Annotated in this window: 205 protein-coding genes, 1 tRNA gene, 1 other RNA gene and 3 pseudogenes (2 of these 210 running past the window's edge); 117 read left to right on the top strand and 93 right to left on the bottom strand. The window is 60.2% G+C overall.

Annotation, left to right across the window (positions count from 1 at the left end):
• Together V9L13_RS15635 and zapE are read left to right on the top strand one after the other, a co-directional pair.
• A protein-coding gene (locus V9L13_RS15635) for a tryptophan--tRNA ligase (protein WP_262143277.1) crosses the window boundary here: on the top strand, positions 1 to 1065 show its 3' portion. The gene continues 291 nt to the left of window position 1, outside the view; only the last 1065 of its 1356 coding nucleotides appear in the window; its start codon lies off the left edge, out of view; it ends in the stop codon at positions 1063 to 1065.
• Positions 1066 to 1155: 90 nt separating this feature from the next.
• A complete protein-coding gene (zapE, locus tag V9L13_RS15630) occupies positions 1156 to 2250 on the top strand; it encodes a cell division protein ZapE (RefSeq protein WP_338799969.1) in 1095 nt (364 codons plus the stop codon).
• Positions 2251 to 2426: 176 nt separating this feature from the next.
• On the opposite strand, the gene V9L13_RS15625 is transcribed toward zapE, so the two are convergent.
• Entirely contained in the window at positions 2427 to 3347 is a 921-nt protein-coding gene (locus V9L13_RS15625; RefSeq protein ID WP_338802874.1) for a GlxA family transcriptional regulator, read from the bottom strand.
• A 226-nt stretch (positions 3348 to 3573) separates the two neighbouring features.
• On the opposite strand from V9L13_RS15625, the gene V9L13_RS15620 reads away from it, so the two are divergent.
• On the top strand, positions 3574 to 4710 hold the full coding sequence (locus V9L13_RS15620) for an acyl-CoA dehydrogenase family protein (RefSeq protein ID WP_338799968.1): 1137 nt from the start codon (positions 3574 to 3576) through the stop codon (positions 4708 to 4710).
• Positions 4711 to 4814: 104 nt separating this feature from the next.
• Here V9L13_RS15620 and V9L13_RS15615 read toward each other — a convergent pair whose 3' ends face one another.
• Positions 4815 to 5855, bottom strand: a complete 1041-nt coding sequence (locus V9L13_RS15615) for an NADP(H)-dependent aldo-keto reductase (protein ID WP_338799967.1) — start codon at positions 5853 to 5855, stop codon at positions 4815 to 4817.
• Positions 5856 to 6099: 244 nt separating this feature from the next.
• Here V9L13_RS15615 and rplM point away from each other — a divergent pair, with 244 nt between their 5' ends.
• From rplM to V9L13_RS15580, 7 genes are all read left to right on the top strand, one after another.
• A complete protein-coding gene (rplM, locus tag V9L13_RS15610; RefSeq protein WP_003228062.1) occupies positions 6100 to 6528 on the top strand; it encodes a 50S ribosomal protein L13 in 429 nt (142 codons plus the stop codon).
• A 14-nt stretch (positions 6529 to 6542) separates the two neighbouring features.
• Complete coding sequence (gene rpsI / locus V9L13_RS15605) at positions 6543 to 6935, top strand: 30S ribosomal protein S9 (protein ID WP_003228056.1); 393 nt, start codon at positions 6543 to 6545, stop codon at positions 6933 to 6935.
• Positions 6936 to 7205: 270 nt separating this feature from the next.
• Positions 7206 to 7799 (top strand): ubiquinol-cytochrome c reductase iron-sulfur subunit, encoded by a 594-nt coding sequence (gene petA, locus V9L13_RS15600; protein WP_003228055.1) that lies wholly within the window; start codon positions 7206 to 7208, stop codon positions 7797 to 7799.
• Complete coding sequence (locus V9L13_RS15595; RefSeq protein ID WP_003228050.1) at positions 7799 to 9010, top strand: cytochrome bc complex cytochrome b subunit; 1212 nt, start codon at positions 7799 to 7801, stop codon at positions 9008 to 9010. The genes petA and V9L13_RS15595 overlap by 1 nt, the downstream gene beginning before the upstream one ends.
• Complete coding sequence (locus V9L13_RS15590; RefSeq protein ID WP_003228049.1) at positions 9010 to 9789, top strand: cytochrome c1; 780 nt, start codon at positions 9010 to 9012, stop codon at positions 9787 to 9789. The genes V9L13_RS15595 and V9L13_RS15590 overlap by 1 nt, the downstream gene beginning before the upstream one ends.
• 146 nt (positions 9790 to 9935) lie before the next feature.
• Entirely contained in the window at positions 9936 to 10553 is a 618-nt protein-coding gene (locus tag V9L13_RS15585) for a glutathione S-transferase N-terminal domain-containing protein (RefSeq protein WP_003228048.1), read from the top strand.
• 16 nt (positions 10554 to 10569) lie between these two features.
• On the top strand, positions 10570 to 10983 hold the full coding sequence (locus tag V9L13_RS15580; RefSeq protein ID WP_003228047.1) for a ClpXP protease specificity-enhancing factor: 414 nt from the start codon (positions 10570 to 10572) through the stop codon (positions 10981 to 10983).
• Positions 10984 to 11034: 51 nt separating this feature from the next.
• On the opposite strand, the gene V9L13_RS15575 is transcribed toward V9L13_RS15580, so the two are convergent.
• From V9L13_RS15575 to V9L13_RS15560, 4 genes are all read right to left on the bottom strand, one after another.
• Positions 11035 to 11613: a BON domain-containing protein gene (locus tag V9L13_RS15575; RefSeq protein WP_338799966.1), complete on the bottom strand. Its 579-nt coding sequence runs from the start codon at positions 11611 to 11613 to the stop codon at positions 11035 to 11037.
• Positions 11610 to 12203 carry a phosphoheptose isomerase gene (locus tag V9L13_RS15570; protein ID WP_003228045.1) on the bottom strand — a complete coding sequence of 198 codons (594 nt, stop codon included), beginning with the start codon at positions 12201 to 12203 and terminating at the stop codon, positions 11610 to 11612. Before V9L13_RS15570 ends, V9L13_RS15575 begins: the two co-directional genes overlap by 4 nt.
• Positions 12204 to 12307: 104 nt before the next feature.
• Positions 12308 to 12670 (bottom strand): YraN family protein, encoded by a 363-nt coding sequence (locus tag V9L13_RS15565; protein ID WP_003228044.1) that lies wholly within the window; start codon positions 12668 to 12670, stop codon positions 12308 to 12310.
• Entirely contained in the window at positions 12670 to 14481 is a 1812-nt protein-coding gene (locus tag V9L13_RS15560) for a penicillin-binding protein activator (protein WP_003228032.1), read from the bottom strand. The genes V9L13_RS15565 and V9L13_RS15560 overlap by 1 nt, the downstream gene beginning before the upstream one ends.
• 177 nt (positions 14482 to 14658) lie before the next feature.
• Here V9L13_RS15560 and rsmI point away from each other — a divergent pair, with 177 nt between their 5' ends.
• The 18 genes from rsmI (at position 14659) to lpxC (ending at position 34210) form a co-directional block, all read left to right on the top strand.
• Positions 14659 to 15564, top strand: coding sequence for a 16S rRNA (cytidine(1402)-2'-O)-methyltransferase (gene rsmI / locus V9L13_RS15555; protein ID WP_080593268.1), 906 nt, complete (start codon positions 14659 to 14661; stop codon positions 15562 to 15564).
• A gap of 73 nt (positions 15565 to 15637) precedes the next feature.
• An RNA gene (gene rnpB / locus V9L13_RS15550) (RNase P RNA component class A) lies at positions 15638 to 15990 on the top strand.
• A 401-nt stretch (positions 15991 to 16391) separates the two neighbouring features.
• Positions 16392 to 16847 carry a division/cell wall cluster transcriptional repressor MraZ gene (gene mraZ / locus V9L13_RS15545; protein WP_003228026.1) on the top strand — a complete coding sequence of 152 codons (456 nt, stop codon included), beginning with the start codon at positions 16392 to 16394 and terminating at the stop codon, positions 16845 to 16847.
• 2 nt (positions 16848 to 16849) lie between these two features.
• Positions 16850 to 17791, top strand: a complete 942-nt coding sequence (rsmH, locus tag V9L13_RS15540) for a 16S rRNA (cytosine(1402)-N(4))-methyltransferase RsmH (RefSeq protein WP_103520624.1) — start codon at positions 16850 to 16852, stop codon at positions 17789 to 17791.
• Positions 17788 to 18081, top strand: a complete 294-nt coding sequence (gene ftsL, locus V9L13_RS15535) for a cell division protein FtsL (protein ID WP_003228022.1) — start codon at positions 17788 to 17790, stop codon at positions 18079 to 18081. Before rsmH ends, ftsL begins: the two co-directional genes overlap by 4 nt.
• Positions 18081 to 19820 (top strand): penicillin-binding protein 2, encoded by a 1740-nt coding sequence (locus V9L13_RS15530; RefSeq protein ID WP_198286827.1) that lies wholly within the window; start codon positions 18081 to 18083, stop codon positions 19818 to 19820. Before ftsL ends, V9L13_RS15530 begins: the two co-directional genes overlap by 1 nt.
• Entirely contained in the window at positions 19820 to 21283 is a 1464-nt protein-coding gene (locus tag V9L13_RS15525; RefSeq protein ID WP_338799965.1) for a UDP-N-acetylmuramoyl-L-alanyl-D-glutamate--2,6-diaminopimelate ligase, read from the top strand. The genes V9L13_RS15530 and V9L13_RS15525 overlap by 1 nt, the downstream gene beginning before the upstream one ends.
• On the top strand, positions 21276 to 22643 hold the full coding sequence (gene murF / locus V9L13_RS15520; protein ID WP_338799964.1) for a UDP-N-acetylmuramoyl-tripeptide--D-alanyl-D-alanine ligase: 1368 nt from the start codon (positions 21276 to 21278) through the stop codon (positions 22641 to 22643). Before V9L13_RS15525 ends, murF begins: the two co-directional genes overlap by 8 nt.
• Positions 22643 to 23725, top strand: coding sequence for a phospho-N-acetylmuramoyl-pentapeptide-transferase (mraY, locus tag V9L13_RS15515; RefSeq protein WP_007961631.1), 1083 nt, complete (start codon positions 22643 to 22645; stop codon positions 23723 to 23725). Before murF ends, mraY begins: the two co-directional genes overlap by 1 nt.
• Before the next feature lie 5 nt (positions 23726 to 23730).
• The gene (gene murD, locus V9L13_RS15510) at positions 23731 to 25077 is read left to right on the top strand and encodes a UDP-N-acetylmuramoyl-L-alanine--D-glutamate ligase (RefSeq protein WP_338799963.1); all 1347 of its coding nucleotides are present in this window, start codon (positions 23731 to 23733) and stop codon (positions 25075 to 25077) included.
• Positions 25078 to 25079: 2 nt separating this feature from the next.
• Positions 25080 to 26291: a putative lipid II flippase FtsW gene (gene ftsW, locus V9L13_RS15505; protein WP_171061850.1), complete on the top strand. Its 1212-nt coding sequence runs from the start codon at positions 25080 to 25082 to the stop codon at positions 26289 to 26291.
• Positions 26281 to 27351, top strand: a complete 1071-nt coding sequence (murG, locus tag V9L13_RS15500; RefSeq protein WP_003228017.1) for an undecaprenyldiphospho-muramoylpentapeptide beta-N-acetylglucosaminyltransferase — start codon at positions 26281 to 26283, stop codon at positions 27349 to 27351. The genes ftsW and murG overlap by 11 nt, the downstream gene beginning before the upstream one ends.
• Positions 27344 to 28804, top strand: a complete 1461-nt coding sequence (murC, locus tag V9L13_RS15495; protein ID WP_201136629.1) for a UDP-N-acetylmuramate--L-alanine ligase — start codon at positions 27344 to 27346, stop codon at positions 28802 to 28804. Before murG ends, murC begins: the two co-directional genes overlap by 8 nt.
• Positions 28801 to 29775, top strand: coding sequence for a D-alanine--D-alanine ligase (locus tag V9L13_RS15490; RefSeq protein WP_086791637.1), 975 nt, complete (start codon positions 28801 to 28803; stop codon positions 29773 to 29775). Before murC ends, V9L13_RS15490 begins: the two co-directional genes overlap by 4 nt.
• Before the next feature lie 4 nt (positions 29776 to 29779).
• Entirely contained in the window at positions 29780 to 30646 is an 867-nt protein-coding gene (locus V9L13_RS15485; RefSeq protein WP_003228015.1) for a cell division protein FtsQ/DivIB, read from the top strand.
• A 15-nt stretch (positions 30647 to 30661) separates the two neighbouring features.
• Positions 30662 to 31921, top strand: a complete 1260-nt coding sequence (gene ftsA / locus V9L13_RS15480; protein ID WP_003228014.1) for a cell division protein FtsA — start codon at positions 30662 to 30664, stop codon at positions 31919 to 31921.
• Positions 31922 to 31989: 68 nt separating this feature from the next.
• A complete protein-coding gene (ftsZ, locus tag V9L13_RS15475) occupies positions 31990 to 33186 on the top strand; it encodes a cell division protein FtsZ (RefSeq protein ID WP_003228013.1) in 1197 nt (398 codons plus the stop codon).
• A gap of 112 nt (positions 33187 to 33298) precedes the next feature.
• Complete coding sequence (gene lpxC / locus V9L13_RS15470; RefSeq protein ID WP_007961638.1) at positions 33299 to 34210, top strand: UDP-3-O-acyl-N-acetylglucosamine deacetylase; 912 nt, start codon at positions 33299 to 33301, stop codon at positions 34208 to 34210.
• Between the two features lie 175 nt (positions 34211 to 34385).
• Here lpxC and V9L13_RS15465 read toward each other — a convergent pair whose 3' ends face one another.
• From V9L13_RS15465 to V9L13_RS15430, 8 genes are all read right to left on the bottom strand, one after another.
• The gene (locus V9L13_RS15465; protein ID WP_338799962.1) at positions 34386 to 35894 is read right to left on the bottom strand and encodes a sensor domain-containing diguanylate cyclase; all 1509 of its coding nucleotides are present in this window, start codon (positions 35892 to 35894) and stop codon (positions 34386 to 34388) included.
• Between the two features lie 222 nt (positions 35895 to 36116).
• On the bottom strand, positions 36117 to 37433 hold the full coding sequence (locus V9L13_RS15460; RefSeq protein ID WP_338799961.1) for an OprD family porin: 1317 nt from the start codon (positions 37431 to 37433) through the stop codon (positions 36117 to 36119).
• Between the two features lie 196 nt (positions 37434 to 37629).
• Positions 37630 to 37851, bottom strand: coding sequence for a hypothetical protein (locus V9L13_RS15455; RefSeq protein ID WP_103521034.1), 222 nt, complete (start codon positions 37849 to 37851; stop codon positions 37630 to 37632).
• Between the two features lie 285 nt (positions 37852 to 38136).
• Positions 38137 to 39501 carry a heavy metal sensor histidine kinase gene (locus V9L13_RS15450; protein ID WP_338799960.1) on the bottom strand — a complete coding sequence of 455 codons (1365 nt, stop codon included), beginning with the start codon at positions 39499 to 39501 and terminating at the stop codon, positions 38137 to 38139.
• The gene (locus V9L13_RS15445) at positions 39491 to 40168 is read right to left on the bottom strand and encodes a heavy metal response regulator transcription factor (protein WP_003228008.1); all 678 of its coding nucleotides are present in this window, start codon (positions 40166 to 40168) and stop codon (positions 39491 to 39493) included. The genes V9L13_RS15450 and V9L13_RS15445 overlap by 11 nt, the downstream gene beginning before the upstream one ends.
• Before the next feature lie 9 nt (positions 40169 to 40177).
• Entirely contained in the window at positions 40178 to 43279 is a 3102-nt protein-coding gene (locus V9L13_RS15440; RefSeq protein WP_338799959.1) for a multidrug efflux RND transporter permease subunit, read from the bottom strand.
• Complete coding sequence (locus tag V9L13_RS15435; RefSeq protein WP_338799958.1) at positions 43276 to 44436, bottom strand: efflux RND transporter periplasmic adaptor subunit; 1161 nt, start codon at positions 44434 to 44436, stop codon at positions 43276 to 43278. Before V9L13_RS15435 ends, V9L13_RS15440 begins: the two co-directional genes overlap by 4 nt.
• A 424-nt stretch (positions 44437 to 44860) precedes the next feature.
• Positions 44861 to 45118: a hypothetical protein gene (locus tag V9L13_RS15430; RefSeq protein WP_338799957.1), complete on the bottom strand. Its 258-nt coding sequence runs from the start codon at positions 45116 to 45118 to the stop codon at positions 44861 to 44863.
• A 146-nt stretch (positions 45119 to 45264) separates the two neighbouring features.
• On the opposite strand from V9L13_RS15430, the gene V9L13_RS15425 reads away from it, so the two are divergent.
• The 3 genes from V9L13_RS15425 (at position 45265) to V9L13_RS15415 (ending at position 47661) form a co-directional block, all read left to right on the top strand.
• On the top strand, positions 45265 to 45570 hold the full coding sequence (locus V9L13_RS15425; RefSeq protein WP_338799956.1) for a type 1 fimbrial protein: 306 nt from the start codon (positions 45265 to 45267) through the stop codon (positions 45568 to 45570).
• A 111-nt stretch (positions 45571 to 45681) separates the two neighbouring features.
• Positions 45682 to 45921, top strand: coding sequence for a hypothetical protein (locus V9L13_RS15420; protein WP_338799955.1), 240 nt, complete (start codon positions 45682 to 45684; stop codon positions 45919 to 45921).
• A gap of 150 nt (positions 45922 to 46071) precedes the next feature.
• Complete coding sequence (locus V9L13_RS15415; protein WP_338799954.1) at positions 46072 to 47661, top strand: PAS domain-containing methyl-accepting chemotaxis protein; 1590 nt, start codon at positions 46072 to 46074, stop codon at positions 47659 to 47661.
• A gap of 140 nt (positions 47662 to 47801) precedes the next feature.
• Here the strand turns inward: V9L13_RS15415 and V9L13_RS15410 are convergent, their stop codons facing one another.
• The 5 genes from V9L13_RS15410 to norR form a co-directional block, all read right to left on the bottom strand.
• Entirely contained in the window at positions 47802 to 48551 is a 750-nt protein-coding gene (locus V9L13_RS15410) for a YkgJ family cysteine cluster protein (protein WP_338799953.1), read from the bottom strand.
• Between the two features lie 86 nt (positions 48552 to 48637).
• Positions 48638 to 48961 carry a hypothetical protein gene (locus V9L13_RS15405; protein WP_103484045.1) on the bottom strand — a complete coding sequence of 108 codons (324 nt, stop codon included), beginning with the start codon at positions 48959 to 48961 and terminating at the stop codon, positions 48638 to 48640.
• Positions 48962 to 49106: 145 nt separating this feature from the next.
• Positions 49107 to 49565, bottom strand: coding sequence for a GNAT family N-acetyltransferase (locus V9L13_RS15400; RefSeq protein WP_338799952.1), 459 nt, complete (start codon positions 49563 to 49565; stop codon positions 49107 to 49109).
• A 27-nt stretch (positions 49566 to 49592) separates the two neighbouring features.
• Positions 49593 to 50495, bottom strand: a complete 903-nt coding sequence (locus V9L13_RS15395; RefSeq protein WP_003227992.1) for a chemotaxis protein — start codon at positions 50493 to 50495, stop codon at positions 49593 to 49595.
• 307 nt (positions 50496 to 50802) lie between these two features.
• Positions 50803 to 52362, bottom strand: a complete 1560-nt coding sequence (gene norR / locus V9L13_RS15390) for a nitric oxide reductase transcriptional regulator NorR (RefSeq protein ID WP_338799951.1) — start codon at positions 52360 to 52362, stop codon at positions 50803 to 50805.
• Between the two features lie 162 nt (positions 52363 to 52524).
• Between norR and hmpA the strand changes: the two genes are divergently transcribed.
• The 10 genes from hmpA (at position 52525) to V9L13_RS15340 (ending at position 61609) form a co-directional block, all read left to right on the top strand.
• Positions 52525 to 53706 (top strand): NO-inducible flavohemoprotein, encoded by a 1182-nt coding sequence (gene hmpA, locus V9L13_RS15385; protein ID WP_103484048.1) that lies wholly within the window; start codon positions 52525 to 52527, stop codon positions 53704 to 53706.
• A gap of 261 nt (positions 53707 to 53967) precedes the next feature.
• Positions 53968 to 54477 (top strand): disulfide bond formation protein B, encoded by a 510-nt coding sequence (locus V9L13_RS15380; RefSeq protein ID WP_338799950.1) that lies wholly within the window; start codon positions 53968 to 53970, stop codon positions 54475 to 54477.
• An 825-nt stretch (positions 54478 to 55302) separates the two neighbouring features.
• A complete protein-coding gene (cyoA, locus tag V9L13_RS15375; RefSeq protein WP_003227985.1) occupies positions 55303 to 56244 on the top strand; it encodes a ubiquinol oxidase subunit II in 942 nt (313 codons plus the stop codon).
• 3 nt (positions 56245 to 56247) lie between these two features.
• Positions 56248 to 58275 (top strand): cytochrome o ubiquinol oxidase subunit I, encoded by a 2028-nt coding sequence (cyoB, locus tag V9L13_RS15370; protein ID WP_003227984.1) that lies wholly within the window; start codon positions 56248 to 56250, stop codon positions 58273 to 58275.
• Positions 58276 to 58278: 3 nt separating this feature from the next.
• Positions 58279 to 58902, top strand: a complete 624-nt coding sequence (gene cyoC, locus V9L13_RS15365) for a cytochrome o ubiquinol oxidase subunit III (protein WP_003227982.1) — start codon at positions 58279 to 58281, stop codon at positions 58900 to 58902.
• Entirely contained in the window at positions 58902 to 59237 is a 336-nt protein-coding gene (cyoD, locus tag V9L13_RS15360) for a cytochrome o ubiquinol oxidase subunit IV (RefSeq protein ID WP_003227981.1), read from the top strand. The genes cyoC and cyoD overlap by 1 nt, the downstream gene beginning before the upstream one ends.
• A 10-nt stretch (positions 59238 to 59247) precedes the next feature.
• Positions 59248 to 60135 carry a heme o synthase gene (gene cyoE, locus V9L13_RS15355; RefSeq protein ID WP_003227980.1) on the top strand — a complete coding sequence of 296 codons (888 nt, stop codon included), beginning with the start codon at positions 59248 to 59250 and terminating at the stop codon, positions 60133 to 60135.
• A 127-nt stretch (positions 60136 to 60262) separates the two neighbouring features.
• Positions 60263 to 60607 carry a toxin gene (locus V9L13_RS15350; protein ID WP_338799949.1) on the top strand — a complete coding sequence of 115 codons (345 nt, stop codon included), beginning with the start codon at positions 60263 to 60265 and terminating at the stop codon, positions 60605 to 60607.
• Positions 60604 to 60918: a helix-turn-helix domain-containing protein gene (locus V9L13_RS15345; protein WP_047599259.1), complete on the top strand. Its 315-nt coding sequence runs from the start codon at positions 60604 to 60606 to the stop codon at positions 60916 to 60918. Before V9L13_RS15350 ends, V9L13_RS15345 begins: the two co-directional genes overlap by 4 nt.
• A 199-nt stretch (positions 60919 to 61117) precedes the next feature.
• Positions 61118 to 61609: a RidA family protein gene (locus V9L13_RS15340; protein WP_338799948.1), complete on the top strand. Its 492-nt coding sequence runs from the start codon at positions 61118 to 61120 to the stop codon at positions 61607 to 61609.
• 67 nt (positions 61610 to 61676) lie between these two features.
• On the opposite strand, the gene V9L13_RS15335 is transcribed toward V9L13_RS15340, so the two are convergent.
• The 3 genes from V9L13_RS15335 to V9L13_RS15325 all read right to left on the bottom strand — a co-directional run bounded on the left by V9L13_RS15335 (position 61677) and on the right by V9L13_RS15325 (position 64728).
• Positions 61677 to 62381, bottom strand: coding sequence for a hypothetical protein (locus tag V9L13_RS15335; protein WP_003227976.1), 705 nt, complete (start codon positions 62379 to 62381; stop codon positions 61677 to 61679).
• 119 nt (positions 62382 to 62500) lie between these two features.
• On the bottom strand, positions 62501 to 64021 hold the full coding sequence (locus tag V9L13_RS15330; RefSeq protein ID WP_338799947.1) for a HAMP domain-containing sensor histidine kinase: 1521 nt from the start codon (positions 64019 to 64021) through the stop codon (positions 62501 to 62503).
• A complete protein-coding gene (locus V9L13_RS15325) occupies positions 64018 to 64728 on the bottom strand; it encodes a response regulator transcription factor (protein WP_338799946.1) in 711 nt (236 codons plus the stop codon). Before V9L13_RS15325 ends, V9L13_RS15330 begins: the two co-directional genes overlap by 4 nt.
• A gap of 151 nt (positions 64729 to 64879) precedes the next feature.
• On the opposite strand from V9L13_RS15325, the gene msrB reads away from it, so the two are divergent.
• From msrB to msrA, 3 genes are read left to right on the top strand one after another with little or no spacing between them, the layout of a single operon-like run.
• Positions 64880 to 65398 (top strand): peptide-methionine (R)-S-oxide reductase MsrB, encoded by a 519-nt coding sequence (msrB, locus tag V9L13_RS15320; protein ID WP_003227971.1) that lies wholly within the window; start codon positions 64880 to 64882, stop codon positions 65396 to 65398.
• Between the two features lie 43 nt (positions 65399 to 65441).
• Positions 65442 to 67250: a cytochrome c biogenesis protein DipZ gene (locus V9L13_RS15315; protein ID WP_338799945.1), complete on the top strand. Its 1809-nt coding sequence runs from the start codon at positions 65442 to 65444 to the stop codon at positions 67248 to 67250.
• A 15-nt stretch (positions 67251 to 67265) separates the two neighbouring features.
• On the top strand, positions 67266 to 67970 hold the full coding sequence (gene msrA / locus V9L13_RS15310; RefSeq protein WP_338799944.1) for a peptide-methionine (S)-S-oxide reductase MsrA: 705 nt from the start codon (positions 67266 to 67268) through the stop codon (positions 67968 to 67970).
• 1 nt (position 67971) lies between these two features.
• On the opposite strand, the gene V9L13_RS15305 is transcribed toward msrA, so the two are convergent.
• Both V9L13_RS15305 and V9L13_RS15300 read right to left on the bottom strand, forming a co-directional pair.
• Positions 67972 to 68385, bottom strand: a complete 414-nt coding sequence (locus tag V9L13_RS15305; protein WP_338799943.1) for a GNAT family N-acetyltransferase — start codon at positions 68383 to 68385, stop codon at positions 67972 to 67974.
• Between the two features lie 55 nt (positions 68386 to 68440).
• Positions 68441 to 69346 (bottom strand): LysR family transcriptional regulator, encoded by a 906-nt coding sequence (locus V9L13_RS15300; protein ID WP_045122621.1) that lies wholly within the window; start codon positions 69344 to 69346, stop codon positions 68441 to 68443.
• A gap of 102 nt (positions 69347 to 69448) precedes the next feature.
• On the opposite strand from V9L13_RS15300, the gene V9L13_RS15295 reads away from it, so the two are divergent.
• Entirely contained in the window at positions 69449 to 70615 is a 1167-nt protein-coding gene (locus tag V9L13_RS15295; RefSeq protein ID WP_103484056.1) for an aspartate aminotransferase family protein, read from the top strand.
• On the opposite strand, the gene V9L13_RS15290 is transcribed toward V9L13_RS15295, so the two are convergent.
• The 5 genes from V9L13_RS15290 to V9L13_RS15270 form a co-directional block, all read right to left on the bottom strand.
• Positions 70609 to 70863, bottom strand: a complete 255-nt coding sequence (locus V9L13_RS15290; protein ID WP_086791674.1) for a Txe/YoeB family addiction module toxin — start codon at positions 70861 to 70863, stop codon at positions 70609 to 70611. The two genes, V9L13_RS15295 and V9L13_RS15290, sit on opposite strands and share 7 nt — an antisense overlap.
• Complete coding sequence (locus V9L13_RS15285) at positions 70860 to 71114, bottom strand: type II toxin-antitoxin system prevent-host-death family antitoxin (protein ID WP_086791676.1); 255 nt, start codon at positions 71112 to 71114, stop codon at positions 70860 to 70862. Before V9L13_RS15285 ends, V9L13_RS15290 begins: the two co-directional genes overlap by 4 nt.
• Positions 71115 to 71345: 231 nt before the next feature.
• Positions 71346 to 73265, bottom strand: a complete 1920-nt coding sequence (locus tag V9L13_RS15280; RefSeq protein WP_338799942.1) for an alkaline phosphatase D family protein — start codon at positions 73263 to 73265, stop codon at positions 71346 to 71348.
• Between the two features lie 72 nt (positions 73266 to 73337).
• The gene (locus tag V9L13_RS15275; RefSeq protein ID WP_338799941.1) at positions 73338 to 74069 is read right to left on the bottom strand and encodes a hypothetical protein; all 732 of its coding nucleotides are present in this window, start codon (positions 74067 to 74069) and stop codon (positions 73338 to 73340) included.
• 110 nt (positions 74070 to 74179) lie between these two features.
• Positions 74180 to 74554, bottom strand: a complete 375-nt coding sequence (locus V9L13_RS15270) for a hypothetical protein (protein WP_338799940.1) — start codon at positions 74552 to 74554, stop codon at positions 74180 to 74182.
• A 119-nt stretch (positions 74555 to 74673) separates the two neighbouring features.
• On the opposite strand from V9L13_RS15270, the gene V9L13_RS15265 reads away from it, so the two are divergent.
• Positions 74674 to 75423: a hypothetical protein gene (locus V9L13_RS15265; protein ID WP_338799939.1), complete on the top strand. Its 750-nt coding sequence runs from the start codon at positions 74674 to 74676 to the stop codon at positions 75421 to 75423.
• 25 nt (positions 75424 to 75448) lie between these two features.
• On the opposite strand, the gene V9L13_RS15260 is transcribed toward V9L13_RS15265, so the two are convergent.
• A complete protein-coding gene (locus V9L13_RS15260) occupies positions 75449 to 75778 on the bottom strand; it encodes a hypothetical protein (RefSeq protein ID WP_003227952.1) in 330 nt (109 codons plus the stop codon).
• 264 nt (positions 75779 to 76042) lie between these two features.
• Here V9L13_RS15260 and V9L13_RS15255 point away from each other — a divergent pair, with 264 nt between their 5' ends.
• On the top strand, positions 76043 to 76303 hold the full coding sequence (locus tag V9L13_RS15255) for a DUF6429 family protein (RefSeq protein ID WP_338799938.1): 261 nt from the start codon (positions 76043 to 76045) through the stop codon (positions 76301 to 76303).
• A gap of 67 nt (positions 76304 to 76370) precedes the next feature.
• The gene (locus V9L13_RS15250; RefSeq protein WP_226501203.1) at positions 76371 to 76727 is read left to right on the top strand and encodes a hypothetical protein; all 357 of its coding nucleotides are present in this window, start codon (positions 76371 to 76373) and stop codon (positions 76725 to 76727) included.
• A 260-nt stretch (positions 76728 to 76987) separates the two neighbouring features.
• Here the strand turns inward: V9L13_RS15250 and V9L13_RS15245 are convergent.
• A tRNA-Leu gene (locus tag V9L13_RS15245) sits at positions 76988 to 77072 on the bottom strand.
• A 108-nt stretch (positions 77073 to 77180) separates the two neighbouring features.
• Here V9L13_RS15245 and queA point away from each other — a divergent pair.
• The 6 genes from queA (at position 77181) to V9L13_RS15215 (ending at position 83285) form a co-directional block, all read left to right on the top strand.
• On the top strand, positions 77181 to 78245 hold the full coding sequence (gene queA, locus V9L13_RS15240; protein WP_003227927.1) for a tRNA preQ1(34) S-adenosylmethionine ribosyltransferase-isomerase QueA: 1065 nt from the start codon (positions 77181 to 77183) through the stop codon (positions 78243 to 78245).
• A 14-nt stretch (positions 78246 to 78259) separates the two neighbouring features.
• On the top strand, positions 78260 to 79375 hold the full coding sequence (gene tgt / locus V9L13_RS15235) for a tRNA guanosine(34) transglycosylase Tgt (protein ID WP_161794909.1): 1116 nt from the start codon (positions 78260 to 78262) through the stop codon (positions 79373 to 79375).
• 43 nt (positions 79376 to 79418) lie between these two features.
• Positions 79419 to 79757: a preprotein translocase subunit YajC gene (yajC, locus tag V9L13_RS15230; RefSeq protein ID WP_003227923.1), complete on the top strand. Its 339-nt coding sequence runs from the start codon at positions 79419 to 79421 to the stop codon at positions 79755 to 79757.
• A 64-nt stretch (positions 79758 to 79821) separates the two neighbouring features.
• The gene (gene secD, locus V9L13_RS15225; RefSeq protein WP_098965483.1) at positions 79822 to 81690 is read left to right on the top strand and encodes a protein translocase subunit SecD; all 1869 of its coding nucleotides are present in this window, start codon (positions 79822 to 79824) and stop codon (positions 81688 to 81690) included.
• A gap of 9 nt (positions 81691 to 81699) precedes the next feature.
• Complete coding sequence (gene secF / locus V9L13_RS15220; protein ID WP_003227920.1) at positions 81700 to 82614, top strand: protein translocase subunit SecF; 915 nt, start codon at positions 81700 to 81702, stop codon at positions 82612 to 82614.
• 122 nt (positions 82615 to 82736) lie between these two features.
• Positions 82737 to 83285, top strand: coding sequence for a glycine zipper 2TM domain-containing protein (locus V9L13_RS15215; RefSeq protein WP_338799937.1), 549 nt, complete (start codon positions 82737 to 82739; stop codon positions 83283 to 83285).
• A 249-nt stretch (positions 83286 to 83534) separates the two neighbouring features.
• On the opposite strand, the gene suhB is transcribed toward V9L13_RS15215, so the two are convergent.
• On the bottom strand, positions 83535 to 84353 hold the full coding sequence (gene suhB / locus V9L13_RS15210) for an inositol-phosphate phosphatase (RefSeq protein WP_003227916.1): 819 nt from the start codon (positions 84351 to 84353) through the stop codon (positions 83535 to 83537).
• Positions 84354 to 84498: 145 nt separating this feature from the next.
• Here suhB and trmJ point away from each other — a divergent pair, with 145 nt between their 5' ends.
• The 21 genes from trmJ (at position 84499) to V9L13_RS15105 (ending at position 103494) form a co-directional block, all read left to right on the top strand.
• Positions 84499 to 85269 carry a tRNA (cytosine(32)/uridine(32)-2'-O)-methyltransferase TrmJ gene (gene trmJ / locus V9L13_RS15205; protein ID WP_003227915.1) on the top strand — a complete coding sequence of 257 codons (771 nt, stop codon included), beginning with the start codon at positions 84499 to 84501 and terminating at the stop codon, positions 85267 to 85269.
• Between the two features lie 3 nt (positions 85270 to 85272).
• Entirely contained in the window at positions 85273 to 86049 is a 777-nt protein-coding gene (gene cysE / locus V9L13_RS15200) for a serine O-acetyltransferase (protein ID WP_007964422.1), read from the top strand.
• Between the two features lie 238 nt (positions 86050 to 86287).
• Entirely contained in the window at positions 86288 to 86779 is a 492-nt protein-coding gene (gene iscR / locus V9L13_RS15195; protein ID WP_003227911.1) for a Fe-S cluster assembly transcriptional regulator IscR, read from the top strand.
• A 47-nt stretch (positions 86780 to 86826) separates the two neighbouring features.
• Positions 86827 to 88041: an IscS subfamily cysteine desulfurase gene (locus tag V9L13_RS15190; RefSeq protein ID WP_003227909.1), complete on the top strand. Its 1215-nt coding sequence runs from the start codon at positions 86827 to 86829 to the stop codon at positions 88039 to 88041.
• 83 nt (positions 88042 to 88124) lie between these two features.
• Entirely contained in the window at positions 88125 to 88511 is a 387-nt protein-coding gene (gene iscU, locus V9L13_RS15185; protein ID WP_003227907.1) for a Fe-S cluster assembly scaffold IscU, read from the top strand.
• Positions 88512 to 88539: 28 nt separating this feature from the next.
• A complete protein-coding gene (gene iscA / locus V9L13_RS15180) occupies positions 88540 to 88863 on the top strand; it encodes an iron-sulfur cluster assembly protein IscA (protein WP_003227904.1) in 324 nt (107 codons plus the stop codon).
• A gap of 8 nt (positions 88864 to 88871) precedes the next feature.
• On the top strand, positions 88872 to 89393 hold the full coding sequence (gene hscB / locus V9L13_RS15175; RefSeq protein WP_003227901.1) for a co-chaperone HscB: 522 nt from the start codon (positions 88872 to 88874) through the stop codon (positions 89391 to 89393).
• Between the two features lie 51 nt (positions 89394 to 89444).
• A complete protein-coding gene (hscA, locus tag V9L13_RS15170; protein ID WP_003227899.1) occupies positions 89445 to 91310 on the top strand; it encodes a Fe-S protein assembly chaperone HscA in 1866 nt (621 codons plus the stop codon).
• Positions 91310 to 91651: an ISC system 2Fe-2S type ferredoxin gene (gene fdx / locus V9L13_RS15165; protein ID WP_003227897.1), complete on the top strand. Its 342-nt coding sequence runs from the start codon at positions 91310 to 91312 to the stop codon at positions 91649 to 91651. Before hscA ends, fdx begins: the two co-directional genes overlap by 1 nt.
• 14 nt (positions 91652 to 91665) lie before the next feature.
• Positions 91666 to 91866, top strand: a complete 201-nt coding sequence (gene iscX, locus V9L13_RS15160) for a Fe-S cluster assembly protein IscX (protein ID WP_103367342.1) — start codon at positions 91666 to 91668, stop codon at positions 91864 to 91866.
• Between the two features lie 88 nt (positions 91867 to 91954).
• Complete coding sequence (gene ndk, locus V9L13_RS15155; RefSeq protein WP_003227894.1) at positions 91955 to 92380, top strand: nucleoside-diphosphate kinase; 426 nt, start codon at positions 91955 to 91957, stop codon at positions 92378 to 92380.
• A 28-nt stretch (positions 92381 to 92408) separates the two neighbouring features.
• Positions 92409 to 93557 (top strand): 23S rRNA (adenine(2503)-C(2))-methyltransferase RlmN, encoded by a 1149-nt coding sequence (gene rlmN / locus V9L13_RS15150; RefSeq protein ID WP_003227893.1) that lies wholly within the window; start codon positions 92409 to 92411, stop codon positions 93555 to 93557.
• A 12-nt stretch (positions 93558 to 93569) separates the two neighbouring features.
• A complete protein-coding gene (gene pilW / locus V9L13_RS15145) occupies positions 93570 to 94328 on the top strand; it encodes a type IV pilus biogenesis/stability protein PilW (protein ID WP_003227892.1) in 759 nt (252 codons plus the stop codon).
• Positions 94328 to 95365 (top strand): RodZ family helix-turn-helix domain-containing protein, encoded by a 1038-nt coding sequence (locus V9L13_RS15140; RefSeq protein ID WP_003227890.1) that lies wholly within the window; start codon positions 94328 to 94330, stop codon positions 95363 to 95365. Before pilW ends, V9L13_RS15140 begins: the two co-directional genes overlap by 1 nt.
• A gap of 3 nt (positions 95366 to 95368) precedes the next feature.
• Complete coding sequence (ispG, locus tag V9L13_RS15135; protein WP_003227888.1) at positions 95369 to 96478, top strand: flavodoxin-dependent (E)-4-hydroxy-3-methylbut-2-enyl-diphosphate synthase; 1110 nt, start codon at positions 95369 to 95371, stop codon at positions 96476 to 96478.
• A 36-nt stretch (positions 96479 to 96514) separates the two neighbouring features.
• Complete coding sequence (hisS, locus tag V9L13_RS15130) at positions 96515 to 97804, top strand: histidine--tRNA ligase (protein WP_003227887.1); 1290 nt, start codon at positions 96515 to 96517, stop codon at positions 97802 to 97804.
• A 41-nt stretch (positions 97805 to 97845) separates the two neighbouring features.
• Positions 97846 to 98487, top strand: coding sequence for a tetratricopeptide repeat protein (locus tag V9L13_RS15125; RefSeq protein ID WP_338799935.1), 642 nt, complete (start codon positions 97846 to 97848; stop codon positions 98485 to 98487).
• Complete coding sequence (gene bamB / locus V9L13_RS15120) at positions 98480 to 99631, top strand: outer membrane protein assembly factor BamB (protein ID WP_045122617.1); 1152 nt, start codon at positions 98480 to 98482, stop codon at positions 99629 to 99631. Before V9L13_RS15125 ends, bamB begins: the two co-directional genes overlap by 8 nt.
• 212 nt (positions 99632 to 99843) lie before the next feature.
• Entirely contained in the window at positions 99844 to 101316 is a 1473-nt protein-coding gene (gene der / locus V9L13_RS15115; RefSeq protein ID WP_003227884.1) for a ribosome biogenesis GTPase Der, read from the top strand.
• Between the two features lie 250 nt (positions 101317 to 101566).
• On the top strand, positions 101567 to 102715 hold the full coding sequence (locus V9L13_RS15110) for a pyridoxal phosphate-dependent aminotransferase (protein ID WP_338799934.1): 1149 nt from the start codon (positions 101567 to 101569) through the stop codon (positions 102713 to 102715).
• Positions 102703 to 103494: an amidohydrolase gene (locus V9L13_RS15105; RefSeq protein ID WP_338799933.1), complete on the top strand. Its 792-nt coding sequence runs from the start codon at positions 102703 to 102705 to the stop codon at positions 103492 to 103494. The genes V9L13_RS15110 and V9L13_RS15105 overlap by 13 nt, the downstream gene beginning before the upstream one ends.
• A gap of 167 nt (positions 103495 to 103661) precedes the next feature.
• Here V9L13_RS15105 and leuA read toward each other — a convergent pair whose 3' ends face one another.
• From leuA to V9L13_RS15085, 4 genes are all read right to left on the bottom strand, one after another.
• Positions 103662 to 105341, bottom strand: a complete 1680-nt coding sequence (gene leuA, locus V9L13_RS15100) for a 2-isopropylmalate synthase (protein ID WP_003227879.1) — start codon at positions 105339 to 105341, stop codon at positions 103662 to 103664.
• Positions 105342 to 105806: 465 nt separating this feature from the next.
• Positions 105807 to 106631, bottom strand: coding sequence for a peptidoglycan DD-metalloendopeptidase family protein (locus tag V9L13_RS15095; protein ID WP_003227874.1), 825 nt, complete (start codon positions 106629 to 106631; stop codon positions 105807 to 105809).
• A 3-nt stretch (positions 106632 to 106634) separates the two neighbouring features.
• Positions 106635 to 108014 carry an exodeoxyribonuclease VII large subunit gene (gene xseA, locus V9L13_RS15090; RefSeq protein ID WP_003227872.1) on the bottom strand — a complete coding sequence of 460 codons (1380 nt, stop codon included), beginning with the start codon at positions 108012 to 108014 and terminating at the stop codon, positions 106635 to 106637.
• A gap of 99 nt (positions 108015 to 108113) precedes the next feature.
• Positions 108114 to 109043 carry a LysR substrate-binding domain-containing protein gene (locus V9L13_RS15085; protein WP_338799932.1) on the bottom strand — a complete coding sequence of 310 codons (930 nt, stop codon included), beginning with the start codon at positions 109041 to 109043 and terminating at the stop codon, positions 108114 to 108116.
• Between the two features lie 100 nt (positions 109044 to 109143).
• Here V9L13_RS15085 and V9L13_RS15080 point away from each other — a divergent pair, with 100 nt between their 5' ends.
• The 4 genes from V9L13_RS15080 (at position 109144) to guaA (ending at position 113873) form a co-directional block, all read left to right on the top strand.
• Positions 109144 to 109917: a sulfite exporter TauE/SafE family protein gene (locus tag V9L13_RS15080; protein ID WP_338799931.1), complete on the top strand. Its 774-nt coding sequence runs from the start codon at positions 109144 to 109146 to the stop codon at positions 109915 to 109917.
• Between the two features lie 144 nt (positions 109918 to 110061).
• On the top strand, positions 110062 to 110610 hold the full coding sequence (locus V9L13_RS15075; RefSeq protein ID WP_027612124.1) for a hypothetical protein: 549 nt from the start codon (positions 110062 to 110064) through the stop codon (positions 110608 to 110610).
• Positions 110611 to 110726: 116 nt separating this feature from the next.
• Entirely contained in the window at positions 110727 to 112196 is a 1470-nt protein-coding gene (guaB, locus tag V9L13_RS15070) for an IMP dehydrogenase (protein ID WP_003227866.1), read from the top strand.
• A 99-nt stretch (positions 112197 to 112295) separates the two neighbouring features.
• Positions 112296 to 113873, top strand: a complete 1578-nt coding sequence (gene guaA, locus V9L13_RS15065) for a glutamine-hydrolyzing GMP synthase (RefSeq protein WP_003227864.1) — start codon at positions 112296 to 112298, stop codon at positions 113871 to 113873.
• Positions 113874 to 114069: 196 nt separating this feature from the next.
• Here guaA and V9L13_RS15060 read toward each other — a convergent pair whose 3' ends face one another.
• A complete protein-coding gene (locus V9L13_RS15060; RefSeq protein ID WP_338799930.1) occupies positions 114070 to 116142 on the bottom strand; it encodes a TerD family protein in 2073 nt (690 codons plus the stop codon).
• Positions 116143 to 116703: 561 nt separating this feature from the next.
• Between V9L13_RS15060 and V9L13_RS15055 the strand changes: the two genes are divergently transcribed.
• Positions 116704 to 117231: a hypothetical protein gene (locus tag V9L13_RS15055; protein ID WP_338799929.1), complete on the top strand. Its 528-nt coding sequence runs from the start codon at positions 116704 to 116706 to the stop codon at positions 117229 to 117231.
• 140 nt (positions 117232 to 117371) lie between these two features.
• Here V9L13_RS15055 and V9L13_RS15050 read toward each other — a convergent pair whose 3' ends face one another.
• The gene (locus tag V9L13_RS15050; protein ID WP_338799928.1) at positions 117372 to 120314 is read right to left on the bottom strand and encodes a membrane-targeted effector domain-containing toxin; all 2943 of its coding nucleotides are present in this window, start codon (positions 120312 to 120314) and stop codon (positions 117372 to 117374) included.
• Positions 120315 to 120540: 226 nt separating this feature from the next.
• On the opposite strand from V9L13_RS15050, the gene V9L13_RS15045 reads away from it, so the two are divergent.
• Together V9L13_RS15045 and tadA are read left to right on the top strand one after the other, a co-directional pair.
• On the top strand, positions 120541 to 121917 hold the full coding sequence (locus tag V9L13_RS15045) for a multicopper oxidase family protein (protein WP_338799927.1): 1377 nt from the start codon (positions 120541 to 120543) through the stop codon (positions 121915 to 121917).
• Entirely contained in the window at positions 121917 to 122414 is a 498-nt protein-coding gene (tadA, locus tag V9L13_RS15040) for a tRNA adenosine(34) deaminase TadA (RefSeq protein ID WP_253151507.1), read from the top strand. Before V9L13_RS15045 ends, tadA begins: the two co-directional genes overlap by 1 nt.
• A gap of 113 nt (positions 122415 to 122527) precedes the next feature.
• On the opposite strand, the gene cmoB is transcribed toward tadA, so the two are convergent.
• The 9 genes from cmoB to V9L13_RS14995 all read right to left on the bottom strand — a co-directional run bounded on the left by cmoB (position 122528) and on the right by V9L13_RS14995 (position 135272).
• Positions 122528 to 123484 (bottom strand): tRNA 5-methoxyuridine(34)/uridine 5-oxyacetic acid(34) synthase CmoB, encoded by a 957-nt coding sequence (cmoB, locus tag V9L13_RS15035; protein ID WP_003227848.1) that lies wholly within the window; start codon positions 123482 to 123484, stop codon positions 122528 to 122530.
• Positions 123481 to 124260, bottom strand: a complete 780-nt coding sequence (gene cmoA / locus V9L13_RS15030; protein WP_338802873.1) for a carboxy-S-adenosyl-L-methionine synthase CmoA — start codon at positions 124258 to 124260, stop codon at positions 123481 to 123483. The genes cmoB and cmoA overlap by 4 nt, the downstream gene beginning before the upstream one ends.
• A 210-nt stretch (positions 124261 to 124470) precedes the next feature.
• On the bottom strand, positions 124471 to 125106 hold the full coding sequence (locus V9L13_RS15025; RefSeq protein WP_338799926.1) for a lysoplasmalogenase: 636 nt from the start codon (positions 125104 to 125106) through the stop codon (positions 124471 to 124473).
• A gap of 2 nt (positions 125107 to 125108) precedes the next feature.
• On the bottom strand, positions 125109 to 125501 hold the full coding sequence (locus V9L13_RS15020; protein ID WP_201136671.1) for a protease inhibitor I42 family protein: 393 nt from the start codon (positions 125499 to 125501) through the stop codon (positions 125109 to 125111).
• Positions 125502 to 125719: 218 nt separating this feature from the next.
• Positions 125720 to 128137, bottom strand: a complete 2418-nt coding sequence (gene lon, locus V9L13_RS15015; protein WP_003227839.1) for an endopeptidase La — start codon at positions 128135 to 128137, stop codon at positions 125720 to 125722.
• Positions 128138 to 128352: 215 nt separating this feature from the next.
• Positions 128353 to 129654, bottom strand: a complete 1302-nt coding sequence (locus tag V9L13_RS15010; protein WP_080593282.1) for an IS4 family transposase — start codon at positions 129652 to 129654, stop codon at positions 128353 to 128355.
• Positions 129655 to 130397: 743 nt separating this feature from the next.
• Positions 130398 to 130763, bottom strand: a complete 366-nt coding sequence (locus tag V9L13_RS15005) for a DUF6124 family protein (protein ID WP_201136672.1) — start codon at positions 130761 to 130763, stop codon at positions 130398 to 130400.
• Between the two features lie 510 nt (positions 130764 to 131273).
• The gene (locus V9L13_RS15000; protein ID WP_338799925.1) at positions 131274 to 133685 is read right to left on the bottom strand and encodes a glucose/quinate/shikimate family membrane-bound PQQ-dependent dehydrogenase; all 2412 of its coding nucleotides are present in this window, start codon (positions 133683 to 133685) and stop codon (positions 131274 to 131276) included.
• A 225-nt stretch (positions 133686 to 133910) separates the two neighbouring features.
• The gene (locus tag V9L13_RS14995) at positions 133911 to 135272 is read right to left on the bottom strand and encodes a carbohydrate porin (protein ID WP_338799924.1); all 1362 of its coding nucleotides are present in this window, start codon (positions 135270 to 135272) and stop codon (positions 133911 to 133913) included.
• Between the two features lie 300 nt (positions 135273 to 135572).
• On the opposite strand from V9L13_RS14995, the gene V9L13_RS14990 reads away from it, so the two are divergent.
• From V9L13_RS14990 to V9L13_RS14980, 3 genes and pseudogenes are all read left to right on the top strand, one after another.
• A complete protein-coding gene (locus V9L13_RS14990; protein ID WP_003227831.1) occupies positions 135573 to 135803 on the top strand; it encodes a VF530 family protein in 231 nt (76 codons plus the stop codon).
• A 1-nt stretch (position 135804) separates the two neighbouring features.
• Positions 135805 to 136444: pseudogene (locus V9L13_RS14985) on the top strand (Pr6Pr family membrane protein).
• Between the two features lie 9 nt (positions 136445 to 136453).
• A pseudogene (locus V9L13_RS14980) lies at positions 136454 to 136543 on the top strand (metal ABC transporter ATP-binding protein); the annotation flags it as partial.
• Positions 136544 to 136550: 7 nt separating this feature from the next.
• Here the strand turns inward: V9L13_RS14980 and V9L13_RS14975 are convergent.
• Together V9L13_RS14975 and V9L13_RS14970 are read right to left on the bottom strand one after the other, a co-directional pair.
• Positions 136551 to 137336: a siderophore-interacting protein gene (locus V9L13_RS14975; RefSeq protein ID WP_262142214.1), complete on the bottom strand. Its 786-nt coding sequence runs from the start codon at positions 137334 to 137336 to the stop codon at positions 136551 to 136553.
• Positions 137333 to 137914 (bottom strand): PadR family transcriptional regulator, encoded by a 582-nt coding sequence (locus V9L13_RS14970; RefSeq protein ID WP_003227826.1) that lies wholly within the window; start codon positions 137912 to 137914, stop codon positions 137333 to 137335. Before V9L13_RS14970 ends, V9L13_RS14975 begins: the two co-directional genes overlap by 4 nt.
• 516 nt (positions 137915 to 138430) lie before the next feature.
• On the opposite strand from V9L13_RS14970, the gene V9L13_RS14965 reads away from it, so the two are divergent.
• The 5 genes from V9L13_RS14965 (at position 138431) to V9L13_RS14945 (ending at position 144132) form a co-directional block, all read left to right on the top strand.
• Positions 138431 to 138907, top strand: a complete 477-nt coding sequence (locus tag V9L13_RS14965) for a CS1 type fimbrial major subunit (protein ID WP_338799923.1) — start codon at positions 138431 to 138433, stop codon at positions 138905 to 138907.
• A 105-nt stretch (positions 138908 to 139012) separates the two neighbouring features.
• Complete coding sequence (locus tag V9L13_RS14960) at positions 139013 to 141535, top strand: CS1-pili formation C-terminal domain-containing protein (protein WP_338799922.1); 2523 nt, start codon at positions 139013 to 139015, stop codon at positions 141533 to 141535.
• Positions 141536 to 141563: 28 nt separating this feature from the next.
• Positions 141564 to 142820 carry a hypothetical protein gene (locus V9L13_RS14955; protein WP_338799921.1) on the top strand — a complete coding sequence of 419 codons (1257 nt, stop codon included), beginning with the start codon at positions 141564 to 141566 and terminating at the stop codon, positions 142818 to 142820.
• Between the two features lie 59 nt (positions 142821 to 142879).
• Positions 142880 to 143644, top strand: coding sequence for a molecular chaperone (locus tag V9L13_RS14950; RefSeq protein WP_338799920.1), 765 nt, complete (start codon positions 142880 to 142882; stop codon positions 143642 to 143644).
• Positions 143641 to 144132 (top strand): CS1 type fimbrial major subunit, encoded by a 492-nt coding sequence (locus V9L13_RS14945; RefSeq protein WP_338799919.1) that lies wholly within the window; start codon positions 143641 to 143643, stop codon positions 144130 to 144132. Before V9L13_RS14950 ends, V9L13_RS14945 begins: the two co-directional genes overlap by 4 nt.
• 48 nt (positions 144133 to 144180) lie before the next feature.
• Here V9L13_RS14945 and V9L13_RS14940 read toward each other — a convergent pair whose 3' ends face one another.
• The 3 genes from V9L13_RS14940 to V9L13_RS14930 all read right to left on the bottom strand — a co-directional run bounded on the left by V9L13_RS14940 (position 144181) and on the right by V9L13_RS14930 (position 152962).
• The gene (locus tag V9L13_RS14940) at positions 144181 to 148863 is read right to left on the bottom strand and encodes a DUF6543 domain-containing protein (RefSeq protein ID WP_338799918.1); all 4683 of its coding nucleotides are present in this window, start codon (positions 148861 to 148863) and stop codon (positions 144181 to 144183) included.
• 166 nt (positions 148864 to 149029) lie between these two features.
• Complete coding sequence (locus tag V9L13_RS14935) at positions 149030 to 152143, bottom strand: transglycosylase domain-containing protein (RefSeq protein ID WP_338799917.1); 3114 nt, start codon at positions 152141 to 152143, stop codon at positions 149030 to 149032.
• Between the two features lie 360 nt (positions 152144 to 152503).
• Entirely contained in the window at positions 152504 to 152962 is a 459-nt protein-coding gene (locus tag V9L13_RS14930) for a transposase (RefSeq protein WP_338799916.1), read from the bottom strand.
• 650 nt (positions 152963 to 153612) lie between these two features.
• On the opposite strand from V9L13_RS14930, the gene V9L13_RS14925 reads away from it, so the two are divergent.
• From V9L13_RS14925 to V9L13_RS14910, 4 genes are all read left to right on the top strand, one after another.
• On the top strand, positions 153613 to 155031 hold the full coding sequence (locus tag V9L13_RS14925) for an amino acid permease (RefSeq protein ID WP_338799915.1): 1419 nt from the start codon (positions 153613 to 153615) through the stop codon (positions 155029 to 155031).
• A 166-nt stretch (positions 155032 to 155197) separates the two neighbouring features.
• Positions 155198 to 156685, top strand: a complete 1488-nt coding sequence (locus tag V9L13_RS14920; protein ID WP_338799914.1) for a glucosyltransferase domain-containing protein — start codon at positions 155198 to 155200, stop codon at positions 156683 to 156685.
• Positions 156686 to 156801: 116 nt separating this feature from the next.
• Complete coding sequence (locus tag V9L13_RS14915; protein ID WP_338799913.1) at positions 156802 to 157164, top strand: GtrA family protein; 363 nt, start codon at positions 156802 to 156804, stop codon at positions 157162 to 157164.
• Positions 157161 to 158618: a glycosyltransferase family 39 protein gene (locus tag V9L13_RS14910; RefSeq protein WP_338799912.1), complete on the top strand. Its 1458-nt coding sequence runs from the start codon at positions 157161 to 157163 to the stop codon at positions 158616 to 158618. The genes V9L13_RS14915 and V9L13_RS14910 overlap by 4 nt, the downstream gene beginning before the upstream one ends.
• A 122-nt stretch (positions 158619 to 158740) precedes the next feature.
• On the opposite strand, the gene V9L13_RS14905 is transcribed toward V9L13_RS14910, so the two are convergent.
• On the bottom strand, positions 158741 to 160360 hold the full coding sequence (locus tag V9L13_RS14905) for an FMN-binding glutamate synthase family protein (protein ID WP_103484894.1): 1620 nt from the start codon (positions 160358 to 160360) through the stop codon (positions 158741 to 158743).
• Positions 160361 to 160601: 241 nt separating this feature from the next.
• Positions 160602 to 161402 carry a LuxR C-terminal-related transcriptional regulator gene (locus V9L13_RS14900; RefSeq protein ID WP_338799911.1) on the bottom strand — a complete coding sequence of 267 codons (801 nt, stop codon included), beginning with the start codon at positions 161400 to 161402 and terminating at the stop codon, positions 160602 to 160604.
• 124 nt (positions 161403 to 161526) lie between these two features.
• On the opposite strand from V9L13_RS14900, the gene V9L13_RS14895 reads away from it, so the two are divergent.
• The 5 genes and pseudogenes from V9L13_RS14895 to V9L13_RS14875 all read left to right on the top strand — a co-directional run bounded on the left by V9L13_RS14895 (position 161527) and on the right by V9L13_RS14875 (position 165557).
• Positions 161527 to 162348 (top strand): carbon-nitrogen hydrolase family protein, encoded by an 822-nt coding sequence (locus V9L13_RS14895; protein ID WP_338799910.1) that lies wholly within the window; start codon positions 161527 to 161529, stop codon positions 162346 to 162348.
• 207 nt (positions 162349 to 162555) lie between these two features.
• Entirely contained in the window at positions 162556 to 163881 is a 1326-nt protein-coding gene (locus tag V9L13_RS14890) for an APC family permease (protein ID WP_338799909.1), read from the top strand.
• Positions 163882 to 163958: 77 nt separating this feature from the next.
• Positions 163959 to 164393, top strand: a complete 435-nt coding sequence (locus tag V9L13_RS14885) for an NUDIX domain-containing protein (protein ID WP_338799908.1) — start codon at positions 163959 to 163961, stop codon at positions 164391 to 164393.
• Positions 164394 to 164417: 24 nt separating this feature from the next.
• Positions 164418 to 165056 carry a LysE family translocator gene (locus tag V9L13_RS14880; RefSeq protein WP_338799907.1) on the top strand — a complete coding sequence of 213 codons (639 nt, stop codon included), beginning with the start codon at positions 164418 to 164420 and terminating at the stop codon, positions 165054 to 165056.
• A gap of 2 nt (positions 165057 to 165058) precedes the next feature.
• Positions 165059 to 165557: pseudogene (locus V9L13_RS14875) on the top strand (GNAT family N-acetyltransferase).
• A 117-nt stretch (positions 165558 to 165674) separates the two neighbouring features.
• Here the strand turns inward: V9L13_RS14875 and metR are convergent.
• Complete coding sequence (gene metR, locus V9L13_RS14870) at positions 165675 to 166592, bottom strand: transcriptional regulator MetR (protein WP_047296309.1); 918 nt, start codon at positions 166590 to 166592, stop codon at positions 165675 to 165677.
• Between the two features lie 120 nt (positions 166593 to 166712).
• Positions 166713 to 171878, bottom strand: a complete 5166-nt coding sequence (locus V9L13_RS14865; RefSeq protein WP_338799906.1) for a DUF6543 domain-containing protein — start codon at positions 171876 to 171878, stop codon at positions 166713 to 166715.
• A 313-nt stretch (positions 171879 to 172191) separates the two neighbouring features.
• Here V9L13_RS14865 and V9L13_RS14860 point away from each other — a divergent pair, with 313 nt between their 5' ends.
• Together V9L13_RS14860 and V9L13_RS14855 are read left to right on the top strand one after the other, a co-directional pair.
• Entirely contained in the window at positions 172192 to 173211 is a 1020-nt protein-coding gene (locus V9L13_RS14860; RefSeq protein WP_338799905.1) for an alpha/beta hydrolase, read from the top strand.
• A 178-nt stretch (positions 173212 to 173389) separates the two neighbouring features.
• Entirely contained in the window at positions 173390 to 174055 is a 666-nt protein-coding gene (locus V9L13_RS14855; protein WP_338799904.1) for a DsbA family oxidoreductase, read from the top strand.
• A 10-nt stretch (positions 174056 to 174065) separates the two neighbouring features.
• Here V9L13_RS14855 and V9L13_RS14850 read toward each other — a convergent pair whose 3' ends face one another.
• From V9L13_RS14850 to V9L13_RS14825, 6 genes are all read right to left on the bottom strand, one after another.
• Complete coding sequence (locus tag V9L13_RS14850; protein ID WP_338799903.1) at positions 174066 to 175457, bottom strand: sigma-54 dependent transcriptional regulator; 1392 nt, start codon at positions 175455 to 175457, stop codon at positions 174066 to 174068.
• Complete coding sequence (locus V9L13_RS14845; RefSeq protein WP_338799902.1) at positions 175447 to 177219, bottom strand: ATP-binding protein; 1773 nt, start codon at positions 177217 to 177219, stop codon at positions 175447 to 175449. The genes V9L13_RS14850 and V9L13_RS14845 overlap by 11 nt, the downstream gene beginning before the upstream one ends.
• Positions 177216 to 178343, bottom strand: coding sequence for a GNAT family N-acetyltransferase (locus V9L13_RS14840; RefSeq protein ID WP_338799901.1), 1128 nt, complete (start codon positions 178341 to 178343; stop codon positions 177216 to 177218). Before V9L13_RS14840 ends, V9L13_RS14845 begins: the two co-directional genes overlap by 4 nt.
• A 66-nt stretch (positions 178344 to 178409) precedes the next feature.
• A complete protein-coding gene (locus V9L13_RS14835; protein WP_003227781.1) occupies positions 178410 to 179285 on the bottom strand; it encodes an alpha/beta fold hydrolase in 876 nt (291 codons plus the stop codon).
• Complete coding sequence (locus V9L13_RS14830; protein ID WP_003227779.1) at positions 179282 to 180676, bottom strand: aminotransferase class III-fold pyridoxal phosphate-dependent enzyme; 1395 nt, start codon at positions 180674 to 180676, stop codon at positions 179282 to 179284. Before V9L13_RS14830 ends, V9L13_RS14835 begins: the two co-directional genes overlap by 4 nt.
• A complete protein-coding gene (locus V9L13_RS14825) occupies positions 180669 to 181379 on the bottom strand; it encodes an HAD-IB family phosphatase (protein ID WP_338799900.1) in 711 nt (236 codons plus the stop codon). The genes V9L13_RS14830 and V9L13_RS14825 overlap by 8 nt, the downstream gene beginning before the upstream one ends.
• Positions 181380 to 181609: 230 nt before the next feature.
• On the opposite strand from V9L13_RS14825, the gene V9L13_RS14820 reads away from it, so the two are divergent.
• On the top strand, positions 181610 to 182371 hold the full coding sequence (locus tag V9L13_RS14820) for a MipA/OmpV family protein (protein ID WP_338799899.1): 762 nt from the start codon (positions 181610 to 181612) through the stop codon (positions 182369 to 182371).
• A gap of 72 nt (positions 182372 to 182443) precedes the next feature.
• Positions 182444 to 183316 carry a fatty acid desaturase gene (locus V9L13_RS14815; protein ID WP_338799898.1) on the top strand — a complete coding sequence of 291 codons (873 nt, stop codon included), beginning with the start codon at positions 182444 to 182446 and terminating at the stop codon, positions 183314 to 183316.
• 88 nt (positions 183317 to 183404) lie between these two features.
• Here the strand turns inward: V9L13_RS14815 and V9L13_RS14810 are convergent, their stop codons facing one another.
• The 14 genes from V9L13_RS14810 to V9L13_RS14745 form a co-directional block, all read right to left on the bottom strand.
• Positions 183405 to 183788, bottom strand: coding sequence for an EamA family transporter (locus tag V9L13_RS14810; RefSeq protein ID WP_338799897.1), 384 nt, complete (start codon positions 183786 to 183788; stop codon positions 183405 to 183407).
• 31 nt (positions 183789 to 183819) lie between these two features.
• Entirely contained in the window at positions 183820 to 184194 is a 375-nt protein-coding gene (locus tag V9L13_RS14805) for a hypothetical protein (RefSeq protein ID WP_003227768.1), read from the bottom strand.
• Positions 184191 to 185111: an arginase gene (locus tag V9L13_RS14800; protein WP_338799896.1), complete on the bottom strand. Its 921-nt coding sequence runs from the start codon at positions 185109 to 185111 to the stop codon at positions 184191 to 184193. The genes V9L13_RS14805 and V9L13_RS14800 overlap by 4 nt, the downstream gene beginning before the upstream one ends.
• A gap of 110 nt (positions 185112 to 185221) precedes the next feature.
• Complete coding sequence (locus V9L13_RS14795) at positions 185222 to 185551, bottom strand: GlpM family protein (RefSeq protein ID WP_177434768.1); 330 nt, start codon at positions 185549 to 185551, stop codon at positions 185222 to 185224.
• A gap of 8 nt (positions 185552 to 185559) precedes the next feature.
• Complete coding sequence (locus tag V9L13_RS14790; RefSeq protein WP_338799895.1) at positions 185560 to 186888, bottom strand: sigma-54 dependent transcriptional regulator; 1329 nt, start codon at positions 186886 to 186888, stop codon at positions 185560 to 185562.
• Positions 186885 to 188786: an ATP-binding protein gene (locus V9L13_RS14785; protein WP_338799894.1), complete on the bottom strand. Its 1902-nt coding sequence runs from the start codon at positions 188784 to 188786 to the stop codon at positions 186885 to 186887. Before V9L13_RS14785 ends, V9L13_RS14790 begins: the two co-directional genes overlap by 4 nt.
• Before the next feature lie 218 nt (positions 188787 to 189004).
• Positions 189005 to 189739, bottom strand: a complete 735-nt coding sequence (locus tag V9L13_RS14780) for an amino acid ABC transporter ATP-binding protein (RefSeq protein ID WP_003227758.1) — start codon at positions 189737 to 189739, stop codon at positions 189005 to 189007.
• Positions 189736 to 190407: an ABC transporter permease subunit gene (locus tag V9L13_RS14775; protein WP_003227756.1), complete on the bottom strand. Its 672-nt coding sequence runs from the start codon at positions 190405 to 190407 to the stop codon at positions 189736 to 189738. Before V9L13_RS14775 ends, V9L13_RS14780 begins: the two co-directional genes overlap by 4 nt.
• The gene (locus V9L13_RS14770; protein ID WP_003227754.1) at positions 190407 to 191153 is read right to left on the bottom strand and encodes an amino acid ABC transporter permease; all 747 of its coding nucleotides are present in this window, start codon (positions 191151 to 191153) and stop codon (positions 190407 to 190409) included. Before V9L13_RS14770 ends, V9L13_RS14775 begins: the two co-directional genes overlap by 1 nt.
• A gap of 191 nt (positions 191154 to 191344) precedes the next feature.
• Positions 191345 to 192271 (bottom strand): glutamate/aspartate ABC transporter substrate-binding protein, encoded by a 927-nt coding sequence (locus V9L13_RS14765; protein ID WP_338799893.1) that lies wholly within the window; start codon positions 192269 to 192271, stop codon positions 191345 to 191347.
• A gap of 465 nt (positions 192272 to 192736) precedes the next feature.
• Positions 192737 to 194272 (bottom strand): glycerol-3-phosphate dehydrogenase, encoded by a 1536-nt coding sequence (gene glpD / locus V9L13_RS14760; RefSeq protein ID WP_338799892.1) that lies wholly within the window; start codon positions 194270 to 194272, stop codon positions 192737 to 192739.
• Between the two features lie 327 nt (positions 194273 to 194599).
• Entirely contained in the window at positions 194600 to 195355 is a 756-nt protein-coding gene (locus V9L13_RS14755) for a DeoR/GlpR family transcriptional regulator (RefSeq protein WP_007916700.1), read from the bottom strand.
• A gap of 95 nt (positions 195356 to 195450) precedes the next feature.
• Positions 195451 to 196953: a glycerol kinase GlpK gene (gene glpK, locus V9L13_RS14750; RefSeq protein ID WP_003227744.1), complete on the bottom strand. Its 1503-nt coding sequence runs from the start codon at positions 196951 to 196953 to the stop codon at positions 195451 to 195453.
• Positions 196954 to 197030: 77 nt separating this feature from the next.
• Positions 197031 to 197882: an MIP/aquaporin family protein gene (locus V9L13_RS14745; protein WP_003227742.1), complete on the bottom strand. Its 852-nt coding sequence runs from the start codon at positions 197880 to 197882 to the stop codon at positions 197031 to 197033.
• A gap of 361 nt (positions 197883 to 198243) precedes the next feature.
• Between V9L13_RS14745 and ybaK the strand changes: the two genes are divergently transcribed.
• Positions 198244 to 198714 carry a Cys-tRNA(Pro) deacylase gene (gene ybaK / locus V9L13_RS14740; RefSeq protein WP_003227741.1) on the top strand — a complete coding sequence of 157 codons (471 nt, stop codon included), beginning with the start codon at positions 198244 to 198246 and terminating at the stop codon, positions 198712 to 198714.
• A gap of 95 nt (positions 198715 to 198809) precedes the next feature.
• On the top strand, positions 198810 to 199592 hold the full coding sequence (locus tag V9L13_RS14735; protein ID WP_103486014.1) for a PhzF family phenazine biosynthesis protein: 783 nt from the start codon (positions 198810 to 198812) through the stop codon (positions 199590 to 199592).
• 120 nt (positions 199593 to 199712) lie between these two features.
• Here the strand turns inward: V9L13_RS14735 and V9L13_RS14730 are convergent, their stop codons facing one another.
• Positions 199713 to 200822, bottom strand: coding sequence for an ABC transporter ATP-binding protein (locus V9L13_RS14730; protein WP_338799891.1), 1110 nt, complete (start codon positions 200820 to 200822; stop codon positions 199713 to 199715).
• The gene (gene argF / locus V9L13_RS14725; RefSeq protein WP_338799890.1) at positions 200819 to 201739 is read right to left on the bottom strand and encodes an ornithine carbamoyltransferase; all 921 of its coding nucleotides are present in this window, start codon (positions 201737 to 201739) and stop codon (positions 200819 to 200821) included. Before argF ends, V9L13_RS14730 begins: the two co-directional genes overlap by 4 nt.
• A gap of 403 nt (positions 201740 to 202142) precedes the next feature.
• On the opposite strand from argF, the gene V9L13_RS14720 reads away from it, so the two are divergent.
• The 3 genes from V9L13_RS14720 to grxD all read left to right on the top strand — a co-directional run bounded on the left by V9L13_RS14720 (position 202143) and on the right by grxD (position 205115).
• Positions 202143 to 202433, top strand: coding sequence for a hypothetical protein (locus V9L13_RS14720; RefSeq protein WP_003227733.1), 291 nt, complete (start codon positions 202143 to 202145; stop codon positions 202431 to 202433).
• Positions 202434 to 202570: 137 nt separating this feature from the next.
• Positions 202571 to 204676, top strand: coding sequence for a molybdopterin oxidoreductase family protein (locus V9L13_RS14715; RefSeq protein ID WP_338799889.1), 2106 nt, complete (start codon positions 202571 to 202573; stop codon positions 204674 to 204676).
• 97 nt (positions 204677 to 204773) lie between these two features.
• Positions 204774 to 205115: a Grx4 family monothiol glutaredoxin gene (grxD, locus tag V9L13_RS14710; protein WP_003227729.1), complete on the top strand. Its 342-nt coding sequence runs from the start codon at positions 204774 to 204776 to the stop codon at positions 205113 to 205115.
• Positions 205116 to 205347: 232 nt separating this feature from the next.
• Here grxD and bfr read toward each other — a convergent pair whose 3' ends face one another.
• Both bfr and V9L13_RS14700 read right to left on the bottom strand, forming a co-directional pair.
• Positions 205348 to 205821, bottom strand: coding sequence for a bacterioferritin (gene bfr, locus V9L13_RS14705; RefSeq protein WP_003227727.1), 474 nt, complete (start codon positions 205819 to 205821; stop codon positions 205348 to 205350).
• A 200-nt stretch (positions 205822 to 206021) separates the two neighbouring features.
• Positions 206022 to 206240 (bottom strand): bacterioferritin-associated ferredoxin, encoded by a 219-nt coding sequence (locus V9L13_RS14700; protein ID WP_003227725.1) that lies wholly within the window; start codon positions 206238 to 206240, stop codon positions 206022 to 206024.
• A gap of 314 nt (positions 206241 to 206554) precedes the next feature.
• On the opposite strand from V9L13_RS14700, the gene V9L13_RS14695 reads away from it, so the two are divergent.
• Positions 206555 to 207157, top strand: a complete 603-nt coding sequence (locus tag V9L13_RS14695) for a peroxiredoxin (protein WP_003227723.1) — start codon at positions 206555 to 206557, stop codon at positions 207155 to 207157.
• Positions 207158 to 207231: 74 nt separating this feature from the next.
• On the opposite strand, the gene rnt is transcribed toward V9L13_RS14695, so the two are convergent.
• Positions 207232 to 207909, bottom strand: a complete 678-nt coding sequence (gene rnt, locus V9L13_RS14690; protein ID WP_003227721.1) for a ribonuclease T — start codon at positions 207907 to 207909, stop codon at positions 207232 to 207234.
• On the bottom strand, positions 207906 to 208952 hold the full coding sequence (gene pyrC, locus V9L13_RS14685; RefSeq protein ID WP_103484888.1) for a dihydroorotase: 1047 nt from the start codon (positions 208950 to 208952) through the stop codon (positions 207906 to 207908). The genes rnt and pyrC overlap by 4 nt, the downstream gene beginning before the upstream one ends.
• Before the next feature lie 160 nt (positions 208953 to 209112).
• Between pyrC and V9L13_RS14680 the strand changes: the two genes are divergently transcribed.
• Both V9L13_RS14680 and V9L13_RS14675 read left to right on the top strand, forming a co-directional pair.
• The gene (locus tag V9L13_RS14680; protein WP_338799888.1) at positions 209113 to 210021 is read left to right on the top strand and encodes an OmpA family protein; all 909 of its coding nucleotides are present in this window, start codon (positions 209113 to 209115) and stop codon (positions 210019 to 210021) included.
• A 129-nt stretch (positions 210022 to 210150) separates the two neighbouring features.
• Positions 210151 to 211368 (top strand): argininosuccinate synthase, encoded by a 1218-nt coding sequence (locus tag V9L13_RS14675; protein ID WP_003227714.1) that lies wholly within the window; start codon positions 210151 to 210153, stop codon positions 211366 to 211368.
• Between the two features lie 151 nt (positions 211369 to 211519).
• On the opposite strand, the gene V9L13_RS14670 is transcribed toward V9L13_RS14675, so the two are convergent.
• A complete protein-coding gene (locus tag V9L13_RS14670; RefSeq protein WP_338799887.1) occupies positions 211520 to 212173 on the bottom strand; it encodes a hypothetical protein in 654 nt (217 codons plus the stop codon).
• A 503-nt stretch (positions 212174 to 212676) separates the two neighbouring features.
• Between V9L13_RS14670 and V9L13_RS14665 the strand changes: the two genes are divergently transcribed.
• A complete protein-coding gene (locus tag V9L13_RS14665) occupies positions 212677 to 213303 on the top strand; it encodes a response regulator transcription factor (RefSeq protein ID WP_338799886.1) in 627 nt (208 codons plus the stop codon).
• Positions 213304 to 213389: 86 nt separating this feature from the next.
• On the opposite strand, the gene V9L13_RS14660 is transcribed toward V9L13_RS14665, so the two are convergent.
• The 8 genes from V9L13_RS14660 to metG all read right to left on the bottom strand — a co-directional run bounded on the left by V9L13_RS14660 (position 213390) and on the right by metG (position 220426).
• Positions 213390 to 213569 carry a hypothetical protein gene (locus V9L13_RS14660; RefSeq protein WP_003227708.1) on the bottom strand — a complete coding sequence of 60 codons (180 nt, stop codon included), beginning with the start codon at positions 213567 to 213569 and terminating at the stop codon, positions 213390 to 213392.
• 107 nt (positions 213570 to 213676) lie between these two features.
• Positions 213677 to 214315 carry an endonuclease III gene (nth, locus tag V9L13_RS14655; protein WP_003227707.1) on the bottom strand — a complete coding sequence of 213 codons (639 nt, stop codon included), beginning with the start codon at positions 214313 to 214315 and terminating at the stop codon, positions 213677 to 213679.
• Positions 214312 to 214893: an Rnf-Nqr domain containing protein gene (locus V9L13_RS14650; protein ID WP_338799885.1), complete on the bottom strand. Its 582-nt coding sequence runs from the start codon at positions 214891 to 214893 to the stop codon at positions 214312 to 214314. Before V9L13_RS14650 ends, nth begins: the two co-directional genes overlap by 4 nt.
• Positions 214890 to 215495 carry an RnfABCDGE type electron transport complex subunit G gene (locus V9L13_RS14645; RefSeq protein WP_338799884.1) on the bottom strand — a complete coding sequence of 202 codons (606 nt, stop codon included), beginning with the start codon at positions 215493 to 215495 and terminating at the stop codon, positions 214890 to 214892. Before V9L13_RS14645 ends, V9L13_RS14650 begins: the two co-directional genes overlap by 4 nt.
• Entirely contained in the window at positions 215492 to 216475 is a 984-nt protein-coding gene (locus V9L13_RS14640) for an RnfABCDGE type electron transport complex subunit D (RefSeq protein WP_338799883.1), read from the bottom strand. Before V9L13_RS14640 ends, V9L13_RS14645 begins: the two co-directional genes overlap by 4 nt.
• Positions 216462 to 217676 carry an electron transport complex subunit RsxB gene (gene rsxB, locus V9L13_RS14635; protein WP_338799882.1) on the bottom strand — a complete coding sequence of 405 codons (1215 nt, stop codon included), beginning with the start codon at positions 217674 to 217676 and terminating at the stop codon, positions 216462 to 216464. The genes V9L13_RS14640 and rsxB overlap by 14 nt, the downstream gene beginning before the upstream one ends.
• Positions 217673 to 218242, bottom strand: a complete 570-nt coding sequence (locus tag V9L13_RS14630) for an Rnf-Nqr domain containing protein (RefSeq protein WP_103484881.1) — start codon at positions 218240 to 218242, stop codon at positions 217673 to 217675. Before V9L13_RS14630 ends, rsxB begins: the two co-directional genes overlap by 4 nt.
• A 132-nt stretch (positions 218243 to 218374) precedes the next feature.
• A complete protein-coding gene (gene metG, locus V9L13_RS14625) occupies positions 218375 to 220426 on the bottom strand; it encodes a methionine--tRNA ligase (protein WP_226499485.1) in 2052 nt (683 codons plus the stop codon).
• A 321-nt stretch (positions 220427 to 220747) separates the two neighbouring features.
• Here metG and apbC point away from each other — a divergent pair, with 321 nt between their 5' ends.
• Positions 220748 to 221842, top strand: a complete 1095-nt coding sequence (gene apbC / locus V9L13_RS14620; protein ID WP_003227693.1) for an iron-sulfur cluster carrier protein ApbC — start codon at positions 220748 to 220750, stop codon at positions 221840 to 221842.
• Between the two features lie 143 nt (positions 221843 to 221985).
• Here apbC and V9L13_RS14615 read toward each other — a convergent pair whose 3' ends face one another.
• Complete coding sequence (locus tag V9L13_RS14615; RefSeq protein WP_016773416.1) at positions 221986 to 222744, bottom strand: SDR family oxidoreductase; 759 nt, start codon at positions 222742 to 222744, stop codon at positions 221986 to 221988.
• A gap of 164 nt (positions 222745 to 222908) precedes the next feature.
• Between V9L13_RS14615 and V9L13_RS14610 the strand changes: the two genes are divergently transcribed.
• The 4 genes from V9L13_RS14610 (at position 222909) to groL (ending at position 226429) form a co-directional block, all read left to right on the top strand.
• Positions 222909 to 223640 carry a HugZ family protein gene (locus tag V9L13_RS14610; protein ID WP_338799881.1) on the top strand — a complete coding sequence of 244 codons (732 nt, stop codon included), beginning with the start codon at positions 222909 to 222911 and terminating at the stop codon, positions 223638 to 223640.
• Positions 223641 to 223705: 65 nt separating this feature from the next.
• Entirely contained in the window at positions 223706 to 224182 is a 477-nt protein-coding gene (locus tag V9L13_RS14605) for an FxsA family protein (protein ID WP_108588858.1), read from the top strand.
• A gap of 256 nt (positions 224183 to 224438) precedes the next feature.
• Positions 224439 to 224732 (top strand): co-chaperone GroES, encoded by a 294-nt coding sequence (locus V9L13_RS14600; protein ID WP_003227685.1) that lies wholly within the window; start codon positions 224439 to 224441, stop codon positions 224730 to 224732.
• Positions 224733 to 224782: 50 nt separating this feature from the next.
• Positions 224783 to 226429 carry a chaperonin GroEL gene (gene groL / locus V9L13_RS14595; RefSeq protein ID WP_003227683.1) on the top strand — a complete coding sequence of 549 codons (1647 nt, stop codon included), beginning with the start codon at positions 224783 to 224785 and terminating at the stop codon, positions 226427 to 226429.
• 261 nt (positions 226430 to 226690) lie between these two features.
• Here groL and V9L13_RS14590 read toward each other — a convergent pair whose 3' ends face one another.
• Positions 226691 to 228370, bottom strand: the 3' portion of a protein-coding gene (locus V9L13_RS14590) for an LTA synthase family protein (RefSeq protein ID WP_338799880.1). It continues 270 nt past the right edge of the window; the window shows 1680 of its 1950 coding nt (coding positions 271-1950); its start codon lies beyond the right edge, outside the window; the stop codon is at positions 226691 to 226693.

Below are 228370 nucleotides of genomic sequence, written 5' to 3'. Positions count from 1 at the left end.
CTGACCTGCGTCGCGGCCAAGGGCCTGCTCAACCGTGCGCACGCCTACAAGGCTTCGGTGGACAAGAACGTCGAAACCGGTGAAGACCCGGATGCCGGGATCACCATGGGCCTCTACAGCTACCCGGTGCTGATGGCGGCGGACATCCTGATGTTCAACGCGCACAAGGTGCCGGTCGGTCGCGACCAGATCCAGCACGTGGAAATGGCCCGTGATATCGGTCAGCGCTTCAACCATCTGTTTGGCCAGGGCAAGGAGTTCTTCACCATGCCCGAAGCACTGATCGAGGAAAGCGTGGCAACCCTGCCAGGCCTCGATGGGCGCAAGATGTCTAAGAGCTACGACAACACCATTCCGCTGTTCTCCAGCGCCAAAGAGATGAAGGACGCGATCTCGCGGATCGTCACCGACTCCAAGGCGCCGGGCGAGGCGAAAGATCCGGACAACTCGCACCTGTTCACTCTGTTTCAGGCGTTCGCAACGCCTGCGCAGGCTGACGAATTCCGTAGCGAACTGCTCGGTGGTCTGGGCTGGGGCGAGGCGAAGAACCGTCTGTTCCAGTTGCTGGATAACGAGCTGGGCGAGTCCCGCGAGCGTTACCACCAGTTGATCGAGCGCCCGGCGGATCTGGAAGACATCCTGCAACACGGCGCGAAAAAGGCCCGTGCGGTGGCGACGCCGTTCCTCAACGAGCTGCGCGAAGCGGTCGGTCTGCGTTCTTTCGTCAATCAGGTGCAAGTTGCTGCGACCACCAAGAAGAAGGCCGCGAAAGCCGCACGTTTCGTCAGTTTCCGTGAAGACGACGGCAGCTTCCGTTTCCGTCTGCTGGCGGCCGATGGCGAGCAACTGCTGCTGTCGCGCAACTTCGCCGACGGCAAAACCGCCGGGCAGGTGACCAAGCAACTGCAGGCCGGTCAGGCGTTGGACATTCGCAATCAAGACCTGAGCTTCAGCGTGTGGCTGGAAGGCGAGTGCGTTGGCGACAGCCCGACGTTCGCCGACGCTGCTGCGCGGGACGCGGCCATCGAGGCTCTGCGCGTTGCGCTGACCCCGGTTCAGGACTAATCCGCGGCGCGGCCCGACCAAGGGCTGATTGCCATTCCTACGGGCCGTCGCTACAGTGACGGCCCGTTTTTGTTGCCTTGCTAACGAATTATGACGCCCCTAGAACGATACCAAGCTGATCTGAAACGCCCGGACTTCTTCCATGACGCCGCGCAGGAAACTGCTGTGCGTCATCTGCAGCGCCTGTACGACGATCTGATCGCGGCCGAGCAGAACAAGCCGGGTTTGCTGGGCAAGCTGTTTGGCAAAAAGGATCAGACGCCGGTCAAGGGTCTGTACTTCTGGGGCGGCGTGGGCCGCGGCAAGACTTACCTGGTCGACACCTTCTTTGAAGCGCTGCCGTTCAAGGAAAAGACCCGCACTCACTTCCACCGCTTCATGGAGCGTGTGCACGAAGAGATGAAAACCCTCGGCGGCGAGAAAAACCCGCTGACCATCATCGCCAAGCGTTTTGCGACCGAGTCGCGAGTGATCTGCTTCGATGAATTCTTCGTCTCCGACATCACCGACGCGATGATCCTCGGCACGCTGATGGAAGAGCTGTTCAAGAACGGCGTGACCCTGGTCGCGACCTCGAACATCGTTCCGGACGGCCTGTACAAGGACGGCCTGCAACGTGCGCGCTTCCTGCCGGCCATCGCGCTGATCAAGCAGAACACCGAAATCGTCAACGTCGACAGCGGTGTCGACTACCGTCTGCGTCATCTCGAACAAGCGGAGCTGTTCCACTATCCGCTGGACGAAGCGGCGCACGAAAGCCTGCGCAAGAGCTTCAAGGCACTCACACCAGAGTGCACCGCAGCGGTCGAGAACGATGTGCTGATCATTGAAAACCGTGAAATCCGTGCCCTGCGCACCTGCGACGACGTGGCCTGGTTCGACTTCCGCGAACTGTGCGACGGCCCGCGCAGCCAGAACGATTACATCGAGCTGGGCAAGATCTTCCACGCCGTGCTGCTCAGTGGTGTCGAGCAGATGAGCGTCACCACTGACGACATCGCCCGTCGCTTCATCAACATGGTCGACGAGTTCTACGACCGTAACGTCAAGCTGATCATTTCTGCCGAAGTCGAGTTGAAAGACCTGTACACCGGCGGACGCCTGACGTTCGAATTCCAGCGTACGCTCAGCCGTCTGCTGGAGATGCAATCGCACGAATTCCTGTCGCGGGCGCACAAGCCTTAAACAGCTTCGGCAAAGAAAAAGGGCCTGCAATTGCAGGCCCTTTTTTATGCGACGCAGTACCCCTGTGGGAGCGGGCTTGCTCGCGAATGCGGTGTGTCAGCTAAATAGATGCCAACTGAAAGTACGCTTTCGCGAGCAAGCCCGCTCCCACAGTAGTTTTGTGCGTAGGTTGCGAGTTATGCAGCCTGCTGAAACTGCTGCCGATACTGGTTTGGTGACAGCTCCGTATGCTGGCGGAACAGTCGCGCAAAGAAGCTCGCATCGTCGTAACCGACCTCATAACTGATGGTCTTGATGCTTTTTCGACTGCCGGACAGCAAGCCCTTGGCGGTCTCGATACGCAGCCGTTGCAGGTAGTGCAGAGGTTTGTCGCCGGTGGCGGTCTGGAAGCGACGCATGAAATTGCGGATGCTCATGCCGTGCTCGCGGGCCACGTCTTCGAAGCGGAACTTGTCGGCGAAATGCTCTTCGAGCCAGTGCTGGATCTGCAGGATGATCACGTCCTGGTGCAGCTTCTGGCCGCCGAAACCGATACGTCCCGGCGAGTAACTGCGCTGCACTTCATACAGAATGTCGCGGGCCACGGCTTGCGCGACGTTGGCGCCACAGAAGCGTTCGATCAGGTAAATATAGAGGTCGCAGGCTGAAGTGGTGCCGCCGGCGCAATACAGATTGTCGGCGTCGGTCAGGTGCTTGTCCTGATTGAGGTACACCTTGGGGAAGCGCTCGGCGAAGGCATTGAAGAAGCGCCAGTAGGTGGTCGCTTCCTTGCCATTGAGCAGTCCGGCCTCGGCCAGCCAGAACACCCCGGTGGCTTCGCCGCACAATACGGCGCCGCGGGCGTGCTGCTCGCGCAGCCATGGCAGGATCTGCGGATAACGGCCGCAAAGCGTATCGAAATCGTCCCAGAACGCCGGGAGGATAATCACGTCGGCGTTTTCCAGGGCGCCGTCCACCGGCATCATCACGTCACTGAAACTGTTCACCGGTTTACCGTCGGGGCTGACCAGGCGGGTTTCGAACGCCGGAGTCAGGCCGTGGCCCAGTTGTTTGCCGTAACGCAGGCTGGCTAGATGGAAGAAATCCTTGGCCTGCATGAGGGTGGAGGCGAAAACCCGGTCGATTGCCAGGATGCTGACGCGCCGCAAGGGCGTGGAGACTTGCTTGGACATAATTCAACTTTTGTTTTGTTTTTATAAGGGAAAGTGGTCACCAGACGGCTGGATCGTCTTATTTTTTGTCGGATGTGTCCAGTGTCCTGTAGCTGAGGTGAGGCTTAGTCTCTGAAGGTCATATCCCTCCAACAAGAATGAAAGGTGCCGCATGATCCCCAGAACCTTGTTCAGCTCCGAGCACGAATTGTTCCGCGACAGCGTACGAACCTTCCTCGAAAAAGAGGCCGTGCCGTTCCATGCGCAGTGGGAGAAACAAGGCCACATCGACCGCAAACTGTGGAACAAGGCGGGGGAGGCGGGGATGCTCTGCTCGCATCTGCCGGAGGAGTATGGCGGTCTGGGGGCGGACTTTCTGTACAGCGCGGTGGTGATCGAAGAGGTCGGTCGTCTCGGCCTGACCGGTATCGGTTTCTCGCTGCATTCGGACATCGTTGCGCCGTACATCCTGCATTACGGCAGTGAAGCGCTGAAGCACAAGTACCTGCCGAAACTGGTCTCGGGCGAGATGGTCAGCGCGATTGCGATGACCGAGCCGGGCGCCGGTTCCGACCTGCAAGGGGTCAAGACCACCGCAGTGCTGGATGGCGACGAGTATGTGATCAACGGCTCCAAGACCTTCATCACCAACGGCTTCCTCGCTGACCTGGTGATCGTGGTCGCCAAGACCGATCCAAAGGCCGGCGCCAAGGGCACCAGCCTGTTTGTGGTGGAAGCGAATACGCCGGGCTTCGAGAAGGGCAAACGCCTGGAGAAGGTCGGAATGAAGGCTCAGGACACGTCGGAATTGTTCTTCCAGGACGTGTGCGTACCGAAAGAAAACCTGCTGGGTCAGGCCGGCGCAGGGTTTGCCTACCTGATGCAGGAATTGCCGCAGGAACGTCTTACGGTGGCGATTGGTGGCCTGGCCTCAGCCGAAGCCGCGCTGAAATGGACGCTGGATTACACCCGTGATCGCAAGGCGTTCGGCAAGGCAATTGCCGACTTCCAGAACACCCGTTTCAAACTGGCGGAAATGGCCACGGAAATTCAGATCGGTCGAGTATTTGTCGACAAGTGCCTGGAATTGCATCTGCAGGGCAAGCTCGACGTGCCGACAGCGGCGATGGCCAAATACTGGGGCACCGACCTGCAATGCAAGGTGCTCGACGAGTGCGTGCAGTTGCATGGCGGCTACGGCTTCATGTGGGAATACCCGGTGGCGCGGGCATGGGCGGATGCGCGCGTGCAGCGCATATATGCCGGCACCAATGAGATCATGAAGGAGATCATTGCGCGGTCGCTGTGAGTTTTGCAGTGAATTGACAGGCCCTTTCGCGAGCAAGCCCGCTCCCACAGGTACGGAGTGATCTTTGTGGGAGCGAGCCTGCTCGCGAAGCTTTTAGCGGTCGATCAAGGCGCCGGATTCGGATGATCCTTGTGAATCGCCTCAATCCCGGCCAGCACTTCATCGGAAAGTTTCAGATCAAAACTGGCAATGTTGCTGTCCAGTTGCTCCAGCGTGGTCGCACCAATGATGTTGCTGGTGACGAACGGTTGCTGGGTGACGAATGCCAGCGCCATCTGCGCCGGATCCAGACCGTGTTCCCGGGCCAGTGCCACATAGCGGCTGCAAGCAGCCTCCGATTGCGGGTTGAAATAGCGGCTGAAGCGGCTGTAGAGGCTCAGACGGCCTTTCGGCGGGCGAGCGCCACCTTCGTACTTGCCGGACAGGAAGCCGAACGCCAGCGGCGAGTACGCGAGCAGGCCGCACTGTTCGCGAATGGCGATTTCCGCCAGGCCGATTTCGAAGCTGCGGTTGAGCAGGTTGTACGGGTTCTGGATCGACACCGCGCGCGGCCAGCCACGGGCTTCGGCCAGGGCGAGGAAACGCATGGTGCCCCACGGCGTCTCGTTGGAGAGGCCGATGTGACGGATCTTGCCGGCCTTCACTTGTTCGTCGAGGGCTTCGAGGGTGTCTTCGAGCGGCGTCAGGTTGGCTTCGATCTTGTGCTTGTAACCCAACTGGCCGAAAAAATTGGTGCTGCGCTCCGGCCAGTGCAGTTGGTAGAGGTCGATGTAATCGGTCTGCAGGCGCTCAAGGCTGGCATCCACCGCAGCGGTAATGTGATGGCGATTGTGGCGCAGGTTCTTGTCGCGGATGTAGTCGATGGTGTTACCGGGGCCGGCGATCTTGCTGGCGAGGATCCAGTCGGCGCGGTCGCCGCGAGTTTTGAAGTAATTGCCGATGTAGCGTTCGGTGGTGGCGTAGGTATCGGCTTTCGGCGGCACCGGGTACATCTCGGCGGTGTCGATGAAATTGATCCCGGCTTCCTTGGCCCGTTCGATCTGGGCGAAGGCTTCAGCTTCAGTGTTTTGCTCGCCCCAGGTCATGGTGCCGAGGCAGATTGCACTCACGTTCAGGTCGGTCCGGCCTAGCTGGCGATAGTCCATCGGGTGCTCCTTGGGCAAAACAATCATAAAAGCAGGTTGAAAAATTTTTCGCAATCTGCATAATTGCCGACCTCTTTCTGCAGTGGAAGTGATGCGCCGCCGCCGAAGAATCTTGCCGTTGAACGGACGCGCCGACCCGAGCCCCCGAAAGCGTCTGTATCCGGCTGCCTTTGACTTGTCAAAGTACGCACTATTCAGTAAGATCCGCCGTCTTATTTACAGGCGGCCCCTGAGGCTATAAAGAATGAAAACTTTTACTGCTAAACCGGAAACAGTAAAGCGCGACTGGTTTGTCGTCGACGCTGCTGGTCAGACCCTGGGTCGTCTGGCCACCGAAATCGCGAGCCGTCTGCGTGGCAAGCACAAGCCTGAATACACTCCTCACGTTGACACTGGCGACTACATCGTCGTAATCAACGCCGAGCAGATCCGTGTTACCGGCGCTAAAACCACTGACAAAATGTACTACTCCCACTCCGGTTTCCCGGGCGGCATCAAGTCGATCAACTTTGAAAAGCTGATCGCCAAAGCCCCTGAGCGCGTGATCGAGACCGCGGTTAAAGGCATGCTGCCTAAAAACCCACTGGGTCGCGACATGTACCGTAAGCTGAAAGTCTATGCGGGCGCTGCACACCCTCATACTGCTCAGCAGCCCCAAGAACTGAAGATTTAACGGAATAGTTCATTATGTCGGCGACTCAAAATTACGGCACTGGCCGTCGCAAGACCGCAACCGCACGCGTTTTCCTGCGTCCGGGTACTGGTAACATCTCCATCAACAACCGTTCGCTGGATAACTTCTTCGGCCGCGAAACTGCCCGCATGGTAGTTCGTCAGCCGCTGGAGCTGACCGAGACTGTCGAGAAATTCGACATCTACGTCACCGTGATCGGCGGTGGTGTAAGTGGTCAGGCTGGCGCAATCCGCCACGGCATCACTCGCGCTCTGATGGACTACGACGAAACCCTGCGTAGCGCTCTGCGCAAAGCTGGCTTCGTTACTCGCGACGCCCGTGAAGTTGAACGTAAGAAAGTTGGTCTGCGTAAAGCGCGTAAGCGTCCGCAGTACTCGAAGCGTTAATTCGTTTCCACGTTCAAAAAAGAACGCCCGATTCCTCACGGAACCGGGCGTTTTTTTATGCCTGCGATTTATTGAAGAATTGCGCTGTGACAACTTGCCACATTCGTAGACCCCCTATACTACAAGGCTTGAGGGTGGGAGCTCCGGGTAATTCCCTTGTCAGAATTGGGGCTTTTCATTACCATCTCGGCAAAATTTTTATAAGTAACATTGATTTATTTAGTAGATGCCTGATTTAACAGGCCACAAAAGCTGATGGGAGAGGACTGAATGAGCAATGACGGCGTGAATGCAGGCCGGCGTCGCTTCTTGGTAGCAGCCACATCCGTGGTGGGTGCTGCAGGAGCGGTGGGGGCTGCGGTCCCGTTCGTGGGGTCATGGTTTCCCAGTGCCAAGGCGAAAGCCGCCGGTGCACCGGTGAAAGTGAATGTCAGCAAGATCGAGCCAGGACAGCAGATGATTGCCGAGTGGCGCGGCCAGCCGGTGTTCATTGTCCGCCGTACTGCGGAAATCCTGGGGAATCTCAAGAAGATCGAGGGCCAGCTCTCCGATCCGACTTCCAAAAACTCCACGCAACCTACCTATGTCGACCCTGAAGTGCGTTCGATCAAGCCGGAAATTCTGCTGCTGATCGGTATCTGCACTCACCTGGGTTGCTCGCCAACCTTCCGTCCCGAAGTGGCACCTGCGGATCTGGGTAAAGACTGGGTCGGTGGCTATTTCTGCCCTTGCCACGGTTCCCACTACGATCTGGCTGGCCGCGTCTACAAGTCGCAACCCGCGCCTTTGAACCTGCCAGTTCCCCCGCATTCCTATGAGACCGATGACCTGATTGTCATTGGCGTCGATACGGAGAAAGCGTGATGAGCAAGTTCATGGATTGGGTTGATGCGCGCTTCCCTGCGACCAAAATGTGGGAAGACCATCTCAGCAAGTATTACGCGCCAAAAAACTTCAACTTCTTCTATTTCTTCGGCTCGCTGGCGCTGCTGGTGCTGGTCAACCAGATCGTCACCGGTGTCTGGCTGACGATGAGCTATACGCCGTCGGCAGAAGAGGCGTTCGCTTCCGTCGAATACATCATGCGCGACGTGGAGTACGGCTCGATCCTGCGTCTGCTGCACTCCACCGGCGCTTCGGCGTTCTTCATCGTGGTCTATCTGCACATGTTCCGTGGCCTGCTCTACGGTTCGTACCAGAAGCCCCGCGAGTTGGTGTGGGTATTCGGCATGCTGATCTACCTGGCGCTGATGGCTGAAGCCTTCATGGGTTATCTGCTGCCGTGGGGCCAGATGTCCTACTGGGGTGCCCAGGTGATCATCTCGCTGTTCGGTGCGATTCCGGTCATCGGCAACGACCTGACCCAGTGGATTCGTGGTGACTACCTGATTTCCGGGATCACCCTGAACCGCTTCTTCGCCCTGCACGTCGTGGCCCTGCCGATCGTGATTCTCGGTCTGGTGGTGTTGCACATTCTGGCGCTGCACGAAGTCGGCTCGAACAACCCTGATGGCGTCGACATCAAGAAGCACAAAGACGAAAACGGCATCCCGCTGGACGGCATTGCCTTCCACCCTTACTACACCGTGAAAGACATTGTCGGCGTGGTGGTGTTCCTGTTCATCTTCTGCTTTATCGTGTTCTTCTTCCCGGAAATGGGCGGCTACTTCCTCGAAAAACCAAACTTCGAGCAAGCCAACCCGTTCAAGACACCTGAGCACATTGCGCCGGTCTGGTACTTCACGCCGTTCTACGCGATCTTGCGGGCGATCCCGGACAAGCTCATGGGCGTTATCGCCATGGGGGCGTCGATTGCCTTGCTGTTCGTGCTGCCGTGGCTTGACCGCAGTCCGGTGAAATCGATGCGCTACAAGGGCTGGATGAGCAAAGTCTGGCTGTTGGTGTTCTGCGTCGCGTTCGTGATCCTCGGCATTCTCGGTGTTCTGGCTCCGACGCCTGAGCGCACGCTGATCTCGCAGGTCTGCACCTTTCTGTACTTCGCTTACTTCATTCTGATGCCTTTCTACACCAGGCTCGAGAAGACCAAACCGGTTCCGGAAAGGGTGACTGGCTGATGAAAAAGTTATTTTTTGCTCTGATTTTTGCTGCTCTGCCTGTGCTGTCTTTTGCTGCCGAACATGGTCCGGATCTGGAAAAAGTCGACATCGACGTTTCCGACAAGGCTGCTCTGCAAGATGGTGCGCGAACCTTCGCCAACTATTGCATGGGTTGCCACAGTGCCAAGTTCCAGCGTTACGAGCGCGTTGCCGATGACCTGGGGATCCCGCATGACATGATGCTGGAAAAACTCGTCTTCACCGGTGCCAAGATCGGTGACCACATGAACATCGGCATGCAACCGGCTGACGCCAAGACCTGGTTCGGTGCAGCACCGCCGGACCTGACCCTGGTGGCGCGCGTGCGTGGCACCGACTGGCTCTACGGTTATCTGCGCTCGTTCTACGAAGATCCTGCGCGCCCATGGGGCGTGAACAACAAGGTCTTCCCGAACGTCGGCATGCCTAACGTGCTGGTCGGCCTGCAAGGTCGCCAGGTCGTGGGCTGCAAGCAAGTGCAGATCGTCGAGGATGGCAAGAAGCAATACGATCCGCTGACCGGTACGCCGTTGACGCATGAAGCGTGCGATCAGTTGACCATCGTGCCGAAAACCGGTGCTCTGAACGAAGAGCAGTTCGATGAGAAGGTCAAGAATCTGGTAACCTTCCTGGCTTACTCGGCTAACCCGGTTAAGCTGCAACATCAGCGCATCGGTACTTACGTCTTGCTGTACCTGGCGTTCTTCTTTGTGTTCGCCTATCTGCTCAAGCGTGAATACTGGAAAGACGTGCACTGATACGCTTCAAGCATTGCTGTTAATCGCGTGCGCCCAAGGGTGCCTCTGAAAACGCAACGCCTGGTTCGCCAGGCAGTGCGTGAGGCGCCCTCTGGGCGCGCGCGTTTTTCCGGTTCCGATAATTTCAACAAGCGAGGAGGATCGCCATGGGCGTGACCAATCGGTTGGCCTGTTACTCCGACCCCGCCGACCACTATTCCCACCGAGTGCGCATCGTGCTTGCAGAGAAGGGTGTCAGCGCCGAAATCATTTACGTGGAAGCTGGTCGCCAGCCGCCTAAACTGATTGAGGTGAACCCTTACGGCAGTCTCCCGACGCTGGTCGATCGCGACCTGGCGTTGTGGGAGTCGACCGTGGTGATGGAATATCTGGATGAGCGTTACCCGCATCCGCCACTGATGCCGGTTTATCCGGTGGCGCGTGCCAACAGCCGTCTGCTGATTCACCGTATTCAGCGTGACTGGTGTGGTCTTGTGGATCTGATTCTTGATCCGAAAACCAAGGAGGCCGCGCGTGTCGTGGCGCGCAAGGAATTGCGTGAAAGCCTGACGGGCGTGTCGCCTCTGTTTGCCGACAAGCCGTTTTTCCTCAGTGAGGAACAAAGTCTGGTGGATTGCTGCCTATTGCCAATACTCTGGCGTTTGCCGATTCTGGGTATTGAACTGCCGCGGCCGGCCAAGCCGCTGCTTGATTATATGGAGCGCCAGTTTGCGCGTGAGGCTTTCCAGGCGAGTCTGTCTGGCGTCGAACGCGATATGCGCTAAGGCTTAAGGAGCCGCTATGAACTCCAGTCGACCTTATCTGGTCCGCGCGCTCTACGAGTGGATTGTGGATAACGATTGCACCCCGCACATGCTGGTCAATTCCGAATACCCGGCGGTGCAGGTGCCGCAGGGTTTCGCCAGTGACGGCCAGATCGTCCTGAACATTTCGCCCAGCGCCGTGCGTCACTTACACATGGACAACGACGTGGTGACCTTCGAGGGTCGCTTCGGTGGCGTTCCGCACAGTCTGTATGTGCCGATCAGCGCGATTCTGGGCATCTATGCCCGGGAGAACGGGCAGGGCATGGTCTTCGATCTCGAGTCGCCGATGGATGACGAAGACGATATCGAACCCGATGACGACTTGCCGCCACCGGACAGCGAGCCGCCGCGCCCAAGCGGTCGGCCAAGCCTGAAAGTGGTGAAGTAATAAAAAAGGCGATCCGGATGGATCGCCTTTTTTGTGCCTGTGCGTTGAGCGTCAGTCGATGTATTCGAACAGCTTGACGATTTTCTGCACGCCGGAAACGCTTTGCACCAGATTGGTCGCCTGTTGGGCTTCCTGCTTGGTCAGCAGGCCCAGCAGGTAGACGATGCCGTTCTCGGTAACGACCTTGATGCGTGAACCTGGGATATTCGGGTCGGTGAGCATCTGGGTCTTGATCTTGGAGGTCAGCCAGGTGTCGTTCTGGCGAGCCAGGAAACCGGAAGGCTCCATGACTTGCAGCTCGTTGTGCACGGTCTTCACACGTTGCACTGCGGCGGCAGCCTGTTCGGCCTTGGCTTTCAAGTCCGCGCGAGGTGTTTGCCCGGCCAGCAAGACGACGCCGTTGAAGCTGGTCACAACGATGTGCGATTTCTTGTCCAGATCCGGGTCGGCTTTGTCCACGTTAACGCCGACTTTGGTTTCGATCAGCGAGTCATCGATCTTGCTGCCGATGGTGCGGGTACCGCGGTCATCATCAATTGGCGCTTCTCGACTGGCGCTCACCACCGAGGTGCAGCCGCTGATGGCCAGGCACAGGGTCACGGCCAGCAGGCCAAGGCGATTAGGGGTCATTCTTCACTCCCGAACAGTTGGCTGTCGATCAGATCGCAAAGGCAATGGATCGCCAGCAGGTGGACTTCCTGAATACGTGCAGTGACGTTGGCCGGTACGCGAATCTCGACGTCCTCGGGCAATAGCAATGACGCCATGCCGCCGCCATCGCGTCCGGTCAATGCTACGACAATCATTTCGCGATCATGTGCGGCCTGGATCGCCTGAATAATGTTCGCCGAGTTACCGCTGGTCGAAATCGCCAGCAGTACGTCGCCCGGTTGCCCGAGTGCGCGGATCTGCTTGGAGAACACTTCGTTGTAGCTGTAGTCGTTGGCAATCGAGGTGATCGTCGAACTGTCGGTGGTCAGGGCAATGGCCGGCAGGCTCGGGCGTTCGCGTTCGAAGCGGTTGAGCAGCTCCGAGGAGAAGTGCTGGGCGTCGCCGGCAGAGCCACCGTTGCCGCACGAAAGCATTTTGCCTTCGTTGAGCAGGGCGTTGACCATGATCTGGCTGGCTTGCTCGATGTGCGGTGCAAGTACGTCCATCGCCTGTTGCTTGGTGTCGATACTGGCCTGGAAAAGCTGGCGAATTCGGGATTGCATGTCCATCTGTGTGACCTTAAGTGGCGCGGCTGTTCGGCACGTGAATGTGCAGCCCGCAAAGCAAAGAGCAAAAATTGTCGGTGAAAGTGTCCGGGGTGGTGTGCAGAGAATCAACCATCGAACGCATTCTGCAACCAGTTCAATTGATCCGGGTGCCTGTCGATGGCCACCACGTCGAAGCGGCAAGGGGAATCGGCCCAGCGTGACTCGCGCTGAAGAAAATACTGTGCGGCGAAAATCAGTTTTTGCCGTTTGCGCTCATCGATGCTAGCGAGCGCGCCACCCCATTGAGTGTTTTTTCTGTAGCGGACTTCGACGAATACTACTGTATCGCCATCAAGCATGACCAGATCAAGCTCGCCCCGTTTGCATGACCAGTTCTGCGCCAGCAGGCGCAGACCGTGGTGTTGCAGATGCTCGAGCGCTTGGCGCTCGGCATCTTTACCGCTTTGCAGGTGCGAGCTGTCGGGCATCAGCGCGGGGTGTCCGGCAGGCGTTGAACCTGACCGTTGACGAACTGCGCCCATGGCAACTGCCGCACTACACGTTGGGTCTGGGTCATGCCCAGGCTGCCCGACTGACCTTCGATGCGGCTGTCCGGCAGAGCTTTCAATTGACCCAGGCGGGGTGCCAGACGGTAGGCATCGACGCCCATCGCGTACAGGCGGCCAAGACTGCCGGCGGCTTGTGGCCACTGTGCGGTGACTTGCTGGCGCAGTGGGTCGTTGGCTTCCAGCAACCATGGGGTTTCGCAGAAGCGCACGCCGTTCATGTCGTTGTACTGGTTCACATCGCCGCTGGCGCTGTAGACGTGGGAGGTCGCGTATACCGGAACGTCACCCGCGTACTGGAAATTCAGGGTCGGCTTGATCTGCTGCGCCTGTTGCGGGGTGGCGGCGAGGAAGATGAACTCGATGTCCTGACGACGCGAAGGCTGTGCGGCTACGTTGGTGCCGGCAGCATTCTGCAGGCTCTTGGCGCGGGCCTCACTTTGACGCAACTGGAACATGTCGGCGATCTGCTGGGCCAGTTGCACTGGCTGATCGACACGTTCGGTGGCGACGATGCTGCCGCCGTTGGCTTGCCAGTCCTGGCTGAACGCACGCAGTACGCGGTCGCCCCATTCGCCTTTCGGCACCATGATCGCCGCGCGGTGCAGACCGTCGGCGCGGGCGCGACGCGAAACTTCGCGGGCTTCGTCTTCAGCCGCCAGGCCGAACTGGAACAGTTGCGCCGGACCTTGATCACCTTCGCTGTAGTTCAATGCGAGGGTGGTGATCGGCAGTTGCGGACGAGTGCTCAGTTGTTTGACCAGTGGTTTCTCCAGCGGACCGACCACCAGTTGTACGCCATCAGCCTGGGCCTTGCGGTAGAACTCGTCCATCGAGGTCAGCTTGGAGCTGTCGTAGAACTCGATGGCGGGCGGCTTCTGGCCGGCCTGTTGCGCTTGATAGTGCGCCGCCATGAAGCCTTCACGCAGGGCCTTGCCGACCGAGGCCAGTGGGCCGTCTTGCGGCAGCAGCAGGGCGATTTTGCTCAGGGGCTGGCTGGCCAGCTCCTTGAGTTTGGTCAGGGGCAGCGGCAGGTTGATAGCAGCCGGGTGTTTCGGGTTTTGTGCGCGCCAGGTATCGATCGCGGCTTGCTGCTGTTCCAGGGTGCCGGCGGTTTTCACTGCCAAGGCCAGGCCCATCCAGCCACCGAGATCGTCGGAGGTATTGGGTTGCAGTTGATCGGTTGGCAGCGAAGCGATCAGGGTCCAGATCGCTTCGTGGTTCTTGCTCGCGGCTTCGCCTTTGAGCATTGGCGCGATGAAGATGCGCTCGCGAGCGGCCGCCAGGGTCTGGCCATCGGCTTCCAGCGCGCGGGCATGCACGGTGCCGGTGCGCACTTGCTGGTCTTCCGGCATTTCGCTCAGATGCTGCAGGCTCGGATGGCTCAGGGCAGTCAGCGCGGCTTTCGGCTGATTGCGAGTCATCGCCAGTTCAGCGGACAGGGTGCTGGCGAAGATCTGCTGGCCTGGCTTGAGTTGCTCCATCGGCACTTGTTGCAGGATCTGCGCGGACTGGCCGGCATTACCCTGGCGGTAAGCCAGATCTGCCGCGCTCAAGCGCAACAGGGCGGCTTTTTCCGGTGTCTTGGCCTGGGTAGCCTGTTCGAGCAGTTGCTCGATGCTGGCATCCGGAGTCCGTGGAAGTTCGCCAAGGCTGGAGGAAGGGGAGCTGGCGCAGGCCGCCAGCAAGGCAGCGAGGCAGAGGGCAGTGAACAGCCGCAGGCAAGCGATCATGTAAGTGTTCCTGATACTCGATCAAATTAGCGTGGAATTGTACCCAAGCGCTGGCCGGGGCGCGATGTTACTGGTGTGAAACCGTCAATTTAGCTGGAGCAAATGTTGCTGTGCGGCACAAAGACGCGCAAAACCGGCTTCGGCCGGAACGCATCGCAAGCCTCGTGACGCGCTACAATGCCGGCTTTTACCGATCATGAGGTGTGCGCTTTGACTGCTCCAGGTCCTTTGAATTCCGCTGCTGGCTCGCTTTATGTGGTGGCGACGCCCATCGGCAACCTGGACGACATCAGCGCCCGGGCCCTGAAAATCCTCCGCGAAGTGGCGCTGATTGCCGCCGAGGATACGCGGCACTCGGCGCGGTTGATGCAGCACTTCGGCATTTCCACGCCGTTGGCCGCGTGCCACGAACACAACGAACGTGATGAAGGTAGCCGCTTTATTACCCGTTTGCTGGCGGGCGATAACGTCGCGCTGATTTCCGATGCCGGGACGCCGCTGATCTCCGATCCGGGTTATCACCTGGTGCGTCAGGCGCGGGCAGCGGGGATCAATGTGGTGCCGGTGCCGGGTGCCTGTGCATTGATTGCAGCACTGTCAGCGGCAGGTCTGCCCTCCGACCGATTCATCTTCGAAGGTTTCCTGCCGGCCAAGTCGGTGGGGCGCAAGGCGCGTCTGGAAGCGGTCAAGGAAGAGCCGCGCACGCTGATTTTCTACGAGGCCCCGCACCGTATTCTCGAATGCCTGCAGGACATGGAAGCGGTGTTCGGTGGTGAGCGTCAGGCATTGCTGGCCCGGGAAATCACCAAGACGTTCGAAACGCTCAAAGGGTTACCGCTGGCTGAGCTGCGTGCGTTTGTCGAGGCCGACAGCAATCAGCAGCGTGGCGAATGCGTGGTGCTGGTCGCAGGCTGGTCTGCACCGGAGTCCGAAGACGCCGTCAGCAGCGAAGCGATGCGCGTCCTCAATCTGCTGCTCGAAGAGATGCCGCTCAAGCGTGCCGCCGCCCTGGCCGCACAAATCACCGGTGAGCGCAAAAACGTGCTCTATCAGGTCGCACTGGATCAGCAGAAGGGCGAGTAAGCCGTCGCGCAGACAGGTTTCACGGCTATTAGCGCTTGTTCTTCGGGCGCTCTGCCGTTAACCTTCGCGGCGGAGAGTCGATCGGACAGTCGCTGCCCTCTATGAAAATTAGGGGGGGAGGAAAGTCCGGGCTCCATAGGGCGAAGTGCCAGGTAATGCCTGGGAGGCGTGAGCCTACGGAAAGTGCCACAGAAAATAACCGCCTAAGCGCTTCGGCGCCGGTAAGGGTGAAAAGGTGCGGTAAGAGCGCACCGCACGTCTGGCAACAGTTCGTGGCTAGGTAAACCCCACTTGGAGCAAGACCAAATAGGGTCCCAAGGCGTGGCCCGCGCTGGGACCGGGTAGGTTGCTAAAGATGTCCAGTGATGGCCATCGTAGACGAATGACTGTTCAAGACAGAACCCGGCTTACAGATCGACTCTCCACCTTTTTCTTTCCCTGCTTGAATCAATGGCATCAGGGCTGGTTATTATCGGCAGGCCTGCGCTAAAGTCCGGCAGCGGCAAATGCGGTAATAGCCATTTCCCACCTTGCTTCAATCAACAGCAGAAGCGCTTTTGTAATACCGAAAAAATCTTACTCTTAACAAATTACTTTAACTTCCGAGCGCAGCTTTCAGTGCTGCATCAAGTTATTGGTCGAAAGTATCTGCCAAATTGTCGTTACCCCTCCTTTTAAGCTCCTAAATCTCCGTTCTGTAAGGGTTTTCCTTTAATCCGCGCCTTGACGGTGTGGTGGGCGCATTCCTATAGTGTGCGCAAGTGGCGGAAAGTGGCATGAAGTGGGTTTTTTGAGCTCAAAACGATAAAAATTGGAGAAACGCTGACGTGTTTCGCGGAGCTAACGCTATCAGTCTCGATGCAAAGGGCCGTCTCGCCATGCCGAGCCGGTACCGTGACGAGCTCGTTTCGCGTAGTTCCGGTCAATTGATCGTGACCATTGATGCCGTTGATCCGTGCCTGTGTGTCTACCCGCTCGACGAGTGGGAAATTATTGAAACCAAGTTGCGCGCACTCCCTTCGCTTCGCGAAGAGAACCGTCGCCTGCAGCGTTTATTGATTGGTAATGCCGTCGACCTCGAACTCGATGGCAGTGGTCGTTTTCTGGTTCCACCGCGTCTGCGCGAATACGCAAAGCTTGATAAGAAAGCGATGCTGGTGGGCCAACTGAACAAGTTCCAATTGTGGGACGAGGATGCATGGAACGCGGTGTCTGCCGCTGACCTTGCTGCTATTCAACAACCGGGCGCCATGCCTGACGAACTGCGTGATTTGATCCTGTGACTATTGATAGCGGCTTTAACCACATCACCGTACTGCTTGACGAAGCCGTCGAGGCTCTCGCCGTACGTCCTGATGGCTGCTATCTGGACGGTACGTTCGGTCGCGGCGGGCACAGTCGGCTGATCCTCAGCCAGCTTGGGACGGACGGTCGGCTCATCGGATTCGACAAGGATCCTCAAGCGATTGCCACCGGGCAAACGCTAGCGGCCGAAGACGGCCGCTTTGTCGTTGTGCAGCGCAGCTTTGCCGAGCTGGGTTCGGTGGTTGCCGAGCAAGGTCTGAGCGGCAAGGTCAGCGGTATCCTGCTCGATCTCGGCGTGTCTTCGCCGCAGCTGGATGACGCCGAGCGCGGCTTCAGTTTCCTCAATGACGGCCCGCTGGACATGCGCATGGACCCGTCCCGTGGCATCAGTGCCGCCGAATTCGTCAACACCGCGCCGGTGGAAGAAATCGCCCGGGTGTTCAAGGAGTACGGCGAAGAGCGTTTCTCCGGCCGCATGGCCCGTGCCGTGGCCGAGCGCCGCGACATCAAGCCGTTCGAGCGCACTGCTGATCTGGCCGAGGTCCTCAAAGTCGCCAACCCGGCGTGGGAGAAGGGCAAGAACCCGGCGACCCGTGCATTCCAGGGCCTGCGTATTCACGTCAACAACGAACTGGGCGATCTGGAGGCCGGCCTCGAAGCCGCTCTGGAGGCTCTGGAAATCGGTGGTCGTCTGGTGGTCATCAGCTTCCACTCGCTGGAAGACCGCATCGTCAAACTGTTCATGCGCAAACTGGTGAAAGGCGAAGCCGACAACCTGCCGCGCAACCTGCCCGTGCGCCACGTGGCGTTCGAACCGAAAATCAAAATCCATGGCAAAGCGCAGACGGCCTCCGACGCCGAACTCAAAGCCAACCCACGTTCCCGTAGCGCTGTGATGCGTGTCGCGGAGAAGTTGCGGTGAGCAAGCTTTTCGCCAAGCCCCTGCCTGGCGGCAGCTTTATCATGTTGCTGCTGTTTATCGGCGTGCTCGTGTCGGCCATCGGCGTGTCTTACAGCGCGCACTGGAACCGCCAGTTGCTCAACACCCTTTACAACGAACTCAGCGTGCGCGACAAGGCGCAGGCCGAGTGGGGGCGCCTGATTCTCGAACAGAGCACCTGGACCGCGCACAGCCGCATCGAAGTGCTGGCCACCGAGCAACTGAAAATGCACATCCCTGGCGCGGCTGACGTGAAGATGGTGGCGCCATGATGAAACTCGAAGGGGCACTCTTTCCGTGGCGCTTCCGTCTGGTCGTCGGTCTGCTCGGTGTCATGGTGGCCGCAATCTGCTGGCGCATCATCGACCTGCAAGTGATCGACCGAGACTTCCTCAAGGGGCAGGGCGACGCGCGCAGCGTTCGTCATATCCCGATTCCTGCACACCGTGGTCTGATTACTGACCGTAACGGCGAGCCCCTGGCCGTCAGTACGCCGGTGACCACGCTGTGGGCCAACGCCAAGGAAATGCAACTGGCCAAAGAAAAGTGGCCAGCACTCGCCGCTGCGCTGGGGCAGGATCCGAAAGCCTTGGCCGAGCGTCTTGAAGCCCAGGCCAACAAAGAATTCATTTACCTGGTGCGCGGGCTGACCCCCGAGCAGGGCCAGGCTGTGCTGGACCTGAAAGTGCCAGGCGTCTATGGCATCGAAGAATTCCGCCGGTTCTATCCGGCCGGTGAAGTCACCGCACACATGGTCGGCTTTACCGACATTGACGATCACGGGCGCGAAGGCGTCGAGCTGGCCTACGACGAGTGGCTGGCCGGGGTGCCGGGCAAACGGCAGGTCATCAAGGATCGGCGTGGTCGGCTGATCAAGGATGTCCAGGTCACCAAGAACGCCAAGGCCGGCAAGCCCTTGGCGTTGTCGATTGACCTGCGTCTGCAATACCTGGCCAACCGCGAGCTGCGCAACGCGATCATCGAGAACGGCGCCAAGGCCGGCAGTCTGGTGATCATGGACGTGAAGACCGGCGAGATTCTCGCCATGGTCAACCAGCCGACCTACAACCCGAACAACCGTCGCAACCTGCAGCCGGCGATGATGCGTAACCGCGCGATGATCGACGTGTTCGAACCGGGTTCGACCATGAAAGCAATCTCGATGAGCGCGGCGATCGAATCCGGCCGCTGGAAACCGACCGACACCGTCGAGGTGTACCCGGGCTCACTGCAGATCGGCAAGTACACCATCAAGGACGTTTCGAAGACTGAAGGTCCGGTGCTCGACATGACCGGCATCCTGATCAATTCCAGTAACGTCGGCATGAGTAAGGTCGCGTTCGATATCGGCGGTGAGACCATTTACCGTCTCGCGCAAAAAGTCGGCCTTGGCCAGGACACCGGTCTCGGCTTCCCGGGCGAGCGTGTCGGCAACCTGCCGAACTACCGCGACTGGCGCAAGGCTGAAACCGCGACGCTGTCGTACGGCTACGGTATTTCCGTGACCGCGATCCAGCTGGTTCACGCGTTCTCGGCGCTGGCCAATAACGGTCGTCTCGCACCACTGACCCTGATCAAAACCGACAAGCCGCCGCAGACCACTCAGGTCCTGCCGGAAGCGGTTGCAAAAACCATGCAGGGCATGTTGCAGCAAGTGATCGAAGCACCGCGCGGCGTGTTCCGTGCGCAGGTGCCGGCGTATCACGTGGCCGGCAAATCGGGTACTGCGCGTAAGACTTCGGTGGGCACCAAGGGCTACGCCGAAAACTCCTACCGCTCGCTGTTCGCCGGTTTCGGGCCGATGAGCGACCCGCGCTACGCCATCGTGGTAGTGATCGATGAACCGTCCAAGGCCGGTTACTTCGGTGGTCTGGTTTCGGCGCCGGTGTTCAGCCGTGTGATGTCCGGCACTTTGCGTCTGATGAACGTGACCCCGGACAACCTGCCGACCACCCAACAGGCCAACGCTACGCCGGCCGTTCCGCTGAAAGCCAATGGAGGGCGCGGCTGATGTCTCTTAGTCTGAACAAGATATTCCCCCACGCCGGCCACGATCTGCTGATCCGTGAATTGGCGCTGGACAGTCGCAACGTACGCGCCGGTGACCTGTTCCTTGCCGTGCCGGGTGGTAAATTCGATGGCCGTGCGCACATCGCCGATGCCTTGCAGCGCGGCGCGGCGGCAGTTGCCTATGAAGTGGAAGGCGCCACCGTGCTGCCGATCACCGAAGTGCCGCTGATCCCGGTCAAAGGTCTGGCTTCGCAGCTGTCCGATATCGCCGGGCGCTTTTATGGTGAGCCAAGCCATCACCTGAACCTGGTCGGGGTCACTGGCACCAACGGCAAAACCAGCGTGACCCAACTGGTTGCGCAGGCACTCGATCTGCTCGGCCAGCACTGCGGCATCGTCGGTACGCTGGGTTCCGGCTTTTATGGCGCGCTGGAAAGCGGCCTGCACACCACGCCGAATCCGATTGCCGTGCAAGCGACCCTGGGCGACCTGAAAAAGGCCGGGGCCAAAGCCGTGGCCATGGAAGTCTCGTCACACGGTCTGGACCAGGGCCGCGTTACCGCATTGGCGTTCGACGTCGCGGTAATGACCAACTTGTCCCGCGATCACCTGGATTATCACGGCACCATGGAGGCGTACGCCGAGGCCAAGGCCAAGCTGTTCGCCTGGAATGACCTGAAGTGCCGCGTGGTCAACCTCGACGACGATTTCGGCCGGCAACTGGCCGCCGAAAAGCGCGATTCGCGCCTGATCACTTACAGCCTGCTCGACAGCAGCGCCTACCTGTTTTGCCGTGAAGCACAGTTCGATGACCACGGCGTACGCGCCACGCTGGTCACGCCGCAGGGCGAACATCATCTGCGCAGCACGCTGCTCGGTCGTTTCAACCTGAGCAACGTACTGGCGGCGGTCGGCGCCTTGCTCGGTCTGGACTATGCGCTCGACGAAATTCTCAAAGTGCTGCCGAAACTCGAAGGCCCGGCCGGACGCATGCAGCGTCTGGGCGGCGGCACTCAGCCGCTGGTGGTGGTCGATTACGCCCACACCCCGGATGCGCTGGAAAAAGTTCTGACCGCGTTGCGCCCACACGTCAAAGGCCAGTTGCTGTGTCTGTTCGGCTGCGGCGGTGATCGTGATCGCGGCAAGCGTCCGCTGATGGCCGAAGTGGTCGAGCGTCTGGCCGACCGCGTGCTGGTCACCGATGACAACCCGCGCACGGAAGATCCAGCGCAGATTTTCGACGACATCCGTGCCGGCTTCACCGCTGTGGATAAAGTCACTTTTGTTGCCGGTCGTGGTCAGGCGATCGCCCAGCTGATCGCCGCTGCCTCGGCGGATGACGTGATCGTCCTGGCGGGCAAAGGCCATGAGGACTATCAGGAAATCAACGGCGAGCGTCACGCTTTCTCCGATCTGGTCGAAGCCGATCATGCCCTCACCGCATGGGAGGTGGCTCATGCTTAAGGCCCTGAAGTTGAGCGAACTGACCAACGTGCTCGACGCACGTCTGATCAGCAGCGATGCCAGTTTCGATGGCGTCAGCATCGATAGCCGGGCGATCACCGCTGGCCAACTGTTTATTGCCCTGACTGGCCCGCGCTTCGACGGTCACGACTATCTGAACGACGTCGCCGGCAAAGGCGCGGTGGCGGCACTGGTCGAGCGCGAAGTCGTCGACAGCACCCTGCCGCAACTGCTGGTCAAGGACACCCGCCAGGCCCTCGGCCAGTTGGGTGCGTTGAACCGTGCCGCGTTCACTCAGCCAGTGGCGGCCATCACCGGCTCCAGCGGCAAGACCACGGTCAAGGAAATGCTCGCGAGCATCCTGCGTACTCGCGGTCCGGTGCTGGCGACTCGCGGCAATCTGAACAACGATCTCGGCGCACCGCTGACCCTGCTCGAACTGGCGCCGGAACATACCGCTGCCGTGATCGAACTGGGCGCTTCGCGTCTGGGTGAGATCGCCTACACCGTCGGGCTGACCAAGCCGCATGTGGCGATCCTCAACAACGCGGGTACTGCCCACGTTGGCGAATTTGGCGGGCCGGAAAAAATCGTCGAGGCCAAAGGCGAGATCATCGACGGTCTGGCGGCGGATGGCATCGCCGTGCTCAACCTCGATGACAAGGCATTCGGTATCTGGAAGCTTCGCGCCGGCGGACGAAAGGTGCTGACCTTCTCCCTGAACAATCCTCAGGCAGACTTCTACGCCAGCGACCTGAGCACCGATGCGCGAGGTTGCCCGGCCTTCAACCTGCATACCCCTGAAGGTGTGGAACACGTTCAACTGAACCTGCTCGGCACCCATAACGTCGCCAACGCCATGGCCGCCGCTGCTGCCGCGCACGCTCTGGGCGTGTCGCTGTTCGGCATCGCCACCGGGCTTGGCGCGGTACAACCGGTCAAGGGTCGCACCGTCGCGCAACTGGCGAAGAACGGCATGCGCGTGATCGATGACACTTACAACGCAAACCCCACCTCCATGTGCGCTGCCGTTGATATACTCGCCGGCTTTTCCGGCCGCACCGTCCTGGTGCTCGGAGATATCGGCGAGTTGGGCGATTGGGCGGAGCAGGGGCACCGCGACGTGGGCGAATATGCCCGGGGCAAGGTTTCCGCGCTTTACGCGGTCGGACCGAACATGGTCCACGCCGTGAACGCATTCGGCAAAGAGGCGCATCACTTCGGCACGCAAGCCGAACTGATCCAGGCCCTCGACGCCGAGCAGGACACAAACACCACCATTTTGATCAAGGGTTCGCGCAGTGCAGCGATGGAAAACATCGTTGCGGCTCTGTGCGGGTCCAGTCTGGAGAAACATTAATGCTGCTGCTGCTAGCGGAGTATCTGCAACAGTTCTACAAAGGCTTCGCGGTCTTCCAGTACCTGACCCTGCGCGGGATCCTCGGTGTGCTGACCGCGCTGGTTTTGTCGCTGTGCTATGGCCCGTGGATGATCCGCACCCTGCAGAACCGTCAGATCGGCCAGTCCGTGCGCAATGACGGCCCGCAATCGCACCTGTCCAAGTCGGGTACGCCGACCATGGGCGGCGCGCTGATTCTGTCTTCCATCGGTGTCAGTACCCTGCTGTGGGCTGACCTGAGCAACCGTTACGTGTGGGTCGTGCTGCTGGTGACCCTGCTGTTCGGCGCCATCGGCTGGGTCGACGACTACCGCAAAGTGATCGAGAAGAACTCCCGTGGCTTGCCAAGTCGCTGGAAGTATTTCTGGCAGTCGGTGTTCGGTCTGGGCGCGGCGATCTTCCTTTATATGACCGCGACCACGCCGGTGGAAACCACGCTGATCCTGCCGATGCTCAAGGACTACAGCATTCCGCTGGGCGCCGGGTTCATCGTGCTGACCTACTTCGTGATCGTCGGTTCGAGCAACGCGGTCAACCTGACTGACGGCCTCGACGGTCTGGCGATCATGCCAACCGTGATGGTCGGCGGCGGTCTGGGCATCTTCTGCTACCTGTCGGGTAACGTGAAATTTGCCGAATACCTGCTGATTCCTTACGTGCCGGGCGCGGGCGAACTGATCGTGTTCTGCGGCGCGCTGATCGGTGCCGGTCTGGGCTTCCTCTGGTTCAACACCTACCCGGCGCAAGTGTTCATGGGCGACGTCGGCGCACTGGCGCTGGGCGCGGCACTGGGCACCATTGCGGTCATCGTCCGTCAGGAAATCGTCCTGTTCATCATGGGCGGCGTGTTCGTGATGGAAACCCTGTCGGTGGTGATCCAGGTTGCTTCTTTCAAGATGACCGGTCGCCGAGTGTTCCGCATGGCACCGATTCATCACCACTTTGAACTCAAGGGCTGGCCCGAGCCACGCGTGATCGTCCGTTTCTGGATCATCACCGTGATTCTCGTGCTGATCGGCCTTGCCACCCTGAAGCTGAGGTAGAACGAGTGTCTCTGATCGCTTCTGACCACTTCCGCATCATTGTCGGCCTCGGCAAGAGCGGCATGTCCCTGGTTCGCTTCCTGGCGAATCGGGGCGTGTCGTTTGCCGTCGCCGATACGCGGGACAATCCACCGGAACTGGCCACGCTCAAGCGTGACTATCCGCACGTGGAAGTGCGTTGTGGCGAGCTGGACGTCGAATTCCTGTGCCGTGCCGACGAGCTCTACGTGAGCCCCGGCCTGGCGCTGGCGACCCCGGCCCTGCAAGCCGCTGCCGCCCGCGGTGTGAAAATGGCCGGCGACATCGAGCTGTTCGCGCGTAACGCGCGGGCGCCGATCGTGGCCATCACCGGTTCCAACGCGAAAAGCACCGTCACCACCCTGGTCGGCGAGATGGCGGCTGCGGCCGGCAAACGCGTGGCGGTGGGCGGCAACCTCGGTACGCCAGCGCTGGAATTGCTCAGCGACGATGTCGAGCTGTACGTGATGGAGCTGTCGAGCTTCCAGCTGGAAACCACTGACCAGCTCAATGCTGAAGTGGCCACCGTGCTCAACATCAGCGAAGACCACATGGACCGCTACAGCGGCCTGCCGGCGTATCACCTGGCCAAGCACCGGATCTTCCGTGGCGCGAAGCAGTTTGTGGTCAACCGTCAGGACGCACTCAGCCGTCCGCTGATCGGCGAGGGCCAGCCGTGCTGGACCTTCGGCCTGAACAAACCGGATTTCAAGGCTTTCGGTCTGCGCGAAGAAGATGGCGAGAAATACCTGGCTTTCGAATTCCAGAACCTGATGCCGGTGCGCGAACTGAAAGTGCGCGGCGCGCATAACCAGGCCAACGCCCTCGCGGCGCTGGCGCTGGGGCATGCGGTCGGCCTGCCGTTCGACGCCATGCTTGATGCCCTGCGCAATTTCGCCGGTCTCGAACACCGCTGCCAGTGGGTGCGTGATCTCGACGGTGTGGGTTACTACAACGATTCCAAGGCGACCAACGTCGGCGCCGCACTGGCCGCCATCGAAGGCCTGGGCGCGGACATCGACGGCAAGGTCGTGCTGATCGCCGGTGGCGACGGCAAGGGTGCCGAGTTCAAGGATTTGCGCGATCCAGTGGCGGCCAACTGCCGCGCCGTGATCCTGATGGGCCGCGACTCCGACAAGATCGGCGCAGCCATCGGCGACGCGGTGCCGCTGATTCGCGCCGGTTCGCTGGTTGAAGCCGTCGAGCAATGCCGCGCGGTCGCCCAGCCGGGCGACGTGGTGCTGCTGTCGCCAGCCTGCGCCAGTTTCGACATGTTCAAGAATTACGAAGACCGTGGCCACCAGTTCGTCCGCGCCGTGGAGGATCTGGCATGAGCCTGCGCAATATCATCAAGCCGTACCCATCGCCGATCATCACCGGGCGTGGCATCGACCTCGACTTCCCGATGCTCGCCGGTTGCCTGGCGTTGCTGGGCCTGGGCCTGATCATGATTGCCTCGGCCTCCACCGAAGTGGCGGCGGCGCAGTCGGGCAGCGCGCTGTACTACATGATTCGCCACCTGATCTATGTGGCGCTGGGCCTGGGTGCCTGCATCATTACCATGATGATTCCGATCGCCACCTGGCAGCGTCTGGGCTGGATGATGCTGATCGGCGCCTTCGGTCTGCTGGTGATGGTGATCGTCCCCGGCATCGGCCGTGAAGTGAACGGGTCGATGCGCTGGATCGGTTTCAGCTTCTTTAACGTTCAGCCGTCCGAGATTGCCAAGGTGTTTGTGGTGATCTACCTCGCCGGTTATCTGGTACGTCGTCAGAAAGAAGTGCGCGAGAGCTGGATGGGCTTCTTCAAGCCGTTCATCGTGCTGCTGCCGATGGCGGGCCTGTTGCTGATGGAGCCGGACTTCGGTGCCACCGTGGTAATGATGGGCGCTGCGGCAGCGATGCTGTTCCTCGGCGGGGTCGGGCTGTTCCGCTTCTCGCTGATGGTGGTGCTCGCAGTCGGGGCGGTGGTCTTGCTGATTCAGATGCAGCCTTACCGGATGGCGCGTCTGACCAACTTCGCCGACCCGTGGGCCGACCAGTTCGGCGCCGGTTATCAGTTGTCGCAGGCGTTGATTGCCTTCGGTCGCGGTGAGTGGCTGGGCGTTGGCCTGGGCAACAGCGTGCAGAAACAGTTCTACCTGCCTGAAGCGCACACCGACTTCGTGTTCTCCGTACTGGCTGAAGAGCTGGGTGCGGTGGGTTCGCTGTGCACCGTGGCGCTGTTCGTGTTCGTGTGTATTCGCGGCATGTACATCGGTCTGTGGGCCGAGAAAGCCAAGCAGTTCTTCGCCGCTTATGTGGCCTACGGTCTGTCGTTCCTGTGGATCGGTCAGTTCCTGATCAACATCGGCGTGAACGTCGGTCTGTTGCCGACCAAGGGCTTGACCCTGCCGTTCCTCAGTTATGGCGGCAGTTCCCTGGTGATCTGCTGTGCCTGCCTCGGCTTGTTGCTGAGGATCGAGTGGGAGAGTCGGACCCACCTGGGCAGTGAAGAGATGGAGTTCCATGAGAGCGACTTCGCCGAGGAGCCGAACCATGGGCGCTAACGTATTGATCATGGCCGGCGGCACCGGCGGCCACGTGTTCCCGGCGCTGTCCTGTGCCCGTGAATTCCAGGCGCGCGGCTACACCGTGCACTGGCTCGGCACGCCCCGCGGAATCGAAAACGAACTGGTGCCGGCTGCAGGTCTTGAACTGCATCGCATCAACGCCACCGGATTGCGTGGCAAGGGCAAGCTGTCGCTGCTCAAGGCACCGTTCATGCTGCTCAAGTCGGTGTGGCAGGCGCGGGCGGTGATTCGCCAACTGCGTCCAGTCTGCGTGGTCGGCTTTGGTGGTTATGTGACCGGCCCAGGCGGCATTGCCGCGAAACTGGCCGGTGTGCCGGTGATCGTTCACGAGCAGAACGCCGTGGCCGGCACCGCCAATCGGTTGCTGGTGCCGTTCGCCGCCCGGGTGTGTGAAGCGTTCCCCGACACCTTTACTCTGTCGGACACCCGCCGTACCACCGGAAACCCGGTGCGCAGCGAGCTGTTCCTCGAAACATCGCGACCGGCTCTGGCCGGGCGCAAAGCGCGTTTGCTGATCCTCGGCGGAAGCCTTGGCGCAGAACCGTTGAACAAGTTGCTGCCTGAAGCCTTGGCGCAAGTCCCTGCCGATTTGCGTCCGGAAGTGTTTCATCAGGCCGGCAAAAACCACGATGAAGTGACTGCAGAGCGCTACCGCGCCGCCGGCGTGGATGCGCAGGTGCAGCCCTTTATCAAAGACATGGCCCAGGCCTATGGCTGGGCTGACCTGGTGGTGTGCCGCGCTGGCGCGCTGACCATCAGTGAGCTGGCTGCCGTTGGTCTGCCCTCGATGCTGGTGCCTTTGCCCCACGCGATCGACGATCACCAGACCCGCAACGCCGATTATTTGGCCCGTGAAGGCGCAGCCTTCGTGATGCCGCAAAGAACGACTGGTGCCGCGGACCTTGCCGCGCGCCTGACAGAGGTCTTGATGCAACCGCAACGACTCGAAGAAATGGCCCAAGCGGCCCGCCGTCTGGCCAAACCCGATGCCACCCGTAGCGTGGTCGATACCTGCCTGGAGGTGGCTCATGGTTGAGAATCAGAAAGCCATGCCACAACCGGAAATGCGCCGCATCCGTCGCATCCACTTCGTCGGTATCGGCGGTGTGGGCATGTGCGGGATTGCCGAAGTGTTGTTGAACCTGGGCTATGAAGTGTCCGGTTCCGACCTGAAAGCTTCGCCAGTGACCGAGCGTCTGGAATCGTTCGGTGCGCACATCTATATCGGTCACCGTGCCGAGAACGCTGCGACCGCTGACGTGCTGGTGGTCTCGAGTGCTGTCAACACTTCCAACCCGGAAGTGGCGACCGCTCTTGAGCGCCGCATTCCGGTGGTGCCGCGTGCCGAAATGCTCGCCGAGCTGATGCGCTATCGCCACGGCATCGCCGTCGCCGGTACCCACGGCAAAACCACCACCACCAGCCTGATCGCTTCGGTGTTCGCCGCCGGTGGCCTGGACCCGACTTTCGTTATCGGTGGCCGTCTGAATGCCGCGGGCACCAATGCCCAGCTCGGCACCAGCCGCTACCTGATCGCCGAAGCCGATGAGAGCGACGCCAGTTTCCTGCACCTGCAACCGCTGGTGGCCGTGGTCACCAACATCGACGCCGACCACATGGCGACCTACGACGGTGATTTCAACAAACTGAAGAAAACCTTCGTCGAGTTCCTGCACAACCTGCCGTTCTACGGTTTGGCGGTAATGTGCCTGGACGATCCGGTGGTGCGTGAAATCCTGCCGCTGGTCAAACGTCCGACCGTGACCTACGGCTTCAGCGAAGACGCCGACGTGCGCGCGATCAATGTGCGCCAGCAAGGCATGCAGACTTTCTTCACCGTGCTGCGCCCGGATCGCGAGCCGCTGGACGTGTCCGTGAACATGCCGGGCAACCACAACGTGCTCAACTCGTTGGCGACCATCTGCATCGCCAGCGACGAAGGCGTCAGCGACGAAGCCATCGTCCAGGGCCTGTCCGGTTTCCAGGGTGTCGGCCGACGCTTCCAGGTCTACGGCGAACTGCCGGTGGACGGCGGCAATGTGATGCTGGTCGACGACTACGGTCACCACCCGACCGAAGTCGCTGCGGTGATCAAAGCCGTGCGCGGTGGCTGGCCGGACCGCCGTCTGGTGATGGTCTACCAGCCGCATCGCTACAGCCGCACCCGTGACCTGTACGACGATTTCGTCAATGTACTGGCCGACGCCAACGTGCTGCTGCTGATGGAAGTCTATCCGGCCGGCGAAGAGCCGATTCCGGGCGCAGACAGCCGCAAACTGTGCAACAGCATCCGTCAGCGCGGTCAGCTCGACCCGATCTACATCGAACGCGGTGTCGATCTCGCGCCGCTGGTCAAGCCGCTGCTGCGTGCCGGCGACATTCTGCTGTGCCAGGGCGCCGGTGATATCGGCGGTCTCGCACCAAAACTGTTGAAAAGTGAGTTGTTCGCCGGCGCCGTGGCTGCGTCGGTCGAGGGGAAGTTGAAATGACTGCTGCCTACGCCAACCTGTTCTCCACCATCGCGCCGAAAGACTTCGGCCGTGTCGCCGTGCTGTTCGGTGGCATGAGTGCCGAGCGTGAGGTTTCGCTGAAATCCGGTAACGCCGTGCTCGACGCGCTGCAAAGCGCTGGCGTGGACGCGTTCGGGATCGACGTCGGCGAGGATTTTCTGCAGCGTCTGCTGAACGAAAAGATCGACCGCGCGTTCATCATCCTCCACGGTCGTGGCGGTGAAGACGGCTCGATGCAGGGCCTGCTCGAGTGTGCCGGCATTCCGTACACCGGCAGCGGCATCCTTGCCTCGGCACTGGCAATGGACAAGCTGCGCACCAAGCAGGTCTGGCACAGCCTCGGGATTCCGACGCCGCGTCACGCCGTGCTGTGCAGCGAAGCCGATTGTATTTCCGCGGCGACGGAACTGGGCTTCCCTTTGATCGTCAAACCGGCGCATGAAGGTTCAAGTATCGGGATGGCCAAAGTGAGTTCTGCGTCCGAGTTGATCGACGCATGGAAAGCGGCCAGTACCTACGATTCGCAAGTCTTGGTCGAGCAATGGATTCAAGGTCCGGAGTTCACCATCGCCACCCTGCGTGACCAGGTGTTGCCTCCTATCGCCCTGGGTACACCGCACACGTTCTACGACTACGACGCCAAGTACATCGCCAACGATACCCAGTACCGCATTCCGTGCGGGCTGGATGCCGCCAAGGAACAGGAACTCATGGATCTCACGGCCAAGGCCTGTGAGGCGCTGGGTATTGCCGGTTGGGGCAGGGCGGACGTGATGCAGGACGCCGACGGTCAGTTCTGGTTCCTGGAAGTGAACACCGCACCGGGCATGACCGATCACAGCCTGGTGCCGATGGCGGCCCGTGCTGCCGGTCTGGATTTCCAGCAACTGGTTCTGGCCATTCTGGCCGCCAGTGTTGAAGGCTCCGGTCATACAGAGGCGCGAGGTTAAGACCATGCAAGGCGCTCAGCTCAGACATCAGCCACCCGCACCCGGCCGCAAGCCGGTGCCGCGGGGTGCCAGCCGAATGGTGGCCAAAGAGCCGATGTCCGCGCGCCTGCCGAAAGCCAATTTCGGCTTTCTGAAAAGCCTGTTCTGGCCGGTGCTGCTGGTGGTGCTCGGGTTTGGTACCTACGAAGGTGCGCAGCGCTTGCTGCCGTACGCCGACCGGCCGATCACCAAGATCGCCGTGCAGGGTGACCTGAGCTACATCAGCCAGCAGGCGGTGCAGCAGCGAATCGCCCCGTACGTGGCGTCGAGCTTTTTCACCATCGACTTGGCCGGGATGCGCACCGAGCTTGAACAGATGCCATGGATCGCCCACGCCGAAGTACGCCGGGTGTGGCCGGATCAAGTGGTGATCCGCCTCGAAGAGCAACTGCCGGTGGCCCGTTGGGGCGACGAGTCGCTGCTCAACAACCAGGGCCAGGCGTTTACGCCAAAGGAACTGGCGAACTACGAACACCTGCCACAGCTGTTCGGTCCACAACGGGCCCAGCAGCAAGTGATGCAGCAGTATCAGGTGCTGAGCCAGATGCTCCGGCCGCTGGGCTTCTCGATCGCGCGCCTGGAATTGCGTGAACGTGGCAGCTGGTTCCTGACCACCGGTGCCGGCAGTTCCGGTCCCGGCATCGAGTTGCTGCTGGGACGCGGCAACCTGGTGGAAAAGATGCGCCGCTTCATTGCCATCTATGACAAGACGCTTAAAGACCAGATTACGAACATTGCGCGCATCGATCTGCGCTACGCCAACGGCCTCGCTGTTGGCTGGCGGGAACCTGCAGCGCCGACGACAGACAAACCCGCTGTCGCAAAGAATTAAGAAGAGGCAGGACCCATGGCAAACGTGCAAAGCGGCAAAATGATCGTCGGTCTGGATATCGGCACCTCCAAGGTGGTGGCGCTGGTAGGCGAGGTCGCGGACGACGGCACGCTGGAAATCGTCGGTATCGGTACTCACCCGTCCCGCGGCCTGAAGAAGGGCGTGGTGGTGAACATCGAGTCGACCGTGCAATCGATCCAGCGCGCGATCGAAGAGGCCCAACTGATGGCGGGCTGCCGCATTCACTCGGCGTTCGTCGGCGTGGCCGGCAATCACATCCGCAGTCTGAACTCCCACGGCATCGTGGCGATTCGTGATCGCGAAGTGAGTTCGGCTGACCTGGAGCGCGTACTCGACGCCGCCCAGGCCGTGGCGATCCCGGCTGACCAGCGCGTGCTGCACACCCTGCCGCAGGATTACGTGATCGATAACCAGGAAGGCGTCCGCGAGCCGCTGGGCATGTCCGGCGTCCGCCTGGAAGCCAAGGTTCACGTGGTCACCTGCGCCGTCAATGCTGCACAGAACATTGAAAAATGCGTGCGTCGCTGCGGTCTGGAAATCGACGACATCATTCTCGAGCAACTGGCCTCGGCCTACTCGGTGCTGACCGACGACGAAAAAGAGCTGGGCGTGTGCCTGGTCGACATCGGCGGCGGCACCACCGACATCGCGATCTTCACCGAAGGCGCGATCCGCCACACTGCGGTGATCCCGATTGCCGGTGATCAGGTGACCAACGACATCGCCATGGCGTTGCGCACCCCGACCCAGTACGCCGAAGAGATCAAGATTCGCTACGCCTGCGCCCTGGCCAAACTGGCCGGTGCCGGCGAAACCATCAAGGTGCCGAGCGTTGGCGACCGTCCACCGCGCGAACTGTCGCGTCAGGCCCTGGCCGAAGTGGTCGAGCCGCGTTACGACGAACTGTTCACCCTGATTCAGGCCGAGCTGCGTCGCAGCGGCTACGAAGACCTGATCCCGGCGGGCATCGTGCTGACCGGCGGTACTTCGAAGATGGAAGGCGCCACCGAGCTGGCCGAAGAAATCTTCCACATGCCGGTTCGTCTGGGCGTGCCGCACGGCGTGAAAGGCCTGGATGACGTGGTGCGCAACCCGATTTATTCCACTGGCGTTGGCTTGTTGATGTACGGCCTGCAAAAGCAGTCCGACGGGATCTCGTTCTCGGGCATCGGCAGCCGCGACAGCTACAGCAACGATGAGCCGCAGGCGCCGTTGCTGGACCGATTGAAGAAGTGGGTTCAAGGCAACTTCTAAAGCTTTACCGCAACACCGCAACAAAAATGCAGTAGGCGAAAAAACTAGAGAATGTAAGGAGAGGGAAAATGTTCGAACTCGTAGACAACATCCCCGCAAGCCCGGTAATCAAAGTTATCGGTGTCGGCGGTGGCGGCGGCAACGCTGTCAACCACATGGTCAAGAGCAACATCGAAGGCGTTGAATTCATCTGCGCCAACACCGATGCTCAAGCGCTGAAAAACATCGGCGCGCGTACCATCCTGCAACTGGGCACCGGTGTGACCAAAGGCCTGGGCGCCGGCGCCAATCCGGAAGTCGGCCGTCAGGCTGCGCTGGAAGATCGCGAGCGCATCGCTGAAGTGCTGGCCGGCACCAACATGGTGTTCATCACCACGGGCATGGGCGGTGGTACCGGTACCGGTGCTGCGCCGATCATCGCCGAAGTGGCCAAGGAAATGGGCATCCTGACCGTTGCGGTCGTGACCCGTCCGTTCCCGTTCGAAGGCCGCAAGCGTATGCAGATCGCCGACGAAGGCATCCGCATGCTCTCCGAAAGCGTCGACTCGTTGATCACCATCCCTAACGAGAAGCTGCTGACCATCCTCGGTAAAGACGCCAGCCTGCTGTCGGCTTTCGCCAAGGCTGACGACGTACTGGCCGGTGCCGTTCGCGGTATCTCCGACATCATCAAGCGTCCGGGCATGATCAACGTCGACTTCGCCGACGTGCGTACCGTGATGAGCGAAATGGGCATGGCGATGATGGGCACTGGCTGCGCCAGCGGTCCGAACCGTGCACGTGAAGCGACCGAAGCGGCCATCCGCAACCCGCTGCTGGAAGACGTGAACCTGCAAGGCGCACGCGGCATTCTGGTGAACATCACCGCCGGTCCTGACCTGTCCCTGGGTGAGTACTCCGACGTGGGTAGCATCATCGAAGCCTTCGCTTCCGAGCACGCGATGGTCAAGGTCGGTACCGTTATCGATCCGGACATGCGCGACGAACTGCACGTCACCGTGGTTGCCACCGGTCTGGGCGCGAAAATCGAGAAGCCTGTGAAGGTCATCGACAACACCGTTCACACTTCCATGGCTTCCGCTCAGGTTCAACAACCGGCTCCTGCGCGTCAGGAAGCTCCGGCGGTGAACTACCGTGACCTGGACCGTCCGACCGTCATGCGCAACCAGGCTCAGGCCGGTGCTGCGACTGCCGCGAAGATGAACCCGCAGGACGATCTGGATTACCTGGACATCCCGGCATTCCTGCGTCGTCAGGCCGATTGATGGAATGTATCAGGGCTATGACGGTGATTGGTGTTCAGCAAAGGCTCGGTCTGCTATTATCGCCAGCCTTTGTTGATACCAGTTCGCAATTTGCGCTGAAGCGGCCCAAGCCATGATTAAACAACGCACACTGAAAAATATTATCCGTGCCACAGGTGTAGGCCTGCACTCCGGGGAGAAGGTCTACCTGACCCTCAAGCCTGCGCCTGTCGACACTGGCATTGTGTTTTGTCGCGCTGACCTCGACCCTGTGGTGCAGATTCCTGCCCGCGCGGAAAACGTTGGTGAAACCACTATGTCGACGACGCTGATCAACGGCGACGTCAAAGTGGACACGGTAGAGCACTTGCTCTCGGCCATGGCTGGCCTGGGCATCGATAACGCCTACGTCGAGCTCTCCGCGTCCGAAGTCCCGATCATGGATGGCAGCGCTGGACCGTTCGTATTCCTGATTCAATCGGCTGGCCTGGAAGAGCAGGACGCCGCCAAGAAATTCATCCGCATCCTGCGTGAAGTGACAGTGGAAGACGGCGACAAGCGCGCCACTTTCGTCCCTTTCGAAGGGTTCAAGGTGAGCTTCGAGATCGATTTCGATCACCCGGTTTTCCGGGACCGCACCCAAAGTGCAAGCGTGGATTTTTCCAGCACTTCGTTCGTAAAAGAAGTCAGCCGCGCCCGTACTTTCGGTTTCATGAGTGACATCGAGTACCTGCGCAAGCACAACCTCGCACTCGGCGGCAGCGTTGAAAACGCGATCGTGGTTGATTCCGATGGTGTACTGAACGAAGACGGCCTTCGCTACGAAGACGAATTCGTGAAGCACAAGATCCTCGATGCGATTGGCGACCTGTACCTGCTGGGTAACAGCCTGATTGGTGAGTTCAAAGGCTTCAAGTCCGGTCATGCACTGAACAACCAGCTGCTGCGCAAGTTGATTGAGCAGACAGATGCGTGGGAAGTCGTGACGTTCGAAGACGCCAGCACTGCACCGATCTCTTACATGCGCCCGGTTGCGGCGGTGTAAGTAAAAAACCTCTCTAGTTTTTTGAAGGCCATCCTCGGATGGCCTTTTTTTATGCCCTGAATTTGATGTTGTCTGTTCTGGCCTCTTCGCGAGCAAGCCCGCTCCCACATTTGGAATGCGTTCCCTTGTGGGAGCGGGCTTGCTCGCGAAGAGGCCAGTTCAATCGCCGCAAAAATCAGCCAGCCACCACCACTCGGTTCCGCCCCCCTTCCTTGGCTTGATACAGGGCCTTGTCTGCGGCAAATAACAATTGCTCAAGCGACATCTCGACCGCAGTTGTCCAGGTGCTGATGCCGATACTGACGGTCATCGCCACGTCTGCACCCACGACCCTCGGCATTTGCTCGACCGCCTGGCGGATATGTTCGGCAATCTGTCGCGCGCCGCTGCTGTCGGTTTCAGCGAGGATCACCGAGAACTCTTCGCCGCCGTAACGGGCGACCAGATCGCCCGGTCGTCGCACGTTCGCCGTGATCACCTTGGCCAATTCACGCAGCGCCTGATCACCGGCCTGATGCCCGTGGCGGTCGTTGAACGCCTTGAAGTGGTCGGCATCGATCATCATCACTGACAACGGCTTGCCCGAACGCTGGGCGCGGAACCATTCGTGGCGCAGCGCCTGATCGAGCATCCGCCGGTTGGCCACGCCGGTCAGCGCATCGGTGGCGGCCAGTTGCGCCAGTTCGCGTTCGGCGCGCTGGCGCAAGCGCAGCTCACGGGCCAGCAGCCAGGTCAGCCACAGCAGCCCGACACACAGCACGCCGGTGGCGCCACTGATCAACAGCGCCGTGCGGCGCCAGGTGCCGAACACTTCATCACTGGAGAGCGCAACCATCACTGTCAGCGGCAGATTGCCGACCCGCGAATAGGTGTAGAGCCGTTGCTGATGGTCCATGCTCGAGGTGCTGGTGAAACTGCCACTGCCATCCTTGTCGCCGAGAATCCGTTGCACGTTGGGCCGGTTGCCGAAGCTCTTGCCGATGGAGTCGCTTTGCAGATACGGCTTCTGCGCCAGCAGGACGCCGTCGCTGTTGATGATGTTCAGCGTGCTGCCTTTGCCGATGTCGAGACTGTTGAACAACTGATCGAAGTAGTCGAGTTTCATCGACGCCACCGCCACGCCAGCGAACTCACCGGTGTCCGAGGAGATCCGCCGACTGAAACTGATGCGCCACTGGTTGGCTTCGTCGCAATTACAACGGGTCTTGAACGGGCGGCTGATGAACATGCCCATGTCACGGTTGAAGGCATGGGCGAGGAAATAATCGCGGTCGGCGAAGTTGCCCGGCTTGGGTTCGACCCGCGATGAGTCGGCGACCACATCGCCATGTTTGTCGAGCAGCAGGATGTCGCCCTTGAAGCGCGCGGTGGTCGAGCGGTCGAACAGCGCCAGATGGCGGATCTGCGGGGTGACGTCGCGCAAGTCATCGCGCTGGGCGGCGGCGATCAGGCCTTGCAGGGTCAGGTCATACAACTCGACCGTGCGCAGGACATCGGCGTCGATCAACTGGGCGATGGTGGTGGCGCTGCGGGTGGCCGACTCCTGAGCGTTGGCGTGCTCACGAATCAGCAGAAAAGTGACGATGCACAGAATCGCGATCACAGTCAGCGAACTGCCGCAGATCAGCAGCAATTCGGGGCGTCCGGTCTTGCCCGCCACAGGTGGGGTACGGCTCGCGATCATGATGGGGTTATCAGTTGGGGGATCTTATAAGCGTAGTTGCACAAACACTGCGGGGGATAACACTAAAACAGATCTACTGTGGCGAGGGGATTTATCCCCGATGGGCTGCGAAGCTGCCCCAAAAAAGGGTCTGCTGCGCAGCCCATCGGGGATAAATCCCCTCGCCACAAAAACCATTTCAATCAAAATTTGTATCAGATCGCAGCTGATTTGATGCTGATCTTAGAAGACGTTGATCGGGTAGTCGACAATCACCCGGTATTCATCGGTATCCGTATCAATCGCGCCGTAGCCGTTGCCGCCCCGGTTGGTCGCCCATTGCAGGCGTACCGCGAGATCTTTCGCCTGGCCGCTCTGCACCACGTATTTCAGATCGATGTCGCGCTCCCAATGCTGGGCGTTGCGACCGTCGGCGCTGTACCACGAAGCATAGCCTTTGCTGTCCGGATCGACCTTGGTCAGGTCCACGGTGCCGCGCGAATAGGAGACCGCCGACGTCAGGCCCGGCATCCCCAGTCCGGCGAAGTCATAGGCGTACTTGAGCTTCCAGGAACGTTCGTTCGGGCCGTTGAAGTCCGAGTACTGCTGCGAGTTGTCGAGGTAAACGCTGTCGCCCTGGCTGATGTAGTCGAACGGCGTGTTGCCGTTCACGCGCTGATACGCGGCAGTAACGCTGTGGCTGCCGATGCCGACGGTGAAATGCAGGCTGTAGGTGTTGTTGTCGATGTTGCCCAGCAGCGCGTCGCCGGTGTCCTGCGTGTGATAGAAGTGCAGGCCCGGGTTGAGGCTGACCAGATCGTTCAACTGCCAGGTGTAATCCAGGTCGTAGTAGTACTGGCTCCAGATGTCCTTCAGCTCGGCGGCGTATAGATTGCTGGTCAAGCCTTCGACGCCGCTCCAGGACACGCCGGCCCAGTTCAGGTGACGGCTTTCGTCACCCTCGGCCAGTTTGCCGTAGGACGCGCCGATGCGCTGGCGACCGCTCTGGTTGTACGGCTTGGTGAAACTGGCCTGGCCACCTTCGAACATCCAGCCGTCGAAACTGTGGTTGGTCAAGCTGACACCGCGGAAGGTCTGCGGCAGCATGCGCGACTCACCGCCGGCAATTACCGGGTTGGTGAGGAACAGGTCACCGGCCTTCAACTCGGTATCGAACGCACGCATTTTCAACGTGCCGCCCGCGGTCGAGAACGAGCCCGGCGCTTTGCCGTTGCCATCGCTGACCGGCAGGATACTCGAGCCATCGGTACCGCCACCGCCGTCGAGCTTCAGCCCGAGCATGGCATGGGCGTCGATGCCGAAGCCGACCGTGCCTTCGGTATAACCCGACTGGAAGATCCCGAGAAAGCCCTGACCCCACTCGATGTTGTCGTCCGTCTGCTGCAGACGGTTGCGATTCATGTAGTAGTTGCGGGCGTTGAGGTTGAGGCTCGAGCCTTCGACGAAACCTTCCTTGGCGGCTTCGTCGGCATGGGCGGCGGGGGCAATCGTTGCGGCAATTGCAATGAAAAGCGGGGTGACGCGGACTGGGTAACGCACTTGCGATGGAGCTCCTTGGGTCAACTGACACTTCAATGTCTTGAGGTGCGGGATGTTTCTTGTTTTTACAGACGAACCAAACGGCTTTCAGACCACAACGAAAAAAGGCCGCTGAAAGGCAGCGGCCTGGAAGGACGACGGTTGAACGGGAAGAGCCAAACAACCGCGTCGAGGGAAATGTTTCGCGGTGCGCGACTCAGCTGTCTTTCTCGGCTGCTTGAGCCTGGGAAGTCGCGGCCTGAGGGGCTTGCGAGGCGTCCTGCGACTTGACCATCACTTCTGCCTGAGACTGTTCGAAGGCGTGAGCGCGAGCGGCATTCTGCGCGACGAACGCCTGCGATTCTTCAGCCATCGCCATGGGCGACAGGATCAATGAGGACAAAACGAAAGCGCTGGCAATACCCATACTGTTGGACATCTGGAAAACCTTCTTGCTTGGCAAGTGCTGTTTGGTGCGGGCAAAGATAAGGTTGCCGCGCGCCGAGAAACAGCCTGATTTTCATAAATGACTGTTGCAGTACAAGCAAAGATCGAGAGGGGTGACTCCATTCTCTGTAGTGAGGGGATTTATCCCCGATGGGCTGCGAAGCGGCCCCAAAATGAGCGATTGCGATCCTCCTGACACAACTTGCACAGAGGATTCAGGGCTGCTTCGCACCCCATCGGGGATGAATCCCCTCGCCACAGTGATTTTGCTTTTCAGTTAAACCGGGAGGTGGATGCCGAACGTATTCATCCCCCGGTCGCTGCGTACAAACACATCGCCACCGTGCATCAGCGCAATCGCCTTGACGATCGCCAGCCCCAGCCCATGGTTGTTGCCGCTGTTGCTGCGCGAGGCATCGACCCGATAGAAGCGCTCGAACAAGCGCGGCAAGTGCTCGCTGGCAATCGGCGATCCGGGGTTGGCCACGCCGATGCTGACCTGATGTTCCTCGACTTCGATGCGCACCTCGATCACCTGGCCCGGTTCGGTGTGCTGCACGGCGTTACTCAGCAGATTGATCAGCGCCCGACGCAGATGCGCGATCTCGATTCGCACCTGTGCGTCACCACTCACATGCACCTGCACTTGCGCGTCTTCGAGGATGAAATCCAGGTAATCCAGCGTGGTTGCAACTTCATCCGCCAGCGAGGTCTCGGTCAGTTTGGTCGCCTTGCTGCCCTGGTCGGCGCTGGCAAGGAACAGCATGTCGTTGATGATCGAACGCAGGCGTTCCAGCTCTTCGAGGTTGGACTGCAGCACCTCGAAATAGTGTTCGGCGGAACGCCCGCGGGTCAGCGCGACCTGAGTCTGGCCGATCAGGTTGGTCAGCGGCGAACGCAGCTCATGGGCCACGTCGGCGTTGAACGATTCCAGCCGTGAGTACGCCTGTTCGACCCGTTCCAGCGTCGAGTTGAACGACTCGACAAACTGCTCAAGCTCCGGCGGCAGCGGCGACAGACGCAAGCGCCCCGAACGCAATGGCGGCGCCAGACGCTGCGCCTCGTGGGACAGTTTGATCAGCGGTTGCAGGCCAATCCGTGCCACCCAGTACCCGAGCGCCGAGGCCAGCGCCACGCCGATAATCGCCAGACCAATCAGGGCAATCAGCAACTGATGTTGCGTCTGGTGAAACGTATCGGTGTCGATGCCGATCATGAAGCGCAGCGGTGGGCGTTGGTCCTTGGCCGGAAACTGGCTGACCAGCACTTTCAGCGGATAGGGCTGGTCGGGCAATTGCAGGTCGCGCATGCCCAATGGGCCGTTGGCGAACTCGCGAATCTGCGGGGTCAGGTTGCCAAACTCATACTGCGGGTCACCGCTGCTGATCCAGAAACTGATGCGCTTGTCTTCCTCGCCCAGCAGCTTGAGTTTGTTGCTGATCTTCACCCAATGATCGGGCGTGCCGTAACGACCGACGGTGGATTCGAGCACGCTGTAACGCGCATCCAGCTCGGCTTCCGGCAGCAGGCCCAGGCCCTTGTCGACCTGCTGATACAGCGCGCCGCCGATCAACAGAAACACCAGCAACGCCACCAGCGTAAACATCCCACTGAGGCGCAGGGCAATCGAGTTACTGGACACCACGGCTCTCCAGCACGTAACCCATGCCACGAATGGTGTGCAGCAGTTTCTCGTCGAACGGCCCGTCGAGCTTGGCCCGCAGACGCTTGATCGCGACTTCGACGACGTTCGCGTCGCTGTCGAAATTGATGTCCCAGACCATCTCGGCAATCGCGGTTTTCGAGAGGATTTCACCTTGTCGGCGCGCCAGAACGCTGAGCAGCGAGAACTCTTTCGCCGTCAGATCCAGTCGGGTGCCGGCGCGGGTGGCCTTGCGGCTGATCAGATCGATCCACAGGTCGGCGATGCTTACCTGCACCGGTTCATGGCCACCGCTGCGCCGGGTCAGCGCCTGCAAACGCGCTACCAGCTCCAGAAAGGAAAACGGCTTGCCAAGGTAATCGTCGGCGCCGTCACGCAGGCCCCTGATCCGGTCTTCGACGCGTTCGCGGGCGGTGAGCATGATCACCGGGGTCTGCTTGCGCGCACGTAAGGCGCGCAGCACGCCGAAGCCGTCCAGGCCCGGCAACATCACGTCGAGGACGATCACCGCGTAGTCGCTTTCCAGCGCCAGGTGCAGGCCCTCGACGCCGTCGCGGGCCAGATCCACGGTGTAACCCTGTTCCGTCAGACCGCGGTGCAGATAGTCCGCGGTTTTTTCCTCGTCTTCGATAATCAGAACGCGCATGACCCTGCCTCAGTCTGTAGTCGCCAGTGCCGTCGTGGGCATTGGTTTGGGCCTGTGGAACAGCCGCTCAAGCCACAAGTATATGACCGGTGTGGTAAACAGCGTCAGCATCTGGCTGACCAGCAAGCCGCCCACCACCGCGATCCCCAGCGGCTGGCGCAGTTCGGCGCCGGTGCCGTAACCGAGCATCAGCGGCAGGGCGCCGAGCAGGGCGGCGAGGGTGGTCATGATGATCGGCCGGAACCGCGTCAGGCACGCTTCGAAAATCGCATCCTGCGGCGCCAGTCCGCGATTGCGCTGGGCTTCCAGTGCGAAGTCGATCATCAGAATGCCGTTCTTTTTGACGATACCGATCAGCAGCACCAGCCCGATCAACGCCATGATCGAAAAGTCCTGACCGCAGATCCACAGCATGATCACTGCACCGAGACCCGCCGCCGGCAGGGTCGAGATGATCGTCAGCGGATGCACGAAGCTCTCATAAAGCACGCCGAGAATGATGTACACCGCCACCAGCGCCGCAAGAATCAACCACGGTTGACTGGCGAGCGAACTCTGGAATGCCTGCGCTGCGCCCTGGAAGTTGCCGCTGATGGCGGTCGGCATGCCGATCTCGGCCTTGGCCTGGTTGAGCAGGATCACCGCGTCGCCCAAGGCCACGCCGGGGGCCAGGTTGAACGACAGGTTGGCGGCGGGGAACATGCCGTCATGGGCAATCGACAGCGGGCCGATGGTCGGTGCGTCGAATTTCGCCAGCGCCGACAGCGGCACCATTTCCCCGCTCAACGGCGAGCGCAGGTAGAAATAGTTGAGGCTTTCGGCCTTGCCGCGCTGTTGGGTATCGAGCTCCAGAATCACGTTGTACTGGTTGACCTGAGTCTGGAATTCATTGATCTGGCGCTGGCCGAACGCATCGTACAGCGCCTCGTCGACATCACTTGCGGTCAGGCCGAAACGCGCGGCGGCGCTGCGGTCGATGCTGATGTGGGTGATGCTGCCGCCCAGTTGCAGGTCATTGGAAATGTCGCGGAACGCCGGGATGCTGCGCAGCTTCTCGGTCAGGCGCTGGGTCCAGGTGGCCAGGGTCGCGCCGTCATTGCTCTTGAGCACGTACTGGTACTGGGCGCGGCTTGGGCCGGAGCTGAGGTTGATGTCCTGGCCGGCGCGCAGGTACAGGACGATACCCGGGACTTTCATCAGTTTCGGACGGATCCGGTCGATGAACTGGCTGGCCGAGACGTCGCGGTCGCCGCGTTTTTTCAGGGCGATCCAGAAGCGGCCGTTGGCGATGGTCTGGTTGCTGCCGGACACGCCCACCGAGTGGGAAAACGCTTCGACTGCCGGGTCGGCCGCGACGATTTCGGCCATCGCCAGGTGTTTTTTCACCATGTCGCCGTAGGAAATATCCGCAGCGGCTTCGGTGGTGCCGAGCACGAACCCGGTGTCCTGGATCGGGAAGAATCCCTTGGGAATAAAGATGTAACCGGCAATTGCCAATCCGAGGGACAGGCAGAACACGCCGATCATCAGTTTCTGATGGGCGAGGGCGCGGCGCAGGCCTTTCTCGTACCACGCCAGCAGACGTTCACTGAAGCCCGGTTTGTCATGGGCGTGATGCACCGGTTTGCGCATGAACAGCGCGGCCAGGGTTGGCGCCAGCGTCAGCGATACCACCACCGAAATAAGGATGGTCGAAGTCGCGGTCAGGGCGAATTCCTTGAACAGCCGCCCGACCACACCGCCCATGAACAGCAGCGGAATGAATGCCGCCACCAGCGAGAAGCTGATCGAGACCACGGTGAAGCCGATCTCACCGGCGCCCTTGACCGCCGCCTCACGCATGCCGTCGCCGGCTTCCAGATGCCGGTGGATGTTCTCCACCACCACAATCGCATCGTCGACCACAAACCCCACGGCCACCACAATCGCCACCAGTGTCAGGTTGTTCAGGCTGAAACCGAGGATGTACATCAGGGCGAAACTGGCCACCAGTGACACGCCGAGCACCGCCGAGACTATCAGCGTCGCCGACAGTTGGCGCAGAAACAGCGCCATCACCGCCACCACCAGCAGAATGGCGATCAGCAGGGTGATTTCCACTTCATGCAGCGACGCGCGAATGGTCTGGGTGCGGTCGATCAGCACTTTGACCTGCACCGAGGCCGGCAGCATGGCTTCCAGGCCCGGCAGCGCCGCTTGAATACGGTCGACGGTTTCGACGATGTTCGCACCCGGTTGGCGCGAGATCACCAGGTTCACCCCGGGTTGATCACCGGCCCAGGCTTGCACGTAGGCATCTTCCGAACCGTTGACGACTTTGGCGACATCTCTCAGGTGAACCGGGGCGCCATCCTTGTAGGAAACGATCAACTGGCTGTAGTCCTCGGGATGGAACAACTGGTCGTTGGTCGACAGCGTGGAGATGCTCGATTCGCCATACAACGCACCTTTGGCGAGGTTCAGGCTGGTCTGCTGGATCGCCAGACGAATGTCGGCCAGGGTCAGGCCGATGGCAGCCAGTTTGTCGGCCGAGGCTTGCACGCGGATCGCCGGACGTTGCTGACCGGTGATGTTGATCTGGCCTACACCGTCGATCTGACTGATCTGACGCGAGAGCAGGGTTTCCACCAGATCGCTGAGTTCGGTGCCGGGCATTTGTGTGGAGCTGACACTGAGGATCAGCACCGGGCTGTCGGCCGGGTTGACCTTCTTCCAGGTCGGCAGCGTCGGCATGTCCTTGGGCAGTTTGCCGGCGGCGGTGTTGATCGCTGCCTGAACTTCCTGCGCGGCGGTGTCGATGCTTTTGTCGAGGGTGAATTGCAGGGTCAACAGGCTTGAGCCGAGCGCACTGCTGGAGGTCATCTGGGTCATGCCGGGGATGGCACTGAATTGCACTTCAAGCGGCGTGGCCACGGAGGACGCCATGGTGTCAGGGCTGGCGCCGGGCAACTGCGCGGAAACCTGGATCGTCGGAAACTCCGCTTCCGGCAGTGGCGCAATCGGCAGGCGCGGGAAGGCAATTACCCCGAGCAGCACCAGGGCGAAGGTCAGCAGAATGGTCGCGACCGGGTGGTCGATACACCATGTGGAGACGCCTTTGTGCTCCTTCATGGCTTGGGCTCCGCTTCGACCACCTGCGGCGGCTCGGTCATCACCTGCACGGTCGAACCGGGTTTGAGCCGCGACTGGCCGTCACTGACTAATTGATCACCCGCCTTCACGCCTTTGATGATGTCCTGGCCGCTGCCCTGATAAACCATCTGCACTTGTACGGCTTCGACCTTGTCGCCGTTCACGCGGTAAACGAAGTGTTGGTCGAGGCCGCGTTGTACGACGGTAGGCGGCACCACCAGCGCATTCTTATCCAGTGCCGTCTGAATTTTTACCGTCACCAGCAGGCCCGGCCAGAGCTTCTGGCTGGCGTTGTCGAATTCGGCCTTGGCGCGGATGGTGCCGGTGTTGGCGTTGATCTGGTTGTCGATCAGGGTCAGGTGACCTTCGCCAAGCAGATTGCCGGTTTCGCCGTCGGTGTCGGCGCCGATGTAGGCCTTGACCTGCGCGTGCTGCGGGTCGTTGATCAAACCTTGCAGGGTCGGCAGCATTTGTTGCGGCAGCGAGAACTCGACGGCGATCGGGTCGATCTGGGTGACGGTGAACAGGCCCTGGGTGTCGGTCATGCGCAGGAAATTGCCTTCATCGACTGTGCGAATACCGACGCGGCCGGTGACCGGGGAGCGGATCTGGGTGTAGGAAAGTTGTACCTGCGCGGCGTCAATCGAGGCCTGGTTGCCTTGGGCGGTGGCCTTCAACTGGTTGACCAGCGCCTGTTGCTGATCGTAGGTCTGCTTGGAGACGCCGTCGTCGACGCTGAGCAGTTTGTAGCGCTTGAGGTTGACCAGGGCGACTTCCAGTTGGGCCTGGCTTTCGCCCAGTTGTGCGCGGGCCTGATCAAGACTGGCGCGGATCGAGCGGTCGTCGATGGTGGCGAGCAGGTCGCCTGCTTTGACCAGTTGGCCTTCTTTGACGAGGATCTTTGTCAGAATGCCGTCGATCTGCGGGCGTACCACGACGCTGTGCAATGAGAGAACCGAACCGATGCCGCTGACGTAGCGGGGGACGTCCTTTTCGCTGACTGCCACGACCCGGACCGGGATGGCGGTGGGGGCGGCGAGTTTGGTCTGGGCCGGTTTGGTGGCGTACCACAGGCCCAGAGCGGCGACGATGATCAGCGGGGTGGCGAGCAGGGCGGTTCGTTTCTGGATTCGCATGCGATTGGGGCGCCAAGGGGTTGAGTTTGGGCAGGTTGGGTATTTATAAGCTTGTTTGGGGGTCAGGAGAGTGACGGCTAGCTGTCAGCGCTGTCAGTTTCATGTGGCTTGGCGGCCTCTGGGCCGACCATGTTGTGGGTTGATGGGGGACATATCCGTTGCTGCGGTAACGGCTTCTGATGGTTCCGCTCTTACAGCGGCTCACTTTTCCAGACGCCGAAAAGTAAGCAAAAGGCTTGGCCCCAACGTTCGGCCCTCGCTTAGGCTCGGGTTCCTTCGCTCCGGGATTGATCCGGGCGCAGCGCCTCCGGTTTGCTTCGCTGCACCTCCTCTCGCTGTGTTTGGCTGCGCCAAACGGTCGCTGCGCTCCCACCCCCGGATCAATCCCTCCACTCAGCCTGCCGACGGGGCCGGCACGGCAAGATCAAGAGCTTTCGGCGAGCTGACACTCGGCCATTTGAGTGGTGAAGAGCGTGCGTTCGGCTTTAGCGCTTTTGTGGGAGCCAGCCTGCGAGCCGACCAATTTGCTGAATGCACTCAATCCAACTGTGGGAGCGGGCTTGCTCGCGAAGGCGGCCTGACAGCCGACCAATTTCCAGCTGAATGCACCCAATCCCATTGTGGGAGCCAGCCTGCTGGCGATGATGACAGTCCAGCCACCGCCATTCAAAACCGTGACCATCCCCCCAATTCCACCACCCAATATCTCTAAATCGGAACGTTTGTGCCTCGCAACATCTACGCTCCTAAAGATCCGCCCCCATCCGCGGATAAACGTTGTACAGCCCGGCCGTCAAATTAAGCGGGCCTCTTCGGGAGTGTCGTGCAATGAATCTGAAAACCGCTTTGGCGAGTGTGCTTGTTTTGCTTCCATTGGCAGTCTGTGCCGCGCCGCAATCGACTTCCGGCGAGATCCGTTTCACCGGGCAGATTGTCGACTCCGGTTGTGCGGTGGCGCGTGCCGGGTCGTTGGCCTCCGATGTGTCCCGTCAGGTTGAAATCAAACCGGGTCTGCAAGTTGATGTGGATACCTATCGCAACGCTTGCAGTCATCAGTCGCTGCCGTTTTCCATGACCTATCAAGCGCTGAAGACGTCGAGCGACAAAGGCATCGTCACCATCACTTATCTGTAAACCGTTCGGCGAGCGGTGCAAATCTTCAGGTGCCGAGTCTGGGCGCGCAGGTATACTGCGCGCCTTCGCGGCTCACTGTTCGGGCCCGACTTTTTGCTTTGCGGAGCTTTTATGACTTCCCCGACCCAACCGCCGGTTGACGACGCTGTGAGCGATGTCCCGTCTGAACTGGCTGACGCCAGCGAGAGCAAACCCGAGATTCCGGCTTTCAAGTTCCCGTTCAAACCGGGTGAGTTGGCGGCGGCCAAGGGTTCGAATCAGCCGTGGTACAAGAACGGCGCCAAGAATGGCCACACCAAGACCCCGGGCATGGCGCCGCCGGGTACCCGTCGGTCGATGGGCAAGCGCTGAGTTTCATCCCGCCTTCAGCCATCGACTGCGATTTTCGGTCGCAGTGATGGCTAAGTGCTCAGATCCTGAGCCAGATCAATATTTGACCAATTGGTGCGCTTAGAGTCAGCAGCCCTGCCGACTCTTCCAATAAAACGAGCGCGCTATTCCATGAAGATCAATCTCCCGGTCACCGGCCGTAACGTCGATGTGGCGCACGATGCGAACATTCTGTCGACCACCGATCTGACCAGCGCGATCACCTACGCCAACGACGATTTCATCCGGATCAGCGGTTATAGCCGCGACGAATTGCTCGGCACGCCACACAACTTGTTGCGTCACCCGGACATGCCGGCGCAGGCGTTTGCCCATATGTGGCAGACGCTCAAGAGCGGGCGTTCGTGGATGGGGCTGGTGAAGAATCGTTGCAAGAATGGCGATCATTATTGGGTCAGCGCGTATGTCACGCCGGTTACGCAGAGCGGCGTGGCGGTGGAGTATCAGTCGGTGCGTACGCGGCCGGATGCACGGCAGGTGGCGGCGGCGGAGCGGGTGTACGCGCAGTTGCGTGGAGAGTTGAAGGGACGGCGGCCGCTGCCCACTTTAGGGCTGCGCGGCAGGATCACGGCGTTGGGCAGTGCGTTACTGGGTCTGGTGTTGGGGATCGAGGCCTGGTTGCGCCCGGAGTCGGCGTGGATTGATGGAGTGGCGTTTGTCGCCGGCAGCAGTCTTTGCGCGTTGGGCGTGCGCTGGATTTTGCGGCCGCTGGAACGCCTGACCGAGCGGGCGCGGCAGGTTGCGGACAATCCGTTGAGCCAGAGCATTTACACCGGGCGCCGCGATGAAATCGGCCGGATCGAGTTCGCCCTGCAGATGCTCGAAGCGCAGGTCGGCGCGGTGGTCGGGCGCATGGGGGATGCGTCGCAGCAGTTGGCCGGGCATGCGGCCCAATTGGTTGATCATCTGCAAAGCAGCCACAGCAGTTCGCTGGCCCAGCAGGCCGAAACCGATCAGGTGGCGGCAGCGATTCATCAGATGGCCGCGAGTGTCGCGCAGGTCGCCAGCCATGCGCAACAGGCGTCGGTGGCGGCGGACATGGCCGGCACGGAAACTCGCGAGGGGCATTGGCTGGTGGGCGAGAGTCGCAGCGCGGTGTTGCGTCTGGCCGAGGAATTGCGGCGGGCGACCGAGGTGATTCATCAGCTCGAAGGCCACAGCAGCGAGATTTCCGGGGTGCTGGAGGTGATCCGCAGCATCGCCGAGCAGACCAATCTGCTGGCGCTCAACGCGGCGATCGAAGCGGCGCGCGCTGGCGATGCCGGGCGCGGTTTTGCAGTGGTGGCCGATGAGGTGCGCGGGTTGGCGCAGCGCACGCAGCAATCGACCAACGAGATTCAGCGGATGATCAGCACCCTGCAAAACGGCGCGCGCGATGCGGTGCGGGTGATGCAGCAGAGCAGCGAACATGTGGATAACAGCGTCGAACAGGCACAGCGCGCGGCGCGGGCACTGGACGGGATCAGCGAGCGGGTCGAGCAGATCACCGAGATGAGCCTGCAGATTGCGGCGGCGGTGGAGCAGCAGAGTGCGGTGAGCGAGGACATCAACCGCAACATCGTCAGTATCCGCACAGCGTCGGAATTGACGGTGGATGAGGGGCGGCAGAGTCAGCGCAATTCCGAGGATGTGGCGGGGTTGGCGGGGGATTTGCGGTTGCTGGCGCGGGAGTTTTGGGGGCGGCGGCAGGTTCGGGATTGATGCTGTTCCCACAGGCCTCATCGCTGGCAAGCCAGCTCCCACAGGTTTCTCGAGTGTTCACATGACTTGTGCACGACATGGAACCTTGTGGGAGCTGGCTTGCCAGCGATGAGGCCAGTTCGATCTCTGCAAAATCCGGATCAAGCCGCCCGCAGCGGAATAAACGCATACGTCTGCGCCGGCTCAGTCACCACTTGCGCTCCGGTCGCCAACACTTGCCCGGCCACATCCTCCCCGGACAAATGAAACAGCCATTCGCTGGATGCTTCACTCAACGGCCGAGCTGAAACCTGATCGATCACGGCCGCAAAGGCGCCCATCTCCGGCAAATATGCGGTAAACCCATCGCCCTTGAGCGCTGTGGTGCGAATCCCCAGTGCGGCGCAGATCGCATCCTTGATCCGGATGTCATCGCGATCGGCCTGACGCGAACGCTGGATCAACTCCAGCAGTTCCTGATCGACCAACTCCCCGCCGACAATCAGCAGCGGCCCCTGTTGCCATGACTCTGGCGGGCAATCCTTGGCGGCAGGGTTGAGTGCGATGTGCGGATTGATTTCTGCCGGATAAATCCTGCACACCAACGGCCGGCGTTCGTAAATCCGGCACAGGTTGTCATCGTCAAGATTCCGGCAGCGACCGACGTTGTAGGCGGCGAAGGTGATTGCCACGTGGGCCTCGGTAGTGCCGCTGCGCACTACCGCCGAACGCCGTTCGGCATGTTCACGCTGCTGCGCCGGCAGGCCCAGGCCGTTGCCGAGAAAGGCCTCCACCAGCACGATCACCTGACCGCCATCCGCCGCCCACATGCGGGCTTCGGCGAGGGTCAGGGGCACATGGTGGTCGGTGCAGCATTTGCCGCAACCGACGCAGGAAAACGTCGTATTCATTGCACGATCAATCTTCAATCAGAGTGTGAAACGGCGACGTAAAGTCGCCAGGCTGAGGCTGATCGAAGCAAGTTGTGCGCCAGCCCTCAAGGCTTCGCGGTCGGACGGACCGAGTCCCATTCGGTGACGAAGGCGGTTTTCGACGTTTTGCTGTACAGGCACAGCTCGGTGCCTTGCTGGCCTTTCATGTGTTTTTGCGGGTATTGGCCTTGCAGCAGCACGGCGGTGTAGCCGACGCGGTCATCGAATTGCGCGGGGGTGCCGACCGGTTTGGCGTCTTTCAGCCCGCTGGCCTTGGTGCAACTGGCGAGTACGGTTTTGTCGTAGGCGGCCCAGGCGTCGGGACTGGAGGCGTGGGCCTGAGAGGCGAGGGCGGTGAGGCAGAGCAGGCTTAGGGTGAGGGCTTTCATGGCTGGGCATCCTTGGTTTGGCCAAGGTTTGAGTATGCCTGAGGGGGAGAAGTTGCCTGGACCGGCCTCTTCGCGAGCAAGCCCGCTCCCACAATTTGGAATGCGTTCCCCCTGTGGGAGCGGGCTTGCTCGCGAAGACGGTCGATCAGTCCGGCACAAGTTCCCGGCGAACCACAATCATCCCGGCACTTTCATACAAACGCTGCGCCCGCAGGTTGTCTTCCAGCACCTTCAGATCGACAAATCCTTCGCGCCTTTGCTGAAACACCTTGAATGCATTCAGCAGCAATGCCCGACCCAAACCTCGGCCCTGAGCGCGTGGGTGCACCACCAGATTCTTGATGTACGAGCTGGTCCAGCACTGCGCCACGCCGATCACGCTTTCGGCATCGCTGGCAATGAAACACAGCGCCGGGTCGTATTCGGGATCGCTCTCGAAGCGCAGCTGCCATTCCTCCAGTGCCGGCACCCGACCGCCGCCCTCACGGTAGCCGAGTTGCATCAGCTGATGCACCACCGCCGCCAGTTCCGGGCGATAAGTGCTCAGTTCAATGCCTTCCGGCCAGTAGATCGGCGGCACTTCTTGGCGAAGGTCGCGCCGCATCAAAAAGCAGTACGTCTGGCCCAAGACTCAGTGACCGTTGGCGGCGACGTGTTTGGCCGCTTCGATCAGCCGCTGCGTCAGTTCCGGCGAGGAGAACTTGGTCAGCACCGCGTTGGCCCCGGCCAGGCGTGCTTTCTCGCTGTTCATCGCGCTGTCGAGCGAGGTGTGCAGCAGCACGTAGAGGTGGGCGAAGTCCGGCGTCTCGCGCAGGGTGCGGGTGAAGGCGTAGCCGTCCATCTCGGACATTTCGATGTCGGAGACGATCAGGTTGATCTGTTGCGCAGTGCCTTGCAGATCCAGCAGGCAGTCGATGGCTTCCTTGGCACTGCGCGCAGTGTGGCATTGCAGACCGAGATTGCGCAGGGTATGCACCGATTGCTGCAGCGCCACCTGACTGTCGTCGACCACCAGAATCCTTGCGTTGCCCAGGACTTCGGCATCTTCCATGCTCAGGTCGGTCGGGGCCATCTCGATCTGCGCCGGGGCGATGCTGTGGATGACTTTCTCGATGTCGAGCACTTGTACCAGTGTGCCGTCGACCGAAGTCACGCCGGTTATGTAGGCGCGCGAGCCGCCGGAGCCGAAAGGCGGTGGCTTGATGTCGGTGGTCAGGCAATGGACGATTTTGCTCACCGCCTGAACGTGCAGGCCCTGCTTGGAGCGGCTGACGTCGGTGACGATCAGGCAGCCGCCGTTCGGGTCTTCCAGCGGTCGCTCGCCGATGGCGCGGCTGAGGTCGATCACCGACAGCGAAGCGCCGCGCAGGGTGGCGATGCCTTTGACGTGCGGATGCGACTCCGGCATTTTGGTCAGCGGCGGGCAGGGAATGATTTCACTGACTTTCAGCAGGTTGATCGCCATCAGCTTGCCGCTGCGCAAGGTAAACAGCAGAAGCGAAAGTGAATCTGCGCGGGCTTTGTTGGAAGACATAAAAACCTTCTGTGGAAAAAGGTGATGGGCGAGGGTGCAAATCGCCAGAAACTATTGATGCCGGGTTATCGGCGTTAACGGGGTGGGCTTTAGGTCGGTTATCGGCTGGCGGCAGATCCAAAGCCCCTCACCCCAGCCCTCTCCCGAAGGGAGAGGGGGCCGAACGAGGTGTCTGGCGCTGTACATCGACCTGAATGACCGAGTCGATTATGGATTCAGTACAGATCTCTCACGTCGGCGGAATTCTTGAATATCCCCCAATCAGTCCCCTCTTCCTCCGGGAGAGGGCTAGGGTGAGGGTGTGCTTTTAGCTCTTCATCCCCAACCGCTTGGCCATCCGCCCAAGATTCGCCCTATCCAGCCCCAACTCCCGCGCCGCACTCGCCCAATTATTCTGATTGCGTTCCAGCGCCGCACTGATCAAGCGGCGCTGATACTCCTCAGTGGCGCTGCGCAAGTCGCCATTGATCAACGGTGCCACGGCTAAAATATTGGCAGTAGGCGCGGGCGAGTTATCCACAACCTCACGCGGCAGATCCAGATCCACCGCGCTCAAACTGAGAATCTTCGGCCTTACCTTGCAATTGCCCAGCGCCTTCAGTGCGCTGCGCCCGATCAAGTGTTCCAGCTCGCGCACGTTGCCCGGCCAAGTGTAGGCGAGCAACGCGTCCTGGGCGTCGCTGCTCAGGCGCAGGCTGTTGAGGCCCATGCGCGAGCGGTTCTGTTCCAGAAAGAAGCCGCTGAGCAGCAACACATCGCGGCCGCGATCGCGCAGCGCCGGGACCCGCAGCGGGTACACGCTCAGGCGGTGATAGAAGTCGGCGCGGTAGCGGCCGCTGCGCACTTCTTCAGCCAGATCGCGGTTTGTCGCGGCGATCAGGCGCACATCGACCTGGTGTTCCTTGTCCGAGCCAAGCCGCTGCAACTGGCCGCTTTGCAGCACGCGCAGCAATTTGGCCTGCACGGTCAGCGACAATTCGCCGACTTCATCGAGAAACAGCGTGCCGCCATTGGCCAGTTCGAACTTGCCGCGGCGGTCGCTGGTGGCGCCGGTAAAGGCACCGCGCACATGGCCGAACAGTTCGCTCTCGACCAGGGTGTCGGGCAGGGCGGCGCAGTTGAGGCTGATGATCGGTTTGTCGGCGCGCGGGGAGGCGGCGTGGATCGCCTGCGCCACCAGTTCCTTGCCGACCCCGGTTTCGCCGGTGATCAGCACGGTCAGGTCGCTGCCGCCGACCAGATTGATTTCCTCCACCAGGCGTTTGTGCGCCTTGCTCTGGCCGATCATTTCGCGCGGCTGCTGGCCGCTGGCCTGGCGGTAGACCTCGGCGCGCTGGTGCTCGTCCTCGGCACGCAGCGCCAGGCGTTCGATGCGTTCGGCGGCGTTGACCGTGGCCGAAGCGAGGCTGGCGAAGGCTTGCAAAGCGTCGAGTTCGATCGGCTCGAAACGCTCCGGGTCGAGCGCATCAAGGGTAATCAGGCCCCAGAGTTTTTCCTCGACGAACAGCGGGCAACCGAGACAGTCATGGACTTCGAGGTGATCGCCCAGACCATCGACCAGGCCATCGTAAGGATCGGGCAAGTCGCTGTCGGCGGCGAATCGGGTCGGCCCGGCGCCGTCCAGCAGGATGGCAAAACGTGGGTGTTCGCTGACTTTGAAGCGTCGGCCGAGGGTGTCGGTGCTCAATCCATCCACCGCCAATGGCACCAGCCATTCGCCGTCGAGGCGCAGCAACGCGGCGGCGTCGCACGGCAGCAGGGCGCGCAGGGCTTCGAGCAGGCGTCGATAGCGCTCGCCTTCGGGCAGTTCGCGGGACAGGTCGGAGACCAGCGGCAGTAGAGCGGTGAGCAAGGATTTGGCGGTCATGGTCTTGTAGTCAAAGAGACTCTATGTAGTCGCTATGACTATAAGGTGCTTTGAGTCTAAATGACTACTCAAAAAATAAGCCATTGATTTATAACGATAAATTATCTGGCACGAAAACTGATAAGCCTAAGGTAATTCTCAAAAAGCTCAGGAGTCACTCTTATGCTTAGCGTTCAGGATCGTGCCATCGTCAAATCCACCGTGCCTCTGCTGGAAAGCGGCGGTGAAGCGCTGATCACCCACTTCTACCGCATGATGCTCGCCGAATACCCTGAGGTACGTCCACTGTTCAACCAGGCGCACCAGGCCAGTGGTGACCAGCCGCGTGCTCTGGCCAACGGCGTGTTGATGTATGCGCGGCACATCGATCAGCTCGACCAGTTGGGCGATCTGGTGGCGAAGATCATCAACAAGCACGTCGCCCTGCAGATCCTCCCGGAGCACTACCCGATTGTTGGCACCTGCCTGCTGCGCGCCATCTCCGAAGTGCTCGGCGACGAGATCGCCACGCCTGAGGTCATGAGCGCATGGGGCGCGGCGTACGGGCAGCTGGCCGAGATTCTGATCGGCGCGGAGACGGCGATCTACGACCAGAAAGAACAAGCGGTCGGCGGCTGGCGCGGGGCGCGGGAGTTCATCGTGGTGGACAAGGTCGAGGAGAGCGCGGAGATCATCTCGTTCTACTTCGAACCGGCGGACAAAGGTCCGATCCTTGCTGCGCAGCCGGGCCAGTACATCGGCATGAAGTTGATCCTCGATGGCGAAGAGATTCGCCGCAACTACTCGTTGTCGGCACTGGCGAACAAGGGCCAGTACCGCATCAGCGTCAAACGCGAGCCGGGTGGTCGTGCGTCCAACTACTTGCACGATCAACTGCACGTCGGCGCAAGCATTGCGCTGTTCCCGCCATCGGGCGAGTTCACCCTGACGGCCAGTGACAAGCCGTTGGTGCTGATCAGTGGCGGTGTCGGCATCACTCCGACTTTGGCGATGCTTGAAGCAGCGCTGCAAACCGAACGCCCGGTGCATTTTATCCACTGCGCGCGCAATGGCAGCGTGCATGCGTTCCGCGACTGGGTCGACGGTCTGGCGGCGCGTCATCCACAGCTCAAGCGCTTCTATTGCTACGCCGAAGATGACGGCGTAAGTCCGGCGGCGGACAAGCTCGGGATGCTGAGCGCCGAGCAGTTGGGTGAATGGTTGCCGCAACAGCGCGATGTCGATGCTTACTTTCTTGGGCCGAAAGGCTTCATGGGGGCGATCAAACGGCATCTGAAAGCCTTGGGTGTACCGGAGCAGCAGAGCCGTTATGAGTTCTTCGGGCCGGCGGCGGCTCTGGAATGATCTGAAACGCGGTTGCCTTGATTCGCGAGCAGGCTCGCTCCCACAGGATTTGTGTTCGACGCAGATCCAATGTGGTAGCGAGCCTGCTCGCGAAGGCCGTTACGCGGTGTCTATTATCAAATTCTGTTTAAAGGTTAATCATTCCTTAACCGCCTTATCGTTTATTCCCCCGCTACTGCGCGGCGTAATGTCCCGCGTGTAGACTTGCGGGCAACCATCAGCCGTTCAACGGCTGAACCATGGATTTGAAAGGGAAACGCGATGAGCGAGGAAACGATTCGACTGGGACGTGAGCGGCGCTTTCTGGTGCTGTTGGGGGTCATCTGTCTGGCGCTGATCGGTGGCGCTCTTTATATGCAGATCGTGCTGGGCGAGGCGCCATGCCCGCTGTGCATCCTGCAGCGTTATGCCTTGCTGCTGATTGCGCTGTTCGCCTTTATCGGCGCGGCCATGCGCACCCGACGCAGCATCACGGTGTTCGAAGTGCTGGTGGTGATCTGCGCGATCGCCGGGGCCGGCGTCGCCGGGCATCACGTGTACACCCAGTTCTATCCGGCGGTGAGCTGCGGCATCGATGTGTTGCAGCCGATTGTCGACGACCTGCCGTTGGCGAAGATCTTCCCGCTGGGCTTCCAGGTCGACGGTTTCTGCTCGACGCCGTACCCGCCGATCCTCGGTCTGTCGCTGGCGCAATGGGCGCTGGTGGCGTTCGTGCTGGTGGTGATCCTGGTGCCGCTGCTGACCTCGCGCAACCGAAAAGAACTGCGCTGAGTCAACTCTTCGGCTGATTGGCCGATACAGAAAACGCCTCGATTTGCGGATCAGCCGATCGAGGCGTTTTGCATTTCAGAGTGTTTGTGAAATCACCGTGACGAACGGCAACAGAGAGTGCGGCAGGTGTGCGACATGTTGTCACACGCGCCCTGTCGCAGGGCGTTTCGGCGACCCGGATTGGCGTAATGTTACAAAAAAGGATTGGTCTGTTTCGGCATTTTTCTGGTTTTGCACGGATGTGCCAGATCAGGCAGTTTTAACAAGCTCTGGCAGATGGCCAGAGGCCTTTGAATATCGGGCTTTGCGCCGATTCGGTGGCGGGAAAAAGACTTCGGAGCTGTCTGAACTGAGGTGTATAGGCCTACATTTTTTGGTGTTTTTGTTGAGAATTGATTTCGATAACATGCGGAACTTTTGCAAAAACGGTGATGGATTGTTGCTCTGAGCGATAAAAATTATTTCGGGATAAGACATGGTGTATAGGGCGCTACCTATCTACAATCGCCCGCATTGAATTCCCGGCACTGCTCGGCCTTTATAAGGAACCGGGCAGGAAGTCGGGTGTCGAGCAGGCCGAAAGGCTTTTGAGACACCCAGGTGTCGGTGCCTTCCAACTTTCCGCACCAAATGGAATTGGTCTGTAACAAGGCCTTTGACCACGAATTCGAATAAGAACTGACCGCTGTCCCAAGGTTTTGTCGAGCGTCTGACGCGCGACGGGCGGCCCTTATTCAATCCAAAGAAAATGCCAACCCTTGGCAGGGTGAAGTGTTGGCGATCAAAACCCAACTGCATTGCGCAAGCTGCTTTAGAGGTCGTGAGATGAGTAAAAACAGGTACCCCAGATTACTAGGCCTAGTGCCGCTGCTCGGCACGTTGTTGCTGGGAGGCTGCAACATGACCCTGCTCAATCCAACGGGCCAGGTCGGCCTGGAACAGCGCAACCTGATCATCACCGCCACGCTGCTGATGCTGTTGGTCGTTGTGCCGGTTATCGTCATGACCTTCCTGTTCGCCTGGAAGTACCGCGCGTCCAACAAGGATGCCGTCTACACCCCGAAATGGTCGCACTCGACCAAAATCGAAGTGGCGGTCTGGACCATCCCGGTTCTGATCATCATCGCCCTGGGTTACATCACCTACATTTCGACCCACAAACTGGACCCGTACCGTCCGATTGAATCCGACGTCAAGCCGGTGACCATCGAAGTCGTTGCGCTGGACTGGAAGTGGCTGTTCATCTACCCGGAACAAGGCATTGCCACGGTCAACAAGATCGTGTTCCCGGCGCACACGCCAATCAACTTCAAGATCACCTCCGACGCCGTGATGAACTCGTTCTTCATCCCGGGTCTGGGCGGCCAGATCTACGCGATGGCGGGCATGCAGACCAAGCTGCACCTGATCGCTGACCGCAACGCTGAAATGGACGGTATCTCCGCCAACTACAGCGGTGCTGGTTTCACCGGTATGAAATTCAAAGCGATCGCAACTTCTCAGGAAGATTTCGACGCCTGGGTAAGTGAAGTCAAAAAGGCACCTAAACAGCTTGAACAAGCTGAATACGCAGCCCTTGCCAAGCCAAGCCAGAACAATCCAGTCGAGCTCTACTCCTCGGTCACGCCGAACCTGTTCCAGATCATCGTCGACAAGTACGAAGGCATGAAACCGGGCAAGCCGCTGAAGCACGAGAAGAAAGAGAAAGAAGTGGCGGCAACGGATATGGACTCGAATTCGCATTCAGCTGCCGGGGCAGAGGAGTAAACGATGTTTGGTAAATTAAGTTGGGAAGCGATCCCTTTCCACGAGCCGATCGTGATGGTCACCATCTCGATGATCGCGCTCGGTGGTCTGGCGTTGTTCGCTGCAATCACCTACTTCAAGAAGTGGACCTACTTGTGGACCGAGTGGCTGACGTCGGTCGACCACAAGAAAATCGGTGTGATGTACATCATCGTGGCCATGGTCATGCTGCTGCGTGGCTTTGCCGACGCCATCATGATGCGTACCCAGTTGGCCATGGCCACCGAGGGTTCGCCTGGCTACCTGCCACCTGAACACTATGACCAGATCTTCACCGCTCACGGTGTGATCATGATCATCTTCATGGCGATGCCATTCTTCACCGGCCTGATGAACCTTGCAGTGCCGCTGCAGATCGGCGCGCGTGACGTTGCCTTCCCGTTCCTGAACTCCCTGAGCTTCTGGCTGCTGGTGTCCGGCGTTGTACTGATCAACCTGTCCCTGGGCGTCGGCGAATTCGCCAAGACCGGCTGGGTTGCCTATCCGCCGCTGTCGGGTCTGCAGTACAGCCCTGGCGTGGGTATGGACTACTACATCTGGGCGCTACAGCTATCCGGGTTAGGTACGACGCTGACGGGGGTCAACTTCCTCGCGACCGTGCTGAAAATGCGTACCCCTGGCATGAAACTGATGGACATGCCGATCTTCACCTGGACCTGCACCTGGGCTAACGTCCTGATCGTGGCTTCGTTCCCGATCCTGACTGCTACCCTGGCACTGCTGACCCTCGACCGTTACATGGATTTCCACATTTTCACCAATGAACTTGGTGGCAATCCAATGATGTACGTCAACCTGTTCTGGGCCTGGGGCCACCCTGAGGTTTACATCCTGATCCTGCCGGCATTCGGCATCTTCTCGGAAGTGATCTCGGCGTTCACCGGCAAGAAACTGTTCGGCCACCACTCGATGATCTACGCTTCGGGCGCGATCTCGGTGCTGGGCTTCATGGTTTGGCTGCACCACTTCTTCACCATGGGTTCGGGTGCCAGCGTCAACGCCTTCTTCGGTCTGGCGACGATGCTGATTTCCATCCCGACGGGTGTGAAACTGTTCAACTGGCTGTTCACCATCTACCAGGGCCGTCTGCGCTTCACCAGCCAGGTGATGTGGACTCTGGGCTTCATGGTGACCTTCGCCATCGGCGGCATGACCGGCGTACTGCTGGCCATCCCGGGTGCTGACTTCGTTCTGCACAACAGCCTGTTCGTGATCGCGCACTTCCACAACGTGATCATCGGCGGCGCAGTCTTCGGCTACATCGCAGGTTTCGGCTTCTACTTCCCGAAAGCGTTCGGCTTCAAGCTGCACGAAGGCTGGGGTAAAGCAGCGTTCTGGTTCTGGATCTCGGGCTTCTTCGTCGCGTTCATGCCGCTCTATGCACTGGGCTTCATGGGCATGACCCGTCGTCTGAACGCCACCACCAACCCTGAGTGGGTACCGTACCTGTACGTTGCCATGTTCGGTGCGGTGATGATCGCTGTCGGTATCGCCTGCCAACTGATCCAGCTGTACGTCAGTGTGCGTGACCGCAACAAGCCAGAGAACATGTGCGAACACGGTGACCCGTGGAATGCCCACACTCTGGAATGGTCGACCTCGTCGCCACCTCCGTTCTACAACTTCGCTGTGCTGCCCAAGGCTGACTGCATCGACCCGTTCACCGAAGCCAAGGAAAACGGTACTGCGTACCAGGCTCCGGCCAAGTACGAGCCGATCCACATGCCGAACAACACCGCCACTGGCGTGGTGATGGGCGCACTGCTGACCGTCTTCGGTTTCGCGATGATCTGGCACATCTGGTGGTTGGCGATCGCCAGCCTGGCCGGCACTGTCATCTACTTCGTGATCCACGCCGCACGTGACGACCAGGGCTACATGGTTCCGGTTGAAACGATCGAGCGCATCGAAGCCGAGCAGCACAAGCGTCTGGTCGCGGCAGGGAAAATCCCGGCCAATGCCACCCGTGTAACCTCGTTGGAACAGGCTTAAACCATGTCGAACTTAGTGACCAATGTTGGACACGCCCATGGTGACCATGGGCACGATGACCATCACCACGACTCGGGCGAGATGACCGTATACGGTTTCTGGCTCTACCTGATGACCGACTGCATTCTGTTTGCGTCGATCTTCGCGGTGTACGCAGTACTGGTAAACAACGTCGCCGGCGGCCCGTCGGGCCACGACATCTTCGAACTGCCATACGTGCTGGGCGAAACCGCTCTGCTGTTGTTCAGTTCGATCACCTACGGCTTCGCCATGCTGGCGTTGTACAAAGGTAAAAAGCAGCAGGTTCTGGGTTGGTTGTTCATGACCTTCCTGCTCGGCGCAGGCTTCATCGCCATGGAGATCAACGAGTTCCACCTGCTGATCTCCGAGGGCTTCGGTCCTAGCCGTTCGGGCTTCCTGTCGGCGTTCTTCACCCTGGTCGGTACCCACGGTCTGCACGTATCCGCGGGTCTGATCTGGATGGGCATCATGATGTACCAGGTCAACAAGCACGGCCTGACGGCGACCAACAAGACCCGTCTGAGCTGCCTGAGCCTGTTCTGGCACTTCCTGGACGTGGTGTGGATCTGCGTATTCACCGTTGTTTACCTGATGGGGACTCTGTAATGGCTAATGCACACTCCCATGACAGCCATGATGCTGGCCACGGCAGCGTAAAGTCGTACGCCATCGGCTTCATCCTGTCGGTGATCCTGACTGCCATCCCGTTCGGCCTGGTGATGTTCCCGACCTTGCCGAAGTCGACCACGCTGGCAATCGTCCTGCTGTTCGCGGTAATCCAGGTGATCGTTCACCTGTATTACTTCCTGCACCTGGACCGTTCGATTGCACAACGTAACAACGTGATCGCGTTTGTCTTTACGGCCATCGTGATCCTGCTGCTGGTTGGCCTGTCGCTGTGGATCATGTTCAGCATCCACACGTACATGATGGCGAAGTGAGGTAGACCCGATGTCGCTCAAGCACTTTATCCAAATCACCAAACCGGGGATCATTTTCGGTAACGTGCTTTCTGTGGCAGGCGGGTTCTTCCTGGCCTCGAAAGGGCATGTAGATCTGGCGGTGTTCCTGGCCGCCATGATCGGCACATCCCTGGTTGTGGCCTCCGGTTGCGTGTTCAACAACTGCATCGACCGCGACATCGACCTGAAGATGGAACGCACCAAGAACCGGGTGCTGGTGCAGGGCTTGATCTCCCTGAAACTGGCCCTGGTCTACGCGACCATCCTGGGTGTTCTCGGCGTTGCCTTGTTGTACAAGGTGGCCAACCCGTTGGCCGCCCTGTTCGCGGTAATCGGCTTCATCATCTACGTCGGCTTCTACAGCCTGTACCTCAAGCGCAAGTCGGTTCACGGCACGCTGGTGGGCAGTCTGTCGGGCGCCATGCCGCCAGTGATCGGTTACGTTGCCGTAACCAACAGCTTCGACATGGCCGCACTGACCCTGCTGGTGATGTTCAGCCTGTGGCAGATGCCGCATTCCTACGCCATCGCGATCTTCCGTTTCAACGACTACCTGGCCGCATCGATTCCGGTGCTGCCCGTCAAGCGCGGAATCGAAGTGGCCAAGAAGCACATCCTGCTCTACATCCTGGCGTTCCTCGTGGCGACCTTGATGCTGACCTTCAGCGGTTACGCCGGCATGAGCTACCTCGCCGTCGCCGCGGCCATGGGCATGTACTGGTTGTACATGGCCTGGACCGGCTACAAGGCGGTGGATGACACGGTCTGGGCACGGAAGCTGTTTGTGTTCTCGATCTTCACCATCACCGCCCTGAGCGTCATGATGTCCCTGGACTTCAAGGTGCCGGCCGAGCTGCTGCTGACGTACGCGCCGTAAGGCTGGATGGCTTCAAGAAAAAACCCCGCACATCGAGAGATGTGCGGGGTTTTTTGTTGATCGGATGTTTATCAAAGGTCGAATTTGTTGATAGTCTGTCTATAGGCAAGTTGCCTATAGTTTGCCCATGCGAACCGTATTTTTTGAAACCACAATATTCACCGCGAGCGTTGGTCGTTACCTGACGGACAATGAGTATCGGGAGTTGCAGAGTTATCTGCAGTGCAATCCAGCGGCGGGCGACGTAATACCGCGGACTGGTGGCTTCCGAAAAGTACGTTGGTCTGATGCACGACGTGGCAAAGGCCGACGAGGTGGCTTGCGGGTCATCTACTATTGGCTTATGAATGATCGCCAGTTCTGGATGTTCGCGATTTATGACAAAGATGAGCTTGAGAACCTGTCCGCCGAGCAAGAGAAGGCGCTCAAAAAAGCCATTGAGATAGAGTTGAGAAAAAGAGGTGCCTCATGAAAAAACGCGACCTGTTTGCGGAATTGATGCAGGGCGTTGAAGAGATGGCCGCCCATCGCGAAGGTAAAATTACGCTGCGCAATACGGTCGTCGAGGACAAACCGGTTCCCGAGGTTGGTGCACAAGAGATCGTTGCACTGCGTGAAAAATTGCACATGTCACAAGCGGTATTTGCAAAGCGAATCAGGACCAGCCCGAGCACATTGAGGAATTGGGAGCAGGAGAAGTCCAAGCCCAATGCTCAGGCGGCACTGTTGATCCGCTTGGTGGAGAAATTCCCTGATATGGTTGAGCGCTTGGGCGCTGTGTAGATAGTTCGTTGATATAGGTCATCAAACCCCGCGATTCGATAGAGTCGCGGGGTTTTTTCGTCCAGAACGACAGGTTGCGGTATCGCCGCAAAACACCTAAATTTGGATCCAGTCTTCAATGATAGCGCCATGCCACTTCCTCGGCGCTCAACTGTTCCACTCCGCGATTTTTCATGCATCGATCAAAAGGCTGGGCGAAATGACTGAGAGGATGACCTGCGACGAACGTTTCATTGCCCTGGCACACGAGCTGAATTACGACATCTACGGCGAGAACACCGCCGGCGGCAATTACGCGCCGCTGATCCGCCACCGCGATGAGTTGTACATCAGCGGCATGGTGCCGCGGGTCAATGGCAGGATTCTGTATCCCGGTCGCGTGGGGTTGGAGTTGACACTCAAGGACGCCCAGGCTGCCGCAAGCATCAGTGCCATGCGCTGCCTGGCGCTGATCGTCGATGCGGTCGGTTCGCTGGACAAGATCCGGGCGTTGTTGCGGGTCACGGTGTATGTGAAGTCGACCCCGGACTTCGTTGACCTGAGTGAGGTGGCCAACGGTGCATCGGACGTTTTCAGCCATGTGCTCGGTGATGCCGGGCGACATACGCGCACTACGGTCGGTGTCTACCAGTTGCCGAAGAACGCCGCGGTTGAAGTCGACATGATCGCAGCGGTGCAGCTGGAAGTCTGACCGCCGCGCCGACCAACAAAAAGCCCCGCCTGAATCTCAGAGCGGGGCTTTTTTGTCGGCGACGGGTTTACTGCGCAGCGATGCTGTAGCCATCGAACGCGGTCTGCTGTTGCAGGGCGGTGATGATGTTCTTGCGGTTGATCGCGTGTTCGGTGCCGGCGTTGTCGACGAAGGTCTCGCCCTCCAACTCGGCTTCTTCGCCTTCACCGACGAAGGTGAAACCGAGGAACTCCAGCGCTTCACGGTCAACGTTCATACGCGAGCGCGGCGTGCGCAGCGGCAGGGTCACGCTGCTGCCGTCCTTGCTGATGGTGAAGATTTCGACTTCTTTCTTGGCGCGGGCGGCTTTGCTCTTGCCGCCGCTCGGGTTGCTGATCGCCTGATGGGTCTGGTTCAGCACTTTGAGCGCGAGGCCGTAGACGATTTCCTGGAATGCCGGATCGTCCTTGAAGCAGGACAGGATGCGGCCGATCGAGAACTTGCTGCTCAGGTCTTCGAGGGCGGCGATGTCGGCGGCCTCGGCGTCCTTGAGGCGCTTGAGTTCGCCCATCAGCTCGTAGGCCTTGTCGTCATCGAAGCTGTCGTGCGCCTGACGGATCGCGGCGCGCAGCTCGCGGATCTGGTCGCTTTCGCGGGTCGACTGGAAAGCATCCAGCACCATCTCGCTGATGATCTTGGCTTGTGGAAGGTGTTGTGAAAGATTGATGGAGTTTTCGTATTCCGCTTTTGACGATTCGGTGACTACGGATTCAGCGGTGTTGAAATCGGACATTGAAATTTCACTACTTTTTTAACTTGAGTTGAGACGAGAAAGCACGGGGTCTTTTTCAGGCCGGTTAATTTAGGGGAGCGGGGCGGCGTTGTCACGGAACAACAGTCCGGTGGTGCGGATTATTTGTCCGGCGTATTCAGGTTCATCGAGCGCACCATCCACTGTTCAGCGGTTTGCTGATCGGTCGGCAGCGTGAAGCGGAAAGTTGCGCCCCGCCCGGCGACATCGACCAACTGAATGTCTCGCCCGTGCAGTTGCAGGATGCGGTGGACGATGCGCAGCCCCAGTCCTCCGTCGCGTCGCGCACCACCAATATTGAACGGACGCAGGAACAGACCTTCGCGCAACTCGGGTGCGATGCCGGGGCCGGTGTCGCTAACCGTGACTTCGACCAGTACGCCCTGGGGTTTCAGATCCAGCTCGATTTCGCCGCCCGGCGGTGTATGGCGCAAGGCGTTGTCCACCAGGTTGGTCAGCACCCGTTCGATCAAGCCAAGGTCGGCGCAGACCGTCGGCAGGTTTGGCCCGAAGCTGGCCTTGAGTTCGACGTGGCGGGCTTCGGCGGCCAGTTCGAATTTCTGGAAGATGTCCTGCAGCAGATCGATCAGGGAGAAGCGTTCCAGCACCGGTTGCACAAAGCCGTGTTCCAGACGCACCAGCTCCAGCAACGATTGCGCCAACCCGCCGACCTTGCGGCTCTGATCCAGCGCGATGCCCAGATAGCGGCGCCGCTCCTCGGCAGAGAGCGTGGCGTCCTTGAGTGACAGGGTTTCCAGATAGCCGTGCAGCGAGGCCAGCGGTGTGCGCAGGTCGTGGGAGATGTTCGCCACCAGTTCACGGCGCTCCTGATCCTGGCGGGTCAACGAGCGCCACTGTTCCCCTAAGCGGTTTTGCATTTGCCGGAAGGCAGCGTCGAGCACAGCGATTTCATCCGGGTCAGCGGTTTTATCCACAGCGGCTGGCATGACGGGCGCAGATTGCGGCGTACCGTCGATGTCGAAGCGGCTGACAGTTTCAGTCAACCGGCGCAATGGCCGGGTAATCAGGTTGAATGCCGTGAGGCCGGCAATCAGGCACAACAGCGCCACCAGCCCGATTGATAGCAACGCGGTATTGAGCGCAGCACTGGTCGCGCCGCGTTCGGCGAAACGATCATGTTCTTCACTGAGCAACACCACGTACAGATAGCCCGCAGGCTTGCCATTGACCTTCAGTGGCGCGGCACTGAACACCTTGCGGCCATCGACGCTGCGCGGGTCATCGCCGAGGATCGGCAGCGGTTGATCGTCGAGCAGGCGCTTGATCGGTACGAGGTCGACTTTTTCCCTTCGCATCCGACCCTCGGGTGCGGCATTGCCGACGATCCGCCCCTCCGTGTCGAGCAGGTACACCTCGACACTCGGGTTGACCAGCATCAACTGGCTGAACAGTTCGCGCACGGCGCCGGGCATCAAGCCATTACTGTCCATCAGCACCGTGTCATGGGCAATGTGCTGGGCCAGGTCCCGCGACAGGCCTTGCACCACTTCCAGCTCGTGCATCTTGCTGGAGCGCACCTGCAGCCATGCCGAGGTGCCGCAGCACACCAGCAGCAACACGGCGAATACGACGGACAGGCGCTGCGACAGGTTCAGTTTCATGGTTGTTCCGTGCCGAATTTATAGCCACGGCCCCACACGGTGAGGATGCGTGTCGGTTGCGCCGGATCGCTTTCGATTTTCGCCCGCAAGCGATTGATGTGCGTATTGACCGTGTGCTCGTAGCCTTCGTGGCTGTAACCCCACACCGCATTGAGCAGGTCCATGCGCGAGAACACCTTGCCCGGTTGGCGGGCGAAGAAATACAGCAGATCGAACTCGCGGGGGGTGAGGTCCAGGCGCGCGCCATTGAGGGTGACATCGCGGGTGATCGGGTCGATGCTCAGACCATCGAGATTGAGGCTGCCGGCGTCCATTTTCAGGTTGCGCGCCATGGCGTCGACCCGGCGCAGCAAGGCTTTGACCCGGGCCACCAGTTCCAGCATTGAAAACGGTTTGGCGAGGTAGTCGTCGGCACCCAGTTCCAGACCGAGGATGCGGTGCAATTCGCTGGAGCGTGCGCTGGTGATGATGATCGGCGTATAGCGCGCCATCGCCCGGGCGCGGCGGCAGATTTCCAGGCCGTCGACCCCCGGCAACATCAGGTCGAGGATCAGCGCATCCCATTGCCCCTGTTGCAACAGGCGCATGCCTTCGTCGCCGTCGGCGCAGTGCACGACGTCGTAATGGTCATCGCGCAAATGCAGGCAAATCAAATCGGCGATGTGTTGGTCATCCTCGACCACGAGGATGCGTCTGGTCGGTTCCATCAAGCTCAATCCTTCGGCGCAGTGAGCGCATTGTGCGGGTTTTCCTCGGGGCGAGTTATCACGAATTCGTTAACTTCCCGTGAGGATTTGGCGATCAACCCAAGCCTAGGCTGTGTTCCATGACAGGCACCTGGAATTTTTGGAGACGGCCATGTTTTCACGGCGACAGATTCTCGTAGCGAGCGGCGGGCTGGGGGTTGCAGCCCTGGTGGCGGGTGTATTGCCAAAATTTTCCTCGGGCACCGCACTGATCGAGCAAGCCCATGCCGATGAGGTTTTCGAGGTGAGCCACAGCGACAGTGAATGGCACTCGCTGCTCTCGGATGAGCAGTACGCCATCCTGCGTGAAGAAGGCACCGAGCGGGCCTACACCAGCCCCCTCAACAACGAACATCGCAACGGCACATTCGACTGCGCGGGCTGTGACCTGGCGCTGTTTTCATCGGCGACCAAGTTCGACAGCCGCACTGGCTGGCCGAGTTTCTGGGCACCGCTGGAGCACGCGGTGGCCACGCGTCAGGACCGCTCTTTCGGCATGTCGCGCAATGAAGTGCACTGTCGGCGCTGCGGCGGGCACCTGGGGCATGTCTTCGATGACGGTCCGAAACCCACCGGCCTGCGCTATTGCATGAACGGCCTGGCGATGACGTTCAAACCCGTGGCGGCATGAGCCATGGCCCTTTTTCGATCTTCACTTTCTACAGGACGACACCATGTGGCTCTTGGTTCTCGCTTATCTGGGCGGTGTGCTGACGATCGTCAGTCCGTGCATCCTGCCTGTTCTGCCTTTTGTCTTCGCTCGCACCGGGCAGCCGTTTATCAAGAGTGGCTTGCCGCTATTGGCCGGGATGGCGCTGACCTTCGCCCTCGTCGCCACGCTGGCGGCGGTGGGCGGCGGTTGGGTGGTGCAAGTCAATCAGTACGGGCGCTGGCTCGCGTTGCTGTTCGTAGCACTGTTCGGACTGACGCTGCTGTTGCCGCGTCTCGCCGAGCGCCTGACGCGACCGCTGGTGTCGGCCGGCAGTCGGCTGTCCGAAGCCGTGGGCCAGGACAATCGTCCGCGTCCCGGCGCCTCGTTTCTGATCGGCGTTGCCACGGGGCTGCTCTGGGCGCCGTGCGCCGGGCCTATTCTCGGCTTGATTCTGACCGGTGCCGCGCTGCAAGGGGCAAGCATCGCCACCACGCTGTTGTTGCTCGCCTACGCGGCGGGCGCCGCGACTTCACTGGCGGCGGCGCTGCTGCTTGGCGGTAAGGTCTTTGCGTTGATGAAGCGCTCGATCGGTACGGGGGAGTGGATCCGTCGTGGGTTGGGAGCGGCGATGCTGGCGGGTGTTGCGGCGATTGCGCTGGGCCTCGATACCGGGCTGTTGGCGCGGTTGTCGACCGCATCCACGGGCGGAATCGAACAAGCGCTGGTGGGCAAACTCTCCGGCAAATCACCTGCGGGCAGCGGCACGATGATGGCGCAGATTCCCGCTGCGGATGACGCGGCGAACGGCAGCATGAAAGCCACAGGCGCGGTGATCAAAATCGCTGACAAGGCACCCGGAACATTGCCGGTCGAAGGCCAGTTGCCGCCGCTCACTGGCGCCGTGCAATGGCTCAATTCGCCACCGCTCGATGCCCAGGCATTGAAGGGCAAAGTGGTGCTGGTGGATTTCTGGACCTACTCCTGCATCAACTGCCTGCGCACCCTGCCATACGTCAAAGCCTGGGCCGAGAAGTACCGCGATCAGGGGCTGGTGGTAATCGGTGTGCATGCGCCGGAGTTCGCCTTCGAGCGCGATGTCGGCAACGTCACCAAAGCCATGAAGGAGTTGGGTATCAACTACCCGGTGGCGATCGATAACGACTACAAGATCTGGCGCGCCTTCAACAACGAATACTGGCCGGCGCATTATTTTGCCGATGCTCAGGGACGGATTCGATACCACCATTTTGGCGAAGGCGACTACGCCGAATCGGAGCGGGTCATCCAGCAGTTGCTGCGTGAGGCCGGGGCCAAAACCGTGGCTGATGGCCTGATCAACGCTGACGCCCAAGGCGTGCAGATGGCCCCGGACATGAATCAGGTGCTATCGCCGGAAACCTATGTCGGCTACCAGCGTGCGGAACATTTCGTACCGCAAACCAGCCTGGTGCCTGACAAGGTCGCGACCTATAACCCACCGGCCGACCTGACTTTGAATGACTGGAGCCTTGGCGGGCAGTGGGCTGTCGGCGCCGAGCGCGCCACCGCCAGTGCGCCGGCCAGTCGCATCGTCTATCGCTTCCACGCCCGCGATCTGCATTTGGTACTGGGGCCGGGCGCAGATGGCAAACCGGTGCGCTTCAAAGTGTCGATTGACGGTCAGTCGCCGGGGGATGCCCACGGTGTGGATGTCGCCGCGGATGGCAGCGGCCGCGTGACCGAACAGCGCTTGTACCAATTGGTGCGGCAAACCGACGAGGTGAAGGATCGCACCTTCACCATCGAATTTCTTGACCCGGGCGTATCGGCTTACGCCTTCACCTTCGGCTGATCGGGAGTGCGCAACATGAAAGCTCAAAACAACTGGCGACGGGTGTTGCTCGGCGTCGCCATGGCCGGCGTGATCGGGCAGTGTTCGGCGTTCTCTTTCGGCGCCGAAGACGCGGTGGTCATCCCGCCACCAGCCCTCGACGAAATCACCCACGCGCACAGTGAAACCGCGGTGTTCGCCGGTGGTTGTTTCTGGGGCGTGCAAGGGGTTTTCCAGCACGTCAAAGGTGTGCAGAAAGCCGTCTCCGGTTATGCCGGCGGCGCAGCGAACACGGCGCAATACGAGCGGGTCAGCGAAGGCGATACCGGTCACGCCGAGTCCGTGCAAGTTACCTTCGACCCGACGCAAGTCAGCTACGGCAGCCTGCTGCAGATCTACTTCTCGGTGGCCCACAACCCGACCGAACTCAACCGCCAAGGCCCCGACAGCGGCACGCAATATCGCTCGGCGCTGTTCCCGGTCAATGCCGACCAGCAACGGGTGGCCCAGGCCTACATCGCCCAACTCGACGCGGCGCATGCCTACAGCAAACCGATCGTCACGAAATTGGAAACCTACAACGGCTTCTACCCGGCGGAGGACTATCACCAGGATTTCCTGACCGAACACCCGAGCTATCCGTACATCGTGATCAACGACATGCCGAAGGTGGCGCAGTTGAAGCAGTTGTTTGCGCAGCGTTATCAGGATAAGCCGGTGTTGGTGAAAAGCGGAAGTTGATTCAGGTGTGTTTCTTGAGCCTTGGTCGTTCCATCGCAATCGTCGATGTTTCAAAACCCAGGTTGGCAAAAAACGCCTCAGCCCCGTCACGCCCGGCGCGCAGGACCCAAGTGATCTCGGGGTTGTCACCCATGACATGCTCGACCAGTGCGCGCCCGACGCCGGCGCGCCGATGTTGATCATCAACCACCACCATCGACAGATAACCGTTGGACAAACCATCGGTGAGGCCTCGGGCGAAACCAATGATCTGCTCGCCGCTCAGCGCGACCGCAGTGCGTTGCGAGTTTTCGATGAGTTGGGCGAAGTAGTCGTTGGAACCCGTTCGGTGTCCCCAGCCATGTTGCCCAAGAAACAGGCGAACTGGCTCCACTTCGGCAGGCAACAGATCGCGTACGGTGAGGTTGGTTTTCATCGAATGGCAGCATCCTTGTCGGCAATCACCGGAGCATAGTCAATCGCAGCTTAAATCAGGATCTGCCCCAGGTTTTCATCGCGAATTCGACGAAGCGCCGCAGCTTGGGCAAGCGATAACGATCCGGCGCGTACAGCAGGTGCAATGGGCGGCTCGGTGGCTGGTAATCCGGGATCACCGTCACCAGTTTGCCGTCGCGCAGATCCTGTTCCACCAGCGCATCCGGCAGCATCACAATGCCCATGCCGGTGCGCGCCGCCTGATGCAGGCCGGCAGAGGTGTTCATCAGCATCGGGCCGCTGACGTCGACCAGAATCTCGCCGTCCGGGCCGCTGAGGCGCCAGCGTTTTTCCACCGATTGCCAGTCATCGCCGGCAGGGTAGGCGAACGACAGGCAGTCGTGTTGCTGCAGGTCTTCCGGGGTGATCGGCATGCCGCGTCGCGCGACGTACGCCGGGGAGGCGCATACGGTCAGGGTGTAGTCGATCAGCGGCCGGGCGATCAGGTTCGACTGCTCGAAATGCCCCAGCCGAAACGCTACGTCGAGGCCACTTTCCAGCAGGTCCGGACGGCGGTTGGTCAGCACCACATCCATTTTCAATTGCGGGTATTGCAGGGAAAACTCGCTGAGCGCCGGGGCCAGACGTTCGACGCCAAAAGTCAGTGGTGCGGTGATACGCAGCAGGCCGCGCGGCTCGTCGAGGGCCTGTTCGGCGAGGCGTTCGGAGTCGGCCACCAGGCCCAATACATCCAGACAACGCTGGTAATAAACGCTACCGAATTCGGTCAGTCGCTGACGGCGGGTGGTGCGCTGCAGCAACTGCACGCCGAGCCTTTGCTCCAGTGCGCGCAGGTGATTTCCGACCATGGTCGTGGACATTTCGCACTGCAACGCGGCCGCCGTCATGCTCCCGGCTTCCACGACCTTCACGTACACGCTCATTGCCTGCAACAGGTCCATTATCAAGTCCTGCTTTTAAATGATTGAAGTTTTGCCGAGTTTATCCAGTTCTGGTGGCTAACCATACTGCAAACACACCGACCTTCACTGGAGTTTGAAGTCATGACCGCCGCCCTGATGAATACCTACCAACCGCTGGCCCTGAGCTTTATCAGAGGCCTGGGCACGCGCCTGTGGGATCAGGCCGGTCGAGAATATCTGGATGCTGTCGCCGGAGTCGCGGTGACCAATGTCGGGCACTCGCACCCACGGATTGTCGCTGCTATCAGCGAGCAGGCCGGACTGTTGCTGCACACCTCCAACCTGTACAGCATCGACTGGCAGCAACAGCTGGCGCAGAAACTCACGCAGTTGTCAGGAATGGAGCGGGCGTTTTTCAACAACTCCGGCGCTGAAGCCAACGAGACTGCACTGAAGCTGGCGCGTTTGTACGGCTGGAGCAAAGGCATCGAACAGCCACTGGTGGTGGTCATGGCCAACGCGTTTCATGGCCGCACGTTGGGCACCTTGTCGGCCAGCGATGGGCCGGCGGTGCGTCTGGGTTTCAATGATTTGCCGGGGGATTTCGTCAAAGTGCCCTTCGGTGATCTGGCTGCGCTGGATCAAGTGCAGCAAAAGCACGGCGAGCGGATCGTGGCGATTCTGGTCGAGCCGATCCAGGGCGAAAGCGGTGTGCAACTGGCGCCGCCCGGGTACCTCAAAGCCCTGCGCGAACTGTGCAATCGTCACGCCTGGCTGCTGATGCTCGACGAAATCCAGACCGGCATCGGCCGCACTGGCCAATGGTTTGCGTTCCAGCATGAAGGCATCGTGCCGGACGTCATGACCCTGGCCAAAGGCCTTGGCAACGGCGTGCCGATCGGTGCCTGCCTGGCGCGGGGCAGGGCGGCGGATCTGTTCACCCCCGGCAGCCATGGCAGCACGTTCGGCGGTAATCCGCTGGCCTGCCGGGTCGGCTGCACGGTGCTGGACATCATCGAAGAACAAGGCTTGCTGGAAAATGTTCGGGTACAGGGGGAGCGCTTGCTGGCTCGTCTACGTGCCGAACTGGCAGACAACCCCAACGTGCTGGCGATTCGTGGGCAGGGCTTGATGATCGGCATCGAACTGAAACAGCCGATCCGCGATCTGACGCTGATTGCTGCGCGGGATCATGGATTGCTGATCAACGTTACACGCGGCAAGACGATACGGCTGCTGCCGCCACTGACGATTGATGAGCGGGAGGTGGAGATGATTGTCAGAGGTGTGGGGCACATCATTCAGTAGTGGTATTTGCAACTAATGACGCAAATCTCACCGCCTTCGATGCTGTAGACCAAACGATGCTCACCCGTTATTCGTCTGGACCAAAAGCCGCTCATGTTGTGTTTGAGCGGCTCAGGCTTGCCAATCCCTTCAAACGGTTCGCGCTGAATTGCTTTTATCAACAGATTGATACGTTTGAGTCCGGCCTTATCGTTCTGCTGAAACCACAGGTAGTCTTCCCAGCCTGATGGCGTGAACTCGATTTTCATTCTTCGATCAATTGTCTGACTTTGGCTTTGCCGGCACGCATTTCGCCAATCGATTTGATCAACCGTTCGGCGTTGGCTGGAGAGCGGAGCAAGTAGGCCGTTTCTTCAAGTGCGTTGTATTCAGCCAGAGACATCATCACCACGGGCTCACCTTTTTGGCGTGTGACTAGAAGGGGAGCCCGGTCTTCGTTAACGCGATCCATCGTTTCGGCCAAATGCGCGCGGGCGGTGGTGTAGTTGATGGTTTGCATGTTGTAGTCCTCGCTGGATGCAAAGAACGTACAGAAATGAGTACATGATGACAAGGCGATACCTACCAGTGGTTGTTTCGCAGAAGGAGGGCTGCGAGTCATTTCAGTATCGCTCAAGAACTTTGGAGACGTTTCTGAGAAGGCTGTAATCCTTATCCTCGGTCGTGCCTCATGCGTAGTTGTTGTGCTGTCATCATCTGGCATTGTCAGTGTAGGAAAAGAACCTGAAATTCAGTCCGGATAATCCGCCAACTCAGGCGCCAGCATTCGCGTCTTCATCGCCCCGTTCGAATTGTGCTGAATGATCTCGCTCGGCTGCCCCTGCGCATTGAAAAACACCTGCCCGATCCCCGCTGAATTCCACAGCCGCTCACCCGCTTCGGCATGTTCCGGGGTATAGGGCACGATGCGCATGCGCCGGCGTTTGGTAAACCAGTTCAACGGCGAACGCGGCGAGTAGAGCCAGCGGTTGAGGCGGTCGAACCATTCCAGCAGGGTTTTCGGGAACTCGTTCTTGATTCCGCTGCTGGTGATCTGCCAGATCCGTGGCCCGGCCTTGCGGTGTCGGATAAGCACTTCGTAGACGAAGGAATAATGCACGTCGCCGGACAGCACCACGTAGTTTCCGGGTGTGCGGGTGTGTCGGAAAATGTTCAGGATCACCTGCGCCGCACCGCGATGAGCCATCCAGTTTTCCGCGTCGACCAGCAGCGGATAGCCGCACCAGCTGAAAACCTTCTGCACGGTTTCGATCAGCTTCACGCCGAAGATCGGCGCGGGGGAAACAATGATTGCTGACGGATGATCGAGCAGCTCCTGTTGCAGTTCGCTCAGCGCTTCCCAGTCCAGTAAACCGGAGGGTTGTTTGAGTGCCATCTCGCTGCGCCAGCGGCGGGTGCGGGTGTCGAGCACCACCAGCGCCGGGCTGGTCGGCAGCACGAAATGCCAGTGCTGAAAGCGCAGCAAATCATCGATCAGCGCGTCCTGCACCGGGCTGTCGAGATATTGATCGTCACCACTGGCGCTCAGGCGGCGAGCGTTCTCCAGCACATCCTTGAACGCGTCCGGATTATTGCCCCAGCCCTGGCACAACATGTACGCGATCAAGGCGTTGCCGATGATGCGTTTGGAGAACGGGTGGCCGTAGGCGGTTTCCTCCCACTGCGCGGAAAGATTCCAGTCATCGGTGATGTCGTGGTCGTCGAAAATCATCAGGCTTGGCAGGTGCGCCAACGCCCGGGCGACCTTGCAAAAACCGGCTTTGAAGGCATCGATGCGGGTTTGTTCGAGGGTATAGCGCTGCAAGCGTTCCGTCGTCAGCGAGGGCGCTGTCGGATTGATCAGCGTCCACGCAACCGGCGACCACACCAGCAAGTACATCGCCATCACTTCGGCGAACGTCACCAGGTGATTGTCGGCGCTGCTGCTGGTGAAAATAGGCTTACGCGCGCCGCCGAAAAATCGCTCGCGCAAGGTCTCGTTGCTCTCCAGCGCCGGTAACAAATCCGCGCGGTGGTAGTAACTGGCAGGGTGCTTGTAAAGCTTGGCGCTGTCGCTGACCACCGCGCCTTCGAGGTGTTCGTCGAACAGGCCGAGGCGTTCGATCAAGGCGTGAATTGCCCGCAGCATCGGGCCGGCAACATCGTCGGCGTAGATCTGGTCGCCGCTCATCATCAGCAGGGCTGGACGTTGTTGCGGATCGGTTTCGGCAGCCAACAGTTGATCGACGCACAGCAAACCGTCTGCCGCCGGGTGATGGGGCTTGCGGCAGGAACCGTGCAGCAACTGATCGATCCGCGAGCGCACGACAAGGTTCGGGCAATGGGCATTGCCGTACAGCAGATGCGGCGCCCATGCGGCGATGGGCGTTTGGCCGTCGATCAGCAGGTCGTAGTCAATACGCGTGTCGCAGGGCAGGGTGCTGTCGAGCACAACGTCGATCAGATGGACGAACGCGTGACGGCCTACGGGGATGACTGCGCATTTCCCGGCATCGAGAGGAATGTCTCCTACACCTTGCAGGCGCAAGGTCAGCGACAGTTGACGCGTACCGACCAGCCACAGCACCACTCGCGTCGATTCCAGCCGACGCAGCAGCGGGCCGGCCAAAACGGGAGGCAGCGGATTCAGGTCAGCAGGTATCGGGGACATTCGGGGGCAAAGCTCAAGGCGCACAGGCTGGCGATGATAGCGCAGCCGGCGCCTTGAACCCTTAAACGAGGCTTAAGAACCGACCTTCTGCAACTTCAGATTCAGCAGTCGCCATTCGGCGGACGCGGGTTGCTCCTGCACCGAGCAGTCGAAGCTATAAGTGACGTCATCGCCGTTCATGTTGCGCGCGGTGACCTTGTTGCTGAGGGTGTAGACCTGATCCTTGAAGCGCTTGGTGACAATGGCAGAGCTGTCGGCGAAGCGCGCCGACGCCGGGAAGCGCAGCGTGCTGGTGACCAGCGTGCCGCACATGACATACGCGAGCATCGATTCATCGCTGTCGGCATTTTGCCCAAGCTTGTCGCGCAACGCGGCGAGCGCTTTACGGCCCTGCGCGTCGCTCTGATCCAGGACGGTTTTTTCCGATATCGATTTCGGTGCCCGGCTGGCGTAATTCGGCAGCAGTGCGGAATCCGGCGGAGAAGGTTGGTTATCCTGCTCGATCGCGGCAAAGCCCGGCGCGTTCTCCAGCACCGCGGACTTCGAATCCGACTCGGCTTCGGGTAACAGACTGGTGGTCACATCGCTCTGTGTGATCACGTCTTCGATTGGCACTTTTGCGGATTTATGCGCTGACGGGAATATCGACAGCAAGATCGACAGCACCACCATGCCGACGATAAAACCGCCCGCCGCGCCAACGATGTTGCCGTAAAACAGATTCCAGCTGCCGCGGTTTTTCACCACCCAGCGCCACATGAAACCCCAGGCGGCGATAAATGCCAGAAAACTCAGAAACTCCATTCGATCCTTTCCTTAACCCTTCAATAGCCTGCAAAACAGCACTCACTGGCGGTGAGTGCTGAAGATGGACGGCAAGATATCAAAATAGAGGTCTGACGCCACGAAGACATTTACATGCCGAGATTGGGCGGATTGATCTGGGCAAAAAACATGATCGCCGTTATGCCGGCCACTACGCCGCAAAGGCCGGCCAGTAGCTGACGCGCGACAGGGTGTTCGACTTGCGAGCGGCGGGCCACCAGCATCCATACACCGCTCAGCGCCGCAGCGGTTGCGAGCATTTCCAGAATCGATCCCATGACCCCCGGGACCGGTGGCCGGCTAGAGCCGAACAGACCGATACTAAGCTGCGAAACCACCAGGCCAACAATCATGCCGCTGGCAGCGCCCAACACATTGGCAAGTAGCAGGTTCCAAGCCCCACGCTGCCTGACGACCCAGACCCACATGCCTATACAGGCGATAAAGAAAAACACAAAATCCATCGTATCCATCCTTCGCAACCAGTCGCGCTACAAACGCTCGGCACCTTGCCGACAGTGGACGGCACGATAGCAAAATAGTAGCGTCGCGCCACTTTCTTGATTCCTGTAATGGACTACGCATGTCAAAAGTCGCTTCTGTTCTGCGCACGCTCTGTGCAATCACGCTCACCAGCGCCATTACTCCGGCAATCGCCGCCTGGAAAGAGCCTCCGGAGAGCAGCTGGCAGTATTACCTCGCCAACTGCCAGCGAATGCAGGAAAAAATGGCCGACGTCCAGAGCGGTCGCGTACCTGGCGCCTTTGAGGTGGCAGGTGATCTGGAAGGCAGCCTGCGGATCATCAATGAGCGCCGCTTGAACCTGACGCCCCAATACCTCGGCTCCCGCGAATTCGCTCAATGCGAAAACGTCGCCGCCCAGGCCGAGGCAACGATTGCCCAAGGCAAAGCCGAATTCGCCGCCAGAATGAATCAGGCCGCCCAGCAAGGCCGCATCGCCCACCAGAACTCCCCCGAATACCAACGCGCGCGTTCACTCGGCTACAGCGACGTCGGCGACATCTCCTTCCTGAAACTGCACGAAGACATGGACGGCGAAGCTCGCCTGAAAACCATGCTGATCACCGTCGACGAAGTCTGCGGCCAATACTTCCGCGCCACGCAATATGTGAAGCCGTATGTGATTTATACCGTTCGCCCATTGGATGGCGGTTGTGGCGAGGAAAAACGCGTGGCGATCGTCGGCGGCCGGTCGGTGGAGAAGGGCGATTACATCGATGAGCGGGGCGAGTTTCAGTATGTGGGCTGGAAGAAGATTGTGGGGGCGGATGGGTTTCCCACGGATATTCGGGTGCTCAAGGCTCGGCGCTGAAAGGCTGTAGGGGCGGCGCGATGGATCAAAGAATGTCTTTCAAATAACCCTTGAGCGCGAGGAGCGGTTGATCAAGCTGCTCCAGCGACTGCGCCTGCCTGAAATCGGCTGACAGCTTGTGCAGCTCACGTCCCAGCGGTTTCTCGACCCCGCCCAATGCGTCCATCGCCAACCCCAGGCACTCGTTCATCTTGAACTGGATGGTTTGGATATCCCCGCGGCGCACCAGCAATTCGAACACGTCTTTCTGGTAGTCGCCCATGACCATGTCATCCCGCAGAATCGGGCTCAGGCCTTCCTCCTCGTAAGCGAGCTTGAGGGAGAAAAGGGCGACTGTTTCCAGTGACGTTTCCATGGTTGGCCTTGGATGTCCTTGAGCATGAGTCTTGAAATTCGGTACGACCAACGAAAGCCGCAACGGACGGCAAACCGCGTCCGGGCGGGCGTGATTATACTGAGCGGACGCATCAGGTGCAGTCCCTAGGCAAAACAGGTCGCACGGACAGCGCCGAGACATTCAATGACCTAAGCAACAGAACGAGTTTCTCAGGATGGCCAGCGAGTATGAGATGCCAGACAAACTCGACGTTAGTTCAGGCACATAAGCGGAGCGACGATCATGGAATACGACGAAAAGTTGATTGATGAGGCTGTGCTTGGCCTTTTGGCCGCGTTCAGTTCCGACGACGGCAATGCATGGAAAGGGTTCGATTTTGAAGTCATGAACCGATTGCATGAGCAGGGTTTCATCAGTGATCCGGTAAACAGGAACAAATCGATCTGGTTGACGAAGGAGGGCCAGGAACGAGGCCGTCAGATAGCTGAGCGTTTGTTTGGGGGAGGTGTTCAAGCCGAGCGTGTGTCTGACCCGGATATCTGAGGTCCTGCATTGGCTAATCACTTGATTTGGGCCACGCCAGTGCAACGCAACTGGAGGAGTTTGTCCGTTGGAGCATTTTCTGACTGAACCACAACTGACAAAAGTGAGAGCTGCTCTTTCTGAGCCATTCAACGATTTTCCCGTCGAATATGACTATGTGGCGAATCAGGTAAGAGGCGTCGCTCCTGAAACCCTTTACGAAATTCTCTATTCAGAGGTCGCGCCGGTGTGCTTCACCAATCTCGTTGCGGCTGTGCCTCCAGTATGGACGGGGTTTGACCCTGACATACTCAGACAGTCGATAGAAGAAAGGCTGGCAGCTAGACAGCGCAACTGGTTTTGTCGGCAGTTAGATCAAGTGCTGATTCGTTGGCTGAAATACAACTACGCCTACATCTGGAAAGAAATCGCCATTAGGCTTTGAGCCCAAGCGTTCAATGGACTAGGCGACCATGACAAAGACTCAGTTGTGGCACAACCTGCAGCACGTTTAACCGATGCGGCCAGTCGCCCATTGCCACGGCATGGCGCCAAGGTCATAGCTGCAGATTCTCTTGCATATTGCTGTGATCAATCGCCCAGCGTTTAGCCCACACTTCTCGTAGCACGGTTACGCAAAAATAATTGCCCAACTTTTCAGCAGACGAAAAAAAAGGCCTTGCTAAGCAAGACCTTTCTTAATTTTGGTGCCCCGAGGGAGACTCGAACTCCCACTCCTTTCGAAAACGGATTTTGAATCCGCCGCGTCTACCAATTCCGCCATCAGGGCTCAATGGCGGCGAAGTATAGAGAGGTGATTACCGTTGGTCAATCACGTTTCATGGTCAATTTTTGATAATTCCGCTAGACTTTCCGGCCCTGCTAGACGAACCCCATCATGCGCGTTGCTGACTTTACCTTCGAGCTTCCTGATTCGCTGATCGCCCGCCACCCTTTGGCCGAGCGTCGCGGTAGTCGCCTGCTGACCCTTGATGGGCCGAGCGGCGCCCTTGCACACCGTCAATTCACTGATTTGCTTGAGCATTTGCGCCCGGGCGATTTGATGGTATTCAACAATACCCGGGTGATTCCGGCGCGGTTGTTCGGGCAGAAAGCCTCGGGCGGCAAGCTGGAAATCCTCATCGAACGCGTGCTCGATACGCATCGCGTGCTGGCCCATGTGCGTTCCAGCAAGTCGCCGAAGCCGGGTTCGAAGATTCTTATCGACGGCGGTGGCGAAGCCACGATGCTCGCGCGCCACGATGCGCTGTTCGAGCTGGGCTTTGCTGAAGAAGTGCTGCCGCTGCTCGATCGCGTCGGGCACATGCCGTTGCCTCCTTATATAGACCGCCCGGACGAAGGCTCGGATCGTGAGCGCTATCAGACCGTGTACGCCCAGCGTCTCGGTGCGGTGGCGGCGCCGACGGCGGGGCTGCATTTCGATCAGCCGCTGATGGAGGCGATTGCCGCCAAGGGCGTCGAGACCGCGTTCGTCACGCTGCACGTCGGTGCGGGGACGTTCCAGCCGGTGCGCGTCGACAAGATCGAAGATCACCACATGCACAGTGAGTGGCTGGAAGTCGGCCAGGATGTGGTCGACGCCGTTGCTGCGTGCCGCGCACGTGGTGGGCGGGTGATTGCCGTGGGCACCACCAGTGTGCGTTCGCTGGAAAGTGCCGCGCGCGATGGCGTGCTCAAGCCGTTCAGTGGCGACACCGACATTTTTATCTACCCGGGCCGGCCGTTCCATGTGGTCGACGCCCTGGTCACCAACTTCCACTTGCCGGAATCGACGCTGTTGATGCTGGTTTCGGCGTTCGCCGGTTATCCCGAAACCATGGCCGCCTATAAAGCCGCCGTCGACAACGGCTACCGCTTTTTCAGCTACGGTGATGCGATGTTCATCACCCGTAATCCCGCCCCGACTGCCCCTGAACAAACAGGCCCAGAGGAAACAGAATGAGTCGCGAATGTCGCATGTCCTTTGAACTGCTTGCCACCGATGGCAAGGCTCGTCGTGGTCGTCTGACCTTCCCGCGTGGCACCGTCGAGACCCCGGCCTTCATGCCGGTGGGCACCTATGGCACGGTCAAGGGCATGTTGCCGCGTGACATCGTCGCCACTGGCGCGGAAATCATTCTGGGCAACACCTTCCACCTGTGGCTGCGCCCGGGCACCGAGGTGATCAAGGAACACGGCGACCTGCACGATTTCATGCAGTGGAAAGGCCCGATCCTCACCGACTCCGGTGGTTTTCAGGTGTTCAGCCTGGGCGCCATGCGCAAGATCAAGGAGGAGGGCGTGACCTTCGCCTCTCCGGTCGATGGCTCGAAAGTGTTCATGGGCCCGGAAGAATCGATGCAGGTGCAGCGCGATCTCGGTTCCGACATCGTGATGATCTTCGACGAATGCACGCCGTACCCGGCTGACGAAGATGTCGCTCGCGTTTCGATGGAGCTGTCGCTGCGTTGGGCCCAGCGCTCGAAAAACGCGCATGGCGACAACACCGCAGCGCTGTTCGGTATTGTTCAGGGTGGCATGCACCAGGATCTGCGCATGCGCTCGCTGGAAGGTCTGGATAAGATCGGCTTCGATGGCCTGGCCATTGGCGGTCTGTCGGTGGGCGAGCCGAAGCACGAGATGATCAAGGTGCTGGATTATCTGCCGGGCATGATGCCGGCTGACAAACCTCGTTACCTTATGGGCGTTGGCAAACCGGAAGATCTGGTTGAGGGTGTGCGCCGCGGTGTGGACATGTTCGATTGCGTGATGCCAACCCGTAATGCCCGCAATGGGCATCTGTTCATTGATACAGGCGTGCTGAAGATCCGTAACGCGTTCCATCGCCATGATGATTCGCCGCTGGATCCGACCTGCGATTGCTATACCTGCCAGAACTTCTCCCGCGCTTATCTGCATCACCTGGACAAGTGCGGCGAAATGCTCGGCAGCATGCTCAATACCATCCATAACTTGCGCCATTATCAGGTGCTGATGGCTGGTTTGCGCGAGGCTATTCAACAGGGTACATTGGCCGCCTTTGTCGATGCCTTCTACGCCAAACGCGGGCTCCCCGTTCCGCCTTTGGACTGAGTTTTCTGACCCCAAGATTCAACATTTGCAACTGGAGTGCTAAATGAGCTTTTTTATCTCTAACGCCATGGCTGACGCAGCTGCACCGGCTGCTGCAGGCCCAATGGGCGGCGGCTTCGAGTGGATTTTCCTGGTCGGCTTCCTGGTCATCTTCTACCTGATGATCTGGCGTCCACAGGCCAAGCGCGCCAAGGAGCAGAAGAACCTGCTGAGCAGCCTTGCGAAGGGTGACGAAGTGGTTACCACCGGCGGCATCGCCGGCAAGATCACCAAAGTGGCCGACGACTTCGTGGTTCTGGAAGTTTCCGACACCGTGGAAATGAAGTTCCAGAAGGGCGCCATCGCCGCCACGCTGCCAAAAGGCACGCTGAAAGCGATCTAAGGTTCCAACTTCTACTCAATCGACGGGGCGCGCAAGGCGCCCCGCGTTCATAACGGGCGGCGTGATGCTGAACAAATATCCTCTGTGGAAATACATTCTGATCCTGGCGGTGCTGGCGGTCGGTCTGATTTATTCCGCTCCCAATCTATACCCTGATGACCCGGCCATTCAGATCAGCGGCGCCAGCACGGCACTGCAGGTCAATCAGGCCGATCTGGATCGCGTCAGCACCGCGCTGCGTGAGTCCGGGATCAACGTCAAGGCAGCTTCGCTGGCCGCCAACGGCAAGGGCGGTCTGATCCGTCTGACCAAGGCTGAAGACCAGCTGCCGGCCAAGGACGTTGTGCGCAAGGCATTGGGTGATGACTACGTCGTCGCACTGAACCTGGCACAGACCACCCCGCAATGGCTGCGCAACCTCGGCGCGCACCCGATGAAGCTGGGTCTGGACTTGTCCGGTGGTGTGCACTTCCTGCTGGAAGTGGACATGGACAAAGCCCTCGACGCCCGCCTGAAAGTCTACGAAGGCGACGTCAAGAGTCTGCTGCGCAAAGAGAAGCTGCGCTATCGCAGCCTGCCACAACTGGGCGGCGCCATTCAGTTGGGCTTCAGCGATGCTGACTCCCGCGAACAGGCCCGTGCGCTGATCCGCAAGAACTTCAACGATTTCGACATTGTTCCGGCCGACCTCAACGGTCAACCGGTGCTGCGTCTGGCGATGACCCCGGCCAAGCTGGCGGAAATCCGTGAATACTCCATCAAGCAAAACTTGACCACGGTACGTAACCGCGTCAACGAGCTGGGTGTTGCCGAACCGATCGTTCAGCGTCAGGGCGCCAACCGCATCGTGGTTGAGCTGCCGGGCGTGCAGGACACTGCCGAAGCCAAGCGTATTCTCGGCAAGACGGCCAACCTTGAGTTCCGTCTGGCTGCAGAGCCGGGTGCTTCGAAAGCCACTTCCGAAACTTTCGAGTTCCGTGAAGGCAAGCGTCCTCCTGCGCAGATCGAGCGTGGCCTGATCATCACCGGTGACCAGGTGACCGATGCCAAGGCCGGTTTCGGCGAGCACGGCACGCCTGAAGTGAACATCCGCCTGGATGGCCACGGTGGCGAGCTGATGAGCCGCGCGACCCGTTCGAACGTCGGTCGCAGCATGGCAGTGATCTTCATCGAACAGCGTCCGGTGACCACTTACACCAAGCAGGTTGTGGACGGCGTCGAGAAAGACGTGCCGGTTCAGACCTTCAAGGAAGAGAAGAAGATCATCAGCCTGGCGACCATTCAGTCGCCGCTGGGTGCGCAGTTCCGCATCACCGGCCTGAACGGCCAGGGCGAATCGTCCGAGCTGGCGCTGCTGCTGCGTGCCGGTGGTCTGGCCGCGCCGATGTACTTCGCTGAAGAGCGCACAATCGGTCCGAGCCTGGGTGCTGACAACATCACCAAGGGTATCGATGCATCGCTGTGGGGCATGCTGTTCGTCTCGCTGTTCATCATCGCCATCTACCGCTTCTTCGGTTTGATCGCCACGGTCGCGCTGGCAGTGAACATGGTGCTGCTGCTGGCGCTGATGTCGCTGCTGGGTGCAACGCTGACCCTGCCGGGTATCGCCGGTATCGTCTTGACCATGGGTATGGCGGTCGACGCCAACGTGCTGATCTTCTCGCGGATCCGTGAAGAGATCGCCGCCGGCATGACTGTGCAGCGTGCAATCAACGAAGGCTTCGGCCGGGCATTCACCGCGATTCTCGACGCCAACCTGACCACTCTGCTGGTCGGCGGCATCCTCTTCGCCATGGGCACCGGCCCGGTGAAGGGCTTCGCAGTGACCATGTCCCTCGGGATCTTTACCTCGATGTTCACGGCCATCATGGTGACCCGCGCAATGGTCAACCTGATCTTCGGCGGACGTGACTTCAAGAAGTTGTGGATTTAAGGGGCTGCCATGTTACGTACAATCAACTTCATGGGCGTTCGCAACTTCGCGTTCGGCGTCACAGTGTTTCTCACGTTGCTGGCTATTTTCAGCGTCGTCCACAAGGGCATGAACTGGGGCCTGGACTTCACCGGCGGTACGCTCATCGAGCTGACCTACGAGCGTCCGGCCGATGTCACCAAGGTGCGTGAAGAGCTGGTGACTTCCGGTTATCACGAAGCCATCGTGCAGAGCTTTGGTGCGACCACCGACTTGCTCGTACGTATGCCAGGCGAAGACCCGCAGTTGGGTCATCAGGTAGCCGAGGCCTTGCAGAAGGTCGGCGGCGACAACCCGGCGACGGTCAAGCGTGTCGAGTTCGTCGGCCCGCAGGTCGGTGAAGAACTGCGCGACCAGGGCGGCCTCGGCATGCTGCTGGCGCTCGGCGGCATCCTGATCTACCTGGCTTTCCGCTTTCAGTGGAAATTCGCGGTCGGCGCGATCGTTTCGCTGATTCACGACGTGATCGTGACTGTCGGTATCCTGTCGTTCTTCCAGATCACCTTCGATCTGACGGTGCTGGCGGCGGTACTGGCGATCATCGGTTACTCGCTGAACGACACCATCGTCGTGTTCGACCGGGTTCGTGAGAACTTCCGTGTGCTGCGCAAGGCTTCGCTGATCGAGAACATCAACATCTCGACCACTCAGACCCTGCTGCGGACCATGGCAACGTCGATCTCCACCTTGCTGGCGATCGCTGCGCTGCTGTTCTTCGGTGGCGACAACCTGTTCGGCTTCTCCATTGCCCTGTTCATCGGTGTTCTGGCGGGTACCTACTCGTCGATCTACATCGCGAACGTGGTGCTGATCTGGCTGAACCTGAGCACCGAGGATCTGATTCCTCCGGCCAACACCGAGAAAGAAGTCGACGACCGTCCATAACGGCCATCGCTTCTCCGGCTGTCAGCCCAGAAAAGGCGCGAGTTGAACTCGCGCCTTTTTTTATGCTCCAAGGCTGGGAGAAGCGCGGGACGCGTCCCGCATGTGATGGTCAGGAGGTTCATGTGAACAAGTCGTTGCTGGTTGGTGCGGTATTGGGTGCTGTCGGTGTGACTGCCGGGGGTGCTGTTGCCACCTACAGCCTGGTTAAAAGCGGCCCTGAGTATGCGCAAGTGCTGGCCGTAGAACCGGTCAAGACACAGATCAAGACTCCACGTGAAGTGTGCAAGGATGTGGCAGTAACCCGGCAGAAACCGGTTCAGGATCAGCACCAGATCGTGGGTACGGTGCTCGGTGCGGTCGGTGGTGGCCTGTTGGGTAACATGGTCGGCGGCGGTAACGGTAAGAAGCTTGCCACCGTTGCTGGTGCGGTCGGTGGCGGTTATGCCGGTAACAAGGTGCAGGAAGGCATGCAGAACCGCGACACCTACACGACCACCCAGACTCGCTGTAACACCGTGAATGACATCAGTGACAAGGTTGTCGGTTACGACGTGCGTTATTCGCTGGATGGCAAGGAAGGCAAAGTGCGGATGGATCGCGATCCGGGCAGCCAGATTCCGGTCGACAAGGAAGGCAAGCTGATTCTGTCGCAGAATCAGCCGGGTCAATAACGGTCTGATCGTTTTGAAAAGAAGCACCCTTCGGGGTGCTTTTTTGTGCGCGCGATTCAGCGTCAGATCACCGCAATCCCAATGTGGGAGCGGGCTTGCTCGCGAAAGCGGTCTACCATCCAGAACTGATGTTGGCTGACGTGCCGCCTTCGCGAGCAAGCCCGCTCCCACAGTGGATTCGAGTGGACGCTGAAATCGCAGGCATAAAAAAAGCACCCCGAAGGGTGCTTTTTGCGTTTCGCCGGAAGATTAGCGCTTCAGCGAAGCCGGCAGGTGCGGCTGGATCGCCGTCAGGACTGCCTTGAAGCATTTGGTGTTGCCGGCAACGATGTGGCCTTTTTCAAGGAAATCGTGACCGCCGGTGAAGTCGCTCACCAGGCCACCAGCTTCTTGAATCAGCAGGGCGCCTGCAGCCATGTCCCACTCGGACAGGCCCGACTCCCAGAACGCGTCGAAACGACCGGCAGCCACGTAGGCCAGGTCCAGGCTGGCGGAGCCGGCGCGGCGGATGCCGGCAGTCTGGCCAACCAGGGCGCGGAACATGCCCAGGTAGTTGTCGAGGTTGTCCATCTGGTCGTCACGGAACGGGAAGCCAGTGCCCAGCAGAGCGCCGTCGAGGCTGGTGCGACCGCTGACGCGCAGACGACGACCGTTCAGTTGAGCGCCGCGACCACGGCTGGCGGTGAATTCTTCCTGGCGAACCGGGTCCAGAACCACTGCGTGCTCCAGGCGACCACGGTATTTGCAGGCAATGCTGACAGCGAAGTGAGGAATGCCACGCAGGAAGTTGGTGGTGCCGTCCAGTGGGTCGATGATCCACAGGTACTCTTCGCCTTCGATGCCGTTACCGACGTGCATGCCGGTTTCTTCACCCTGGATCGAGTGATTCGGGTAAGCCTTGCGCAGAGCATCGATGATTTTCTGTTCGGCGGCGCGATCGACCTCGGATACATAATCCTTGGCGTCTTTTTCGTCGACCTTGATGGTATCCAGGCGCTCGATGGAGCGGAAGATCAGTTCACTGGCGCTGCGGGCGGCGCGCAGCGCGATATTCAGCATGGGCTGCATGGATGTGTCACCTAAGGTTGTTAAAGAAAGCCGCGCATTCTATCAGAACTTTTCTTCAGGTGAAGGTCGCTGTTCGCTTTCATAGCTTAACGGTAGGCTGTTCTGTAAGATTTGCACCCCTTTCCTGTGTCCGAGAGCGCCTCCCTTGCTGCAGAACATTCGTGTCGTCCTGGTCAATACCAGCCACCCCGGCAACATCGGCGGGGCCGCGCGCGCCATGAAAAACATGGGTCTGTCGCGGCTGGTGCTGGTCGAACCGCGGTTGTTTCCGCACCACGAAGCCGATGCTCGAGCTTCCGGTGCCGGGGATATCCTTGAAAATGCTCAAGTCGTCGCCACCCTGGAAGACGCCCTGGTCGGCTGCAATCTGGTGCTCGGCACCAGCGCCCGTGACCGGCGCATTCCCTGGCCATTGCTCGATCCGCGCGAATGCGGGAGCAAAGTGGTCGAAGAGGCGGGGCAGGGCGCGGAAATCGCGTTGGTATTCGGTCGTGAAGACTCCGGCCTGACCAACGAGGAGCTGCAGCGATGTCACTTTCACGTGCACATCCCTTCCGATCCTGGGTTCAGCTCGCTGAACCTCGGGGCGGCGGTGCAGGTGTTGAGCTATGAAGTGCGCATGGCCTGGCTGGCTGCTCAAGGGCAGCCGACCAAGATCGAGAAAGAAGAAGTGGCCTCGGTGAAAAGTGCCGAGCTCGCGACCATGGATGAGCTGGAGCGTTTTTATGAGCATCTGGAGCAGACGCTGGTCGCCATCGAATTTCTCGATCCGGAAAAACCACGGCACTTGATGGCGCGCCTGCGCCGCTTGTACGGACGCAGCTCGGTCAGCCGGGCGGAAATGAATATTTTGCGTGGCATTCTCACGGAAACCCAAAAAGCGGCCCGTGGTGAGCTTCTTAAGCGGAAGGACTGAATGATGTTTGAGCGTTTGCGTGAAGATATCCAAAGCGTATTCCATCGAGACCCGGCGGCGCGTAACGCTTTTGAAGTCCTGACCTGCTATCCCGGCATGCATGCGATCTGGATTCACCGGTTGGCCGGCATGCTGTGGCGCAACGAGCTGAAATGGCTGGCGCGACTGGTGTCTAACTTCGGTCGCTGGCTGACCGGGATCGAGATTCATCCGGGGGCCAAGGTCGGTCGGCGTTTCTTTATCGATCACGGCATGGGCATCGTCATTGGTGAAACCGCCGAGATCGGCGATGACGTGACCATTTATCAGGGCGTAACCCTCGGTGGTACCAGTTGGAACAAGGGCAAGCGCCACCCGACGCTGGGTGATGGCGTGGTGGTGGGTGCTGGCGCCAAAGTGCTCGGGCCGTTCACGGTAGGGGCTGGCGCCAAAGTCGGCTCCAACGCAGTGGTCACCAAGGAAGTGCCGCCGGGCGCCACAGTGGTGGGGATTCCGGGGCGGATCATCGTCAAATCCGATGAAGAGCAGGACGCCAAGCGCAAGGCGATGGCTGAGAAGATCGGCTTCGATGCTTATGGTGTCAGCGAAGACATGCCCGATCCGGTGGCCCGTGCCATCGGTCAGTTGCTCGATCACCTGCAAGCGGTGGATGGGCGGCTGGAAGGGATGTGCGGCGCGCTGAAGGATCTGGGCAGTAATTACTGTGCGAAAGATCTGCCTGAACTGCGCGAAGAGGACTTTGCCTGTGTGAAGGGCAAAGACGAATCCAAAGCCGGCTGAACCGCAGCGCTGCGTTTCGCGAGCAGGCTCGCTCCCACATTGGAATGCATCCCCTGTGGGAGCGGGCTTGCTCGCGAAGAACGATAACGCGGTACCGCTGGCTGTACGCCGCCAGCCTTTGCTATGATGCGCGCGCTCTTTTGCGGGTAAACCCGACTAAAGCACTAGGTCTTATAGTTGACTTAAATGCTCGGGAATTGCATACTCCCGCCCATTCCGAACTCCGTGGTAATTGTCCATGCGACTGACTACAAAAGGCCGATACGCCGTGACCGCCATGCTTGACCTGGCGTTGCACGCGCAGCACGGGCCGGTGTCCCTGGCCGATATCTCCGAGCGCCAAGGCATCTCCCTGTCCTATCTCGAACAGCTTTTCGCCAAGCTGCGCCGCAGTAACCTGGTTTCCAGTGTTCGCGGTCCAGGCGGTGGTTATCAGCTTTCGCGCGACATGCAGGGCATCCAGGTGGCTCAGGTGATCGATGCGGTCAACGAATCGGTCGACGCTACAAAGTGCCAGGGCCAGGGCGATTGCCATTCCGGCGACACCTGCCTGACTCATCACCTGTGGTGCGATCTGAGCCTGCAGATTCACGAATTTCTAAGTGGTATCAGCTTGGCTGATCTTGTGACTCGCCGTGAGGTGCAAGAAGTAGCCCAGCGTCAGGACCAGCGTCGTTGCAACAGCAAGGCGCCACGCCTGGACAAGATTGAAGCGTCCGCCGTCGAATGACAGCCGAAGAGCTAGCGGAACGCCAGCCCTGATTTAGGAGATAGTCCATGAAATTGCCGATTTACCTTGATTACTCTGCGACCACCCCGGTCGATCCGCGCGTTGCGCAAAAGATGAGTGAATGCCTGCTGGTCGACGGAAACTTCGGTAACCCGGCGTCCCGTTCCCACGTGTTCGGCTGGAAAGCTGAAGAGTCCGTCGAAAATGCCCGTCGTCAGGTGGCCGATCTGGTCAACGCCGACCCGCGCGAAATCGTCTGGACGTCCGGCGCCACCGAATCCGACAACCTGGCAATCAAGGGTGCGGCGCATTTCTATGGCTCCAAAGGCAAGCACCTGATCACCAGCAAGATCGAACACAAGGCTGTTCTCGACACCATGCGCCAACTGGAGCGTGAAGGTTTCGAAGTGACCTACCTCGAGCCGACCGAAGACGGTCTGATCACCCCGGCGATGATCGAAGCGGCACTGCGCGAAGACACCATTCTGGTGTCGGTAATGCACGTGAACAACGAAATCGGCACCATCAACGACATCGCTGCCATCGGCGAACTGACCCGCTCCAAGGGCGTTCTGCTGCATGTTGACGCGGCTCAGTCCACCGGCAAGGTCGAGATCGATCTGCAGAAGCTGAAAGTCGACATGATGTCGTTCTCCGCCCACAAAACCTACGGCCCTAAAGGCATCGGCGCCCTGTACGTCAGCCGCAAGCCGCGTGTGCGCATCGAAGCGACCATGCACGGCGGCGGTCACGAACGTGGCATGCGTTCCGGCACTCTGGCGACCCACCAGATCGTCGGCATGGGTGAAGCCTTCCGCGTAGCCAAGGAAGACATGGCTGCCGAAAACGTACGCATCAAGGCCCTGAGCGATCGTTTCTTCAAGCAGGTCGAGCACCTGGAAGAGCTGTACGTCAACGGCAGCCTGACCGCCCGCGTTCCGCACAACCTGAACCTGAGCTTCAACTACGTTGAAGGCGAGTCGCTGATCATGGCGCTCAAGGATCTGGCGGTATCGTCCGGTTCGGCCTGCACCTCGGCGTCCCTGGAGCCTTCGTACGTACTGCGCGCCTTGGGCCGCAACGACGAACTGGCACACAGCTCGATCCGTTTCACCTTCGGCCGTTTCACCACCGAAGAAGAAATCGACTACGCCGCGCAGAAAGTCTGCGAGGCCGTTACCAAGCTGCGCGCTCTGTCGCCGCTGTGGGACATGTACAAAGACGGTGTCGACATTTCGAAAATCGAGTGGGCGGCACACTGATTTCAAGTCGCCGCGAACCGGCCCTGCGACCCCAGGTTGCAGGGCTTAAAGAGCGACTCTCTGATGAGTGAGGATTAAGCACCATGGCTTACAGCGAAAAGGTCATCGACCACTACGAAAACCCGCGCAACGTCGGCAAGATGAACGCGGAAGACCCGGATGTCGGCACCGGCATGGTCGGCGCTCCGGCGTGCGGCGACGTGATGCGTCTGCAGATCAAGGTCAACGATCAGGGCGTTATCGAAGACGCCAAGTTCAAGACCTACGGCTGCGGTTCGGCAATCGCTTCCAGCTCCCTGGCCACCGAGTGGATGAAGGGCAAGACGCTGGACGAGGCCGAGACCATCAAGAACACTCAGCTGGCCGAAGAACTGGCCCTGCCGCCAGTGAAAATCCACTGCTCGGTACTCGCTGAAGACGCTATCAAAGCGGCTGTTCGCGACTACAAGCAGAAGAAAGGCTTGATCTAAGCATTGCGCGACGAGTAAGGAGTCAACGATGGCTATCAGCATGACAGAAGCGGCTGCTCGACACGTGCGACGCTCCCTCGACGGGCGCGGCAAAGGTGAAGGGATTCGTCTGGGTGTTCGCACCACAGGCTGTTCCGGCCTTGCCTACGTGCTGGAGTTTGTCGACGAGGTGGTTGCCGAGGATCAGGTGTTCGAAAGTCACGGCGAGAAAGTGATCATCGACCCGAAAAGCCTGGCCTACCTGGACGGCACCGAGCTCGATTTCGTCAAGGAAGGGTTGAACGAAGGCTTCAAGTTCAACAATCCCAACGTTCGCGGTGAATGTGGCTGCGGCGAAAGCTTCAACATCTGAGGCTTGTCGTGGGTATTCCTTGTCATTTCGCTTTATTCGAGCTGCAACCGAGCTTTCGCCTGGATCTCGAGCAGTTGGCCACGCGCTACCGTGAGTTGGCGCGCGGTGTTCATCCTGATCGCTTTGCCGACGCCTCCGAGCGCGAACAGCGGTCGGCGCTTGAGCAGTCTGCGCGGCTCAACGACGCGTACCAGACGCTCAAGAGTCCTGCCCAGCGTGCACGCTACCTGCTGACCATCAGCGGGCATGAAGTGCCGATGGAAGTCACGGTCCATGACCCCGAGTTTCTTTTGCAGCAGATGCAGTGGCGCGAAGAGCTCGAAGACCTCCAGGACAGCGCCGATCTCGACGGTGTCGCGGTATTCAAGCGTCGCCTGAAAGTGGCTCAGGAACAGTTGAACGAAAGCTTCGCAGCCTGTTGGGATGATGCAGCGCAACGCGAACAGGCCGAACGCCTGATGCGGCGCATGCAGTTCCTCGACAAGCTCACCTACGAAGTGCGCCAGTTAGAAGAGCGCCTCGACGATTAACCCAGTGCCGCTCCGGTCGCACGCCTGATATACAGATAAGTCCTGATCACGATGGCCCTACTGCAGATCGCCGAACCCGGCCAAAGTCCTCAACCGCACCAGCGTCGTCTGGCTGTGGGGATCGACTTGGGCACTACCAATTCGCTGGTCGCTGCGTTGCGCAGTGGTCTTTCCGAACCACTGGCCGACGCTGACGGGCAGGTCATCCTGCCGTCCGCCGTGCGTTATCACGCCGACCGCGTCGAGGTTGGCGAGTCGGCCAAACTGGCCGCGTCTTCCGATCCCTTGAACACTGTGCTGTCGGTCAAACGCCTGATGGGTCGTGGCCTGTCCGACGTCAAGCAATTGGGCGAGCAACTGCCATACCGCTTCGTCGGTGGCGAATCGCACATGCCGTTCATCGACACCGTGCAAGGCCCGAAAAGCCCAGTCGAAGTCTCCGCCGATATCCTCAAGGTCCTGCGTCAGCGTGCTGAAGCGACCCTGGGTGGCGAGTTGGTCGGTGCGGTGATCACCGTTCCGGCGTATTTCGACGATGCGCAGCGCCAGGCCACCAAGGATGCGGCGAAACTCGCCGGTCTGAACGTGCTGCGCCTGCTCAACGAGCCGACGGCGGCTGCCGTGGCTTATGGTCTGGATCAGCATGCCGAAGGTCTGGTGGCGATTTATGACCTGGGCGGCGGTACGTTCGATATTTCGATTCTGCGTCTGACTGGCGGTGTGTTCGAAGTGCTGGCCACCGGCGGCGACAGCGCCCTGGGCGGCGATGACTTCGATCACGCGATTGCCGGCTGGATCATCGAGAGCGCCGGTCTGTCCGCCGATCTCGATCCGGGTGCGCAACGCAATCTGCTGCAAACTGCCTGCGCGGCCAAAGAAGCCCTGACCGATGCGGCCAGCGTTGAAGTCGCCTACGGTGACTGGAAAGCGCAGCTGACCCGCGAAGCCTTCGATGCACTGATCGAGCCAATGGTTGCGCGCAGCCTGAAAGCCTGCCGCCGCGCCGTGCGTGATTCCGGTATCGAGCTGGAAGACGTGCATGCCGTGGTCATGGTCGGTGGTTCGACCCGCGTTCCACGTGTACGCGAGGCCGTTGCCGAAGCCTTCGGTCGTCAGCCATTGACGGAAATCGACCCGGATCAAGTGGTGGCCATCGGGGCCGCGATCCAGGCGGATACGCTGGCTGGCAACAAGCGTGATGGCGGCGAACTGTTGCTGCTCGACGTGATTCCGTTGTCCCTTGGGCTGGAAACCATGGGCGGGCTGATGGAGAAGGTGATTCCGCGCAACACCACCATCCCGGTCGCTCGTGCTCAAGACTTCACCACTTATAAAGACGGCCAGTCGGCCATGGCGATCCATGTGCTGCAGGGTGAACGCGAGCTGATCAGCGACTGCCGCTCCCTGGCGCGCTTCGAACTGCGCGGCATTCCGGCGATGGTGGCCGGTGCGGCGAAGATTCGCGTGACCTTCCAGGTCGATGCCGACGGTCTGCTCAGTGTTTCGGCGCGTGAACTGGGTTCGGGTGTTGAGGCGAGCATTCAGGTCAAGCCGTCCTACGGCCTGACCGACGGCGAAATCGCCAAGATGCTCAAGGATTCGTTCCAGCACGCCAATGACGACAAGGTCGCCCGCGTCCTGCGTGAGCAGCAAGTCGATGCTCAGCGCCTGATCGAAGCGGTACAGGGTGCTCTGGAGGCCGATGGCGAGCGTTTGCTCGACGCCGAGGAGCGCATGGTCATCGAGCTGCAGATGCAGGAACTGGCCGAACTGATGAAAGGCACCGATGGTTATGCCATCGAGCAGCAGACCAAGCGTCTGTCGCAAGTGACCGATGCTTTTGCTGCCCGCCGCATGGATCTGACGGTGAAAGCCGCTCTGTCGGGGCGCAATCTGAATGAAATCGAGGATATCTGATGCCGCAGGTCATTTTTCTGCCCCACGAGAAGTTCTGCCCTGAAGGCATGGTGGTCGAGGCCGAACCCGGCACTTCGATTCTCGATCTGGCTCACGAACACCATATCGAGATGGAAAGCGCCTGTGGCGGCGTCTGCGCCTGCACCACTTGTCACTGCATCATCCGCGAGGGTTTCGACTCGCTGGAAGAGGCGGACGAGCTGGAAGAAGACTTCCTCGATCGCGCCTGGGGCCTGGAAGCGCAATCGCGCCTGGCCTGTCAGGCTATCGTCGGCGAAGAAGACATCACCGTCGAGATTCCGAAATATTCGCTTAACCATGCGGCCGAAGCGCCGCACTGACTGGTAAGACTGTCATGAGCTACGGTTGGAATGATGTTCAACGCATTGCAGAAGAATTGGCCGAAGCCAAGCCGGATGTAGATCCGCTTTCTGTCAATTTCGTCGACCTGCAGCGATGGATCATGGAATTGCCCGACTTCGACAACACCTCTGGCCGTGTCGGCGAGAAGGTGTTGGAAGCGGTTCAGGCACTCTGGATCGATGAAGTCGACTGATCGTCCTCGCAGGTTAGGCAATACCCAAGAACCCGCGTATAATTCGCGGGTTTAATTTTTCGCAAATTACTGTTTCTGGAGTTACACCATGGCTGTTCAACGTACTTTCTCCATCATCAAGCCTGACGCTGTTGCAAAAGGCGCTGCCGGCGAAATCGTTACCCGTTTCGAAAAGGCTGGTCTGAAAGTGGTTGCTTCGAAAATGAAGCAGCTGTCCAAAGCCGAAGCTGAAGGCTTCTACGCTGAGCACAAAGAGCGCGGTTTCTTCGGTGACCTGGTTGCTTTCATGATCTCCGGTCCAGTGGTTGTTCAGGTTCTGGAAGGCGAAAACGCTATCGCTCGCAACCGTGAGCTGATGGGCGCTACCAACCCTAAAGAAGCTGCTGCTGGCACCATCCGTGCTGACTTCGCTGAGTCGATCGACGCCAACGCCGTTCACGGTTCGGACTCCGAAGCCGCTGCTGCTCGTGAAATCTCGTACTTCTTCGCAGCTACTGAAGTAACCACTCGCTAAGCATTGCTTAAAGAGTGAAGGTGAATCCATGACTACATCGACTGTTAAAACAAACCTGCTGGGTCTGACCCAGCCGGAAATGGAAAAATTCTTCGACTCAATCGGGGAGAAGCGTTTCCGTGCCGGTCAGGTAATGAAATGGATTCACCACTTTGGCGTCGATGATTTCGACGCCATGACGAACGTCAGCAAGGCCTTGCGCGACAAGCTCAAGGCTATTGCTGAAGTCCGTGGTCCCGAAGTGGTCAGCGAGGACATTTCCAGCGACGGCACCCGCAAGTGGGTGGTGCGCGTGGCGTCCGGCAGCTGTGTCGAGACCGTCTACATTCCCCAGGGCAAACGCGGCACTCTGTGCGTTTCGTCCCAGGCAGGCTGTGCCCTGGACTGCAGTTTCTGCTCCACCGGCAAGCAAGGCTTCAACAGCAACCTCACCGCCGCCGAAGTCATCGGTCAGGTGTGGATTGCCAACAAATCCTTCGGCAGTGTTCCCGCCACCATCGACCGCGCCATCACCAACGTGGTGATGATGGGCATGGGTGAACCGCTGCTGAACTTCGACAACGTCGTGGCCGCCATGCATCTGATGATGGATGACCTGGGCTACGGGATCTCCAAGCGCCGCGTGACCCTGTCCACTTCGGGCGTGGTGCCGATGATCGATGAGCTGGCCAAGCACATCGACGTCTCCCTGGCGTTGTCCCTGCACGCACCGAATGACGCATTGCGTAACCAATTGGTGCCGATCAACAAGAAATATCCGCTTAAGATGCTGCTCGAGTCGTGCCAGCGCTACATGTCCGCCCTTGGCGAGAAGCGTGTGCTGACCATCGAGTACACCTTGCTCAAGGACGTCAACGACAAGCTTGAGCACGCCGTGGAAATGATCGAGCTGCTGAAAGACATTCCGTGCAAGATCAACCTGATTCCGTTCAACCCGTTCCCGCATTCCGGTTACGAGCGGCCGAGCAACAACGCCATTCGTCGGTTCCAGGATCAGTTGCATCAGGCCGGCTTTAACGTCACTGTCCGCACCACCCGTGGTGAAGACATCGACGCCGCATGTGGTCAATTGGTAGGGCAGGTGCTGGATCGCACCCGTCGCAGCGAACGTTACATCGCCGTGCGCGAGTTGAGCGCCGACAGCGATCTGGCACAGAACGCCGCGAACACTAACTAAGAGAGGATCTCTATGTCCCTGCGCTTTGCGCTGCTGTTGCTGATGGCCAGCCTGTGTGCTGGTTGTGTCCTGTCGGGTGACTACAACCCGATGAAGACCAGCAAGGGCCGCGACGAAGCGCGTGCCGCCTACGTGCAGCTGGGATTGGGATACTTGCAGCAAGGGATGACCGAACGGGCCAAGGTGCCGCTGAAGAAGGCGCTGGAACTGGACGATTCCGATCCTGATGCCAACGCCGCCCTCGGGCTGGTGTTCCAGGCCGAAATGGAGCCGAAACTGGCCGACGAACATTTCCGCAAAGCCCTGTCCTCGCGTCCCACCGATGCACGAATCCTCAATAACTACGGCAGTTTTCTCTACGAAGAACAGCGTTACAAGGAAGCCTACGAGCGTTTTGAGCAGGCAGCCGCCGATACCCTGTATCCTGAGCGTTCGCGGGTCTTCGAGAACCTCGGCATGACCGCTTCGAAGCTCGGGCAGCGGGATCTGGCGCAGCAGCAACTGGAAAAAGCCCTGCGGCTGAACCGTCAACAACCGCGTGCTTTGCTGGAAATGGCTGAGTTGTCCTTCGAAGACAGGCATTATGTGCCCGCGCGTGACTATTACGACCGTTTCAGCCTGCTAACCGAGCAAAATGCACGTAGTCTATTGCTCGGCGTTCGGCTGGCAAAAGTGTTTGAAGATCGCGACAAGGCCGCCAGTTATGGCCTGCAATTAAAACGACTCTATCCCGGTACGCCGGAATATCAGCAATACCTGTCGGAGCAATGATGAAAGCGGCGCATCCCGAAGTTGTAGCAGCGACTCGCGTTAATCCCGGTGAGACTTTGCGCCAGGCCCGCGAAAGCAATGGCTGGTCGCTGGCCGAAGTGGCCCTCAAGCTCAACCTCACCGTGACTTCCCTGAGCAATCTTGAAGCTGGCGCTTTCGACAAGCTGCCGGGGCATACCTTCGCTCGCGGTTACATTCGCGCTTACGCCAAGTTGCTCGGCATGGATCAGACCGTTCTGGTCCAGCAATTCGACCAGTCCACCGGTACCGATTCCCAGGGCAGCAATGTGCATGCGCTGGGTCGTATCGAAGAGCCGGTGCGGGTTTCCCACACTATTTTGCGTATCGTCAGCCTGTTGCTGCTGATCGCGGTCATCGGCGGCGGTTTCGTCTGGTGGCAGGATCAGACCTCGCTGCGCACCAAAGATTTGACCAGCCTGGTTCCGGAGCACGTCGAAGTCGAAGGCGCCGACGGCACCACGCAGATTCACCCGATCGATGAGCCGGAAGACCAGGCCGTTGCCGAAGGTCAGGCCGAGGGCGCAACCGCTCTCGCACTGCCGCAATCGGAAACCACCGCTGAAGCGACGGGTGCCGAGCCTGCCGCTCCGGCGACTGCTCCAGCCGCCCCGGCTGCGACCACGCCAGCCGCACCGGTTCATACACCGGCTCCGGTGGTGGCCACCCCTGCGACTCCAGCACCTAACGTTCCGGCCACACCAGCGCCGACCGTCACCGCTCCAGTGACCGCGGCCACAGCTGCGCCAACCGTAGAAGCGGCTGCCCCAGCTGCCGGCGACGGCCAGGTGCAACTGCAGTTCACCGCCGATTGCTGGGCACAGGTCACCGACGGTCGCGGCAAAGTGCTGTTCAGCGGTCTGAAACATAAAGGCGACAGCGTTTCGGTTTCCGGCAAGCCGCCACTGGCGGTGCGTCTGGGTGTGGCTCGCGCCGCACAGGTCAGCTACAACGGCCAACCGGTCGATATCGCTCCGTTCACCAGTGGCGAGACTGCTCGCCTGAAGTTGGGTCAATAAGTCATGCACGGCGAATCTCCAATCAAACGTCGCGTTTCGCGCAAGATCTGGGTCGGTAACGTGCCTGTTGGCGGCGATGCGCCTATCGCTGTGCAGAGCATGACCAACAGCGACACCAATGATGTGGCTGCCACCGTCGCGCAGATCAATCGTCTGGAAGCGGCCGGCGTCGACATCGTCCGCGTTTCGGTACCGGACATGGACGCCGCCGAGGCGTTCGGCAAGATCAAACAACTGGTCAAGGTGCCGCTGGTTGCCGACATCCACTTCGACTACAAGATCGCTCTGCGCGTCGCCGAACTGGGTGTGGACTGCCTGCGCATCAACCCGGGCAACATCGGTCGTGAAGACCGGGTGCGCGCCGTGGTCGATGCCGCCCGTGACCGCGGGATTCCGATCCGTATCGGCGTCAACGCCGGTTCCCTGGAAAAAGACCTGCAGAAGAAATACGGCGAGCCGACCCCGGCTGCGCTGGTCGAGTCCGCGCTGCGGCACGTAGAGCACCTTGAACGCCTGAATTTCCAGGACTTCAAGGTCAGCGTGAAAGCCTCTGACGTGTTCATGGCCGTTGAAGCCTACCGTCTGCTGGCGAAAGAAATCGTCCAGCCGCTGCACCTGGGTATCACCGAAGCCGGTGGTTTGCGTTCGGGCACAGTGAAATCCGCCGTGGGCCTAGGTATGCTGCTCGCCGAGGGGATTGGCGATACTATCCGCATCTCGCTGGCGGCCGATCCGGTCGAGGAAGTGAAGGTCGGGTACGACATTCTCAAGTCTTTGCATCTGCGTTCCCGTGGCATCAACTTCATCGCCTGCCCGAGCTGCTCGCGGCAGAACTTCGATGTGGTCAAGACCATGAACGAGCTGGAAGGGCGCCTTGAAGACCTGCTGGTGCCGCTGGATGTCGCGGTGATCGGTTGCGTGGTCAACGGCCCCGGCGAAGCCAAGGAAGCCCATATCGGCTTGACCGGCGGCACGCCAAACCTGATTTACATCGACGGCAAGCCGTCGCAGAAACTGACGAATGACAATCTGGTGGACGAGCTGGAAAAGCTGATCCGCCAGAAAGCGGCCGAAAAGGTCGAAGCTGACGCAGCGGTCATCGCGCGCGGCTGAGCCTGACTGAAAGCCGAACGAATTTAAGGATTTATAGTGAGCAAGTCTCTGCAAGCCATTCGTGGCATGAACGACATCCTGCCCGAACAGACCCCGCTGTGGCGTTATTTCGAGGGCACTGTCGCACGTCTGCTGGATAACTACGGTTACAAGCAGATCCGCATGCCGATCGTCGAATTCACCGAGCTGTTCAAGCGCTCGATCGGTGAAGTGACCGACATCGTCGAAAAAGAGATGTACACCTTCGAAGACCGCAACGGCGACTCCCTGACCCTGCGTCCAGAAGGCACCGCGGCGTGCGTGCGTGCAGTGCTCGAACACGGCATCACCGGCGGTGGCCAGGTGCAGAAACTCTGGTACATCGGCCCGATGTTCCGTCACGAGCGTCCGCAGAAAGGCCGTTATCGCCAGTTCCACCAGATCGGTCTGGAGGTGTTCAACCTCGACGGTCCGGACATCGACGCCGAACTGATCATCATGACCTGGCGCCTGTGGGGCGAGCTGGGTATCCGTGATGCGGTCAAGCTCGAACTCAACAGCCTGGGCACCAGCGAGTCCCGTGGTCGCTATCGTGAAGCGCTGGTCGAGTACCTCTCGGCGCACCACGACAAGCTCGACGAAGACAGCCAGCGTCGCCTGAAAACCAACCCGCTGCGCGTGCTCGACACCAAAAATGCCGACACTCAAGCCGTACTGGTCGATGCGCCGAAGATGGCCGACTACCTGGACGACGAATCCCGTGCGCACTTCGAAGGTCTGAAGGCGCGTCTGGACGCGGTTGGCATCCCGTACGTGCTCAACCCGAAACTGGTGCGCGGCCTCGATTACTACAGCAAAACCGTATTCGAATGGGTCACCGACAAGCTCGGCGCCCAGGGCACTGTCTGCGCGGGCGGTCGTTACGACGGTCTGGTCGAGCAGATGGGCGGCAAACCGACCGCAGGTGTCGGTTTCGCCATGGGCATCGAGCGTCTGGTGTTGATGCTCGAAACCCTGGAGCAGATCCCGGAAGAAATCTCCCGTCAGGTCGACGTCTACCTCTGCGCCTTTGGTGAGCAGGCCGAACTGGCCGGTCTGGCCCTGGCCGAGCGTGTACGTGACCAGCTTCCAAACCTGCGTCTGCAAGTCAATGCCGGCGCCGGCAGCTTCAAAAGCCAGTTCAAGAAAGCCGACAAGAGCGGTGCACTGTATGCACTGATCCTCGGTGACGACGAAATGGCCCAGCAAGTGGTAGGTTTCAAACCCCTGCGTGGCCAGGGCGAACAACAAAGCATTGCCTGGGATGCGCTCGCCGCTCACCTGGCCACCTGCGTCGTGCAGGGTTGAAGCTGTCTAAACAGCCGATTTAGCGATTAAGGAGTATTGGGGTGTCGAGTACCGAAGACGAACAGTTGGCGGATTTGAAGGACTGGTGGACACGCAACGGCAAACCTCTGGTCACCGGTGGCCTGTTGGCGCTGGTCATCGTGTTCGGCTGGCAGGCTTATCACAAGTATCAGAGCAACCAGTCGCAAGGCGCCTCGGTGCTCTATCAACAATTGCTGGAAACCACGCTGACCCCGGATGGCAAGCCTGACGCTGCCCGCGTTGCGGATCTGGCCAGCAAGCTCAACAGCGAATTCGGCGGCACCGCGTACGCGCAGTACGGCAGCCTGTTCGTGGCGAAAGTAGCGGTCGACAGCGGCAAGCTGGACGACGCCGCGACCGAACTCAAAGCCATCGTTGCCAAACCGGCCAACCCGGCGCTGGGCGAAATCGCCCGTCAGCGTCTGGCGCAGGTGCTGGGTGCGCAGAACAAGGCCGATGAAGCCCTTAAGCTGCTCGACGGTGATGCTGACAAGGCGTTCCTGGCCACTCGCGAAGAACTCAAGGGCGACTTGCTGGTTCAGCTGGGTCGTACTGACGAAGCGAACACCGCGTATCAAAAAGCCAAGGCGGCACTGTCGGATGAAGCGGCAGTCGGTGGCCTTCAAATCAAGCTCGACGACCTGGCCAAAGGGGATGCGTGACGTGATCCGTTGGAAGCATGCAGCATTGCTGGCTCTGGCCATTCTGGCCGCGGGTTGCAGCAGCAACAGCAAAAAAGAACTGCCACCGGCCGAACTGACCTCCTTCAAAGAAGAAGTCGTTCTGCAGAAGCAGTGGAGTCGTTCGATCGGTGACGGTCAGGGCGAAACCTACAACATGTTGGTACCGGCGATCGACGGTGACACCATCTACGCGGCCGACGTGAACGGCATCGTGATGGCCATGGATCGCAACAACGGCGACGTGAAGTGGAAAAAAGAGCTTGAACTGCCTGTTTCCGGCGCCGTTGGCGTGGGTTACGGTCTGGTCACGATCGGTACCCTCAAGGGTGAAATCGTCGCGCTCGACGCCATCAACGGCGAAGAGAAGTGGCGCGCCCGGGTTTCCAGCGAAGTCCTCGCACCGCCGGCCAACAACGGTGACGTCGTGGTGGTACAGACTCAGGACGATCGTCTGATCGGCCTGGATGCCGCCACCGGCAACCGTCGCTGGATTTACGACAGCACCCCAGCGGTACTGACCCTGCGCGGCACCAGCGCACCGGTCGTGACCAACCGCCTCGCGGTGGCTGGCCTGTCGACCGGTAAAGTGGTCGCCCTGGACATTTCCAACGGTGTGCCGGTCTGGGAACAACGGGTCGCGATTCCAACCGGTCGTTCGGAACTGGAGCGCGTGGTCGACATCGACGGCGGCCTGCTGCTGTCCGGCGAAACGCTGTACGTCGCCAGCTACCAGGGTCGTGTGGCAGCACTTGATCTGCAGAGCGGTCGCCAACTCTGGCAGCGCGATGCATCGAGCTATGCCGGTGTCGCTCAAGGTTTCGGCAACGTCTACGTGAGTCTGTCTTCGGGCACCGTTGAAGGCGTTGACGAGCGTTCGACCACTGCACTGTGGAGCAACGACTCGCTGGCTCGCCGTCAGTTGTCGGCGCCGGAAGTATTCTCCAGCTACGTAGCCGTCGGTGACCTGGAAGGTTACCTGCACCTGTTGAGCCAGGTGGACGGCCGTTTTGTGGGTCGTGAGCGTATCGACAGTGACGGCCTGCGTGCCCGTCCGCTGGTGGTGGGCAACACGATCTATGTGTATGGCAACAGCGGCAAACTGGAAGCCCTGACCATCAAGTAACAACTATGCTTGGGGTTAACGCCCCAGGCAGCTTCATTTGTGGGAGCGGGCTTGCTCGCGAAGGGCGTCAACGAAGACGCGTACAGCCTGATTAAACGCGGTGCTGCTACGGTCTTTCGCGAGCAAGCCCGCTCCCACAGTGTTGCCCCGAGCACCAGCCGCTGCCTCGCAGCGGCTTTTGTATTTTCTGAAATAACGAAGTGGAGAGCCGCATGGTTCCCGTAATCGCCCTGGTGGGCCGACCGAACGTCGGCAAATCCACCTTGTTCAACCGCCTGACCAGGACTCGTGACGCCATCGTCGGCGACTTGTCCGGTCTGACCCGTGATCGCCAGTACGGTGAGGCCAAGTGGCAAGGGCGTTCCTACATTCTGATCGACACCGGCGGTATCTCCGGTGACGAACACGGTATGGACGAAAAAATGGCCGAGCAGTCGCTGCTGGCCATTGAAGAAGCGGATGTTGTGCTGTTCCTGGTAGATGCCAAGGCCGGTTTTACCGCCGCCGACCAGATGATCGCCGAACACTTGCGCAAGCGTAACAAGCGTTCCCACGTGGTCGCCAACAAGGTCGACAACATCGACCCGGAAATGGCCCGCGCCGAATTCGCCCCGTTGGGCATGGGCCACGCGATCCCGATCGCCGGTGCTCACGGCCGTGGTATCACTCAACTGCTGGAAGCGGCACTGAGCGATTTCCCGCGTGACGAAGACGAGCCGCAGGAAGGCGAAGAGGAAGAGATCGTCGCCGAAGGCGAGGAAGCCAAGCGCATTCCTGGCCCGAGCGAAAAAGACGGGATCAAGATCGCCATCATCGGCCGTCCGAACGTCGGCAAGTCGACCCTGGTCAACCGCATGCTCGGTGAAGACCGGGTGATCGTCTACGACCAACCCGGCACCACCCGCGACAGTATCTACATCCCGTTCGAGCGTAACGACGAGAAGTACACGCTGATCGACACCGCCGGTGTGCGCAAGCGCGGCAAGATCCACGAAGAAGTCGAAAAGTTCTCCGTGGTCAAAACCCTGCAGGCGATCAAAGACGCCAACGTGGTGATCTTCGTGATGGACGCCCGCGAAGGTGTGGTCGATCACGACCTCAACCTGCTGGGCTTTGCCCTCGAAGCCGGCCGTGCGCTGGTGATCGCGATCAACAAATGGGACGGTATGACCCCGAGCGAGCGCGACTATGTGAAGGTCGAGCTGCAACGTCGTCTGTTCTTCGTCGACTTCGCCGATATTCACTTCATCTCGGCGCTGCACGGCACGGGCGTGGGCAACCTCTACGCCTCGGTACAGAACTCGTTCAAGTCGGCGGTGACCCGCTGGCCGACCAGCCGCCTGACGCAGATTCTCGAAGACGCGGTCAGCGAGCACCAGCCGCCGATGGTCAACAGCCGCCGGATCAAGCTGCGTTACGCTCACCTGGGGGGCGCGAACCCGCCGATCATCGTGATTCACGGTAACCAGATCGAGAAAGTGCCGAAGTCGTATGTGCGCTATCTGGAGAACACTTACCGCCGTGTGCTGAAGCTGGTCGGTACGCCGATCCGCATCGAGTTCAAGGGCGGCGAGAACCCGTACGAAGGCAACAAGAACACGCTGACCGACCGCCAGGTCAACAAGAAGCGTCGCTTGATGTCGCACAACAAGAAAGCCAGCAAGAAGCGCCGCGACAAGAAGTGATCAAGGTTGATTGTTCCCACAATTGCGTGGGAATGCTCAACCGCTTCTGTAGGAGCTGGCGAAGCCTGCGATCTTTTGACTTTGCTTTGAAGGCAAGATCAAAAGATCGCAGCCTGCGGCAGCTCCTACAGGGTTCGGCGATAAAGAAGGGTACCCGGTTGGGCGCCCTTTTTTTATGGGCGCCGGATGGGCTATTCTCGGGCTCTCCCGCGCCGCCGTCAGAGCCGGGTGTAGAGCAGGGAACCCCTCGATGATCACCAGTAAGCTGCCGAATGTCGGCATCACTATTTTCACGCAGATGTCTCAGCTCGCGGCGCAGACCGGAGCGATCAACCTGTCCCAGGGTTTTCCTGATTTCGACGGCCCACAATCCCTGCGTGACGCGGTCGGTCGGCATATCGCCAGCGGCCATAACCAGTATTCACCGATGACCGGTCTGCCGGCGCTGCGCGAGCAGATCGCGGCGAAGATCGCGCGCAGCTATGGCGTGAAAGTCGATGCCGATAGCGAAGTGACAGTGACCCCAGGCGCGACTCAGGCGATCTTCTGTGCGATTCAGGCGGTTATCCACAGCGGCGACGAAGTCATCGTGTTCGACCCGTGCTACGACAGCTATGAGCCGGCGACGCAGTTGGCGGGCGGCCGCTGCGTGCATGTGCAACTGAACCCGAACGATTTCTCCATCGATTTCGACCAGCTCGCCGCGGCACTCAGCCCGCGCACGAAAATGATCGTCATCAACACCCCGCACAACCCGAGCGGTGCACTGATCAGCCGTGCCGAACTGGATCAACTGGCGGAGTTGATCCGGGGTCGGGACATCTACCTGATCAGCGACGAAGTCTATGAACACCTGGTGTTCGACGGCGTGCCGCATGTCAGCGTGCTGGCCCACGAAGAGCTGTATCAGCGCGCCTTCGTGGTCAGCTCATTCGGCAAGACCTATCACGTCACCGGCTGGAAAACCGGCTACGTGGTCGCACCACCGGCGCTGTCCGCCGAGCTGCGCAAGGTGCACCAGTACGTCAGTTTCTGCGGGGTCACGCCGCTGCAGTACGCCCTGGCCGATTACATGGCCGAACATCCGGAGCACGTTGAAGAGCTGCCGGGTTTCTATCAGGCCAAGCGCGACTTGTTCTGCGATTTGCTGGCGCCGTCGCGCTTTACCTTCACCCGCGTCACCGGCACGTATTTCCAGTTGGTCGACTACTCGCAGATTCGCCCTGACCTGAACGACGTCGACATGGCGATCTGGATGACCCGCGAACATGGCGTGGCGAGCATTCCGGTGTCGGTGTTCTACCAGAATCCACCCGAAGGCCAGCGCCTGGTGCGCCTGTGCTTCGCCAAACGCGAGGAGACGCTGCGCGAGGCAGCGGCAAAACTATGCGTGATCTGAGTGCACTGCCCGATCTTCACCTGGCGCTGATCCAGACCAGCCTGGCCTGGCACGACCGTCAGGCCAACCTTGAGCACTTCGACGTGCTGCTGGAGCAGGCCCGCGGCGCAGACCTGATCATCCTGCCGGAGATGTTCACCACCGGCTTCTCCATGGAATCGGAAACCCTCGCCGAAGCCGAGCATGGCCCGACCAGCAAATGGATGAAGGCGCAGGCCGCGAAGCTCAATGCGGTGATCACCGGCAGCGTGATCATTCAGGCGGCGGACGGTAGCCATCGCAACCGCCTGCTGTGGGCGCGGCCGGACGGCGAAGTCTGGCATTACGACAAGCGCCACCTGTTTCGCATGGCTGGCGAACACCATCACTACACGCCCGGCGAGCGCCAGGTGCAGTTCGAACTCAAGGGTTGGCGCATCCGGCCGCTGATTTGCTACGACCTGCGGTTCCCGGTGTGGAGTCGCGACGCGCACGACACCGATCTGCTGCTGTACACCGCCAACTGGCCGGGCGCACGGCGGCTGCACTGGAACCGCTTGTTGCCGGCGCGGGCGATTGAAAACCTGTGCTATGTGGCGGCGGTGAATCGCATTGGCACCGACGGCAAGGGCTTCGCCTATACCGGCGACAGTCAGGTGCTGGATTTTCAGGGTGAAACGTTGCTGGCGGCGGGGGAGGCGGACGGCGTGTTCAAGGTCGTGCTGGAAGCCGCGCCACTGGCGGCGTATCGCGAGCGCTTTCCGGCGAATCTGGATGCGGATACCTTCGAGTTCACTTGATATTCGCGACCGCTTTCGCGAGCGAGCCCGCTCCCACAGGTAGAACGCAATACCCTGTGGGAGCGGGATTGCTCGCGAAGAGGCCCGATCAGGCGACACAAAACCAGCAGGCATAAAAAAGGCCCCGGAGTTCACACTCCGGGGCCTTTTTGCATGTCAGCGAAGGCTTAGGCCGCTTTCGCTTCCGGCTGGCTCAGGGAGCGGTTCAGCGCACTGAACAGCGCCTTGAAGCTGGCGGTGGTGATGTTTTCATCGATACCCACGCCGTGCACCGCACGCTCGCCATTCACACGCAGCTCGATATACGCGGCGGCCTTGGCGTTGGTGCCCGCGCCGATCGCGTGTTCGTTGTAGTCCATGATTTCCACTGGAATCGGCAGGCCGGCCACCAGTGCTTCCAGCGCACCGTTGCCCTTGCCGCGCCAGTGCAGGTTGGTTTCGCCCTGACCCTGGCTCGCCACTTCCACTTCGACGGCACTGTTGCCGTTTTCTTCCTGCAGGCGATGGCTGACCAGCGCGTACGGGGTATTGGCTTGCAGGTATTCGCTGATCAACAGCGAGTGGATCTGCTTGGCGGTCATTTCCAGGCCGAGGCGATCGGTTTCACGCTGCACGACCTGGCTGAACTCGATCTGCATGCGACGCGGCAGGCTGATGCCGTATTCCTGCTCCAGCAAGTAGGCGATACCGCCCTTGCCCGACTGGCTGTTCACACGAATCACCGCCTCGTAGCTGCGGCCGATGTCGGCCGGGTCGATCGGCAGGTACGGCACTTCCCACAGGGTATCCGGTTTCTGCTGGGCGAAGCCCTTGCGGATCGCGTCCTGGTGCGAGCCGGAGAATGCGGTGTGCACCAGGTCGCCGACGTACGGGTGGCGCGGGTGCACCTGGATCTGATTGCACTCCTCGACGACTTTGCGCACGCCGTCGATGTCGGAGAAGTCCAGTTCAGGGTCGACGCCCTGGGTGTACATGTTCAGGGCCACAGTGACGAGGTCAACGTTACCGGTACGCTCGCCGTTGCCGAACAGGCAGCCTTCGACGCGATCCGCGCCAGCCATCAGGCCCAGCTCGGTGGCGGCGACGCCGGTGCCACGGTCGTTGTGGGTGTGCAGGCTGATGATCACGCTGTCACGACGATTGATGTTGCGGCCGAACCATTCGATCTGGTCGGCGTAGACGTTCGGCGTCGCGCATTCAACGGTGGCCGGCAGGTTGAGGATCATCTTGTGCTCAGGCGTCGGATTCCAGACCTCGATCACCGCGTCACAGACTTCCTTGGCAAACTCCAGCTCGGTGGCGCTGAAGGTTTCCGGGGAGTATTCGAAAGTCCACTCGGTGTCCGGCTGCATCGCCGCGTACTTGACGAACAGCTTGGCGGCGTTGACCGCGATGGCCTTGATGCCGTCCTTGTCCTGGTTGAAGACGATGCGACGGAAGGAAGGCGAGGTGGCGTTGTACAGGTGAACGATGGCTTTCTTCGCCCCGCGCAGGGATTCGAAAGTGCGCTCGATCAAGTCTTCACGGCCCTGGGTCAGCACCTGAATGGTGGTGTCGTCCGGGATGTGGCCTTCTTCGATCAGGGTACGCACGAAGTCGAAGTCGGTTTGCGAAGCGGCCGGGAACGAGGCTTCGATTTCTTTCACGCCGACTTGCACGAGGGTTTTCCAGAAGCGCAGCTTCTTCACCGCGTCCATCGGCTCGATCAGCGACTGGTTACCGTCACGCAGGTCGGAGCTGCACCAGATCGGCGCGGCGTCGATGGTTTTCGACGGCCAGGTGCGATCCGGCAGATTGATGACGGGGAACGCGCGGTATTTCGAAGACGGGTCTTTGAGCATGCTCATCGGGAAAATCCTTATTGTCTGGGCCGAAAAGAGGCGGCCTGCCGGTGGAACGAATGTTCGGGGAACAGCTTGGGACGAGGCGCAGCGATTCAGCCCGGCAGTCGTGCGCTGACGAGGCACAGACTGCGGTGCTGGCGAAGCTGAATAAGGGTGTGAGAGGTTTTCATGTCTTCAACCCTAACCGCGAGGGGAGAGGATGGCAAGCAGTCGAAAAAAATTGAGAGGAATACTCGAAAAGCGGGGATTAGCGCGATTTTATTGTGCTTCAGGCGAATGATCGTCTTGAAGTTTGCGCGGGGGTTGATTGGGGCGCAATTGAAACTGGTGGGGTGTCAGCAGGATTTACGGTGTGGGATGGGCCGCCTTCGCGAGCAAGCCCGCTCCCACAGTTGATCGTGTTCACCACACAAATCTTTTGTAGGAGTGAGCCTGCTCGCGATGAAGCCAGAGGCCTCACTGCATAAGTCAGGGCTGAAATGCACCAATGAAAATCGCCGGATCCACCCGCGCATCGTTCAGGCTGATGTTCCAGTGCATGTGCGGCCCGGTCGCCCGGCCGGTCGAGCCGACTTTGCCCACCACCGCGCCACGGGCCAGTTGATCGCCGACCTTCACGTCGATTTTCGACATGTGGCAGAACATGCTGATAAAGCCCTGGCCGTGATCGACAAACACTGTGTTGCCGTTGAAAAAGTAGTTGCCGGTGAGAATCACTTTGCCCGCCGCCGGGGTTTTGATCGGCGTACCGGCCGGCACCGCAAAGTCGAGGCCGGCGTGTGGGTTGCGCTCTTCGCCATTGAAGAAGCGGCGCACACCGAACTTGCTCGACAGCGGCCCGTTAACCGGTTTGTCCAGCAGCAGGTTGCTCGGGGTGTTCGGGCTGAAGCTGCGATAAGCCTTGATCTGCTCGGCCAGTTCGCCCTCGATGCGCTTGAGGTTGGCCGGGTTCGGATTGACCTGCTGAGTATTCTTCAGGGTGATGTGCTGTTCCGGGTATTTCTTGTTGCCGACGGTGAACGGCAGATTACGTCCGCCGCTGCTGATCTGCTGACTGCCGGGTTTGACCGTCAGCGGCACACCGACAATCGCCAGCCAGTTGTTCTGTTCTTTCACCACCAGCACCGGTTTGCCCTGATAGGTGGCTTTAGGCGCCTGAGTGGCGCTGCCCAGATCAACCACGGCCACGCCGCCCGGCACCGGTTTGTTCAACAGGCGAGTGATGTAGCTGTCGGCGTGGGCATTGAAGGTGGTCAGGCACAGCAACAATAACGGAGCGAAAAAACGCGGCATGGATCAGTCCAGTAAAGAGAGGGTGACAGGCGTCAGGTGGTTGTCCTCGACGCGCACTTGCAGTTCGCCTTCGCCGAGTTTGGCCTTCAGGCGCTGCCCGTTGTGGGTCTGCGCGGCGTTGCGGATCGCCTGGCCACGTTCATCCAGCAGAATGCTGTAACCGCGGCCAAGCGTCGCCAGCGGACTGACCACATGCAGCGTCTGCATCTGGCTGTGCAGTTGCAGGCGACGGTTTTTCAGGCCTTCGCGCATGGCTCGCGGCAGGCGTTCGGCGAGGCTGTCGAGGCGTTGGCGCAGCATCGCCAGTTGGCGTCCCGGGTGTTGCCCGGCGAGGCGGGTTTCCAGACGGATCAGGCGTTCGCGGCGGGTATTGAGCTGGCGCTCGAACGCCCGGCGCAGGCGCATGTCCAGGTCATCCAGGCGTTGCGCTTGCTGACGCAGGCGTTCGCCGGGATGACGCAGACGGCGGGCCATGCCTTCGAGGCGCAGGCGATCGCGCATCAAACGGTCGCGCATGCGCATCACCAGACGTCGGTGCAGGCTTTCGACCTGACGGATCAGGTGACTCGAATCCGGGGCCAGCAATTCGGCGGCAGCGGAGGGCGTTGGGGCGCGCACGTCAGCCACGAAATCACTGATCGACACGTCGGTTTCGTGCCCGACCGCGCTGACGATCGGCGTCACGCAGGCATCGACCGCGCGGGCCACGGCTTCTTCGTTGAAGCACCAGAGGTCTTCCAGCGAACCACCGCCGCGGGCGAGGATCAGCGCGTCGAAACCACGGGCGTCGGCCAGTTTCAGCGCGCGGACGATTTGCGCGGTGGCTTCGCGCCCCTGCACGGCGGTCGGAATCAGCGTCAGTTGCACCTGCGGCGCCCGGCGGCGGAACACGCTGATGATGTCGCGAATCACCGCGCCGGTCGGCGAACTGATGATGCCGATGCGTTGCGGATGCGCCGGCAGCGGCACTTTGCGTTCGGCGCTGAACAGGCCTTCGGCGCTGAGTTTTTCTTTCAGCGCATCGAAGGCCAGGCGCAGCGCGCCGTCGCCGGCCGGCTCCACGGTGTCGAGAATCAGCTGATAGTCGCCGCGCCCTTCGAACAGCGAGACCTTGCCGCGCACTTTCACGGCCAAGCCGTCCTTCAGCGCCTGACGCACCCGTGCCGCATTATTGCGAAACAGCGCGCAACGCACCTGCGCACCGCTGTCCTTGAGGGTGAAATACACGTGGCCGGACGCCGGGCGGGCGAGGTTGGAGATTTCGCCTTCGACCCAGATGTTGCTGAACACGTCTTCGAGCAACACCCGCGCGCGGCCGTTGAGCTGGCTGACGGTCAGGACTTCACGGTCCAGGCCAAGTCTTGCAAAGGGATCTTTAATCATGGGGCGCAGTTTAAAGGCATTCGCCTACCGATCACCATGACCCAACACAAAACCAATTGTGGGAGCGGGCTTGCTCGCGAAAGCGGTGTGGCAGGCAAATCAAGTTTCGACTGACACGTCGCTTTCGCGAGCAAGCCCGCTCCCACAGGGTTTTGTGAACATATTGATGAAGTGTTGCACCAGTGGCGTGGGATTCTGGCGATAGGCGAGGGCGACGGTGCTTTGGCAATCGGCATCACTCAGCGGTAGAAATCGTACGCCGCTGGGCGCGATGTCCTGCATCGACTCGGGCAGCAGGGCAATCCCGAATCCAGCCTGGATCAGCTGCAACTGCGTGGTCTTGCGCGACATCACCCGCGCGGCTTTGGGGAAAAAGCCCTGACGCATGCACAGGTCAGCGCACAAATAACTGAGTCCGCCGCGCTGCGGATGCGGGATCGAGATGAACGCTTCGTCCTTCAGTTGCGCCAGTTCGACAGCGGATGAATCGGCCAGCGGATGATCGCTCGGTACCGCCAACAGCAGGCGCTCGGTGAACAGATGCACAACCTGAATGCCCTCACGCTGACGCAACACCGGCAGGCGCAACAGACCAATGTCGAGACGTCCTTCGGCGAGTTCCTCAAGCTGCGCCTCGGAGGACAGTTTGCCGATGTCCAGCGACACGCCGTGCTGCTGATCGAGATAAGTGCTGATCCGACGTAATAAGTGCCCGCTGATCGACACGGTGCTGGAATGACTCAGACGCACAGTACCCAATTGCCCGTTACCGACTTCGGTCGCCATCGCGCTGGCTTTGCTCAGCTCGTTGAGCAGGTTTCTGGCCCGCGGCAAAAACGCCTCACCTGCCGCCGTGAGTCGGGGCTGGCGTGCGGTGCGTTCGAATAGCGGGGTTTGCAGGCGCGCTTCCATGTCCTTGATCTGCCGGCTCAGCGCCGACTGCGCGATGAACAAGCGTTCAGCCGCGGCGCTGAAGCTGCCGCATTCGGCGATTTCCACGAAATAGCGCAGTTGACGGGTTGAAAGCACCAGGTATGCCTTTTCGAGATGAGTGAGCGACTTTGATCATATTAGTCGCAAGGCTTGGCGCTGGCTAAAGTCATCACAGGCTTATAAAGGAAGCGGACCGATGAGCGTGGTGGGGTTGTTGAGCGAGTGGACGTGGGGCGCGGGCGGCTGGGCGGTGATCGGGCTGGGCATCGCACTGGCCTATATCGTCTTCGGGATTGCCGGATTCGGTACCGCACTGGTGGCGGGGCCGATTCTGATTCTGTTCATGCCGTTGTCGAAAATCGTGCCGCTGCTGGTGCTGCTGGATTTCGTCGCGGCGTTCGGCAATCTGCTGCCTTCGCGCCGGGACGTGGCGAAACCCGAGTTGTTGCGGCTGTTGCCGTGCATGGCGGTGGGATGCACGTTGGGGGTGATTTTCCTGCTTAACCTCAAATCCGATCTGTTGCTGCTGTTGATGGGGCTGTTCATCAGTGCTTACGCGATTTACAGCCTGTGGGTCAAAGCCCGACCGACGCAGCTGTCCGCCGCATGGGCGCTGCCGATGGGCACGGTGGGCGGGCTGTTTGGCGCGCTGTTTGGCAGCGGCGGCTTCTTATATGCGATCTATCTCAACAGCCGTTTGCCGAAAGATGCGGCGCGGGCCACGCAAAGTGCGCTGATCAGTTGCAGCACGGTGGTGCGTTTGAGCCTGTTCGCCATCGCCGGGGTGTATGCCGAGCTACCCTTGTTGATGCTGGCGCTGTGTCTGTTGCCGGCCATGGCGCTGGGGTTGTGGATCGGGCGGCGGTTGACCATGCGTCTGTCGCGCGAGGCGTTCGTGCGGCTGGTGACCTGGCTGGTGCTGGCGAGCGGGATTGCGTTGATCGGGCGCTACATTATTAGTGTGGCGTGAGCACTTGACCGGATTTCGTCAGGGATTAAGCTGCCGGCCTTCAGGGCCCCTTCGCGAGCAAGCCCGCTCCCACAGGGAATTGCATTTCAATGTGGGAGCGGGCTTGCTCGCGAAGGCGTCAGAAGCCATACCGCAGGACTTTCCATGAATTCGCAAAGCATCATCGTCCCGAAAATCTCCACCCTGCCGGTCCACGAACCCCGGGCCCGGGCGATCGTGCGCTGGCTGGTGCGCAAGAACATCATCGAAGAACAGCTGACTACCTGCGGCCGCACCGGCAACCGCATGGCCCATGCGATTGCCGACGGCGCGCGTGCGGTGGTACTGCATCCCGAGGCACTGCCTTTCGGTGAACCGATCAATGGCCTGGAGATCATCGTCAAGCGCTGCATCTACACCCCGGCCAAGGGTTTTCTCGAAGAAGCCGGGTGCGCCGAGTGCCGCCGCGAAGTCGGCGAAGCGCTGTTCGAGAGTCTGGAAGACTGGTTTCCAGGCCGCACCGACAACTTCACCTGCCCGGAATGCGGGCATGAAGACGACATCAACGGCTTTCTGTTCTTGCAGGAATGTGCGTTTTCCAACCTCGGCTTCATCTTCAACAACTGGCTGGAAGCCGGTTTCAAGCAGAGCTTTATCGATGAGTTCGCCGATTGGCTGGATCAACCTGTCTCTTGGGTCAAGGTGGAGCTGTAGCGGCCGCGGTTCCCGTACATCAGTAACATCGATAATAGACAGAGTTTTACGTTGAACAGCAGGGGGTGTCTGACTATAATGGCGCGCTTCCATTTTCCCGCTCGGGAGCCCCCGCGATGCTGCGTATCAGCCAAGAAGCTCTGACATTCGACGACATTCTCCTAGTGCCCGGTTATTCCGAGGTGCTTCCTAACGAAGTCAGTCTCAAGACCCGCCTTACCCGTGGCATCGAGCTGAATATTCCTCTGGTTTCTGCCGCCATGGACACCGTCACTGAAGCCCGTCTGGCAATCGCCATGGCTCAGGAAGGTGGTATCGGTATCATCCACAAGAACATGACCATCGAGCAGCAAGCTGCCGAAGTGCGTAAGGTCAAGAAGTTCGAAGCCGGCGTCGTCAAGGATCCGATCACCATCGAGGCTGATGCCACGGTACGTGATCTGTTCGAACTGACCCGCATGCACAACATCTCCGGCGTTCCGGTGCTGCACGATGGCGACCTGGTCGGCATCGTCACTTCCCGTGACGTACGCTTCGAAACTCGTCTGGAAGCCACTGTACGTGAAGTGATGACGCCTAAAGAGCGTCTGGTCACCGTCCGTGAAGGCGCCAACAAGAACGAAGTCCGCGAGCTGCTGCACAAGCACCGTCTGGAAAAAGTTCTGATCGTCGATGACAAGTTTGCCCTCAAAGGCATGATGACCGTCAAAGACATCGAAAAAGCCAAAGCCTACCCGCTGGCCAGCAAGGACGATCAAGGTCGTCTGCGCGTTGGCGCAGCTGTCGGTACCGGTAAAGACACCGGTGACCGCGTTGCTGCGCTGGTCAACGCCGGTGTGGACGTGGTGGTGGTCGACACCGCACACGGTCACTCCAAAGGTGTGATCGACCGCGTTCGCTGGGTCAAAGAGAATTTCCCTGAAGTGCAGGTGATCGGCGGCAACATCGCCACCGGCGCTGCCGCCAAGGCTCTGGCCGAAGCTGGCGCCGACGCAGTCAAGGTCGGTATCGGCCCTGGCTCGATCTGCACCACCCGTATCGTCGCCGGTGTTGGTGTGCCGCAAATCAGTGCCATCGCCAACGTCGCCGCTGCCCTTGAAGGCACTGGCGTGCCGTTGATCGCCGACGGCGGCATCCGGTTCTCCGGTGACCTGTCCAAGGCCATCGTGGCCGGTGCATCCTGCGTGATGATGGGCTCGATGTTCGCCGGTACTGAAGAAGCGCCGGGCGAGATCGAACTGTTCCAGGGCCGTTCGTACAAGGCTTATCGCGGCATGGGTTCGCTGGGCGCCATGTCCCAGGCTCAAGGTTCCTCCGACCGTTACTTCCAGGACTCCTCGGCAGGCGCCGAGAAACTGGTTCCGGAAGGGATCGAAGGCCGTGTGCCGTACAAAGGCACCCTGACCGCGATCATCCACCAGTTGATGGGCGGTCTGCGTTCCTCGATGGGTTACACCGGCAGCGCCGACATCGAAGAAATGCGCACCAAGCCGGAGTTCGTGCGGATCACCGGTGCCGGTATGGCCGAATCCCACGTTCACGACGTGCAGATCACCAAGGAAGCGCCAAACTACCGCGTAGGTTGATGCTTCAAGCAAATCGTTAAGCAACCGGGGCTGTTTTATTCAGCCCCGAGTTGTTTCTGAATCACGACTGTTTCTGAATTACTTAGACGAGACTGAATCATGGCCCTCGACATTCACGCTCACCGCATCCTGATCCTCGACTTCGGTTCGCAATACACCCAACTGATTGCCCGCCGCGTGCGCGAGATCGGTGTGTACTGCGAGCTGCACCCGTTCGACATGGACGAAGAGGCGATCCGCGAATTCGCGCCTAAAGGCGTCATTCTCGCCGGCGGCCCCGAGTCCGTACACGAAGCCAACAGCCCGCGCTGCCCGCAAGCGGTGTTTGACCTGGGCGTGCCGGTTTTCGGTATCTGCTACGGCATGCAGACCATGGCCGAGCAACTGGGCGGCAAGGTTGAAGGTTCCGAGCTGCGTGAGTTCGGTTACGCCCGCGTTGACGTGGTCGGCAAGAGCCGCCTGCTCGACGGCATCGAAGACCACATCGACGCCGACGGCCTGTTCGGTCTCGACGTGTGGATGAGCCACGGTGACAAGGTCACCAAGATGCCGGAAGACTTCCACATCCTCGCCAGCACCCCAAGCTGCCCGATCGCCGGCATGTTCAACGACGAACGCGCTTACTACGGCGTGCAGTTCCACCCGGAAGTGACCCACACCAAGCAGGGCGGTCGCATCCTTTCGCGCTTCGTGCTCGACATCTGCGGCTGTGAAGCCCTGTGGACTCCGTCGAAGATCGCTGAAGACGCCATCGCCAACATCCGCGCACAGGTCGGCACCGACAACGTGCTGCTGGGTCTGTCCGGCGGCGTTGACTCCTCGGTGGTTGCGGCGCTGCTGCACAAGGCCATTGGCGATCAACTGACCTGCGTCTTCGTCGACAACGGTCTGCTGCGTCTGCACGAAGGTGAGCAAGTGATGGCCATGTTCGCCGAGAACATGGGCGTCAAGGTGATCCGCGCCAACGCGGAAGAGCAGTTCCTGAACAACCTGGCCGGCGAAGCCGACCCGGAGAAGAAGCGCAAGATCATCGGCCGTACCTTCATCGACGTGTTCGATGCCGAATCCTGCAAGCTGGACAACATCAAGTACCTGGCGCAAGGCACCATCTACCCGGACGTGATCGAGTCGGCTGGCGCGAAAAGCGGCAAGGCGCACGTGATCAAGTCGCACCACAACGTGGGCGGCCTGCCGGAAGAAATGAACCTGAAACTGGTCGAGCCACTGCGCGAACTGTTCAAGGACGAAGTCCGTCGTCTGGGTCTGGAACTGGGCCTGCCGTACGACATGGTCTACCGTCACCCGTTCCCGGGCCCGGGTCTGGGCGTACGCATCCTCGGCGAAGTGAAGAAGGAATACGCCGACCTGCTGCGTCGTGCCGACCACATCTTCATCGAAGAACTGCGCAAAGCCGACTGGTACCACAAGGTCAGCCAGGCCTTCGTGGTGTTCCAGCCAGTGAAATCGGTTGGCGTGGTCGGCGACGGCCGTCGTTACGCCTGGGTCGTGGCCCTGCGTGCCGTGGAAACCATCGACTTCATGACCGCACGTTGGGCGCACCTGCCTTACGAACTGCTGGAAACCGTATCCGGCCGCATCATCAATGAAATCGAGGGCATCTCCCGCGTCACCTACGACGTGTCGAGCAAGCCGCCAGCGACGATTGAGTGGGAATAATGCCCTCGGCCTCAGGGCGGATCGGTTGAAACAAAAAACGCCTGGTGCTTATACACCAGGCGTTTTTTTTGGGGTTCTATTAGTGCTTCGGAGCGAACGGCTACTCAGTGAGACTTGCTGGCATTTTTGGTGGGAGCACTGGAGCACTGGAGCTAGGGGCGTGGTTCTCAATCGATCGCTAAGACTGGCGTACGTATCAGAGAAACTGTGATCGAATCAAATCTGTATCGAACGGTGTTATCCCTTGCTCAGGCGCAAACACTGCATTTGCTTGCTCCGGCGAAGCAACTCGTTCCCCGCGTGCTCGTACATGCAAGTCGAACAGCGTTGCCAAATCCGGCCGTGGCGTATGAACCAAGGCCCGAAGCATCAACGATACCCCACTGAGATTGTTCCCGACGTTGTTCCACCGCGGCGACGAAGTGAGTCCCAGATCGGCCCAAATCGTGCGTCGTTCCTGTAAATCCATCACGAAGGGCAGACAGATAATTGTGTCGGATGCGATATCGACACGGTCGAACACGGTTCGCGGCTCGAATACTTCACCCGATGCCGTATCGGTGCGGGCCATCCAGCCAGCGAAACATTCTGGAAGATCGCAGTACGGTTGTGTGGTGTATGAGTTGATGGACGTGACGACGTAGCGAATACCTCTGTCGACGAGGGCATCTACATCGAGGTCGATGAACTCCGAAGCGCCGTCGGGCGCGTCGGTGATGTCGCCGCTGTGGCAACCGCCGAAATCCTTCAGGTTGTAGTACGCGACCGTTTGCTTGAATACGAAGTCGGCGTCGAAAAAAGCGGCGGACAAGTCAATATCCGTGCGCCCGGTGCCATTCTTCCACCACAAGAACAGGCGAATGAAGCGTGCATCAGGCATAGGCAACCGACTGCCTCGCACCAGCGTACGTAGCGATTTCGACGATGCACGCTGCGCCAGCGGCACCTTGTATTCGCGTAATGCGGGATCGATGAAACAGCGACCGAGTGGCGGCAGCGATGCAAAACGCGATACAAGCGCGTTTTCGCAGATTCGGGCTGCGCGAGCCAACACTTCGGCGTTAAGAGGTTCGCGGTGATCCTTGATGCCATAGACCTTGGCGAATGCGCCTTTTGGGGTGAAGGCGCGCAGGGACAGGGGGCGTGGAGCGCGTACTTGGGCGAGCAACTGCAGCAGGACAGGTGAGGACACTTGTGTTGCAACAGCCTCGAATGCGTCGAGAACCGACTCGGGGTTCGTCGCGCGTCGCAGGCTCACGTCCAGCCGTCGTGCGAATTCACCGGGACGGCTCTGCAGTAAGGGCGTGAGCGTGGCGATGTCGCGCTGGGCCAGCAGTGTTTCGACACGTGAACCAAAGGTGGCTGGCGCTTCGTCGCGGCGCGCAGCCGTGATCGCGCCGAGTGCTCGTGGGTACTTATCGGCGTAGTCGCCCGGATGCAGCACTTCAGCCAGACGCTTCCAGCGCTCGGCGTGGCGCATCACATCTTCTGTAGCATTGGGTATCGAGTCGAGCAGGCGTAATAACAGACGGCGCATTGAGCGCTTCATCGCTTTGAAACGTGTCGTAGCTGTCGCAAGTGACACGTCACCTCCACTCAGGGCGACCGCGAGTCGCAGCACATCCGTCGCCGTTTCGACGTTGCGCTCCAGGAATGCGTCCACCCGTGCGTCACCGGCTACATGCAGGATAAGTGCGCCGCCAACCTGTGCACGTATCTCCCGGAAAGGGATGGCCTCGGGCAGCAGACGGAAAACATCACTTTTGTACTCCCTGACGAACCAGACAACATCAGCCGTTTCCTCTTCGGAAAGTGAAGTGCGTGATGAAACCAGCGGCTCGAGCAGTGACTCGAACTCATGGACGCTTCCCGGTTCAATAACCCAGTGTATGAAGTTGCCTTCAAGCAGTGGAGGTCGAGATTCTTCAGTCGGTGGTAGGCGCCTAAGCGTGAGGTAATGTATGACCGCGTTAAGATACAACTCCGCCTCTGTGGCCCTCAGAACCTGTTCTGGAAAGTCAGGATAGAACGGCCGGTGATGCACATGCGCGCCACTCCTCCGCCGAAGGATTTCAACAATGCCATGCAACCAGTGCTTGAGCTCTGTCGGTGACAACATGCCGATCTGCTCTATCAGCGTTTCTGATAGTACACACCGGAACGCCGCGACCTCCCGGATAGCCGACGCGACCTGAGCGCGGGTTGCACCGCCAGTACCCATCGGTACGTGAACTTTGCTACGGCGACGCAGGAATAGCTCCTGATTCATGCTTGATTTTCTCCTTGGGTCGTCGTCGTGAGCGAGCCGCAGCATCATGCCTGCAACTGATATGAAAACGCCTGCTAGAAGCAGGCGCGGTGTGGAGAGCGGAACCCCTAGTTCATAGGGGGTTAGAAGGAAGGTGTTCCATAGCCACGGAGGCATTCTACGTAAGGTTTTCGCTTTTTGTCAGGTCGTTGCTTCTCTCAACGGTAACAAGCTGATTCACGATATGAACGGGGGATGAACGACAAGTCGCTTGTCTATCATCCAGGCGGATATTGGCGTTATTGGCCAACTGTGGCTTCAAGAGCGGTGACTTTCCAAGCCGGCATTGACCGGCCCCCACTAGCAACAAACACCTTGAAGCCCGCGTAATTGCGGGCTTTCTGGTTTTTGGCTTTGGCGTTTTTGGCAATCACGGCCATCCGGCAATAGCACACTTGCCCTATAGCTAAGTCGATCTTCGCTCCCTAATCTGGAAGCGTCTTCTATTGACTGAAGTACAGCCACTGTCTTGACGGATAACAAAGTCATGCGTGTTGATCAACAACATCGCGTCGAGCTCCGTTGCTCGTCATCTCCATAATTCGTGAAATACATGCAGGTAAGCGTATGTCGCCAACACATGGAAAAGCGTTTAGAAACGGAATTGCGCTGTGTCTGATGGCGGGACTTTTAATCGGCTGCGCAAACTCAAACGATTTAATGGGATCGTTGAATCCCAATGGTGTAGGTGCGAAGAAATATGACGAAGCTTATCTAAAGACCACCATCATTCGTGGCAAGACCACCAAGAGCCAGATATCCCAGTTATTTGGTCCTCCCATGCAGGAGTCGGCAGACTCGGACACTATAACTAACTGGACTTATGTGAAGAGCGAGGAAGGGGTCGAGAAGTATATGAATCTCGCCCACAGATTCGTATCGCCCGAGACAGGTGGCCAAATTGCACAGGTTTCGTCCCATGTCTCCAATGCGCAGGGAACATTGAATGAGGTGGGCAGCGTGACCAGTGGCAAAACCACGCGCCAAGGCATTGTTTTGACCATCTATTTTGAAAACGATGTTGTCCAGAACTACAGCGTTGCACGTTGATTGATTCTGCACGGTTCAACGACTGGTAACTGCGACCAGTCGAGCCAACCGAATTGATCCCGCGCAAGCCTTAGAGGCTTGATCGCTGCAACCGAAAAGCCGTGTGAAATGCGTTTCACACGGCTTTTTGCGTTTTTGCGTTACAGCGGTTTTGACCAGCCGCCCAGTTGCATGCCCATGTCATCCAGTGCCTGCAGCAGCGCTTTCATGCTCGGGTAGCGTTTACCGCTCACCGAAGGCCAGCCGGGGCGTTCGATGTAGAAGCGCGTGCCGTCGGTCTCGATGATGGTCCGTACCAGCTCTCGCGTGCGACTGCGATGGACGATGAAGGTCATGTTGGGTTGCTGCTTCAGGGAGTACATGCCGTAGCGCGGCAGCAGAGTTTCGAATTCGGTCATGGTGTGCGCGGTCCAGGGTGTTTCGATTTGCAGGCGCAAGTCGCCTCTGACCAACGCGGAACGATCGTGCGCCGTACCGCCCAACGGCAGGATTCTCCCGGGATCGACTTCAATGCCCCGTGAAGTTCCTTCGGCGACATCCTCGACGCGTATACCGATCGCCTCTTCCAGTTCGCTGACGCCGGCAACCCCATCAAAAGTGTTGGAGTGAGAGTTGCCCATCAGCGCCACCCATTTGTGCGCGCCGCGTGCGGACTGGTCAGCTCGGATCACCAGGCGGGCGAAGTAATTCATCATTTTCTGCCGCGCGGTGTTGTTGCCCAATGGCAAGTCCATGCCGTTGAGTCGGTAACTCGCCATGCAATCGATGGCTTGTACATGGATCCCCTGCTTTCTGGCTTCCTTGACCAGTTCCAGAAACGTGTAGCGCTCCAGCGGATCGGTCATGTTGCCGACGTCGAGTGCCTTGAGATAAGCCTCGAGTTTTTGCGGCATGTTGCCGGTGCGGAAGAACTCATCCAGCGCGGCTTGATGGAAGTCGGTCAGCAGGTGTTCCATATACAGGCTCTTCACCTGTTTGCTGGCGAGCAATTGCATGTTCTCGATCAGCCATTGCTTGCTGCCGATGGCCGTGTGGCTCTCGCCGAGCACCATGCCTCGGGCATGTTCGAGAATTTTTTCGATGATCTCCTCAGCAGTCGCGTTCGCCGCCAGAGCGGGCACCGGAGGACGATCGGGCAGGCGCAAGGTGCTGTAAAAATCCAGCGCGTCGCGATACAGGCGTTTGCGGATGACCTTGAAATCGCGGTAGGCATCGAACTCGTTCAAGCTGTCGTAGAAGTCACGCAGGGCTTCGTCATTCAGTCCCGCTGCGCCTTCCTCCAGATGCGCCTTGAGCGGTGCGGGTACGTCGTATTGCGAGGCGGGCAGGGCGGCCACCGGGTTGCGGCTGCTCGATCCGGCCAGGCCCGAAAACTTGCCGCCGCCGCTGAGTCCTGCGCGGGGCATGGTTTCCCATTCACCCTCAGGGTTCAGGCGTACCGGGATCGAGCGAGTAAAGCCGTGGGGGTTCCCAGGATCGATGACCGCCCAGTGTCCGCTGCCGTTGATGTCGGCTTCGTAGCGTACGTAATAGGCGGTGTCGTCCATCAGGATGGCGGTTGAGGGGTTCGAATCGAGCAGATAAATGCCCTGGAATTTTCCGGGTTCGCTCACCGGCGTAATACCGTCGAGCAACTCATTGGCTTGCCAGCTCGGCGGAATGACCGGGCGCGGGGTGTCTTCAATCAGGGGCGTGGCAATCGTCGGCTGAGGCCCACCCATCGGCGTCCCGACTTTATCGGTCAGGTCGGCCATCTCCGCTGCCTCGGCGGCATCCACTTCGGGGCCGACCTCGGCCAGCGATCCCGGCCCCTTGAGTGCCAGCAGGTTGAACAGCATGTCGATGCCGCTGAGCACCGCACCGACAATCCCGGCTTTGCGCTCGGTGGCGGTTTTGCCATTGACCGCCTGATCGATGTTCAGGCTCATGTTGGCGATGCTGGCGCCGATCACCGGCAATGCGATTGGCCAGCCGACCACGGCCATTGGCCCGAACACCTTGACCCCGGCGCTGAGGTAGCCGATCCACAGCTTCTTGCGCAGCTCACCGTTGGAGGTCAGGGACAGGCTGGCCTCGGCAAACATCGCCGCGCGGGTCGAGTCACTCAGCCAGGTGAAGGCGTCGCCGCTGACCGCGCGGTTGTCCTGATTGATCATCGAGTGATCGTAGCGGCCCCACGTGGCCACCAGGCGATTCATCAGGTCGCCAAGGTTGGCGTTGATCTGCTGCCGATCGGCCAGCGAGAAATGCGCAAGGAATGTCTCGCGCGCGGCGGGTGTGTTCATCCGCTGCAGGATCCAGAAGTGCAGGTCAGTGGTGGTTTCCAGTACTGCAAACGCATCGTTTGCACCGGGCAGGTACAGGATCTGCCGACCTTGGGGGGCGACGAAACGCAGGATGTTGATGGCGGCGTAACCGGTCAGATCCAGCGTGCGCACGCTGTCCGGGCAAGGGTGTTGGGTCTGCAGTATTGGCAGACTGACTGGCCACGTCAGCGGGCCGATTATCGCTTGCGTGACAAACAGGAAATCCTCGTCACTCAGCTGACGTTTGTCCCGCGCCTGCAGCGCTTTGATCAGGAAGTTGCACTTGGCCAGGGTACGAAAGTCGCTGCCGCTGGTGTTCCAGAATGCGTTCAGCTGATCGTCGTACAGCGCGCTGAAATCGATGCTCCAGAAGTCCTTGAGTACGTCGTTGCCGTGCAGGCGCACTTCATTGCGCTCATCGAAGGTGCGGGCATCGGGACCGGCAGTGTAGAAGCCGCCATAGACATCGAGCAGGTCGGCGTTGTCCTGATCGGCGACGCGGAAGCGCTGAATCACCAGTTGGGTCAGGGTCATGCTTGAAGTGGGCGTGGCGTGCACATGCTCCCAGCCGGTGAAGGCTTTCGAACTGCTTTGCGAGGCGTCGAAGCGGTGGAAATACACTTGATCCGGGTCGAGGCCGTGAACCTGGTATTTGCTCTGCAAGTCGTTGGCGACCTGTCGAGCGGCATCCTGCAGGCTCGGGCAGGTCTGGATGACGGTGGCGGCAATCGCCTTGAGCGCGGCCTTGTCGGCGGCGTTGGGCATCGGGCTTGGCATGTGGTTGAACTCTCTATCCATGAGAAACGGGTGGCACAGGATCGCCCGGCTGTTCGATGCATGTGCACTACATAGTTATGTCACTTGAGCGCTCGAAATCGTGTACGCGCTGGGTGCAACTGCGTCCATCCGCCGCGCTGCCCTTACTGTTTCGCAATTGCAGGTGTATCGTATTTGCCTTTTGCGGGCCCGGTGCCCGACGCAGATACGTGAGGTAGTTGAGTTCATGTCCTTTACCCGTCGCCAAATCCTCGGTGGCCTGGCCGGTCTTGTTGTCGTTGGTGTCGGAGCAGGAGGCGCGTCGCGCTACTGGCTGGGCAAGATGGCCGATGCTGACGCGGGCCACGACTACGAGCTGATTGCGGCGCCACTGGACGTTGAATTGGTGCCAGGGCACAAGACCGAGGCGTGGGCGTTCGGCCCGTCGGCGCCGGGCACTGAACTGCGCGTGCGTCAGGGCGAGTGGCTGCGGGTGCGTTTCATCAACCACCTGCCGGTGGCGACCACCATCCACTGGCACGGCATCCGTCTGCCGCTGGAGATGGACGGTGTGCCGTACGTCTCGCAATTGCCGGTGCTGCCCGGTGAATACTTCGATTACAAATTCCGCGTACCGGACGCCGGCAGCTACTGGTATCACCCGCACGTCAGCAGCAGCGAAGAGCTGGGGCGCGGACTGGTCGGGCCGCTGATCGTCGAAGAGCGCGAACCGACCGGATTCAAGTACGAAAAGACCCTGAGTCTAAAGAACTGGCACATCGACGATGAGGGTCATTTCGTCGAGTTCAGTGTTCCGCGCGAAGCGGCGCGTGGCGGTACGGCGGGGCGGCTGTCGACCATCAACGGCCTGCCATCGCCGGTGATCGAGTTGCCGGCGGGGCAGATCACCCGGGTGCGTTTGCTCAACCTCGACAACACCCTGACCTATCGCATCAACATCCCCGGCGTCGAAGCGCAGATTTATGCGCTGGACGGCAACCCGGTCGAGCCGCGGCCGCTGGGCAAGGAATACTGGCTCGGCCCGGGCATGCGTATTTGCCTGGCGATCAAGGCGCCGCCGGCCGGTGAAGAGTTGTCGCTGCGCAATGGCCCGGTGCGTCTGGGGACTTTGCGCTCGGTGGCCAATAACGATGCGCCGACCGAGTGGCCGAAAGCCTTGCCCGCCAACCCGGTGGCCGAGCCGGATCTGGCGAATGCCGAGAAACTCAACTTCAATTTCGAATGGGTCGGTTCGGTGTCGGTGAATGTCGACAACGGCAAACCGCCGAGCCTGTGGCAGATCAACGGCAAGGCCTGGGACATCACCGACAAGACCTGCGCCGATCGGCCGATTGCCAGCCTGAAGCTGGGCCAGAGCTACATCTTCGAACTGAAGAACATGACCCAGTATCAGCACCCGATTCACCTGCACGGCATGAGCTTCAAGGTGATTGCGTCGAACCGGCACAAGATTACTCCGTACTTCACCGACACTTATCTGCTGGGCAAGAACGAGCGTGCGCAAGTGGCGCTGGTGGCGGATAACCCGGGGGTGTGGATGTTCCATTGCCATGTGATCGACCACATGGAAACCGGCCTGATGGCCGCCATCGAGGTGAAGTGATGCGTCAGATTCGCCCCGCCGCGATCATCGACCGCAGCCGTGACCGCGATTTCATGCGCGAAGCCCTGGAGCTTGCTGCCCAAGGCGCAACCCTCGGCGAAGTGCCGGTGGGCGCGGTGCTGGTGCAGAACGGCGAGATCATCGGGCGTGGCTACAACTGCCCGATCACCACCAGCGACCCGAGTGCCCACGCGGAAATGGTCGCGATCCGTGCCGCTGCCCAGGCCATCAACAACTATCGCCTGCCCGGCAGCACGCTGTACGTGACGCTGGAACCGTGCAGCATGTGCGCCGGGCTGATCGTGCATTCACGCATTGCGCGGGTGGTGTATGGCGCATTGGAGCCGAAGGCCGGGATTGTGCAGAGTCAGGGACAGTTTTTTACCCAGGGATTTTTGAATCACCGAGTGTTGTATGAGGGGGGAGTGCTGGCTGAGGAGTGTGGGGCGGTGCTGACCGAATTCTTCCGCGCCCGGCGTGCAAAGCCATCTGAATAAACACAACACCCAATGTGGGAGCGGGCTTGCTCGCGAAAGCGGTGTGTCAGGCGATTAAAATGTTGCCTGACACACCGCTTTCGCGAGCAAGCCCGCTCCCACAGGAGATTGGGTTATTTCTTCGCGACAATCACCGCCCGCATCGGCGCCGGCAGCCCTTCGATGGTCTTGCTGTGGTCCTCGGGATCAAGGAAGTCACTCAGCGACTGATACTTCATCCATTCGGTGCCTCGTTGTTCATCGACTGTCGTCATGCTGACGTCGACACAACGAATATCGGTGAAGCCTGCTCGGCGCAGCCACAACTCAAGCGCCGGCACCGATGGCAGGAACCACACGTTGCGCATCTGCGCGTAACGATCTTCCGGCACCAGCACCTGATGCTTGTCGCCTTCGACCACCAGGGTTTCCAGCACCAGTTCGCCGCCCTTGACCAGGCAATCCTTGAGCGCCAGCAAATGCTCGATCGGCGAACGACGGTGGTAGAACACGCCCATCGAGAACACCGTATCGAAGCCTTCCAGGTTCGGCGGCAGGTCTTCGAACGGGAACGGCAAGTGCCACGCGTTCGGCTCGGACAGATAACGCTGCACGGCCTGGAACTGGCAGAAGAACAGCCAGTTCGGATCGACGCCGATCACGCTGTCGGCACCGGCGCCGAGCATGCGCCACATGTAGTAACCGTTGCCGCAACCGACATCGAGGATGCGTTTGCCCTTCAGATCCAGATGCGGAGCGACCCGCGACCACTTCCAGTCCGAGCGCCATTCGGTGTCGACGTGCACGCCGAACAGGTCGAACGGCCCCTTGCGCCACGGCGACAGGCCCATCAGTGCGGTGCGCATTTGTGCACGGGTTTCATCGTCGCAATCGGTGTCGAGTTTCAGGCCGTTGAGCAGATCGACTTCGCTCGGCTGGATCTTCGGCAACGCGTCCAGCGCACTCTGCCAGCGCTCCAGATCGCCGTGGCCTTTCTCCATTTTCTTGTCGAGTTGCCCTTGCAGGGTGTTGGCCCAGTCGGCCAGCGGCGTGCCGGCCAGACGGCGGGCGAGGGGGGACAGATCAATCATGGCAAGGCAATCAACGAGGCAAAGTTAAGACACTGGAACCACGGCACGACTTTCGAGAACCCGGCGGCCAGCAGGCGTTCGCGGTGTTCTTCGAGGCTGTCGGGCTTCATGACGTTTTCGATGGCGCTGCGCTTCTGGGCAATTTCCAGTTCGCTGTAGCCGTTGGCGCGTTTGAACGCGACGTGCAGATCGGTGAGCAGCGCGTGCTCTTGCGCATCGTTGAAGCGCAGCTTCTCCGACAGAATCAGCGCGCCGCCGGGCAGCAGCGATTGACGGATACGCGAGAGCAACGCGGTGCGCTGTTCCGGGGCGATGAATTGCAGGGTGAAGTTCAGCGCCACCACCGAGGCCGGTTTGAATTCGAGCGCGAGAATGTCGCCTTCGATCACTTCGACCGGCAGCAACTCCTGGAACATCGAATCCTGACCGTTGAGGTATTCACGGCAGCGTTCGACCATCGCCGCCGAGTTATCCACCGCGATCACCCGGCAACCGTCGGTGCGCACGTGACGGCGCAGGGCCTGAGTCACCGCGCCGAGCGATGAGCCGAGATCGTAAAGGACACTGTTTGGTTGGGCGAACTGCGCGGCGAGCACGCCGAGGTTTTCGACGATGGTCGGGTAACCCGGCACCGAGCGCTTGATCATGTCCGGGAACACCCGCACCACGTCCTCGTTGAAGGCGAAGTCAGGCACCTGGGCCATCGGCTGGGCGAAAATGCGATCGGGTTCTTTGCTCACGGCGGTTCCGGCGGTGTCGGTGGAAAAGGCCGGCATTTTAGCCAAAGTGGCGTCGGGATGCTTGGGTTGTCTGATAAACCGCTGCAAGCAAACCTGAAACACATACCTGTGGCGAGGGAGCTTGCTCCCGCTGGGTTGCGAAGCGACCCCAATTCCGGGGCACGCGATACTGCGGGTATACCGCGTACTCAGGTTTTACGACTGCTGCGCAGCCGAGCGGGAGCAAGCTCCCTCGCCACAACGGTTTCATCGTTTGGCGGGGGAAAACGCCGAAGCGGCAATCCCCCACTGGCCCAGCCAGTAGCTGAGGATGATGACGTATGGGGCCGCGTGGAATGGCGATACGAAGCGATCAATGCCGATCACACTGTCGGAGAATACGAACGCCACCGCACCCGCCGCCGCCAAGAGCGCCGAACGCTTGGGCACGTCGGTGCCGAGGCGGGCGAGGGCGCGCCAGAGCATGGCGCTGATCGCGGTGCCGTAGACGACCACCGGCACCAGCAATGGCCCAAGACCGCTGGAAATCAGCAGCCCCAGCAGCACCGCGCCCACGCCGAGCGCGAGCACCAGCGGCAAGAGCGCCAGACGCTTGCAATCGCTGAGGTAAGCCTTGAGGTACGCCAGGTGCGCAACCAGAAACGCACCCAGGCCAAACACGAACAAATCCCCCGGCCACGCCAGCAACACGTCACCGAGCAACGAGAAAATCAGCCCCAGACTGATCCAGCGCCGATAGTCGCTGGGTGGCGCATCGTGTAGCCAGCCGAGCAGGGCCAGCACCGGCAACGGTTTGACCAACAGGCACAACAGCGCCGCATGGGTGCTCACGCCGTAGAGAAAGGTCACCGCGCCCATCAACGCCAGAATCAGCCAGCCCACGTTCAGTTCACCGAGATGGCGCAGTCGAAGGTTTCAACTGGTGTTACTTCGGGCTCCCAAGGTTGCTGCGAGGTCAGGCGCAGGCGGCCGGTGCCGGTGGCAAAGGCCTGGAAGCGCCAGGTGGAAAAACCGCCCGCGCCGACCATGCCGGAATCTTTCGGGCTGCTGTAAACCTCGGGGCTGAGGGCATGGAGCACACCGCCCGCCGAATCCTGAATCGCCCAGCGATAACCCGTGGTCGGATTGCTTGGCAGCATCACGATCAGGTTTTGTCCGTTGGTCAGCCGCACGGGGCATTCGCTCTGTTTTTCCACGGTCACATTCTGTTTCGGCTGCGTGGCGCAGGCGGCCAGCAGGGAAAGGGCGAGGGGGACGAACAGGCGAGTGGGGGACATAGGCTCAGTGGCTCCGGTGTTGGCGACGAACGGCGAGCATAACTGAAGATGAGACAAAGTGTGACCGTCGGGCGGTTCTGCGGTGTCGCTACAGACGCCTTCGCGAGCAAGCCCGCTCCCACAGGGTTTTGTGATGAACACAGGATTTGTGATCACCACACAACCAATGTGGGAGCGGGCTTGCTCGCGAAGGCGGTGTGTCAGGCCTTAGATAACTGTCAGAACAGCACTTTCGCCACATCCGCAAAGCGCTTGGCAAAGTGCACGGTAATCCCCTCCTTCAGATAGTCCGGCAGTTCTTCGAAGTTACCGCGGTTCGGTTCGGGCAGGATCAGCTCGAAAATCTTCTGCCGCCGCGCCGCGATGACTTTCTCGCGGACCCCGCCAATCGGCAGCACATGCCCGGTCAGGGTCAGTTCGCCGGTCATCGCCACGCCTTTTTTCGGCGCCTGGTTGCGTGCGAGCGAAAGCAGGGCACTGGCCATGGTCACGCCGGCGCTTGGGCCGTCCTTCGGTGTCGCGCCTTCCGGCACATGCAGGTGGACGAAGGCTTCATCGAAGAACTTCGGATCGCCGCCGAACGATTTCAGGTGCGAGCTGACGTAGCTGTAGGCGATCTCCGCCGACTCTTTCATCACATCACCCAGTTGCCCGGTGAGTTTGAAGCCACGATTGAGCGTGTGAATTCGCGTTGCTTCGATTGGCAGGGTCGCGCCGCCCATGCTGGTCCAGGCCAGACCGGTGATCACGCCGGTGCCGGACAGCACTTGTTCGTTGCGGAACACCGGATGGCCCAGCGAGGCTTCCAGATCTTTCGGGCCAAGCTTGATCACCGCTTTCGGGTCGTCGATCAGCTTCATCACCGCTTTGCGCACCAGTTTGCCCATCTGTTTTTCCAGTTGGCGCACCCCGGCTTCACGGGCGTAACCGTCGATCAAGGCTTTGAGCGCGCTGTCGCTGATGCTCAGGCTGGCCTTGGATACGCCGGCCTTTTCCAGCAGCTTCGGCCACAGGTGGCGCTTGGCGATGGCGACTTTTTCTTCGGTGATGTAGCCCGACAGGCGAATCACTTCCATCCGGTCCAGCAACGGGCCGGGAATCGAATCCAGGGTGTTGGCGGTGCACACGAACAGGACTTTCGACAGGTCCATGCGCAAGTCGAGGTAGTGGTCGAGGAATTCGACGTTCTGCTCCGGGTCGAGGGTTTCCAGCAGCGCCGAGGCCGGGTCGCCCTGGTAGCTCTGGCCCATCTTGTCGATCTCGTCGAGCATGATCACCGGGTTCATCACTTCGACGTCTTTCAGCGCCTGGACGAGTTTGCCCGGCTGCGCGCCGATGTAGGTGCGGCGGTGGCCCTTGATCTCGGCTTCGTCACGCATGCCGCCGAGGCTGAAGCGGTAGAACGGTCGGCCGAGGGATTCGGCGATGGACTTGCCGACGCTGGTTTTACCCACGCCCGGCGGGCCGACCAGCAGCACGATCGAGCCGCTGATCTCGCCTTTGTAGGCACCGACGGCGAGGAATTCGAGGATGCGATCCTTGATGTCATCGAGGCCGGCGTGGTGTTTGTCGAGCACCTTGCGCGCGTGCTTGAGGTCGAGTTTGTCCTCGCCGTACACGCCCCACGGCACCGAGGTCGCCCAGTCGAGGTAGTTGCGGGTGACCGCGTACTCCGGCGATCCGGTTTCGAGGATCGACAGCTTGTTCATTTCCTCTTCGAGGCGTTTCTGTACCTGCGCCGGCAGGACTTTGCCTTCCAGGCGTTGCTCGAATTGTTCAAGGTCGGCGCTGCGGTCGTCCTTGGTCAGGCCGAGTTCCTGCTGGATGACCTTGAGTTGTTCCTTGAGGAAGAACTCGCGCTGATGCTCGCCAATCTTGCGATTGACCTCGGCGGAGATCTCTTTCTGCAGGCGCGCGACTTCAACTTCCTTGCGCAGCATCGGCAGGACTTTTTCCATGCGCTTGAGCATCGGCACGCAGTCGAGCACTTCTTGCAGCTCGGAACCGGTGGCGGAGGTCAGGGCGGCGGCGAAGTCGGTCAGCGGCGACGGATCGTTGGGGCTGAAGCGGTTGAGGTAGTTCTTCAGCTCTTCGCTGTACAACGGGTTCAGCGGCAGCAGTTCCTTGATCGCGTTGATCAGCGCCATGCCGTAGGCCTTGACCTCATCGGTCGGCTCGGTCGGCTGGTGCGGGTATTCGACTTCCACCAGGTACGGTGGACGATGGTGCTTGAGCCAGGTCTTGATGCGTACGCGGCTCAGGCCCTGGGCGACGAACTGCAGTTTGCCGTTTTCACGGCTGGCGTGGTGCACCTTCACCAACGTGCCGTATTGCGGCAGGGCTTTGGTGTTGAAGTGGCGCGGGTCTTCCTGGGGCGTGTCCATGAAGAACAGGGCCAGGGAGTGGTGTTCGGATTTGCTCACCAGATCGAGCGTTTCGGCCCAGGGTTCTTCGTTGACGATGACCGGCAGCACTTGGGCCGGGAAGAACGGGCGATTGTGGATCGGGATGACGTAGACCTTGTCCGGCAGGTTCTGGCCGGGCAGGGCGAGGCCTTTGCCGGTGGAGTGGTGTTCGATGTGGTCAGCTTCGGTGTAGTCGTCGGGGTTGTCCGGGAATTCTTGCTGGTCGCTCATTGGGGCACCTGCGCAATGGGGTATGGGTCTTAGATGGGGCAGGCTTTGGGTGGTTTCAATGGGGGTGGGTGTTTCTGCTTGTGTGTTCAGGGTTTTGACAGGGGGCTCGCTTTGGACTTGGCGGCCTTTGGGCCGACCAGGTTCTTGGTTTTTTGTGTACATATCCGTTTTTTTGGTAACGGCTACTTAGGGTTTCGCCCTTACGGCCATCCCTTTCAAGGTCTTTTCGTTTTGGCGGCCTTGATTACCCTGTCCGTTGAAACATGAGCATGCACCGCTGTGCCTTGGACCCACGTTTTGGGCTTGGGCACCTTGGGGCCTCGGGGGCTTTTCGCAACTTGTTTTGGCTGGATGTTTCTGGCTAGTTCCAACAAGCGCTGAGCCAGTTTTTCCGCAGGGATAACGGGAAGGTACTCCGAGGGCAGCGCAATCTGCATTCCCTCATAACCACTCCTGACCTGGACCGCCAAGTGGTAGGTCGAGGCTTCCCAGCCTTCAGGCTGGGTGTCGCGATGGGCTTGTTCGACACTTCGTTTGAGTACGGCCAGGACGTTGTATGCCAATACCGCAGTAGCGAACCCGAGCAAGGCAGCCTTTGGGCTGCCAAGGGTTTCGATTTCACTTTCCAGGATCGCTTCCAGTCGCTGGAACATGCCCTCAATACTCCAGCGGCGGCGATAGAGTTCTGCGATCTGCTGTGCACTGATGCTCTCAGGTAGATTGCTCCAGAACATCAAGCTGCTGTCACCCGAGTCTGTTGGCGAATGAAGCGTCAGTTCCACGCGCCGCCATTGGTAACCGCCTCTGACGTGGATGATCTGCTCGCGCACAGTGCCTGTTTCCACAGCTACGGGCTCTTGCCACTCACCCTCTTGAATCAGGCGTGGGTGCTTGGCTTGCTGACGAATGACAAAGGATGTCTGGACCTGCTCACAAGCTTCCATAACCGGGAGCGTGCAGTAGAGTCGATCAGCCAGCCACACCTGGCCCGGCTCGGCATCAGCCAATAGAGGCAGCACACAAATACGCTCGCTTGCGTAGGCATCCTCACATGCCTGAAGGTCGATGACCTGATCGAGATCGGGGTCGTAGACAACCACCGAAAAGCCAGGACGAGCGGCACCCCGCTCGTGGCGTAGAGCGCCCAGACGTTTCTCAGTGGATGCCAAGTGGTTGCCGTCCACCACCCGAACCTGCCAGCCCGGCAGCATCGTGGTGCAACCCAGCTCTTTGATGGTTGGGGTCAGGCGTTGTGCACAGCCTGTGACCAGCGCGCGCAACAGAGCAGGTTCGGTACGACTGATCTTGTCGTAGAGGGCTGCCAAGCTGACAGGAAGATCTTCCAGTTGCCGAGCGGCGGCGTGCAGGGATGGCTTCAAACCCAATGAAACAAGGGACATCAGCTTGATGATGGTCGAGAACAGTAGTTCACGAGAATACTGCCGTTGCCGATGTTCTTCGAAGACCTGATCGACCCACTCAGGAGCAATAGCCTGCTCCAGCGCCAACTTGGCCATGACGCTGGCAGGTGCTTTTTTTTCGAATCGAGCTAGAACATCGGTCCACATCTTCGGGGGATCCCTGACTGAAATTTCAGGGGATTTTACCTAAGACCTTGAAAGGGATGGCCCTTACGGCGACTCACTTTTTTACAAGCGCCTAAAAAAGTAAGCAAAAAACGCTTGCTCCTGCGTGCGGCCCGCTCGCTGGGGCTCGGGGTCCCTTCGCTTCGGGATTGATCCGGGCGCAGCGCCTCCGGTTTGCTTCGCTGCACCTCCTCTCGCTGTGTTTGGCTGCGCCAAACGGTCGCTGCGCTCCCGCCCCCGGATCAATCCCTCCACTCAGCCTTCCGACGTCGCCCGTGGATCAAGATCAAAAGCGGTACTCGAGCTTGCGCTCATTGTGTTGAGTGGGGCGGCTGCGCCGCATGGGGCATACACAAATCAAAACTGTGGGAGCTGGCTTGCCAGCGATGGCGGCCTACGAGCCGACCAATCTCCACCTGACCACACCCATTCCAACTGTAGGAGTGAGCCTGCTCGCGATGGCGGCCTATGAGCCGACCAATCTCCAACTGCGTGCACCCAATCCAAATGTGGGAGCTGGCTTGCCAGCGATGGCGGCCTACGAGCCGACCAATCTCTAACTGACTCACCCAATTCCACTGTGGGAGCGGGCTTGCTCGCGAAAGCGGTGTGTCAGTCACCGCAAGTGTTGGATGTGCTGACGCTTTCGCGAGCAAGCCCGCTCCCACTATGGCTCAGCTGTGTGCTGCAGATTGGGTGATTTCCACATTATCCAGCACCCGATTCACCGCCAGTTCAGCCAGCATGATGATCTGCTGGATCGCCAGAATCGTCTGCCGCTGGGGGCTGTCCACATAGGCTGCGATGTCGCTGGTCATGATGCTCGCCGAGGCCAGTGATTCGCAGGCGTGGGCCAGCAGGCTTTCGTTGTCCATGTCCGGGGCGACCTGGAACATGCTGCTGGGTTTGTGGAATCTCACAGCGGCGGCGGAGGGTTTCAGGTAGTGATCCAGCGCACGTTCGGCGGCGTCGTGGAGTTTTCTGGAATCGAGGGATTCGTAGGGGGAGGTTTCGGGGGGATTCGGTGTGGGTTTGATCATGATGAGTTCTCAGTTGGTGAAGTGGAGCTACCTTCGATTGCCGCGACGCAATCTGAGGTGGCAGCTGTACGCGGGTTCGCGGACCGATAACTGAGAAATCGGCATACCTCCCTAGAAAGGTATCCCGCGCACAGCCGCCATGAAACAACCAACAGGCACCGGCAGGTGCTGTCAGGTTGGCGATTATGCATCAGTTATCAGGCCGCGACGCCCGTTCGCTGAATTTCCAGCGATCTTCAAAGCCTATCCAGCCGACTTCCGAAGCACAACCGACGCGACTTGTCAGAAAACTCCCGCATGTAACGCGCTTCTGTAGGACGGACACCGTCCATTGTGGGAGCGGGCTTGCTCGCGAAAGCGGTGTGTCAGTGGCAAATTAATTGGCTGACACACCGCCTTCGCGAGCAAGCCCGCTCCCACAGGTTTTTCAGTGAGTTCAGAAAAGCTGTGTGCAACAAAAAAGGCGATGTCCCTCATGGAACATCGCCTTTCTATTACTGCCGGTAAAACTTATTCCGGCAGTTTGTACGCAATCACGTAGTCACCCATCTTGGTGCCCAGCGAACCGTGACCACCCACCACCAGCAGCACGTATTGCTTGCCGTCCTTGCCGGTGTAGGTCATCGGGGTCGCTTGGCCGCCGGCAGGCAGGCGCGATTTCCACAGCTCTTTACCAGTGTTCACGTCGTAGGCGCGCAGGTACTGGTCGAGGGTGCCGCTGAGGAAGCCGACACCGCCGGCAGTCACCATCGAACCACCCATGCTAGGCACGCCAAGGGTGAAGCCGATCGGGATTGGCGAGCTGTCGCGGCTGGTGCCGTTCTTGCGTTTCCACACGACTTTGCCGGTGGTCAGGTCGATACCGGCGACGTAGCCCCAGGCCGGGGCCTGGCACGGTACGCCGAAGGGCGACATGAACGGGTGCATGGTCACCGCGTATGGCGCGCCAGTGTTTGGCTGGATACCGGCGGTTTCGCTTTCGCGTTTGCTGTCGGCGGCCACTTCGGCGCGCGGGATCATCTTCGAGACGAAGGCCATGTAGTTCGGGCTGGTGAACAGCATCTGGCGAACCGGGTCGACCGAGACGCCGCCCCAGTTGAACACGCCGACGTTACCCGGGTAGATCAGGCTGCCTTGCTCCGACGGAGGCGTGTATTGGCCTTCGTAACGCAGCTCCTTGAACTGGATGCGGCACAGCATCTGATCGAACGGGCTCGCGCCCCACATGGCTTTTTCGGTCAGTTCCGGGGCCAGCAGGTTGAGGTCCGAACGGGCCTGGGTCGGTGCGGTGTGGTCGCCTTTCACGGCGCCTTGCGGAACCGGGATTTCGCGGATCGGGATGATTGGCGTGCCGTCACGACGGTCGAGGACGTACAGGCTGCCCTGTTTGGTCGGGGCGATCAGCGCCGGTTTCACGCCATCGGCGGTTTTCATGTCGAGCAGGGTTGGCTGGCTGCCAACGTCCATGTCCCACAGGTCGTGGTGGGTGAACTGGTAGTTCCAGCGCACTTTACCGGTGGCCAGGTCCAGCGCGACGATGCCGGCGCTGAATTTCTCGGCGCCTGGGGTGCGGTCGGCGCCCCACTGGTCCGGAGTCTGGTTGCCCAGTGGCAGATAAACCATGCCGAGTTTTTCATCGACGCTGGCCAGCGACCACATGTTCGCCGAGTTACGGCTGTAGATTTCGCCCGGCGCCAGAGGCTCGGTGGCGTCTGGCTTGTCGCTGTCCCAGTTCCACACGAGGTGGCCGTCGTGCACGTCGAAGGCGCGGATCACGCCCGATGGCTCGTTGGTCGATTCGTTGTCGGTGACGTGACCGCCCATGATCACCAGATCACGGGTAATCGCGGCCGGCGAGGTGGAGTAGTAGCCACCGGCGGTGAACGGGCCGATGCCTTGGGTCAGGTCGACCACGCCGTTTTTGCCGAAGCCTTCGCAGATCTTGCCGGTGTCGGCGTTCAGTGCGATCAGGCGTGCATCGGCGGTAGGCAGGTACAGACGACGCGGGCAGTCCTGGGCAACGGCTTTGCCGGCTTCGGAGATAACGGCCGAGGCGGCGTTATCAGCTTTCGCGTAAGCGGCTTCGTCGTAGTACGACACGCCACGGCAGGTCATGTGGGCGAAGCCCTTGAAGCCCACCGGGCTTTTGATCTGCGGGTCGAAGCGCCAGATTTCCTTGCCGGTGTCCGGGTCCAGTGCCAGCACTTTGCTGTGCGCGGTGCACGCATAGATCATGCCGTTGACTTTGAGCGGGGTGTTTTCGTTGGTCAGCTCGACCGGGTCATCAGACGTCGGCAGGTCGCCGGTCTGGATGCGCCAGGCCTCTTTCAGCTTGCCGACGTTGGCCGGGGTGATCTGCTTCAGCGGCGAGTAGCGGTCACCGAACTCGGTGCGGCCATAAGCCTGCCATTCGCCATCCGGCATGGCGGGCGCGGTGCTGGTCATGTCTGCGGTGTCGCGGCCCAGTTCGCCAAAGGTTTCCCCGGGGTGGGTGAACAGGCTGGCCAGGGCAGTGACGCCGGCCAGCACCACAGCCACGCTCAGACCACCCGTGCCCATCGGCGCCGGGCCGGCAAGCAGCAGCGGACGACGGAACCACGGCAGCAACATCACGATGCCGAGGACAAACCACAGTGCCAGACGCGGCACCAGTTGCCACCAGTCCAGACCGACTTCCCACAAGGCCCAGACCGTGCTGGCGAACAACACGATGGCGTACAGGCCCAGCGCTGCGCGACGACGCAGCAGCAACAGAATGCCGCTCAGCGCAATGCCGATACCGGCCAGCAGGTAGTACAGCGAGCCGCCGAGCATGCTCAGCTTGACTCCCCCGGCCAGCATGGCCAGGCCCATCAGTAGAAGCAGAATGCCGAGCAGGCTCGGTAACAGACGGCCCCGACTCGAAGCACTTTCAGTGCTCATAGTGTGATTCTCCGTGACGTTTATTTAGTCCCGCGCTTTAGTCACTTTAGATGACGATTGGGCGCAGGTATGGTTCAGATAAAAACTTGTCTAGCTAACGAATTTCATAAATCCCCTGTGGGGGCGGGCTTGCTCGCAAAAGCGGTGTGTCAGAAGGCTGATGTGTTGACTGACACGCCGCCTTCGCGACCAAGCCCGCTCCCACCTTGGGATTTGCGTAAATCTTTAGAACGAAGACTGGATCTTGATCCCCGCGATCAGTGCGTCATCGACCTCGTTCACGCCGCCCGGATGGCGGATGTATTGCAGGTTCGGGCGCACGGTCAGCCAGTTGGCGACGTGCACGCCGTAATACAGTTCGGCGCTGTATTCGGTGTCCTGCGGTGGCAGGAAGGACGGGTCGTCATAGTCGTAGACGGCGTGCGCCTGATTGCTCGCTTCGGCGTTCTTGCGGAAGGCCGGGTTGACGTGCACGCGAGCCAGGGCGAAACCGATGTCATCCTTGGCGCGGGCATCGAACGGGCCTTTGTAGACCACGCCGGCCTGCACGTAGTTGTCGATCGCGTTGGTTTTCTTGTCGTGCATCGTCGCGTTGGCGAACACGCTCAAGCCGCGCGAGTGATCGCTGGCGATGCTGGTGATTTGCTGCTGGGCGCCGAACCACACGCCGTGCTTGCTCGACGCGCTCCGATAGGCTTCGCCGCTCAGTGCGGCGGGCTGGCCGTTCTGGTCTTTATAGACGTCAGAGGCCTTGGCGCTGCTGTAGTAATAACCGGCACGGTATTCGCCCGGCAGGTCGTTGAGCTTCGGCGTCCACACCAGTTCCACCGGCAGCACGGCGCCCTGGGTGCCGCTGCCGCTGAGTTTGAAGCCGTTGCCGCGATCGAGGTTCGACGGGTTCTGCTCGTAGGCGCCGACTTGCGCGTACAGCTCCGGGGTCAGGTGATATTTGACCCGCAGTGCCCACTGGCTGACCGGCCAGTTGTACCAGATGCCGCCGACCCAGTTGCCGACCTGCGAGCCGCAGAACGCCAGGTTCTGGAAGTCGCACGGGAAGCTGTTGAAGTCTTCGCCTTCGCCGAAGCGGCCGACCTTGATGTCGAGCTTCTGGTCGAAGAATTTCTGCTGATACCACATCTGCGTCAGGCGTGTGGTCTGGCCACGGCCCCAGACTTCCTGGGCCGAGGTGAAGCCGCCAACGCGTGGGTCGTTGATCCGGTCATTGCTGATGTTGTTGCCGCTGCGCTTGGTGATGGTCAGCTGAAATTCGGCGTCGTTCCAGCCGAGGATTTTTTGCAGGTCCAGGTGCGTGCCCAGACCGAACTGATCGCTGTAGCGCGCGGTGCGATCGTGGTCGTAGCCGCCGTGCAGGTTGCTGCCCATTTCGCCGGTGTAGTCGAGTTTGAAGTCGTAGCCTTTTTCCGCCAGCTCGGTACGCGTGCCGTTCCAGTCACCGAGCATCCACGGTGAGTCACTGTCGAAGGCGGGAGCCGCCTGGGCGTAGGTGGCGAAGCCGAGCGCGGTGCAGCCGCCGAGCAGGCGCAGGGTTGAGATAGCGCTGTCTCGGGAGAAGGAAAAATCAGGCATGGGTCAGTCTTTTTTTGGTGTTTTACGGGGGTAAACCGAGCGCTTCAATTTGACGCAGGCAGTGAAGCGATTCAGCTGAAGGGCGGCAGGATAATGATCTGTAACAAAAAGACAAAGGGCTTTTGCAGACATGCAGCGTTTCGGATTCGGTAACAGTGCGGCAAACGGGCGCATTGTGGCGATGGTCGCAGGCTGCGATCTTCTCGGGTTGGCCTACATTTGATGCAAGGCCTTCCACCTGACCGGCCCCTCGGCTAAGGTGCGCGGCTTGTGCATTTTCACTCCGTCCAAAGGCCTGGCATGAACGACCACACTCCCGATCCGCTGCATGGCGTAACCCTTGAACAGATCCTCAATGCGCTGGTGGCGCATTACGAGTGGTCGGGGTTGGCCGAGCGCATCGATATCCGCTGCTTCAAGAGCGACCCGAGCATCAAGTCGAGCCTGACGTTCCTGCGCAAAACCCCGTGGGCGCGGGAGAAGGTCGAGCGCTTGTACGTGAAACTGATGCGCACCAAGCGTCCGCTCTGAGATGAACGCCGTTTCGCGGCGACGCCTGATCACGCTCCTCGCCAGCCTCGGCTGGAGCGGATTGAGCATTCAGCTGTACCTGATTTTCCTTGCGCGACTGAGTGTCGATGCCAGTCTGCTGGGCGGGCTGGTGAGTTTCTTCAGTTACTTCACGGTGTTGACCAACACGCTTGTGGCGACGGTGCTGACCTGCGCGATCACCCGGCGTGAATCCGCTGCGCAACGCTGGTTTCTGCAGCCATGGGTCAGCAGTGGGGTGGCGGTGAGCATTGCCGTGGTGGGGCTGGCCTACAGCATTTTGCTGCGGCATTTATGGCACCCCGAAGGCTGGCAGTTTATTGCCGATGAATTACTGCACGACGTGATGCCGTTGCTGTTTCTTGGCTACTGGTGGTTTTGCGTACCGAAGGGCACGTTGCGCCTGAAGCACCTGGCGCTGTGGCTGATCTATCCGCTGCTGTACTTCGTTTACGCGCTCGCTGCGCGGGCATCTGCTTGGCGCGTATGCGTATCCGTTCATCGATGTGGCGCTGCTGGGTTATGCACAGGTGTTCATCAATGCCGGAGGGATATTGGTGGGGTTTGTGCTGATTGGGTTGTTGGTGATCGGGATCGACCGCTGGCAGTCAGGACGAAGTTAAAAGGTCAATGTGGGAGCGGGCTTGCTCGCGAAGGCGTCAGGTCAGTCAACATCATGGTTGAATGATCGACCGCATTCGCGAGCAAGCCCGCTCCCACAAGGGCAAATCACTCTTCTGCCGAACCCTCAGCCCGCCAGTAACCGACGGCTTTGACGAACTGTTCATTGAGCCCATGCTCATCCAGCAGCACCCGACGGATCTGCCGCGAGACCTTGGTCTCGGTCGCCACCCACGCATACAGATTGCCCTTGGGCACCTGCAGCTCTTTGACCGTGGTCAGCAGGTTGTCCTTGCCGCCCTCGCGCAACACCCAGATCACATTGACCTGCGCCGCACTCTCCAGCACTTGTTGCTCGGCACCGTTTTCCACTTCGATCACCACCAGCGCCTTGCGATTCGCCGCCAGACCTTCGAGGCGGCGGGCGATGGCGGGCAGGGCGGTTTCGTCGCCGATCAGCAGGTAGCTGTCGAAGATGTCCGGCACGATCATCGAACCGCGTGGCCCGCCGATGTGCAGGAATTGACCGGGTCTGGCCTGTTCAGCCCAGGTCGAGGCAGGGCCGTCGCCGTGCAGGACGAAGTCGATGTCCAGCTCGAGTTTTTCCAGGTCGTAGCGGCGCGGGGTGTAGTCGCGCATCTCGGGCAGCGGGCCGTTGTCCTTGCCGGCGCCGAGCACCATGGTTTCCAGCGCAGCGGTTTGTTCGGCGTTCTGCGGGAACAGCAGTTTGACGTGATCGTCGGTGCCCAGGCTGATGAACCCGGCCAGCTCCGGGCCGCCGAGGGTGATGCGGCGCATGCGCGGGGTCAGGTCGACCACGCGCAGCACTTCGAGTTTGCGACGTTTGATTTCGTGCATCACGCGGTGAATGGTTTGCGTATCGACTGCAGTCATTCGGCTTTCTCCGGGGCAAATTGAACGGCAGGGCCGTCGACGATGGCTTTGGCGGTGTCGTTGAGCAGCGCGGCAACCCGTTGGATTTCTTCCGCGCTCCAGCGTCCGTGGTGCAGCTGCAAGGCGTGGCGCAGGTTGTGCACCGCCTCGTGGATTTCCGGCGGCCGGTCATGGCCGCGCAGTGAACGCTTGCTGACGTCGATGCGCATGCGCACGCCGTCCAGCGCCACCGCTTGCTCGCTTAAAGACAAACGACCGGCGTCGGTCACGCTGTAGCGTTTTTTGCCGGCCTCGGCGTCGCCGCTGATCAGGTCGCTTTCTTCGAGGAACGTCAGGGTCGGGTAGATCACGCCGGGGCTGGGGCTGTAAGCGCCGTCGAACATGCCTTCGATCTGGCGGATCAGGTCATAGCCATGGCAGGGCTGCTCGGCGATCAGCGCCAGCAGCAGCAATTTCAGATCACCGGGGGCGAAGACCCGTGGGCCGCGCCCGCCGCGTTCACGGCCGGGGCGTTTTTCGAAGCCGTCACGGCCGTCGCCGTGTTCGCGGTGATGATGGGGGGAATGATGGTCTCTCATTTTCCTGCTCTCTCGTCGTGTTTAGATACAACTTAAGATATATCTTTGCGCGCTGGCAAGGTGTCCTGACCAACGGTGCACACCTGACCGATCGAATCGGCGCTCGCAAAAAACCGGAAAACGATCAAGAAATCGCAGTATTAAATCTCCCGGCAAAGGCGCAGATTAGTGCTTGTTCTCTAATATTCCGTTTCGCCCTTTATTTCCGGGAAAGTGTGGTACATGTCTTACGGAAGTTGCTAATAAGTTGTGGCGCGTGCAGTCATTCGGCTGGCGCGATGTAGCCTGCTTCTTACAGTTGCACAGGAACTTTCCTGGATTTCACGGTTTTTTCTTTCTCATCTAATGGCGTCCAGGCTACAAGGTCGCAGGACGTTGCCTGCTTACTTTAAAGATAAATTGGTTGAACATTCTTCGGCGTTGAAAGTTAACGGTGAGCACTGACTGCTCGTGACTGTTCTGTTCGCCTTGACTGCTCGACGACTCAACTAATTTATATAAGACAGGTATTCAATGATGCTCAAGAAACTCGCCTTTGCCGCCCCTCTGACTGTCCTGGCCATGAGCGCCTCGATGGCGTTTGCCGCCACTGAAGCCAAACACTCCATCAGTATCGTGGCGCACGTACCGGCTGACGACTTCTATGCGGTGCCGGTGGATGCCGATCTGGTCAACAAGGATCAGGACATGAGCTTTAACCCGGGCACCAATTCGATGCGCGAAGTCAACGGGCACTTTGACGTGCTGCACACTGCCGGCAAAGTTAATGCACGTCTGGAAGGGGTGCCGAAGCTGATTGGCGGTAACAATACCATCGACCTGAAAGTCGAACTCAACGGCAAGACGCTGACCACCACTTCGCAGGAAGTCGTGGGCGATACCGAGTCCAATACGCGTTATCGCGCGCCCTTCAAGATCAGCGCTACCGGCGCCAAACCGGCCGCTGGCGACTACACCGGTGTGGTCATGCTGGTCGTCGAACCTTCGGTTTGAGTCATAACGGCAATACCTGACGTTACTTGTCCAGTAACGTAACCGGCCGGCAACTTCGAAGTTGCCCGGCCGGGCTTTTACTTCCGGTAATCAGAGTATTAATTCATGTATCCGATGACGCCCATCGCGGCTGCGCTTGCGTTGCTTTTGAGCAGCAGCGTACTGGCGGCGCCGCCTCCAGTCGATAACACCCCGCGAAGTTTGCTGGCTCAGGCGAAAGGTCTTCCGGCGGACTTTGAAGAGCATTTCTTTGATGTGCCTTTGGCGGTTCGTGTCGAACTTGATCAACAACCGCTGGGCGAGGCAATGATTGTATTGTCGCGCGATGATCGCATTACCCTGCTCGACTTCACCGACACCAGTGACAGCCGTATCAGTGCCGCCGAGCGTGAAACCTGGGCCAGTATCCTCAAATCCGGCGTAGCGCTTGGCAACTGCAGCGGGCAATGCCCCGAGCAACTGCTGGCGGTGCATTACAACCTGGAAAATTCACTGCTCTCGATCGCCACCGAAAACGCCGAGCGCGATCTGCAGACGCAACGCTTCCATGAGCAGCCCGAAGGTGGCAGCAGCGGTCTGATGCTGCGCAATCAGCTGAACCTCAATGGCGGCCAGAACCAGGATCTGGGCGGACGTTTCGGTCTGGAAGCCAGTGCCAGTCTCGGCAACTGGAGCCAGTCCTTCAATATGCAACTGGCGCGCCTCGGCGGACCGGACACCAAGACCTATCATGCGGTACACGAGCTTTACACCCAGCGCGAACTGCAAGGCAGTTTTTTCCGCCTGGGCTATTTCACCCCCAATTCCGAAGGCCTGACCCGCCAGCCCCGGTCGTTCGGCACCAGCCCGGACACGGCGGTGGGCGTGATGTATGGCAGCTCCGACAGCCTGGCGGTCGACAGCCCGCGGCCCAGCGTCTACCCGATTTTCGTCACGGCCAATCGCCAGGCGTCGGTGGAGATCTATCGCGATGGCCTGTTGATCAACACGCAAGCGGTGCCGGCCGGTTTACAGACGCTGGACACCCGGCCCTTGCCCGGTGGTATCTACGAAGTCGAAGTGCGCCTGATTGAGGATGGCCAGACCACCGCGACCACTCAGGAGCTGGTCTACAAACCGGTGAACTGGCAAAACCTCGACCAGCGCTGGCGCTACAACCTGTTCGCCGGGCAGGAAAGCAAACTGCTGAGCAACTGGGAGGAACAGCAGAGCGGTGATCTTACTGCCGGCGCCGCGCTCAACTACCTGCTGCACCCGCGCGTGATCCTCGGCCTGTCGGCACGTCAGGTGCGCGACACCTTGCAGTACGGCACCTCGATCGACTGGAGCCTGGCCGACAGCATCAGCCTCTTCGCCAATCTCTACCAGACCGAAGACCACGGCACCGGCGCCGATGTGCAGGGCCTATACAACTATGGCGCCGGCAGCCTGGTGGTCAGCCACAACCGCAGCTGGCTCGACACCCGCAACACTTACGACACGCTGCCCGACGGCACTCGCGTACGCCAACGCAATGTGTTCACCGGCGAAACCAGCAACTCGTCGCTGGCCCTCAACCATCGCCTCAGCCGCAAGAATTCGTTGAGCGCACGGGTCTCGCACAGCGAAGGCAATGTCGACGGCGTTGGCATGGACCTGGGCTGGACGCAGCGCACCGAGCTGTTTGGCAGCGATGCCAACTGGCGCTTGTCGCTGTTCGACCGGCCGGGCAGCTACAGCAGTGGCGAGGCGCGTAATCGCGGGATCGACCTGAGCATCAACATGGCGCTGGGCGGGCCGGGCCAGCAGATTTCCGGGAGCATCGGCAGCCGCACCGCCCGCGATGGCGGGCGCGACAACAATGGCTCGATCGGCTATCGCAAGGATCTTCAGGATCACATTCTGCAAAGCGTTTCCGTCACGGCGCTGACCGACACCTATGGCGTCGGCCTGGCGAGCCTGGCCACCTTCCGTACCGATTGGGTCAATGGCGACGGCTTCCTGCAGCGCTCGTCCTACAACGGCAACTTCACCGGTGGCGTGAACCTCGACAGCAGCGTGATCGTCGGCGGGCAGCGATTGGTCATGACCAGCCAGCATCAGGGCCGTGGTGCCGGGATGATCGTTGATGTCGAGTCGGATATCGCCGACATCGCCCTGCGCGCCGACGACCTCAGCGGCGGCAGTTCAGCGCTGCGGCCGGGGCGCAATTTCATTGCGCTGACTGCGTACAAAAACAGCTCGGTGGCTTTCGATTTCGAAGGCAATCACGTTCCGGCCGCCAGCATCGAACCGTCCCGTACCCGCTATCACCTGAACAAGGGCGGCGTGGCGTACCACAAGGTGCGGGTGATGAAAACCGTCACCGTACTCGGACGCCTGCTCGACCCGCAGGGCCAGCCGCTCAAGGGCCATCACGTGATCAATCACGCCAGCCGTGGAGTCAGCGAAGTCGACGGGTTTTTCTCGATGGAAATGCACGCCGGCTCACCGACCCTCGAAGTGCGCTACGCCGATCAACTGCTGTGCCAGTTCCGGCTCGACCCCGACCAACACCGTAGCGAAAACAACGTGCTGATGATCGGCGATTTGCGCTGCTCGCCGGACACGTTGGCCGACGTCACCCAAAAGGCCCACACCGCGGGTTGATGCGGCCTGCTTCAGGAGATTTGCAGACATGAATGTCTCACCCTTGGCTACATACCTGCGTTGCGGGCTGGCCGTTGTTGTGCTGATCGCTGGCACGCTATCTGCGGCTCACGCCGAACAGGTGTCGATCACCGCCGAGTTCAAACCGGACTCGTCTTACCCGCACCGCAACAAGTTCCAGAACACTACGCCCTCCAGTGGTTACTGCACCTACGACCCGGCGCAGTGCGAGCAGAACGAGATATTCAGCTTGCAGGTGCCGATCCAGTTCAACGCCCGTGCGCCGATTGCGGCGAATCACCCTTCGCCGCGGCAAGGGGCAACGTTTCAGGTACCCGTGCAGTGGCGTGAGCTGACGGTCTATCACGAGACCACCCACGAGCCAAAAATCGTCAAGGTGCGGATCGTCGGTATCGGTTCGCGCTATGTGACCGAGAATGTGATGAAACTGGTGGAGGGCGCCGAAGACGATCGCATCGCCCACAACCTGTTGTGGGGACAAAGTTGGGTCTATGCTCCGGCGCCCTGTCAGTACAGTGGTGTGGGTTGGTACTCCCCCAATGCATACTCGTTTTTCTGGAAAACTCCAGCGGCCGCTGCCTGCACCAAACAGGCGAAGTTCGATGTGCCGTGGTTGCGTCTGGAATATCTCGATTTTGCCTATGAACTGGTCACCCCCGACCCGCTTGGGATGTCGTCGGGGGACTACAGCGGTTCGCTGACCTACAGCGTCGGGCCCAATGCGGATTTCGATTTTGGCGATGTGATGTTGCCGTCGAGTTCGTCTCTGACCTTGAATTTCAATCTGAATGTACAGCACACCCTCAAGGTCGACATCCCACCCGGTGGCGAGAAAGTCCGCCTGGTTCCCGTCGGCGGCTGGCAGAGCTGGCTGCAGGCCGGCCGGCGGCCGGTGGGTCTGTTCCGTGACCAGACCTTCAATATCTCGGCGTCTTCACGTTTCAAGATGCTGATCAATTGCGGCCCCGGATTCAATGGCGAATGCGGATTGCAGGACAGTTCGGGGCGCCATCGAGTCGAGCTGCACGTCAGCGTCAGCATGCCCAATGGCATAACCGATCTGGCCGGCCAGCCGGTGCGGCGCATGCCATTGAAGGCCGGCGCCGGCAGTGCCCTGTATTTCAAGCCGGGGTTCTATGTGGATCGAGCCCCGGGAACCCTGCATTTCGAGGTGCCTCCACATTCGATGGCCAGCATGCTGCAGCCCGGGGTGAGCGACAGTTATTCCGGCATTGTCGTGGTGGTCTGGGATTCGGATATCTGATGGGCCGTTCAGCGATGAGTCGAGTCGGCATTGTGTTCAACGACCAAGGAAGCAAGGTGATGAAGCGTCTGGTGTTATCAATGGTTTTGTGCGGGCTGCCCTTTGCCCTGCAGGCCGGCCCGCAGATCAATGTCGGGACGGTCTACGACTACCTCGACGGCGACAAGAGCACGTACCTGAAACGGGTATTCAACAGCGGCGACAGCACGGCATTCGTCAAGGTCAACATTCTCGAAATCATCTACGACGCCGACGGCACCTCGCGGGAAATCGAGGTCAGGAGCCAGGCCGACATGAGCAGCCGAGACGGCCTGATGGCCAGCCCCGCGCGGCTGATCGTGCCGGCCAACGGCATGCAGGGTACGCGTCTGTTGATGATGGGCGAGCGTGACCGGGAGCGCTATTTCCGCGTGCGGTTCATCCCCGTTGTTCCGGAAAAGGAAGACGAATTTGCCGTGTCCGCCGAGGAGCGTGAGCAATACAAAACCACCTTGTCGGCCGGGGTCAACGTCATGACCGGTTTCGGTACGGTGTTCTTCGTGCGCCCGAAAAACAGCCGTTTCGACAGCGTGATCGAAGACACCCCGGCGACGTATCGAGTGCGTAATAACGGCAACACCGTGGTGCTGATCGATGAGTTTCGCAATTGTGCGCTAAAGGACGAAACCGCTTGTGAGCCGACCACCAAACACCACATCCGCGCAGGCAACAGTTTCGAGTTCGACAAGCAGGCCGGACGCGAATACCGCTTCAATCTGGTGGAGGGCGACAGCAAGAAGTCCCTGCGCGTAGCCGGCCTCTCATCACGGGGTGATCTGAGATGATCAAGCCATCGTTGATGACCCTGTGCGCGGGCATTCTGACCCTGTTCAGTGCTCAATCGTTTGCGGCACGCGAAGAGCACCGATTCGAGGTGTCGGTGGATATTCCGACGCTGGGGTTTTATGTGATTCCGGCCGAAACGGACTGGATTCATCGTGCGCAGATTCTGCCGTGGAATATCAGCACCAAGAGCCTTGGCGGATTGCGCAAACACTTCGACCTCAGGCACGACACCAGTGCCATCGAGGCCCGGCTGGAGAGCGCAGCGTTTCTATCCAATGGCCGCGACGAGCAGAACATTTATCTGCGCGTCAGCTTCGCCGATACCGTACTGACTCACGAGACGCCGCGTCAGGTGGTCTCGGCGGAGCAGGCCAGGGCCGGCGGGCGTTACCTGCTGGAGATCCAGCCGATCACGCCCGCCGGCGGCTACAAGCCGGGGAGTTACTACGGCAACGTGCACCTGATCTTTAACGCGGCGGCGCCCTGAAGTTGCCCGGCCTGCCCGATGTGCAACGGGCAGGCCGTCACGCCGTTGTCAAAGCCCGGCGCGAGCCAGTGCTTCACGGGTCAGGCGCCGCGCCAGTTCCTTTTCGTCATCCGCAAGGTCGATCAGCAACCGGTCGAACAGCGTGTCGTTGATCGGCTGGTCATTGAACACCACGGTCGCTGGCACCGGCAGCTCGTTCATCAACGTCTTGAGCTGTTCGCGCAGGGCCGCGCGCTCCTCGGCCACCGCCGATTGCGTCCACTGGCGCTGGACCTCGCGCAGCGACTCAAGGGCTTCGTAGCGGCGCTGGAACAGGCGCTTGTTGCTTTCCAGGCGCACGGGATAGCGCTCGCTCAGGTACTCTTTCCAGAAGTCGAGTTCGAGCATCTGGTTGACCAGGCCATCGCCTTCTCCCAGCGCCAGTACCGTTTCGTAGGCCTGATCGATCATCGGGTCGGTGACGCCGGACACCGGTCGGTACAGCATGCCTTCGGACTGCCAGGGCAAGCCGAGACGTTTGGCCAGGCCGGTCTGGTAGGCCAGATAGACCTCCACGTCATCGGGGTTGCCGCCACGGCTGGCAACATCGGCCCGGGCGATTTCGTTGACCTGTTCCAGCCGCGCTGCGCCTTTGGCCAGCGTCACCAGTTTCAGTTCCAGTTCCTTCGGCTCGACCGAATAGGCATGGGCCTCGTAGGCCAGCACGTTCACCCCCATGTGGTTGAACAGCTGCGCACCGGCATCGGCGCAATCCACCGGTGCCACCACCATGGTGAACAGTTTTTCGCGCAAGCGGCTGTCGACATGCACGGCGTCGAGCATGCGCCAGACGCGTTGCATCAACTGCTCGCGCGCCGTTCCGCCGGCGCGGAAATCGGCAAATCCACGTACGCTGAGCAAAGTCGCCATGAACGGTGCGGCCATGGGGTCTTCCACCAGCTCTGTCCATGGAGTTTCGCGATCAATGCCCCAGCCCGGCACGTCGGACCAGTAGTCGGCGCCATAGTTGGAGATGATCGAGGTGCTCGGGGTGGCGACAGGCATGATCGGCTCCGGTGGCAGTGCCATCGAACGGCGACTGTCCTGGTAGCGCAACTGGTTGAGGTCCGACAGCGCGGCGACGTCCAGGCGCGTGCGCGCCACCAGCCATTGCGCATCGGAACCGCTCGGCACGTCGGGGATCACGGTCAGCGGGTTGCCGCGCAAGTCGAGCAGCAAACCGCGTGGCCGTGGCTTGGCCAGAATGCCGTCCGGCCAGGTGGTCAGCCCGGTGTTCTTCAGCGCCACCACCTTCAGGCGCGGCATGCGCGACAGATCAGGCGAAAGCCCCAGCGGGTTGTCGTCCATTCTCAGCACTTCGAGGTAGGTCAGACTGCCCAGCCGTTCGACGGCGTCGCGGTCCAGCACAATGTGGTTGTTGTTCAGACGCAGACGTTCGAGGCGGCGCATCGTGCTCCCGATGCGGTCCGGCAAGCGCGTCAGCTCGCAGTATCTGGCACTCAGCTCGACCACGTTCGGAAAGTCCTTGAGCAGGCCGTTGGTGTCGGGGGCGAACCGCGCGTTGTCGAGATTGAGCAGCGTGACCTTGTCGAGAAACTTCTTCAGCGGCGGCCGTTTCGCCCACCAGGTTTCCAGATCCGTGGACAGCAGTTCCCGCGACAGATCCAGCGCATAGGCCGACGGATCGGCGCGGTTGCCCAGGTATTCGTTCTTGCGTTCGAAACAGTCCAGCAGCCTTTCATAAATATGCAGCCCGCCACCGTCACGGAATCCCTGACTGCCCGGCCCCCAGGTCTGCGGTTGCTGATAGCGCCAGCGATGGACGATGACCCGCAGCTCATCGAGTTCGTTTTCGTGCTCCTCGATGGCCTTGAGCGGCTCGCCGCGTTCGGTCAGGGCATTGGCAAACGCTTCGACCTCGCGCGGGCTGAAATGCGGATGCAGATCCTGGATGCGTTGCTCCAGCGTGGCGGCATTGCGGCTCAGACCCGGGCCGCGTACCAGAAACAGGGTGTTGTATTCAGCGACCGGACGGATCGGCGGGCTGGCAAGTAGCGTGCGCCGCTCGCTGGGGGCCTGGGTTCTGGCGATGATCCATTGCTTGAACGGTTCGATGTCGTCGGTTCGATACCCCAGGGCACTGCGGCCATCGTGATTGGTCGCCTGCAGGATTGCCTCGTACAAACCACTGGCGGGGTGGATCGGCAGGTTCGCGCCATCGCGCACCTGATAGCGGTCGGCAGCGACCCGCACCAACACCCGGACGCGCTCGGCGACCGCCGCACCGGCCTCGCAACGCAACTCGCCGTCGAACGTGCCTTCACGGATTTCAATGCGCAGCGCCCCGAAGGTATCGCTGTAATGCCGCAGCGCGCCGAGGATCAGCCGTTCGCTGTCGATGTTGCTCAGGGCTTCCTGCTGCAGACCCTGGGCAGCGCGCACGGACTGCAATTCAAACTGCACCTCGCGGGCGGTCGTGCGCAAACGCAAGGGCAAACGGCGTTGCGTCGTGGCTTGCTGCTGTTCCAGCGGTCGGGCATGGGTGACCACCCGTTCGGCGAGAACCGGCGTCAACTGTGGACAATCCACCAGCACCTGGCTGGCCGCCGACGACAGTGGCGCGTCGGGCTGCACCGGACGCGCCGGGCCGAGACGATCCAGCGTGTCGCTGAGCAATGGCGGCGGCGGGGTGTTGTCGACATGCATGCGGCGCAGCATGTCCTCGTCGGTGCCGGTCAGCAGGCGCAGGTGCTCCAGTTGCGCATCGCTGAAACCATCGGTGCGATGACCGATGCGCCGCAGCAGTTTTCGCCCGTCCCACAGACGCGGGTTTTCCGTTTCACAGACCCAGGCCCCGTCGGCGTTGTGCACAAGTGTGGGCGAGTAGGCCCGGGGACGTCGCGGATGGCGCAGGCGGTGTTTCCCGGAAAGCGGATCCTTGGTCACCTCGAAGACGTGTTGATCCAGGCGCAGCAATTGTTTGTCCCCCAGCGTATGAACGCCTTGCGCATCGGGGCGGGCCGGGTTCGGCAGGGTCTGTTCCGGCAGACGATAGGGCGCCAGATCCGGGTTCCACAGGCGGGTCTGACCATCGGCCAACTGCACCGGTTTCAGGCTTTCGACAAACGACGACAGCTTGACCCGTGCGACACGTCCAAGGCTGGCGCCAGCGGCGAAGGCACCGAGCTGGACAATGCTTTGCAGCACGCCGATGGCTTGCTCACCCGCTTCGGCCAGGTGCCCCTCGGCCATGTCGACGATGCCTTCAAAGACCCCGTCGAGCAGTTGATACGTGGTGTAGGCCAGCATCAATTCGCCGAGCCCCGGCACCAGCGGGGTCACCACCAGCAGCGCCACGTTGAAGATATCCGAGAGGATTTTCCCCAGGTTGTCCCACCAGGCCCAGCGGGCCATGCGATCGGCATACTCGGTGGAAATGGCGATCTCCCGGGCGTCATTGAAAATCTTGTTGAGCTTCTGCTGATGGAAGTAAGCCCAGAGACTGCCGGTGTAACGGGTATCGCGGTCGTCCTGGACTTTTGTCAGGCGAAATCGCAGGTCGGGGTGATCCACAGGCGTTTCGCGCCAACTGGGCAGGTTGGTTCCCGGCGGTACGGCGTGCCATTCCACGGTACTCAGGCGGGCGTTCAAGCCTGCAAAAAAATGCCCGCGTTGCTGATGGTTGACGAACTGGCTGAAAAACCGCTGATAGCTGCCGGCAGCGTCGCGGTCGCGCAGTTGCCGCGTCAGTTCCGCCATGAAGTCCAGCGCCGAGGCGTATTGTCTGAGCGGATGTTCCGGGTCATGGGGCACATAGGCAATCACCGGGACCGGGGCATTGGCGGTGTCCACGTCAGGGGCGATGAGGGTGATACCGGTCAGCGCCGTATCCATCATGGTGAGGTTGTAGTAGTTGATGGCACGCCCGCGCCAGCGCAGGTTGCGCCGATCATCGAGCATGCCCTGGATGACCTCGTAGGCGTCGCGGTCAATGTCCTTTTTCGCCAAGGCCAGCTGGGCACAGACGCTCAATGTACTTTTCTGGCTGAAGATGATCCGGTACTGCAAAACCTGGCGGGCGACACGGTTGCCCGAGCGCAGAAACTCGTTCAGATGCTGCTCGTATCGGGCGCCGATATTCAGCTCGCGGCACAGTGACTTGAACTGCTCGATACTCAGTTTTTGCTTGAGCGACCTGACCGTGAAGTGGCCGTTGGCATCGGGGCGGGTGATGAACTCCGAGGCCGGGCTGAACGCTTCATCGCGGGAGAAATTATGCAGGGCAGCGTCGAGCAGCGAGACGGTCCGGCTGGTGGTAGCACCGGCAAAGTCATGGGCCCACCATGCGCTGTTGACGGGGGCGTACAGGCGCAGCCAGGTGTTCTCGACGTCGTCTTCGACGCCGAAACGCTGTTGCAGCGCCTGCTGTAATAACGGTTTGGCGAAGGCGTAGACGTCTTGCAGACTGCTCAACGCCTTGTCCACTTGGTTTTGCGCCTTCCAGGCATTTTGCATCTGCTGTTGCAGACGCAGATGTTCGGCGTCCGACACCTCTTGATACCAGGCCGTCAGCTTCAGTCGGTGCAGCTGCAATTCATTGACCCGCTTTGCTGAGCTTGCGCGCAGCCAGGCCGGAATGGCTTTTTCGATCGTTTGATAATGAACACTGACATCCGGTGAGACGAGGTGCGCTGTGCGTGGCGGTTGCCCCTGCGGGGAAAGGGTGGGCATTGCTGGATCGTCCTTGATCAAAAAATGGAGCGATCAGCCTAGGCAAGGACAGTGGGTGAAAAAAGCGCAAATACCCGGTTGTAATCGCCGGGGTTGCGCACGGAGCCTTCGAAAAACACGGAGCGAAAAATACACAGTTACCACCCCGTCACAGCGCTTTCGTGGCTTATCGGGCGGCGGTGATCTCCGGCGCCTGACACATCGTGTGCGTGCCCGGTTGCAGGTACGGCGAGAGGATCGGCGCCATGCCCTTGAGCACCTGTACCGGTAGCGCCGAGGTGAACTTGAAGTTCTCCGCCGAGCGCCCGGGGACGAACGCAGTCAGCGTGCCGAAGTGGTTATTGCCGATGTAGAACACGAAGGTCGCGGTACGGTTGATCGACTTCGAACTGAGGATGCGACCGCCGGAGCCGATGGCTTCGATGCGGTTGTCGCCGGTGCCGGTCTTGCCACCCATGACCAGTGGGGTGCCGTCGGCGGTTTTGAAACTGCCGGACACCCGTTTCGCCGTGCCCGAGTCCACCACTTGCGACAATGCCTCGCGCATCGCCGTGGCAACCTCCGATGGCATCACCCGTTTGCCCACGTGCGGGTCGTTGGTCAGGCGTGTCTCATAGGGGGTGCCGGCGGCAAAGTGCAGGCTGTCGATGCGCAGGCTCGGCATGCGTACGCCGTCGTTGAGGATGGTGCCGATCAGCTCGGCCAGCGCAGCAGGGCGGTCGCCAGAGCTACCAATGGCGGTGGCCAGCGACGGCACCAGATGGTCGAACGGATAGCCGACTTTCTGCCAGCGCTGGTGAATTTCCAGGAACGCTTCGATCTCGAGCATGGTGCGAATGCGACTGTCGCGGGCGCCCTTGTGCTTGCTCTTGAACAACCAGCTGTAGACCTCCTGACGCTCGAACTGACTGGCCTTGACGATCTCGCTGAAGGTGGCGTCCGGGTGGTTCAGCAGGTAGCCCATCAGCCACAGATCGAGTGGGTGAACCTTGGCGATGAAGCCTTGATCCGGCAGATCGTATGTGCCCGGGCCATAGGCGTCATACAGTCGGATGAGGCGGTCATCGGTGAGTTTTTCGGTGAGCTTGGCGCCCTTGAGGTGCGAACGCACGAAGCTGTTGAAATCTTCCTGACTGGCGTTGGGCAGCAGATAACGGTGCACGGCGGCCATGCGGATCGGCGTCGGGCGCATGCTGTCGAGGAACGTATCGAGGCGCGCCGGGGTGTCCTTGTTCTTGTACTTCTTCCAGAACTTGAGCAGGAACGAGGTGCCTTCGCGGTCGGCGAAACTGGCCAGGTATTCCTGACGGCGCGGATCGCGGTCATCCTTGAGCAACTCCGCGCTGCTGTTGGGGCCGGAGTAGGTGACATAGCGCACCACGTCACGCATCAGGCGAATGAACGGCAGGTTGATCGACTCGCGCAGGGCATCGCGCAGGGTCGGCATGCGGCCGTTGTCTTCCTTGCGAAAGTTGTGGAACACATGCAGGCCGCCTCCGGTGAAGAACGCCTCGCCGGGGCTGGCCGAATATTTGCGGTCGAGCGCGGCGCCGAGCATTTTCGACAGATCGTGGTCCTTGTTCTGGATCAGGTAGTCGATCACCCACTGGCTGAGGCGGTCCTGATCCGGCACCTCGACTTTCTTCAGCTCCGGCACCGTCATGGCGCCGTACTTGTCGTGCAGCTCGGAGATGATCTGCAGGTACGTGGTGAGCACGCGCATCTTCGCCGTCGAGCCGAGCTCCAGTTTGCTGCCTTCGTTGATGTCGAACGGCTGGTCGGTGCTGTCGGTCTGCACGCGCACTCGCGAGCCGTCCGGGGTCAGCTCGAACAGGGTGAAGCTGTAGCGCACCTGGGTGGTGCTGGTGGGGGTGAGCAGGCGTTCGCCGATCAAACCGATCTGCCCGGCAAACGCGGGTTCGGCGAGTTTTTTCAGGTACTCGGTGGCCTGGGTCTGCAGATCGCCCTGCAAGGTGCTGGTGGCCGACAGGTCGAGGCGATCGAGGTCGTACAGTGGGCGATTGAGCATCGTTGCCAGACGGCTGCGAGCGACGCTGATGCCCTTGTTGGTTTCGATCGGCTGAAGGGTCGGCTGGGTCTGCCAGTCGCGGTAAGTGACCTTGCTCGCCAGCGCGGCATCGGCCAGCGCGCTGTCGATCACGCCGTTCTGTTTGAGCAGGCGCAAGTGGCTGTCGGTGAGGTCGGCGAGTTCTTCACGGCCCTTGGTCAGGTAATGCGAAGGACGGCGCTGGGCGATCATCAGCGAGAGCATTTCGCGCAGGGCCAGACCTTTGTCGGCCATGGTTTTCGGATCGGTGGCCGGGCTGTTCAATTGTTCATTGGCCTTGTTGAAATCGCTGCCGTACCAGACCCGCAAACCTTCGGCCATGCCGTGTACCTCACCATGCCCCGGCACGGCGGAGAGCGGCACGCTGTTGAGGTAGTCGCGGATGATGTTCTGCCGTGCGCCGAGGGTTTCGGGGCCGGGTTGATAGGCGCGCACGCTGGCGGAGATCATCTGGCGGATCTTCTCGGCGCCAGACACCGTCAGGCCATCGGGCGAGTGCCGGTACTTTTCCAGCTGTGTCGCCAAGGTACTGCCACCCGCCGATTGCCCCGGCAGGTGCAGCAACTTCGCTACCTGAGACCACGCGGCCATGCCGAAACGCGGCCAGTCCACCGCCGGGTTGGCCAGCGGTTGTTTGGGGTCGAGCAGAAAGCGGTTTTCGATGAACAGCAAACTGCTGACCACCACCGGCGGAATCGCCGCGAAACTCGAATACAGCTGCTGCGGGTACTTGTACTGATACAACGGCGCAGCGCGGCAATCGGTGATCGACAGCCCGGCCTGGATCTTTTCCGAATAGGGCACGAACAGGCCCTTGTCGGTGTAGCTGAGCAGCGCCGGAGAAAACCGTGTTTGCTCGGTGATCACATAGTCGCGCTTGAGCAGGCGCGGCAGGAATTCATCGAGGGAGCTGTAGCCCAGACGCAGATCGAACGGCCCGTTGCCCGGATAGCGGATCGCTTCGCTGGGGCCGGGTTCCAGCTGATATTTGAGCGAGGCGGCGTATTGGCTCAGCTCCCTGGACTGAAAGCGCGAGGTGCGCATTTCCTTGTTCGCGGCCAGACCCACCACAACCGCGATAATCAGCAGCAATAACCAGAACGCCTTCCAGCCATGCCGGTTGCGGCGTTTTTTTGGGGGGATAGGCGCTTCATCCACACGTTCAGTCGGAACCACGGCTTTACTCGAATCGGTTTGCCACAAAGCGCCCATAGTCGATTGATCCATTCACGCAGATTGATCGGACTTGACTGAAGCTTAGACGGTGGTTGGTGATGGGGAAAAAAAAGTGCGGGGAAGCCATCTGAACAAAACTGAAGTCGGTGGCTGTTTTGAGTGGAGGTTATCTGTGCTGAGGGTATTTATCTGTGGTGATGGGATTTATCTGTGGCGAGGGGATTTATCCCCGATGGGGCGCGAAGCGGCCCCTGACCCAGGGGCACCGCATTTGAAGAGCTTGGGCCTGCTGCGCAGGCCATCGGGGATAAATCCCCTCACCACATTCAAATCTCCTCACCACAGATAAATCCCCTTACCAGAGATAATTACCATGATCGGGCTTCGGTAACGAACTTAGAGCCAACAGGCGTCCCAAAGCGGGTAGTCGCCTATCCGCTCCACCAAACCTGCCCGTAGCGGATTGGCGATGATGTAACGGGCGAACGGTTTCAAGTCTTCGCCATCGCGAATTGCCCGGTCGTGGAAACCGGTTTGCCACAATCGGCCGCGACGACCGGTTTCCCTGTTAACAGCTTGGGTGCAACGTGCCTTAACTGCGCCAACAACAGCGCCAAGACTGCCGCTGTTCAACTGCATCAACCAGTGAAAGTGATCGGGCATGACCACCCAGGCAATGGATTCCGCCCGACCTTGCTCATGGGCGTGACGAAGTTCTGCGACCAATAAACGGCCTGTGCGCCAGTCGGAAAATACCGGCTGGCGGTCATACACAACTGAAGTGACGAAATAGGCTCGGCCTGTTTCGGAATTTCGGCCTAAACGAAGACGGTAGGTATTTGGTTTGACTGGCATGTTCGCTCCTTGCGTTCAGTGATCAAGGTCTGAAGGCTAGTGGCGGATTACTTGAGTGGGATCTGTAAATGCCGTAGGAATTTTCGGACGGGGCGAGTAGATGGGGTTGACTGTGGCGAGGGGATTCAGCGAAACGTCGCACCGCCCCGATGGGGCGTGAAGCGGCCCTGACCAGGGGTGACCGCATTTGAAGAGCTTGGGCCTGCTGCGCAGGCCATCGGGGATAAATCCCCTCGCCACAGATAAATCCCCTCACCACAAAAACCTTTCAGCTCACAGGGCCATATGAATTAAAGAGTGCCGGTTTAGAGCTGTTTAATCATCAATACCCCCCACCCAGGGACATGACGATGCACCAACGCTGTGCAATACTCGCCGGCCTTTTTGGTGGCGACTATTCCTACGTAAAGCAGTTAATGCCTCTCCGTAAACCGGCTTTGCGCCGAGAGTTCCCGCTGAATGTTGTTGCTTATAGAGTGAAAAGCCCTGTCACAAGCTTTTTATACTGCACGCCCCGCTGATCTTGCAGGTCGGGACCTGCGAGACGTGTCTGCCCACGAGGTGGATGCGGTTTCGGGAAGATGAGGCTTATCGGCCGACGCTTCGCCACTCGGTGGTCATATCCAATAACAAGACGAGGTTGTATCCCTATGCCAGTCGGCAATCACCTGCCCCATGGCGAGACCGCTCACGGCGGCCCGCTCAAACGCGAACTCGGTGAACGGCATATCCGCCTGATGGCGCTCGGCGCCTGTATTGGCGTCGGCCTGTTCCTGGGTTCGGCCAAGGCCATTGAAATGGCCGGTCCGGCGATCATGCTTTCCTACATTCTCGGCGGCCTGGCGATCCTGGTGATCATGCGCGCCCTCGGCGAAATGGCCGTGCACAACCCGGTGGCCGGTTCGTTCAGCCGTTACGCCCAGGACTACCTCGGCCCGCTGGCGGGCTTTCTCACTGGCTGGAACTACTGGTTCCTGTGGCTGGTGACCTGCGTCGCGGAAATCACTGCCGTCGCCGTGTACATGGGCATCTGGTTCCCCGATGTACCGCGTTGGATCTGGGCACTCGCGGCGCTGGTCAGCATGGGGTCGATCAACCTGATCGCGGTAAAAGCCTTCGGTGAATTCGAGTTCTGGTTCGCCCTGATCAAGATCGTCACCATCATCGCCATGGTGATTGGCGGCATCGGCGTGATCGCCTTCGGTTTCGGCAACGACGGCGTGGCACTGGGGATCTCCAACCTGTGGGCCCACGGTGGCTTCATGCCCAACGGCGTGACCGGTGTGTTGATGTCCCTGCAAATGGTCATGTTCGCCTACCTCGGTGTCGAGATGATCGGCCTCACGGCCGGTGAAGCGAAGAACCCGCAGAAAACCATTCCCGATGCGATCGGCTCGGTGTTCTGGCGCATTCTGCTGTTCTACGTCGGCGCGCTGTTCGTGATCCTGTCGATCTACCCGTGGAACGAAATCGGCACCCAGGGCAGCCCGTTCGTGATGACCTTCGAACGTCTGGGGATCAAGACCGCCGCCGGCATCATCAACTTCGTGGTGATCACCGCGGCGTTGTCGTCGTGCAACGGCGGCATCTTCAGCACCGGGCGCATGCTTTATAGTCTGGCGCAGAACGGCCAGGCTCCGGCCGGTTTCGCCAAGACCTCCAACGGCGTGCCGCGTCGGGCGCTGCTGCTATCGATTTTCGCCTTGCTGATCGGCGTGCTGCTCAACTATCTGGTGCCGGAGAAAGTCTTCGTCTGGGTGACCTCGATTGCGACCTTCGGCGCGATCTGGACCTGGGTGATGATCCTGCTGGCGCAACTGAAATTCCGCAAAGGCCTGAGCGCCAGCGAACGTGCCGGGCTGAAATACAAGATGTGGTTGTACCCGGTCAGTTCGTACTGCGCGCTGGCGTTCCTGGTGCTGGTGGTCGGCCTGATGGCGTACTTCCCCGACACTCGCGTGGCGCTCTATGTGGGGCCAGCGTTCCTGGTGCTGCTGACGGTGTTGTTCTACGTCTTCAAGTTGCAGCCGACCGGTGAAGCGCAAGGCGCGGTGCGTTCGGCTTCGTAGCTCGAAAGCACGGTCATAAACAAGCCCCGGCCCATTGGTCGGGGCTTTTTCTTGGGCGCCACAGCGGTATTAACCGCCGGTCTGAAAGAGCGATATAAACCCCGCTTACAAGGCTCAAACCTGTATCACTTTGCAATCCCGCGCGGCAGTGAACCGAGGCGCAGACATGAGGGCGAGCGCATTTCTCGAACGAGAGCTCAGTCACCGGCAAGCCCTGCTGTTCTTCCTGCTCGCCACCGCGTTGTACGTCCTGCCACTGATCCTCGCCGACTTCCCCTACATCGACGACAACTGGCGCACGCTGGCCGCCGGCAATGCCTGGGCCGGGCAGGGGCGGTTGTTTGCCGACTGGTTTTATCAGGCGCTGACGTTCACGGGGGCCGCGCCGAACATCTATCCGTTACCTCTGTTGGTCGCCACCCTTGCCATGTCGCTGGCGCTGACCCGCCTGACCTTTCATTCCTTCGCCGAACCGACGCTGGCCTGTTGTCTGGTGCCGTTGCCGCTCTGGTACAACCCGTTCCTGTTGCAGAACCTGTCTTATCAATACGACGGCCCGATCATGGCCCTGAGTATGGTTGCGGTGATCTACGCCATCACGTTCGAAGGTTCATCTCGGGTGCAGCGCTGGCTGGTGCCGGCGGCGTTGCTGGCGCTGGCAATTGGTCTTTATCAGATCAGCTTCAATGTGTTTCTCGGTCTGTGTTGCGTGGAACTGCTCAGGGCCGTCCACCAGCAGAGCCGATGGCCGGACACCTTGCGCATGCTGGGCTGGAAACTCGCACAAGCGGTTTTGGGCATCCTGATCTACAGCGTCACCGCTTACCCGTTCATGGATACATTACGAAAAACGGATCTGCTGAACGGAGACGCCCAGCCGCTGCTGCAGATTGGCGTCAACTTCGCGCGGGTCCTGGAGAAAGTCGCGCTGTTGTTTCACGGCGGCTACCCATGGGTTTTCGCTGCGCTGGTGTTGTGTGCGATCGCCGGCTGCGTGCGGCTGGTTCAGTGTCGCCAGCCTCGTTGGCAAAGCTTGCTGCTGTGCTTGCTGACGCTGCCCGTTCTGGCCTTGCTGGTGCCGGGGATCACCCTGCTGTTCCGGGATTTCAATGAAGGTGCGCGGACCCTGATGGGGTTCGGCGTGTTGCTGTCGGGATTGTTCTATCTGGCGCACGTTGCGCTGGCATCCGGGCACCGTCGCTTGCCGTTGCTGCTGATTATTCCGCTGCTGGCGACACTCTCGCTGTCCTTCGCGTACGGCCGGGTGCTGAGCCTGCAGAAAACCTTCTCCAACAGTGCGCTGTACAGCCTGAGCCACGATATCGCCGAACATCGCGAGCTGCGTGAAGCCAAGCGGATTTATCTGTCGGTGAGCTACTCCGACCGCTGGCTGGCCAGTGCGGCCGGTTCATTCAAACGGCTACCGGTGCTGCCCTATCTGCTCAACGTCGATTACTTCGTGCTTGCGGAAAATCTGCCGGCAGCGGGCATCACCAACGTAGTCGCCGAACGCGAACGGCGCAACGCCACCCGCGTCGGCTACCAGGGTTTTCCAGCGCTGGTGGACAGCCTGTATTACCGGATTTACCTGATCGGTGATTACGGTTTCATCGTCATGAAGGAACCACCCCACGGCAGATTGTTGCAGTGGTGAATGAGCGACCGTTCATCTGATTATGGCCACTACCTGTAATTTCTGACAGTAGAACGTTCAAGCGCCTTGCCCTACCTTCGAAAGTCCCCCGGACGAAGCCATGGCAAGAAACCGTAATGAAAGGATTTCCTGCGCTGACAGTGATTGGAATTGCCGATGCCCTGATCCACTGGCAGATTTTTTTCGTCCTGTGCAGCGCCGCCGGGCTGTCCCAGGCTGCCAGCAACTTCGCTGCGTTCTGCGTGGCGGCGGCGTTCTCGTTTTACGTGAACATGCTCTACACCTTTGACAGTAAAACGCCGGTATTCGGCTATTTGCTGTTTATGGGTCTGATGGGGGGCGCGAGCTTTGGTATCGGCAGGATTGCCGATGCGCGTGACTGGAGTGGTCTGCTGACGGTCACGGTGTTTACCGCGCTGAACCTGATGTTGGGTTACGGCTTTTTCCGGTTTGTGCTGTTTCGTGGACAACGGACATGAAACCCTTGGTGGCCGTCCCTTTTTTCAAAGACGCGAATGTTTCAGTGCGGGCCGATCTGCTGGCTCTGGCGGCAGTTCTGATTATTGCGCTGTGCGTGCGGTTCTACTCCATTACAGTCCCCGCGATCTGGAATGACGAGGCCTACAGTCTGCTGCTGGCTCGAGAAACGCCGGCGCGCATCTGGGCGTTGACCGCTCTGGATGTGCATCCGCCGCTTTATTATGTGCTGCTGCATTATTGGGTGGCAGTGTGGGGAGAGTCTCCTTTGGCGGCTCGTGCATTCAGTGTGTTGGCCGATATCGGCACGTTGCTGCTTTGCATCAAGCTGATGAGCCTGATCTCGACACGCAGGGCTACCTGGATTGCTGCCTTACTGCTGGCGCTACTACCGATATCAGTGCGTTACAGTCAAGAAGTACGGATGTACACATTGCTTGGATTCTGGCTGATGGCCGCAACCGTGGCATTGTTATGTTGGGCAAGACAGCCTGAGCAAAAACGCTTTGCGTTGATCTACGTTTTGCTGATGACTGCCGCGTTTTATACCCACTACTTCGCAGGATTGTGTGTGCTGGTGCATTGGCTGTTCTGGTGGCAGAGCCGGGCCACTCGCGACGGCGCGGCGATTGCAGCGCATTCATGGTTAGTTGCCAATATTGCGATCGTGTTTCTGTATTTGCCCTGGATTCCCCGTTTCATCCAGCAGCTGGGTGGCATCGGCACCTTCGACTGGATAAAACCTGTGACGTTGCAGGGAGCCTTGACGCTTGTCTGGCAGTTCAGCGTTCTCGGGGAGGCTGCTTCAATACCTCTGACGTGGCAACTGTTGCCGTGTGGGCTGATGTTGGTGTTTGCCGGAACAATCATCATCAGCAACCCCGGCAAACGTCACTTCAGTGTTTTGCTGGTCAGTTACTTCTTTGTTCCGCTGCTCGCACTGTATCTGATTGCCCTGGCGCTTCCGTTATTTGTACCCCGATACCTGGTGTTCTGCGCGCCGGCCCTCGCGCTGATTTCTGCGGCGGCGCTGGATATCTGGGGACGGCGTCGAATAATTCTGGCGAGCGCTGCGTTGCTGTTGTTGGTCATTATGCAAGTTCACGGTCTGACGATGGTGTACCGACAAACCGATGGATTAAACGGGACAGACGCACGCAAGGACACAAGCTTCAGCTCATTGGTGACTCAGTTGAATCGGCTGGCGCATCCAGGAGACAAGATCGTGATCGCCAGTGCTTACTGGTATCCGAGCTTCGCTTATTACAACTCCACAGGTATTGATCCAAAGTTCGAGTTCCGCACATCAATTGATGGTTTCTTGCAGCTCACCCATCAAGGTGTGTTTGGCCTGCTCAATGATCCAGTAATGAATGCCTATATCGATGGTGTGACGGTGCTTGACTGTGCAGGCCGAACAATCTGGTGGATTACCGATACGGTTTTGTCGAATTAACCACCGTGCTTTGCAAAAGGGAGGAGACCTTTGCAATCGTTGCAGGAGGGAAACGTTTCGTTGTATTCGTTTGCCTGCGACCGGAGTGCCGACCTCAACTGAAGCCAGCACTCCAGTTGCGCTTATGCAGCCACCACCTCGCTCGGCTCAAAACTGTCCGCCCGCGCCATCTGCCACATCCGCGAATAGAACTCGCCATTCACCTCGCCGGTGAGCAATTCCCCCGGTTTCAGAAACACATGTAACTGCGAGAACAGTTTGATCTCGGTTGCCGACATGCGTCGCACCAGGTGTTTGGCCGACAGTTGCGACGGATGCTCGAGGCCGGCGGCAGCGAGCATTTCTGCCAGCGCCTTGAGCGTGTTGCGGTGGAAGTTGTAGACGCGCTGGGCCTTGTCCGGGACGACGAGGGCGCGTTGGCGAAGAGCGTCCTGGGTGGCGACGCCGGTCGGGCATTTGTTGGTGTGGCAGCTTTGCGACTGGATGCAGCCGATGGCGAACATGAAACCGCGCGCCGAGTTGGCCCAGTCGGCGCCGATGGCCAGGACGCTGGCGATGTCGAAGGCGCTGACGATCTTGCCGCTGGCGCCGAGTTTGATCTTGTCGCGCAGGTTCAGGCCGACCAGGGTGTTGTGCACGAACAGCAGGCCTTCGCGCATCGGCACGCCGATGTGGTCGGTGAATTCGACCGGTGCGGCACCGGTCCCGCCTTCCTTGCCGTCGACCACGATGAAGTCCGGAAGAATGCCGGTTTCCAGCATGGCCTTGGCGATGCCCATGAACTCCCACGGATGCCCGAGACAGAACTTGAAACCCACCGGTTTACCGCCGGACAGTTCACGCAGTTGCTGGATGAAATGCATCATTTCGATTGGCGTGGAAAACGCGCTGTGGCGTGACGGCGAGATGCAGTCTTCGCCCATCTGGATACCACGGGTGTCGGCGATTTCCTGGGTGACCTTGTGTTTGGGCAGAATCCCGCCGTGGCCGGGTTTGGCGCCCTGGCTCATCTTGATTTCGATCATCCGCACCTGCGGATTCTGTGCCTGAGTGGCGAAGCGTTCCGGGTCGAATCGACCGTCGCTGGTGCGGCAGCCGAAGTAGCCGCTGCCCAGTTCCCAAGTCAGGTCGCCGCCGTGTTCGCGGTGATACGGGCTGATGCTGCCTTCGCCGGTGTCGTGGGCGAAGTTGCCGAGTTTGGCGCCCTGGTTCAACGCACGGATCGCGTTGGCGCTGAGCGAGCCGAAGCTCATCGCCGAGATGTTGAACACCGACGCCGAGTAGGGCTGGGTGCACTGCGGGCCGCCGACGGTGACGCGGAAACTGTTGGGGTCGCTCAACGGTGCCGGGCGCATCGAGTGACCGATGAATTCGAAGCCTGATTGATACACATCGATCAGCGTACCGAAGGGTTTGTCGGCGCTTTCATTTTTCGCCCGCGAATACACCAGCGAGCGCTGGGCGCGGGAGAAGGGCAGGGCGTCGCTGTCGGATTCCAGCAGGTACTGACGAATTTCCGGGCGGATGCCTTCGACCAGATAGCGGATATTGCCCAGGATCGGGTAGTTGCGGCGCACCGCGTGCGGGCTCTGCAGCAGGTCGAACACACCGAGCAGGCTCAGCACACCGGTCACGGCAGTGATCGGCCACAGCCAGTCGTGTTCGAGAAAGGGCAGGCTGGCGAGGGTGAAAATCACGCAGACGGCAAAGAAGGCGTAGCGGCTCAGGAGTGACAGGCTCATACGGTTTCCTTGGTTCGGACTCAATGGTTTGCAAACCTGTGGCAGCAGGCGGGCCTGTTGAAGAGATTTATTGTGGTGAGGGGATTTATCCCCGATGGGTGGCGAAGCCGCCCCAAAACCATTCACTGCGGTTTAACTGAAAGACCGCATGCATAGACTTGGGGCTGCTGCGCAGCCCATCGGGGATGAATCCCCTCACCACAGAGAATCTATCGACACAGGAAAGCATTTCCACGCGTTATCAGGCGTTCTGCGCCTGGAGAAAAATCGAAAACAGCTCCGACTGGGATTTGATCCCCAGCTTGCTGTACATGTGTTTCTTATGGACTTTCACGGTTTCTACGGAGATTTCCAGCTTACGGGCGATTTCTTTACTGGAGCAACCGCTGAGCATCAATCGCCCGACATCCAGTTCCCGGGCGGTCAGTTGCGCGCCCTTGAGTTGTTGCACCGATGCTTCCAGTTGCACCCGCCAGTCGACCTGCGCCGGCGCGGCAGCGAGGGCCACGGTTTCATTGATTTCGTACGGCAGGCGCTGGCGCAAAAGGCCCAGTACCCAAGGCTGGATCAAAGACAGCAAAGCAATCTGTTCGCCAGTGAAACGTTTTTCACTGCCCAGCGACAGGCACAGCGTGCGCTCGCCTTCGAGCTGACAATTGAACTGGATTTCGTCGGCGACCACATTCAGACGAAAGTATCGCTGGTAATACTCGGTCAGCTCGAAATGCTCCGGCGCCACCTCCGACAAGCGGTACATGCCAGTGCGCGACTGCTCGCGGCAGGCGATGTAGAACGGGTCGAGCCGGTACAACCCGCGCAGATAGTCCTGAAACAGCGGGTCGGGACTGCCGTCCTCGCCGGGGCATTCGGCGAAGACCTGTGGGTGTTGATCGGCGCTGAACAGCAACACCACCCAGCTATCGAACGCCAGGTACTGGTCGAGCAGACGCACCAGTTGCGCCCAGAAATTAGGCTTGTCCAACGCCTCGATCAGTTGCCCGACGGCGCGGTGCCAGGTGATGTCATCAAGTGAAACAGTCATGGACTACCCCTGTCGGGTTACCCCGGCCGCGTGATTCCCTGGCCGGTTGCTTGCTGCGCATACTGGCCCACAGACAGCCACCGGGCAATCTTTCAGCGCCCGCTGCCCTTCACAAGGAATTCTCATGAAAGTCGAACTCGCCCAACTGGCGGGCCGTGACAAAGACACGGCGTACAACCTTGAACGTGCCCTCGCTGCGATTGCCGCGTGCGCCGCCGACTCGCAATTGATCGTGTTCCCGGAAACCCACCTGATGGGCTTCCCGACGGCCGAAACCGTAGCGCAAATCGCCGAGCCTGTGGACGGCCCGACCGTCAGCGCCGTGCTGGCCGCCGCCCGTGAGCGCAATATCGCCGTGGTGATCGGCCTGGCCGAGAATGACAACGGGCGCTTCTACAACACCACGCTGCTGATCACCCCAGAAGGCATCGCACTGAAATACCGCAAGACCCATTTGTGGGCCTCGGATCGCGGCGTGTTCGAGGCGGGCGACCGCTATTCCACCTGCGAGTGGAACGGCGTGCGCGTCGGACTGCTGATCTGCTACGACATCGAATTCCCCGAATCCGCCCGTGCACTGGCACAGCTGGGCGCCGATTTGCTGATCGTGACCAACGGCAACATGGACCCGTACGCCCCGACCCACCGCACCGCGATCATGGCCCGGGCGCAGGAGAATCAGGCGTTTGCGTTGATGGTCAACCGCGTCGAGGCCGGGGACGACGGCTTGATGTTTGCCGGCGGCAGTGCGCTGGTCGATCCGCTGGGGACGTTGCTGTTCGAAGCAGGGCGTGAGGAGGGGCAGGTCAGCGTCGAGCTGGATTTCGACCGGTTGAAGGTTGCGCGCAAGGATTACCGTTATCTGGATGATCAGCGCTTGAAGCTGCCGGGGGAGGTGGTGGAGCACGCGTGCGGACTGCGTGAGTTGCTGATTCCTGCGCACTGATCGGGATTCTGTGTCGGTCGGGCTGACGCCTTCGCGAGCAAGCCCGCTCCAACAGGGGAACGCGGTCACTGTGGGAGCGGGCTTGCTCGCGAAGAGGCCAGTCCAGACAACACAACTGCTTGATCCAAAAAACAACAACGCCACACCTGAAACATTCGCCGAACTCGGCTCTGCCATAAATCCAATAACATTCGGAGTAAGTCGCCCATGGCTCGTTTGCAACGCACCCTGTCATTAGGCTCGGTGGTGCTGTTCGGCATCGCCTACATGACGCCGATCATTGTCCTCGGCACCTTTGGCATCCTCGCGCAATCCACCGCCGGCATGGTTCCGGCCGCGTACCTGGCGGCACTGGTGGCGATGTTCTTCACCGCCATGAGCTACGGGCGCATGGCCGCTGCGTTCCCGGTCGCAGGTTCCGCCTATAGCTACGTACGCAAGGCGATCAGTCCCCAACTCGGCTTCATCGCCGGTTGGGCGGTATTGCTCGATTACCTGTTTTTGCCGATGGCGATCTGGCTGATCGGCGCGGCGTACCTCGCTTCGGCGTTCCCGTCGATCCCGCAGTGGCTCTGGGTACTGGCGTTCATCGGCGTCACCAGTGCGATCAACATCATCGGTCTGAAACTGGCCAACGGCATCAACGCCTTGCTGATGCTCGTGCAATTTCTGGTGCTGATCGCTTTCGTCGTGCTGTGCGTGCACTACGTTGGCGGCGATGCGCGCACACCGTTGTGGTCGCTCAAACCGTTCTTCAATGGCGACATGCAGATGCCGCTGATCATGAGCGGCGCGGCCATCGCCTGCTACTCGTTCCTTGGCTTCGATGCGGTCAGCACGCTGACCGAAGAAACCCGCGACCCACGCCGCACCATTCCACGGGCGATCATGTTGATCACCCTGATCGGCGGGCTGATCTTCGTCGGGGTGTCGTACTTCGTGCAGATCGCGCATCCGTCATTGCAGTTCGACAGCGTAGACTCGGCGGCCTATGAAATTGCGCGCAACATCGGCGGCGATCTGTTCGTCTCGATCTTTCTCATTGGCTTGATCGTCGGCCAGTTCGCCTCGGGGTTGTCGGCCCAGGCCAGCGGTGCGCGCCTGCTGTTTGCGATGGGCCGCGACGGCGTGTTGCCCAAGTCTTTTTTCGGCACCTTGCATGCGCGCTTCGGCACACCGGTCAACAGCATCCTGCTGTGTGCAGTGGTGGCGTTGCTGGCGCTGAAACTCGACGTGACCACGTCCACTTCGTTCATCAACTTCGGCGCGTTCCTGGCGTTCAGTCTGGTCAACCTGTCGGTGATCTTTCATTACTGGATCGGCGGCGCGAAAAAAGGCCCGCGTGAGCTGGTGCTGTTTCTGATCTTTCCGTTCATCGGGCTGGTCGCGGACTTGTGGCTGATGGTCAGCCTGGATCACCTGGCGGTGTATCTGGGCCTGAGCTGGCTGGCGATTGGCGTGGTGTATCTGGCGGTGCTCACCGGCGGTTTTCGGCGTCAGCCGCCGGAGATGGATTTTCAGGAAGCCACGTAAGATCTTCAGCAGCGGCTTTGCTGCGCAACGGCAAGCATGTGATGCTTGCCGTTTTTGCGCCAAAGGCTTTGTCTGACATGTCGACTTTTTCCGCTCCACCTTCCGGCCTCATTCGTATTGCCGCCGCGCTGTTGCTCAACGCCGAAGGCCAGACCCTGCTGGTGCGCAAACGCGGCACCACGGCGTTCATGCAGCCGGGCGGCAAGATCGAAACGCATGAATTGCCGGTGCACGCGCTGGCCCGCGAGCTGGAGGAAGAGCTGGGCCTGCAAATCGACCCGGCGCAGGCCTGCTTCCTTGGCCAGTTCTCGGCGCCGGCGGCCAACGAGCCGGGATTCGTCGTGCAAGCGGAGATTTTTCAGCTGACCATCGACGCCGATGTGACGCCCGCCGCCGAAATCGAGGAAGTGATCTGGATCGATCCGGCGACTGATACGGGTCTGGTTCTGGCGCCATTGACACGTGACCTGATCCTGCCGTTTTATCGCCATTCGCTGACCGCGATCGCCTGATCATTCACGCACAGGACGCCCACCATGATCCCGCTTCCAGACCTGCTGATCTTCGCTGCCGCCGCGCTGTTGATGGTACTGACGCCGGGGCCGAACATGATTTACCTGATCTCCCGTTCGATCTGTCAGGGGCGCAAGGCCGGGGTCACTTCGTTGCTTGGCGTGGTGGCGGGGTTTTTCGCGCATCTGTTCGCGGCTGCCGCCGGTTTGACGGCGGTGTTTCTCGCGGTGCCGATGGCTTATGAAGTGCTGAAATGGGCCGGCGCGTTGTACCTGCTGTGGCTGGCTTGGCAAGCGGTCAAGCCCGGTGCGCGCTCGCCGTTCGAAGCGCAGCAATTGCCCCCGGACTCCTCGCGCAAACTGATCACCATGGGCTTTCTTACCAGCGCCCTGAACCCGAAAATTGCGGTGTTCTACCTCTCGGTGTTTCCGCAATTCATCACCCCCGAACACGGTTCGGTGTTCACCCAGAGCATCATGCTTGGCCTGACCCAGATCAGCGTCAGTTTCAGCGTCAATCTGCTGATCGCGCTGTTCGCGGCGGGCATCGCGTCGTGGTTCGTGCGCAATCCGACATGGCTGGCGCTGCAGCGTTATTTCATGGGTTTTGTACTCGCCGGTCTGGCGGTGCGCCTGATGCTTGAACAACGCAGGACGGCCTGAGCATGTGGATCGAACGCCTCGACGCCAGCCATGCGCTGGCTTACCGCGAGCTGATGCTCGAAGCCTACGACCGCCACCCGCAGGCGTTCACCTCCAGCGTGCGCGAGCGTGCGGTGATGCCGTTGAGCTGGTGGGAAGCGCGGCTGACCAGCAAGCTCGACGTGGTGCTCGGTGCGTTCGAAGCGGGCACATTGGCCGGCATCGTCGGCCTGGCTTTCGAGCCCAGGGAAAAGGCCAGGCACAAATCCACCTTGTTCGGCATGTACGTGTCAGCTGACTTTCGCCAGCACGGTCTGGGGCAAAAACTGGTCGAGGCCGCCATCGCCGAAGCACACACTCATCCGGCACTGAAACTGATCCAGCTGACCGTCACCGCCGGCAACGATGCGGCGTTCAACCTGTACCAGCGCTGCGGCTTTCATCCAGTTCGGACTGGAGCCGCTGGCGGTACGGGTGGGTGAAGACTACTTCGACAAGATCCACATGTGGCGCCAGCTCTGACACCACACTGTCCCCCTGTGGGAGCGGGCTTGCTCGCGAAGGCGGTGGGGCAGTGCAGAACCCGTCAACTGACAGATTGCTTTCGCGAGCAAGCCCGCTCCCACAAGGGGATGTGTGTCAGCGCACCGCGCTGACGCCATCCAGTGTCGAGAACGAAGTGTCCTTGGCGGTCAGCAGGAAATCGCGCATGTACGGCGCATCGAGCATGTCGGCACGAATCGCCGCATACAGCGTGGCGAACAGGCCTTTCTCGCCCAGGCGCTTGGCCTTCACGTAACCGCGCGAGCTGTATTCGTGCAGTGCCCAGTGCGGCATGCCGCAGACGCCACGGCCGCTGGCGACCAGTTGCATCATCATTACCGACAGCTCCGAGGTGCGCACCTGCGCCGGTTCGATGTCGGCCGGTTCGAGGAAGCGGGTGAAGATGTCCAGCCGATCGCGCTCCACCGGGTAGGTGATCAGCGTTTCAGTCAGCAGGTCTTCGGGAACGATGTACGGTTTGCTCGCCAGCGGGTGCTGGTTGGCCACCGCGAGCATCGCTTCGTAAGTGAACAGCGGCACGTAAGTGATGCCAGCGATATCCAGCGGATCGGAGGTCACCACCAGGTCCAGATCGCCGCGGGCCAGCGCCGGCAGCGGGGCGAAGGCGAAGCCCGAGGCGAGGTCGAGTTCGACTTCCGGCCAGGCGTCGCGGAACTGGTCGATGGTCGGCATCAGCCACTGGAAACAGCTGTGGCATTCGATCGCCATGTGCAGGCGCCCGGCGGTGCCACCGGCCAGACGACTGATGTCGCGTTCGGCGGCACGCAGCAGCGGCAGGGTCGCGTCAGCCAGTTGCAGCAGACGCAGGCCGGCGCTGGTGAAGCGCACCGGTTTGGTCTTGCGTACGAACAGCGGCATGCCCATGCGCTCCTCCAGCTCCTTGAACTGGTGCGACAAAGCCGATTGGGTCAGGTGCAGACGGTCGGCGGCATCCACCAGGCTGTCGGCCTCGCGCAGGGCATGCAGGGTTTTCAGATGACGGATTTCAAGCACTGCTGGCCCCATGAGGAAAATTTGTGATCAGGACGAAAGCAGTGAGTTTGTCTCATGTTGACGGCGCTGTCGACCGCTCAAGCAGCCGCGAGGCACAGCCAGTGCCCCGCTGCCTTTTGCTTAGAGATCTGCGAAATGCCGAATGCCCAGCGGTTTGCCGATATCGCCACGCCAGATCGCTTCGACCTGCGCACCGCCGGCGGCCTGGGCCTGCTGCCATTGCAGGCCGAGATTGCGTTGCTCCGGCAATTTCAGATGGGCTTTGACGAAGTCGGCGAACGGCACCTTGTCCGAGGTGTAGTGAAAGTGCGCATACCACAACGCGCGCGGCGGCGTGGTCGTGAGGTCGCGCACCTGGTATTCCTGAAGGAAATCCTTGCGCCCGTCAGCGCGTTTGCCCAGCGCCCGCAGCGATCCTTCCTTGCGAATATCTACCACCTGCTGTTGCAGCAAATAATCCAGATAGCCTTCGGTAGGCGTCTTGCTGCGCAGTGACTGATCGATGCGCAGCGTGCGGCCGGTACGCTGCAGTTCAGCGGCCGTGTCGTGCAGTTGTCGCACCATAGGTTCAGTCGGTGACAATCGCTCGATAGTCTGCGCGCGGGTGCTCAGCTCCGTTGCTTCGCTGACGAGCATATGTTCCAGATCCACCGGCAGCATGTCCTGGGGAGCGTAGGCCTGAACCCGGTTGCTGTAGGCTGGAACCGCCGCGAGACGTTTTCGCGCCTCGGCCAGCAACGGCTGAACATCGGTCGGCAGTGGTGCAGCGGCTGGCGCGGGTTGGGCTTGCAGGTGGTACTTGCCAGAGGAGCGCGGCAGCCAGGTTTCGCGGAAGCCGTCGATGCCTTCGACAGTGAAGCGTTTTTCCCGGGTGCCGGCGTCGATGCTTTCCCTGCCGATCAACAACTGGTTGTCCTCGGTTTCGAACAGTTGCCTGCCGCCGGGCTCCTTCGGCTTGATTGGCGGACGCTGTTTGATCGCATGCCGCGCGTGTTCTTCAACCTTGCTCAGACCGTCGAGAAACGGCCCGACCTGTTCCAGATCCAGATGCTGCGCATAACCCAGCGCCCAGGCGTTGAGCTGACGGCGGAAACCGGCATAAATCTGCAGACAGTCCTCGATCACCCGATTGCGCTGGGCGAGGCTGGCGCTGACCTCTGGCAGGTGATGCTGGGTCAGCAACGCGCGCCCGACCTTGACCCGGGCGTCTTTGAGTTGGGTATGAAAATACACCCAGGACAGGTCGGTGACAGCATCGTAGCGAGTAATGATTTCCAGCAGATGTGCAGTTCTGAGGTAGTGGTGCGTGTTGTCGCCAAGGTTGCGGTTGAGATTGCTCATGTCTGTCGCCATCCGGGCTTTCTGCGCGCGATTGCTGATGCGGTTGTTCCACAGGTTGGCCTGCTCGGTGATTGCGTGCAGTTGATCGAACTCCTTGAGGAAATCCTTGCGTACCCGCTTGCGCCGGGCCATGAGTTGTATATGGACGGCGGTGTTGTCGAAAGGGGTGGCATCGGACTCGGCGACCAGTGCGTCGATCCGGTTCAGGTGTTCCAGCAAGCGATCGCGGGCGACGGTGACGCGCTGTACGGCGCGGTCGACCACGATCCAGGCACAGCGGCTCTGGATGTCTTCGATTTGCAGACGCTTGCGGCCGTGGCTCAGAGGCAGCAGTTCGGCAAGGTTGTGGTATTGGGCGATCGCGATGTCGATGTCGTTGAGGCACGCTGTGTCGACCGCTGCCTGTAGTGGTTTACGCTGGACAACGTCGAGTTTCTGGTAGTTCTCCAGCAACTGGTTGGACGCGCGTGTCTGGGTGTCGAGACGCCGGGTGTAGGCGTCGGCGGTATTGGTCAGGGTCAATTGCCTGCGCAGTTGCCGATCGGTCCACCAGCGCGGCAACCACTGGCGGATCGGCGCGGGCCAGAGTGGGTCCATGCCGTCGGCCAGATGTCCGAGCACGGCGCCGCCGCCAGCACCGCCGCCGTCCATCAGCGTGCCGTGCACCGCATGGTGGGTGTTCCACTGGCCATTTTCGTCGAGGGCGATCGGTTGTTTGTAGCTGCGCATCCGTGAGCCATAAAGCCTCCAGCCACGCGGCGCATCGCTGAGCTGAACCTGATAGATGCGACCCTGACGAACAATGAAGTCGCCATCGGCGTGGCGGTAGACGTTGCGATAGACACCGTGGGTGGCCGGTTGCAGGCCGGCGAGAGAGATTTCGAATTCGTACTCGTAACCCTTGAAGCGCTCGAGCGACTGCCGTGCCCATTGCCAGGAGGTCGACATCGCGGCGGATCTGCCCAGTGCCGCGCGTTGCCGCTGACGGGTGGCCAAACGCGCGGCTGCGGGGGCCGAGACCGTTCCGGGCAGCACATCCATTGCTGCGTCGATCAGCGACAGCAGCACCGCCTCCACCTGCGCCAGCCCATGCCCGAGCTCGCCGCGCAAGAATGCCGCGACGGCCAGATTGGCGCTGCTCCAGGCGTCATACAGGGCCACCGCCGCGCCCACGAACGGCAACATGCCGATGGCCATTTTCAGATAGTTGAACAACGCTCCGGACTTCAGTGCACAGCGCTCCAGATACAACGCATCGTTGGACCGCGAACTGCTGCGATGGGCCTCCAGCAACCGGCCCATGTGCACGTTCAATAGATGAAAGGCCAGCGAGGTGGTCGCCGGCCAGGCCATCCCGATGCCGATCAACGCATCGAAATTGCGCAGTTGTGCCTGGTTGATCCGGCTGACATGGCTGGCAAAGTTGCCACTCACGGCGCGTCCGGCCAGGTAGCTGACGACTTTGCTGTCCACACAACGTCTGAACAGATCCACCCGCGCCTGTTCCAGCGTTGCGTATTGACGCAGGAAGATCGCGTCGGTGCTGTCGGGCAAGTACAGCAGGGTCAGGCCACTGGTTTGCTCGACAATGAACGTGACACCCGCGAGCGTGCTCGGTCCCTGATGCGCGGTGTCCTCTCCACCGACCGTCAGGTGCACCGGCAGCAGCGCGATACGTTGTCCATTAACGGCATACGCCTGAGGTGTAGTCGCCTCAATGGCGACCTTCAGCACGGCATGGCCGGCACTGTCGATGTGCCGTTGCAGCAGGGCGAATTCACCTTGCAACCGGAGCATCAGCCGCCACGGCTCGCTCAGGCATTCGCGGCGCCAGGCCTGCTGAAACGCAGGTTCTGCCGGTGCGCCGAGAAATGCCTGGCGAATCAGTTCTTCGTAACGTCCGGGCAGATCCAGTTCTGTCACCAGGTTGCGCAAATAGGCCGGGGTGATCCCGGCTTCGAGGCGCTGTCGATCAGCGGGGTTCTCGGCGCTGATTCCGGCGCGCATGAACGAGAGGCGCAGCCACATGTCCTGATCGATGTTTTCCTGTGCCAGTTGTTCAAGGCTGAGGTCGCCGCGCTTGTCGCTCGCGGTCAGCACATTGCTTTGCGGTGTGCCAGGCGCGGCGCCCTCCATCACGGTTTTTTGCCAGAAAGTCGAATCGGGCAGGTCGAGGCTCACGCTAGCGCTTTGTTTGAGCGCAAAGTTTGCGCGCAAGCGGGCGTCGATGCGCTGTCTGGCGAAGGTCTGTCGCGACGGCAGCTCTCGTTCGAGCAACGCATGGGCGCGTTGCATGGCGCCGAGATACTGGCTGATCAGCGTTTTGATCCGTGCACGTGGCGCGTCGTCCAGCTTTTCAAACCATGCAGGCAGGCTGCCGGCCAGCGCCGCGCTATGGTCTTGCGCCTGACGTTCGGCAAAGGCCCGGTCGCGGGCCTGCGCGACCGCTACGGTCAGGCGTGGCAGGTGTTGTTCGCGCAGCATTTCCATCTCGGCCCGACGTTCGTCGACACGGTCGGGCAGCGGGTTGTCGCGCAGGATCTGCGCGGCCTGCTGTTCGCATTGATAAAGCTGTTGATCGAGGGACCAGGCGAGCGGGTCATTAGTGAGAGGTGTGAGATACAGGGTCAGCCCGCCGTCATTGGGCGAGCGTTTGAACAGATTCTGCTCCAGCGCCGCGCGCGAGGTAAAACGCTGCAGGCCGCCGAACTGGCCGGGCCAGTAAAGCAGCAGGCTGTCGCTTGAGTCGGACGCCAGCGCCGCAGTCGTCGCGATGATCAGTACGCCTCGAAGATCCTCGACGGCAGTAATGCCCTGATCTGCCGCCGCCAACGATACGCGGGCGATAACCCCGTCCGCTGTCGGCAGATTGTGCCCCGGCGCGTCGAGCAATGCGATGACGCGTTGATGCTCTTCGACGGTCAGCTGATTCAGCGCCCGTTGCAGTTCGACCTCGGCGCGCAGCCCTGCGATACGCGCCTGCAGCAGGGCATGGTAGTGCACGTTGCTGGCTTGGCGCAGTTCGAGCATCGTCAGTGGATGCTGGCTGTCGAGCAGGGCGGATGCCGCGTCATGACTGGCTTGCTGCGCGTCGCTCAAAGCGTCGAATCGTTGCGCCAGTTGTTGACGTTGCGGACTGTCCGGATCAGCGTCGCCAAACAAGCGGTCGAGCGCACGCTGTTCAAGCGCCAGCGCCTGCTGGCGCAGATCCAGGGGAATGTCGGCAACCAGCAAGCCGAAGGGTGCAACCTCATCGACGGTTTGCCCGGCACTCTCCGGCAGGGCGGGCGCGACCGGGAAGAATGTGTCGAGCGTGGCCCAACTGGCACCGGCGCTTGCCGATGTGGACAGCAGTGGTTCGATTCCGCGTGTGAGTGGATCGCTACCAAACTCGATGAAGTCCAGCGAGATGATGCGTAACGGATCCGGCTGCTGATCAATCAGCCAGCGTTCAAGCGTGGTCTGCTGTTCGAAACAGATCAACGGTTGCCGGTGCGCGGGCAGATAAAGCAGCAACGTTTCCTCCAGCTGGATCAGCAACGTGCCGCATACGCGCAGACGGCTGTTATCGACGCGGTTGAGTACCGGTTGCGCGACCCGCAGGTCCGCCGCGACCTTGTTCGAAGGGGTGAGGAGCTGCGCCAGCCTCTGTCGTTGTGCGGCGTCGAGCTTGCCTTCGGCCCCCGCCCATTGAAGCGCGGCCTCGAAATGCCGGTGATAGAGGCTCAGGGCATGCTCGCGCCGCGACAGCGCCGTGCCGGGCGCGCGGGCACCCCACCAGGCGCTTTCGGGCTGTTGGGGATGTTGGGCCATGAGATCCAGCCATTGCTGGCGACAGTCGTTCAAACGAGCCGTCGCCAACAGGTAAAGCGTTTGATCGACGTATGGCTGTAGCCGTTGATCAAGGCCGAAGTCGGCCGTTGCAGGGGGCAGTGCGTGGGACATGCGACGAGGCTCCAGAGGGCATGCAAACCGGGAAATTCCGGTTTTCATGCCCATTAGAGGCGCGCTGTCACAAGCCCATGCGGTACATGGTTATCGCTGGGTAGTGGCTTTGTTTCAGAGGATGTACAGACCGGCCCGGCCTGATTCGTTGCCGTCATTGGGTTGGCGTAGAAGATCGTGTCGGACGGCAGGGCGCTGCGCAGAGTGACCACTCGGCAAACTTCATCAAACTGTCATGCAACTGTGGCAGCGCGCTTGAACAAACTTCATCAGACTCGCGCTCTACTGGGGTTCTGCGTTTCGGTGTTTCTTCATGCGTTTATTTCTTTTGTTGGCCGCGCTGTTGTTCGGCCTGCCGTCGATGGCGGCTTCGCGTTGCGACGTCAATGTACCGACCGAACGGGTCGATCTGGCACAGGTGAGCCTGGCGTACCAGAGCATCGGCCGTGCCTCGGATCCGGCGCTGTTGCTGGTCATGGGCCTGGGTGGTCAGTTGATCCACTGGCCCGACGAAGTGGTGGTTGCGCTGTGTCAGCAGGGCTTTCGGGTGATCCGCTATGACAATCGCGATGTCGGTCTGTCGACCTGGCGTCAAGCGCCCGCCGAGGCCAACCTGACCTTTGAAGTGCTGCGCTACAAGCTCGGCTTGCCGGTGTCGGCGCCTTACTCGCTGACCGACATGGCCGACGATGCGCTGGGCTTGATGGACGCGCTGCACGTCGACCAGTTTCACGTACTGGGCGCGAGCATGGGCGGGATGATCGCCCAGCACCTGGCGGCGATGGCGCCGCAGCGGGTGGAGAGTCTGACGCTGATCATGACCAGTTCCGGCGCCGAAGGATTGCCGGCGCCGAGTGCGGCGCTGGTGCAACTGCTGGCGCGGCGCGGCGCGCCGAATCGCGAGGTGGCACTGGAGCAGCAGGCCGATCTGCTGGCGGCGCTCGGCAGCCCGTCAGTCACTGATGATCGGCAGGCGTTGCTGCATCAGGCTGCAGTGGCCTACGACCGGGCGTTCAACCCTGAAGGGGTGAAGCGGCAGATCATGGCGATCCTTGCCGAGCCGAGCCGTGTCACCTTGCTCAATCAACTGCGGGTGCCGACCCTGGTGGTACACGGCACGGCCGATCCGTTGTTGCCGGTGATGCACGGCGTACATCTGGCGGCGCATATCCGTGGCAGTCAGCTTAAGCTGATTCCGGGGCTGGCCCATCGTTTTCAAGAGGCGTTCAAGGCGCCGTTGCTGGCGGCGGTGTTGCCGTATTTGCAACAGCACCGTGAGGACACGTCGCACTGGGCGCAGATCGAGCCGGTGGCAAGCGGCAACCTGCTGTAGGCGAGGTTTTGGCGGTGTTGATTCGGGCCTCTTCGCGAGCAAGCCCGCTCCCACAAGGGCAACCGTATTCCGAATGTGGGAGCGGGCTTGCTCGCGAAGGGGCCATCACTGTCATCGCAAGAGCAGGCAGGTGTATCGTGCAAACTTTCCCGCACGATTTCCGCCCGCGAGGTGTGTGATGAGTTCAGCTTTGAAAATCGATTTTGTCAGCGACGTTTCCTGCCCGTGGTGCGTCGTCGGCCTCAATAGTCTGCTGCAAGCCCTGGAGGTTCTACGCGATGAAGTGCAGGCCGAGATTCATTTCCAGCCGTTCGAACTGAACCCGAAGATGGGCCCGGACGGGCAGAACATCACCGAGCACATCGGCGAGAAATACGGCTCGACCCCGGAACAGTCACAGAAGAACCGCGAGGCGATTCGTGCCCGTGGCGCCGAGGTCGGATTTGCCTTTCGCACCGATGGCAACAGCCGCATCTACAACACCTTCGATGCTCATCGGCTGCTGCATTGGGCGGGTCTTGAAGGTTTGCAGTTGAAGTTGAAAGAGGCGCTGTTCAAGGCGTATTTCACTGACGGCGGTAATCCGTCCGATCACGCGCAACTGGCGCAGATTGCCGAAAGCGTGGGCCTGGATCGGCAGCGTGCGCAAGCGATTCTGGCCTCCGCCGAGTTTGCCGATGAGGTGCGTGCAGAAGAGCAATTGTGGCTGCAACGCGGCGTGAGTTCGGTGCCGACCGTGGTGTTCAACGGTCAGTACGCGGTCACGGGCGGGCAACCGGTGGACACCTTTGTCGGGGCGATTCGGCAGATCATCAGTGAAGCCCGCGGCGGCACCGTCAACTGACCTTGCGGGGTCAGCGCACGATCTTGTCGACGTGAATCCCGAGCTTCTTCAGGCGATACCAGAAGCTGCGCTCGGAGATCCCGATCAACTGCGCGGCGGCGGCCTGCACGCCGTTGCTCTGTTGCAGTGCCGCAAGAATGTAGGCTTTCTCGACTTCGGCGAGTGCTGCGTCCAGATCCGCCGGCACGCCGTTGATTTCGCTCAGCGGGCCGCTGCTGTCCGAGGCTTGCGCGGCGAACAGGTAGGCCGGCAGATCCTGTTCCTCGATGATGTTGGCGGAGGCGACGATGGTCGCGCGCTCCACGCAGTTCTGCAGTTCACGGATGTTGCCCGGCCATGAATAGCGGGTCATCGCCTGCAAGGCTTGCGCGCTGAAACCGCTGATGCGTTTGCCGGCCGCGGCGCCCAGGGTGTGGGCAAAATGTCGGGCCAGCGGGGCGATGTCCTCGACCCGATCGCGCAGCGCCGGCAGCGGAATGGGAAACACGTTGAGGCGGTAGTAGAGATCTTCGCGAAACTCCTTGTTGGCCACCGCTTGCAACAGGTCTTTGTTGGTGGCGGCGATCACCCGCACATCGACCTTGCGTTCCTTGGTATCGCCCACCGGCTCGATCACCCGCTCCTGCAGGGCGCGGAGGATCTTGGCCTGCAGTGCCAGCGGCATTTCACCGATTTCATCAAGAAACAATGTGCCTTTGTCGGCCTGCTGAAAGCGCCCGATGCGATCAGCCACGGCGCCGGTGAACGCGCCTTTGCGGTGGCCGAACATTTCGCTTTCCAGCAGCCCCTCGGGGATGGCCGCACAGTTCACCGCAACGAACGGTTTGTCGGCGCGGTTGCCATGTTTGTGGATGGCCCGGGCGACCATCTCCTTGCCGGTGCCGCTTTCGCCGCTGAGCAGCACGGTGGCGGCGCTTTCGCGTACCGAGTCCACCGCTTGCAGCACGTTGCGAAAACTCGGACTGTCACCGATCAGGCTGTCGATTTGCCGATGTTCGTCGAGCTCGGCGCGCATGCGCTGGTTGTCTTTGAGGATGTCGCGAAATTGCAGGGCCTTGCTGACGGTGATGTCCAGCTCGTCGATGTCGAACGGTTTGGCGATGTAATCAAATGCGCCATTGCGCATTGATTCCACCGCATTTTTCACCGTGCTGTAGGCGGTCATGACGATGACCGGCAACTGTGGATAACGGTTCTTCACCTCTGCCAGCAAATGCGGACCGTCCATGCCGGGCATGCGCCAGTCGCTGATCAGCAGATCGATGTCTTCGCTTTCCAGCACCTTGAGTGCGTGCAGGCCATTGCCGGCGGTGAACACGTTGATGCCGTTCTGCCCGAGGGCCGAGGCCAGCAGATCGCAGAGTTTCGGTTCGTCGTCCACCACCAGAATGTTATGCGTCATCGTCGCTCTCGTCGAAGTCCTCGCCATTGGCCGGAATGTACAGGCTGAAGGTCGCGCCGGCATCTTTTTCGCTGACACATTCTACGCGCCCGTTATGGTTTTCCATGACCGAAAACACTTTGGCCAGGCCCAGTCCGGTGCCCGAGGCCTTGGTGGTGACGAACGGGGTGAAGATGCGCTCCAGCATGTCGGCTTCGATCCCCTGACCGGTGTCCGCCACGCTGACGATGGTGTATTTGGCGTCGCTGGCGATGCTCAGGGTCAGTCGGCCGCCATCAGGCATCGCGTCGATGGCGTTGACGATCAGGTTCAGGCCGGCCTGTTTGAGTTGCTTGGCATCGGCATAGATTGTCGCCCCCGGCGCCTGATCGTCGATGTGCAGATCAATGTTGTGGCTGGCCAGCTCCGGCGCGCAAAAACCGGCCAGTTCGTCGACCAGGGCGCGGGCTGACTGGGTGGCGCGGATCGGCGCGCTGGGTTTGGCGAAGTCGAGAAACTCGGTGATCAAATCGTTGATCCGGCTGACTTCCTTGACCACGTATTCCAGATGTCGCCTGTCGGTTTCCGGCAGGTCGGCACGGCGGTGCAGCAGTTGCGTGGCGGTTTTGATGATGCCCAGCGGATTGCGGATTTCATGGGCCAGCCCCATGGCGACTTCGCCCAGCGCGTGCAGGCGATCACGGCGGCGCAGTTGCGACTCCAGATGCTGCAACTCCTCCAGACGTTCGCTCATGTGGTTGAACGTGCTGCTCAGTTCTGCCAGTTCGTCGCCGCCGTTCACGCTCAGGCGCTGATGATAGTCGCCGGCAATCACCGCTTGTACGCCTCTGGCCAGACCGCGCAACGGCTTGGTCAGACGTTGCGAGACCAGCCAGCCAACCGCCAGCGACGCCGCCGAACTGAGCAGGAAAATCAGGATGAACAGGTTGCTCTGATTGACCAGGCCGACCAGGCTGGTGTGGCGCAGCAGTCCGCTGAAAATCACCCCTTGCAGTTGGCCGTTTTCGTTGAAGATAGGCCGGTAGATGCCGCTGTAGCGGTTGGTGAATTGCTCGAACGGCCGCTTGCTTTCGCGCAGGTGCTGTTCAATTCCTTTCGGCACTTGCAAGGGGTGATCCTCAAAGCGCTGGGTCGAGAAGATCTCCGAGAAGTCATCGCCCTTGGCCAGGTAAAGGCGCAGATCAAGCGAATGCACGTCGGCAACACTGGTGAGGAAGCTGTCGTCCAGATAAGTGCCGATGATCAATTTGTATTCGATGCCGCTCTGTTCGGTCTCGAACGTCGAAATCACCGTGCCGGTGGCCACACCGCCCACCTGCAGGGTTTGCAGTACCGCTTTCGGGGCGGTGCTGATCTGGCTGACGATGTCGTCGGCGGCGGTGCTGTACACCACTTTGTGATCGCTGTTGCGTACCAGCGCCACGACGTCGATGCCCATGGAGTCGGCGACGTCGGCGGTCAGCTTGTTGTGCTTGGCCGATTGACGATCGGTGGGAGGGCGCGTGTAACGCAGAAACAGCTGAGCAGCGCGGGCGTTGTCGCGCAGGATTTCACTGATTTCGTCCTCGACGATCTTCGACGATTCCTGCAGCCAGATGCGCACGTTGCTGTCGAAGATCTGCGACAGCGTGGTGGCGGCCAGTTCCGCGGCGATCATGGTCGGAATCACGCTGACCAGCCAGAAGGCCAACACCAGTTTGCGTTGCAGACTCCAGCCGGAAAGGGCGAAAGGTCGGGGCGTGGCGCGTCGGTCATTGATCATTGGATTTCGCTTATTGCAGCTGCCAGGGCCGGATCGCTGCGATCCGGGCGGACGAATATTTTCACCAGACGCAACAGTTGGTCGAACAGTGGATTGCGATGGCGGAAGAACACGGTGTTACCGACAAACGAGCAGCCCAGGCGCAGCTTACTGGCATAGCCGGCCTGCCCGCACACATAGATCGCCAGTTTGTGCTCAATACAGTAGTCGACATTTTCCAGCCAGCTACGGGTGTAAAGATTGTACTGCCGCGTGCGGGCCAGATCGTGGGCAAAAAACTTGTCGACCAACCGCTGCCCGTCGAGCAATACCAGATTGAACGCCACCAGTTCGTCGCCGACCCAATAGAGCACGCACGCCGACCGATTATCGAGGTGATTGAGGACTTCGCGAAAGTACGCCGCAGGCAGGCATTCGAAGGCCAGATCGCTGCGGGCGAGGGTGGCTTCGTAGAGTTCCATCATGCGCGGCAGCAAGTCGTGCACCGAGCGTCGCCATTCCGTACGCGGCCCCTGGTTGCGCAAGATTCGGCGCAGATCCTTGCGCGTGGATTTCCCCAGGCTACCCAGATAAGCGTCCACCGAGGCGAAGCTGATCGGCAGTTCGGCACCGGGCAACCCGGGCATGCTTTGCAGGCCGGCCTGCTGACAGACTTCCAGCCACTGTGGATCGCGATGCGAGGCATCCTTCACCGCGAACAGGCCGATCCCGGCGTGTTCGGCATCCTGTCTTGCCAGCTCCAGCAACTGACGGAGCAGTGACGGGCGGTGCGTCGGCGCAATGTGCGAAGCCGTGCCGACATGGCACTGCTCGGCCACCGGCGAGCCGAGGGCGTACAGACGGATGTCGAACAGCCGTGGCAGATGTCGGCGTAGCCATTGACTGACGCGTTTGCCCGCGCCCTGCAGCGTGGTATCGAGTGAGTAGGCCGTGATGAACGCCACGGTGGCCGCGATCAGGCGGCCGTCCTCGTGCAGCGTCAGGTAGCGCCAGTGAAAGCCGTCAATGCCGGCGCGTTCAACGGCGCGATAGTAATCCCAGTCCTCCAGCTCATCGACGAAGCAGTCATTCCAGGCGCAGCGGTCGATCGCTTCGATCGTTGAGAAGGCTTGAGCGGTGGTCACGTCGTTTCCTTATGTCGGCGAGTCGTGGTGTTCGGCCTGTGTCGCAGGAAGTCTGCCGGCAACTGCTCAAGCCAGTTGCCGGTACTCCAGCGGCGCAACTGGGCTGCTGATCTGCTGCATGAAGCGTCGCTGTATGAAGTCGATGCTCAACTCCACGACACGGCGGTACTGCAGGTCGACCGTGATCATGTGATAGCAGTCGTCGAGCAACACTTTGGTCACCGGTCCGCCGAGCTTGCGTTCGACGTAATCGGCATTCCAGCGGCTGGTGATGTCGTCTTCGATGGAGTGCAACACCAGCGCCGGCGTGGTGATCGACGGCATGCGTTTTTTCACCACGGCGTTTAGCCGGTGCAGTTCGCGCACCGTGACGCCTTCCATGGTCAGCAACCCGGCCTGACTGCTCTGACCTTCTTTCATCTGGCGTTCGACGATGGCCCGCAGGCGCTCGTTCTTGATGCCGTAGGGCGGCTTTTCTTCGAAACTGCACAGGTGCACGCCGAACGGGATTTTCATCAGCAACGGGGTGAGGAACGCCAGTTTGTTGATGCTCCAGCCGTCGTAGCGCAGGGTGGTCGAATACAGCAGCAAACCCTCGATCTGTCCCGGGTGTTCGGCGGCCAGGTACATCGACAGCACGGCGCCCATGGACAAACCACCGACATACACCTTGTGGTGTTTGCGGCGTACACCGACGAAGGTGTTGCGTGCGCTTTCGTACCAGTCGCGCCAGCCGGTGGCTTGCAGGTCGGCATTGCCGCCGCAGTGCCCGGCCAGGGTCGGCACATAGACCGTGTGCCCGGCTTTCGCCAGGCCCACGGCCACCCGACGCAACTCCGTCGGGGTGCCGGTGAGGCCGTGGATCAACAGCACCGCGACCTCCCCGTCGCCGAGAACGAAACCGGCGTTGCCTTCGCCCATATCGATCTCTGCGTCGATCATCGTTTCATCGCCCGATGCAGCAGGCGGTCGAGCAGGGCCAGGCCCAGATCGATTTCCGGATAGCTGATTTCCAGCGACGGTGCCAGGGTGATGACGTTCTTGTAGTAGCCGCCCACGTCGAGGATCAGACCGAGGCGACGACCGTCGATTTCGATGTCGCCCTTCATGCCTTCTTCGACCATGTAATCCAGAGTGGCCTTGTCCGGGGTGAAGCCGTCCTCGGTGCAGATCTCGCAACGCAGCGCCAGGCCCAGACCGTCGACATCGCCAATGATCGGGTAGCGTTTTTTCAGATCCTGCAGGCCTTCGAGGAAGTATTTGCCCTTGGCCATGACCATCGCGCCGTAATCGACTTCGCTGGTCATCTTGAACATTTCCAGACCCACCGCAGTGCCCAGCGGGTTGGAGGCGAAGGTGGAGTGGGTCGAGCCTGGCGGGAAGACTTTCGGGTTGATCAGCTCTTCACGGGCCCAGATGCCGCCCAGCGGGTTGAGGCCGTTGGTCAGCGCTTTGCCGAAGACGATCACGTCGGGTTTGACGTCAAAGTGTTCGATCGACCACAGCTTGCCGGTGCGATAGAAACCCATCTGGATTTCGTCGACCACCATCAGGATGCCGTGCTGATCCAGCACGTGCTTGAGTTCGCTGTAGAAGTTCATCGGCGGGATCACGTAGCCGCCGGTGCCCTGGATCGGCTCGACGTAGAACGCGGCGTATTCGCTCTGGCCGACTTTCGGGTCCCAGACGCCGTTGTATTCGGTCTCGAACAACCGCGCGAATTGCTGCACGCAGTGACTGCCGTACTCTTCCTTGGTCATGCCTTTCGGACCGCGGAAGTGATACGGGAACGGGATGAACTGCGCACGCTCACCGAAGTGACCGTAGCGGCGGCGATAGCGGTAGCTGGAGGTGATTGACGACGCACCGAGGGTGCGCCCGTGGTAACCGCCCTCGAAGGCGAACATCAGGCTCTTGCCGTTGGTGGCGTTACGCACGACTTTCAGCGAGTCCTCGATCGACTGCGAACCGCCGACGTTGAAGTGCACCCGACCGTCGAGGCCGAACTTGTTCTTGGCATCGACCGCGATCATTTCCGAGAGCTCGATCTTGCCTTTGTGCAGGTATTGACTGGCAATCTGCGGCAGGGTGTCGATCTGTTGCTTGAGCGCATTGTTCAGCCGCGGGTTGGCGTAACCGAAGTTGACCGCCGAGTACCACATTTGCAGGTCGAGGTAGGCCTGATCTTCGGTGTCCCAGACGTAGGAGCCTTCGCAGCGGCTGAAGATGCGCGGCGGTTCGATGTAGTGAACGGTGTCGCCGTAGGAGCAGTATTTGGCTTCTTTTTCCAGAAGGACTTTGTCTTCGGCTGTCGCAATGCGGATATCAGACATGGTGCAGGGTTTCCTGTGCTTCAGAAGTGGATTCGGTGCTGAAATTGACGGCGTTGGCGGCCGGGGCCAGAGGCAGGCGGGCCAGCAGTTGCGGCAGTTCGGCGAAGCTGTCGAAGCGCGCGTAGGCGATGCCGTTGCGCTCGCAGTGCTCGGCCAGGCGGTCCTTGGCGAAGACGAAATCGGCGGTGGACGCCACGCACATGTCGGACTGGCCGTCACCGATCACCAGCACGCGTTTGCTGCTGGGGGTGGATTTGCATTTGCAGTTGCCGGAGGCCGCGCGGCAGGCGTCACTGGCGTAAGGGAAATCGATGCGCCATTTGTCGTGATCGATCTGGCGCAGGCGGTTGGCGAGGATCGGCAGCAGCGTCACGTAGTTGCGCGCCAGAATCCGCGCGATGCCTTGTTCGATGCCGTCGCTGACCACTTCCAGCGAAGCGCCGAGGCCGATCACGTGGTCGACGAAGTCGGGGAAGTCCGGGTCGATGTCGATGCTGTCGAAGAATTCGAGCAGTTGCGCAGGCGTGGCCTTGATCAGCGCCAACTGACGGCTGAGGCATTCACGGGAACCGATCTGGCCCTCCAGCCATTCGTTTTCGATGGCCTCCCAGCTCGGGTCGGCGAAGCGTTCAAGGATGCTGTCGATTACGTCGGTACGGGTGATCGTCCCGTCGAAATCACACACGATATGCCAGTCAATCATCTGCAGTACCTGTTGGGTCGAGGCAGTTGTCAGGGTGCGCGGTCTGCGCCTGGCAAGGGTGGGAGCAGGGACTGTGCCAAATCTGCAAAACCCCGTAATGGCGGGGCCTATGCATGGTTTTCGTGAAGTGGAGCTACAATTTTTGTAGCTTGCTACAAACAACATGAGTGCTTGCGCCAAGGGCTCTATCCGGGGATTGATGCGCGCAAGTTCAGAAAAGGAATGGCCTCATGCAGAGGAATACACTGGCGTTAATGACCGCACTGGCCTGTTTTTCCGGGGCTGCGCTGGCGGATGGCATCACCGGCGAAGCCGGCCTGGGACTGAGTTACCAACCTCATGATCCCACCGGCAGCCGCTACGAAACCCGGCCGATACCGTATCTCGATCTGGACTGGGGCGATGTCAGCCTCGGCACCGACGACGGCCTGACCTGGAGCGCCTTGAAAAGCAACGGCTTCAGCGCCGGGCCGTACATCAATTACCTCTCCGGGCGCACTGCCAACGGCGAGTTGCGCGGCTTGCGTGATGTGCCCGACATGGCCGAGGCTGGCGGCTTCGTGCAGTACGCCCCGGCCGATTTCTGGCGCGTGTTCGCCTTCGTCGGCCAGGCCGTCGGCGGTGGCAGCGGTCAGGGCGGCGTGTTTGCCAAAGTGGGCGGTGAAATCGGTTATCCACTGGGCGGCGGGGTGATTGGCAGCAGCAACCTGACCGCGCATTTCGCTGATGCGCAGGGCACGCAGACCTTCTTCGGTGTCAGCGACAGCGAGGCGCAGGCCTCGGGCATCCGCGCGTACAACGCCGGCGGCGGTTTACAGAACGTGGCGCTGACCCAAAGCTTCGAGTTTCCCCTGGCGCAGCATTGGTCGCTGGTCACCAGCGCGAGCTGGATACACCTGACCCGCTCGGCGGCGGACAGCAGCATCGTCAAAGCGGTGGGTGATACCAATCAGGGCGAAGTGCAGGCGGCCATCGCCTACAAGTTCGACTGATCAGGCGCGCGGGCGAATTGGTCTGCGGTTTGCAGACAGCCATGTCGAATCCATTCCTTCAGGATGTTCTTCATGGCTCGCCCTGCTTATCGTCTGCTGGCTCATTCGTTGTGGGATCTGATCCCCATCGCTTCGGGCCTGGCCCATTTCGCTTTCGTCCTGTGGCTGGTTGCGGCCTTCCACGACCTGTCGTGGTGGGCCTTCGTGCCGCTGGCGCTGGGCTATGCGATCAGCCTGTCGTGGAGCATCAACAGCATTTCCCACAACCAGATTCACAACGCCTACTTCACCCCGACGTGGCTGAACCGGGCGTTCGATCTGCTGTTGTCGGTGACCATCGGTTTTTCGCAAACCCTCTATCGCGATATCCACAACCGCCATCACCGGGGCAATTCGGATCTGCCGGGGCCGGACGGCAAGACCATTGATCCGCTGTCGATCTATCTGCGCGGCAAGAACGGTCAGCCGGAGAATCCCTGGGCCTACACCTTCCTGAGTTTTTTCCGCGACGACCCCAAGCCGATCTACAACGAAATGCGCCGCAAACGCCCGAAGGATGCACGTTGGGTCCAGGTCGAGATTTATGTGACGGTGGCGTTTTATCTGTTGCTGGCGGTGTATGACTGGCAGGCGGTGCTGGTGTTGTTGCCGTTCTGGTATCTGGGCCAGGCACTGTCATCGCTCAACGGTTACTACGAGCATTTTGGCGGCAACCCGGACTTGCCGATTGCCTGGGGCGTGAGTGCCTACAGCCCGCTGTACAACCTGTTGTGGATGAACAACGGTTATCACGCCGAGCACCACTACCGGCCGAAAATGCACTGGACTCAGGTCAAGGCCTATCACCGGCAGATCGCCCGGCAACAGCAGGAAGCGGGGGTGAAGGATATTCCGCTGGCGCACGGTTTGGGCTTCCTGCTGAACCACCAAAAGCCTGACGCCTGACTGCTCTGTGCAGGAGCTGCCGAAGGCTGCGATCTTTTGATCTTGAAAAGCAAAGATCACAGCCTGCGGCAGCTCCTACCGGGGGATTTCAGTGCTCTTCGCCCTCGGCGAGCAAGGCTATCCCGCCCATGATCACCGCCACGCCGATCCAGTGCAGCAGACTGATCTGCTCGCCCAGCCCCAGCCACGACCCCAGCAGCACCCCGACAAATACCAGCGAACTCAGGGGAAACGCCAGCGACAGACTGCTGCGTCGCAGAATCAGCATCCAGACAAAAAACGCGCCGATGTAGCAGCCAACCGCGACCCACACCCCGGGCGTCATGACGATGCCTTGCAGCCATTGCAGGGTGAAGTCCATCTGGCCCAACTGATCGCCACCGACCTTGCTCGCGATCTGCCCGCCACTTTCCAGAATGATCAACAGCGCCCAGAGCACGATGGTGCCCACGCGCCCGTGTAGCCAATGCATTGCGTCGTTCCTTTGCAGTTCCAGGTGAGCGTCAGACATGGCCGGCACACACGAGCATCACGCCCGCCGTAATCACCAGCGTGCCCAGCCAGCGCCGCCGACTGACGGTTTCACCGAGCACCAGTTTGCCCGCCAGCACCACGCCGCAATAGGCCAGCGCGGCTGCCGGAAACAACAGACTCAGCGGCGCCCGCGACAGGGCGCCGAGCCAGACGAAAAACTCGATCGCGTAAGCGCCGATCCCTGCCCACAGCAGCGGCGCATTGAACACCTGGCCCCAGAACACCTGAAGCCGAAAACCACCCTCAAGCTCCGGCAAGCGATCGAGGCCCAGTTTGAAACACAGCTGGCCGATCACATCCAGAACAATGGACAGGGCCACCAGCACGATCACGGTGAAAGTCATGGAAACAGTTCCTCGAACAGGTCGATCAAGGCTTGATTGGTGGTGGAGTTGCGCAGGATATCGGCCTCGCTCCAGCGCTCGGCCGGCGGCTGATCGGTCTTCGCCTCCCAGCGTTTGAATACGTTGCTGAAGGCCGGACGGGCGTATTCGCCGCAGATGTCGATGCCGATGATCCGCTTGCTCGCCGCCAGCGCGCGCAGGGCCTGGAGCATATGGTTCAGGCGCATGCCGCCCTGATCCCAGTTGGTGGCGGCGTCTTCGCTGGCGAGCACGTCCTTGTCGATGGTGATCCACACCGCATCGGTCGGCAGGCTGGCGATCATTTTGTCGAGGAACAGGGTCCAGTCCACTTGCGACAGGTTGTGCCAGTGCAGCATGTTTTCCTGTTGCTCATGCCCGGCGCCGTCACCGATCCGCCCCCAGACTTTGGAGGGCGCGTGCTGCCACGGAAACAGCTGCAGAACCCCACGTTTTAAGGCCGCGAGGTTGCCGCCCTTCAGTTGCGGGTTTTGCAAATCATCGCTGCACGGGCCGAGGGTCACGATGCGGCGAATGTTCGGCAGTTTCAGCGCCTGATTGACCCAGGAACCGCAATGCCGACGCGGCGCAAACCGTACCCAGTCGGGGTGATTGTCGAAATGGATCAGGCTGACGGGGCTTGGCAGATCGGTAAGAAACGCCGGGGTCAGGTGGTGATAGTCACCGGAGCCGACGAAGAAGATTTCCGGCGCCGGGCCGGTGTGCCGCGGCCGCTGCTGCAAGCGTTCAGCGAAGCGTCGCCAGGTACGCTCGCTGGACCAGAGCCGGAGTTTCGGGCCGAGGTCGAGCAGGTCCAGGCGTCTGGCGCGGCCACTGTCGAGCAGTTGCGCAATCGGCGCCTGAGCGGTCAGGCTGTGGTCGAGATCTAAAATATTCAAGGTCGCTATTTACCCTTGGCAGACCCCGCCAGACACCGGCCTCATCGAGCATGAGCACCAGCCGGGCAGGGCTTTTGCGGGTAAATGCAAGGGACGGGCCAGCCGTTGCCTCAGGCGTGCAGCCGCACCCACACCGAGACGAGCACGGTGGCGGCGATCAACCACGCGACCACGGCCACGGCGAGCGACGCCTCCAGGCGCATGCGGTCAACCATCACGTACAGCGTCGCCAGATAGATGAAGTACGGAATGATCGACCACATGCCGAACACGATGGTCGCCTTCAGGTCATCGATCGAACGGCTGTTGCCGACGATGTAGTGGGCGATCAGCGCGAAGGTCGGAAACAGCGGCACCAGTCCGGCGATGTAATAGTTTCGGGTCTTCGACAGCGCGGCGAGAATCACCACCACTGCCGCGCCAAGTGCCGCTTTGAGTATCAGATCCATCAGTGGCTCAACCCGTACTTTTTCACTTTGTCGAACAGCGTGGTCTTGGCCATGCCCAGTTCCAGACTGGCCTGGGTCAGGTTGCCGCCGCTGCGTTGCAAGGCATCGTTGAGCAGGTTGCGCTCGAAGGCTTCCACCGCTTCGGCGAACGCCAGACCTTGACCGCCGCTGCTGGCGCCGGACTTCTTGAACGCCGGCAGGCCGAGGGCAAAGCGCTCGGCGACGTTGCGCAGTTCGCGCACGTTGCCCGGCCAATCGTGGCTCATCAGGTTCGATAGGGTCTGGTTGTCCAGCTCCGGCAGAGCGCGGTCGAAACGTAGCGCCGACTGCTGGGTGAAGTGTTCGAACAGTTGCAGGATGTCTTCACGGCGTTCGCGCAGCGGTGGCAGTTCCAGGGTCACCACGTTGAGGCGGTAGTACAAGTCGCTGCGAAACTCGCCGGCCTTGCTCGCTTCGTCGAGGTCGGATTTGGTCGCGGCAATCACCCGGCAATCCACCGCCACGCTCTGGTTCGAGCCGAGGCGTTCGAGGGTGCGTTCCTGCAACACGCGCAGCAATTTGATCTGCAACGGCAGGGGCATGCTTTCCACTTCATCGAGGAACAGCGTGCCGCCGTCGGCGTGTTCGATCTTGCCGATGCGCCGTTTGCCGGCACCGGTAAAGGCGTTGGCCTCGTGGCCGAAGATCTCGCTTTCGAAGAGGTTTTCCGGCAGGCCGCCGCAGTTCAGCGCGACGAACTGCTTGGCATGCCGACGACTGAAGTCGTGCAGGCAACGGGCGACCAGTTCCTTGCCGGTGCCGGTCTCGCCTTCGATCAATACGTTGGCCGAAGTGTCGGCGACGTTGGCGATCAGCTCGCGCAGGTTCTGCATGGCTGGCGAGCGCCCGATGATCCGACCTTCGAGGGAGTCGCGTTCGGCCAGTTGCCGACGCAGCGAGGAGACTTCGCGGGCGAGGCTGCGTTGCTCCAGTGCGCGGCGGGCGACATCCACCAGACGTTCCGGCGAGAACGGTTTCTCCATGAAATCGTAGGCGCCTTTCTGCATCGCGCCGACCGCCATGGAGATATCGCCATGACCGGTGATCAGCACCACCGGCAGACTGCGGTCGCGTGCCTTGAGGCGGGTCAGCAGTTCCAGGCCATCGATGCCGGGCAGGCGAATGTCGCTGATGACGATCCCGGCAAAGTTGTCGCCGACCCGCTCCAGCGCATCTTCGGCACTGCCGACGCCGATGCAGGGAATGTCTTCCAGGGTCAGCGCCTGCTCGCAGCCGAGCAGCACATGGGGGTCGTCTTCGACGATCAGCACACTAAGGTCGTGGTTCATATTGGCTCGGCAGGAGTAGGGCTTACCAACGGTAAACTGAGGACGAAGGTGGTGCCACCGCTGGCCGGGTGTTCGACACCCAGATGCCCGCCGGTGGCGGCAGCGAGGCTGGCGGAAAGGGTCAGGCCGAGGCCCAGCCCCTGTTCGCCGGGTTTGGTGGTGAAGAACGGCTCGAACAGATGCTTGCGCGCTTCGGCGTCGACCCCGTGGCCGTTGTCGCGCACCCGCAGGCGATATTTGCCGTTGAACTCTTCGCCTTCCAGCCATAGCTGCGGCGCGGGTTGCGCCTGCATGGCGTCGAGGGCGTTGCCGATCAGGTTGACCAGAATCTGTTCGAGGCGGGTCTGGTCGATCTGCACCTGCACGTCGCTGAACTGCCGGTGCAGTTGCAGCGCCATGCTCTCGACCCGCGCGCCGAGCAGTTGCAGGGCGGCGTCCACGGCTTTGCCGAGACTGGCCTGGCCTTCGTTGTCGCCGCGCCGGGCGAACGAGCGCAGGCTGGCGGTGATCCGCCCCATGCGGTCGATCAGGTCGTTGATGGTCTTGAGGTTGGTGCTGGCGACGTCGAGCTGGCCGCGTTCCAGAAAGCGAATGGTGTTGCCGGACAGGGTGCGCATTGCCGCCAGCGGCTGGTTCAGTTCGTGGGCGATGCTGGTCGACATCTGGCCGATGGCCGCGAGTTTGCCGGCCTGCACCAGTTCGTCCTGAGCGCGGCGCAGGGTTTCCTCGGCCTGGCGCCGTTCGCGGATCTGGCTCTTCAGCCGTTCGTTGCTGGCACGCAGATCGCCGGTGCGTTCGGTAATCCGACGCTCCAGTTGATTGTTGGCTTCCTGCAAGGCTTCGCGAGCGGCGAGGCGGGTGGCGATGACCTTGCGCCGTTCGTTCCAGGCGATCAGCAGGAACGCCACCAGGGCGAAGGCCACCGCCACCAGAATGCCTTGGTTGATCGCTTCACGGCGCAAGTCCTGCAACGGCGTGAGCAGGGTGAAATTCCACGGTGTGTCGTTCAGTGGTCGGGTCTGCGCAAGATAGCTGATGCTGTCGTCATCGGCGCTCAGTTCGCTGTTGGCCGGGAAGGTCAGTTTCTCTACACCTTCGGCGAGGGTTTCGCGGGCCAGCGGTTGCAGTTCGTTGAGCGGGAACCAGTAGTACTGCAGGCTGCGCGCGAGTTTTTCTTTGGTTTCATCACCCAGCGGTATTACGGACTTGAGGCGTCGCGCCGGATCGCTGGAAAGAATAATGATGCCGTTCTCATCGCTGACGAAGGCTTCCAGGCGGGCGCGCTGCCAACGCTCTTCCAGGGCTTCGAGGCGCACCTTGACCACGGCGACGCCGATGATCTTGCCGTGTTCTTCCAGGCCATGGGCGAGGTAGTAACCGGGCTCGCCGCTGGTGCTGCCGATGCCGTAGAAACGTCCGGGCTCGCCGCGCACGGCTTTCTGGAAATAGGCGCGGAAGGACAGGTCTTCACCGAGGTAACTGTCGACGTCGCGCCAGTTGCTGGTGGCCATCACGCGGCCGGTGGTGTCCATGACGTAGATGGCCCGACTGCGGCTGCGCCGGTTCAGGCCTTCAAGGTAAGCATTGACTGTCTGCCGGTGTTCCGGGGTCGGGTCGGCCAGCAGTTGCGGGACACTGGTTTCCAGTTCCAGCAGGCTGGGCAGGTAGGTGTATTTGCTGATCTCGCTTTCGACCGTACGCGCGTGCAGTTCGAGCTGACGCTGGCCGTTTTCGCTGAGGCTGCGGATGCCGAAATGTTCACTGGTCCAGAAGCCGATGTAACCCAGTCCGATCATCAGGATGATGATCAGCGGCGGCAGGAACAGATGGCGAATCAGACGGGGCTTCACGGCAAGTGATGGCGGCGCTGCGCGATAGAGATTGGGGTCGCATTTCATCACAGTTGCCTTGGGTCAACCAGCGCTGCCGCGGACGACGCACTGGTTTGGTCGAGCCTGGAACCTGTGGCGAGGGAGCTTGCTCCCGCTCGGCTGCGAAGCAGTCGTAAATCCATTCAATGCGGTGTTTCAGACAGATCGCATTGGCAGGTTTTGGGGCCGCTGCGCGACCCAGCGGGAGCAAGCTCCCTCGCCACAAGGGCAAATCGGTATTGCTTTTAGTGCTGCAGGATTTTCTCGAGGAAATGCTGCGCGCGTTCGGAGCGGGCGCTGATGTCGCCGAAGAACTCCTCTTTCGGGCAGTCTTCGATGATCTTGCCGGCGTCCATGAAGATCACGCGGTCAGCCACTTTGCGGGCGAAGCCCATCTCGTGGGTCACGCACATCATGGTCATGCCTTCCTGGGCCAGTTGCACCATCACGTCGAGCACTTCGTTGACCATTTCCGGGTCGAGCGCCGAGGTCGGTTCGTCGAACAGCATGACGATCGGGTCCATCGCCAGCGCACGGGCAATCGCCACACGCTGTTGTTGGCCGCCGGACAGTTGCCCCGGGTGCTTGTGGGCATGCGCCGACAGACCGACGCGATCAAGCAGTTGCAGACCTTTCTTGGTCGCCTCTTCCTTGCTGCGGCCCAGCACCTTGATCTGCGCGATGGTCAGGTTCTCGGTGATGGTCAGGTGCGGGAACAGCTCGAAGTGCTGGAACACCATACCGACGCGCGAACGCAGTTTCGGCAGGTTGGTCTTGGAGTCGGCAATCGAGGTGCCGTCGACGACGATGTCGCCTTTCTGGAACGGCTCCAGCGCGTTGACGCACTTGATCAGGGTCGACTTGCCCGAGCCCGACGGGCCGCAGACCACGATCACTTCGCCTTTCTTGACCTCGGTGCTGCAATCAGTCAGCACCTGGAAGTCGCCATACCACTTGTTGATGTTCTTGATGGAGATCATACGGCAAACCTTTTTTGCAGACGCTTGACCAGCAGCGAGGCGGAAAAGCTGATGATGAAGTAGACGACACCGGCAAAGATCAGGAACTCGTTGGAACGACCGATGATGTCGCCGCTGGAGCGGGCGGAGTTGAGGAAGTCCACCAGGCCCACGGTGTAGACCAGCGAGGTGTCCTGGAACAGGATGATCGACTGTTGCAGCAGCAACGGGGTCATCTTGCGGAACGCCTGGGGCAGGATGATCAGACGCATGGTCTGGCCATAGGTCATGCCCATCGCCTGGGCCGCGGCCATCTGGCCTTTGGGGATCGACTGCACGCCGGCCCGGACGATCTCACAGAAGTACGCGGCTTCGAACATCATGAAGGCCACGACGCAGGAGGTGAACGCGCCGATCGGGGTGTCTTCGCCGGTGATCCAGCGCAGCACGAACGGCACCGCCAGGTAGAACCAGGTGATCACCAGCAGCAGCGGGATCGAGCGGAAGTAGTTCACGTAGGCGCCGGCGACGCGCGACAGCAGTTTGCTGGACGACAGGCGCATCAGCGCGAGGATGGTCCCCAGCACGATGCCGCCGACCACGCCCATGACCATCAACTGCAAGGTCATGACCATGCCGTTCCACAGGCCCGGGATCGCGGGGATGATGCCGCTGAAATCGAAGTCCATTATTTACCCCCCACGGAGATCAGGCCGGGCACTGCGACTTTCTTCTCGACCAGGCGCATCAGCAACATCAGGCTCATGTTCAGGGTGAAGTAGATCAGCGTGGCCAGCGTGAAGGCTTCAAACAGGTTGGCCGAGAATTCGGCGGTCTGCTTGGTTTGCGCCAGCAGTTCCATCAGGCCGATCAAAGACGCCACGGAGGAGTTCTTGAAGACGTTGAGGAATTCCGAGGTCAGCGGCGGAATGATGATGCGGTAGGCCTGGGGCAGCAGCACGTTCCAGTAGATCTGCGGCAGCTTGAAACCCATGGCGCGGGCGGCGGATTCCTGGCCGCGTGGCAGCGCCTGGATGCCGGTGCGCACTTGCTCGCAGACCCGGGCGGCGGTGAACAGGCCCAGGCACACGACGACACTCAGGTAGGCCGAGGTGGTCGGGTTGAGATCCTGTTTGTACCAGTCCTGCAGGTTTTGCGGCAGCAGGTCGGGTACCAGGAAGTACCAGATGAACAGCTGAACCAGCAGCGGTACGTTGCGAAACAGTTCGACGTAGCAGGTCGCGATGCCCGACACGAGGCGGCTCGGTACGGTGCGCATGACCCCAAGAACGGAGCCCAGCAGCAAGGCGATAATCCATGCCACGACGGCGATGGCGATGGTCCAGCCCAGTCCGGAGATGAACCAGTCGAGATAAGTCTCGCTGCCCACGCCGGTGGACTTGAAGAACACGCCCCAGTCCCAGTTGTAATTCATTAGGGTCTCCCCTCGAAATCGATCGATGTACAAGCACCCGCTTGGGGAAGATCCTTTCCCGTCCGACGTTGAACGCCGGGCACACGCGATCGGCTCGAAAACCGCCAGGTCGAGTGTTCCACTGTATAGCCAGCAGGTAGTAACAGACGTCTGAGGGAGGTTGCTCCCTCAGACGACAGGTTAGTCAGGAATCAGATTTTTACGTCAGGCGCAGGCTTGTCGCTTGGATTGGCGATCAGCTCTTTCACCTTGTCGCTCATCGGGAAGTTCAGGTTCAGGCCTTTTGGCGGGATCGCGCTCTCGAACCACTTGCTGTAGATCTTGTTGATCTCGCCGGATTTGTACAGGGCGACAATGGCGTCATCGACAGCCTTCTTGAAGGCCGGGTCGTCTTTGCGAACCATGCACGCGTAGGCTTCGAAGGACTGTGGAGTACCGGTGATGACCCAGTCAGTCGGCTTCTTGGCTTTGGCTTCTTCACCGGCCAGCAGCGCGTCGTCCATCATGAAGGCAACGGTGCGGCCGCTTTCCAGCATGTTGAAGGATTCGCCGTGGTCTTTGGCGGAGATGATGTTCATGCCCATCTGCTTGTCGGCGTTCATCGCTTTGATGATGCGCTCGGACGTGGTGCCGGCGGTGGTCACGACGTTTTTGCCTTTCAGGTCGGCAAAGTCAGCGTAGGACGGCTTGCCATCCTTGTCTTTCTTGACCAGCAGACGGGTGCCGATTTCGAAGATGTTGACGGTGAAGTCGACTTGCTGGGCGCGTTCGGCGTTGTTGGTGGTGGAGCCGCACTCGATATCCGCGGTGCCGTTCTGGATCAGCGGGATACGGGTTTGCGAGGTCACCAGGTTGTACTTGACCTTAAGGTCTGGCTTGTTCAGGTCTTTTTTCAGGGCTTCAACGATGGCCAGCTGAATGTCGTGGGAGTAACCCACGGGTGTGCCGGAAGCATCCGCGATGTAGGAAAACGGGATGGAGCTGTCGCGGTGAGCGAGCGTGATGGTGCCGGAATCGTTGATTTTCTTCAGGGTGCCGGTGAGTTCGGCGGCGAAAACTGGTGTGCTGATCAGAGCGGCAGCAATGGCTGCACCCAGGATATGGGGAACGATGCGCATCAAATTTTCCTCGAATTGTTTTTTTTATGGAGCCAGTTCGTCGGCCCTTTTGTGCTTCGAATGCCTGACGGCTCCTGAAGTGTTGGCACGGCAGGCATTCGTCGAGAGAGTGTAGAGCATGAGTCGTGCCAGAGCAGTCTATGGCAGCTAATTGATTGATTTTTAAGGTGATTAAAGTTTTGTGTCGGTGTTTTTCGATGAAACTGATCCGGTTATCCGAATCGACCGGGAGGTCGCGTTCGGAAAACCGAATGCTTTGTTGCCAGTTGTTTTCGGTAGCGCGACCTTTGTGGCGAGGGAGCTTGCTCCCGCTGGACTGCGCAGCAGGCCCGCTTTTATGAATGGGGCCGCTACGCGACCCAGCGGGAGCAAGCTCCCTCGCCACAGGTAAAGCGTCCGGCGCGGATAAACAAAAAAGCCCCTGAATCGTCAGATTCAGGGGCTTCGTTTTAAGCGCTGTAAACGTCAGGCCGCTTCAATCTTGCGGTTCTGCTCGACCTTGCCCAGGTACGCCGCCAGTTTCTCTTGCTCGGCCGGGGTGGTGAACAGGCCCAGCTTGCTGCGGCGCCACAGGATGTCGTGCGCGGTGGTGGCCCATTCTTCGCTGCACAGGTAATCGACCTCGCGGGTGTAGAGACCGCCGCCGAGGTGTTCGCCCATGTCATTCAGCGACTCGACGCCTTCGAGCATGCGCCAGGTGCGGCTGCCGTAGGTGGTGGCCCAGCGGCGGGCGATCTCGGTCGGGACGAAGTCGAACTTGTCGCGGATCTGCGCGCTCAACGCTTGCGGGGTAGTCATGTCTTCGCCGCCGGGCAGGGTCGCGGTCGCGGTCCAGCTCGGGCGCATCTGGGTGAAGTACGGCATCAACTGAGCCATCGCCGACTCGGCGAGTTTGCGGTAGGTGGTCAGCTTGCCGCCAAACACCGACAACAGCGGCGCTTCTTCGCCGCCGCCAGACAGCGCCAGGGTGTAATCGCGGGTCACGGCGGACGGGTTGTCGGATTCGTCGTTGCACAGCGGACGCACGCCCGAGTAGCTGTGCTGAATGTCGTCGCGGGTGATCTGCTTCTTGAAGTGAGCGTTGACCACTTTCAGCAGGTAATCGGTTTCGCCGTCGGTGATTGCCACTTTCGCCGGATCGCCGGTGTATTCGCGGTCGGTGGTGCCGATCAGGGTGAAGTGGTTCAGATACGGAATGGTGAAGACGATGCGCTGATCTTCGTTTTGCAGGATGTGCGCGTGATCGCCTTCGTACAGTTTCGGCACGATGATGTGGCTGCCCTGAATCAGGCGGATGCCGTACGGCGATTCCATCTTCAGGTCGTCACGAATGAACTTGGCGACCCACGGACCGGCGGCGTTCACCAAGGCTTTGGCAGTGATCGAAAACAGGCTGCCGTCGGCGCGTTCCAGATTCAGGTGCCACAGGCCCTTGGCGCGGCGGGCGCTGACGCAACGGGTCTGGGTGTGCACGTGGGCGCCTTTTTCCCGGGCGGCCATGGCGTTCAGAACGACGAGGCGGGCGTCATCGACCCAGCAATCGGAATATTCGAAGCCCTTGGTAATTTCGCTTTTCAGTGCACTGTCGGCACCGAACTTCAGGCTTTTCGAACCTGGCAGTTTTTCGCGCTTGCCGAGGTTGTCGTAAAGGAACAGGCCGGCGCGAATCATCCACGCCGGACGCAGGTGCGGACGGTGCGGCAGCACGAAGCGCATCGGCTTGACGATGTGCGGCGCCTTGGCCAGCAGCACTTCGCGCTCGGCCAGCGCTTCACGCACCAGACGGAATTCGTAATGTTCGAGGTAGCGCAGGCCACCGTGGATCAGTTTGCTGCTGGCCGACGAGGTGTGGCTGGCCAGGTCATCCTTTTCGCAAAGGAACACCGAGAGACCGCGACCGGCGGCATCCGCTGCGATCCCCACGCCATTGATCCCGCCGCCAATAACGGCAACATCGTAGATCTCGGCGATAGGGGGTGTACGCAAGGTAGAGGTGGACATCGGCTGGCCTCGGGCTCTTTTGATTTTCTGTCTTGGAAATCGAACATGAATGTTCATTTGCGAAAATGGTAGCCCATAAAGACGCGCGCAGCCAGTCACGTTCGATTGAAAAAACTCATCGAAGGGCGGCTAAAAGAAATTTTCGAACATTTAGAATTGCTTAAGCACTGTTGTGGCGAGGGAGCTTGCTCCCGCTCGGCGGCGCAGCCGTCGTAAATCCGGTGCGCAAGGCGTGGCTGGATGAATCGGGCTGGATGGTTTTGGGGCCGCTTCGCAGCCCAGCGGGAGCAAGCTCCCTCGCCACAGGGGAGCTGCGCCCAGTAGGATTTAAACGACTTCCAGACGAATCTTGTGTTGGCTCAGCAGTTGCGCCAGTGCCGGCACCGGCTGCTGATCGGTCACGAGGCAGTCGATCAGGCTGATCGGACCGAGGCGGATCATTGCATTGCGCCCGAACTTGCTGGAATCCGCCGCCAGAATCACCTGCCGCGCATTGGCGATGATCGCCTGCGATACGCGCACTTCCTGATAGTCGAAGTCGAGCAGGCTGCCGTCTTCGTCGATGCCGCTGATGCCCACCAGCGCGAAATCAACCTTGAACTGATTGATGAAATCCACACTCGCCTGACCCACCACACCGCCGTCACGGCGCACGTTGCCGCCGGTCAGCAGCACATCGAAATCATCCTTGGCACTGAGCATCGAGGCGACGTGCAGGTTGTTGGTGATGATCTTCAGATGGTTGTGATTGAGCAGAGCGCGGGCAATCGATTCGGTGGTGGTGCCGATGTTGATGAACAGCGAGGCGTGATCGGGGATCTGCGCGGCGATGGCTTCGCCAATGCGTTGTTTTTCATCGCGCATCTGGTCGGCGCGCATCGCATAGGCGGTGTTTTCGACGCTGGAATCATAGGCCGCGCCGCCATGGTAGCGACGCAACAGATTGGCTTCCGCGAGCTGATTGATATCGCGGCGGATGGTTTGCGGGGTAACAACGAACAGCGTAGCCATTTCCTCGATGCTCACATAGCCGCGTTCGCGGACCAGCTCGAGGATTTGCTGCTGACGGGGAGGCAGATTCATGGGGCTTCCTTTGGGCTGCCGTGCAAAATTTGCCCATGATGCCGCAGGAATCTCCTCCCGACCAGTTAGTTGCCTATCAGTCTCTGAAGGTTGGCTTATTCAGCGTCTTCACGCGCCCAGTCACGGGTGCGGCTGACGGCTTTTTTCCAGCCTTTGTACAGTTTCTCTTTCTCGACTTCATCCAGGCTCGGCTCGAACTCGCGCTCGATGACAGCCTTGCCGCGCAGTTCGTCCAGGCTGCCCCAGAAACCGCACGCCAGACCGGCCAGATACGCTGCGCCCAGCGCGGTGGTTTCGCGCATTTGCGGGCGCTCGACCTGGGTGCCGAGGATGTCGGCCTGGAACTGCATGAGGAAGTTGTTCGCGACCGCACCGCCGTCCACACGCAGGGCCTTGAGGCGTTCGCCGGAGTCCTGTTGCATGGCGTCGAGCACGTCGCGGGTCTGGTAGGCGATCGATTCCAGCGCGGCGCGGATGATGTGATCCACGCGCACGCCGCGCGTCAGGCCGAACAGTGCGCCACGGGCATACGGATCCCAGTACGGAGCGCCCAGACCGGTGAAGGCCGGTACCAGGTACACGCCGTTGCTGTCCTTCACTTTGTTGGCGAAGTATTCGGTGTCGTGAGCGTCATTGACGATCTTCAGTTCATCGCGCAGCCACTGTACGGTCGAGCCACCGTTGAACACCGCGCCTTCCAGGGCGTAAGCCACTTCGCCGCGTGGGCCGCAAGCGATGGTGGTGAGCATGCCGTGCTGCGATTTCACCGCTTTGTCGCCGGTGTTCATCAGCAGGAAGCAGCCGGTGCCGTAGGTGTTTTTTGCCTGGCCCGGCTCGACGCACATCTGGCCGAACAGTGCGGCTTGCTGGTCACCGGCGATACCGCCGATGGCGATGCCGCTCTTGGTGCGACCGTAGATTTCCGAAGAAGCCTTCACTTCCGGGAGCATCTCGCGCGGGATGTCGAGGATTTCCAGCATCTTCGAATCCCACTCCAGCGAATGGATGTTGAAGAGCATGGTGCGCGAGGCGTTGGTGTAGTCGGTGACGTGCACCTTGCCGCCGGTGAATTTCCAGATCAGCCAGCTATCGATGGTGCCGAACAGCAGTTCGCCGTTGCGCGCACGCTCGCGGCTGCCTTCGACGTTGTCGAGGATCCACTTCAGCTTGGTGCCGGAGAAGTACGGGTCGGTGACCAGGCCGGTGTTGTCGCGAATATATTCTTCGTGGCCATCGCGCTTGAGCTGCTGGCAGATCTCGGTGCTGCGGCGGCACTGCCAGACGATCGCGTTGTATACCGGACGGCCAGTGGTCTTGTCCCAGACCACGGTGGTTTCACGCTGGTTGGTGATACCGATGGCGGCCACCTGATCGTGATGCAGGCCAGCCTGGGCCAGCGCTTCAACCATCACTGCGCTCTGGGTGGCGAAGATTTCCATCGGGTCGTGTTCAACCCAGCCGGCTTGCGGGTAATGCTGGGCGAATTCGCGTTGGGCGGTGCAGACCACGTTCGCATCGCGGTCGAAAATGATCGCGCGGGAGCTGGTCGTACCCTGATCGAGGGCAATGATGTAGTTCTTATTCTGAATGTCGGTCATGTCGATTGCCTTGGACGTAATAAGGGAGAGTGGGCCGTGGCGCGGGTTCGAAAGGGCAGGAACCCGCGCCGACTGTTTCAAGAAGTTCTTGGTTTGCCGTCAATGGCCGGTTCTGCATCCTTTGTAGCAGGTGTGGCGCCGGTCAGGTGACGGGCGATGAGCCCGCGATACCCGGCAGCGCCGAGGCAGGCACCGACAATCGGTGCAAAAATCGGAATCAGGAAGTACGGAATATCGCGGCCGCCAGTGAAGGAAATTTCACCCCAGCCGGCAAAGAAAGTCATCAGTTTCGGACCGAAGTCACGGGCCGGGTTCATCGCGAAACCAGTCAGTGGGCCCATCGAACTGCCGATCACAGCGATCAGCAAACCGATCAGCAGCGGTGCCATCGGGCCTTTCGGCAGACCGTTATTGTCATCGGTCAGGGCCATGATCACGCCCATCAGGATCGCGGTGATGATCATCTCGACCAGGAATGCCTGGGCAGTCGACAGCACTGGATTGGGGAAGGTGGAGAATACCGACGCCAACTCAAGGCTGGCAGCCGAACCACGAACCATTTGGTGAGTTTGTTCGTAATCGAAGAACAGGTTGCTGTACAGCGTGTAAACCAGCAGCGCGCCGCAGAACGCGCCGGCAATCTGCGACAGGATGTAGAACGGCAATTTGCGTTTTTCGAAGTCGGCAAAAATGCTCAGGGCAATACTCACGGCGGGGTTCAGGTGCGCGCCGGAAACTCCGGCGGTCAAGTAGATCGCCATGCTCACACCGACGCCCCAGATGATGCTGATTTCCCACAGGCCGAAGCTGGCGCCCGCGACTTTGAGCGCGGCGACACAGCCGGTGCCGAAAAAGATCAGAAGTGCAGTCCCCAGGAACTCGGCCAGGCATTGGCCGGAAAGCGATGGTTGCTGAATAGCAGTTGTCATTGAAAACCTCGATTTTTGTTGTTGTCTGGCGCATTTGCCGTCAGGGCAAGGCGCGATTTTCGCCGAGGCAGGATCCCCATCCTGTTCCCGGTTTACTGCTGGGTGCTGCGGTGATGATAATTCTTACATTATTCAGATTCGAAAAAATATAGACAAGAAACAAACCTGTCAAAGGTCGAAAGTGAACCATCGGTCACAATTAAACTATCAACCTGTTGAATGATCCTGCGGGTGACTGCGGCGATAGCCCGGTGATTCGCCTGTAAAGCCCGAAAAACGGGGCTTGCGCTAGAGCCTTTTGCGAGGTGATGGCCTAGAATCCGGCGCAGGATTTTCTGTTGATGCCGAGCCTGGAGCTGCCATGACCCCTGCGTTGGACTTGTTGAAAAAAGTTCGTGCCGAACATCGCGTGCACAGTTACGAACATGATCCCAAGGCTGCGTCCTATGGGCTGGAGGCCGCAGAGAAGCTGGCGCTCGAGCCGGCTCAGGTGTTCAAGACGCTGCTGGCCGCCAGTGAAAAAGGTGAATTGTTGGTGGCGGTGGTGCCGGTCGTCGGAAGCCTTGACCTCAAGGGCCTGGCGCATGCTGCTGGGGTGAAAAAAGTCGAAATGGCCGACCCGGCTGCCGCGCAGCGTTCCACCGGTTACCTGTTGGGCGGCATCAGTCCGCTGGGGCAGAAAAAACGCCTGCGCACCTTCATTGATAACTCGGCCCAGGGTTTTGCGACTATTTATGTCAGTGCGGGTCGACGTGGCCTCGAAGTCGAACTGGCGCCGGCGGTGCTGGCTGAGCACACCCAGGCCAAATTTGCCGATATCGGCCGTGCGTAACCCTCATCGCTGTATGCAGAAAATTGGCCGGTTCTGTCACTGGCGCTGATCCGGCCCGCGTTGCATGCTCTGCCCACGGACTTAGGGAGAAGGTTATGCAGCTTGAGTTTTATCAAGTCGACGCGTTCAGCGATCGGCCGTTCAGTGGCAATCCGGCGATGGTTTATCGGCTCGATGCATGGCTTGCGGATGAGCTGATGCAGAAGATCGCCGCCGAGCACAATCTGGCGGAAACCGCGTTTGTGGTGCGCGAAGGCGCGGCGTGGCATATCCGCTGGTTCACCCCGACCACCGAGGTGCCATTGTGCGGGCATGCGACGCTGGCCAGCGCCTATGTGTTGTTCGAGGTCTACAAGGAAACCACCGAGCGGCTGGACTTCATCTGCAAGTCCGGGCCGTTGAGTGTCAGTCGTGAAGGCGATCGCCTGTGGCTGGACTTCCCTTCAATTGTGCCGTCAGAGATTGGCGTGACGCTGGATGTCGAGCGTGCGCTGGGCGTCGAGGCGGTGGATGTGCTTGGTTCCAACGAGTTGTTCGTGGTGCTCGAGTCGGAGCAGGCGGTGCTCGACTGCAAGCCGGACATGGTCGCGCTGGCGAAATTGCCGTGGCTCGGCGCGATCGTGACGGCACGCGGCAATCAGCATGATTTCGTCTCGCGTTATTTCGCCCCGGCGATCGGCATCAACGAAGATCCGGTCACTGGTTCGACGCATTGCAGCTTGATTCCGTACTGGTCGAAACGCCTGGGCAAGTCCAGTTTGACCGCGTGCCAGCGCTCGGCGCGGGGCGGGGAGTTATTCTGCCGGCTGGAAGGTGAGCGGGTGAAGATTGGCGGGAATGCGACGCTGGTGGCGAGCGGTACGTTGATTCTAGGCTGACCCAAAACCAATTGTGGGAGCGGGCTTGCTCGCGAATGCGCTGTGTCAGACGACCTCTTCGTTGACTGACACAGCGCATTCGCGAGCAAGCCCGCTCCCACAGTTTTGATCCGGGGCGGATCAGAGTGCAGCGCTGTAGCGGCGAACGCCGTTTTCCGCCGCCGGGATTTGTGCCGCGGTACTGCCGCTGGCCTGGAACAGGACGAGGTGTTCGGCGGCGACCCGAATCCCCACATCCGCACCGACCTGATGGTCTGCATGGCTCGGGAAGATCGATTCCAGTTGCGCACCGGTCGGCAGTTGCAGGCGATACAGGGTTGAGGCGCCAAGGAACGTCTTGCCGACGATCCGCGCTTTCAACCCGCTGTCCGGCGCATAAACAATGTCATCCGGACGCAGCAACACATCCACCGCACCGCCCACCGGCCAGGTGTAGGCCCGGTTGCCGCGCAGTTCACCGAGTTCGGTCTGCACCGATTCCGGGCTGCCGAGCTGGCCGCGAATGAAATAACCCTGACCGATGAAGCTGGCGACAAACGGCGTCGCTGGCTCGTGGTAGAGGTTGTAGGGCGTGTCCCACTGCTCCAGCCGACCTTCCTTGAACACGCCAACGTGATCGCTGACGGCGAAGGCTTCTTCCTGGTCGTGGGTCACCAGAATCGCACTGGTGCCACGGGCCTTGAGGATGTCACGCACTTCGTGGCTGAGCTTGCGCCGCAGTTCGCCATCGAGGTTGGAGAACGGCTCGTCGAGCAGCAGCAATTGCGGCTCCGGCGCCAGAGCCCGGGCGAGGGCGACACGCTGTTGCTGGCCTCCCGATAACTCGTGGGGGAAGCGCTTGCCGAGGTTCTTCAGGTTGACCAGTTCCAGCAGCTCCTCGGTGACGCGCTCCTTGTTCGGATGCTTGCGGATACCGAAGGCGATGTTGTCCGCGACGCTCAGGTGCGGGAACAGCGCGTAATCCTGAAACACCATGCCGATCCGGCGTTTCTCTGGTGCCAGAGTGAAACCGGCGCTGGAGATGGTTTCACCTCCCAGGGTGATTTCACCTTCGTGCACCGGTTCAAAACCGGCAATCGCGCGCAGGGTGGTGGTCTTGCCGCAGCCGGACGAGCCGAGCAGGCAACCGATGTCACCGGCGTTGAGGTGCAGATTGAGGTTCTGCACCACACGTTGATCTTGATAGCCGCAAGCAAGGTTGCGCAGGTTCAGCAGTAATTCATGGCTCATGCGTGGTGATATGCCGGTTCGACGAGGAACTCGAGCAGGGCCTTCTGTGCGTGGAGACGGTTTTCTGCCTGATCCCAGGCGACGGAGCGCGGGTCATCAAGCAGGTCGAGGCTGATTTCTTCACCGCGGTGCGCTGGCAGGCAGTGCATGAACAGCACATCTTCGGCCGCCAGATCGAGCAGGGCGCGGGTCACCTGGAACGGTGCGAATAGCTTCAGGCGCTTGGCAGTTTCCTCTTCCTGACCCATCGAAGTCCAGACGTCGGTGCTCACCAGATGCGCACCGCGCACAGCGTCCTGCGGATCGCGGACGATGGTCACACGATCGCCGGCGCGGGCGACGAACTCAGGATTTGGCTCGTAGCCTTCCGGGCAGGCGATGCGCAACTGGAAGTCGAACTGGATCGCCGCTTCTATATAGCTGTTGCACATGTTGTTGCCGTCGCCGATCCAGGCCACGGTCTTGCCCTGGATCGAGCCACGGTGCTCAAGGAAGGTCTGCATGTCGGCCAGCAACTGGCACGGGTGCAGGTCATCGGACAGGCCGTTGATCACCGGCACGCGCGAGTTGGCAGCGAATTCGGTCAGGGTGCTGTGGGCAAAGGTACGGATCATCACCGCATCGAGCATGCTCGACATGACGATGGCGCAGTCGCCGATCGGCTCGCCACGGCCCAACTGGGTGTCGCGCGGCGACAGGAAGATTGCCTGGCCACCGAGCTGGATCATGCCGGCCTCGAAGGAGATCCGGGTACGGGTCGAGGACTTCTCGAAGATCATCCCCAGGACGCGGTTTTTCAGAGGCTCGAACAGTACGCCGCGGTTACGCAGGTCCTTGAGCTCAACGCCTCGACGGATCACGCTGACCAGCTCTTCGGGCGTGCAATCCATCAGGGCGAGAAAGTGCCTTGCGCTCATCATTGACTACCTTTTTGCTACAAACCGCAGATGCTCAAAGCCTTGTTTAACGGAACAACGGGCGAGACCTGCGGCGTAAGCCGCACGGGGCGACGAAATAGGGGAAGGCGCGATATTGACACTAAATGTCGCGTTACGCCAATAGGCTACGGTTTTTGCGGAGTTTGCAGCGGCGACAGAGTGTTGCAGTCGCGCAGTAGAAGCCGGGTTGAGGCGTGTAACGGACTCATTTGTACACTGGCGCCGCGGGGCTTGGCAATCCGCTGTGGCGGGGATGGGGCAGGTCGGGTCGGTTTGCGACTGCCCGGCCACGGCTTCGCTTGGTCGGATGGCCGGTTGAAACATTTGCTAATGCAAAGTGCTGGGTTATAACTACCTTTCGAGCGACGCAGGAAGCCTCCGCATGGAATCGAAAGAACAATTGTTAATGGAATTGCTGGGCCACACGGCTCGCTCACTGACCCATCTCACCGCCTCGGTGACGTCAATGTCCTTCGAACTGCTGCGCAGCGAAGATGATGTGGTCAAGGCTGCCAGTCGCCAGATGATCGATCGCATGGCGACTATCAGCGCAGGGCTCGACGAGCACTGGCGACTGATCGGCGAACTCACCGGCGTGCACGTCGCCCACGAGCAGATCGAAACCATTCAGGAAATCCAGTTGCAGGCGCCGCCGCAGTTGCCGTCCAACTGAGCCTGACGAGCTATCGGCTCGCCTGATAGCCGTCGATTCACAAGACGAACGTCGCTGGCGTCGCTCCTGCACACGGGCCATAGTTTTGTTCCCGCAGGCACGTCCGTTGCCTGCCCAGAACAAGACAGAGACTGGCCATGACCAAGACTCTCCATCACCGTGCCTGCCACCTGTGCGAAGCCATTTGCGGCCTGACCATCGAGACCACCGAAACCGATGGTAACGTCGCAATCACCTCAATCAAGGGCGATGCCCTCGATACGTTCAGTCGCGGGCACATCTGTCCCAAGGCTGTGGCCCTGCAAGACATCCAGAACGATCCGGATCGCCTGCGTCAGCCGATGCGCCGGGTCGGCAGCGAATGGCTGCCGATCGAGTGGGACGAGGCCTTTGCGCTGGTGGCCGAGCGTCTGGCGGCAATTCAGGAGCGTCACGGCCAGAACGCGGTGGCGGTCTATCAAGGCAATCCGAGCGTGCACAACTACGGGCTGATGACCCACAGCAACTACTTTCTCGGCCTGCTGAAAACGCGCAATCGCTTCTCCGCGACCTCGGTCGACCAGTTGCCGCATCACCTGAGCAGTTACCTGATGTACGGCCACGGCTTGCTGCTGCCGATCCCGGACATCGATCACACCGATTTCATGCTGATCCTCGGCGGTAATCCGCTGGCATCCAACGGCAGCATCATGACCGTACCGGATGTCGAGAAACGCCTGAAGGCGATTCAGGCGCGCGGTGGCAAAGTGGTGGTGGTCGATCCCCGGCGCAGCGAAACGGCGGCCATCGCCGATCAGCACTTGTTCGTGCGTCCCGGTGGCGACGCGGCGTTGCTGTTCGGCGTGCTCAATACCTTGTTCGAAGAAGGCCTGACCCGCGACAGTCACTTGCCCGTCGATGGCCTCGATGAAGTGCGCGCAGCCATCGCAACGTTCACTGCCGAAGCCATGAGCCCGCTGTGTGCGGTGCCGGCCGAGCAGATCCGCCAACTGGCGCGGGATTTCGCTGCTGCGCCGAGCGCGGTGTGCTACGGGCGCATGGGCGTTTCGACTCAGGCGTTCGGCACCTTGTGCCACTGGGTGGTGCAGTTGATCAATCTGGTCACCGGCAACCTCGACCGGGTCGGCGGCGCGCTGTGCACCGAGCCGGCGGTGGATCTGGTGGCGTCGACCTCGGGTGGGCATTTCAACAAGTGGCAGAGCCGGGTGTCCGGGCGGCCCGAGTACGGCGGCGAGCTGCCGGTGTCGGCGCTGGCCGAAGAGATGCTCACCGAAGGCGAAGGGCAGATTCGCGCATTGATCACCGTGGCCGGCAATCCGGTGTTGTCGACACCGAACGGCCGGCAACTGGAGCAGGCGCTCGATGGTCTGGAGTTCATGCTCAGCATCGACCTGTACATCAACGAAACCACGCGTTATGCCGACCTGATCCTGCCGTCGACTTCGGCGCTGGAGAACGATCACTACGACACTACGTTCAACCTGTTCGCGGTGCGCAACGTCACTCGCTTCAATCGGGCGATTCTCGCCAAGCCCGAGGGCGCATTACACGACTGGGAGATCTTCGTTGGCCTGGCCAAGGCGTTTGCCGAGAAGACCGGTAAGGAGCTGAAACCGACGATGCCGCCGGCGAAGATGATCGATATGGGGCTGCGCATGGGGCTGTATGGCGATGCTTCGGCGCACCAGCTGTCGCTGGCGACGCTGTTCGATCATCCGCACGGCGTCGATCTGGGCGCGCTCAAGCCGAATCTGGCGGCCCGCCTGAAAACCCCGAATCAACGGGTACAGGCTGCGCCACCGGAGATCCTCGCCGATCTCGCACGCTTTGCCGCCTTGCAGGCGCCGGCGGCGGATGAGCTGCTGATGATCGGCCGGCGCCATGTGCGCAGCAACAATTCATGGATGCACAATTACCATCGTCTGGTGAAGGGTAAGCCGCGTCATCAACTGCTGATGCACCCTGATGATCTGGCCAGTCGCGGGCTCGACGACGGGCAGTTGGTGCGCGTCAGTTCGCGGGTCGGGCAGATCGAAGTGGAAGTGCTCGGCAGCCTGGACATGATGAAAGGCGTGGTCAGCCTGCCGCATGGCTGGGGTCACGCGCGTCCGGGGGTGCAGATGGCGATTGCCAGCGGTCAGCCGGGGTCGAGCGCCAACGACCTGACCGATGAATGCCAGCTCGACGAGCTGTCGGGCAACGCGGCGCTCAACGGCGTGCCGGTGACGGTGGTGGCGGCTTGAGCATGTCTGTCGGGGAGACCGAGCAGGGCGCTCGGGATTCCGTTACAATGCGCCACCGTGCCGACCCATGAGTCGGAAAGTTCAGCCGAGGTGCTCCATGGATATCATCGAAACGATTAAAGAGCAGATTGCCAACAACACCATTCTGCTTTACATGAAAGGCTCGCCGAATGCCCCGCAGTGTGGCTTCTCCGCGAAAGCTGCGCAGGCCGTGATGGGCTGTGGCGAGAAGTTCGCCTACGTCGACATCCTGCAGAACCCGGAAATCCGCGCCAACCTGCCAAAGTACGCCAACTGGCCGACTTTCCCGCAATTGTGGGTTGGCGGTGAACTGGTCGGCGGCAGCGACATCATGGCTGAAATGTTCGCCAACGGTGAGCTGCAGACTCTGGTCAAGGAAGCATCGGCCAAGGCTGCTGCGGCCAAGTCCGAAGCCTGATCCGGCTTAGTGGGAGCGGGCTTGCTCGCGAATGCGGTGTATCAGAAAAATAGTAACTGACTGATACACCGCATTCGCGAGCAAGCCCGCTCCCACAGGGATCTGCATCTGATCCGGGATTTGCCAATAAAAAAGCCCCGCACCTCGTAAGAGGGCGGGGCTTTTTAGTGCGCTGGAAAAGTTAACGCGAGTTGCCGGTGCAATCGAAAAAGATCGCAGCCTGCGGCAGCTCCTACTCTTCGCCCATCTGCGATTGCAGATAGTTCTCAAGACCGACTTTATCGATCAGGCCCAGTTGGGTTTCCAGCCAGTCGATGTGTTCTTCTTCGGACTCGAGAATGTCTTCGAGCAGTTCACGGCTGCCGAAGTCGCCAACCGATTCGCAATGGGCGATGGCGGCTTTCAGATCGGCGTGGCCGGTCTTTTCGATGCGCAGGTCGCACTCGAGCATTTCCTGGGTGTGCTCGCCAATGTGCAGCTTGCCCAGATCCTGCACGTTCGGCAGGCCTTCAAGGAACAGGATGCGCTTGATCAGCTTGTCCGCGTGTTTCATCTCGTCGATGGATTCGTGGTACTCGTGCTTGCCCAGCTTGTTCAGGCCCCAATCTTCATACATGCGCGCATGCAGGAAGTACTGATTGATCGCGACCAGCTCATTGGCAAGGATCTTGTTGAGATGCTGGATGACTGTAATGTCGCCTTTCATGATGGGAGTCCTGCCCTGTAATAGCTGTATATAAGGCGGAGTTTGAGCTTGGTACTTATAAGTGTCAAACCTAAGTTATTGAATAATAAATGAAATTAAATCTGAATAAGAATGTTTGTGTTCCGCGTCTAGCGCCTAACCAGTTGATTTACGGGCATAAAAAAACCGGACATAAGTCCGGTTCTTCGAAATTGGGGTAATTACGCCGCTGTAAATTCTACCGGATACGGGATCGCGGCCTGGGCGGTTTGCAGTTTGGTCAGGGTTTCGCGGACCACTTCCTTGGCCAGGCAGGCACATTTGCCGCATTGGCTGGCGACGCCGGTGGCCTGGCGGACTTCTTTATAGCTGCAGCAACCTTCATAGATCGCTTCGCGGATCTGTCCGTCGGTGACGCCAGTGCAGAGACAAACATACATAAGTGAGAACCGTCGCTGGTTGTGACTCAATTGCGATGGATCTTAATGTTAACGAGAATGATTGTCAAAGTGCTTTCTGAACGCTTTATGAACGAATCAGCGATGACTGACGAACGGTGCTTAATGGCGATTTGCCTGGCCCCGAAAATGCGGCACGGTTATCCGCTTTGAGCAAAAAACCGTTAAGGACAGGCGAAAAACGCAGTGTATGATGGTCGGCCCTTGCGAAGAGGGTTCGTGTCACAGGGCTGTCGCCTGAGGGTGGCAGGCTGGCCCGGACCCTGAACTTCAAAGTTATTCACCAGGAGATATCCATGAGCGTACTCGTAGGCAAACAAGCCCCTGACTTCACCGTCCCGGCCGTACTCGGCAATGGCGAGATCGTTGACAGCTTCACCCTGTCCTCGGCCATCAAAGGCAAATACGGCCTGGTGTTCTTCTACCCACTGGACTTCACCTTCGTCTGCCCGTCCGAGCTGATCGCTCTGGACAACCGCATGGCTGACTTCAAGGCACGTAACGTAGAAGTGATCGCTGTGTCGATCGACTCGCACTTCACCCACAACGCCTGGCGCAACACCCCGGTCAACAATGGCGGCATCGGCCAGGTGAAATACACCATGGCTGCCGACATGAAGCACGACATCGCCAAGGCCTACGACGTTGAGTCCGAAGGCGGCGTGGCTTTCCGTGGCGCGTTCCTGATCGACGACAAGGGCGTTGTCCGCTCGCAGATCATCAACGACCTGCCGCTGGGCCGTAACATGGAAGAGCTGATCCGTCTGGTCGACGCTCTGCAATTCCACGAAGAGCACGGCGAAGTCTGCCCTGCCAACTGGAAAAAAGGCGACAAAGGCATGAACGCTTCGCCAGAAGGCGTTGCGGCTTACCTGACCGAGAACGCTGCTGCCCTGTAAGGCACAACGTCGAGGTACAAAAAAACCGGCCCACGTGGCCGGTTTTTTCATGCACGGGATTTGTCCGACGAGGATCAGTCGTCGAAGTCTTCCCAGCCGCCCATCTGTTTCCAGCGGTTGACGATGCCGCAGAACAGCTCGGCGGTCTTCTCGGTGTCGTAACGCGCCGAATGCGCTTCACGGCCGTCGAAGTCGATGTCGGCTGCCTGACAGGCCTTGGCCAGTACGGTTTGGCCGTAAGCCAGACCGGCCAGCGTCGCGGTATCGAAGCTGGAGAACGGGTGAAACGGGTTGCGCTTCATGTCCAGACGCGCAACCGCAGCATTCAGGAAGCCAAGGTCGAAGCTGCTGTTATGGCCGACCAGAATCGCGCGCTTGCAGCCATTGGCCTTCAGCGCCTTGCGCACGCCACGGAAGATGTCGGTCAGCGCGGTTTCTTCGCTGACCGCCATGCGCAACGGGTGATCGAGCTTGATCCCGGTGAACTCCAGCGCCGCCGCTTCGATGTTGGCGCCTTCGAACGGCTCGACGCGGAAAAAGTAGGTGTGATCCGGGTAGACGAAACCCTTTTCATCCATGGCGATGGTGGTCGCGGCAATCTCCAGCAGAGCGTCGGTGGCCGAATTGAAGCCACCGGTCTCTACGTCGACGACAACCGGCAGGTAACCGCGAAAACGTGCTGCCATTGGGTGACGGGAACCGCCGCCGCCACCTTGACCGTCCAGTTCGTCGTCGAAATGGTCTTCACTCACGCGTGTTCCTCCAGCAGGCGCCAGCGCAGTTTTTCACCGGCGCGCAGCGGGATAACGGTCAGCTCGCCAAACGGCAGGCTGGTCGGGGCGGTCCATTCTTCGCGAACCAGGGTGATGCGATCGGTGTTGGCCGGCAGACCGTAGAAGCGTGGGCCGTTGAGGCTGGCGAACGCTTCAAGCTTGTCCAGCGCGTTGCGCTGTTCGAAGGCTTCGGCATACAGCTCAATGGCGGCGTACGCGGTGTAGCAGCCGGCGCAGCCGCAGGCGGCTTCCTTGGCGTGCTGGGCGTGCGGCGCCGAGTCGGTACCGAGGAAGAACTTCGCGCTGCCGCTGGTGGCGGCATCGAGCAGGGCTTCCTGATGGGTATTACGCTTGAGGATCGGCAGGCAATAGAAGTGCGGCCGAATCCCGCCCACCAACATGTGGTTGCGGTTGTACAGCAGGTGATGCGCGGTGATGGTCGCGCCGACGTTGGCCGAAGCCTCGTTGACGAACTGCACGGCGTCGCCGGTGGTGATGTGTTCGAACACCACTTTGAGCGTCGGGAAACGCTCGACGACACGGCGCATGTGCTCATCGATGAAAATCTTTTCGCGATCGAAGACGTCGACATCGCCACGGGTGACTTCGCCGTGGATCAGCAGCGGCATGCCGACTTCGGCCATGGCTTCCAGCGCCGGGAAGATCTTGTCGATGCTGGTCACCCCGGAATCGGAGTTGGTAGTGGCGCCGGCCGGGTACAATTTGGCAGCGTGCACGAAACCGCTGGCCTTGGCCTGACGAATTTCTTCGGGCTGGGTGCGGTCGGTGAGGTACAGCACCATCAGCGGTTCGAAACGACTGCCGGCCGGGCGGGCAGCGAGAATCCGCTGGCGATAGCCGTCGGCTTCAGCGGCGTTGCGCACCGGTGGTACCAGGTTGGGCATGATGATGGCGCGGCCAAAGGTGCGCGCAACATCGGCAACGGTATTGGTCAACACGGCACCATCGCGAAGATGAATGTGCCAGTCGTCGGGACGCAGCAGGGTCAGGCGGTCGGACATGAGGGGATTCCAGGCGGGTCAAACTGAGGGGAATGCTACCGGAAAAGACTCTTGCAGGCACTCGCTATCAAGTTTTGCCGGAACCTTCCGATATCCCGTAGGTATGCCGTAAACATAGTGTGAATCGGTCTTTGTGTTACAGAAGCCAATGGAGCCTCCCGTGCGCCAGCGATATTTAGCCTTGCTCAGTGTGTTTGCCAGCCTCCCCGCGATGGCGCTCACCTACCAGACGCGTCTGGAGAACATTGAGTGGACGGTCGAGGGCGACAAGTTCGAGTGCCGCCTGACCCAGCCGATCACCGATTTCGGCTCGGGCCAGTTCGTGCGCAAGGCCGGCGAACAGGCGATATTCCGCCTCAATGCCTATAACGCCATGCTCGGCGGCGGTTCAGCGACGTTGCTTGCGGCGGCCGCGCCATGGCAACCGGGGCGCAACGACATCTACCTGGGCAGCGTCAGGATCGGCACCGGTAACGTGCTGTTCAACAGTTCGCAATCCCAGGCCGGCGGGCTGATCAGCGGTTTGCTGGACGGTCGCAGCCCGGTGGTGCGCCGTGCGTCCGGCGATGGCCGAGTTTCGGAAGTGCGTCTGCTGCCGGTGAAGTTCAGCAAAGCGTTCAATGATTACCAGACGTGTGTGGCAAAACTGCTGCCGCAGAATTTTGACCAGATCAAACAATCGCAGGTCGGTTTTCCGGGTGAGGGCACTGATCTGGACTCCGCCGCTCGCGCCAGGCTGCAGGTGATGCTGGACTTCATGAAGGCCGATCCGACGGTCAATCACATCGAACTGGATGGCTATTCCGACAACAGCGGCAACCGTCTGACCAACCGTGAACTGTCGCGCCGTCGCGCGCTGGCGGTGGTCGATTTCTTCAAGGCCAACGGCATCGCCGAATCGCAGATCACCGTGCGTTTCCATGGTGAGCAATATCCTTTGGTGCCGAACACCAATGCCACTAACCGGGCGAAGAATCGCCGGGTCAGCGTGAAGCTGGCACGGGTGGCACCGACCACTGCGCCAGCGCCACAAGCCAGCGCGCCTGCCAATGCTGCGGCGACTTCCTGACCCGCCGGTCATCGTCGCGCTCTCGACAGATTCTGTCGCTTTGTCGTCTTAAGCTGTCGCGCCTCTGTAAATTATCGTATTTGAGCGGTAGACTCCTCGGCTTTCCGTAGAACCCCGTGGAGTGATGGCATGGCGGACGTAAACAAGGTCGTTCTGGCGTATTCCGGCGGCCTGGACACTTCGGTGATCCTCAAGTGGCTGCAGGATACTTATAACTGTGAAGTGGTGACCTTCACCGCTGACCTGGGTCAGGGCGAAGAGGTCGAGCCGGCTCGCGCCAAGGCTCAGGCCATGGGCGTCAAAGAAATCTACATCGACGACCTGCGCGAAGAATTCGTGCGTGACTTCGTGTTCCCGATGTTCCGCGCCAACACCGTTTACGAAGGCGAGTACCTGCTGGGTACCTCCATCGCACGTCCGCTGATCGCCAAACGTCTGATCGAAATCGCCAACGAAACCGGCGCCGACGCCATTTCCCATGGCGCTACCGGCAAGGGCAATGACCAGGTGCGTTTCGAACTGGGTGCCTACGCGCTCAAGCCAGGCGTGAAAGTCATTGCTCCATGGCGTGAGTGGGACCTGCTGTCCCGCGAGAAGCTGATGGACTACGCCGAGAAGCACGCGATCCCGATCGAGCGTCACGGCAAGAAGAAATCTCCGTACTCGATGGACGCCAACCTGCTGCACATCTCCTATGAAGGCGGCGTGCTGGAAGACACCTGGACCGAGCACGAAGAAGACATGTGGCGCTGGACCGTCTCCCCGGAGAACGCGCCTGACACCCCGCAATACCTGGAACTGACCTACCGCAACGGCGACATCGTTGCCCTGGACGGCGTCGAAATGACTCCGGCCACCGTACTGGCAACGCTGAACAAAATCGGCGGTGCTCACGGTATCGGTCGTCTGGACATCGTTGAAAACCGTTACGTGGGCATGAAGTCCCGTGGCTGCTACGAAACCCCGGGCGGCACCATCATGCTGCGCGCTCACCGCGCCATCGAATCGATCACCCTGGACCGCGAAGTCGCTCACCTCAAAGACGAGCTGATGCCGAAATACGCCAGCCTGATCTACACCGGCTACTGGTGGAGCCCGGAGCGTCTGATGCTGCAACAGATGATCGACGCTTCCCAGGTCAACGTGAACGGCGTGGTTCGCCTGAAGCTGTACAAAGGCAACGTGATCGTGACCGGTCGCAAGTCCGACGATTCGCTGTTCGACGCCAATATCGCGACCTTCGAAGAAGACGGCGGCGCTTACAACCAGGCCGACGCGGCGGGCTTCATCAAGCTCAACGCGCTGCGCATGCGCATTGCTGCCAACAAAGGCCGCAAGCTGTTCTAAGCATCGCGGGCCTGTAAAGAAGTGGCGGCTTGTCCCAGTGACAAAGCCGCCATTTTTTTTTGTGGTTGTCTGACGTTAACCCGCAACATATGTTGTTACGGTCAATTCCAGCATTTTCTTGAATGTCCACTTCAGGCATCTACTCTGCGTCTCATTCCCCCCTCAGCACCGTAGTACTTTGCGTGCTCACGTTATAAGCAACGAAAAGTTTGGCGCCTCCGTTTTTTTTCGCTTGTTTGACAAGGCTGAGGGTAATTTGCTTGAGCAGAGCGTCAGACGCAGAGTCGGTCAAAAATACCACTGCCTTGGCCGATTGCTTGCCAAGCTGAGGAAAGTGTTCGGCCAGCGCATTGAACGCCTGTGTGCTGTTCAGCGGACGTACATCGATGGCGCGCAACGTGCCCATGGATTTGGGCAGTTGGATGGTGTGCTCAATCCACGCTCGCTCCGGGCAGGATTCGTCAATGCCACGTTCAGGTAGCGTCCACTCCTGACCGCCTGGTGCTCCGCGTGCCGGGGACGAACAGGGGATATTCTCCGTCTGCTTCAACTCATCAAAGACTTTTAGAAAACTGTCGTCCTTGTCGAAGTCCGACGGCGCATACAATGAACGGTAGTTGAAGTTCAGCGTTAAAAAAAACAGCAACAGCAAGTAAAACGGGAAGCTGATCAGGAACCAGATATAGACTTCTCTTTCATCGTTATCTAGAAAAGGCAGGGAGATGGCCGCCGACGATTCGGAAATAAATGCAAATATTGCAATTACCGTCATGGGGTTGGTGATTTTTTTTCTGATTTTTATCATGGTGTTTGCTCATTAAGTGTGTTTTTCCAATGTGTTTATTGAATGATTTCATGTGGGTGAAGTTTTGCGTCTGATGCTCTTTTTTATATTAAATAAAATTCGTTGGGTAGAAGTATCTTGTTTCAGACGTTGATTGTTTAAAATGTGTAGTGGCGTTCTTGCTGTTGTTTTTACAATCGATTGTCAGCCTGAAGCTGTCCGGCCTCAGCAGTGCGCTGTCATGCAACAACAGCAATTTTGCAGTCTCTTCTTGCGCGAGAGGCTCTGGATCAGTGAGCCGGCTTGGGTTGCAGTGCGTAGTATTTTTCACGTCCAAGGCGTGGTCAGAGAAACGGCCGGGGCTTGCCAATATCACCAGTGGCGGTTTTTTGTAGGAATAGTCTTTTTTTGATGTAGGGAATGTCTTTGGCTGTGAGTGTGACGGAACTCTCTTGTGCCATGTCGGAAGTGACTAGGCTATTGTGCGGGTTCTAAAAATTCGAACAGCGAAACTGGACTTGCCCATGAATAAAGTGCTGATCGTGGATGATCACCCCGTCATTCGTCTTGCTGTGCGTATGCTGATGGAACGTCATGGCTACGAAGTTATTGCCGAAACAGATAATGGTGTGGATGCATTGCAACTTGCGCGTGAACAAATGCCGGATATCGTTATTCTGGATATTGGAATACCGAAGCTCGATGGTCTGGAAGTTATTGCCCGTCTGAACTCGACACCGATGCCATTGAAAGTTCTGGTGTTGACCTCTCAGGCACCCGGGCATTTTTCGATGCGCTGCATGCAGTCGGGGGCGGCGGGGTATGTCTGTAAACAACAGGATCTGACAGAGTTGCTCAGTGCGATCAAGGCCGTACTGTCCGGATACAGCTATTTTCCAAACCAGGCCCTGCATACCGTGCGAACCAGCCTCGGTAATGCCAGTGAGGCCGATATGGTAGACCGCCTTTCCGGGCGGGAAATGATGGTGTTGCAGCAATTGGCGCGGGGCAAGACCAACAAGGAAATCGCTGACGGCATGTTTCTCAGCAACAAGATGGTCAGCACTTACAAGACCCGTTTGTTATTGAAGCTCAATGCTCGGTCGCTGGTGGACCTGATTGAGCTGGCGCAACGCAACGGGCTGGTCTGATGGTCCTGCCTGCCGACGGATCATGGGCCGCTCGGTGTCGGATTCCCGGAAAGTAAAAAGCCTCCGGTTCGGGAGGCTTTCAAGTATCAGAGATCAAAATCGTAATCGGCCAATTGCTTTTGCAGTCGGCGCTCCTCAAGCAGGTTATCGATGGTGCGACGTTTGCTCAGATTGGTCTTGGCGACCTCGACGACAGGTTCGGCGTCGTCGGTTTCCACAACTGTGAAATCGTCATCTACGTCCAATTGTTCTTTGGTGTCAGTCATAAGGTGAACTCCAGGCTAAGACTGCCTTTGGCGCTCCTTATATCGATATTCCTGCTGCGGGTAAAAAAGATTTTTTCAATCGACGAATCAATTATTCCAATAGTCAGTCAATCGTCCGAGGTTTTGTGTTTGTACTCGCACAAATCTTCGATCCGGCAGCTGCCACAGCGTGGCTTGCGCGCCAGACACACATAGCGACCATGCAGAATCAGCCAGTGGTGAGAGTCGAGCAGGTAATCTTTCGGCACAAACTTCATCAACTTCTTTTCCACCTCGACCACATTTTTGCCCGGGGCAATGCCGGTGCGGTTGCTCACGCGAAAAATGTGCGTGTCGACCGCCATGGTCAACTGACGAAAAGCGGTATTGAGCACTACGTTGGCCGTTTTGCGGCCGACACCGGGCAGCGCTTCCAGTTCTTCGCGCGTCTGCGGGACTTCGCCATTGTGCAGTTCGACCAGCATGCGGCAGGTCTCGATCACGTTTTTCGCTTTGCTGTTATAGAGGCCGATGGTCTTGATGTATTCGGACAGCCCTTCGACGCCCAGCGCGTGGATCGCCGCAGGGGTATTGGCCACCGGAAACAGTTTGGCCGTGGCCTTGTTGACGCCAACGTCGGTAGATTGCGCCGAGAGGATTACCGCGATCAACAACTCGAACGGCGAGGAATAGGCCAGCTCGGTCTTCGGCTCGGGGTTGTCTTCATGAAGTCTGCGGAAGATTTCCAGACGTTTTGCGGCATTCATGGATGATGTGTTTCCTTGGAGAGAGCGTTCGAGCGGGTCCAGGCCTGGCGGGCAGCGAGCAGGAGTCCGAGCAGGATGAAGGCGCCGGGAACCAGGGTCAGCAGGTGCAGCCCGTCGCTGAACAGAACCAGTCCTTGCCAGTGCTCGGACAGAACACGACCGATGTGCCCCTGACCGAACAGTTCACGCAGTACGGCCAGCGCCAGTAGCAGCGCGCTCGACAGGCCAAAAAACGTCAGGCGCTGGGCAAGCGCCTGACGAAAGAACCCATTGTATTCCAGCACCACGCATTGCAAGGCGATCAACCCGCCATAGATCCCGAGTGACTGTTGCCACTGCAGCGCCCAGCGCTGCGCGAGGATATTGGCACAACTGGTCAGAGTGGCGGCCAGCAGCAGACTGGCCAGCAACAGGCTGTTGCCAGATAACCGCAAGCGCAGTGGGGCGATGCACACGCTGTAAATCCCCACAACGGCACTCGACATCAACAGCATGCCCAGCGCGCCAGCCAGTGTCGCGCTGGTGCCAAGCAGCAGCATCAGCGTCAAAGTGTTCGTCAGATTCGTCGGCCGGTTCATGATCCGGTCCCCAGCAAGATTGCCCGGTGCTCGTCAAAGTAGCGCAGAGCGTCATGGATGGCATTGAGAGTGGCGCGGGATGTGATGGTGGCGCCCGCCAGTTGATCGAACTGTCCCTGATCCTTTTTCAGTGCCCAGCCAGCGTCGTCAGGTGCGTTGCGCGACTTGCCGGTAAACGTCGCCAGCCACTGGTTCGGCCAGTCGCCGATGAGTCCGCCGAGCGCCGGTGTTTCGTTTTGCCGCAGGGTTTTTACTCCCAGCAGTCTGCCGTTGGCATCGATGGCGATCAGCAGTTCGATAACCCCGGCGTAGCCCTCGGTCTGGGTGCGCAACAACACTGCCACTGGCTGACCGGATTTGCTTGCGCGGTAACCTGCCAGCAGCGTGCTGTGGCTCAACGTTGTATCAGTCAGCGCCAGCGGCTGCTCCAGCGGCTGATTGTCGTAGGCATCGGCCGCGAGCACATCCAGCAATTTGCGGCTGTCGAGCAGGCGTTGCTCGCTGGCAATCTGCGGCGCACTGACGCGCTGCACGACATAGGTCAAACCGAGACCGGCGCCGGCCAGCAGCACAAGGGTCACGACAGTAGCCGCGCGGTTCATGATTGCACCTGCGTCTGGCGGGCAGCGGCAAAACGCTCCAGGGCCGGTACACCGAGATTCATCAGCAACACGGCAAACGCGACACCGTCCGGGTAGCCGCCCCAGGTGCGGATCAGGTAGGTCAGCAAGCCGACACCCACCCCGAACAGCAGCCGGGCCAGCGGACTTTTGGCGCCGGACACCGGTTCGGTAATGATGAAAAACGCACCGAGCATGGTCGCGCCGCTCAGCAGATGAAACAGCGGTGAGCCGTGGGAATCGGAACCCGAGCCGTTCCAGCAAAGCAGGCTGACGACAAACAGGCTGGCCAGCATGCCGACCGGCGCTTGCCAGGCAATCACCCGGCGCTGCAACAGCCACAGCCCGCCAGCGAGAAACGCCAGATTGATCCACTCCGCACCGCGTCCACCGAAGCGGCCGAACGCCGGGTTGGCCGCGAACAACTCATCCAGGGTCAGGCTTTTGTTGATGCGCAGACTGTCCAGCGCGGTGGCCTGCACCCAGGCGTCCGGCGCCTGGCCCAGATTCAAGACTTGCGCAAAAGCGGCCTGCAGATTCATGCCATGCGCCGGCCAGTGGGTCATCGGTTGCGGGAACAGCAGCATTGCCAGGGCAAACCCGAGCATGGCCGGGTTGAACGGATTCTTGCCGATGCCACCGTATAAATGCTTGCCGAACAGCAGGCCCGAAGCTATCGCCGTAACGGTCAGCCACCACGGGCAATAGGGTGGCAGGGCGGCGGCCAGCAATGTCGCGCTGACCAGTGCGCTGCCATCGCTGAGCGTTGGTTGCAGTGGCTGTCGGCGCAGCCGGGCGACGCCAGCCTCGATCAGCAGCGCGGTGCTCGCCGCCAGGATCAGATTGATCAAAACCCCCCAGCCGTAGAACCAGAACAGTGCCAGCAGCCCCGGCAGCGTGGCCAGCAGCACCCGCTTCATCGCCTGTTGCAGGCGATCATCCGGTGCCTCACGGGGCGACATGATCTTGCACCTGACGCTCGGCCGCCTGCAGTCGGGCGCGGGCCTTGTCGAGGGCTTCGCTCGGCGTGTCGGCGCGGCGTTCGAGTTTGTTCAGGTCGGCGCGGGCGTAGGCCAGTTCGGTTTTCAACTGGCGAAGCTGGCTGTCGATCGGGCGCTTTTCTACGCGCACCAGATCAGGCGCAGGCTGTTCACTTGCCGCTTCGGCAGCGTGAAGGGCCTGCTCGGCGTCATGCAGTGCCTGTTCCAGCGTGGCGATCTGCTCCGCTGGCGCTTCGGCGGTCTGCGCCTTTTTCAATTCAGCGCGACGCATGGCCAACTGGATTTTCGCCCGCTTCAGATCCGCGTCCTTCGCCGGAGCCGGGGCCGCAGCGGCTGGAGCAGTGGTGGTGCTGCTTTCGAGTTTCGCCAGCGCCTGTTCGGCGGCTTCGAACTGCTGTTGCAACACGATCAGTTGCGATTGCTGTTCGAAGGTCGGTGGATGGCCGAAGGCTTTCAGCGATTTGTGCAATTGCGCGCGGCTCATGGCGACGTCGATCTTGGCTTTTTTCAGCGCCGCGTCGGCGGTCGCGGCTTTCTGCGCGCGCACCCGTTCCAGAGCGGCTTGCACCGGATCGAGGGTGGCCACCGCCGGTTGCGCTGCGCGCCGTGCCCGGGCTTCGCGCTCAGCCTGTTTCTGCTGTTCTTCGCGCTGCAGGCGGGCGTTGCGGCGTTCAAAACGCTGGCGTGCATGATCGCGTTTGGCCGTGCGCGCGCGCTGTTCTTCAAGGCTGGACGCCAGGCCACCGACCACCGGCAAGGTGCCGAGCGGCAGCGGATGCATCTCGATGCAATCCACCGGGCACGGCGCCACGCACAGGTCGCAACCGGTGCATTCGTCGATCAGCACGGTGTGCATCAGTTTCGCCGCGCCGACGATGGCGTCGATCGGACAGGCCTGGATGCACTTGGTGCAGCCGATGCACTCGGCCTCGCGGATGTACGCCACTTGCGGCGGTGCCGTGCCACGGCTGATGTCCAGTTCCAGCACCGGCACCTTCAACAGTTCAGCCAGGGCGGCAATGGTTTCGTCGCCCCCCGGCGGGCACTTGTTGATCGGTTCGCCATCGACGATGCCTTGCGCATAGGGTTTGCACCCGGGGTGGCCGCATTTGCCGCACTGGGTCTGCGGCAGGAGGGCATCGATGAGTTGAATCAGACTCATGTTTTGATCAGTCCACTGAATCCGAGAAAAATCACTGCAATCAGTCCGGCGCCGATCAGGTCGATCGGCAAGCCGCGAAAGGGCAGAGGAATGTCGTTGTCCGCGGTGCGTTCGCGCAAGTCGCTGAACAGGCTCAGCACCAGCCAGAAACCCAGCCCGGCGCCAATGCTCAGCGCCGTTGCCTGCAGCAGGCCGCGATCATTTTGCGCATTGATCAATGCCAGCCCGAGCACGCCGGCATTGCCCAGCAACAGCGGCCATAGCCCATCGAACGGCCAGTCAGGCAGCCCGCGATCCAGCAGCTTCAGCAGCGGTGCGATCAGCAGCACGCTGAGCGGCAAGAACACAAACAGCTGCAGTGCCTGCAGTTGCAGCGGCACCAGCAGCCAGTGCCAGATCAGGTAACCGATGATGCCAACGCTCAGCATCAGGCACGCCGTCGCCAACCCCAGCGCATGCATTTGGCGCCGACTGCCGGCCAGCAGCGGATCGACGCCCAGCGGCCAGTGCAACACGAAGTTGTTGAGCAGGGCGGCACTGATCAGCGTAAGCGCAAGTTCGGTCATGGTTCTGCCGGCAGAAACGGGCGGATGTCACTCAAGGTTAGGCATTATCCGGCACCCGCGAAGGGTGGGCCAGATATGAAAAATCCCACAGGCCTGCAGAACATGCCTGTGGGATCGTTTTACCGCTGGGTCTTACTTGATGCGTTGACCCGGCTTGGCGCCGCTGTCCGGGCTCAGCAGGTAGATTTCTTCACCGCCAGGGCCGGCTGCCATCACCATGCCTTCGGAGATGCCGAACTTCATTTTCCGTGGCTTGAGGTTGGCGATCATCATGGTCAGGCGACCGTCGAGTTTCGACGGATCCGGGTAAGCGCTCTTGATCCCGGAGAACACGTTGCGCTGCTCGTCACCGATGTCCAGAGTCAGGCGCAGCAGCTTGTCCGCACCCTCCACGTGTTCGGCCTTGACGATCAGCGCGACGCGCAAGTCGACGGCGGCGAAGGTGTCGAAGTCGATTTCCGGCGACAGCGGATCCTTGGCCAGTTCGCCATTGCCCGCAGGCGTGGCGGCACCGGTATCGGTCTGGCTGGCGGTCAGGTCTTCTTTCGAGGCGTCGGTCATGGCTTGCACTTTTACCGGGTCGATGCGGGTCATCAACGGTTTGAATTCGTTCAACTGGTGGTTGGCCAGCAGCGTGGTGTGGTCGTTCCAGGTCAGCGGGGCGACGTTGAGGAAGGCCTCGGCGTCGGCGGCCAGCAACGGCAGCACTGGCTTGAGGAAGATCACCAGTTGGCGGAACAGGTTGATGCCGGTGGCGCAGATCGCCTGGACTTCATCCTGCTTGCCTTCCTGCTTGTTCAACGACCAAGGCGCCTTGTCGGCGATCCAGGCGTTGGCGCGGTCGGCCAGGGCCATGGTTTCACGCATGGCGCGGGCGAAATCGCGGGCTTCATAGGCGTCGGCAATGCTTGGCGCCGCGGCGAGGAACGCTTCGGTCAGTTCTGGCGCAGCGTTGTTGTCGACCAGCAGGCCGCCGTTGCCCTTCTGGATGAAACCGGCGCAGCGGCTGGCGATGTTGACCACTTTGCCGACCAGGTCGGAGTTGACCTTCTGCACGAAGTCTTCGAGGTTCAGGTCGAGGTCATCGACGCCACGGCCCAGTTTGGCCGCGTAGTAGTAGCGCAGGTATTCCGGCGACAGGTGATCCAGGTAGGTACGGGCCTTGATGAAAGTGCCGCGGGACTTGGACATCTTCTGGCCGTTGACGGTCAGGTAGCCGTGCACGTTGATCCCGGTCGGCTTGCGGAAACCGGCGCCTTCGAGCATGGCGGGCCAGAACAGCGCGTGGAAGTTGACGATGTCCTTGCCGATGAAGTGGTACAGCTCGGCGGTGGAGTCCTTGCCCCAGAACGCGTCGAAGTCCAGCTCCGGCGTGCGGTTGCAGAGGTTCTTGAAACTGGCCATGTAGCCGATCGGCGCATCCAGCCACACGTAGAAATACTTGCCCGGCTCGTCCGGGATCTCGAAACCGAAGTACGGCGCATCGCGGGAGATGTCCCACTGCTGCAGGCCGGCGTCCAGCCACTCGGCGATCTTGTTGGCCACGGCGTCCTGCAGGGTGCCGCTGCGAGTCCAGGTCTGCAGCATCTGCTGGAAGTCCGGGAGCTTGAAGAAGAAGTGCTGGGAATCCTTGAGCACCGGCGTGGCACCGGAGATCGCCGACTTCGGATCCTTCAGATCGGTCGGGGCGTAGGTGGCACCGCATTTTTCGCAGTTGTCGCCGTACTGGTCTTCAGTGCCGCATTTCGGGCAGGTGCCCTTGATGAAGCGGTCGGCCAGGAACATTTTCTTTTCCGGGTCGAAATACTGGGTGATCGAGCGCTGGGCGATGTGCCCGGCGTCACGCAGCTTCAGGTAGATCTGGCTCGACAGCTCACGGTTTTCTTCGGCGTGAGTGGAGTGGAAGTTGTCGAAGTCGACCAGGAACTCGGCAAAGTCGGCGCTGTGTTCAGCCTGCACGTTGGCGATCAGTTGTTCCGGGGTGATGCCTTCCTTTTCCGCACGCAGCATGATCGCCGAACCGTGGGCGTCGTCGGCGCAGACATAGATGCATTGATTGCCGCGATGCTTCTGGAAGCGCACCCACATATCGGTCTGGATGTATTCCAGCATGTGGCCAAGGTGAATCGAACCGTTGGCGTAGGGCAGGGCGCTGGTGACGAGGATCTTGCGTGGTTCGGACATGTGGGGCTTCGCTACTTGATGAAACGGAGGTCGGCCACTATAAAGCGCTGGCGCATATTTTTCACCCTGTGCCGCTGGGTACTTTGAGAGCATTTGTGGCGAGGGGATTCATCCCCGATGGGTGGCGAAGCCGCCCCCAAACCAGATGTCAGGGCCTATCAGACACACCGCGGGTGATGTTTTTGCGACTGCTGCGCAGCCGATCGGGGATAAATCCCCTCGCCACAGGGGTTAACGGGTTCAAGTAATCAGTTCGCCACAAATCTGCGTCCAGCGTACGATACCCGCCATCTTTTCCCAGTCTTGTTATCGGAGTTGCCCATGAGTGCCGTCACTCGCGCAGCGGTGGAAGCCGTCCTCAGCCAATACACCGACCCTTACCTGAATCAGGACCCGGTCAGCGCCGGTTGCGTGAAGCACATCGAGATCGATGGCGACCGCGTCAAGGTTCAGCTGGAAATCGGCTACGCCGCCGGTCTGTTCAAGAGCGGCTGGGCGCAGTTGTTGCAGTTGGCCATCGAAAACCTCGATGGCGTGACGATCGCCAAGGTCGAGGTCAACAGCGTGATCGCCGCGCACAAGGCTCAGGCACAGATCCCGGGCCTGGCCAACGTCAAGAACGTGGTCGCCGTGGCTTCGGGCAAGGGGGGTGTGGGCAAGTCGACCACCGCGGCCAACCTCGCGCTGGCGCTGGCCCGCGAAGGCGCCAAAGTGGGGATTCTCGACGCTGACATCTATGGCCCGAGCCAAGGGATCATGTTCGGCATCCCCGAGCGCACCCGCCCCGAAGTCAAGGATCAGAAGTGGTTTGTGCCGCTCAAGGCCCACGGGGTCGAAGTCATGTCGATGGCGTTCCTGACCGACGACAACACGCCGATGGTCTGGCGCGGGCCGATGGTCTCCGGCGCACTGCTGCAACTGGTCACGCAAACCGCGTGGGGCGACCTGGATTATCTGGTCATCGACATGCCACCAGGCACCGGTGACATCCAGCTGACCCTGGCGCAGAAAGTCCCGGTGGCCGGCGCCGTGATCGTCACCACCCCGCAGGATCTGGCGTTGCTCGACGCGCGCAAAGGCGTGGAAATGTTCCGCAAGGTCAACATTCCGGTGCTGGGCGTGGTGGAAAACATGGCGGTGCACATCTGCTCGAACTGCGGACATGCCGAGCACCTGTTCGGTGAGGGCGGTGGCGAGAAGCTGGCGACCCAATATGGCGTCGAGCTGCTGGCCTCGCTGCCGCTGTCGATGCTGATCCGCGAACAGGCCGATGGCGGCAAGCCAACGGTGATCGCCGAGCCGGACAGCCAGATTGCCATGGTCTACCAGGAACTGGCCCGCCACGTCGGCGCGCGCATTGTGCTGCAGGAAGCGGCGACACCGGCGATGCCTAATATCAGCATCAGCGACGATTGATAGCCTGAAACACAATCAACTGTGGGAGCGGGCTTGCTCCGGGCGGCGTTCCGACGAAGGCGGTGTATCAGTCGACGAAAATGTTGTCTGACCCACCGCCTTCGCGAGCAAGCCCGCTCCCACACTGGTTTTTGTATTGCCAGTCAGATCCGCAACCCGCCATCCATCTCCAGAATCCGCCCGGTGTAGTAGTCGTTCTCGAAGATGTACGCCGCCGAATGGGCGATCTCTTCCGGCTTGCCCATGCGCTTGAGCGGAATCCCCGAGGTCATTTTCTCCAGCGCTTCCGGCTTCATGCCCAGGGTCATCTCGGTTTCGATGAAGCCCGGCGCAATGCCCGCGACGCGAATGCCGTAACGCGCCAGTTCCTTGGCCCAGGTCACGGTGGCGGCGGCCACGCCAGCCTTGGCGGCAGAGTAGTTGGTCTGGCCGACGTTACCAGCGCGTGAGATCGACGAGATGTTGATGATCGCGCCGCTGTTCTTCAGCTCGACCATTTTCGCCGCCACTTCACGGGTGCAGAGGAACACGCCGGTCAGGTTGACGTCGATCACCGCCTGCCACTGGGCCAGGCTCATCTTGGTCATTTCGCCGTCCTTGACCTTTAGCAGCAGGCCGTCACGCAGGATCCCGGCGTTGTTGATCAGGCCATGGATCGCGCCGAAATCTTCCGCGACCTGGGCGACCATGTGCTCAACCTGTTCTTCATTGGCCACGTTGCACAGATAGCTGCGCGCCTCGACGCCCTTGGCCTTGCAGGCTGCCACCGCGTCGTCGAGTTTTTCCTGATTGAGGTCTACCAGTGCCAGCTTCGCGCCTTTGCCGGCGAAATACTCGGCCATGGAACGGCCCAAACCCTGGCAACCGCCGGTGATAATGATTACTTTGTCGTTGAGTTGCATTCGCATGCCCCAATAGCCGGTCTGAGTGGTTTTTGTTATTGGCGACGCTCGATCCGTACCGGTTATGGCCAGATTGCACATGAGCATTGCCCGATGGCGTGACCGGGACTTATCCCCAGGCGCCTGTCCGTTTTTTCGACGGATTCTATATAAGGAGTCATAAATTGAGCGTTGAAGCGGCCAAGAATGCCCGAGAATTGCTTCTCAAGGAATACCGTGGCGTATTGTCGACCCACTCCAAATCGATGCCCGGTTTTCCGTTCGGCTCGGTGGTGCCGTATTGCCTGGATGAGCAAGGCCGCCCGCTGATCCTGATCAGCCGCATTGCCCAGCACACCCACAACCTGCAGAAGGACCCGAAATGTTCGCTGCTGGTGGGTGAGCGCGATGCCGACGACGTGCAAGCCGTTGGTCGCCTGACCTATCTGGCCGAGGCGCAGAAGCTCGAAGACCCGGCTGCCATCGATGCCGCCGCCGAGCGTTACTACCGTTATTTCCCCGACTCGCAGAACTACCACAAGGCCCACGACTTTGATTTCTGGGTGCTCAACCCGGTGCGTCACCGCTACATCGGCGGTTTCGGCGCGATTCACTGGGTTGATCAACTGACCCTGGCCAACCCGTTCGCCGGCAAGGCGGAAATCAGCATGGTCGAGCACATGAACAGCGATCACGCCAAAGCCATCGCGCATTACGTGGAACTCAGCGGGCTGCCGAAAACCGAACCGGCACAACTGGCCGGGATCGACAGCGAAGGCATGCACCTGCGCATCGGTCAGGCGCTGTACTGGCTGCCGTTTCAAGCGCCTTGTCATACGCCGATACAAGTGCGCGAAGCCTTGGTTTCTCTGGCTCACGCCGAGGTCTGGCCAAAAAATGCGATGGCCGACGCTTGAATTCACGAAAGGGCGACGTCATCTAAGGCTTACTGCAAGGCATTTCTTGCGTTGAGGAATCTTTGATGCGCCCTTTTTTGTTGCTCTTTCTGCTGTTTCCGGTGCTGGAGCTGTTCGTATTCGTCAAAGTGGCAGGGGCTATCGGGTTTTTCCCGGCCCTGCTGCTGATCATTCTCGGCTCGATGTTCGGTGTGTTCGTACTGCGCGTCGCCGGTCTGGCCACGGCGCTGCGTGCCCGTGAAAGCCTGAATCGCGGTGAGTTGCCCGCACAGACCATGCTTGAAGGCCTGATGCTGGCACTGGCCGGTGGCCTGTTGATCCTGCCGGGCTTCGTCAGTGACGTGGTCGGTCTGGTGATGCTGCTGCCGTTCACCCGTCGCCTGCTGGCGAACAAGATGCGCCAGCGCGCCGAAGAACAGGCAATTCGTCAGCGTGCCTTCGCCGACGATCTGCAACCGCGTGGCGGTCCTGCACCACGCCAGCCTCTGGGCCGCGAAGGTGATGTGATCGAAGGCGAGTTCGAACATCGCGACAGCAAGTAACTGCATCGACACGGCACCTTCGGGTGCCGTTTCTTTGTGCGCGGCATTCAAGGGGCAAATCGATGAAAATTTTTTGCCCCCCGCCCTTGTAATAAGCTTATGCGCCCTTATGTATCGGTCACCGAAAGGTTTCCGGCATTTGAGTCGGACAGACTTCCGCGGTTCGCTCGACGAATCGCAACCGGCGCAGGCCGGATTTGTTAAACCCGCCGGGACTACACCGGCCGATGAAAACCACAATTAGGAGAGATCGACAATGAAGCTTCGTCCTCTGCATGACCGCGTCGTCATCCGTCGCAGCGAAGAAGAAAAGAAAACCGCTGGCGGTATCGTCCTGCCAGGTTCGGCTGCTGAAAAAGCCAACCACGGTGTGATCGTCGCTGCAGGTCCAGGCAAGACTCTGGAAAACGGTGAAGTGCGTGCGCTGGCCGTTAAAGTCGGCGACAAGGTTGTGTTCGGTCCTTACTCCGGCAGCAACACTGTGAAAGTCGACGGCGAAGACCTGCTGGTAATGGCTGAGAACGAGATTCTCGCTGTACTGGAAGGCTGATTTCCCCGCTCATTTTCCCGTTACTACAAAGTATTTAAGGAATATCGATCATGGCTGCTAAAGAAGTTAAGTTCGGCGATGCCGCCCGCTCCAAGATGCTCAAAGGCGTCAACGTTCTGGCTGACGCGGTAAAAGCGACCCTGGGCCCGAAAGGCCGTAACGTGATCCTCGAGAAGAGCTTCGGCGCTCCGACCATCACCAAGGACGGCGTTTCCGTCGCCAAAGAAATCGAACTCGAAGATCGCTTCGAAAACATGGGCGCGCAGCTGGTCAAAGACGTTGCCTCCCGTGCCAACGATGACGCTGGTGACGGTACTACCACCGCGACCGTTCTGGCTCAGTCGATCGTCAACGAAGGCCTGAAAGCCGTCGCTGCCGGCATGAACCCAATGGACCTGAAGCGCGGTATCGACAAAGCGACCATCGCCATCGTCAAAGAGCTGAAAGCCCTGTCCAAGCCATGCGCTGACACCAAGGCTATCGCTCAGGTAGGCACCATCTCCGCCAACTCCGACAACTCCATCGGCGACATCATTGCCGAAGCCATGGAAAAAGTCGGTAAAGAAGGCGTGATCACCGTTGAAGAAGGCTCGGGCCTGGAAAACGAACTGTCGGTTGTAGAAGGCATGCAGTTCGACCGTGGCTACCTGTCCCCGTACTTCGTCAACAAGCCAGACACCATGGTTGCCGAGCTCGACGGCCCGCTGATCCTGCTGGTCGACAAGAAGATCTCGAACATCCGCGAAATGCTGCCAGTGCTGGAAGCCGTTGCCAAAGCCGGCCGTCCACTGCTGATCGTTGCCGAAGACGTTGAAGGCGAAGCCCTGGCGACTCTGGTAGTGAACAACATGCGTGGCATCGTCAAGGTTGCAGCCGTCAAGGCTCCAGGCTTCGGCGACCGTCGCAAGGCCATGCTGCAGGACATCGCCGTTCTGACCGGCGGTACCGTGATCTCCGAAGAGATCGGCCTGAGCCTGGAAAGCACCACCCTGGAGCACCTGGGTAACGCCAAGCGCGTGACCCTGTCCAAGGAAAACACCATCATCGTTGACGGTGCTGGCGTACAAGGCGACATCGAAGCCCGTATCACTCAGATCCGCGCCCAGGTTGCTGAAACTTCCTCGGACTACGACCGTGAAAAACTGCAAGAGCGTCTGGCCAAGCTGTCCGGCGGCGTTGCAGTGATCAAGGTTGGCGCGGGTTCCGAAGTTGAAATGAAAGAGAAGAAGGCCCGCGTTGAAGACGCCCTGCACGCGACCCGTGCAGCCGTTGAAGAAGGCGTGGTACCTGGCGGTGGCGTTGCGCTGATCCGTGCTCTGGAAGCCCTGACCGAACTGACCGGCGACAACGCTGACCAGAACGTTGGTATCGCTGTACTGCGTCGCGCTGTTGAAGCGCCGCTGCGCCAGATCGCTGCCAACTCCGGTGACGAGCCAAGCGTAGTCGTCAACGAAGTGAAGAACGGCAAAGGTAACTTCGGTTACAACGCTGCGACTGGCGAATACGGCGACATGATCGAAATGGGCATCCTGGACCCAACCAAGGTAACCCGTTCCGCTCTGCAAGCAGCCTCTTCGATTGGCGGTCTGATCCTGACCACCGAAGCTGCTGTCGCTAACGCTCCAGAGAAAGCGGCTCCTGCTGGCGGCGGTATGCCAGACATGGGCGGCATGGGTGGCATGGGCGGCATGATGTAAGCCAGCCTTACCCCTGTAACGAAAAACCCCGCCTGCGATGAGCAGACGGGGTTTTTTATTGCCCGGATTCCAGGCTTCACACCATCCCCTGTGGGAGCGAGCCTGCTCGCGAAAGCCATCCAGCGTTCACTACAGCTGTGACGCATACACAGCATTCGCGAGCAGGCTCGCTCCCACATTGGGATCTGTGTTCCTGCGATAACCGGTCGTGCAAAAAAAAAACGCCCCGGTGCATCAGCCCCGGGGCGTTTCTATTGACGGTTACTGTTCGCTGACCTGGACAGTGCCGTCCTTCGCAGGTTTCCAACTCAACAGCTGCTGTTTGAAGCCATAACTGGCCGCCTGGTAATACGCAATTGCCCGGCTGACCAGCGGATCGTCGCTGGTAACTCGCGATTCACGGCTCTCGGTCAGCGCATCATCATGCCGGCGCAGGCCCTGGCGCGGACTGAGGATCGCCAGATCCTTGCCATCGAACAGACCCAGATGCTGATAGTTACCGACCACTACGCGCGGTGGCAGCGGGTTGTCCTGCAGCAGGTTGCGGCCAAAGAACGTCGAGGTGTAATCCAGGTTCAGCAGGCCCAGCAGCGTCGGAGCGAGGTCGATCTGGCTGGCCAGTTGCGCACTCTCGCGAGCTTCGATCATTTTCGGCGCATAGATGAACAGCGGGATCTGATAGTTGCTGATCGGCAGGTCTTCTTTACCGGCGCTGCCCGCGGTGTGGTCGGCGACGAAAATGAAGATGGTGTTGTCGAACCACGGCTTCTGCCGCGCCTGCTCGAGGAATTGGCCGATGGCATAGTCGGTGTACTTCACCGCGCCATCGCGGCCGTTACCGGACTTGATGTCGATCCGGTTGTCCGGGTATGTGTAAGGACGATGGTTGGACGTGGTCATCAGTTGCAGCAAAAACGGCTGTTGCTTGGCGTAATCGGTGTCCGCCAGTTTCAGGGTCTGGCGATACAGATCTTCGTCGGCCATGCCCCAGGCGTTCTTGAAGTGGATTTCGGCTTCATCAACGCTGCTCTGGTCGACGACGCGATAGCCGTTGCCGCTGAAGAACGCGTTCATGTTGTCGAAGTAGCCGCGTCCGCCATAGACGAACACGCTGTCGTAACCCACCGCGCTCAGTTGCTGGCCAAGGCTGGCGAAACCGCTTTCGCGGCCGATGCGCTTGACGATCGAGCGGCCCGGCGTCGGCGGGATGGCCAGGGTGATCGCTTCCAGACCACGGTCGGTGCGGGTACCGGTGGCGTAGAAGTTATTGAAGTACAGGCTCTGCTTGCGCAAGGCGTCGAGGTTGGGCGTCAGGTTGCGACCGTCGCCATTGCTGCCCAGGTACTTGGCGCTCAGGCTTTCGATGGTCACCAGCACAATGTTCGGCTTGCGCGGGGTGCCCGGGTTGTCGATCACCCGGCGGATGTCCTGCGGGTCCTTGCCGATGAAACGCGCGTCGCTTTCACTCAGCTCGGCGCGGATCTGGCTGGCGACTTTTTCCGCCGGCAGGCTCTTGTAGAACTGGGTGTAGTCCAGTTCATTGTTACGGAACGCGGCGAAGAACTGATACGGGCCATTGCTGGCCAGTTCGTTCTGGTAGGCGTTGCCGCCCTGGGCACGCGGGGCGTCCTGGCTGAGCAGTTGCAGGCTCAGGCCCGCGACGATCAACAGGCCCAATGCGCTGAGCAGACGGCCGCGCAGCGCTGGCAACGGGGCATTCATGGCGGCATTGAACGGCTTGCGCAGGGCAAAGCTGATCACCACGGCCAGCACCGCGAGGAGGCTCAGCAGTTTGCCGATCGGGTACGACTCGAGGACGTTGTTCAGCACTTCGTCGGAGTACACCAGGTAATCGACGGCGATGAAGTTGAAACGCACGCCGAACTCGTCCCAGAACAGCCATTCGGCCACCGCCACGAACAGCATGGCGAACAGGCTGAT

Source organism: Pseudomonas sp. RSB 5.4 (assembly GCF_037126175.1).
In the GTDB taxonomy this organism is placed as follows: Bacteria; Pseudomonadota; Gammaproteobacteria; order Pseudomonadales; family Pseudomonadaceae; genus Aquipseudomonas; species Aquipseudomonas fluorescens_H.
The sequence above is the reverse complement of the archived record's forward strand: the minus strand, read 5'-3'. Positions and strand labels throughout refer to the sequence as shown.

What these genes read in the sequence shown, in the direction of transcription:
- V9L13_RS14905 (WP_103484894.1), bottom strand. Translation starts at nt 160,360, where the DNA reads ATGAGCCTGTCACTCCTGAGCCGCTACGCCTTCTTTGCCGTCTGCGTG.
- rplM (WP_003228062.1), top strand. Translation starts at nt 6,100, where the DNA reads ATGAAAACTTTTACTGCTAAACCGGAAACAGTAAAGCGCGACTGGTTT.
- V9L13_RS15095 (WP_003227874.1), bottom strand. Translation starts at nt 106,631, where the DNA reads ATGCCGCGTTTTTTCGCTCCGTTATTGTTGCTGTGCCTGACCACCTTC.
- V9L13_RS14660 (WP_003227708.1), bottom strand. Translation starts at nt 213,569, where the DNA reads ATGACTGACACCAAAGAACAATTGGACGTAGATGACGATTTCACAGTT.
- bamB (WP_045122617.1), top strand. Translation starts at nt 98,480, where the DNA reads ATGCGTGACGTGATCCGTTGGAAGCATGCAGCATTGCTGGCTCTGGCC.
- nth (WP_003227707.1), bottom strand. Translation starts at nt 214,315, where the DNA reads ATGAATGCCGCAAAACGTCTGGAAATCTTCCGCAGACTTCATGAAGAC.
- V9L13_RS14735 (WP_103486014.1), top strand. Translation starts at nt 198,810, where the DNA reads ATGCAGCTTGAGTTTTATCAAGTCGACGCGTTCAGCGATCGGCCGTTC.
- V9L13_RS14970 (WP_003227826.1), bottom strand. Translation starts at nt 137,914, where the DNA reads ATGAGAGACCATCATTCCCCCCATCATCACCGCGAACACGGCGACGGC.
- cyoD (WP_003227981.1), top strand. Translation starts at nt 58,902, where the DNA reads ATGGCTAATGCACACTCCCATGACAGCCATGATGCTGGCCACGGCAGC.
- grxD (WP_003227729.1), top strand. Translation starts at nt 204,774, where the DNA reads ATGGATATCATCGAAACGATTAAAGAGCAGATTGCCAACAACACCATT.
- V9L13_RS14825 (WP_338799900.1), bottom strand. Translation starts at nt 181,379, where the DNA reads ATGATTGACTGGCATATCGTGTGTGATTTCGACGGGACGATCACCCGT.
- V9L13_RS15280 (WP_338799942.1), bottom strand. Translation starts at nt 73,265, where the DNA reads ATGTCCCCGATACCTGCTGACCTGAATCCGCTGCCTCCCGTTTTGGCC.
- fdx (WP_003227897.1), top strand. Translation starts at nt 91,310, where the DNA reads ATGCCGCAGGTCATTTTTCTGCCCCACGAGAAGTTCTGCCCTGAAGGC.
- V9L13_RS15295 (WP_103484056.1), top strand. Translation starts at nt 69,449, where the DNA reads ATGACCGCCGCCCTGATGAATACCTACCAACCGCTGGCCCTGAGCTTT.
- V9L13_RS15105 (WP_338799933.1), top strand. Translation starts at nt 102,703, where the DNA reads ATGCGTGATCTGAGTGCACTGCCCGATCTTCACCTGGCGCTGATCCAG.
- tgt (WP_161794909.1), top strand. Translation starts at nt 78,260, where the DNA reads ATGTCCTTTGAACTGCTTGCCACCGATGGCAAGGCTCGTCGTGGTCGT.
- pilW (WP_003227892.1), top strand. Translation starts at nt 93,570, where the DNA reads ATGTCCCTGCGCTTTGCGCTGCTGTTGCTGATGGCCAGCCTGTGTGCT.
- V9L13_RS15140 (WP_003227890.1), top strand. Translation starts at nt 94,328, where the DNA reads ATGAAAGCGGCGCATCCCGAAGTTGTAGCAGCGACTCGCGTTAATCCC.
- V9L13_RS15270 (WP_338799940.1), bottom strand. Translation starts at nt 74,554, where the DNA reads ATGGATTTTGTGTTTTTCTTTATCGCCTGTATAGGCATGTGGGTCTGG.
- V9L13_RS15405 (WP_103484045.1), bottom strand. Translation starts at nt 48,961, where the DNA reads ATGAAAGCCCTCACCCTAAGCCTGCTCTGCCTCACCGCCCTCGCCTCT.
- leuA (WP_003227879.1), bottom strand. Translation starts at nt 105,341, where the DNA reads ATGAGCATGCTCAAAGACCCGTCTTCGAAATACCGCGCGTTCCCCGTC.
- V9L13_RS15075 (WP_027612124.1), top strand. Translation starts at nt 110,062, where the DNA reads ATGAATTCGCAAAGCATCATCGTCCCGAAAATCTCCACCCTGCCGGTC.
- V9L13_RS15265 (WP_338799939.1), top strand. Translation starts at nt 74,674, where the DNA reads ATGTCAAAAGTCGCTTCTGTTCTGCGCACGCTCTGTGCAATCACGCTC.
- V9L13_RS14915 (WP_338799913.1), top strand. Translation starts at nt 156,802, where the DNA reads ATGAAAGGATTTCCTGCGCTGACAGTGATTGGAATTGCCGATGCCCTG.
- V9L13_RS15400 (WP_338799952.1), bottom strand. Translation starts at nt 49,565, where the DNA reads ATGCGGCGCGACCTTCGCCAAGAAGTGCCGCCGATCTACTGGCCGGAA.
- xseA (WP_003227872.1), bottom strand. Translation starts at nt 108,014, where the DNA reads ATGATTAAAGATCCCTTTGCAAGACTTGGCCTGGACCGTGAAGTCCTG.
- cyoE (WP_003227980.1), top strand. Translation starts at nt 59,248, where the DNA reads ATGTCGCTCAAGCACTTTATCCAAATCACCAAACCGGGGATCATTTTC.
- cyoB (WP_003227984.1), top strand. Translation starts at nt 56,248, where the DNA reads ATGTTTGGTAAATTAAGTTGGGAAGCGATCCCTTTCCACGAGCCGATC.
- V9L13_RS15315 (WP_338799945.1), top strand. Translation starts at nt 65,442, where the DNA reads ATGTGGCTCTTGGTTCTCGCTTATCTGGGCGGTGTGCTGACGATCGTC.
- V9L13_RS14890 (WP_338799909.1), top strand. Translation starts at nt 162,556, where the DNA reads ATGGCTCGTTTGCAACGCACCCTGTCATTAGGCTCGGTGGTGCTGTTC.
- iscX (WP_103367342.1), top strand. Translation starts at nt 91,666, where the DNA reads ATGAGCTACGGTTGGAATGATGTTCAACGCATTGCAGAAGAATTGGCC.
- murC (WP_201136629.1), top strand. Translation starts at nt 27,344, where the DNA reads ATGGTTGAGAATCAGAAAGCCATGCCACAACCGGAAATGCGCCGCATC.
- V9L13_RS15530 (WP_198286827.1), top strand. Translation starts at nt 18,081, where the DNA reads ATGAAACTCGAAGGGGCACTCTTTCCGTGGCGCTTCCGTCTGGTCGTC.
- mraY (WP_007961631.1), top strand. Translation starts at nt 22,643, where the DNA reads ATGCTGCTGCTGCTAGCGGAGTATCTGCAACAGTTCTACAAAGGCTTC.
- V9L13_RS15260 (WP_003227952.1), bottom strand. Translation starts at nt 75,778, where the DNA reads ATGGAAACGTCACTGGAAACAGTCGCCCTTTTCTCCCTCAAGCTCGCT.
- V9L13_RS14940 (WP_338799918.1), bottom strand. Translation starts at nt 148,863, where the DNA reads ATGCCCACCCTTTCCCCGCAGGGGCAACCGCCACGCACAGCGCACCTC.
- V9L13_RS14730 (WP_338799891.1), bottom strand. Translation starts at nt 200,822, where the DNA reads ATGAGCCATGAATTACTGCTGAACCTGCGCAACCTTGCTTGCGGCTAT.
- V9L13_RS14775 (WP_003227756.1), bottom strand. Translation starts at nt 190,407, where the DNA reads ATGGACTTCGATTTCAGCGGCATCATCCCCGCGATCCCGGGCCTGTGG.
- V9L13_RS15290 (WP_086791674.1), bottom strand. Translation starts at nt 70,863, where the DNA reads ATGAAAATCGAGTTCACGCCATCAGGCTGGGAAGACTACCTGTGGTTT.
- V9L13_RS15300 (WP_045122621.1), bottom strand. Translation starts at nt 69,346, where the DNA reads ATGGACCTGTTGCAGGCAATGAGCGTGTACGTGAAGGTCGTGGAAGCC.
- V9L13_RS15580 (WP_003228047.1), top strand. Translation starts at nt 10,570, where the DNA reads ATGAACTCCAGTCGACCTTATCTGGTCCGCGCGCTCTACGAGTGGATT.
- V9L13_RS14910 (WP_338799912.1), top strand. Translation starts at nt 157,161, where the DNA reads ATGAAACCCTTGGTGGCCGTCCCTTTTTTCAAAGACGCGAATGTTTCA.
- V9L13_RS15080 (WP_338799931.1), top strand. Translation starts at nt 109,144, where the DNA reads ATGAGCGTGGTGGGGTTGTTGAGCGAGTGGACGTGGGGCGCGGGCGGC.
- secF (WP_003227920.1), top strand. Translation starts at nt 81,700, where the DNA reads ATGTTACGTACAATCAACTTCATGGGCGTTCGCAACTTCGCGTTCGGC.
- V9L13_RS14955 (WP_338799921.1), top strand. Translation starts at nt 141,564, where the DNA reads ATGAATGTCTCACCCTTGGCTACATACCTGCGTTGCGGGCTGGCCGTT.
- rsxB (WP_338799882.1), bottom strand. Translation starts at nt 217,676, where the DNA reads ATGAGTCTGATTCAACTCATCGATGCCCTCCTGCCGCAGACCCAGTGC.
- lpxC (WP_007961638.1), top strand. Translation starts at nt 33,299, where the DNA reads ATGATTAAACAACGCACACTGAAAAATATTATCCGTGCCACAGGTGTA.
- V9L13_RS14755 (WP_007916700.1), bottom strand. Translation starts at nt 195,355, where the DNA reads ATGAATCTGCCTCCCCGTCAGCAGCAAATCCTCGAGCTGGTCCGCGAA.
- V9L13_RS14990 (WP_003227831.1), top strand. Translation starts at nt 135,573, where the DNA reads ATGAACGACCACACTCCCGATCCGCTGCATGGCGTAACCCTTGAACAG.
- murG (WP_003228017.1), top strand. Translation starts at nt 26,281, where the DNA reads ATGGGCGCTAACGTATTGATCATGGCCGGCGGCACCGGCGGCCACGTG.
- glpD (WP_338799892.1), bottom strand. Translation starts at nt 194,272, where the DNA reads ATGTCCACCTCTACCTTGCGTACACCCCCTATCGCCGAGATCTACGAT.
- hmpA (WP_103484048.1), top strand. Translation starts at nt 52,525, where the DNA reads ATGCTTAGCGTTCAGGATCGTGCCATCGTCAAATCCACCGTGCCTCTG.
- iscR (WP_003227911.1), top strand. Translation starts at nt 86,288, where the DNA reads ATGCGACTGACTACAAAAGGCCGATACGCCGTGACCGCCATGCTTGAC.
- V9L13_RS14780 (WP_003227758.1), bottom strand. Translation starts at nt 189,739, where the DNA reads ATGATCTCCATCAAGAACATCAACAAGTGGTATGGCGACTTCCAGGTG.
- V9L13_RS15060 (WP_338799930.1), bottom strand. Translation starts at nt 116,142, where the DNA reads ATGAATCAGGAGCTATTCCTGCGTCGCCGTAGCAAAGTTCACGTACCG.
- msrB (WP_003227971.1), top strand. Translation starts at nt 64,880, where the DNA reads ATGTTTTCACGGCGACAGATTCTCGTAGCGAGCGGCGGGCTGGGGGTT.
- V9L13_RS14700 (WP_003227725.1), bottom strand. Translation starts at nt 206,240, where the DNA reads ATGTATGTTTGTCTCTGCACTGGCGTCACCGACGGACAGATCCGCGAA.
- V9L13_RS14855 (WP_338799904.1), top strand. Translation starts at nt 173,390, where the DNA reads ATGAGTTCAGCTTTGAAAATCGATTTTGTCAGCGACGTTTCCTGCCCG.
- V9L13_RS15435 (WP_338799958.1), bottom strand. Translation starts at nt 44,436, where the DNA reads ATGCGAATCCAGAAACGAACCGCCCTGCTCGCCACCCCGCTGATCATC.
- V9L13_RS14920 (WP_338799914.1), top strand. Translation starts at nt 155,198, where the DNA reads ATGAGGGCGAGCGCATTTCTCGAACGAGAGCTCAGTCACCGGCAAGCC.
- zapE (WP_338799969.1), top strand. Translation starts at nt 1,156, where the DNA reads ATGACGCCCCTAGAACGATACCAAGCTGATCTGAAACGCCCGGACTTC.
- V9L13_RS15335 (WP_003227976.1), bottom strand. Translation starts at nt 62,381, where the DNA reads ATGTCCGATTTCAACACCGCTGAATCCGTAGTCACCGAATCGTCAAAA.
- cyoC (WP_003227982.1), top strand. Translation starts at nt 58,279, where the DNA reads ATGTCGAACTTAGTGACCAATGTTGGACACGCCCATGGTGACCATGGG.
- V9L13_RS15625 (WP_338802874.1), bottom strand. Translation starts at nt 3,347, where the DNA reads ATGCAGGCCAAGGATTTCTTCCATCTAGCCAGCCTGCGTTACGGCAAA.
- V9L13_RS14645 (WP_338799884.1), bottom strand. Translation starts at nt 215,495, where the DNA reads ATGAACCGCGCGGCTACTGTCGTGACCCTTGTGCTGCTGGCCGGCGCC.
- V9L13_RS14880 (WP_338799907.1), top strand. Translation starts at nt 164,418, where the DNA reads ATGATCCCGCTTCCAGACCTGCTGATCTTCGCTGCCGCCGCGCTGTTG.
- cmoB (WP_003227848.1), bottom strand. Translation starts at nt 123,484, where the DNA reads ATGATTGATCTGTCCCCCCTCGCCCGCCGTCTGGCCGGCACGCCGCTG.
- suhB (WP_003227916.1), bottom strand. Translation starts at nt 84,353, where the DNA reads ATGCAGCCCATGCTGAATATCGCGCTGCGCGCCGCCCGCAGCGCCAGT.
- V9L13_RS15425 (WP_338799956.1), top strand. Translation starts at nt 45,265, where the DNA reads ATGAATCTGAAAACCGCTTTGGCGAGTGTGCTTGTTTTGCTTCCATTG.
- V9L13_RS14895 (WP_338799910.1), top strand. Translation starts at nt 161,527, where the DNA reads ATGAAAGTCGAACTCGCCCAACTGGCGGGCCGTGACAAAGACACGGCG.
- cyoA (WP_003227985.1), top strand. Translation starts at nt 55,303, where the DNA reads ATGAGTAAAAACAGGTACCCCAGATTACTAGGCCTAGTGCCGCTGCTC.
- V9L13_RS15255 (WP_338799938.1), top strand. Translation starts at nt 76,043, where the DNA reads ATGGAATACGACGAAAAGTTGATTGATGAGGCTGTGCTTGGCCTTTTG.
- V9L13_RS14945 (WP_338799919.1), top strand. Translation starts at nt 143,641, where the DNA reads ATGATCAAGCCATCGTTGATGACCCTGTGCGCGGGCATTCTGACCCTG.
- V9L13_RS15590 (WP_003228049.1), top strand. Translation starts at nt 9,010, where the DNA reads ATGAAAAAGTTATTTTTTGCTCTGATTTTTGCTGCTCTGCCTGTGCTG.
- guaB (WP_003227866.1), top strand. Translation starts at nt 110,727, where the DNA reads ATGCTGCGTATCAGCCAAGAAGCTCTGACATTCGACGACATTCTCCTA.
- V9L13_RS15565 (WP_003228044.1), bottom strand. Translation starts at nt 12,670, where the DNA reads ATGCCCGACAGCTCGCACCTGCAAAGCGGTAAAGATGCCGAGCGCCAA.
- V9L13_RS14925 (WP_338799915.1), top strand. Translation starts at nt 153,613, where the DNA reads ATGCCAGTCGGCAATCACCTGCCCCATGGCGAGACCGCTCACGGCGGC.
- V9L13_RS15455 (WP_103521034.1), bottom strand. Translation starts at nt 37,851, where the DNA reads ATGTCCAACAGTATGGGTATTGCCAGCGCTTTCGTTTTGTCCTCATTG.
- V9L13_RS15445 (WP_003228008.1), bottom strand. Translation starts at nt 40,168, where the DNA reads ATGCGCGTTCTGATTATCGAAGACGAGGAAAAAACCGCGGACTATCTG.
- V9L13_RS14865 (WP_338799906.1), bottom strand. Translation starts at nt 171,878, where the DNA reads ATGTCCCACGCACTGCCCCCTGCAACGGCCGACTTCGGCCTTGATCAA.
- queA (WP_003227927.1), top strand. Translation starts at nt 77,181, where the DNA reads ATGCGCGTTGCTGACTTTACCTTCGAGCTTCCTGATTCGCTGATCGCC.
- V9L13_RS15395 (WP_003227992.1), bottom strand. Translation starts at nt 50,495, where the DNA reads ATGTCTTCCAACAAAGCCCGCGCAGATTCACTTTCGCTTCTGCTGTTT.
- V9L13_RS14650 (WP_338799885.1), bottom strand. Translation starts at nt 214,893, where the DNA reads ATGAACCGGCCGACGAATCTGACGAACACTTTGACGCTGATGCTGCTG.
- V9L13_RS14745 (WP_003227742.1), bottom strand. Translation starts at nt 197,882, where the DNA reads ATGACAACTGCTATTCAGCAACCATCGCTTTCCGGCCAATGCCTGGCC.
- msrA (WP_338799944.1), top strand. Translation starts at nt 67,266, where the DNA reads ATGAAAGCTCAAAACAACTGGCGACGGGTGTTGCTCGGCGTCGCCATG.
- iscA (WP_003227904.1), top strand. Translation starts at nt 88,540, where the DNA reads ATGGCTATCAGCATGACAGAAGCGGCTGCTCGACACGTGCGACGCTCC.
- V9L13_RS15350 (WP_338799949.1), top strand. Translation starts at nt 60,263, where the DNA reads ATGCGAACCGTATTTTTTGAAACCACAATATTCACCGCGAGCGTTGGT.
- V9L13_RS14715 (WP_338799889.1), top strand. Translation starts at nt 202,571, where the DNA reads ATGACCAAGACTCTCCATCACCGTGCCTGCCACCTGTGCGAAGCCATT.
- V9L13_RS14675 (WP_003227714.1), top strand. Translation starts at nt 210,151, where the DNA reads ATGGCGGACGTAAACAAGGTCGTTCTGGCGTATTCCGGCGGCCTGGAC.
- V9L13_RS14930 (WP_338799916.1), bottom strand. Translation starts at nt 152,962, where the DNA reads ATGCCAGTCAAACCAAATACCTACCGTCTTCGTTTAGGCCGAAATTCC.
- rlmN (WP_003227893.1), top strand. Translation starts at nt 92,409, where the DNA reads ATGACTACATCGACTGTTAAAACAAACCTGCTGGGTCTGACCCAGCCG.
- V9L13_RS14860 (WP_338799905.1), top strand. Translation starts at nt 172,192, where the DNA reads ATGCGTTTATTTCTTTTGTTGGCCGCGCTGTTGTTCGGCCTGCCGTCG.
- V9L13_RS14670 (WP_338799887.1), bottom strand. Translation starts at nt 212,173, where the DNA reads ATGATAAAAATCAGAAAAAAAATCACCAACCCCATGACGGTAATTGCA.
- V9L13_RS14770 (WP_003227754.1), bottom strand. Translation starts at nt 191,153, where the DNA reads ATGAATTACAACTGGGACTGGGGCGTGTTCTTCAAGTCCACCGGCGTG.
- V9L13_RS14810 (WP_338799897.1), bottom strand. Translation starts at nt 183,788, where the DNA reads ATGCATTGGCTACACGGGCGCGTGGGCACCATCGTGCTCTGGGCGCTG.
- V9L13_RS15420 (WP_338799955.1), top strand. Translation starts at nt 45,682, where the DNA reads ATGACTTCCCCGACCCAACCGCCGGTTGACGACGCTGTGAGCGATGTC.
- V9L13_RS15020 (WP_201136671.1), bottom strand. Translation starts at nt 125,501, where the DNA reads ATGTCCCCCACTCGCCTGTTCGTCCCCCTCGCCCTTTCCCTGCTGGCC.
- V9L13_RS14785 (WP_338799894.1), bottom strand. Translation starts at nt 188,786, where the DNA reads ATGAAATGCGACCCCAATCTCTATCGCGCAGCGCCGCCATCACTTGCC.
- V9L13_RS14815 (WP_338799898.1), top strand. Translation starts at nt 182,444, where the DNA reads ATGGCTCGCCCTGCTTATCGTCTGCTGGCTCATTCGTTGTGGGATCTG.
- V9L13_RS15005 (WP_201136672.1), bottom strand. Translation starts at nt 130,763, where the DNA reads ATGATCAAACCCACACCGAATCCCCCCGAAACCTCCCCCTACGAATCC.
- V9L13_RS15010 (WP_080593282.1), bottom strand. Translation starts at nt 129,654, where the DNA reads ATGGCCAAGTTGGCGCTGGAGCAGGCTATTGCTCCTGAGTGGGTCGAT.
- glpK (WP_003227744.1), bottom strand. Translation starts at nt 196,953, where the DNA reads ATGACCGACATTCAGAATAAGAACTACATCATTGCCCTCGATCAGGGT.
- bfr (WP_003227727.1), bottom strand. Translation starts at nt 205,821, where the DNA reads ATGAAAGGCGACATTACAGTCATCCAGCATCTCAACAAGATCCTTGCC.
- V9L13_RS15585 (WP_003228048.1), top strand. Translation starts at nt 9,936, where the DNA reads ATGGGCGTGACCAATCGGTTGGCCTGTTACTCCGACCCCGCCGACCAC.
- tadA (WP_253151507.1), top strand. Translation starts at nt 121,917, where the DNA reads ATGCGTCAGATTCGCCCCGCCGCGATCATCGACCGCAGCCGTGACCGC.
- ispG (WP_003227888.1), top strand. Translation starts at nt 95,369, where the DNA reads ATGCACGGCGAATCTCCAATCAAACGTCGCGTTTCGCGCAAGATCTGG.
- groL (WP_003227683.1), top strand. Translation starts at nt 224,783, where the DNA reads ATGGCTGCTAAAGAAGTTAAGTTCGGCGATGCCGCCCGCTCCAAGATG.
- V9L13_RS15285 (WP_086791676.1), bottom strand. Translation starts at nt 71,114, where the DNA reads ATGCAAACCATCAACTACACCACCGCCCGCGCGCATTTGGCCGAAACG.
- V9L13_RS14615 (WP_016773416.1), bottom strand. Translation starts at nt 222,744, where the DNA reads ATGCAACTCAACGACAAAGTAATCATTATCACCGGCGGTTGCCAGGGT.
- V9L13_RS15430 (WP_338799957.1), bottom strand. Translation starts at nt 45,118, where the DNA reads ATGGTCACGGTTTTGAATGGCGGTGGCTGGACTGTCATCATCGCCAGC.
- V9L13_RS15000 (WP_338799925.1), bottom strand. Translation starts at nt 133,685, where the DNA reads ATGAGCACTGAAAGTGCTTCGAGTCGGGGCCGTCTGTTACCGAGCCTG.
- V9L13_RS14845 (WP_338799902.1), bottom strand. Translation starts at nt 177,219, where the DNA reads ATGATCAATGACCGACGCGCCACGCCCCGACCTTTCGCCCTTTCCGGC.
- V9L13_RS14965 (WP_338799923.1), top strand. Translation starts at nt 138,431, where the DNA reads ATGCTCAAGAAACTCGCCTTTGCCGCCCCTCTGACTGTCCTGGCCATG.
- apbC (WP_003227693.1), top strand. Translation starts at nt 220,748, where the DNA reads ATGAGTGCCGTCACTCGCGCAGCGGTGGAAGCCGTCCTCAGCCAATAC.
- cmoA (WP_338802873.1), bottom strand. Translation starts at nt 124,260, where the DNA reads ATGCCGGCCTTTTCCACCGACACCGCCGGAACCGCCGTGAGCAAAGAA.
- murF (WP_338799964.1), top strand. Translation starts at nt 21,276, where the DNA reads ATGCTTAAGGCCCTGAAGTTGAGCGAACTGACCAACGTGCTCGACGCA.
- pyrC (WP_103484888.1), bottom strand. Translation starts at nt 208,952, where the DNA reads ATGTCCGACCGCCTGACCCTGCTGCGTCCCGACGACTGGCACATTCAT.
- V9L13_RS14640 (WP_338799883.1), bottom strand. Translation starts at nt 216,475, where the DNA reads ATGTCGCCCCGTGAGGCACCGGATGATCGCCTGCAACAGGCGATGAAG.
- V9L13_RS14835 (WP_003227781.1), bottom strand. Translation starts at nt 179,285, where the DNA reads ATGATCGACGCAGAGATCGATATGGGCGAAGGCAACGCCGGTTTCGTT.
- V9L13_RS15380 (WP_338799950.1), top strand. Translation starts at nt 53,968, where the DNA reads ATGAGCGAGGAAACGATTCGACTGGGACGTGAGCGGCGCTTTCTGGTG.
- petA (WP_003228055.1), top strand. Translation starts at nt 7,206, where the DNA reads ATGAGCAATGACGGCGTGAATGCAGGCCGGCGTCGCTTCTTGGTAGCA.
- V9L13_RS14720 (WP_003227733.1), top strand. Translation starts at nt 202,143, where the DNA reads ATGGAATCGAAAGAACAATTGTTAATGGAATTGCTGGGCCACACGGCT.
- V9L13_RS15440 (WP_338799959.1), bottom strand. Translation starts at nt 43,279, where the DNA reads ATGAAGGAGCACAAAGGCGTCTCCACATGGTGTATCGACCACCCGGTC.
- rsmI (WP_080593268.1), top strand. Translation starts at nt 14,659, where the DNA reads ATGCCGGCTTTTACCGATCATGAGGTGTGCGCTTTGACTGCTCCAGGT.
- ybaK (WP_003227741.1), top strand. Translation starts at nt 198,244, where the DNA reads ATGACCCCTGCGTTGGACTTGTTGAAAAAAGTTCGTGCCGAACATCGC.
- V9L13_RS15330 (WP_338799947.1), bottom strand. Translation starts at nt 64,021, where the DNA reads ATGAAACTGAACCTGTCGCAGCGCCTGTCCGTCGTATTCGCCGTGTTG.
- V9L13_RS15190 (WP_003227909.1), top strand. Translation starts at nt 86,827, where the DNA reads ATGAAATTGCCGATTTACCTTGATTACTCTGCGACCACCCCGGTCGAT.
- V9L13_RS14665 (WP_338799886.1), top strand. Translation starts at nt 212,677, where the DNA reads ATGAATAAAGTGCTGATCGTGGATGATCACCCCGTCATTCGTCTTGCT.
- V9L13_RS14695 (WP_003227723.1), top strand. Translation starts at nt 206,555, where the DNA reads ATGAGCGTACTCGTAGGCAAACAAGCCCCTGACTTCACCGTCCCGGCC.
- V9L13_RS14600 (WP_003227685.1), top strand. Translation starts at nt 224,439, where the DNA reads ATGAAGCTTCGTCCTCTGCATGACCGCGTCGTCATCCGTCGCAGCGAA.
- V9L13_RS15340 (WP_338799948.1), top strand. Translation starts at nt 61,118, where the DNA reads ATGACTGAGAGGATGACCTGCGACGAACGTTTCATTGCCCTGGCACAC.
- V9L13_RS15615 (WP_338799967.1), bottom strand. Translation starts at nt 5,855, where the DNA reads ATGGACTATCGCCAGCTAGGCCGGACCGACCTGAACGTGAGTGCAATC.
- V9L13_RS15050 (WP_338799928.1), bottom strand. Translation starts at nt 120,314, where the DNA reads ATGCCAAGCCCGATGCCCAACGCCGCCGACAAGGCCGCGCTCAAGGCG.
- yajC (WP_003227923.1), top strand. Translation starts at nt 79,419, where the DNA reads ATGAGCTTTTTTATCTCTAACGCCATGGCTGACGCAGCTGCACCGGCT.
- V9L13_RS15560 (WP_003228032.1), bottom strand. Translation starts at nt 14,481, where the DNA reads ATGATCGCTTGCCTGCGGCTGTTCACTGCCCTCTGCCTCGCTGCCTTG.
- V9L13_RS14630 (WP_103484881.1), bottom strand. Translation starts at nt 218,242, where the DNA reads ATGACCGAACTTGCGCTTACGCTGATCAGTGCCGCCCTGCTCAACAAC.
- V9L13_RS15045 (WP_338799927.1), top strand. Translation starts at nt 120,541, where the DNA reads ATGTCCTTTACCCGTCGCCAAATCCTCGGTGGCCTGGCCGGTCTTGTT.
- V9L13_RS14960 (WP_338799922.1), top strand. Translation starts at nt 139,013, where the DNA reads ATGTATCCGATGACGCCCATCGCGGCTGCGCTTGCGTTGCTTTTGAGC.
- V9L13_RS14995 (WP_338799924.1), bottom strand. Translation starts at nt 135,272, where the DNA reads ATGCCTGATTTTTCCTTCTCCCGAGACAGCGCTATCTCAACCCTGCGC.
- V9L13_RS15415 (WP_338799954.1), top strand. Translation starts at nt 46,072, where the DNA reads ATGAAGATCAATCTCCCGGTCACCGGCCGTAACGTCGATGTGGCGCAC.
- metG (WP_226499485.1), bottom strand. Translation starts at nt 220,426, where the DNA reads ATGTCCGAACCACGCAAGATCCTCGTCACCAGCGCCCTGCCCTACGCC.
- V9L13_RS15490 (WP_086791637.1), top strand. Translation starts at nt 28,801, where the DNA reads ATGACTGCTGCCTACGCCAACCTGTTCTCCACCATCGCGCCGAAAGAC.
- rpsI (WP_003228056.1), top strand. Translation starts at nt 6,543, where the DNA reads ATGTCGGCGACTCAAAATTACGGCACTGGCCGTCGCAAGACCGCAACC.
- V9L13_RS15575 (WP_338799966.1), bottom strand. Translation starts at nt 11,613, where the DNA reads ATGACCCCTAATCGCCTTGGCCTGCTGGCCGTGACCCTGTGCCTGGCC.
- V9L13_RS14830 (WP_003227779.1), bottom strand. Translation starts at nt 180,676, where the DNA reads ATGTCTGATATCCGCATTGCGACAGCCGAAGACAAAGTCCTTCTGGAA.
- V9L13_RS15110 (WP_338799934.1), top strand. Translation starts at nt 101,567, where the DNA reads ATGATCACCAGTAAGCTGCCGAATGTCGGCATCACTATTTTCACGCAG.
- V9L13_RS14935 (WP_338799917.1), bottom strand. Translation starts at nt 152,143, where the DNA reads ATGGGCGCTTTGTGGCAAACCGATTCGAGTAAAGCCGTGGTTCCGACT.
- hscA (WP_003227899.1), top strand. Translation starts at nt 89,445, where the DNA reads ATGGCCCTACTGCAGATCGCCGAACCCGGCCAAAGTCCTCAACCGCAC.
- norR (WP_338799951.1), bottom strand. Translation starts at nt 52,362, where the DNA reads ATGACCGCCAAATCCTTGCTCACCGCTCTACTGCCGCTGGTCTCCGAC.
- argF (WP_338799890.1), bottom strand. Translation starts at nt 201,739, where the DNA reads ATGAGCGCAAGGCACTTTCTCGCCCTGATGGATTGCACGCCCGAAGAG.
- V9L13_RS15570 (WP_003228045.1), bottom strand. Translation starts at nt 12,203, where the DNA reads ATGGACATGCAATCCCGAATTCGCCAGCTTTTCCAGGCCAGTATCGAC.
- V9L13_RS15595 (WP_003228050.1), top strand. Translation starts at nt 7,799, where the DNA reads ATGAGCAAGTTCATGGATTGGGTTGATGCGCGCTTCCCTGCGACCAAA.
- V9L13_RS15325 (WP_338799946.1), bottom strand. Translation starts at nt 64,728, where the DNA reads ATGGAACCGACCAGACGCATCCTCGTGGTCGAGGATGACCAACACATC.
- V9L13_RS14765 (WP_338799893.1), bottom strand. Translation starts at nt 192,271, where the DNA reads ATGCGCATCGTTCCCCATATCCTGGGTGCAGCCATTGCTGCCGCTCTG.
- V9L13_RS15465 (WP_338799962.1), bottom strand. Translation starts at nt 35,894, where the DNA reads ATGATCGCGAGCCGTACCCCACCTGTGGCGGGCAAGACCGGACGCCCC.
- guaA (WP_003227864.1), top strand. Translation starts at nt 112,296, where the DNA reads ATGGCCCTCGACATTCACGCTCACCGCATCCTGATCCTCGACTTCGGT.
- lon (WP_003227839.1), bottom strand. Translation starts at nt 128,137, where the DNA reads ATGAGCGACCAGCAAGAATTCCCGGACAACCCCGACGACTACACCGAA.
- V9L13_RS14950 (WP_338799920.1), top strand. Translation starts at nt 142,880, where the DNA reads ATGAAGCGTCTGGTGTTATCAATGGTTTTGTGCGGGCTGCCCTTTGCC.
- iscU (WP_003227907.1), top strand. Translation starts at nt 88,125, where the DNA reads ATGGCTTACAGCGAAAAGGTCATCGACCACTACGAAAACCCGCGCAAC.
- V9L13_RS14975 (WP_262142214.1), bottom strand. Translation starts at nt 137,336, where the DNA reads ATGACTGCAGTCGATACGCAAACCATTCACCGCGTGATGCACGAAATC.
- V9L13_RS14805 (WP_003227768.1), bottom strand. Translation starts at nt 184,194, where the DNA reads ATGACTTTCACCGTGATCGTGCTGGTGGCCCTGTCCATTGTTCTGGAT.
- V9L13_RS15275 (WP_338799941.1), bottom strand. Translation starts at nt 74,069, where the DNA reads ATGGAGTTTCTGAGTTTTCTGGCATTTATCGCCGCCTGGGGTTTCATG.
- der (WP_003227884.1), top strand. Translation starts at nt 99,844, where the DNA reads ATGGTTCCCGTAATCGCCCTGGTGGGCCGACCGAACGTCGGCAAATCC.
- V9L13_RS14885 (WP_338799908.1), top strand. Translation starts at nt 163,959, where the DNA reads ATGTCGACTTTTTCCGCTCCACCTTCCGGCCTCATTCGTATTGCCGCC.
- V9L13_RS15525 (WP_338799965.1), top strand. Translation starts at nt 19,820, where the DNA reads ATGTCTCTTAGTCTGAACAAGATATTCCCCCACGCCGGCCACGATCTG.
- V9L13_RS14900 (WP_338799911.1), bottom strand. Translation starts at nt 161,402, where the DNA reads ATGACTGTTTCACTTGATGACATCACCTGGCACCGCGCCGTCGGGCAA.
- V9L13_RS15620 (WP_338799968.1), top strand. Translation starts at nt 3,574, where the DNA reads ATGATCCCCAGAACCTTGTTCAGCTCCGAGCACGAATTGTTCCGCGAC.
- V9L13_RS15410 (WP_338799953.1), bottom strand. Translation starts at nt 48,551, where the DNA reads ATGAATACGACGTTTTCCTGCGTCGGTTGCGGCAAATGCTGCACCGAC.
- V9L13_RS15345 (WP_047599259.1), top strand. Translation starts at nt 60,604, where the DNA reads ATGAAAAAACGCGACCTGTTTGCGGAATTGATGCAGGGCGTTGAAGAG.
- ftsZ (WP_003228013.1), top strand. Translation starts at nt 31,990, where the DNA reads ATGTTCGAACTCGTAGACAACATCCCCGCAAGCCCGGTAATCAAAGTT.
- ftsA (WP_003228014.1), top strand. Translation starts at nt 30,662, where the DNA reads ATGGCAAACGTGCAAAGCGGCAAAATGATCGTCGGTCTGGATATCGGC.
- V9L13_RS14820 (WP_338799899.1), top strand. Translation starts at nt 181,610, where the DNA reads ATGCAGAGGAATACACTGGCGTTAATGACCGCACTGGCCTGTTTTTCC.
- cysE (WP_007964422.1), top strand. Translation starts at nt 85,273, where the DNA reads ATGTTTGAGCGTTTGCGTGAAGATATCCAAAGCGTATTCCATCGAGAC.
- ndk (WP_003227894.1), top strand. Translation starts at nt 91,955, where the DNA reads ATGGCTGTTCAACGTACTTTCTCCATCATCAAGCCTGACGCTGTTGCA.
- V9L13_RS15485 (WP_003228015.1), top strand. Translation starts at nt 29,780, where the DNA reads ATGCAAGGCGCTCAGCTCAGACATCAGCCACCCGCACCCGGCCGCAAG.
- V9L13_RS15305 (WP_338799943.1), bottom strand. Translation starts at nt 68,385, where the DNA reads ATGAAAACCAACCTCACCGTACGCGATCTGTTGCCTGCCGAAGTGGAG.
- V9L13_RS14790 (WP_338799895.1), bottom strand. Translation starts at nt 186,888, where the DNA reads ATGAACCACGACCTTAGTGTGCTGATCGTCGAAGACGACCCCCATGTG.
- secD (WP_098965483.1), top strand. Translation starts at nt 79,822, where the DNA reads ATGCTGAACAAATATCCTCTGTGGAAATACATTCTGATCCTGGCGGTG.
- V9L13_RS14850 (WP_338799903.1), bottom strand. Translation starts at nt 175,457, where the DNA reads ATGACGCATAACATTCTGGTGGTGGACGACGAACCGAAACTCTGCGAT.
- V9L13_RS14605 (WP_108588858.1), top strand. Translation starts at nt 223,706, where the DNA reads ATGCGCCCTTTTTTGTTGCTCTTTCTGCTGTTTCCGGTGCTGGAGCTG.